The organism is Gemmatimonadota bacterium (genome assembly GCA_016712265.1).
GTDB lineage: Bacteria > Gemmatimonadota > Gemmatimonadetes > Gemmatimonadales > Gemmatimonadaceae > RBC101.
Window position 1 is genome coordinate 229,278 of record JADJRJ010000027.1, and the last position, 230,686, is coordinate 459,963.

Consider the following 230,686-nt stretch of genomic DNA (forward strand, 5'->3'; position numbering starts at 1 on the left):
CCGTGTGTGGGAGGTGAAGTCGGTCGGGAAGCTGTCGACAACGACACTGCCGTTCGTGGCGCAACACCTCGGCACCGGCTGGAGTGACCGACTGCTGCCGGGCGACGCGCTAAACCGCCCGGGGCGGCACGTCGTGCTTTATGCCGGTCGGTCGGCAGATGGTCGTCCGATCATTTATGAGGCTCTCGCGGCAGCCTCACGAGTCATCCGAAACGAGGACATTACCTGGGCGCGCCTGCGTCGGTATGCCCCGATGCGAAACCGGAGCCTGGGCCATGCATGACACGTGGATTCCCTCGATGCTGTGCCTGGTCGCCCTCCTTGCATGTCACGACGTCGCGCCACGTCACGGCGCTGGCGCTTGTGTCGCGCCAGACGTCACGCTCGCGTCCACCACCGAGTCCCCCGGCACGCCACCGGATCCTGCGGCGCTCGCGTTCTCCCCTGATGTCGCGGGCGAACTCCCGATCGGGCCCGCATCATTTGCCGTGCTGTCCGATGGGATCATCGTGGTGGCGGACCCGCTCCATCATTCGGTCGCCTACTTCGAGCCGACGGGCCGCCTCGTCTCGCGTCGGCTCCTCGGGTTCTCGGCTGACCGACTGGTCGCGCTGCACGCGACCTTGTGGGCCCGACGCGCGACCGATGGTGTGGTATTCCGGGTCGAGGAGTCCGGCCCTATCGCGGATCTTGCGGCACGCCGGCACTTTCGGCGAGACTCCGTCACGCTCGCGGGGAATGGAGATGCCTGGTGGCGAGTCGATCGGGACTCCGTGCGGCTCGAAGCGCCTGCCGGAACGGGTCGACTCATGTCCGTCAGACACCTCCCAAGCGGTGGTTCCGATCGATGGGTCGCCTGGGAGTTTGTGTCCGGTGACAGCCTGGTGACCGTGACCACTGTGGTGTCCCGACATACAGCTGACGGCGCCGTGATGGGATCGTCAACATTCGACCACCCCGACGTCGATGTGCCACCGACCGACGAGTTCGCAGTGATTGGAGACCGTGTATACCAACTGCTGCCGCTGAGGGTGGGTTCTCGGCTACGCACACGGGCGGTCGTTTCCGGGGCATAGGCGCTGGCGCTTCAGAGGTGAAATCACTGGCTGTTGGGCGGCACTTCACTGTGCGGAGTACCAGACCACACCCTCACATCGTCCCGTCAACCATGAATCGCATTGCCCTTGTGGCCGCGCCGCTGGCGCTCGCGATGGTGCTCGCCCGTCCCGCAGGCGGGCAGCGCTTGCAGGCTTACGAGCCTTTCCCAGCCATCTGGGTGCGTGATCGTCCTCCGGTTCGACCATTTGGGACACGGGATGAGGACGTGAGTGCGGAGGCCCGGTGGGAGGCCCTGGCTGACCGCGAGGCGAGGCTCCGCTCGTTTCAATCGTATCTCCGGCGGCAAGCCGACCATTGCCGACAGACTCTGATGCTCCTTCCTATGGGCTGTTCGTTTTCGGAGTGTCCAGCAAACGGGAAGGGAGGATGCCGGGTGAGGCGACATACCGGACGGACGCGCGAGAAGGTGGTGCGGACAAAGCGGCGACGGTCACGATAGCTCCAGGGGCGCTGGCGGGTGAGCAGTGCGGCGGCCGGGGCAACGCGGGTCCGCCGGATTTCGGCGGAGGGCGAGGGGTGCTCGCGGCCTTGGCGGCCCCGGTGGCCGGGAACCTGCTGGTGCACTGGCAGATGTTCGGCGCTTGCCGGGGGACCTCCCCCTGAACGTCCTGAAGCTCGAGCTGACCTTCGACGCGGTGGCGTTCGCCGGGATGCTGAACGATGCGGGGCAGGTGGACGGTTCGTGGCCGCGAACCCGGCGGGACGGCTGCTGCCGGCGGGGGAGGTCGGCGCGGGGTGCGGGCGCTGGTGGTCGTGGGCCAGGCGGGGGCCGCACTCAAGTTCGCGTTGCTGGCGCTGTTCTCGGTCACGACGGAATAAGAGGCGCGCGATGGGGCACCCCTCCGCAACCCCAGGATCCTGGACGGGACGCCCCCATCGTCGCACCCCCGCCTTGTCCACCCCGGCTGCCCCTCGCACCTTCCGTCGTGATGGGCACTCCCCCACGCGTCCCACCCGATCGCCTGCCCCGCGTAGAGGCCATCTTCTCGGAGGCGCTCGAACGCACCCCCGAGACCCGTCCCGCCTTTCTCACGGAGGCTTGCGGGGCGGACGCGGACATCCGCCAGGAAGTCGAGAGCCTCCTGGCCGCGCTCGAACGTTCGGGGGAGCGTTGGGAGTCCCCGGCCTTGCCGTTGGCCGACTTCGCCGCGGGTTCCGCCACCGGCGAGACCCGCGTCGGCATGATGGTCGGACCGTACCGGCTGGTCCGACTCATCGCCCAGGGCGGGATGGGGGCGGTGTACGAGGGAGAACGGGCGGACGCCCAATTCCGCCAGCGCGTCGCGGTGAAGTTCCTGCGTCACGGCGTCCCGAGCCCGCAAGCCCTGCGCCGCTTCCAGCATGAACGCGCCATCCAGGCGCGGCTACAACACCGCAACATCGCGGGACTCTTCGACGGTGGCGTCCTCCCCGATGGCCATCCGTATTTTGTCATGGAGTTTGTCGACGGCGTTCCCATCACGACCTACGCCGCCACCCATGCCCTGTCGATCCCCGCACGACTCCAACTCGTGCGCCAGGTGTGTCGCGCGGTGCACTACGCGCACGAACACCAGGTGGTCCACCGCGACCTCAAGCCGAGCAACATCCTCGTCACCACCGACGGCACCGTCAAGCTCCTCGACTTCGGGATCGCCCGGCTGCTCGAAGGGTCCGACGACGGCCTCCCGCTCACGCTCGGCGGAGACCGCGCGCTGACTCTCGAATACGCAAGCCCCGAACAGATCAACGGACAGCAGGTCACGACGGCGTCCGACATCTACTCACTCGGCGTCGTCCTCTACGAGCTGCTGGCCGGGCGGCGCCCGTTCCTGATGGCCGACCTGCCGATCGCCGAAGCCATCCGGCAGGTCACGCAGGTAGCACCCGTCCCGCCGAGTGCCGCGCTGGCAGACGACGCGCCGGCCGCGCTCCGCCGCACGCTGCACGGCGAGTTGGACGACATCACCGCGATGGCCCTGCGCAAGGAGCCGGAACGCCGCTACCCCTCGGCTGACGCCTTCGCCCACGACCTCGCCGCGTGGGAACAGGGACGCCCGGTCAGCGCCACCGCAGATACCGTTGCATACAGCATCAGGAAGTTTGTGCAGCGGCACCGGTGGCAGAGCGCCAGCGCGGTGCTGCTGCTGGTGTCACTGGTCGTTGGGGCGTCCGCCACCTGGTGGCAGGCGCGCCGCGCCGAGACGCGGTATCGGGACGGGCGCCGCCTCGCCAACGCCCTCCTCTCTGACGTCCACAACGCCATAGCCGACCTCCCGGGCGCCACCGCCGCACGCGCCGCCCTCATCGCCCCGGCCCTCGAGTACCTCGATCGCACTGCCCGGGAAGTGGTGGATGATCCCGCGCTCGATCGCGAACTCGCCTTTGCCTACCAACGCATCGGCGATGTCCAGGGAAATCCCACCAACGCCAACCTCGGCGACATCGCCGGCGCACGCGCCTCGTACCGCAAGGCGCTCGAGATCGCCGAACGGGTGTATCAGCAAATGCCGAGTGACGAGGGCTCCGCACGACTCGTGGCACTGGTAAGCGAGCGACTCGCTGATGTGGGTGAGGACGACGGGAACGTCCGCGGCTCGATGACACACCAGGGATCGCGCCGTTCGCCTGTATGAGACCATCGCCCAACGGTGGCCCAGCCCGGAGGCGACGCACCAGCTCGCCGTGAGCCTCTCCAAACGCGGCGACCTGGCCGGACATCCCGCCTTTCGCAACCTCGGCGACACGGCGGCCGCGATGCGCGAATATCGCAGCGCACTTGCGCTGCTCGAACGCGACTCGAGCACGACTACCAACGCCTATCGCAATCGCCGCTATCGCGCCTTGATCCTGGAACGGATGGGTCGCATTTCGGGCGACGGCGGCGGCGCCGACGCCCCCGACCTGCTCGCCCGGTCTCTCGCCCAGCGGGAGCAGTTGGCCGCCCTGCGGCCCGGCAGCATGGATGCCCAACGCGATGTGGCCATTGCCCACTTCCTGCTCTGCGGCCTCTACCAGTCGCGGGGCGAGCTGCCCACCGCCCTCGCCGCGTGCGAAGCTTCGTACCGGATCCGTCGCACGATCTACCGCGCCGACCCGAAGAACGTCCAGCTGCTCCGCGGGATGGGGTTGATCCACCATCGGCTCGGTGACCTCGCTGCCGCCCGCAACGACCGCCTCGTCGCCAGGACCCAGTATCGCTCGGCGCTGGCCTTCTATGACTCCCTCGCCATGAACCGCGGCGCCAGTCGCGCGGACTCGAGCGATCGGGCCACCATCGCCCGACGCCTCACCGCGATCGACGCACCCTGACGACCCACCCGCGGTCGCCCCTCGCGCGCCGCCGAGCCGCGGCGACCGCGGCGGTGATACGCCGGACCGCGATCCTGCGATTTCCCTGATGACCGCTCCACGCCACGTGCTGACACGCAGCACGACCGGGGCCAAACCAGGAGAAAACTCTCGTGCGCCGACTCCCCCTCGCCTCGCCGTACCCGCTCTCTGCGCGGCCATGGTCGCCTTCGCCTCCACGCTCGACGCGCAGGCCAGCCTGTCCAATGCGGAGTGGAAGCTCCAGACCAACTCCGGAGGTGCGGCACTCTCCTCCGGCAACAAGACCGTCACCCTGCAGCTGCCCGCCCCATCGCAAATCACCAACTTCTACGCCTTCAACGTGGAGGTCACCTTCACGTCGTCGACCGCGACCGGGTCGAACCACTCGATGATCCGCTGAACTCCAACAAGCCCAACATCCTCTCCTGCTTTGAGATCAAGGGAGGAACCGTCCCCTCCAACCGTCACAAGTCGACATCCTGCAAGGTCGAAGCAGCGGCCGCCAAGGCGGTGACGTCCGATCAAACCATCACCGTCACCGTCGGTGGAACCAACGGCAACAAGACCCTCACCACGATCATCAAGCCGTACACCGGCCCGAACTACGTGGCGACCCTGCAGACGGTCACTGGTGCGATCTATCGCGGGGACCTCGCCACCTTCCGCATCAAGCTCATGTCCCCCGTACCATCCGGGCAGCAACAGGTCGTTGGATGGGGACTCACGCCACCAACGTGCTTTCAGAATGCATCGAACTCGCGCTTCTACAACTCGAATTGGACGCTGAGCAACGTCAACACGGTCACCTTTCAGGCCGGGGAAATCCAGCGCGACGTCACCGTCCGCGTGGCTGACGTAAAGACCTGTGAAGGCGGCAATCGCCTCTTCGAGACCTGGAGCCCGAATACGCCGAACACCCAAAGCTCGCCGACGTACAAGTCCCACTACTTCACGATCCTCCAGAAGTAGGCCAGACCGGGTGCGCGACCGTCCGCCCGCGGCGACTGGCGGGTTCGCCTGTCAGGGGAGTCCAGGGCGGTCGCCCCGCAGTGGCCGCCGTCGCTGCGGGTGAGGCTGGAACCCGGGACCGATCCCGCGATGTTTGTTGCATGGGCGCTCCTGCCCCGCTCCCACCCATGCGACTCCTGCGCCGACTCCTCCCGCTCCTCGTCCTCGCCCTCGTGGGTGCGGGTCTCTTCATTGGATACCGCCAGGTTGCCTCCCGGCCTCCCATCATCGACGTCGCCACCTCCACGACCGAGGATGTGGTGCGCCTCCTGGCCGTCACCGGGCGGATTCGGCCGCGCCTCTCGAACTCGGTCCAGCCCCTGGTATCGGGCACAGTGACCTCCCTGACGCGGAGCGAGGGAGACCCGGTCCGCCGCGGCGACGTCCTCGCCACCCTGGACGCCCAGGGTTCGCAGGCCGTGATCGAACAGGCCACCGCGCAACTCGCCGCACGCCGCGTCGACGTGGACCAGCGCCAGCGAGAGTATGATCGCCTCCAGCGCCTGGTCACCGCCGGTGGACTCCCGGAACGCGACGCCGAGCAGGCCAAGTTCGCCCTGGAAAGCGCTCGTGAAGGGGTGCGGCAGTTCGAGGCACTGATCTCGGAATCCCGCTCCCGCCTGCGCGACTTCACCCTCCGCTCACCGATCGACGGCTACGTCCTCGCCCGCCCCGTCGACCCCGGCCAGAACGTCACGCCACAGACGGTGATCTACGAGATCGCGACCGGCACCGGCGCCGAGATCGAGCTGGAAGTCGACGAACAGTACCTGGGCGAACTGAAGGAAGGACTTCCCGCTCGCGTGTCGCCCCTCACAGGGGCCCGCACGGAATACCGAGCCGTCGTGGATTACATCGGCCGGCGCGTCAGCGAGACCAGTGGTGCGGTGCCGGTGCGGCTGCGTTTTGTTGAGTCCGCCCCACGGCTTCCCGTCGGGCTGTCCGTCGACGTGAACCTCGAGATCGCGCGTCATCCCGGCGCGATCACGGTCCCGCGGGTCGCGGTCGGTGGGCTTGGCGCCGAACCGTTTGTCATGGTGGTACGTGCTGACACCGTGCGGCGACAGGTTGTGCGGGTGATCGACTGGCCGTCGGAGCGGATCGTAGTCGTGGAGGGGATGAAGTCCGGCGACACCGTCGCCATCGCCCCCAAGTCGGTGCGCGACGGCCTGGCCGTGCGCACCCGCACCGGCGCCAATGCCCTTTGAGTTGTCCGTCGCCCTCCGGTATATCCGGAGCGGCCGACTGCAGACCCTGCTGATCTTCAGCGGGGTCGCGGTCGGGATCGTCGTCTTCACCTTCATGGCGGCGCTGATTAACGGCCTCGCCGTGTCGCTGACCAACAACGTCATCGGCAACCTCGCGCACGTGCGGCTGGAGCCGCTGCCGCAGGAACCGCGCACACTCACCACCGCCGATGGGGTACGTGCCCTCGTCGCTGTGCAGCGCGGGAACGAGGCTCGCTCCTCGATCACCGGCTGGCGCAACGTCGCCCAGATGATCGATCGGCTCCCAGGCGTCACCGCCTCGGCCGCGTCGGTCTCCGGCTCCGGCTTCATCCAGCGCGGCGAACAGGTCCTCCCCGTCTCCCTCACCGGCTACGAACCGGGCAAAGAGAGCGCGATGATCGACCTCGCCAGCGGCATCGTCCGCGGCTCTGCGTCACTAGGGCCCGGCGACGTGCTCATCGGGATCACGATGGCCGCAGACCTGGGGGTGACCACGGGTCAACGCCTGCGCTTCCAGAGCGATCGCGGACGCGAACGGGCCCTGCTCATCAAGGGGATCTTCGACGTCCGCAGTGCGTCGGTGAACGAACGGCTCGCCTTCACCGACCTTGGCACGGCACAAAGCCTGTTCGACATCGTGGGCTCGGTGTCGCGGATCGAGGTCAAGCTGCAGGACATATTTGCGGCACCGGCGGTGGCGGAGCAGTTGCGAGGGATGACCGGGCTCGATGCGGTCGACTGGATCGCCGAGAATGCGCGGTTGCAGGACGCGCTGAGTGCGCAGGGGCGCACCGGGGACCTCGTGAAGTTCTTCGCGATCCTGCTGATCATCATCGCCGTGGCGTCGCAGCTCCTGCTGTCGGCCATGCGGCGCCGCGCGGAGATCGGGATCATGCGCAGCATGGGGGTGACGCGGGCGTCGGTGACCTGGATCTTCCTCTGCCAGGGGTTGTTCATCGGGTTGTTCGGATCAGTGCTCGGCGCCGCCCTCGGCTACGGCTTCTCGCAATTCCTCGCCGTGGTGACCCTGCGGCCTGATGGCACGCAGAGCCTCCCGATCGACCCGGCACTCGGCGAGTACTGGCTCGCGATCTCCATCGCGACCGTGGCGTCCACCCTGGCGGCGATCCTGCCCGCGCGCGTGGCGTCGAGCACCGACCCGGTGGAGGTCATCTCCGCATGAGCGACGTCGTGCTGCGCGTCATCGACCTGCGCAAGACGTATGTCGATGGCGACGTCGAGACCCCGGTGCTCAAGGGGATCGACCTGGAGTTCCGCCGCGGCGAGTTTGTCGCCCTCATGGGCCCGTCGGGGAGCGGCAAGAGTACTCTGCTGTCGATCCTTGGCACCCTGCTCCGTCCCACCAGCGGCGAGGTCGAGCTGGTCGGCAACCGGTTGAGCACCCTGGACGACGCGGCCGTGACCTCGTTCCGCAACCAGCACATCGGGTTCGTCTTCCAGTTCCACCACCTGCTCCCGGACTTCACCGCGCTGGAGAACGTGATGTTCCCCGCGTTCCCGCGACGCCCGGACGACCTGCGGGTGACGCGTGCGCGCGCGGCCGAGTTGCTGCGGAGAGTTGGTTTGAGCGACCGGGCGGACTTCCGGGCGACCAAGCTTTCCGGGGGGCAGAAGCAGCGCGTGGCCATCGCGCGCGCCCTGATGAATGCGCCAGATATCGTCCTCGCGGACGAACCCACCGGCAACCTCGACCACGAGACCGGCGAGGAGGTGTTGAACCTGATGCGCGAGTTGTGCCGCGAGAACGGGACGATGTTCCTCATCAGCACCCACGACGAGGCCATCGCGGCGCGCAGCGACCGCGTGGTGCGGATCCTCGACGGCCGGGTGAAGCCGACCTGACCGCCTAACGACTGATCGTGTAACGCCGGAAGGCGAAACCCAGCCGCTGCGCCGCCGGGTGCTGGATCGGCACCGCAAGCCCAAGGCTGCCGTCGGAGAGGAAAGTCATCCCGAGGTACTCGCCGGCGGCGCTACGTACCGTGGCCGTGTCCGGCGGAAACCCTTGCTGGAACGCCTCAGGCTGGAATGCCGGGGCGCGGGCCACGCGCGGTGTCCCGTCACCAGCTGTCTCGATGTAGGCCACCGTGGCGACCAGGGCATTGCCGGTCCCGGTGAACCAGCTCGCCGCGAGTTGCCCGTCCCCGCGCGCGATGAGGTAGGGGAAATGGGTCACCGCACTGTCGCGTGCGATCTCCCAGGTCGTCCAGGTCGCTCCCATGTCGCGGGAGCGTGCCAGCCAGACCGCGTTCTCGTGTCCCCACAGACTGAAGAGTGCGCCGGTCGCGTCGAAGGCGATCGGCTCGACCCAGCGTGGTTGCGCGGCCTCGTTCCAGGTCGGCGGGTTCACGGTGGTGTCACGCATCGCCTCCCATACGCGTGTGCCCGGCGGCGTGCGCTTCACCCACGTCTCCCCTCGGTCCGTGGAGGTGAAGAGCCAGTCCTCCCCCGCATTGAACGAGTTGCCGGAGACCGAGATCGGCACCACTCGCACCGCCAGCTCACCCTTCGGGCCCACGGCGAGGTGGCTCGACCCGCCCATGGGGTGGATATGTGGACGCTCGCTCCAGGTGCGTCCACCATCGGTGCTGCGCATGTAGGAGACGCCGGCTCCATCGTTCCAGATCGCGTGCGCCACGTTGTCCGCGGAGACGTCGATCCACGGCCGGTCATCGAGCCGCGTGTCTGATAGCTGTTGCCACTGCCACGTGGCCCCGGCATCACGGCTCGTTGCGAGGTCGATCCGCGTCCCTTCGAGGTTCTGGCGATCGAAGCTCATGTTCAGGAAGTACAACGTGCTGTCTGGCCCCACCGCCAGCTCAACGTCGGAGTTCCCGACCGCACCGTCGGCGCGCGTGCCCACGTTGACACTCGCCCAAGTGCGCCCGTTGTCGTTGGAGCGCCAGAGGTGCGGGACCGTGTCGCCATATCCGGCGACGAAGATCGCCCCGCCAGGATGCTGCACCACCATCGGCTCGCGGCCCAGGCGGTCGACGAACTCACTGGAATCGGCCAGGGTGATCGTTGGCGGGGACGAGGCAGACTCGCCACGCGAATTGCACGCGAGCACCACCATCAGGAGCATCAGGCTGACAGGTCGCACAGGTTCCCCACGGAACAGGACGCCTTATTCTGCGCCCCGGGACTTCTCCTGTCACCCCCGGCCGCGTGCGACCGACGCGATGATCGCCGGAAGCACCTCTTCGCGAAGCCGGCGCCAAGTGCCGTACCGGTTGTAGTTCCCGGCCGTGACCCCAACCACGAGCTGCAATTCCGGCACGACCATCACCATCTGGCCCCCGTTCCCGTTGGCCTCCACCTCCTGCCACTCGCGACCCGCGGCGCGCACGGTGTACCGGTGCCAGGCCAGGCCGTCGGATCCGCCGTTGTTCGTGGTCACCTGGTGCGCGATCGACGCCTCCATCCACGCGCGGGGCACCACCTGCCGCCCCCCCCAGCGCCCGCCATCCAGCACGAGCTGCCCGAGCTTGAGCAGGTCGCGGGGCGCCAGGTAGGCACCCCCACCGCCGTATCCCTCGCCGGTCGGCGTCAGGTTGAGCGCGTAGTGTGCCAGGCCTAACGGTTGCGCGACCGCCCGGTCGAAGAACGCCGGCAACCATCCTCCGGTAGCGTGCGCGACGAGACTCGCCGCGAGGTGCATGCCGCCGGAGCAATAGGCATAGTGGGTTCCCGGCGGAAACACGGCGGGCAGGGCGAGCTGGTATCGCCCCCAGTCCGGCTGCCCCCGCTGGCGCTGCATCGTCTCCTCGTTCCCCGGCGACTTCTCATCGTTGTCGTCGCACGCCAGTCCGGAGGTGTGCGTCAGCAGGTGGCGCAGCTGAATACCGCGACGCGGATCATCCACGGCCCAATCGACCCCCGGCAACGTGTGCAGCGGCGTATCGGCATCGAGCTTCGCGCCACCCAACATCGCGGCACCTGCCATCACGTCGACAAAGGTCTTGAACGCGGAGCGCGTGTCATGCAGCCGCTCGTTGTCGAACCCCGGGGCGAAGTGCTCGACCACCAGGCGCCCACCGCGCGCCACGTGCAGGCTGTGCACGAGCAAGGTGCTGTCTCCAAACGGATCGGCGGTCGCCAGCTCCTGCAGGATCGCCCGCATCCGACCCGCGTCGAGCCCCGCCCGCGCGGGTGCTGCCACTACCCACCCATCCGCACGGCGCGCCGGCACCTGTCCGTACCGTGTCACCACGGGAGTCGGCGTCGTGCGTCGCAGCGCAAACGGACGTCCGAAATCAAACTCGATCTCGCCCGTCGCCGCGCGATACCCCTGGGTGAGCCGCACGGCACCACTGGCCGGGTCCCGGAACACCACCGAACTATCCTGTACCTGCACCGTAAAGGTCCGCCCCAGGTTCCAACCAAACTCCGGGTTGCGGAACCGGGCCAGCAACGCGCCATCCTCGCGGGGCCAGACGCGCATCGACAGCGTCACCGATTCACCCAAGGGCCGCACCGTCCCGCGCCAGCTGCCGTCACGCAGACGCCGCAGCTCAACGGGAGTCGCGTACCCGTATCCCATGTTCCCTGCGGGCTGCACCCACATCGCCCGACCCGCCGGGGCGCCGTCCTTCACCGTGAACCGCAGCGTGCCAACCTCAGGCACCGCGAGCGACACCCGCTCGGCCAATGCGGCGTCTACCGACCCGGCACCAGTTTCCAGGCGCCACCCCGTCGCCGTACGACGCAACGTCACCGCGCCCGCACCGACCGCGGGCGGACGATCACTCCCCTCCCACACCCCAACGAGCGGGGACACGGCGCTCGACTGGGCGGCGAGGACGAGTGGCACGACGGTCATGAGGAGGAGGCAGCGCATGATTTTGGCGGAGGGCGGCGTCGGGAGATCGCAGTCTCGCCCACAGCGTCGGAGGCGTCTTGCATGAATGAAACCCACCGGCCGGTCAGTCCCGATGCGCGCGTCGCCACATCGCCGGCGTCATCGCCAGCGCCTGGCGAAAGTGCCGGTTCAGGTGACTCTGGTGGGCGTACCCACACCGCTGGGCTACGTCGCTGATCGTGTGGTTGGTGCAGGCGAGGAGCGCCGCCGCGCGGTTCAACCGCACCTGCCGCAGTACCTCCCCGGGGCTGGCGTTCAGGTGCCGTCGAAAGGCTCGCGCCAGCGACACGGGATGCACCCCGCACTCGCGCGCGACCTCCGCAATGTTCACGGACCCTGAACTCCCATCGTTGAGCAACTCAACCGCTCGCGCGATCCACGGCGGCACGGGCCCTTCGGCCTCCACGGTCGGCGCCGACGACGCCACCAACTCTACCAGCGCACTCTCCATCAATTCCTGCTGGCCCTGCGTGAGGGCATGCAGCACCCGCCCTGCGGCTCCCATGACCGGGGCGTCCGATCGGCACCAGGCGTCGGTCGACGGACTCGTTTGCCACCCCTGCCATTGGCCCTGGTCGATCGCGATGGAGACAAATCGTCCGCGAAAGGCGCCGTCCGTCCTGGCATAGCAATCCCGATGCGTCGTCCCTGGCGGGTTGAACACCACCACCGGATGGCGGGCCACGCGCGGCGCATCGGCCGCGCTCGAGAGATACGCCCCCTCGAGGTGGATGATCAGGTGCGCCGTCTCGTGGACGTGCAGCTCGACCTCGCGCACCGGGTCTGGCCGCATGAGGGCCACCGTGAACCCGTCGCCGCGATGTTCCCGCGTGCGCGAGCCATAAAACTGGCCGTAGCCGAGTTGACGAGGCATACCCGGCCTACGTCCGGCCATGGCGCCAGGTGTCGGGACGGCGGGCCGGACCGGCCCCTGGCCCGCCGGCCAAAGCCGTGCGGCCGCGCGCGCCGTACGTCCCTGGTAGGCGGCCGCAGCCTCCCGCCAGGGACGGGTGTCACGACCTAACGAGCGACGGGGCCCACGCCGGCCATCGTCCGCACAACCCCCACGTCGGGCTTCTGCATCGCCGGCGTTGGCGCCACCCGCTGCGCCGTCCCCACACACGCCCCGATGTTCGGTAACCCGACCACGTTCCGGAGCACGAGGAGCGCATCGACCGTCGTGATGCGGCCATCGCAATTCGCATCCCCCTCCGGGTACAAGGACCGCCCCGGCGGGAGCTCCATCCCAACGATCGCTTGCTGGATGTGCAAGGCGTCCTGTGCACTCAATCGGCCGTCCCGGTCCACATCGCCGCGCAGCGCCGCCGGCGTGACACCGGGTCGGTACGCAAAGACCCCTCGACCAAAGGTCCCGACGTACACCGTCCCGTTCAGCGGGACGTACTGGATGTCGTGGATTACCGTCAGCGGAAGCCCCGGCGGCCCCTGCGTCCACGAGGCTCCCCCGTTCAACGTTTGCAGCACGCCAACGTCCGTGGCCACCATGAAGGTGTTGGAGTTGGGGATCTGCACGCCAGCATGCACCGGAATGTTTGGCAGGTTGGCCCCGATCCCCGCGAAGAATGTCGCGCCGCCGTCGCGAGTCTCCGTCGCTCGTGGCGCATTGAGCGTGGACGCCGTCGCGATCACGTGGTTGACGTCCGCAGGATCGATGATGATCCGCGTGAAGTTCCGCTGCGTGGCGAATTGGAAGACGTTCCAGCTGAAACCTGCATCACGGCTCACCGCCAGGTTCCCGTCACTCGTCCCCGCCCAGATCACCCGCGAATCATTCGAGGCCACCGACAGGGCAGAGATGAACCCCGACCCGCGCGTGATATCGGTGGTGATCGGCTGCCAGTCCAACCCTTCGTTGGTCGTGCGATAGATGCGCTGCGTCCCGAAGTACAGTGTGGAGCCCGATACCGGGTCCATGGCGAGCGGCCGCGGAATCCCGGCGCGATCCTGTCCGCTGATCCCGTTGTCGCGCGACTCCTCCTTCACCCCGCGACTTTGCCGCATCACGAAGTTCAGGAACGAGTGCGTCACCCATACCGTCGACGGGTCCGTGCGATTGACGACCGTCCACCCACCGTCACCCAGCTGGGAGAGGTTGGCCCACACCGAGGACCCGGTGTAATAGATGGCGCTGTTGTCCTGCAGCCCGGCATACACCCAGAGCCCTGATGGGTGGATCGAGATCCCCTGGTAGACCTGGGTGATCGCCAGACCCTGGTTGCGTGCGCGGAAATTGCGCCCGTTGTCGTGCGAGATGTAGAACCCGCCATCGGAACCGATCGCCATCTGGTCGGGATCGCTCGGGCTCTGTGCAATCGCATGGAAGTCAACGTGCACGTATGGCGCGGTGTGCCGGAACGTCGCGCCGCCATCCTCGGAACGAAATGCGCCCACCCCACCCACCCAGATCCGGTTGGCATTGCGTGGATCAACACCCAACAGCAGGTCATAGTCCGACTGTTCGCCAAAGGTGGCCGGGTACGCATCACCAGAGGTCTCCAGCCCCTGCGCGGCCAACTGGATCCAGCGGCCCTGCAGGTCATCCCAGCGATAGATACCAATCAATCGACGGGTCTGCAGGTCGCCCGCGAGCGCAAACACCTGACCCGGGGCCGCCGGCGACGTGGCGAGTTCGACACGAGCCGCCACCCCGGCGTTCGGCATGGCGGAAGGCAATGCAGTCCAGGTGATCCCGCCATCCACCGACTTCCACAGGGTGCTGCGTGGATTGCCGTTCGGTTGAAAGACGGCCGAGAAGAAGACGCCCGGGCGCGTAGCATCCTGCACGACAGCGGTGGCGAACCCGGTGATCCGCTGGCTCCACGACTGCCCGCTGTTCACCGAGGTGTACAACCCGCGATGGGTCGCCACGAGCACACGCGTGCTGTTGATCGACCCCGCCGTGGCGCGGTCGATGGCCATGTGGTACGTGTAGGCCCCCTGCAGCTCAATACCTTGCGGTGGTGCCCAGGTATTCCCGCCGTCGGTCGACCGCAATACCCCACACCCGGCCTGCACAAAGCTGCGGGCATCGCCCGTCCCCGCGTAGACGATCGTCGGGGTTACGGGATCCACCACCACGGCCCCGATCGACGTGGTGCACTGCGCATCGGTCAGCGCCGTCCACGTATTGCCCCCGTTGGTGGTCTTCCAGACCCCACCTTGCGACCCCAGGTAGATGGTGCGGGGGTCGGTCGGATGGAACGCGATCGAGTTGACGCGCCCCGACTTCATCTCCCCGGCGATGACGCCGCCGAACGCACCCTGGTTGAGCCACAAGCCGAACGGTCCCAGCGGGCGCCAGCTCACATCCGCCGCAAATGAGGGCGCGGCGTTGGGCATCGCAGTGACTTCACGCCAGGCCCGGTACACAAAGTCGTCCGGCAGCTTGCCCGACGCGTCCGCACGTTGTTTGGCCCAGGCGTCGCGCATCGCGTCACGCGTGGCGGCATCGTCGCGCCACTGCGCCTGCGCCGTACCGCCTAACGTCACCAGGAGCAGCGCGGCGGTCGCCGCGCGAATCAGGTCGACCTTCATGGAACCACCTTCAACGTAAGGGGAGCACTCGTGAGCCCGCGCGCTTCGACGGTCACGGGATAGCTGCCAGGCATCAGGGGACGGGGCGGCGACTCGACCGACGTCGAATACCGCGCCGGCACCACGATACGGATCTCCGTCCCCGCCGCATTCGCCGGCACACTCGGGATCGCCACCGGACCGATCCGGATCGTATTGCTGCCCGTGGTCGCGAAGCCGCTCCCACGGAGCGTGATCTCACTGATGGTATTGCTCGCCAGTCGCACCGAGTCCGGCGCGAGGGACGAGAGCACCGGGGCGCCCTGCGTCGCATTCCCGCTCCCCGGCGTCGGAGTCGACGGCGCGGGCGAAGGGGACGACTGCGTCTCGTCCGCCCCTTCACGCGGCGCCGAACGACAGGCCGTTACTCCAACAAGCAACAGCAGCGACAACGACAGCGTGGCGCGCGTCATGGAGCCACCCCCGCGTCAATCGACGGCGCCAACACGCGCGTCTGCGACAACTCGGCGCCATCCACCGCATGCAACTGGTCGATCGAGAGTTGCAGCGCACCCACCGGGCCGCGCGTGGTCGCGACGAACCGCAGCAGCACCAGCGCCCCGTCGCGGAATCCCTCCGTGGCCAGGCCGGCCACGCGCACGTCACCGACAATGTCGCCGTTCACGACGCGCAACGCGGCGGTGGACGGCGACGCTTCATCCACGAACGTCAGGCGCTGCGGATCGTACGACAGGCGAGCCGTGAAGCTCGCCGCGGGCCGTACCGCCACCCCACGGGTGAGGCGCACCGCCGCATAGACGGTATCCCCCACGCTCACGTCGCCACGGGAGAGGACGAGCGCGGCTTCCACCGCATCGGCCGAAGGCAGTGCCACCTGGGGCGCCTCGCGCAACGTCTCACGACAGGCGAGCCCACCGGCGAGGAGCATCGCCATCAACATGGACGGGATCAATCGGGTTCTCATCGGAACACCAGCGGATAAAACGTGGAAGTGACGCGCGAGAAGAGATCCGCGCCGTCGGGACCAAAGATCTCGATCGCCTGGACCGTCATCGCCAGGCGGGCATTCGTCGGGCCACTGATCAGCAGCACTTCACCAAACTCGACCGGGGCCGTCAGCGGGGTCGTCGTCACCACGCTGAACCGGAACACGTTCGGATCGCTCTGCGCCGCCGTGACCGAGGCGCCCGTCACGGTGCGCGTCCCAATCTGGTACGCTGGAGAAAAATCCTGCGAGTTGAAGTTCACGACCACCGTGAACGCGCCCACCGGCGTGTTCCGCGGGTCGAGAACGAGGCGGAAGTACGTCGTGTCACCCGTGCGCATGACATAGTTTGTCAGTGTCGTCCGAGCCACTGGCCCGCCCGCGGAGCGCGTGACCACCGCCAGCACCGAGTCCGCACCCAGGTTGTTGAAGCCAAGCAGCCAGCTCTGGCCTTCGGCAACCCCGGTGAAACGGCCGTTGTTGTCGATGCTCACCCGGTTGGCCGCTCGCGACAGGAAGCCGGCCGGTCCACCGGTGGACAACGCCGCCGTCGAGCTGGCACCGGCGTCGAGGAACTGCACTTTCTCGTTGCCCAACCCAAAGATGATCGCCGGCAACGCCATCGGCGCCGCCGCGACACCGGGGACCCCAGTCGAGGAGAAAGCGAGCGCATACGTCCCGGGCTGCCCCGAGACCACCAGGTTGGTGAAGGTGGCCACACCAGCCACCGCCGTGACGGCGACCGTTCCGCCGACCGTGCCCGTGAATCCGGTCAACCCTGCCGTCACCACCGCCGTCGAACCCGTGGACACATTCCCACTCACGTCTCGCAGCTCAACGATCGGCTGCGTCAGCAGCGCCGCTCCCACCGCCCCACCCACGGGCTGGCGCCGCAGCACCATCGCCGCCGGCGCCCCCGGCGCGAGGGCAAACGCCGCACTCGTCACCGGCGCCAGTCCGGCGGTCGAGAACGACAACGTGCGATTCCCGATCGTGCCCGACATCCCAAGGTCGCTGAACGTCGCCACGCCATTGGAGGCCGACACCGTCGCAGTTCCGGCCAGGGTGCCGCCGCCACTCGCGATCGCCGCGTTCACCGCTCCGGCGCTCGTGGTGACCACATTCCCCGCCGCATCCAGGAAGTCGACCACCGGTTGGGTCACGAAACGTGCACCCACGGCCGCTCCGCCAGGTTGGGTCCGCAAGCCAAGTCGCGTCGCGGCCCCTGGCGTGGTTGTCACCGCCAAGGGCGACGAAACCACACTGCCAACGGAGGCCGTGACCTGGGTGGTCCCCACGAGGACCGCAGTGATCAATCCGCCGTTCACCGAGGCCACCTGGGCGTTGGAACTCGACCACACCACGCTCGCCCCCGTGACCGGCCGGCCGTCGCGGGTCAACACGTTGGCGGTGACGTTCAGGGTATTCCCCGACACCAGGGTCACCGCCCCGGTGGCTGACAGGGTGATGGTGGCCGGGGAGTTGTCAGGTGGGGGAGGCGTGGTGGATCCGCCATCGCCACCACCTCCACAGGCCAGGCTCACCACCAGGGCGGCGAGTGCGACCCACGAGGTCGTTCGTTTGGAGTGCGTCATGCAACCGGCTGTGCGTGAATGAGGGAGGCTTCTGGGCAACAGGCGCAATCGGGATCCTGCACGGATCAACCGCGCGGCGCCAGCGGCGCTTCCACCCGTCGTCGGCCACCGTGGCCCCGCTGGACCCTTGCCGATGTCCGTGGGTAGCTTGGACTTGCGGTCAAGGCGTCGCTTGACTCAGCATGTGCTCCCCCAGCAACGTGTGTGCCGTGCCCTGCAGCCAGCAGCTGGTCCCCACACCTGGAGCCGCGGTCCAGCCCCACGGCCACGCGACGTGCTCGACGTTCGCGCGATCTCGTACGCCATGAGGCGCTCCGTGCTTGCCCTGGCGCTGTGGGGGTGTGGCGGGGGAGCCACCGCGCCGACCACGTCGAGCGAGCGCCCGACCCTCGTGGTCGAGGCCCCCGTCCCGTCCCTCGAGCTCGGCCAGACCACCACCCTCACCGCATTCCTCGTCAACGCCGCAGGGGTGCGAAGTCCCGCCACACAGGTCACCTGGACGGTCTCCCCAGCCACCGTCGCAACGATCACCAGCTTCGGCTTCCTGACCACCTTGACCGAGGGGACCGCGGTCGTCACCGCAGCCATGGGGGGAATCCAGGCCACTGTGCAGCTCCCCGTCGTCCCGGTCCCCGTGGCCAAGGTCGATGTCTCACCCCCCACCGCCGACATCAGCCGCGGCGACGTCCTTCAACTCGTCGCCGTCCCACGGGACCGCAGCGGGATCGCGTTGGCCGGGCGTGCGATCCAGTGGCGTTCCTCCGACTCGACCCGGGCGACCGTGTCCGCAACCGGCACCGTGCGCACCCTCCAGCCGGGCAACGTCACCATCACCGCGACAAGTGACGGCGTGCAGGGCCAGGTGACCGTGACCGTCCGGGATCGTGTCCAGGGCGTGCACCAGGTCACGATCGATGCGACCAGCTCGCTGATGATCGTCGGCGACACCCTGCGCCTCCAGGCCACCGTGCGTGACGGTGACGGACAAATCCTGGAAGACCGGACCGTCGCCTGGTCAGTCAGCATCACGGCCGGCAATCCGGTCGTTTCCGTCTCCACCGATGGCCTCGTGCGAGCACTCGGCCAGGGAACGGCCGTGATCGAGGCGACCTGCGAAGGGAAGACCGCATCCCTCCCCATCCGTGTGGTCGACAATCTCGACACCAGCATCGTGGTCATCCTCGCCGCACCAATCGTGGGCGACACCGTGGCGGATACGCTGCTCGTGATGGCCGACGTGGATCACCTGCATCCGCTCGCCAGGGTCGTCGCCACCGTCGGCCCGATCAGCGTTGAGCTCAAGCTGACCCCGGTGGGGCGCGGCACCCTCCTCTGGGCCGGCAAGTTGGTCCTCGCCGACCTTCGCGTCGGCCCCTACGTCGTGCAGGTGGACGCGACCGACGCGCGTGGCGGACTGGGACGCGCCACCCGGGCTTTCACGCGGAAGTACCAGGCCGGGGACGGGGGAAAGCCGCCAGGCCCGCGGTCGAAGTAACATCCGATCGAAGCAGCCCCCCCCCCCCCCCGGGCCCCGGCCGGCACACCCCCCCCCAACACCGGGGGGGGGGGGTGCCCCCCCCCCCGTTGTGCGGGCTGGGGGGGGGGGGGGGGGGGGGGGGGGGGGGCGACCCCCCCCCCCCGCGCCGGGGGGGGGGGGCAGCGGGGGGGGCGGGGGGGCGGGGGGGGGGGGGGGGCCGGGCGGCCGGCCGCGGGGGCGGGGGCGCGGCGGGGGGGGCGGGCGGGGGGGCGGGGGGGGCGGGGGCCGGGGGGGGGGGGGGGCGGCCCCGCCCCCCCCGGCGGGGGGCCCGGGGGGGGGGGGGGGGGGGGGGGGGGGGGGGGGGGGGGGGGGGGGCGGGGGGGGGGCGCCCCCCCCCGCCGCCGCGGGGCGGCCCCGGGGGGGGGGGCGGGGGGCCGGGGGCCCGGGGCCCCCGGGCCCGGGGCCCCGGGGGGGGCCCCCGCGCCCCCCGGCGGGGGGGGCCGGGGCCCCCCGGCCCCACGGGGGGCGGCCCGAGCAGGCGCACCTCCGACACGGGTACGACCCTCGCGCAACAACGCGGGAAGTCTCACTCCATCACATCCGAGTGGGACGCCATCTGCCGGTCGACCATCTCGCGATAGGTACCACCGAGGGCCATCAGCTCCTCGTGCGTCCCCCGCTCGGTCACGACCCCCTCCTCCATCAGGAGAATCAGGTCGGCCTTGCGCACGGTGCTCAACCGATGCGCGATCATGAAGGTCGTTCGACCAGCGAGTAGTGTTCCCATCGCGGCCTGGATCAACTGCTCGCTCTCCGTATCCAGGTTACTCGTCGCCTCATCGAGAATCAGGATCTGCGGGCGCGCGAGAAACGCGCGCGCGATCGCCAGGCGCTGCTGTTGTCCGCCAGACAGCTTGACCCCGCGCTCCCCGACCATCGTCTCGTAACCGTCCGGCAGTCGCATGATGAACTCGTGCGCATTGGCCAGCCGCGCTGCATCCACCACCTCGGCGTCCGTCGCGTCATGGCGCGCATAGGCGATGTTGTCCCGCACCGTCCCGTCGAACAGGAAGACATCCTGCTGCACGATGGCCAGCCGCTGCCGGTAACTGGAGAGCTTGAGGTCGCGCAGGTCGATCCCATTTAACAGGATGCGACCACGCGTCGGGTCGTGGAAGCGCGCGACGAGATCGGTGACCGTGGTTTTTCCTGCGCCGCTGCGCCCCACAAGGGCCACGACCGAGCCGCCCGGCACCACGACGTTCACGTCGCGCACCACCGGCCGCCCTTCCCGGTACTCGAACGTCACCCCCTCCAGCGCCAACTCGCGCACCGTCGTCGGCGCCTCGATCGCCCCGGGCCGATCCGGCTTGTCCGGCTCCATCGCCAACACCTCGAAGACCCGCTCCATCGCCGCCAGCGACCGCTGCGTCTCCGAGAACGAGTTCACGATGTTCCACACCGGGTTCATCAGCAGGAACGTGTACCACTGGAACGCCATGATGTCGCCAATCGACGCGCGCCCCATCGCCGTGAGGTAGCCGCCGTACCACAGGATGATCACGTTCACCGACGCCGTGAGCAGTCCCCACGAGGTCCAGAGCAGCAATTCGCGCCGGTGCGCAAACAATTCCTTGCGCATCACCGTGTGTCGCCCGCGCAGGTAGTCGAGCAGCTCGCGCGCCTCGCCGCCAAACGCGCGCACCACCCGCAGCCCGCCAAAGGCCTCGCCCACGCGACCGTCGATCACTTCGACATCCTTGCGCACCGTGCGATAGATCGGCCGAATGCGTCGCGCCGAGATGAAGCTGATGAGCATCGCGCCCGGGATGACCGCCATCGCCATCATCGCCAGGCGCCAGTTGAGGCTCATCAGCACGCCGATCGCGATGATCAACCGAATGACTGACAGCGACGGCGAGATCACCGCCATCTGCAGCAACCCGGTGGTTGTCTCCACATCGCCCGTCAAGCGCGACAGGATCCCGCCGGTCTTCATCTCCCACACCTGCGGCAGCGGCAGGTGCAGCAGCCGATCGTACAGCGCCTTCCTCAGGCCAAGGATCACGCGGGTGTTGAGCAACCGCTGGCGGTAGTCCTTGGTGATCCGCAGCAGGTTGATGACGATAACCACGCCGAGGAAGAGGCCGCCGGTGAGGTGCAGGCGCGAGAGTTTCTCCGCCTGTTCCATCGCCTCATTCAGCAGGACCTTGTCGATGATGAACCGCATGAAGAGCGGCTCGATCATTTCGCCGGCGGCCACCAACAGGGCGAGGAAGAACACCAGCCCGAGCGGCGCACGATGTGGGCGCAGCCACCGCAGGTACTCGCGCAGGTATTGCTTGCGCTTGCCGCGGAGCATCCCCTTTCCGGGCTCCGCCGCTTCGCCCTCCGACGACGGACGTCGATGATCCGCCGCGTCGGCGATGGCGTCCAGACGACGATGCTTGAAGTCGTCTACGAACTGGCGGTAGCGCTGCCGGGAGGACTCGAGCCGCTTCACGTGTAGGGGAGGGGGACCACCAACATACCGACCGGCGGCCCACCGTGCCGATCGTGCTACGGAATCACCCCCTGCGGCGCCGTCCGCACCACTCGTCACGACCTGTCAGGTGGCGCCGGCCGTCTCACCCTATCGTGTGAACGGTCCGGCGGGTTGGCAGCCGGCACCGCCACCATCCACCAAGGCGTCCGCTCATGCTGCGCTCCCTTTCTGTCGCCGTGCTCCTCGCCGGCAGCGTACTCTCCTTGCAGGCTCAATCCACCCGCGCGACCGAGAAGGGCAGCGTGTTGGTCGGCGGCTCCGCGGCCATCACCCGCACGACCAGCGAAACCGGCACCACCGAGGTGTCGTCATCGAACATCTTCCTGAACCCGCGCGCCCTCTTCTTCGTCGCGCATCGGCTCGGCGTCGGCGGTGACCTGAGCCTGGGACGCAGCGCCAGCGGCGGCCGGTCCTCCAGCGGAATCGGCGTCGGACCCGCGATCCGCTACTACCTCGCTCCCGCGGGACGTTCGGCGCTTCCCTACATCGGCGCTGCCTTTCGGGCCCAGCGCTCCACCAGCGAGTCGCCGACCGGCCAAGATGTGAGCAACACCGCGCGCGAGTTCGAGGGCGTCCTCGGCGTCGACTTCATGATCTCTCGCCAGGTCGGCATCGTCGCCGAAGCGTTCGCGTCGAAGTTCACGCAGGGGAGCGGGCCCTTCGACGCGGATGCGACCGCCATCGGCATCCGCTTTGGCATCGACGCGTTCTTCTTGCGTTAGGCTCCTGCCCGAAGGCGGCCGCCTGTCAGGTTGGGTGCCGGTCGCCTTCGTCGTTCAGCCGCGCCGCAGCTCCGCCGCGTATCGTCGCCCCACCCCGTCCGTCGCCTCCACACGCCAGCTGCGCGCTGTTGGACTTGCCGCCCCGTAGAACAGGTGGTTCGTCCGGATCGGGTTGACCCACGGACGCCGCGGCGGCAGCTCCGGCCCGCTGTGCAGCTTGACCGCCATCGGGTCGAGCCCGCGGCGTTGGGACATCAGCCCGCGGGGCTCGCCATCCTCGAACCACCGGACCACCCAGCTCGGGTCCCAGTCCCAGGCGTTGGCCACCAGGTCACCCGCTGCGGTGGGATCCGCCCCCGGCGCATACAACCGCAACTGCTGCGACGCGTCCTGCCCGGTCGCCTTGTACCGCCAGCGCACCTCTTCGCCGCTCACCTCATACACCGCGTACCCGTTCGGCGTCCCATCGTGGCAGATGTCACCACTCCACCAGGCACCGCAGACCGCGCCCGCGACATGCTCATGGACCTTGCCACTGAGCCGATGTTCGCTCTCATGCGTGTGCCCGGCCACAATGTGCACGCGGTGCCCCTCGTAGAGACGGTACAGCGCCTCGCGGTTTGTCATCGACCCCCCGGGACCCGGCCGCGCTTCGTCGTTGCGCAGGTACTGCGTGCTCTCCAGCGGGATGTGGGTCAGCACCACCACCCGCCGGCCCGGCTCCACAAAGGCGAGGTCCGCCGCCACCCAGGCGAGTTGCTCTTCCGTGAGGTACCCGATGTAGCCGGCCCCGTGCCAGAAGACGTCGTTCAGCACCTGGTAGTGCACTGCCCCGACATCAAAGCTGTAGTGCGACGGCCCGAAGTGCCGTTCGAAGGTTTGCACGGATCCTTCGGTCGTCCCGGCCCCCTGGTCGAGGTCGTGGTTTCCCACCACCTGCGCGAACGGGACCCCCATGCGCGTCACGGCGCGCTCATACTCAGGGTACAGGGCGAGGTCGTCGAACATGATGTCGCCGCAGGTCACGCCGAACACCGGGAGGTCGTTCCCGATCGCGCGCCGGGTCGCGATCACGTCCGGCACGGTCTCCCCGTGCATCCGCTGCATTTCATGGGTGTCCTGCGTCTGCGGATCCGCGAGCACCAGCATGGCATGTCGCTCGTCAGACTGCGCGCGCGGCGTCAGCTGGAACTCGTGCACGACCTCGTTGCCCGTAACGATCGGCGCATGAAGCTGCAGTATTCCTTTTGGCCCGATCGGCAGCTCGAAGCCTCGCGGGGGGCACACACTCAGCCAGCGCTGCGTGTCGGTACTCGCGAAGTCGAACCGCCCGTCCCCGTCCACGCGCACGACCTGTCGCCCATCGGTCACCCGCGCGCCAGCCACGCCGCGCCCGCCGGCCGTCACCCGCCCGCGCAACCGCACAGGTCGCACCACGGGCCGCACGGTCGTCCACGGACGATACGGATCGGCCAGGAGCAGCTCAGGCAGCGAGAGCAGGAGCCCGGCCGCGGCCCCACGTTGCAGGAATTCGCGTCGGTTGGTCATCGCGACTCTCCGGTATCGGACTCCCAACGTTATCCGTTCCAAGCCGCCCCGCAGCAGCTACCTCGTCACGCGGCGGTCACGAGCGTAGTGAGCTGCGTCCAGCCCGCGCGTCCGATCGGACACCCGGGGCTCGCGACCGATCGTCCGGAAGCGGGATGATCGTCACGCCTGCGCCAGCCGCCACGCGGTGCACCCGACGCCGAGTGCTGTCCGGGGCACCGGCGGCCATTTGCAGGAACAACGTCTTGTCAGGGCGCGGCGAGTAGATCCTGACGAACAGGGTATCGAGCGACGATGACGATACGGGTTGCCGGTTCACCGTCACCTGGCCCGTGCTATCGATCCGTGCAACAATGGCGTCGGATGGGAGCCGTTGCCACGGCGCCTGGCGCTGTCCCTGGGCGCCGGCGGCCGAAGCGGCCAGCAGAAAGCAGGACGTGAGCAATCCTCGCATGCACTCCTCCACTGGAGATGTTCCCCCAAAACGTCTGCCCCATGATCGGTGAAGACCATGGGGCCGCGATGAAGAGTCCATGAAGTTCCGATGAAGCGCCCGCGCGACTACCGTACCGGCAGCGGCCGCCCCTCCCTCAACTCCCGCACCATCCGGTCGTCGCCGGTGACTTCCCAATAGATCATCGACACCGGGATCATCCCCGCCGCATTGATCTCGTCCATCACCTGCTTCATGGTGAACCGGTCGCCGAGCTGCCGCGCCCGCAACGCGATCGTCTCCTCCATCAGCCGACCGCCGGTGATGTAACTCGCCCCGTACCCAGGCTGCCGCAGGTACAAGTGCTGCTCAAAGCCCAGCAGCGGGTCGCGACGCATCCAGCCGCGCGGCGTCCAGTTCACGTGGATGTCCCCCGCCTTCTCCATGTCCAGCTCGTTGGAGTGCGCGTACAGGTTGCCGAGCCCGCGCGCCGCGCGGTTCATCAACATGATCCAGACAATCTCGCGTGACCGCGGCGAATCGTCGTACAACCCGGCCTGCATCATCCACTCTTCCATCGCCGTCGCCATCCCCTCGGCACGGCTCATCCAGACGTTATAGCGCAGCGCGGACTTGCGAATCGGGCTGTGATGCGGTGCCACACGGATCCGCATGTTGTCCCACCAGTGGTAGAGGTGCGTCCACAGGGGGATCGGGTCACGCTGCGTCGCCTGCATGAAGAAGTTGCGCGAGGCTTCCGGCGCAAAGCCCGCCGTGCGTTCGCGCAGCGCGCGCTCCATCCACGGCTCAAAGGTCAACATCTGCTTGTCCTGCACGAACTTCAGGTACTTCGGGATCGCCCGGTTCTGCAGCGCGTCGTACTCGCAGGACTGTTGGCTACGGGCAGGTCCGGCAGACCACGATTGCGTGTTTCCTCCAACCGCAGCGACGTGTGCGCCCGCGCCAGCTCGCGACGCGTGATCGTCACCTCGTCCTCCCAGCTGAACGGGACCAACAACACGTTGCGCAGGTACCACGTGTAGTTCGCCTTCCCGATCCCAGACGGCCCCGTCTTCTTTGGCCCTTCGGCCTTGAGCCAGGCGGAGAACTCGTCCGACGCCGTGCGGGCGGCGGTGATCGCGCTCGCCAACGACGCATCCGAGTTCCCGACCTTGTTGCCGAGTTCGTGCAACGCCTCGCTCTGTTCCTCGAACGCGCGGAACGAGCCGTTCCAGATGTCCTTCGCGTTCGCCGTCGCCAGGTTCCTACGCGCGGCCTGCAGCAACGGCGGGATCGTGCGCAGCTTCGCCGCGAGATCCGCCGCCTGCTCGCTCGTCAGCGCCTTGGACGTGTCGAGCCGCGTGCGCGGCCAAATGGGATAGTTGTAGAGCCGGATCGCCCCATGGATGATCGGCCCTTCCTTGTCCGGCGTATCGCTTTCGTCCGTGACCACCGAGACGTAATACGCCGGATCGCGGTTCCACGGCTTGAGCACGGTCAGGAAGTACTCCATCCCGTTCATCTCGGCCCGGACCAGATGCGCGTCGACCTGCTCCTTGATCGTCCACCCCGTGGTGTCGATCGCGCGCAGCCTGGCCTGGAGACGCTTGAGCCCGGCCAGGCGCCTGACGTTGGTCGCCGTGGAGTAGTCCGGGATCCCGCTGGCCAGGCGCGGCGCGTCCTCAAAGGTGCGCCATTCATTGAATAGCGTGAGGAGCGTTGGGTAAGTACGGCTCTGTGCCGCGGCCATCACCGGGACGGCGACGAGCGCAAGACTGGCGTGAAGGAAGGACCGGAATCGCATGGGATGGACGGTGGGGGCACGGGGAAAGTACAGGTGGGGGCCGGTGCCGGCCATCGGTTGACGCGGCGCGCGTTCGGCGCATGTTCGTGCCATGCGACTTCTCTGCGCGCTCTCGCTGGCCTCCCTCTGCGCCTGCGGTAACGAGACCGGCGAGCCGCCGACCGTGGTGCCGACCCCTCAGCCCAGCCCCCAACTGGCGGCAGCGTGTTTCCCGACCACATCCGCCGGCACTGCCCCGCTCCGCGACCAGAACGGGCCGTTTTTTCACCAGGTCGCGATCGCCCGCACCACCAACGGGACCACCCTCTCCGGCGCGCGGATCGTGATCGACCATGGGTCGGTCCCCGACGGCGTGCGCCTGCGCAACGGAGACGTCCTCATCTACTACGTCAACGGCGCGAGCGGCGGCGCCACCTGGGTCGCGCGTCTCACCGGCGACTCGCTCCAGGCCATCGGCCCCATCGTCCTCAACGGCGTCACCGCCCCCACCGGCGTCGTGGACCCTGATGCTGTTCTCCTGCCTGATGGGCGCATTCGTCTGGCATTCTTCGGGGGATTTGGGCCTCCGACGCCTGACCAGCAGCGGGCCATGTGCATCGCCGAGTCGCTGGATGGCGTGTCGTTCACGTCTCGTGGGGCTGCGTTGACCTTCGCGTCCAGCGAGTTGCTCACCGATCCCTCGCAACTCGCACTCAGTGATGGCAACTGGCTGATGGCGATTTCACGCGGCCAGCAGACCATCATCGCCCGCTCCACCGACGGCGTGGTCTACACACGCGACACCACCCTTGGCTTCGGCGGCGTCCCCGAGCTCGCCCTCGCCCCGGATGGTTCGGTGCGCCTGTACGTCTGCGCCGGCGGGATCGTGAGTTACCGTTCGACCGACGCCGGTCGTTCGTGGACCCGCGAGGCGACCGTGATCGGCCCCGGGTTCAACGGCCGTCCAATCGTATGCGATCCCTCGCTCGTCGCCGGTGCCGGTTGGTTCGTCTTCAAGTCCGGATGACCGTGGGGCGTGGGGGTTGTCGGAGTTCCCCTGTCGCGCGATGGCACCCCGGGGCGGTACAATAGCCGCGGTCCATGCCCACTCCCACCGCCCCCCGCACCGAGAGCGACCTGCGCGACGGCCTGATGCTCGGCCTGATCGCCTTCGTGGTCGTCGCCGCGTTCTACAACGCCTTTGACCTCATCGCCGCGCGGGGCCCGTTCCACACCGTGAACCTCCTCGGCCGTTCCGTCTTTCATGGCATACGCGACGCCGCCGAGCTGGCGCGGCCCGTGCCGTTGGACACCCGCGTGATCGAGGGATACAACGCGTTGCACCTGGCGTTGTCACTCGGCATCGGGGTCGTGGTGATGCGCCTTGTTGGCATTGCCGACCGCGAGCCATCTCGTCGCTTCTCGATGCTGCTTCTCGTCGTTGGCGGTTACGTCGCGACCGTTGTGGTGGTCGGGTGGGTGAGCGCTCCCATTCGGGACGTGTTGCCCTGGTGGTCGATCGCGGCGGCAAACACGCTCGCCGTCCTGGCTGGTACTGTCTACGTCGTGCGACGGCGCCCGGGGATCGTGCAACGCCTGCTTCGGACTCGCAGATAGGGCCCTTCTTGCCGGCGCAGAATTGATGGCGGCCGCCTCGCGGCTGCACTATCGAGGTGTCCAGAGCACGCCGTGACGTTCGCCCAGATCTGATCTGCATTGGCCACCCCCAAAGCGGGAGACGTATTTCTGCACCACATCGTGCTGCCCGGCGAATCCTCCGGCGGGAAGCATCTGTGCGTGTGCCTGTCGCGTGAGGAGTACGCCAATGAGACTGGCATGGCCGTGCTGGCCAGTCTCCGCAGGGTAAAGTCCAGTTGGTGGCGGCCGCTGGTGGACCTCCCCGACTACACGCCGACACCAGGCTTTCTGCCGCTCGACGGGCCCCGTGCGGTCGACACGTCACAGATGGTGTCGGTCAGCACCGCGGCGCTCACCCGGATCGCGGGAGTCGTCACCCGGCGTGTGGTGTCCGAGACGATGGCGGTCGTGCCTGCGCTCTTTCAGCTGAAGGGGCCGTGGGAGGTGCGCGGCGCGGTACACCGCATCGTCGGCTGGCCTGACGGGACTGCGGCAGTCCTGGTGCTCAATGACAGTGCACTCGACAATCCCGACCTTCGGCACTATCTCGTCATGCCATACGAAGACGGATGGTGGCGCCTCGAACTCGTCCTGGTCAACGCCGCCGACCTCGGCGAAGAGGTGCGGGTGCTCTCGAACGATGAGCAGGCGCGATTGAGCAAGGACCTCGCAGGCATCTTTCCGCTGACTGGCTAACGGAGCTTCGCGCCCCGCCCCGCGCCTTGCGGGCCCCCAATCGCGCCCGTAACGTCCCGACGCCGCTGAACGCGAGTCGGTCCGCCGTCACTCCCGGGGCACATGCGACGTCGAACGCTCATCCAGTCCGCCCTTGGCCTCGCGGCGATCGTCCCGATCCCACGGGTGCGGGCATGGGCCCTCGGGGCCGCCTTTCCGGGATTGCAGGAGGGCACGCTGCGCACGCTCGCGGCGACCGTGCTCCCGTCGTCGTTAGGCAGGGCGGGTACTGACGAGGTGGCGGCGGAATTCGCCGACTGGGTGGCGGGCTACCGCGCTGGCGCGGAGATGTCCCCCGGGTATGGCAGTCCCCGCGTGCGGTACAAGGGCGCCTCACCCGCGGCCCTCTTCCAGCGGCAGCTGCAGGCGCTGGCCGCCGGCGCACTCGCGTCCGATGACCTCGCGGTGCGGCGCCAGCAGCTCGCCGTGGAGCTGCAACGTGCAGGGATCAACGACCTGACCACCGTCCCACGGGGCGAGCACGTGGTCGCCGACTTCATGTCCTTCTGGTTTGCGAGCCCCGCGGCACACGACCTGGCCTACCAGGCCGCCATCGGGAAGGACCGCTGCCGCACCCTCGAGTCGTCGGCCCAGGTCCCGCCACCACTGGTGAAGAAGTGAGCCCCATGCGCCGTGTCGAGACGGACGTCTGCGTGATCGGGGGTGGCATTTCCGCAGCGCTGCTGGCTGAGGTGCTCTCGGAGCAGGCGCCCCAGCTCAGCGTGGTTGTCGTCGAGGCGGGTCGGCGGCTCTTCGATGCGGAGAACCGACTCGAGTATCGCCGACGGTCGCTTGCCTACGACGAGAACCAGTGGCCGGGCGATTTCATCGAAGACCAGGGGGGCGAGGGGGTCATCAGTCGCACCATGGCCGTCGGCGGCTCCGCGATGCATTGGCAGGGGCATGCCAACCGCTTCTCCGCGGAGGACCTCCGCCTCCGGTCGATGTACGGGCTGGCGGAAGACTGGCCCCTGTCCTGGTCTGAGCTCGAACCCTGGCTCAGCGACGCCGAACGGCGCATTGGTGTGGCCGGTGAACCATCGCCCCATCCCGAGGACGCGCGCTCATCACCGTATCCCATGCCCCCGATGCCGCTCACGTACAACCTCGAGCGCATCAAGGCCTGGGCGGAGACCGCGGGGCTGCCGTTCTACGGCTGCCCGGTGGCGCGCAACACCATTCCCTTCGACGGCCGCGCCCAGTGCCGGCGCTGCAACACCTGCACGGTGTGCCCGACCGGCGCCCGCTACTCCCCCGACTACACCTTCAAGAAGCTGCTGGCGAGCCGACGCATCACGCTGCACGACCGTGTCCTGGTCCGTCGCCTCGTGATGCACGAGACCCGCCACGACATCGTGGCCGCGTTAGGCTACCACGCCGAGCGTCCCGAGGAACCGGTCGAGTACCGCGCACGGACCTTCGTCCTTGCTGCCGGATACGCCTGGAGTCCACACCTGCTCCTGCTCTCCGCGAACTCCCGTTTCCCCGGTGGCCTGGCCAACCGGTCGGACACGGTGGGGCGGTTCATGACGGGCCACCGGTTCACCACCGCCAACATTGAGCTGAACGAGAAGCTCTATCCCGGGATGAACGCGCCGTACCCGCTCATCTCCCGGCAGCACTTCCGTTGTCCGACCGATGGTCCCTATGCCCGATTCGACGTCCAGATCTTCGAGAGCGAGTCGGGACGGCGTCCGCGTCTCCGGGGCGAGGGCGGCGAGGTGCTCTTTGGCGACGACCTCCTGCGCGACTGGAGTGCACGGGCCGCAAAGGGCGTGGCCCGCGTGCGCATGTACTCCGACACGCATCCCTCGCGCGACAGCCGCCTCACGCTCGACACGGGCACGAGGAATCGCCACGGCGATCCCACGCCCCGTATCGTCCACCGGCTGGACGAAGCCAGCGAGGCCCGCGAGCCGGCGACCCAGTCGCGCATCCGCGGCATCTACGACGGTATGGCGCGCTCGGGCGGTGGGCGTGTCCTCTCGGTGTCCGTCGCCGACTACCAGGACCATCCAGCCGGCGGGTGCCGCATGGGCAGCAACCCGGCGGCGAGCGTGTGCGACAGTTTCGGGCGAACGCACGACCACCCCAACCTGTTCGTCGTTGGCGCGCCGACCCTCCCGACCGGTGGGTGCACGAACGGAACCATCACCTTCGCGGGACTCACACTGCGGAGCGCGGCGCATCTGGCAGCGACGATGTGATGCGCCGTGGGACGCTGATCGGCGGGCGCTGAGGATTCCTAACGACCCGGTGCGGCCGCGACCGTCACGCGCCGGATCCGGTCCAGGCGTGGATACTCACGGTCCATGAACGCGTTGCCCCCACGCTCGAGCGGCCCCTGACGTCCCTGGCGCACCCCGCCGCCGGACTCTTCGCCGTATCCTGAATACAGCGCGTCCACGACCTCCATCCCCTGCACCACCGTCCCCAGCACCGTGAACGGCTCCACGTCGTTGCGCGGGTTGTCGGCAAGATTGATGTAGATCTGCGTGTTGCGCGTGTGCTCGCGCCCGGGCCCTTCATATGAGAAGGCGAACGTGCCGCGTTTGTTGGTGGAGCGCGGGGGGTCGTCCTTGAGGTAGCGTCCCTTCCACACCGCGTTCACCGCGGAGTCCCCGTGCAACCCGAACTGCGCGATGTATCCGGCGCGCACCCGGTGAAATCGCGTGTCGTTGTAGTAGCCCAGCCGGGCGAGGTTGTAGAGGCGATCCGCGCCGATCGGTCCCCAGTCGCGATGCAGCTCCAGCACGAAGGCCCCTTTCGTGGTCTCGAATCTCAGGTGGGAGACCGGCGGTGCGGGCCGCGTCCACTCGGCGCTCGCGGGATCCAGCAGGATTGGCGCAGTTCGCCCGCCCGGCGTCGCACACGCTGCAACGGCCGCGAGCCCAAAGGCCCACAGGGGGCGGAACCTCGTCCCCCGAGGCAGCGCCCAGTTGAGCGTCGCGCTTCTCCCGACGATGACGCCAGAGCGGTCAGTCGGCTTCACTCGTCGATCGCGGGCCATGGTTGATCGAATTCGCCCCCTTCGTGACGGGCATGACCACACGCGCCTCCTCCCAGAAGTCGGCAGGAAAGTCTCGCAGTTCAGCCGGTGACGTCCTGGCAATCTCCGCATCGGTGAGCCGGCGGAGACGGGCAAGGTCAGCCCGGCCCTGCGTCGGGGTCGGGGTCGGGGTCGACTTGCGAGTGGATGGCTTCGAGGCTTTCGGCATAGTGGCGGCGCTCCTTGCTCGGCGCTACGCCGCGCTTCCCGTCCACGGACGAATCCGACGGAGCACCGGGGCAAGCGCCCGTGCGGCGACCTCGGTGTCGTACGCCGCCTGCGCCCGCAACCAGTAGCCGTTGGACAGGCCAAAGAAGCGGCACAGCCGCAGGTCCGTATCGGCGGTCACGGCTCGACGCCCTGCGATGATCTCGCCAATGCGTTGGGCCGGCACGCCGATTTCCTTGGCGAGCCGATACTGGGACAGCTCCATCGGCACGAGGAATTCCTCGAGCAACAGCTGCCCAGGGGTCACGGGCATCATTGCTGTCCCTGACATTCAAGCAACCTGGAAAGACAAGTCCACCAACTCTGGGACCGCCGCCCCGTGCTCCCTCTTCTCCGCGAGGACCCGAAGGGCCAACGCCTGCACCCGCTCAACAGCGTCATTCCGGGTATGCCCATAGGTCAGGACACCAGGCAACGTCGGCACCTCCGCCAGCCAGCGGCCGTCGGCTTCGGCCTCGACGTCGATGATGAGTTTCATCGGACCCTCCCGGTCACCGAACGCTGCCGAGGAGGCCCTCAGCGTAGAGCTGGCCGCGGGATTTCCGGGCACACTTCGCCTCGCCCTCCGCCGCGAGGAACTCGGCATCCGGCAGGGAGTTGGCAGTTCTCATCCCCGTAGTATGGCGGACCCGATCGTTGCGGCAAGCCCACACCGATCCGCCGAAAGTGGGCTTGAACCCTGCATCTGCCGGCGTTCTCGACTCAGGAGTGAATTCCTTCCCCCGGAGAGGTAACATTCATCCATGCCTGTCGCTCGCATCTACCTGGACACGTCCGTCATCGGCGGCTGCTTCGATCGGGAGTTTGCCACGTGGTCACGCGCGCTCGTGGAGGATTTTCGGGCCCAAAGGTTCCGACCGGTCGTCTCCGACCTGGTGGCGGCGGAACTCGCCATGGCTCCTCCCATGGTTCGCGAGCTGTTCAATGAGCTGTTGGGCCTGGCTGACCCGCCCCTCACCACCACGCCGGAAGTCGTCGAGCTGGCCGGTCGCTATGCGTCCCACGGGGTGCTACCCGCGCGGTTCCAGAATGACCTGCTGCACATAGCGCTCGCGAGCGTCGCCAATACCGACATCCTCGTGAGTTGGAACTTTCGGCACATCGTCCGATTCGACAAGATTCGAGTATTCAATGCCGTGAACCTGGAGGCGGGCTACAAGGCCATCGCCATTCACTCTCCGAGGGAGGTCGCAACGTATGGGCTGGAAGCCGAGTGAGGAGCAGCCGTGGCCGCCCGCGAGCGAGGCCCCGGTGTTGGACGCGGTCACCTGGGTGCGAGGTGTGCGTGATCAGATGTACAGCGAAACGGCAACCCTGTCCGCTGACGCCTTGCTGCAGGAGATAGCGGACCGCGCTGCTGGCGTGATCCCTCCGACCGAGGCGGTCTCCGGGAGCACCGCGCCCAACAAGTAGCGGCCCCTGGGCACAGGCATGTGATCGGCGTGCTCGCGCAGCTAAAGAGGACGGCTCCCGCCACTCCGCCGCGGTCCGTATGGCGCAAGGACCCTTACCGCCTCGCCGGCCCCTCGGTCAGGTGCAAACCGGACTCGCGTCTAACCGACCAGTCGAGAGACGTTCAACGTGTGAGGCAAGAGCGATGAGTACCCTGAGTCTACGGCTTCCAGACTCGCTACATGCGAAGGTCAAGGAATTGGCCGAAAAGGACGCAGTGTCGATCAATCAGTTCATCGCCATCGCCGTGGCCGAGAAGATGGCGGCACTATTGACGCTGGACTACCTGGCGGAGCGTGGCGCGCGAGGCAACCGGGCAGTATTTGAGGCGGCGTTGGCACGGGTACCGTCGCGGCCGCCGGTCCCCGGGGACGAACTGCCCCCGGGATGGTCGTCGGATCCGGCGGTATCCGCATCCGGGCGACGCAAGCAACCGAACCGAAAACGGAAGGGACGCACGGCAGCGTCGCGTTGAGGTCCGCTGGGCGCGACTGGTCCCGCGGTTCTTAGCGCTTCGCCAGTCCCTCGGTCAGCTCAATCCGCGTCCCCGCCGGATCAATCAGGAACGCGAGCTTCAGCCCGATCCCCGGCACGTCGCGGAACGGCACCTCAAAGGTCACCCCGTCCGCTGCGAGCTTTTTGGTGAACGCTTCCAGGTCCTTCACCTCGAAGCCGATGTGATCCAGTGACCGGCCCTTCGTCGCCCCCTGCGCCGCGTCCGTCTTGCGGAAGCTGAACGACATCCCCGGCACTCCCATCGCATTGGCGTTCGCCGCCGTCGGCGTCGCCGCGCTGAAGTGCTTCGCGTACCAGGCGCGCAGCCCGTCCACGTCGGGAGCGTAGAAGTGGACATGGAAGAGCTCGATCGCCGCCGCCTGCGTCGGCGCCGGGTAGAACTCCACCTTCACGTTGTCCGGGAAGGTCGAGACAATCTCCAGGGAATCATCACGCGTGAGCGGAACGCCAGCGGCCTTGAGCTTCGCACTCGTCCCCGCGAGGTCCTTCACCCGCAGCGCGAAGTGGTCCACCGTCGACCCCACGGACCCCTGGGCGCGTTCGGCCTGGCCGAGGATCAGGAAGACCCCGGGGAGCTTGAGCATCTCGAGCGTACCGCTCTGGACCACCTGCGCGCCGAACAGCTCGACCCAGATCCTTTTGTGCGCCGCCGGATCCTTCACCATCATGTGGATGTGCCCGGACGAGACCCCCGCCGCATTGGGCGCCGGAAGCTGTGCCCGAGCGGGCTCGGCCAAGAGGAACCCGGTCAGGGCAAGGGCGGCGAGGCTGGTCCGGCGATACATGGGAGACTCCTGTCTCGAAAACGTGGGTCGCGAGCGCGGGGCAACCTGAACGTATCAACCCGCGTCGCGCAGAGCCAGAATCGGCGAGTCCTGCAACGCGTGCCCTGCAGGCAACTTACGGCCCCCCCGCGCCCCCTCTCCGCCCAGGCCCCAGCGACCCCCGGCAAGTGGGTGGGACAAGGCGGATCCCGACCTGCAGCCCCACGTCGCGGAGGTCCGACGGGCGATGCGAGCGCTTGGGGCGGACACGCCGCGGCCGCGAATCGTTCGGCCCTGATCGACCACCAGGAAGCCAGTCGTACCGATGCGACAGGTCCCCATCAGGATCTTTCGGAAGCGGCGGATTCGACGACCGATCTGGTGAGGCCGCTTACTCGATCACCTTCCAGTGACCGCCCTTGTCGGGGCCGATGCGCTCCAGTCGACCGGCTTCGCGGAGCTTCCGGACAGCCCTTTCGATGGCGCTGGACGACCTGCGCAACTCCGCAGCGAGTTCTGGGATCGAGAGCTTCGGATTCGATCGCAGGAGGGCCAGAATCGCCTCCGGCGTTTTCCCCGGCGTTTTCCCCGGCGTTTTCCCCGGCGTTTTCCCCGTCGTTTTCTGGGGCGCCTCTGGGGCGTTTTCTGGGGCGCTCGCCACGGGAAGGCCGAAGGTCACCACCACCGCCCCCGGCCGCAGGGCGACCGTGGGCGGCTCGTGCCCGGCGTCCCGCATGAGTCGAGCGATCTTGAGCGTGCCTCGCCCCCAGGTCTCGATGATCCCTCGCCGGTAGAACGTGCGCGCGATCATCGGATTCCAGGGCCTCGACTCGTGCTCGCGGAAGAGCGCCTCCGGGGTCAGCCCGAAGTGCAGGTCGCCGATGGAGATGATCTCCAGCCGATCGTCGTAGAGCGCCACGCTCACCGAGCCGCCGCCGATGGAGTAGTCGCGATGAACGAACGCATTCGCGAGTGCCTCGCGCATCGCCTCCACCGGCAGCAGGGGCGTGTCCTCGCGGTCCATGCGTCCCGGGATAATGCGTCCGGCGATGGGCAGCGACTCGATCAGGAATCGCTCCGCTCGGCGCATCAGGGCAAAGGCGTTGCCGTGGAACTCCCGATTGTCGAGGAACTCATCGCGTGTGGTTCCCTTGAACCGCGCCACCTTGAGCAGCAGCTGCGGGTAGTCCGGCAAGGGTGCTTCGTCCTTGCAGAACAGCACGACCGCGGCGCGAGAGACGTGGTCGCCGTCGACGAGCAGCCCGAGACCTCGCAGGATCTCCAGCGGCTCGCGTGTCCCGGGGTCATCGATACGGCCGCGACGGATGGACTCCTCGAGCGTGAGCACCATCTCGCGGGTGTCGAGCCGGGTCACGTCCCAGCCTACAGCGGGCCGGTTCTCCCAGCGTTCGATGGCGTGCATCTCCTCCAGGAGCAGTCGCTGCCAGGTCTCCCGCGGCATCGTCCTGGTGGTGTTCAGCACGCGCTCGTAGGCTACGCCCCGAAATGACACCGGCGTTCGAGGGCTCCGTGCTACGGTCAGCAGTAGGACCTCGCGTTCCGCATCAACAGGCACGCGCTCCACAACAGGCAGCACCGGCGGCTCGAAGCCCTGGAACTCCTGGGCCAATTCTTCGAGGGTGCGATCGGCGACGTTCTGGCCGACGATCTTGCCAGCCGGAGTGACGCCAAACAGCAGTTGCCCGCCCTGTCCGTTGGCAAAGGCGCACAGCGTGCGGCACGCGCGCTCCTTCTCGGCGGTGGACTTCTTGAATTCCAGCGTCGCGGATTCGCCGGCTGCAACGAGCGAAGAGAGCTGATTCGAGTTCATGCCGTTCCGCTCCCGGTCGGCTGCACGAACCGTGTGTCGAGCACCTCGGGACCGGGATCGGCAACGGCCCGATACGGGAGAGTGCGCAGATCCGGAACGGGTAGTGGCTCCTGCGATGGCCTGGGGAATCGCTTGTTCAGGGCGCTCGCATCCGACCGAGCGCGCTCGCGCGCCCAGGTGAGCATGGTCGGCTCGACAGGAATCCGGTTCATGGGACTGAAGCGCACGATGCGCTCGGCGTCCCCTACGCGCAACGGCCCCGTGGTGTTCTTGGCACGCCTTCCGGTGGCATCCACTCCGCCATGGCCGCTCTTACCCGCCATAACATGACCACCGGCGCCGCGAACGTCACCGACTTCCTCCGCAGCGCCACCGATTCACTCCAGAAGTGGGCGCCGGACTGGATCGTCCTCGACCTGCGATGTACGGCGGCGGCGACCTGAACACCACCCGCACCTTCTCGCGCGCGTTGCCGGTTTCTCCCCAGGCAGCGCGTTGCCACCGCGTGTACGCGGCCTCACGCCTGAGCTGGAACGCAGCGGCGACGACCGTGACCTGATCGTAGACGATGCGGCGGATCAACTCCGCTCGCCCCCAGGCGAGCAACCGGGCCCTCTTGTCGGCGTTCGCTAGGGTCTCGTGTTGCATGTTGGGTAGCTCGCACCTCCGGCTTCCTAAGCTTTGCCTCAATGTATGAGGTCTTTGGATCCCGCATCTACCCCTGAATGATCGGTTGCGTGTTCCTAGCTCCGCCTCGGAGAGCAGTCAGCGCATGGTCCTGGCCGAGCCCTGCGTGCGCATAGTCACCCTGTGCAGCAAACGCAGGCGTCAAGCAAACAGACTCGCACTGAAGCACTCTTTCGAGTCGGACGTTTCCTGGATAGTACGAGTATCGCTGCTGTCCGGGGTCCGTGAGGCCAAGGAGCCCGCTTACCATCGCGACCAACTGAAGCACCTCAAAGGAAGCGACTGATGCGCTGAAGGCGATGATATTCTCGCGGCGCTTCACCGGGCTGTCATCTGGAAGGCCTTGGATGTAGGTCTCGCTCTCGAGAAGGCCCGTCTGTTCGAGTGATACCTGGTCGGTGGTGTAGGCGCGCTGACATATCAGACATGGACGGCCAATCCCAGCCGCGTGGACCGTCCAATTTGCGCTCTGCATCTCCTTGCCACCGGGTCGAAACAACACGAGGATTCCTCCATCAATGACTGGGATCAGGTGCGAATAGGCTGCTCGGTTCAAGACGTGGCGCGCCCAAGGTCGATCAACGCAGGAGAACGTCACATCTGCGTCCAACACGCTACTGAACCCATCACGTTCTACCACGCTGGCATCGACGACCTGCACTTCAAAGTCCGCCGCCGTCGCTATCGCGCGTAGTCGTACCGCTGCGACTTCGACCTTTGGACGACCGACATCAGCTGGTGCAGCCGAGATCGTACGATCAAGGTTGTGGACCTTTACGATGTCGTAGTCGATGAGAATGAGGCGCCTCACTCCTGTTCGTGCGAGTAGCTCCGCGACCATAGCTCCGACGCTCCCCAGCCCGATGATGGCGACGGTCAAACTTGCGATCGTGCGCTGATTTGCATCACCCCAGAAGCTGACGGTGCGTACCTGGCTTTCTTGGCTCTGCGCAACGAGCGCCGGATTTAGCGAGACGGCGAGGCGCTTGCCGACGACACGCACGAGCCTAGCTGACTGTACCTGAATGCTCGCACCAGCGACCCATCGACGGGCGCTCCAAGCGCCATCTCCAGGTGCCAACGTTATCCCGACCAGGGGAAACTTGAGCGCCGCGTAAACGACTCTTGCATGACGCTCCTCCCCGCAGAAGTCGTCTCGGCTCAGTTCCTGCCAACCCGTCGCGTGGCGGAGGTGGCTGTGTAGGATGGCAATTCCTGCGCGCTCTTGGGCCGCCCGTGCGAGGACGCGTCGAAGATAGTCAGTGGTAAACGACACGTTCCCGGCAACCTGCCGCTCCCCGTCTCGGGGAGGCTCCCAGTCGTAGATGACTGCGGTGTCGCGCGTACGACCCGTACTGGGTCGATATAGCGCAAGGCATACTTCCTCTTGCCCATCTGATCGAGCGAGGTGCCCGCGCAGTACGGAAGCAAGGTCTTCCGGCATGGCCACAGAGAACTCACGCATCGCGAAGCGCAGAGTTCAGGTGAGAAATGATGCGGGCGGCATCTGGTTGACTCGCCCAGTTCCCGAGCGGCCGACTCCAGTATACCCAAGGCTCGTCTGGCAGGGAGAGCGGGCTTTCACTTGTGTTCGCAACGACCCCAAGCCCGAGCCGCGGATGCATGTGAAAGCCAGGAGGAGGGTTCTGCGGATCATCGGGAAGCGGGAGCGCCATCTTTGGGATGACCTTGTCTGGGAAGCTGGTCCCGAACGCCGAAATGCCCGAGAACACCGCGAAGGTGAAAGGGTGACCCTCGACGCGGCGCGTGGTCTCAAGACGCCAACCCCGCGCCTTGAGGCCATCGACAATCGACTGCCAATGCGCCGGAATCATGACAGCGGCGTGGCGTCGTTGTAGTACGCGCGAAACTCCTCACCCTCATGAAGCGTGAGCTTCTCCGTGACGTCCCGGAACTCCTTCACTTCCTTCTCGTGCTCGACACGGACGAGGTAGTGGCTGCCTGCCGCGTATCCGGCCTCGTGCAGTAGCGCACCAACCGTGGTCTTCTTGTCGATCGTCACCGGTACGCCGTTCACAACAACTGTTACCGTCTTCCCATCCCCATCGATCCCTGCTTTCCTGCCTACGGCCTCGCCATCCATGGGTCACATCCTCTCTTTGGTCGTTGAACCTGCTCCACTCGCGCCAACAAGCTCAGCGGTTCAGCATTTACTGTCAAGTGGGAGCATACTTCGATGTGTATGATGCGCCTGAGCGCTCAGCGTGATTGCACAAATGGGCATGGGCGCTACATTACCGCTCGTGAGAAAGCCGATGCATAACCCCGCCCTCTACAAGACCTTAGGTCGAAACATCGCCGCCGCTCGCGCCCGCGTTCGGCCGGAAGGAATCAGCCAGTCGGGACTCGCCAAACGGATAGGCCTCACTAGAGGCTCTGTTGCGAATATCGAACTTGGTACGCAGCGCCCACCCGTTCATGTGATATGGGCGATAGGACTGGCGTTGGGTATCGAGCCATCGTCGCTGCTCCCTAGTTCGACCGAATTGGAGGCCGCATCAGGGTCGGTTGAGATAACCCTAGAGCCTGCTGTCGAGCGAACGGTCTTGGAATCTCCTCGAGCCCGAGCTTGGCTTTCTATGACGCGCGCGAAGTTGGAAAGCGCGACGACTGAATCGAGTACAAAACGGAGCCGTTGATGAGTGAGCCTGAGCGCGCAGCGTCTGCCCTCTTAAAGAAGCATGGCATCGTTGGGCCACCGGTCGACGTGGCAAACGTCACGAAGCTTCTGGGCATTTCGTTGCAGCTGGCAGATTTGGGCGAAGATTGCTCTGGCATGTTGGTGCGCGCTGAAGGGGGCGCGGTTATCGGAGTGCACTTCGCACATCCGCCGAATCGACAGCGGTTTACCATTGCCCATGAGCTTGGGCACTTTGTGCTACACGAAGGCGGGACGTACGTCGATCGTGGGACGACGCTCCGCCTTCGAAGTGTGGCGAGCAACTCTGGATCAATTGTCGAGGAACGCGAGGCAAACCAATTCGCGGCAGCCTTGCTCATGCCAGCAGCCTGGTTGCGACGCGAGGTAAAAATGCATGCCATAGACTTAGGAGACGACGAGTCTCTGCGCTTGCTATGCGAACGATTCGGTGTAAGCAACCAGGCGATGATGTACCGCCTCATGAACCTGCGTCTACTGGACGACGCGTCGTCACCGTCGTGAGTTTGCGGGTCCCCCTGTGGTTCCCTCCACCTGATGCGTGACGGTCGGGCCTTTGCTCCGCCCGCCTCGGAGGTCCAATGCGGAATCCCCATTCAAGACCGAGCGGATCAAACGCATCCTCGGAGCAAGCCGTAGGCGCCGGCGATCCGCTCCTTCCGCGCTATTCCCTGGTCGCCGCAAGTCGTCCCCTACCCCATGTACACTCGAATGCGGTCGCCCCACTTCTCGTGGACCCGCCGAGCTCCATCTTCGAGTCCAGAACGGTGCCGCTGCTGACAGATGAGGAAGAACCCGACATGGGCCGTCACGAACACCGTGATCCCAGCGGCACCAAGGCGCTCGGCAATGCGACCACTCTGAGCGGCGACGAACGCGTCGCGCGGCACTCGCGGAAAATGCTGGTACACAAGCAACGAGGACCCCACGGAGTAGAACGCCCGCAGTTCATCCCACAGCGCGTACTTGGCGGTTTGCGCCGACGAGGGCCCGAGGCTGCTTGGCTCGATACCGTTGTCCGGATCAAGGAAAACAAGGTCCGTGCTGTCCAGTGCCGTGAGCGCGTTCTGAAGAAACTCCGAGCGATCCCGACGCCCCGGCACGAGCTGCCCGAAATACCGGGCTCCTGGCAAGAGGTTCAAGGTCGACGCTGACTCAACTGACTGCGCGACGCTGTCAGAACCGATTCGACGTAGACCATCATACAAGTCAGGATCGAAAGCGCGCCATGTCCCTGGATCGGTCAGGTATCGTCGCCGCGCTCCGTCCGGCCCCCCATCACTCGGCGTCAGGTACCAGGCGACGCCGAGACGCAGCCCGGTGTGTGCTTGAAGCTGACGCAGAAGGCCGTACTTCACGAAGTCATTGACGTCACCGAAGTACTGGTCCTTCATCGACGGACGATTGCTATCGCCGTCTCCGCCCACTTCGACACAGCTCGCCACGCCGCGGCCGCTGCTTCTGCCTCGGCTGGGGAAAGCGTCTTGGCTTGATACTCCGTCGCGTTCCGCATCTCGCTGATCACGCGCATAAGGGCGGCAATCTCTCGTGGAACGCGGCCACTGTCACTCAATCGCGCAATCCGCGCCGCCACCCCGAGCATGGAATCCGGGCTCCCCACGCCTTCGAGGCGCGCCAGAAGCTGCACCAGGCTGCGACGCCACCCCGCCAGCGTTGTGGCCGTGACCTCACTGGACAAGGCCGGCTTGGACTCCGCGCTCATGGCTCCGCGCTTGGTGTTCCCCTTCACCTCCATCACCTCTATCAGAACCATCACCCCCGGCTGGATCCACTGGGGTGGGAGCGGATCGCGACAAACCAGGGTCGCGTGTTCATCGTTCGCGACAACGAACTCCCACGGGTGGTGCCCGGGTGTCCGCTTGGGATCTCGCACGCTCACCCTGGCGCCCCGTCTGTACCCCATGAGGGCGAGCTTCAGCCCGGCCACCATGATCTGGGAGCCATTGCGGTACGAGACTCGATGTTCAACGCTCGCCATGTTGTTCACGGATGAGATGTGATCACTCGGCCCAGCTCGTCACCCTCGCTGCGGCCACTTCGATAGGCCCGTCGTCCATCATTGCGCGCAACCAACGAACGTGTTGTGCGGAAAGGTGACGCACAAGGCACGATCGGCAGGCCGCTGCGGCATATTAGGCGCTGAAGCCGTAACAGCGCCGATGGAACGCGAGGTAGCGCGCGCTCTTTAGCGGTGGCCACCTCAGGCGCATGCTGGCTGTGAGCCCGAGGAGCGCGCAGTCGCCGGGATGGAGGCGGTCAGCGATCAACATCTCTCCGTTGTCTTGAAAGGAGACCAGTCCCCGATCGAACAGCGCATCGATGTTGGCGACGAGGAGTAGCCCATTCGCTGGATCCAAGCGCTCCTCATTGGTACTCGCGTGCCACGGCTTTATGTGGGAGGCCACGAGCGCCGCTTCTTCTGCAACTCCGGTCACGGCACACGTTTTCCAGAGGTCGAGCAGAGCGCGCCGGAAGGCACCCTGTCCGAGGCGACACTGCAAGAGCGCTTCCCGCTGCGTCGCGCCAATCCTTGGAGTGGCAGAGATCGCGAGCACATCGCCAACGAGGTTCGGCGGGGCGGCAGCCGACCTTGACCATCCCAGAGTGACCAAGGCTCGCGCGAGCGCTGGCTCCATCACCCAGGTGACCTCTCCGCCAGCAGACCTGAAGTCGTCCCCAATCATGCGGGTCGCTACCGTCTCGGCGCCGTGCCCGAGCTCTCGCGACAGAAGGCTTCCGAGTCGACCGTATTGCGAATAGGTAGCTTCAGGTCGAGCATACCCTGCGGCAGCGGCGAGCTGAGTTACCGTGAGCACTCGCCCCGGTGCTTCGCAGTGCGCTCTCAACATCGCCCGCTGCTTCGCCGTTACAGCTGGGCCGAGCCTTCCCAAAGCTTCCACATAGTCCTCCGCCGAATACCAGTCCGCGCGATCGGGCGGCAATGGGACGCCAAGCTTGGCCGAAGGGCTGCCTCCACCCATGCGATCGTGCCAGAGCGCAGCAAGTGCCTTAGCTTGCAGTTCCGGAATCTCGATACCGGATGCTTGAGGCGTCCAGTTCATGCCTGTGAATGGTCGCTGGCTCAGCTCTGCCAAGCCGATCACTGGCTCGCCTCGGAGATCGCCGAATTCAGCGTCGACAAACAGTGCGGTGTCCCCGGCGGCGGCCCGATCGGCGTCCCAGTGGTCGTCCTCGTATGGAGCGCTCACAGCGCGCGCCGAGCCTATCACCCCTCGCTCTTCCACGCCTAGTTGCATGAGGAAGAGGCGGTCACCGACGGTAATGCGCTTCGTTCGCCCGCAGCTCCACGGAACGATCAGCCCTCCCGATGAAGTAAACTCCGCGATGTCATCGGCAAAGCCTGGAGCGCGCCCGGGGTTCCAGGTCAGCAAGTACGTTCTCATGTGCGCCTAATGCCCCCACCTGTCAATAGGGTAGGTAGAACGCCACCACACCTCGGCAGCGCTTCCTCCCCCCCACACTACCGGCCGTCAAGCGTGGTGGCCAGACCTGATGGCTGCGAGTTGCGCGCTGACGATCTGGGATCCAGGCGGTCGAATACTGTCACAGTCCTCCTTGGCAACATGTGGGACGGGACTCCTGTCTGCACCGTCGATCCGTGGCCTACCGATTCTGATCAGCGCCGATCGACGGCTCCCACGCATACGCGCGCAGCAACTCGACCCCGATGAGATCGGCGATGGCGTCACCGCCCTTCAAGCCTTGATAGTTCCGGTCCACCCGTGCACGTTCCGCTGTGAGGTTGTATGCAGGGGCGCGCCGCACCGCACCAGTGCGGCAGACCAAGACGCGCCGTCAGGATGACTACTCTCTCCCAGCCGGGCAGCACTCCGCACAATTCTTGAGTCCATGACCCTGAGCGATCTCACGTCCGCGCGAGCGGTACAGGACGCTATCGACGAATGCGACCGCCTGGGTCGCGACGCGTTCCTCGGTAAGTACGGTTTCGGGCGCGCACGGGAGTACTTTCTCGAGGCCAACGGGAACTTCTACGACTCCAAGGCGATCGCCGGCGCTGCATACGGCTTCCAGTTTCCAGGACGCGGTCCGCTTCAGGCGAAGGACTTCAGCGGTGGTGACCTTACCGTGCGTAGCAAGCTCGAGGCACTTGGGTTCACGGTCGTCGTGCTTGACGCTTCAAGTAGCGATCCGGGACCAGACATTGCGGCGCTAGAACGCACCTTCCACCTGCGCATGATCGCCATCTACAAGACAGCGAAGTCCGAGGCGGGCTACAACGCGAGCCGCTTTCTCTCGATGGTGACCGAGCACGGAGGTGTACAAACAGCGCGAGTCCTTCTCCGTGCGTCGGCGGTGTCGGAAGGGTATACGGCGCTATGGGAGCGGCAGCGCCTCGATCTCACGGTGGAGGCGGTCATTCTCGAGGATCAGTGGCACCCACTGTTCACCCAGACAGAGCGCGACACTGCGATCAGACGACTAACGGAGTACGAATTCGACGGCATTCTACCTCGGTCTTGAGAATTCCCTCTGACAAGCGTTGGGTCGGCAGTGCCCACCGGCTGCGCTTATAGGTGACCGTCCAGTGAGATCGCCCAGCTGCATGACCGACGGCATTGACGGCATGGCCGCCAGTGTCACGACCCATCACCTTCGCTCGAGAGGAGAACGGACATGAAATCGATGACCGCCGTGATGATCATGACGGTGTTGGCTTGCGCTGCGGACCCGACTGCGATCTCGACGCCCACCCAGCCTCCGCTGGCGACCGTGACACCGGCGAGCCCCATTGACGGGATCTCCGTCTCCAGGCTGCCCGGATTGCCGCACGCTCCCTTCGCGACCGCGGTCGATGTGAACTCGGCGGGTTACGTCGTAGGATATGCGAGAGATGCCAATGGCTGTGACCGCATACTCCTTTGGAGCCCAACTGGCGTGCCCTCGGACCTCGGCGGGTGTGGTCAGCCGTACCGAATCAGCGACAACAACGTGATCGTCGGCAGCCGCACTACTGCTTTCGTGTGGACGGCAGCAACGGGCTTCGTCGACCTGGGAACGCTTGGTGGATCATGGAGCATCGCGCGCGATGTGAATGAAATCGGATGGGTTGTGGGGAGCTCCGCGACACAAGACGGCGGGGCATCGGGATTCCTGTATACGCCTTCAGCCGGGATGCGTGACCTCCGGTCATTGACCGGGCTTCAATCCCTCGACGCCACGGCTGTGAACTCCAGAGGTCAGGTCCTCGGCCGCATGCCGGAAGGGCCCTTTCTATGGAGTGAGACAGGTGGTACCTCGATTCTGCCTCCACTCACCCGCCGCTATCGGCGAGGCGCGGGGTTCGGACTGAATGACCGTGGCGATGTTGTTGGGCAGGACGCCATCTCGTACCTTGGAGACATCTGGGCAACCGCCTGGTTGATCGGAAGCAGCCCGATGTCTCTCGGAACCATCGGGTGCGCGGGCATTACTGCTTCCCTTGCCACGAGCATTAGCAACGATCGAACCATCGTAGGCACCAGCGTCGACATCTGCGGACCGTTTCGCTCCTTCATCTGGCGAGCGGAGACCGGGATTCATGAGCTACCCATTCCGCCGGGGGACTTGAGCTGCGGTTGGCCGCGCGTGAACCGGCGCGGGACCTTGGCGGCGGGCACATGCAGTACCGCTGTCGTCTGGAGGCTGCGTTGACCAAGTTTTGTCCCGCGTGTGCCACTCGAGAGTTGGACAAGTACGACGTTAGGCGTCACGCCCCCCCAAGACGTACGCATGGCGCTAGTTGACTGTACGGAATGTGGGCGGAGGATCTCCGACAAGGCAGCGGCGTGTCCGGGGTGCGGGGCGCCGCTTGACGGGACCGATACCGCCGGTCCCCGACGAACAGCCACGGCGACCTATGATTACCGGACCGATTCGTTCGGTGGTTCGATGGTACTTGTGGTCAAGCTCGCGATGCGAGCCGTAGAAGAGCTAGGATGGAAGCTCGATCAGGTTAACGAAGTCATCGGCCTTGTCACCTTTCAGACTGCGATGAGCTGGGGTTCTTGGAGCGGAGTGTCCTGTTCGCTCAACATTGAGGAAACCGCTCAAGGCACCTTCCGCGTTGCGGGCACCGCAAAGCAGAACCTCAGCGGAGGGCAGATTGCCGCATTCGATTTTGGTGGCGAAGCGGAGGGAAAGGTGTTGAAGGCCATTGACATGATGCAGAAGCTCGCTGACGATCCTGAGGAGTGACTCGACCCTCAGAGTTGGTCCAGACCCAATGTCGGTCCAACGCGTTCTTCCGCAGGTTGAGAATGGCCGGAGAAGCAGCGCATGCGGATAACCGGACCCCCGTGGCGTTCCCCGTGCGAGTGGGCGCCCAAAATTGGTCAAGCTCGGTCGGCCGATAGCAATGGGGCCCCCGTGGTTCCGTCCGTCGGGGCGCAGCTCCGACCGGCATCCCTGCACTTGGCTGAGACCACTCGACGGAGCGTCTCGGGCGGCGCAGATTCCGGTGAGAAGGCGTCAATCACCCTGTGCGCGCTCCACGTCCACGTGGCGGGAGCTGCGAGGGCTTTGTAGAGCTCCGTTCGCCAACACCACCGATAGCGATGTTCCTATTCAAGGCGTCGGGCCAGACCTACCTTCGTGTCGTGAAGCAGTCGCTTCACGCGTTCCCCTATCGTCCGCGCGAGGTCGAAGTGGGGCAGGTTGTGTTGCTAAGCAAGAATCGTGAGGATTGCACGTCCAGCGAAGCCCAGATTCAGTTCGTCGCTAAGATTCTCGCCGTACGGCCGGCAACAACGCTGGAGCTTGACGCGCATTTCCCTGGAGTCAGTGCGGGCGAGCGATTTGGGGTGATGGTCGAGCTCTATTGGATGGAGCGCCTGGATCGGCCGTTCAACCTCTCTCAGGTGCTGGGACCTGATCACAAGTTCTACAACACGGTGCAAGATTACTCGCTGCTCAAGGATGCCGACGAACTGAAGGTGTTTGGATTCCTTGTGAAGAACAATCCGCGCGTCGTACTATCGTATCTGAACCGAGACGACCTTCCTGAGAAGCTGGTCGAGTACCATGACTCAGATGCTGGATAGGAAGTGTGGGGCTCACAACCGGCGGGGCTGTCGTATCGCAGGCTCGCCGCGTCCATTGGGCGCCAGTTTCAGCCCAAGCAAAGCGCTCCCGAGCGGACGACGTGCGTTCCCGTAGATCGTCGACAGCCGTAATCGGGTCGGCTTGACGCCGCCGGCGGCCGTCACCCCCCAACGTATGCGCTGGAGATAGCTGACTAGTGGACCAAGCCACCCATAACAAGATCGTCTCGTTCATCTGGGGCATCGCCGATGATGTCCTGCGTGACCTCTTCAAGCGCGGCAAGTACCCCGACGTCATCCTGCCGATGTGCGTCATCCGCCGTATGGATGCGGTGTTGGAGCCGGCCAAGCAGAAGGTGCTCGAGACCAAGAAGATGCTCGACGAGGCACGCATCACCGAGCAACGCGCCGCGCTGTGCGACGCCGCGGGGCAAGCTTTCTACAACACCTCGAAGTTCACCCTGCGCGACCTCAAGTCGCGGGCGAGTCAGCAGCAACTCCTGGCCGACTTTGAGGACTACCTCAACGGCTTCTCGCCCAACGTCCTCGACATTCTCGAGAACTTCAAGTTCCGCAACCAACTCCAGACACTGTCCAAGGCCGATGCCATTGGCACACTGATCTCCAAGTTCCTCGACCCAGCGATCGACCTTTCCCCGGCGGGCATCGACAACCACGCCATGGGGACCGTCTTTGAGGAGCTGGTCCGCAAGTTCAACGAGGAGAACAACGAAGAGGCAGGAGAACACTGGACGCCGCGCGATGCGGTCCGTCTGATGGCGAACCTCGTGTTCCTGCCGATCGAGGACCAGATCAAGTCCGGCACCTATTTGCTCTACGATTGCGCGTGTGGCACCGGCGGCATGCTGACGGTGGCCGAGGAGACGCTCACGGCCATCGGCGCCAAGCGCGGCCAGCAGGTCAGGTCCCTACTCTATGGTCAGGAGATCAACCCCGAGACTTACGCGGTCTGCAAGGCGGACATGCTCCTCAAGGGCGAAGGCGAGAGCGCCGACCACATCGTGGGCGGCGCGGAGTGGTCAACACTCGCGCACGATGCGTTCCCGGCGCAGGAGTTCGACTTCATGCTCGCCAACCCGCCGTACGGGAAGAGCTGGAAGAAGGATCTCGAAACGATGGGCGGCAAGGACGGCATGCGCGACCCGCGCTTCAAGGTGATGCACAACGGCGAGGAGCTGTCGCTGGTCACCCGTTCAAGTGATGGCCAGATGCTCTTCCTGGCCAACATGGCCGCCAAGATGAACGCCAAGTCGGCGCTGGGCAGCCGGATCGCCGAGGTCCACAATGGCTCGTCGCTGTTCACCGGCGATGCCGGCCAGGGCGAGAGCAACATCCGCCGCTGGCTGATCGAGAACGACTGGCTGGAGGCCATCGTCGCGTTGCCGCTCAACCTCTTCTATAACACCGGCATCGCCACGTACGTCTGGGTCCTGTCGAACAAGAAGCCCACGCACCGCAAGGGCCAGGTGCAGCTCATCGACGCCAGCCAGTGGTTCAAGTCGCTGCGCAAGAACCTCGGCAAGAAGAACTGCGAGCTCTCGCCTGAGGACATCGCACGCATCAACAGCACCTTCCTCGACTTCAAGGAAACGCCCGAGTCGAAGATCTTCCCCAATGCTGCCTTCGGCTACTGGAAGGTCACTGTCGAGCGCCCGCTTCGCCTCCACAGCCAGCTCACCCTCAAGGCGATCGAGACGCTGCGCTTCACCTCGGGCGACCAGGACATTCGCGCGCCACTGTACGAAGTATTCGGCGACGACCTCTTCACCCACTTCTCCAAGGTGTCACCAGCGCTGGAGAAGCGCCTGGCCGACTGGGGCGATGATGAGGACGAAGGTGATGACGAAGAGGGGGGAAGCGCCACGAAGGGCCTTCCCGAGAAGAAGCGCAAGAAGCTGCTCGACCCCAGAACGTGGGAGCGCGACAGTCGCCTGGTCGATGCCGCCACGACGCTCCGTGCTACGCTCGGTGATGCCCTGTTCGAGGACCACAACCTGTTCCGGGATAGAGTGGACGCCGCACTGGAAGAGGCCGGCGTCAAGCTCGCCGCCGCCGACCTGAAACAGCTTCTCAAAGCCGTGAGCTGGCGCGTCGAGACGGCGCCCCCCGTCATCGCCAAGGTGCACAAGCCTGGCAAGGCCAAGGCGGACCCACTCCATGGCCTCTACGAGGCGACAGTAGAGGGCAAGCCTGCCATCGTCGAGTACGAGCCAGACCCTGACCTGCGCGACACGGAGCAGGTGCCGCTCTTGGATGATGGTGGCATCGAGGCCTTCATCCGACGCGAGGTGCTGCCGTACACACCAGACGCCTGGGTCAAGGACGGCGCCACGAAGATCGGGTACGAGATCAGCTTCACGCGTCACTTCTACAAGCCGCAGCCATTGCGCACGCTGGAGGAGATCAGTGCCGATATCCTCTTCATCGAGAAGGAAGCCGAAGGGATCCTGGACGGTCTGCTGAAAGGAGCAAAGTGAACATGGCTGGATCCCGCAAGCTTCAAGTGATGATCTCCAGCAGGTGCGAGACGATGTTCCCGCAGGCCGGGGGCCGGAAGCTGTCTGACATCCGTCTAGAGTTGAAGGATGAGATCGAGCGGATGGAAATCGCCGGCCGGAAGGCGTTCGAAGTGTGGATCAACGAGGACACTCCGCCAAAGGGTGGGACATGGGACTCATGGGATGTCTGCCTTCAAGCGGCTCAGGACTGTCACGTCCTCATCGTCCTCAGCAATGGTGATGCCGGATGGGCAGCAAACGGGGGCGAGGTAGGGATCTGTCATGCTGAGATGATGACGGGGCTCTCTATGGCGCCAGCAAAGGTCCGACTCATCGCCTTGCCTGATGTGCCGATTACTGACGACGAGGCTGGCCATCGCAACCGACGCTTTCAGGAAGAGATGAAGAAGCAGGGCCTCTTTCGCGGCGGTACGGTCAACGACGCAGAGACCCTCAAGGCACGCGTCCGTGAAGCGCTGAATGATGCTGTCATTGCCCTCGCCCAGGCGGGCGTCGCGGATGCCGCGAGGGGCAAGTACTCCAGTGGCGCAGCTCTCGACTGGTCGCGACTCGACTTTCGCGCCCGCCAGAGTGAGATGGTTGCAGTCGTCAAAGCCGCGCTTCTGGCACGGCCAGCGGCCGAGGACTCGAAGGGCTGCGTCTTCGTCTGGCTCAACGGCCTGCGGGTTCTCGCTCAAGTCCACGCTATTCCGGCTGCCCTGACCGTCGGACCAGCACGGGAGATGGTTGGGCAGCCATTCCTTCGCGACCACGAGCTTTCGGACAACCTCAGGGACGACGTAGGCGGCCCCCTGCATGTCATCGCTTGCCACAAGACTGCGACGGAACCTCAAGCGGCGAAACTGCTCGGGTTCCCCGACGCCACCATCGTATCTGCGCCCTTTGGCGTCTTCGTCGCAGACCCTGTTCAAAAGGTTCAGTTCGCCTTCATTACGAACTGTCGCGACGCAACGAATACGCGTCATGGGATTCAACGCTTCTTCGAGTGGCTTCGACAGACGAATGAAGAAGCTAACGTTGCGGAGCGCGCCAGATCGCGTGCCCACATCGTCCGTGCGGTGGCTCACGTGCAGGAGCCGACGGCAACGCATTCCATCGCGTCGAACAGCAAGCGCAATGCCGGTGCAACGACTCTGCGGAGAAGGAAATGAAGGCCACCGAAGCCAAGCTGCTGAGCTTCCTGCAGAAGTCACCGCAGTTCGTCATTCCGATCTATCAGCGCACCTACTCCTGGACCGACAAGCAGTGCCGTCAGCTCTGGGACGACATCCTCCGCGCCGGGTCGAGCGACGCCATCGCCGTGCACTTCATCGGATCGATCGTCTACGTCGAGCAGGGGCTGTCGCAGGTCACGCACCAGGCGCCCTTGCTCGTGATCGACGGCCAACAGCGCCTGACTACCGTGTCACTGCTCATCGAGGCGCTGGCCCGCGCGCTGGGCGACGGCGAGCCTGTGGATGGCTTCTCCGCCGCCAAGCTGCGCCACTACTTCCTGAGCAACCCGCTTGAGAGCGGCGACCGCTACTTCAAGTTGCTGCTCTCACAGACCGACAATGCCTCGCTCAAGGCGGTCATCAAGCACACCGAGCAGCCCAAAGAGCCGTCGCTGCGCGTGACGCAGAACTTCGACCTGTTCACCGAGCTGCTCGCCGAACAGAAGGGCGATCTCGCCCCGGTCTGCCGCGGCCTCGCCAAGTTGGTGGTCGTGGACATCGCGCTCAGCCGAGATCAGGACAACCCGCAGCTCATCTTCGAGAGCATGAACTCCACCGGCAAGGAGCTGAGCCAGGCCGATCTGATCCGCAACTTCATCCTCATGGGCCTCGAACCCGGGCTCCAAACGCGCCTGTACGAGGAGTACTGGCGGCCGATGGAGCAGGACTTCGGACAAGAGGCATACGGGACCCAGTTCGACAGCTTCATGCGCCACTATCTGACCGTGCGAACGGGGGACATCCCACGTGAGCGCGAGGTCTACGAGGCGTTCAAGGACTACTCCCGCACCACGCCTGTGCGAGTCGCGGGCATTGAGGCGCTGGTAAAGGAGATCCGCGCGTTCGCCCGCTACTTCTGCGCCCTCGCGCTGGGCCGCGACCAGGACGCGACGCTCGGCATGGCCTTCCACGACCTGCGCGAGCTGAGGGTCGATGTCGCCTACCCGTTCCTGCTCGAGCTGTACCACGACTACGCGACCGGCACGCTCAGCGCCGCCGACTTCGCCGTCGCGGTGCGGCTCGTGGAGGCCTACGTGTTCCGACGCGCCATCTGCGCGATCCCCACCAACTCGATGAACAAAACCTTCGCCACCTTCGGCAAGGCGCTGAAGAAGGACCGCTACCTCGAGAGCATCCAGGCGCACTTCCTGACGTTGCCCTCCTATCGCCGCTTCCCGGCCGACGACGAGTTCCGGCGCGACCTGCAGACCCGCGACGTCTACAACTTCCGCAGCCGGAGCTATTGGCTGCGCCGGCTGGAGAACCACGGCCGAAAGGAGCGCGTGCCGATGGATGAGTACACGATCGAGCACATCCTGCCGCAGAACCCGGATCTCCCGGCAGCGTGGAAGCAGGCGCTTGGGAATGAGTGGCAGCGCGTGCAGCAGCAGTGGCTGCACACCCTCGGCAACCTCACGCTCACCGGCTACAACGCCGAGTACAGCGATCGCCCCTTCGCCGAGAAGCGCGACATGAAGGGCGGCTTCAAGGAGAGCCCGCTCAAGCTCAACGCCGGCATCGGCCAGCTCGCCGCCTGGGACGAAGCCGCCATTCAGGACCGCGCCGGTCGGCTCGCCGATCAGGCGCTCACGGTGTGGACCGCGCCCAGGCTCGATGCCGCTAGGCTCGCCGTGTATCTGCCCGAGAAAGCGGCCGCCATCGGCGGCTACAGCATCGAGGATCATCCGCACCTGAGCACGGGTGGCATGCGCGGCGTATTCGACGCTTTCCGGAAAGAAGTGCTCGCGCTCGATCCCTGCGTCATCGAGGAGTTCAAGAAGCTGTACGTCGCCTACAAGGCCGAGACGAACTTTGTCGATGTGGTGCCTCAAGCCAAACGGCTCATCCTGACCCTGAACATGACCTTTGCCGAGATCAACGATCCGAAGGGCTTGTGCCGAGATGTGGCCGGTATGGGCCGATGGGGCAACGGCGATGTGGAGGTTGGCATCAAGTCGCTCGACGAGCTGCCCTACGTCATGGGCCTCGTGCGCCAGTCGTTCGAGCGCCAGATGGGCGACGGAGGCCAGGCGTGATCGCCGACCTCAGGCCGTATGCGGAGTACAAGGAGTCAGGGCTGCCTTGGCTCGGACAGGTGCCGGAGCATTGGGTTACAAAGCGTGGGAAATCCTACCTGGTCACCATCGACGAACGGTCGAAGACCGGAAGAGAGGAGCTTCTCACTGTCAGCTCCGCTCGCGGAGTAGTTCCTCGCCGTACCGCCAATGTGACGATGTTCAAGGCGGAGTCCTATGCTGGTCACAAGTTGTGTTGGCCCGGAGACTTGGTCATCAACAGTCTCTGGGCCTGGGCCGGCGGATTGGGCGTGTCCCAGCATCATGGAATCATCAGCACGGCCTACAGCGTGTATCGAAGCCGTCCATCAGCGCAAATCAATCCTCGCTTTCTGCATGAGCTGGTCCGTTCATCACGGTTTCACTGGGAACTGCAGGTCAGATCCAAAGGTGTCTGGATTTCCCGTCTACAGCTGACGGATACAGCGTTTCTTGACGCACCAATCCCGCTTCCCCCCTCCCCGACGAGCAGGCGGCGATTGTGCGGTTTCTGGACTGGGCGAACGGGCGGCTGGAGCGGGCGATCCGCGCGAAGCGGAAGGTGATCGCGCTGCTCAACGAACAGAAGCAGGCCATCATCCACCGCGCCGTCACCCGCGGCCTCGACCCCTCCGTCCCCCTCAAACCCTCCGGCATCCTCTGGCTCGGCGACATTCCGCAGCATTGGGAGGTGCGAAGGTTGAAACACTGTATCTCGCCCATCGAACAGGGCTGGTCTCCTCAGTGCGATGCGCAGCCCGCGAGTGGGGACGAATGGGGCGTGCTCAAAGTTGGGTGCGTCAACAAGGAGGTCTTCTCACCAGCGCAGAACAAGAAGCTGCCTTCATCGCTTCAACCTGACCACAGCCTGGAAGTCCGAGATGGTGATATTCTGGTAAGCCGAGCGAACACACGCGAGCTTCTCGGACTTGCGGCCGTTGCTGAGAATCCTCCCCCAAGGCGAATCCTATGCGACAAACTCTTCCGTTTTCGTGCGGTAGGAGACTCTTTCAACGCGAAGTTCCTCGTGCTTGCGCTTCGCGCGAAACCCTGTCGTGAGCAGATCGAGAGCAGCACAAACGGGGCAAGTAGTTCCATGCAGAACATTGGACAAGGCGTCCTGAAGAACTTGTGGGTCTGGATGCCCCCTGTTCCTGAACAGGAGTGCATCGTCGCGGACATTGCCGTCGCGACCCAGCCGGCAAACGTCGCCATCTTCCGCATGGAACGCGAGATCGAACTCCTCCGCGAATACCGCACCCGCCTCGTCGCCGATGTGGTAACAGGGAAGCTCGACGTCCGCGAGGCCGCCGCGGAGCTCCCCGACGAAGCTCCGCTCGACGCCACTGATGACGTAGCCGCCTTGGACGGCGAGATCGTCGACGCCGCCGATGAGGAGGCAGGGGTCGAGTGAACGACCAAGACCTCGTGGCGCTGGTCGACCGCCTGCGCGCACTCCCCGCCGAAACCGAGTGGCTGGAGTTCAAGCGCAACTATGCCGAGCCTCAAGACATCGGCGAGTACCTGTCGGCGCTCTCAAACGAGGCGTGCCTGCGCAGTCAGCCCCGGGGTTACCTCGTCTACGGAGTCGAGGATGGCACACACGAGGTCGTGGGCACACAGTTCGATCCGTACACCGCCAAGGCCAAGGGGAACCAGGACCTGCTTCCCTGGCTGGGAGCCTACCTGCAACCCAATCCCGGCGTTGATGTCCACGTCGTAGACCACCCCGCGGGGCTCGTGGTGATCCTGGCCGTCGGGCCGTCGCGGGACCGACCGACCACGTTCTTCGGCAAGGGATTTTGCCGAGCCGGCACGAGCAAGACCGAGTTGAACAAGCATCCGGAGAAAGAGCGCGCCCTGTGGACGCGTGGCGACGACTGGTCGGCGGAAGTGTGTCCGCGAGCGACCCTCGCCGACCTCGATCCTGAAGCGATCGCCAAGGCGCGAGAACAATTCCTGATCAAGCACCCGGCCCAGGCCGACGACCTACCACGCTGGGATGATCTCACCTTCCTGAGCAAGGCACGGCTCCTCCGCGGTGGTGAAGTGACGAACACCGCGGTACTGCTCCTTGGCCGCCCCGAGGCGGCGACCCTGCTCGCCCCGGCCGTGGCGAAAATCTCGTGGATTCTGAAAGACGCAGAGAACGGTGAGCTGGACTACGAGCACCTCGGCCCACCATTCCTGCTCGCCGGCGATCGACTGCTACGGCGGCTGCGTAACCTGACCGTGCGGGCGCTGCCGAGCGGGACTCTGTTCCCTCAGGAGCTGACGCAATACGACCCCTGGGTGCTCCGCGAGGCGATCCACAACAGCATTGCGCACCAGGATTACCGCCGCCACGCGCGGGTCGCGGTGGTCGAATTCCCAGATCGTGTGCTGGTCACCAACGCAGGCGCCTTTTTGCCGGGCAGCGTGGAGACCGTGATCGCGCAGGACGCACCGCAATTGCACTACCGCAACCCCTTCCTCGCCGACGCCATGGTCGAGCTGAACATGATCGACACGCAGGGGGGCGGCATCAAGCGGATGTTCGAAACGCAGCGCCGGCGGTCGTTCCCGCTGCCTGACTACGACCTCGAGACCGAAGGCCAGGTCAGCGTGAGCATCTCGGGGCGAATCCTGGACGAGCGTTACACCAGGCTGCTGATGGAGCAGCCCGGGCTGACACTGCCGCAGGTCATGCTGCTCGACCGGGTGCAGAAGGGTCGGCCCATCGAGCGCGATGAGCACAAGCGGCTCAAGGCGGCAGGCCTGGTCGAGGGCCGGTATCCGAACGTGATTGTCTCGGGGACCGTGGCCAAGGCGACCGGAGACGTGGCCCGGCACATCCGAGATCGCGGCCTCGACAAGCGCTACTACCTGGACCTGATCCTGGCGCTCTTGAATCAGCATGGACCGGTGGGGCGCCGGGAGGTGGATGAGCTCCTCCTTCCGAAGCTGCCGGATCGCCTGTCCCCGATGCAGAAGCGTCGCAGGGTGCACAACTTGCTTCAGGAGCTTCGGCGAAGCGGCCAGGTTGCGAACCTGGGTAGCCGGACGGATCCCAAGTGGGTCAAGGCAGACCCTTCATCAGGTAAGACTTAGTCGATGCCAAACCAATTGCGCGTGGCAACACAATCCGCGTAAGTACCGTCATACCAATGCGTTAGCCCTTTGCTAACGGCCCGAATCAAGTTGACGTTTTAGCAAAGGTTTTAGTAAAGGGAGCTGGCAAAGCCGGACCATACCACCTGTCACTTTCGTTGGCGCCAGGAGCCGCAATCCGTGACAACCGACACCAGCGAGAAGGGCCTCGAAACGCTGATCATGCGGCACATGACCGGCACCGACGGCCTTGGCGCTGTCCGCGGGCGAGTCGCTGAGCGGCCGCCTCCCTACGGGGGCACGGGCTACACCGCCGGCAGCCCGCAGGACTACGACCGCGCGCATGCGATCGACGTGCCGCAGCTCTTCGCCTTCCTGGAAGTGACCCAGCCGGAGGCGTTCAAGAAGCTGGCTCTGGCGAACGCGAACGACCCGAAGGACATCAACCGTCTCAAGTTCCTCGCCCGCCTCTCCGGCGAGGTCGGCAAACGCGGCGTGATCGACGTCCTGCGGAAGGGCGTGGGCCACGGACCGGTACACTTCGACCTCTTCTACGGCACGCCGTCGCCGGGAAACGCCAGGGCGGAGAAGCTGCACTCCGAGAACCGCTTCTCGATCACGCGGCAGCTCGCCTACAGCATGGACGAGACGCGCCGCGCGCTCGACCTCTGCCTGTTCATCAACGGCCTGCCCATCGCCACGTTCGAGCTCAAGAACTCCCTCACCAAGCAGACCGTCGAGGACGCCGTCCAGCAGTACAAGCGCGACCGCGACCCGCGCGAACGGCTGTTCGAGTTCGGACGCTGCGTGGTTCACTTCGCCGTGGACGACAGCGAAGTGCGGATGTGCACCGAGCTGCGCGGCAAGAGCTCCTGGTTCCTGCCGTTCAACAAGGGGCACAACGACGGCGCGGGCAACCCGCCCAACCCGAACGGCCTCAAGACCGACTACCTCTGGAAGGAGGCGCTGACTCCGGCGGGGCTCACGAACATCCTCGAGAACTACGCACAGATCGTCGAGGAGAAGGATCCGAAGACCGGAAAGAAGAAGCGCAAGCAGGTGTGGCCGCGGTACCACCAATTGAGCCTGGTGCGGCAGACCCTGGACCACGTACGCGCTCACGGCGCGGGCAAGCGCTACCTGATCCAGCACTCGGCGGGTAGCGGCAAGTCGAACTCCATCGCCTGGCTCGCGCACCAGCTCATCGGCCTGAAGCGTGACGAGAAGGAGATCTTCGACTCGGTCATCGTGGTCACCGACCGGCGCCTGCTCGACCACCAGATCCAGACGACCATCAAGCAGTTCATGCAGGTGGGCGCGACCGTGGGCCACGCCGAGCGATCTGGCGACCTGCGCCGCTTCATCGAGGAAGGGAAGAAGATCATCGTCTCGACGGTGCAGAAGTTTCCCGTCATCCTCGACGAGATCGCGACCGAGGGCGGCAAGACCTTCGCCATCGTCATCGACGAGGCGCACTCCAGCCAGGGCGGCAAGACCACGGCCGCCATGAGCCAGGCGCTCGGCGCTCCCGCAGACGACGACGAGGGACCCGACCCCGAGGACACCGTGAACGCCGCCCTTGAGAAGCGCATGGCGGCGCGCAAGATGCTGACCAACGCCAGCTACTTCGCGTTCACCGCCACGCCCAAGAACAAGACCCTGGAGATGTTCGGCGAGCCGCTGCCGCCCGATGCTGAGGGCAAGGTGAGGCACCAGCCATTCCACAGCTACACGATGAAACAGGCAGTCGAGGAAGGTTTTATCCTCGACGTGCTCAAGGCGTACACGCCGGTGGAGAGCTACTACAAGCTGGTCAAGAAGACCGAGGACGACCCGGAGTTCGACACCAAACGGGCGCAGAAGAAGCTCCGCCGATACGTGGAAAGCCATGACCACGCGATCCGGCTCAAGGCCGAGATCATGGTGGACCATTTTCACGAGCAGGTGCTGGCGACCGGGAAGATCGGCGGGCAGGCACGGGCAATGGTCGTCACCAGCGGCATCGAGCGCGCGATCCAGTACTTCCATGCGTTCAAGGCGTACCTGGTGGAGCGGAAAAGCCCGTACCAGGCCATCGTCGCCTTCTCCGGCGAGCACGAATACGGCGGAGCCAAGGTCACCGAGGCCTCGCTCAACGGATTCCCTAGCGGCGATATCGCCGAGGAGATCCAGGCCGATCCATATCGGTTCCTGATCTGCGCCGACAAGTTCCAGACAGGCTACGACGAGCCACTGCTGCACACGATGTACGTCGACAAGGCGCTCTCGGGCATCAAGGCGGTGCAGACGCTCTCTCGTCTCAACCGCGCGCACCCCCAGAAGCACGACTGCTTTGTGCTCGACTTCCAGAACAACAGCGAGCCGATCACCTTCGCCTTCCAGGACTACTACCGGACGACGCTGCTCGCCGAGGAGACCGACCCGAACAAGCTGCACGACCTCAAGGCGGCGCTCGATGCGGCCCAGGTGTATTCACCGGAACAGGTGCAGCAGTTGGTAGAGTTGTTCCTCGGCGGCGCGGACCGCGACAAGCTGGACCCGATCCTCGATGCCTGCGTGTCGGTCTACGAGCAAAGGCTCGACGAGGACGGCCAAGTGGACTTCAAGGGCAAGGCCAAGGTGTTCTGTCGCACCTACGCCTTTCTCTCGTCGCTGATCCCGTACAACAACGCTGAATGGGAAAAGCTCTCGATCTTCCTGAATCTGCTCACCCCCAAGCTGCCGGCGCCGAAGGAGGAGGACCTCGCCAAGGGGATCCTCGAGGCCATCGACATGGACAGCTACCGCGTCGAGAAGAAGGCGGCCATGAAGATCGCTTTGGCCGACGCTGACGCCGAGATCGAGCCCGTGCCGACGGACGGGGGTGGACGAAAGCCCGAGCCCGAGATGGATCGCTTGAGCAACATCCTGAAGTCGTTCAACGAGCAGTTCGGCACCCTGTTCACCGACACTGATCGGGTGACGAAACGCATCCGGGAGGACATCGCGCCGAAGGTCGCCGCCGATCCGGCCTACCAGAACGCGAAGGAGAACACGCCCCACACGGCGCGGATGGCGCACGATCAGGCGTTGGCGAGGATCATGCAGCACCTCTTGAAGGACGATACGCAGGTCTACAAGCAGTACGTCGAGAACGACTCGTTCAAGCGGTTTGTGGGCGATATGGTGTATGCGATCACCAACGCATAGCGTGCGCTGAGGCGCTTCTGATCCAGCGTACAGTCAACGACGACCGTGAAGGCCCGGAATGGTCCCCCGCCGCCCAACGTGCCGCGGGCCAAGCTCATGCTCCAGTGTTCGTAGGTGCGGGTCGGCACGGCGCGGGGTTTGTGACGAGTCTGAATGTCGCCATCCCCAGCTGTTGGCCGTGGGTCAGGCGCTCGACTGCCTTCGACGTGACGACACCGCGCTCAGTCAGGGCGTCCCAGCCGTCAGTAACCACTTTACCGGCAGGGAACCACAGGAGCCAACTGCGGCTCCCCCCGAGCGACTGACGTCAGATACACCACACGAGTAATTCGGGTTGGTGAGTTCACGAATGCCGTCCGTTGCCGTCCATACGAAGGGTCGCTCGCCAGGATCGACGGCCCCGTGACTGTGACCAACCACCACGCCTGTCTCACTCAGCGCAATCGACCGCGAATAGCCGATCGAGCAGCAATCCACCATGCCGAGGTCGATCGGAGGACCACTAACTGGCCACAGAACGGCGTGAGTGTCACCGAAGTACCGAGCGTCCTCACCTACGATCAGTCCGCCATCACTGATGCGTGCACCCATTCCGGAGTAGTCGGCAGAAAGTAGTCGCCATCGAGTGGAGTCGAGCAGCGGGACCAGGCGGATGCCGGAGCGCTCATTCCAGACGAAACTGCCGAGAAACCTGTTGAACTTGCTACCAATGACATCGCCGGAAGAGTTCACACCCGTTGCAACTGGTGTCTTCCTCCCCAGCAAACGGGTTAGGTCGCGGACGCCGCTGCCACGATTCCACACGAAAGCAGTCTGCCCACCGCTCAGATCCGCCATGGCCCCCACCACCCAGCCATGCTCGCTGAGGTCGCTCGCGCGACTCCAGCCGCCGTAGGGAGACCGCAACAGCCGCAATCCCTCCGAAGCACCCCAAAGGAACGCCTGCTGGCTTGACATCGTCCCGGCAATCTGCAGGCGCTCATTGATTCCGGCCACCGCCCCGCAAAACCCAAGCTCGCGCGGTAACCCATGCGGATCCCACAGCACGACGCTGCATCCGCCCGCCGCGTAGGCGACGGTGCCAGCGATGTACCCTGCGTCAGTAATGGCAGCTGCGTGTCCACTCGAGGCACCGACAGGCAAGCTGAGGTACTCCAGAGTGCCTGCGTGGCTGTCTTGAGCATTTGTTGTTGCCATCCCCGGGCCGGGTGCAATCATCCTGCTCGCATCAGGTACGGCGCACCCGGAGACAAAGAGAATCGCACCCACTGAAAACCACGCTCTTGAGTTTCTCACGATCTGATCCTCCGGGTGTACCTTTGAAGTGTTAGGTGCATGATGCCTCAGGAGTGCGTTGCCGAGGGGGCCTAGACGGCTCACCCCACGTTCGTGTCGGCTCCGCACCGTATGCGCGACATTGCGCAGCGCCCCAACGTGCTGTTTAGGCGAGTCACGTGAATGGGCAGGCTATGGAAAGCTGCAGGTCAATGCGTAGGCTGGGCTGACCCCAGGTGTCTTGAACTGGTTGGTGGTGTAGAAGGCAAGGGCTTGCCCGTTCTTGACGATGATCGGAGGCCGTGAGGCGTAGGGGTTTCGCGCTGAAAGGCTGGAATACGCGCTTCCATACTGGCCGTACTTGTTGTTGGTCGACGTGCTGGAGTACTGGCTTCCGTAGTTGCCGAACTGATTGAGCACGGACTGGCTATCAAAGCGATTGGTGAAGCGACCGAGGTATTGACCATCGTCACCTACAAGCGATGCACCGGCGATGGCGCTGCATACCGACGACGAAGGGGCGACGACCGTGACGACAACCGACGCCGACTTTCCTTCGACCGACGCACCAATTACTGCACTCCCTGCCACAAGCCCCGTGATCACAGCTGTATCCCCAAACACGCTGCCGTCGACAACATTGAGGTCTGTCGACGTCCACGCTACGGACCGACCCGAGAGAACATTTCCAGCGGCGTCCTTCGCCGTCGCGATCACGACGCGCACCTCGCCCGCCGCCATGGTGATTGCAGAAGCACTCAGCGTGATTGACGCCACGGGCGTGGCAGTCACGGTGACTGATGCCGTGCCACTGCGCCCACCCGACGTCGCGGAGATGGTTGCGGTACCGGCGCCGACCGCCGTCATCTGTCCTGACTGGAGTACCGTAACGGCGGCAGGATTCGATGAGGACCACGTGACCGCCTGATTCGTTAGAATGTTCAGCGCAGCATCACGGACCGTCGCAGTGAGCGTGGCCGTCTGTCCCAGCGTCAGGGTCATACTTGAGGGGCTGACGGTCACCGAGGCGGGGGTTGCCGCGAGGACCGTGAGCTGCAAGGACCCGACCTTCCCTTCGCTCGTTGCTGTGACGATGGCGACTCCCGCACTCACGGCAGTCACAAGGCCCGTCGGCGAGACCGTGGCAATGGCGCTGGTGCTGGTGGCCCAAGACACAGGTCGATCCGCGAGGGTCGCTCCTCCGACATCGCGGACTGTGGCATTGAGCTGAGTAGTGCCTCCAACCGTCAGGGTAGTCTGAGCGGAGCTGACGGTCACCGTGGCGACCGCTTGAGGCACCACGGCAACTGCTGCGGCCCCGGTGACTCCCTCGCTTGTAGCAGTAATCGTTGCGGTACCAGGCGCTACTCCGGTTACTGCCCCAGTTGCTGAAACCGTCGCGATCGCCTGATTGGAGGTCGCCCATGTGATCGTGCGGCCGGAGAGAGAATTCCCGGCTGCATCGCGAAGTGCCGCTGACGCCTGCGCCGTTCCGCCTGGCGATATCGCGGCGGCGGCAAGGGTCACCTGCACGCTGGCGACGGGCGGTGGCGTGACAGTGGCTGCGACCGACCCTGATATCCCCTCGCTTGTAGCGATGATGAGGGTAGTTCCGGTCGCGATTCCAGTCACCAGTCCCCCACTGGTGACCGTCGCCACAGCCGGATTTGAGGAGGACCAACTGAAGACCCGGGCTGCTAGCGTGTTCCCACTTGCGTCTTTAGCGGTTGCTAGTGCCTGTGCCGTCGTTCCGACCACGATCGACAAGCTGGCCAGTGTCACCTGCACCGAGGCAACGGGCGGTGGTGTGACGGTCACCGTGGTAGATCCCGAGACTCCCTCGCTCGTCGCAGTGATGACGGAACTGCCTGGGACGAGGCCAGTGATCAGCCCCGTACTACTCACCGTCGCGACCGCCTGATTGGATGAGCTCCACGTCACTGAGCGGGCGCTAAGGGCGTTGCCCGCGGCGTCACGCAAGGTCGCCGAGGCCTGGATTGACGCCCCTACGATGATGCTTGCGTTAGTCAGACTCACCTGCACCACAGATACAGGGGCCGGTCCTGGTGGCGGGGCGGTGCTACCTGAGCCGTCCCCACCTCCACCGCATGCCGCTACAGATAGCAGTAAGATACTGCCGAACCTTCGCATCGTCCGCTCCTCCCGAGTAAGCCCTGCCTTGCAGGGTCAAGCAACGTGTGTGGTGCAACCCGCAAGAGGTAGCGCGTTCTGTGCGGGGTCAGACGGCATCAGGCAAGTGCTTCCATCCTACGCCGGTAGCCGCACAGACGGCCTGCCAAGTGGTGACGCCGAGGAGGCCCTGACCGATGCGTGTGCGCTCACTTGCATCGCGGTGTGGCAGGCTGTCTGCGATCATCTCGAGCGCCCCTTGCCTCTCCCACTCTCTCTTCCAGTGCTCGGAGGGTTCGGTAGCGTCGGCGCCGCCGGATCCTTCAACAATTAGTAACCCAAGCACTTCCTTTTGTGGAAAGCGGTCAAGAGCCGCGTCCATATGCCGGAGGAGCTGACTGCGACGCCGCATCCAGGTCGTTTGCGTGGTACACGACGCCTCTGTGCGCTTTCCCTCGATGCAAAGCACACCAGTCTGCCACTCAAGAAGCGCATCGGGTCGTGAAGGGCCTTCAAGCACGAACCAACGTCGCCCACGCTCTCCAGCGCGAAGGCTGCGTAGCGCCTCAGCGACAGCCTCGGGGTCCCTCTGTGCAAGTTTCTGTCGGCATCGATGTGCCGCTGTGTCTGGCCCCTTCACGACGAGGCTGGGATCAAGATGGCGTACCAGGTACTCCAGCAGCTGCGGAGGCGCCGGAAGACTGACCTCATTTCTTCCCCAACGCTGACCGTGCTCCGGCACCAGCCTCAACGCGTCTGGTTGCGCTGGAGATCTGCCGCCCAGTGCCAACAGTGCGCGCAACCATCCATCGCCGCGCGGGTCTCGGCGAAGAAGCTCATCGAACAACGGGGCCACTCGAGTGAGCGACGAGTCCCATTTTCCCATGCTAGGTGCCCTTGTATGAAGGCCCGGGATCTGCCGCTCCCAATCCACAGGCCTCGCGGCGCGGGATGCGCAGGTGGGCCGGAACATTGGCGGCGAGTTTCCGCAGCTCCGTGACGGGGAAAGACAGCAAGTCTTTGCCTATTCCCTTCCTGTGAGCGTATCGCTCCTGAATCCGGGCGCCTGGCCCGTTGTACACTTCTGTGAAGGTCCCATCAGGTGATAGCTGGAGGCCGAGGTAGAGGTCAGGAACCGAGCGCATGGTGAGATGCTGCTTGAACGTCGCCTTTATTTGCACGTTGCGGCCATCGCGGGTCATGGCGTCGTGGATGGGTCTAGACACTTGGTCGAGCTCAAGGTCGTATTCCATCGCGCCGATCACCTCTCCGACGTCGCCGACCAAACGCCCATCAATCGTGAAGGCGCGATGCGGGAATGTCTTGGTGAGGCGCTCAATTCCCGCAAAGATGTCCTGCAGCGCGGCAGCAATCTCGGAGTGCGACATGAATGGCAGGCCTTGTCTTCCTATTTGTAGACCGTTGTGGATCTACAGGGTGGACGTTATCCCGCTTTGCACCGGTCAGGAAGAGCCCGCAGACTCGCCGCGCACACCACACCCTCTTTGGAGGCGAGTCGCGTGGTCCGACGAGGTTTGCCCAGTTCGCCCGACCGGCCGGTCACCATCGGTGTGCGCCGTGACGGCGGCGTCACCCCCCAGTTAGCGCGACGGACAAGCCCGCGTGCGCCGCAAGGTTGGGCGGCCGGGAGCCCGGCTATACCGGGGACGAGGCTGAAGAGTTCAGAGACATGGGAGCAGGTGACGGGCGCAATGTTGGCCCGGCGATTGTGCACCCACGCTACGCGGCGATAGCTGGGGTGACTCCTGGCACCACCGCTCGCCTCCACGGCCAGCGACAATGACCGCATGAAGCTCTGTCCGATCTGGAATGCGCGCGTCAGGTCGTCCCACTCCCCGGCCCCTTCCTCCACCCATCCAACACCCGCTGCTGCTCCCGCGCCGTCAACTCCGACAACAGGCGCCCCCCAAACTCCGCCGGCAGCTCCGGCAACCCCCCGAACTTCCGACGGTACCACGCCTCAATCTTCTTCCAACGCCGCTCCCGCCGCTCCGCCTTCCGGCTCGCCTGAACCGGCTCCGGATACCGCTCCCGCAGACGCGCAAGCCGCCGCTCACGCTCCTCCACCGGCACCAGCGTCGCCTCCCACCGCCGCTTCCCCTCGGCGCTCGCGTCATACGGCTCCGGGATCACCACCGCCCGCTCCGGCAGGCTCTCTAATAGTCGTCGCGCCAGGTCGCGCCGCTCATCCTCGCTGAGCGTCGTGAAGTCAAAGTCGGCGGTCACCGACACCCGTAACCGACGCGTGTCGCTCGGCGACCAGCTCCGCTCGCCGCCCAGCGCCACCCCCATTTGCGACGCCTTGTTCCGCACCGACTTGGGCGATCGCGAAAGCGCGCGCGCGATCCCGCTGGTCACCACCCCGTCCCTGGCCAGCCGGACCAGCTCCTCCATCTCCTCGCGCGTCCAGAACTGATGGCTGCGCCTGCCAATACGCACACGACTCGGCGCCATCCTTAAGGGTCTCCGCTGCGGGATGCGAGGAATACGACGTCCGTTTGTAACGGTTTCACTGGTGGGGCTCCCACGGGACTGTCCCGTCTTCCTTTAAGGGTAGGAGCACTGAACTCCGGGCGATACCGCTCCATACGCCGCCCCTCCGCGCCCGCCCGACCAGGCGCCCCCGTTCCCGCCCAGCCCCACCCGACCGGAATCCCCCGCGTTCCGCCGCGACGACGACCCGGCGCGCCGCGACGACGGCAAGACTCGACGCGACGATCGCTGGTCCGGCCGCGACAACGCCTGACCTGGCCGCGAAGGTCGCGAGTCACGACCGAACGACGCCTGGCCCGGCCACGACGACAGCTGGACCAGACAGGACGACGACAAGCCAGGCCGCGACAACGCCCGGCCCGAACGCGACGACAGCAAGTCACGCCGCAACGACGACAAGCCGGGCCACGACGACGCCCGACCCGCACGCGCCGACGACAAGTCGCGCCGCGACGACGCCTGGCCCAAACGCGACGACGCCTGACCCCGAACGCGACAACGGCAAGTCACGCCGCGACGACGCCTGGCCCAAACGAGACGACGCCTGACCCGGGCAAGACGACGCCGAGTCACGACGCAACGACGACAAACCCGGCCACGACGACGGCCGACCCGCACGCACCGACGACAAGTCACGCCGCGACGACGCCTGTCCCTGACGAGACGACGCCTGACCCGAGCGAGACAACGACAGGCACAACCGAAACGACGACCAACCCACACCTCAACACCATCGACCACCCATGACCATCACCACCCACCCCAAACGCGCGAGCCACCTGCCGCGCGCTCCGCCCCCACACGGGGGCCACCAGCCCACAAGCAGCAACCCGCACCCAGCATCACCGCCTCACCCTGGGGCGGTGCTCACATCCATATGGAGAACCCCTGTTATGAAGTCCGATCGCAAGCAGGTCCTGTTCACGCTCCGCCGCGTCCACGACTTCCTCAACGCGGAGGCGCGCCCCGAACCCCTCGCCACCCCCATTCGCGACCTGGCCGGCGTCATCGGCCGGCTCGAGACCTTTGGAGCGCGGCAGGAGGAACACCACCGCCGGATGCAGCTCCTCACCACGCAGCTGAAAGCGCAGGGGCGCCGCGTCCGCGGTGTGCACATGAGGGCGATCATCCTGGCCGCCCGCGCGATCCTGCCGCGCGAAAGCCAGGACGCCATCGCCCTGGAACACGCCGCTCGCCTCCCGCGCTACAAGGCGGACTACGAGCAGATCGTCCTCGCGGCGCGCGGTGTCGCAGCCACCACGGAGCCCTACCGTGACCAACTCGCGGCTGCGGGACTCGGCCCCGACTTCCTCACCAACCTCCTCGCCGCCGCCGACGCCCTCGTCGCCCTCGTCGGCGCACGCGCCCTCGAACTCGAGCGGCGCATGGCGGCCACCGAGGGGGTGGAAACCGAGGCGCGGCGCGGGGTCGCCCTCACCCGCTTCCTCGACGTCCTCGTGCGCCCGACGCTGGACGGCAATCCGTCACGCCTCGTCGAATGGGAGCGGGTCATCCGCCGCGCCCGTCCGCCGCAGGCCGCGGAACTCCCCGTGGCTCCCGGAGGTGAGTCCGCCCGGGCCGCGTAACGCGGCATGACGGCGTGGCATCGTGGGGAGGTGGCGCCGCCTCCCCACATGTCGCGCGTTGCCAACGACACCCGGGGGTGAGACCGGCCATGATACCGACGACGCCCTTGCTTCCCCGAATCCGGAGACCGGCCCTTCCCAGCTCGCCGATCGCCTTGATCGGGACGCAGCCCGGGGTCAGTATTCGCTTCATTGAAACAAGCGCGAAGGTTGCGGCACCCTTGAGATGCAGGGGCCTTCCAGGGTCACTGCCTCTCCATTCTCCAGAGGATTCGTGCGAGCGCGCCTACGCACTGTCGTCGTGGTTCATCTGCTCCTGATGTCGGGGGCCTGCGCGCCGCGGACAGTGGTGGTGACGGCGCAGCGCCCCAAGCTCGCCGAGACCCCCAGACCTGCCCCGAGTCCCTCGTCAACCAGGAACGCTCCCGCTGCCGCGCCGTCGGTAACGGACCGGCTTGTCCTTGCGGCATACACGGGGGATGTAGGAGGCGTCAGGATGGCGCTTGAGCGGGGAGGCGACATCAACGGCGTCTCGCGTCTGGGGCAGACGCCATCGGGCGCGGTCGCGACCGCCGTTCGGCAAAACAAGTTTGAGGTCCTGCAGTTCCTTATAGCTCGCGGTGCTGCGCTGACGGCCCTGCCTGGCGAGGCCCATGGTTCAAGCGCCCTGCACGTCGCCGCGGCGCACGGTGCGTCATCCGATATCATGCGGCTGATCCATCACTCCGGCGTGCCGGTGGATGCTCGCGATACGCGCGGCTTGACGCCCAGCATGGTCGCTGCGGACTCCGCCAGCGCATCGCTCGGCGAGCTGATCCATCTGCGCGCTGATCCATCCGCCGTCGACGCGGATGGGCGGTCGCTCTGGCAACACGCGTACGTGGGGCTGCGCCAACTCCCGACGGTCGAGACCATGTGCCCCCTGCCGGTGGCCGGAGGCCAGGCCTCGCTCGCCAGCAGTCGGCCCGAGCCGTATCCGTGGCTCGAGGCGGTTCCGCGGGACTCGCTTGCGAAGATCTTCCCCCGGTGCGACGTCAACATCGCTGTGGCACGTCGCGCGCATGAGGTCCTGCTCGCACTCGAAGCCATTCTCGCGAGCGAAACGAGGGCGTGGCAGGTCGGCCGAGCCGATATCCAGTCCGACAGGGCCCTGTGCCGCAACATCGCCGCCCACACCGTCTTGTCCTCGGTGGCATATACCACTCAATGGAACCAGCGCGTTCGCCGCGCCGATTTTCGCCTGCGGGAGTCAGGCAATGAGATGTACCGCGAGCGCACGTGGGTTACCAGCAGCTACACCGCGTTTGAGCGGCTCATGCGTGCCACCCGCCCCTGCCTCATCGGGCCTGGAACCCCACCGCCATGACTTCCTGCGTCTTTGCCGCGCGAACCTTGGCGCGTATTGTCTGCGGTTTGCTTTTGCTGGCTCCCGCGCGAGGCATCGGCGCGCAGAGTGGTTTCACACTCGCCACGGCCGTCCGCGCCATTGATCGGTCAAGCCGATTGGACAGCCTGCTCAGTGCGATCGACGTGAACTGGGCACAATCATGCAAGCGCTGGGTGACGCTGTTTGGTGACGAGCATGACGTGCCGGTGTGCCGAGAGTGGGTCACGACCAACCCCGCGCTCCAGCAACTCCCGCCAGATCGTCGAGGCGACCTGGGACAGGTCAACGAGATTCACGCGACGTCGGAACGAGCGATGAGGTTCCTCTTGGAATCGCTGCCGTCCGGGGCGGACGCCGCGGTGAGAACCAGGCTCCTGGGTTCCTGGACGAAGGGCCAGCTGCTGGCCGCCCTCTTCGTCCAACACGTGCGCCGCAACGTCGCACGCGATGTGTGGTCTTTCGACGTTGCCGCCGACACCCTCATGAGTCGCATCAAGGCGCTCCGGTCCACCCCGCCACGATCGGCCTTCGCCGGGGATGATGACGCCAAGCGAGGAGAGATCACGGGCCTGTGCACGTTCGCGTGGGATGCCATCGAACGTGCGACGCTGCCAGTGCAGGACAAACACATGCCGACCGGGTCCCTGCAATGCTGGCCGTAGGGTGACGAGAGTATTTCTGGCGGTCGGGGTCGGGCGAGCCCGGACCGGATTGCCAACAGGCACCAGCCCCGACGGCCGAGGTCAGCAGGCGCTCACATGCCTCGTCGAAACCGCGGCTTGTGCGAGGCCGACGCTCCGGAAACCCTGCCGACCTTCCAGCGGCAAGGCTGAGTCGTAACGAAGGCGGTGGCGTCGGCACTCAATCGGTGGACACCACCATGGTGTCGGCCTGCAAGTCGTGTAACGCCTCGCACTCAGTCTGTGTGACTGTCGTGGCCATGCGCCGCAAGCAGGCGAGCCTCCGACCCCCGCCCGCACATGACGAAGCGCCGAGAGAGAACGTGTTGGTTCAACGTCGTTGACCACGCCGATCGCCGCACCTGGAGAGCCGTTCCGCTGCTCGCGTTCTTGGCCTCCCTCGCAGCGTGCGCCGGCCCCACGGACGCAGGAGGTGATCCCCCTGTGTCAGGGGCACCACCCACTTGGCAGGTGACGCCCCCCCGGGCGGAGGCAGGTACCGTCCTCCGCATCGCGCCGCCATCTCCAACCGGGGACATCTCCGACGCAGAGGTCCATTTGTCTGGGACCCCCCTGGTATCGCGACACGACTCAAGCAGTGGGACCCTGAGCATCGTGATGCCGGCGGTCTCGGCAGGGAAGCTCCGGCTTGACGTGGTAAGGAATGGACGACCCGTCGGTACCGCGTGGGTTGAGGCCGTGCCCATGCAGGTCGACCAAGGGGCAAGGCTGCTCGGCGACTCCCTTGAGGTGCTGCTCGAGGGATTGGCTGCCGCGATCGATACGCTGCACCTCGGCCACGGTGACCTTGGCGTTGTCGACACTGCTGCGGCAGCCCTCTCCGCCGACCTCGCAGCTGACCTGCGAGGAGCGCTCGCCGAATGGCGGAGCCTCTCGGCGCCGAGGAGAGACTCGGCAGCGGCCCTGCTCGCGAACGCGCTTGATACGATGAGCCTCCGGGAGATCATCGATCCTCCCACCGACGCCATGGCCCTCCGTGCCGCAGCCCCGAACGCGGCCCCGAACCAGGACCCTTTCGCGCAGTGCATCAACACCAGATACCTCGTGGACGATACGGACGAGGGCGTTGAGGCCCTGAGTTGGGACAGACTCGAGCTCGTCCTCGCGGGGATTGCCGCGATCCCAGTCAGCGGCGGTACCAGCGCGGCAGTCGTTGTTGCGACGGCCGCGCGCGTGGCGGCGGCGTTGGTGGCGGCCAAGGTGACAGCGCAGCTGGCCAACCTTTATGCCACCCTGCGGTCTCACGTGCCCCGTCCGCGCTCCATGGGTGGCTCGGTCTTCCTGCACTTCGAGCCGGCAACGGGGTCGGTCGGGCATGAGCAGGATCCCACGGCCAGGGCCTACATGATGCCGCTGCTGGCACTCGGAATCGGCGGTGAACCGCTCCTGTTTGGAGCGGTAAAGGGCATCGGGGGAGCCGTTGCCAAGAAGTGGCTTCGATGGGCGGAACGGCTGAAACTGCGCAGCGAGTGGATCCAGAAGATGGAGCAGAGGATCACGACGTTTGCCATCGACAAGATCCTGGGGACCCTTCGGGGGCGCATCGAACGCATCCTGCGCCTCGGGGCGCCGTACACGCTGCGCACGTGGACGGTCCCGATCGAAGCGTCCCTCCTCGCGATTGCGCCAACGTCCGGCGAGGGCTGGCGGCTCCAGACACTTCCGTCCCCCCCGTCAACCACTGGTCTCCGATTCACCGTGGATGCCCTGGTTCCGAATCCTCTAGACCTGACGTTCGTCCCGCAGTACACCGGCACGATCCCTCCTGAGGTCGAAATGTGCCGCCCTCACCCGGTAAAGCCCGCGCAAGAACGCGGGGAAAACGCTTTCCGCATCGAGACGTCGGCGAAGCGCGTCACGGCGAGCGTTGGGTCACTAACCATCGCGTCGCCCGCGAACACCAGCACCTTCGAGGCTGGCATCACAGTGCACAATCCGTTCGGCACGAAGGTGGTCGCGACCGTCGCAAACCTTGGTCCTTTCGTGACGCCCGGGTTCGCCGCCGAAATTGCGAACGCGACGGTGACGCTCGCTCCGTACCAGACCATCACTGCCTCGGATCCGTCGGCGCCTCGCCTCCGCATGAACGTCTCGGCGGGCCTGCCCGCCGTGCGATTGGGGGTTGCCCTCGGCGTCGATGCCAACGGCAAGCGCCATAGCTGCAGCGTGGCGGATGTGCGGATCACTTCGACCGGGACGGTGGTCAAGGAGAACGCGTTCACGGTCCACTTCGGCGGTGCCACGCCCAGCACGAACAGCACAGCGAGCGCGACGGTGAACCTCAACGGCACCGCGTCAACGGTCTCGTGGAAGGGGCGCAATACAGCGGATCTTTCAGTACAGCTACGGCCAGGGCCGAATACGGTCGTCATCGTCCTCTCGAGCGGAACGGGATTGGGGGGCTACATCGTCCCCCCACCCTTCGGCAGTGGAAGGGCAGTCTCGTTCAGCTACAACCCCCACGTCCTGCGCTACTTCCTCCAGACCTTCAACCCTGCCTCCTCGCCCGCGGACTTCTATGTGAAGCAGGCCGAGCGGATCTGCGCTCAGTCGAGTTAGGACTCCGTCCGGAAACACCTACCACACCCTGCCCTCCCTCTGTCGTGATCCCCATTGTTGCCCAGACGTTTCTCAGTCTCATTGGGGGGAGAGGGAGATTCTGCCCTGCGTGCAAGGGACAGCACCAATTCGATCGGGGTGCGGTCGTGAGGCTCGCCCTATTGTGCGGTGAAACTCACAAAGTAGAGCTGAGCCACTGGCGGGACCGCGCGGTCATCACAGGTGATCTCGTGCGTGCCGCCTCGGCCAAGCTTGATCCCGGCGAATTCAAGGTCCAAACGGACTGGTTCGCTGCCTCCGCGAGGGACAGACGAACGTACCACGCGTCGCGTCTTCGCAAGTTCTACGGCTCTTCCATTCATACGGTGTCGCAGGATGCACACTGGCATTGCGTCCGCCGGCAGATCGATGACGGCCCGCCCTGCGCCCGCCGTGGTAGAGGGTGCGCGCTGCAGATGCTGCATCAGGGTAGCGTTGGAGCTAAGCTCAAACGACACCGTCAGGAGAACCTGCTTGTCGGCGAGCGCGTATTCGCCGCTCCGCGAAATGGTCAGTGTGCCTGGGTCGCCATTTGTCTCACGGATCCGCGCCGTCGTCTCTGTCGCCATGACGTCGGCGCCGAGGAGCCGGGTGCTAGGGGGGCTCACGTTTCCGCCCGGCTCACGCAGCAGGATCGTATCCGAGGCCACGACGCTACCGTCGATGCTGCATGTGATTCTGCCTCTCGTCACCCCTTCGTTCCGAAGGCGATCGACTGGGATCTCGGCGACGAACCGCGTACGTATCGCCGCACCGCGTCCGAATCGCTGCTTTCGGTCCTCGTCGGGGTCCGGAAGGTCCAGGGGCGATGGCAACAGGGTTGAACTGAGCACGCAGGCCCGCCGAAACGTCCTGATGTTTGCGAGACTGGTGATCTCCGGTACGACACGTGCCATGCGGTCCCAGTCCGGCCAGTCAACGCGTTTCCCACCTTGCTGAAAGCGGTACTCCAGGGCCACGAACACCCGAGATCGGCCCGGCGCTGGGAAGACCGCGCGAAGCACCCGCTGACTCTCGGGCGCCTCTGGACCGTCAGCGCCGAAGATCTCCATGTGTCCCCCGACGGTGATCCCTGCCTCCTCGAACATGCGATCCTGCTCGTAGGGCGAGGGCTGTTGCCCACTCGGTGGCGAATCAGGATTGCGCGCCGCGGACCTCCGCCCTTCTGGCGGGTCGAGCGCCTGATTGGTGCCGCCCTCGCGGAGAGGCGCCGACACCGCTGGCGTCTCCTGCTTTTCCTTCGAAGTGTCATTCGGCGGCGCATCTTCCCCAGGCGGCCGACTTTCCTCTCTCTTGCTGGTCACACCAGGCGTTGCGGCGACGTTTGGCTGGGACGCCGGTGAGAGCGAGTCTGGGCCGTTGCTTGACCGCAAACCAGGGAGTGCGGGGCTTCCTCCGAGCGAGTTGGCGAGGGCAAGCCACGCCCCTCCCCCTATGATGACCGTGGTCGCCGCAACTCGTCGAAGAGGCCACGTTGGCCACCTACTGCGTCGCGGCCCGCCATTCCTGCCACCAGCGATCGCTGCTCTGAGTTCATTCGCAAAGATGCCTGCGGTCCGGTAGCGCGCGAGCATGGCCGGATTCATGCCGCCCTTTAACACGCGACGCACGTCCGGTGGCAGCCCAGGCGTGAGCGTGAGCGTATCAATTCCGTAGGGGTCGTCAGCCGTTCCGTCCGGAATCTCACCCGCCCTCGGGGGAAGCGCCTTGAACAACGCATACGTTGCGACCACCGCGAGCGCGAAGACATCGCTGCGCCGGTCCACCCGACCTAGCCCGAACTGCTCGGGGCTCATGTACGCGGGTGTTCCTACTGCTTCGTTCTTCGCGGTGAGCCCGCCAGCGTTGGCGGCCCCGAGCGCTTTCGCCAGGCCGAAGTCGATGACCGTTGCAGATTCCGTAAGCTGACCCGCATCCCGAACGATGATGTTCGAGGCCGTCAGGTCTCGGTGGATGACGTCGTTCTCGTGGGCGAAGTCGAGCGCTTCCGCCACGTGGGCGATCCAGCGGCTGACCCGTTCAGGAGGTATTGGGCCTTCTCGCTCCACGAGCGTCCGGACGGAGTCGCCGCGGATGCGTTCCATCACCAGAAACGGCACGCCGTCCACGAGCCCGGCGTCGTACATCCGAACGATATGTGGATGCTCCAGCGATTCGGCGACCCTTGCCTCCTGTCGAAAGCGCTGGACCGTGTCGCTATCGATCGCAAACTCGGGACGCAGCAGCTTCACCACCCGTGCACCGTGGGTCTCCGCGTGCTGCGCAAAGTACACGTGGGCGAAGCCACCGGTTGCGACGAATTCCGTCAGCACCAGCGTTTCGCTGATGCGGCACCCCGCGAGGGCACGTGGCTCGAATCCGAGCGCTACCGACAGACCGTCGTTAGGGCACGTGGGTTCATTCAGGCGCAGTGACTTGGAACACCGGGGACAGGTCCAGCCTGCAACAGCATTGAACATGGGCGGGCTGGCTTGAGCACCCCAAGGGTCGGCCGGGAGCGTTTCCCACGGAAGCTACCCGTCGCCTACGGACAGCGACAGTTGACAGCGGCATCCGAGGCGCGTCTGCCGACTGGCCTCTTCCGCCGTGCGCACCACCGATTCCGGTGTAACAGATCCCGGCATGCCGGCACTCCTCGGTTGCGGAGGTAGTCCGCCAACCACTCAAGAGGCCACAACATGCGCATTTTCAATCTCATGCCGGTGCTCACTCTCACCGCCGTACTCGCCCTCGGCCGCCAGACCGTTGCCGCCCAGAGCGCGACGTCTTCAGCGCTGGTCCGCACGAACGCCGTGGTGCGCTCCCAAGCCTCCCAGTCCGGCGAGCGGATCGGTCTCCTCAGAGCCGGTGAGGAAGTCGTTGTCCTGCAGGAGGTCCCGGGCTGGAAGCGCGTACGGACCTCATCAACGTCTGGGTGGGTGGCCTCCAGGCTGTTGTCGCCGCCACAGCACGTGGCCACTCAGGCGGTCGCCGTTAACCGACCCGACCCGGTTCCGCCCCGTTGTGGTGCCACCGCTCCCTGCCAGGCGCTAGCCGAACCCGCGGCAGCACCCCCCTTGGTCACGGATTCATCCGCGCCGCCAGCTGCCACGTCGGCCACGGCGCCGGAGGGGGTACCCGGAATGAAACAAGCCGGGCCCTGGACCTTCGGAGGGCGCCTCTGGATCGGCGCTCCAGCGATCGGCATCTTCGGCGAAACAACCGCTCTCACCCGGAAGGTCTTCCGGCCGGGCACCATTGGCCTCTCCGCGTCGGCGGATTACGTGTCCGTCCCGCTCTTCGGTTCGGGAGTCCTTGTGTCCGCAATGGTCAACTACCATGTACGCTTGCCGACGGCGCCCAGGCTGGATCCCTTTGTCGGGGCAGGTATCGGCTTCGGGGCCATCGCGGGGTTCTCGGGTATCGACCTGCTGGGCCATGCCGGAGCTCGCTACTTCTTCACCGATCGATTGGGCCTGCATGCCAACATCAACGTCGGCCGCGCCGGGTATGGTGGCTTGGCCATCGGCGTCGCCGGGCGACGCTGATGGAGACCGCGATGCAGACCAAATCGCGCGCCTCTGTCGGTGTAGGGGATGCCCCGAAGTCGGACCGTTCCACTGACGGTACGAAGTCGCGTCAATCGTCCTCGGAGTCGTCCGCGCGTGTCATGCCGGCCAGTGACACGACCCACGGCACCTCTCACAGTCCGACCGTTTACGCACCCCGCACGCGCGCGCACACCCGCCCCGCAACGCCTGACTCGCCCATGCCTACCTCGGCCATCAAGCGCCTCATCGATTGGAGTACCCGGACTTTCCGTCGCAATCGCACCTCGGTGGAAGATGATGCACTGGTGTCTGCCCTACAGGCGGGCGACACGCGGAGCCTGGGCGAGTTGTACGAGCGTCATTGGGCGATGCTGGTGCGCTTCCTTGATCGTGTCGGATGCACGGAGTCCGAGGATGTCGTGCAACAACTCTTCCTCCAGCTCCCCAAGAAGCTGCAGGGGTATGCGCCGCGTGGGGAGAGCCTCGACAAGTGGCTGCGCCGCGCGGCGTTCAACATGTATCGCACCCACCGGCGTGGCGTTGCCCGTCAGCGGCTTGATGATGTCTCGATGGACGGAATGGCGGATGGCGCGTCTTCGGTGAGCGCCAAAATCACCCGCACCGACCTCGTCGAGCACCTGCTCAAGTTCCTCTCTGCCGACGATCGGGAGATGCTGGTGATGGATGAGGAGGGCTTCTCCACGAAAGACATCGCCGAGGCTCACGGGATGAAGCCTGGCGCGGTTAGGACGCGTCTGAGCCGGGCCCGGGCAAGGCTGCGCGCGAAGGAAGCCGAGGTCAGGCTCCTGACTGGGATGGAGTGAGGGAACGGCTGTTGCCCCCGGGACACCAGAAGTAGCTTTGGGCCGGATCGACCCGGGCCACCCCAGCCCTCCCCGTGCAACGCGTACCCTGACGATGCACAGTCCCGTCGCTGGCTGGACCTGCCCCAAGTGCGACACGACCCTGCGCCTGGACACGCCCGCATGTCCCGCCGACGGGTTCACGGTGGCCCGAGGTTTCGAACCGCGGGCACTGACCGGGTGCCTCATCAGCGACAAGCTCCTCCTCACGGAGTTTGTCGCCACTGGTGGCTTCGCGCATGTGTACTTCGCACACCACATCGAGACGAGGGGCGCACGCGTCGTGAAGATGCTGCGCCCAGAGTTGGCGGTCAACAAGGACACGGTCCTTCGCTTCCGGCACGAGGCGCAGATCGCGGAGTCCCTTGAGCATCCCCACATCGTTCGCATCTACGATACGGGCCTGGTACAGGGCATCCCGTACCTGGTCATGGAACGCATCCGGGGCGACTCGATCCGGACGCTGGTCGAGCGCGAGGGCCCCATGTCCCCACCTCGTGCCGCACGACTGGTGACGCAGGTGGCCGACGCACTTGAGTTTGCCCACGCCCGTCACGTGATCCATCGAGACCTAACTGCCGCCAACGTGATAGTGCGGACCACGGAGCTCGGCACGGAGACGGCAACAGTCATCGACTTCGGCCTGGCAAAGGCCATCGGGCGAGGCACCAGCCACGACCTCACCGCACCGAACGAAGCGGTCGGCACGCCAGCCTACATGAGCCCTGAGCAGCTCGGGCTCGGTCAGGTGGACGCGCGGAGCGACGTTTTCGCCCTCGCCGTTGTGGCGACCGTGGCTCTGTTTGGACGGCTCCCTCCGCTTGCCGGCCACGACCTCCCCGACGCGACGAGCGAAGACCCCTACGGAATTGACACACTGCCCCGGCCGGTCGGCCTCGGCTCCGACGTCATTCCGGTACTCAAGAGCGGGCTCATGCCTGCCAAGCGCGAGCGTTGTGCGACGCCGCGCGAGTTTGCCGATGCCCTAGCAGTGGCCACAGGTTGCCCGGTCGACTCAGAGGACACAACGCATGGGCCACGTACCCGATGGCTCGCGCGCGCTGGGGCCAGCCTCGGAATCACCTTCGTCATTGCTTTCGCCGCTTGGCATACCGCGCGTCCACCGCAGGGAAACCGGCAGGTCGACCTTCCGACAGACCTTGCGGCTATCTTGGATAGCGCAAAGGAACGCGCCCCTGCCGACGCCACGCCCATCTCGCCTGAACCTGTTCCTGTTGAGCTGGCCACTCCGGACACGGCCGCATCATGGCGGTCCGCGCTCTCCGACGCGAATGAGCTCCGCATGGCTATGGAGTCACTGACCGCGCCGAAGCAACCGGCGGATTCCACCGCTGCGACCGGGTTCAGCGAACAGAAGGACAAAACCACCGATGACACGGGCAGACGCACCCAGCCCCCTGATGGCTCGGGCAATGCGCTGTGGACATCGCCCTACGACCTCGACCGGCTGGTTGTGGGCTTTCGGTCGGACGGGGAAGACAACGGGCTGGCGCTGGCCGTTGCGGTGTTCATCGACGCCGCCGTACGTGCTAATGCCCAGGCACGAGTGTTCAGGTTCGGCGATCCCTCCGCACGATCTGGTCGCCGGGCCTGGCTCGAGGAAGTGCATCACCGAGAGCCCGACATGGCCCGAGAGGCGGATTCCGTGCGATCGACGACCCCAGCAGGCAAACGCGACGTGATCCTCCGGCTCGCCGAGGCCTTGTTGGCCTCGGAGGGAATCCCGCTCGCCCTGACCCCCGACGCCAGGAAACGGGCGGTCGGCCTGCTGTCCTCCTGGTAAGGTGCACCATGCCGCATGCACAGCTGTCGACCGAATCCCGACCCCGGGCGTCCGTGAGAGTCCTGGTAGCCCTTGCATGGCTCCTGTCGAAGGCCGCGACTCTGGGGGGACAGGCCGCTCCGCAGGCGGGCTCCGATGGTATCCTCGTCCCTGTCGCCACGCTCGGGATCGCCGTAGATCAGTACCGGACGGGTAGCGTGCCTGAGGCGCGACTGCACGTTACACGACTCAATGACGCCTTGGGGCGGCGAGGGTACCCGGTCTCTGCGCTGACGAATCCCACGCGGACGTCCATGCTGGAGGCGCTCCGCTCGTTCCGCGATCGCTTGCCGCCCAACGCCGCGGCGTTTGTGTTGTTCAGTGGGATGGCCCTCCAGTACATGGGCCAGCCGTACCTGCTTCCGACGGACGCGCGGCTCGAGTTCGAGCGAGACATCCCTGCGGAGGGTGTGCCCCTCGCGGACGTTCTCGAAATCACGCGGGGGCGTCCCTCCGCCACGCTGGTCGTCGCCATCAGTGCGCCGCGGCGAAACCCCTTTATTGCGCGTACGTGGACATCGGCGTCGAATGACTTGACGCTGGAGAAGCTGCCGCCCGGTGTCGTCCTGATCCTTCCTCCTCAGGGCACGCCTGCGCTGGACGCCCCGTCGATCGGGCTGCAGCTGGCCGCCGTTGTGGCACGGACACCAGCCGATGCTCCGCTGGTTGTGCCTGGTGCGTTTCAGTCCGCACTGGAAGCCACGGCGGCCGCAGTGACGCACTCCATCGCGCGCCCAGTGTCAATCGCACCGCGCAGGAACTTCACGGCCAACTTGCCGCAGAGTGGGCTCTATCGGTATGACGTGCTGTACGAGGGACGGGGCAACAGGCGCGGCTTTCGCCCGGACGCGGCCGGTGTCGTCGACCTTGGGAAGGTCCGTAGTCGCTTCGAACTCGATATCCGCACCTGGCTGAGTGTGACGGTGCGGCAGGACCTTCTCGCGAGGCGCATCGAACAGGTGTTCGCCGTGGACTCCATCCGCATACTCCATGCAAAGGAGATGAACGAGCTCCCCGACACCGTCCAGATCCGTCACGCCCGCCTCCGGGTCACCTATGACACGACCGGTCGGCTGATCGGGCAGTCCTTCGAGGGGACCGGGGCCCGGAATGATGTGGAACGTGCCCTCTGGGAGCACGCCTCGTCACTGCGCCCCACCCTCATCCATGAGGTGCAACCTTGGCGCGATACCCTCGCCTTCCGCCCCGGCACCAGGGACGCCATTTGGCGCGTTCGCACACGATCTGTCCGCGCAGCCGCGCGGGGGCCAGCGCAGGGCCCCGTCCTGTTCGAGGAGGTGGTGCAATCGTGGACAGTCAACCCGGAGTATCGCCTAACGGCCGAGGGTGAGACGGCTCTCGCACCGGAAGGCACGGTACGGAGCGTAAAGGCCTCCTATCGCATTGAGGTGCAGGGCCAGCCCGCGCTGGGGAGCAGCGGCTCCTGGAAGTACGAGTTGGTCAGTAGGCCAGTGCAATAGACGCCGGCGTCGGGTCGTCGCAAGGAGAGGTCAGCACGGCGGGAACTTGAAAAGTCCAGTCGGATAGAGGCGATCACGCAGGGGCTCGCTCGCGCGATCCGCGTACTCTCGCAGCGCACGGCATGCCACGGACTGCTCCATGGACACAAGATGCCTGTATACCTCATCACTGGCTTCAGCGGTGAGCCTCTTGAGGTGGTCGATCAGTGCCAGCGTAGCTGCATCGGGCGCCGGTGGCACGCCAGCCGACGCGAGCGCCAGTCGCACGCCCGTATTTCCGATAAGCTCCTCTTGGCCTGGCCCCGGGTTCAGCCGGCGAAGTAGGGCGTACTCCCTCGGTCCGGCCATCCAGGAGGCAGCCTCGAAGGCGGCGGTCGCCAGCTGAGAAAGCTCCGTGACCGCGAGCATGTCGCGCGAAACCTGAGTGGAGAAACGAAAATTGGGATACTTGGGCCGATCCTCCAAACACAACCTCGCGCTCCTCTCGCCGCTGCTGGCGACCCATGACCTCTTGCAATCCCGCGCTTGCAGCTTGAGCATCTCATGTTCAACTGACATCAAACGAATTTGGAGTGAGCTCGCCAACTCGACGGTTGCCATCGGCGCCTGCGCACCCAGGGCGCGAAGCGCACCGAGGAGCGCAACACTGTCCCGAGGGAGCTGGGCGAGGGAGAACCTTCGGAGCACGGCTTCAACCTTGCCCTGAATGGTACCCTGTGCCGCAGCAACCTGGCTAAGGCCCGATAGGAGCAGCAAGGCGATCGCTTTGCGAGATGTAGGCATGGAATTCAGGTACCTCCGATCAGTATGGGTTTGCTCGCAGGCGATGAGGAGCTCGCGCCTCGGCAAGTACTTCATGGCGTCGGTCGCCTGGACGTGCAGTCGGATGCAAGTGCCTGCACACGAGGCACGCCGCCCGGCAGTGACCCTCGTGCCACCTTGATCTGCAGCTTCAGCAATTCGACCAGGAGGGCGCACCCCTCCGGGTCGCCACGCAGCTTGGCCCGCCAGTGCCGCCAGGACTCAGGTGCGTGTGCCAGCAGGTTCTCGATCATGCTCAGGCGGTTGGGAAGCATCGTGTTCCACCGCCCCTGCTCTTCGGGGCCGCCAGCTGCCGGGAGCGGTTCTGGGCGGAATGCCAGGGGAGTGTCCGGGGTGACCGGTGCACGCCAGAGCAGAAACTCCAGGACGTCGTTTCCCGAAGCGTCGACCGCGTTCCATTGCGCCCCCCGATCGAGCAGATCCTTGAACGGCGCTGGACGAGCGCTCCATGCGGCGAGCATTAGCGGCGTCATCTGCGAGATCGTACGCGCCTCAATCTTGCCTCCAGCTTCAAGGACAAGCGAGATCGCCGCGGGGCTGGCGTATCCGGCATAGTGGATCGCGCTCCAGCCAAGGCCGGTGGCGCGAGTCGCGTGCACGTCCGCTCCTGCCCGTAGCAGTTCGTCGGCGACAACCACACGGCTCCTCTCAACTGCTGCCATTAGAGGCCTCAACTCAGCGTGCCGCTTCGACCCGGCGTTCGGATCAGCGCCCGCACTTAGGAGCCGCCGCACCGCAGCAATATCACCACGCTGCGATGCCTCGACGAGCGAGTCGGACTTCGATGGCGGCGCTTCAACGGGTTGCGGAGCAGAGGCGGGACGCGCCAACGTCGTGGGCCGACTCGAAGCCACCCTCGCGGGGGCCGCGACCACGGTTACAGGACCGCTAGCGCAGGCCGGCGACGAGACAACCGCCGCGACAACCGCAAGACGCAGCAGTCGCTTCCGACATCGTTGCTGGCGGGCAGAGCGAGACGGCATGATGACAGAGGTTCGGCAGGCGCAGGACGCGGTCGGGAAATTGCTACGGCTCTGGAAGACGAGGTGTTGGCCGCTGTCCTCACGGTGGGATGGCAGTCTATGGGTCGTCACATCCATCATGTGCCGGTGGCAGCGGAAATGCTACCGCAGGTAACGGCTTCCGAGGTGGGATCCCACGTAACAGTCCCGCCGTCCTTTCACTGGTAGAGGGACTGGTCACGGACGCGACATTCCGGCCGGTCGCCCCCCTTCTCGGCGCACCACCACGCGCGCCCGTTCCCTGCGAGCACCGCCCGGACTCCCCCACGCTCCGCCGCGTCCACGACTTCCTCAACGCGGAGGCGCGTCCCGAACCCCTCGCCACCCCCATTCGCGACCTGGCCGGCGTCATCGGCCGGCTCGAGACCTTTGGGGCGCGGCAGGAGGAACACCACCGCCGGATGCAGCTCCTCACCACGCAGCTGCAAGCGCAGGGGCGCCGTGTCCGCGGTGTGCACATGAGGGCGATCATCCTGGCCGCCCGCGCGATCCTGCCGCGCGAAAGCCAGGACGCCATCGCCCTGGAACACGCCGCTCGCCTCCCGCGCTACAAGGCGGACTACGAGCAGATCGTCCTCGCGGCGCGTGGTGTCGCAGCCACCACGGAGCCCTATCGTGACCAACTCGCGGCTGCGGGACTCGGCCCCGACTTCCTCACCAACCTCCTCGCCGCCGCCGACTCCCTCGTCGCACTCGTCGGCGCACGCGCCCTCGAACTCGAGCGGCGCATCGCGGCCACCGAGGGGGTGGAAACCGAGGCGCGGCGCGGGGTCGCCCTCACCCGCTTCCTCGACGTCCTCGTGCGCCCGACGCTGGAAGGGAATCCGTCACGCCTCGTCGAATGGGAGCGGGTCATCCGCCGCGCCCGTCCGCCGCAGCCCGCGGAACTCCCCGTGGCTCCCGGAGGTGAGTCAGCCCGGGCCGCGTAACGCGGCATGATGGTGTGGCATCGTGGGGAGGTGGCGCCGCCTCCCCACATGTCGCGCGGTTGCGGCCAGTCTCAATCCCCTGGCACCGGGTGCTCGAGCGCGTTTGAATGCGCTAGGACGAGAACCACCCGAATGCGCACCCGCGAGCTACGCCGCGGAGATGACGGCCTGGCTTAGCAGTGCCTGCCGAGCGAGCTCGAGCACCGCCACGGCGTGGTCCCGCGTGACCGACGGAAAGTCCGCGAGGAACTCGCCCAGTGGGTGCCCGCCTTCCACGTAATCGATGAGCGTGCGCACCGGCACTCGGGTCCCCGTGAAGCACGGTTCACCGCCCAGCCGATCCGGGTGCGTCGAGATGAGAGGAGTGGGCAGCATCGTCGGTCCCGGGCAGCTGCTTGGCGACTTTAGGAAATGGTAGCTCTCCCGGACTGGGATGGCAGCTCCCGAAGCTGCGGAAGTTCTCGCCACCAAGGCACCGCTCGGCCGGCCGCTGCCAGCCGACAAGGCGTTGATAGACATCGACTTGCGCATCCCGCCCACAACGCAGACAGATGCGTGCACCGCCGCGAGTCGAGGATGTTGTCTGTATTCCTGTGGTGTGGACTGGCAAGACCATGATGGGCATCGACTTAGCTGGCTCGATCACGGATTGTAAGTGCGATTGCCAATTTGTGGCGCACGGACTACCGTACCGCTATGATCGTCCGTGACGCCGCCTCACGACTCATCGAGCTCGCCCGCCTCTACCCGGTCGTCACCGTCACCGGGGCGCGACAATCCGGCAAGACCACGCTCTGCCGCTCGACCTTTCCCGCGCTCCCGTACGTCTCCCTGGAGCCGCTCGACACCCGGGAGTTCGCGCGGGTCGACCCACGCGGCTTTCTCGCCAGCTATCCCGCTGGCGCCATTATCGACGAAGTCCAGCGGGCTCCGGAGTTCACGAGCTACCTGCAGGCCGAGGTCGATGAGCGCCCAACGCCGGGACGTTTCATCCTCACGGGTTCGCAGAACCTCGCGGGCTCCGCCTCGGTCGCCCAGTCACTGGCGGGGCGAACGGGGGTGCTGGAGCTCTATCCGCCGAGTTGGGGCGAACTCCAGCGCTTCGCATCGCACCCGACCGCGTTGCTGGAGGTTCTGTGGAGCGGGGCCTATCCCCGAATCTTCGACCGCACCATACCGCCGCAGCAGTGGCTGGCAGACTATGTCGCGACCTACGTCCAGCGCGACGTGCGGCAGCTCCTCAACGTGGGTGACCTTCGGGCCTTCACGAACTTCGTGCGACTGGCCGCCGGCTCCACAGCCTGCGAGATCAACCTGTCGCGCCTCGGTGGCGACGCCGGGGTCTCGCACAACACGGTGAAGGCGTGGTTGTCAGTGCTGGAGGCGAGTTACCTCTTCTTTCGGCTCCCCGGGTGGCACACCAACGCGCGGAAGCAGGTCGTGAAGTCGCCGAAGCTCCACGTCATCGACAGCGGGCTCGCCTGCTACCTGCTGGGCATCCGGTCGCCCGAGCAGCTGCAGAGCCACCCGCAGCGTGGCGCGATCTTCGAGAGTTGGGTGGCGGCGGAGTTGCTGAAGCAGGGGGCACACGCGGGATCCGCCGTGTCGCTGTGGCATTACCGGGATGCGACCCGGCTCGAGGTGGACCTGGTGATTGATGCCCCCCCCGACGTGGTTCTGGTGGAGGCAAAGTCGGGAGCCACGGTGGCGAGCGACTTCACCGACGGCGTGGAGCGGCTGGCCCACTCGCTTGAGCCATCGATGCCGTCAGGACGCATGCGTCGCGCGGTGGTGTATGGCGGCGACGCGGCACAGCGACGTGGCGCGACGGAGATTGTGCCATGGCGGGCGATCGATTCAGTGGACTGGATTCGGAAAGCAGGGCACGCACCTTAAGCCGGCGAGGCGCATGCGAACGAGGGGCGACTCTTCGAGCCCTTGGGGCTGAACGCCCATGCCTACGATCCCCCAGTGGTCACGTGTGCATGGGAGCACAGATGCTGGCAAGTGGCGACCCTTGACACATCGGATCCTCGACACAGAACGTCGGGGGCCAGACGCATGCCGACGTTTGTGACATCGCAAGACGCAAGATGTCGACGCCGCCCACGTACCCGCTAACCGATACGCCGTACCCTCCACATCCACCATGCTTCTCCCGGAAACGACACGCCGAATGGCGACGAGCGCCATCGTCATGATTCTCGTCACGGCGGCCTTCCAGGCATCGGGACACTCGGGTGCCCTACTTGAGAACGACTGGCTTCCCCCGCTCGTCGCCGGGAGCTACGTCCTGCCGTACCTGCCGAGGGGACGACCGATACTTGGCGGAGTTCTGGTCCACGGCGGGCACGCTCCGCATCGCGCCCCCGGATGCTCCGAATGATGTCGTCCTCGACTTCGGGTATCTCGTCAGGCGCACCAGGACGGGAGGCACTCCAACCCACCAGCATGCGCACGAGACGTTAACGGCGCACCGCGTAGGCACGTCCACGCATCCCACTCGTCTTGATGGCGTTTTCGAGAGTGGAGCATCATACGGACCGCTTCATCCCGGCCGCACGAAAGGGAAGTCCGTAAGTACCAGGATTAGCGAGCGCGCGTTCCTGGAAGCAAAGGCCAGGCACGATGGCCTGCGCCGAGACGTGCTGGGCCACGGATGATCCGTGGCGGTCATCTCGTGGTGGCTGCAGACGTGACGCACGTCGGCGCGTCTTCCGTGATCTCACGAGAGGTCGCGAAAGACGTCCTCATCTGGAACGCGCGCCGGGTGTTCGGACGAGGGCCTGTTCCGCCATCGCCAGGTGCGCCGGACCATCCACACCAAGCTTCGCACACAACGCGAGGAACGCCGCGCGCCGCGCCGCACCATCGTCCGTATTGAACGCGAGGTACATCGGCCGAAGCGACCAGTCATACCGCGAATCGACAATCCCATGAATCGCCGCGAGCGTCGCGGCGAAGTGATACGCCATCTCCCCGCCGGCACGCAGCAACCCCCCAAACATCGCCTGCACCACCACGGGGGGATGGAACCCGATCACCAGGTCGAGCACCTCGGTGCGTCCGGCAAAGGGGGCGGCCTCGCCGAGTGCTGCCAGGATCGTGTCGGTGCGTGTGGCGTCGTCGATCAACGCGGGAGCGCGCGACAGCACAGCCAACCGCACCTCGATATCTCCCGCATGCACGGCTCGGCGCAGCGTCTCTTGCGCGGTCGGAGTGTCGAGCGCTGCGAGAGCTTCCACGTCGCGCCAGCCCGACGGGGGCGTCAGCTGTCGCTCCACCAGGCGCTGGCTTTCGGCCGAAAGCGAGGCGAGAGCTTCGAGGTCGTACCCCGTTCCCTCCTTCCATCGGTCGTAATCGATCTGCTTGCTCTCGGCGAAGCGCTGCCAGGCGTCCGCGTCTCCACTGCGATCGTGATCGAGGCCAGGGTGTCGCAACACGTCCGACGTCGCCGATGGCTCGCTGTCGCGCGGTGCGGCGACAAACGGCGGAGGGCGCAACGAGGCGCGGATGGCGTCCATGTCCGGATACTCCGCGTCGGTGGGGTTCGGCGCCTCGAGGATCCAGTACCGGCGGTCGGCATCGGTGAATTCCCCGGATGACGTCGACCCGTGGCGGTCAAAGAAGTGTAGGCCGTCACCGCTCTCGCGCGGCCGCGTCGTCACCTGACGCGCCAACTTGAAGTAGGCACCGATCGGTGGCGCCGGATGCGAGTGCCCCACCTCGATGATCGTGTTGCCCGCGTCCAGCTCGGCATCGAGCAGCGCGCGGAGCACGCGGGGCATCGCATCAGCGTCTGCTTGATCTTCCTGCGCGATGCGTGCAGGTCGCTTCATGGCCGAGTTCCACCGGGTCATCGGTTTGGGAAAGCCGCGCCGTGTCCGGGCGCAAAGCTACGCGCCGCACTCGGCGTGCCCCAGCACCCCTTGCACCTCTGAGGGCGGCCATACTAAACTGAACCGTATGGTTCAGTTTCGCAGAGCCCACCTCGACACTTCGTTCGCCGCCCTCTCGGACGCCACCCGACGCGGCGTCCTGGAACGGCTGGGACAGGCCGACGCCTCCATCACGGAACTGGCCGAGCAGTTCCGGATGAGCCTGACCGGCATGAAGAAGCATGTCGGCGTACTGGAGCAGGCCGGCCTCGTCACCACCCAGAAGATCGGGCGGGTGCGCACTTGCTCGCTCGGCGAGCGCCGGCTCGAGGCCGAAACCGCGTGGATTGAGCGGTACCGCCAGCTCTGGGATGCACGCTTCAACGAGTTGGACCAGGTCGTGGCCGAGTTGCAGCAGAAGCACCGCGTCGATGGCAAGTGAAACACCCCGTGAATCCTCTCTCTTAGCCCTCATCACATGAAGCACACCACCGCCATCGAGCGCACGTCCGATCGCGAGATCGTCGTCACGCGCACCTTCAACGCCCCGGCGCACGTCGTGTTTGAGGCGTGGAGCAACCCCGAACTGTTCCAGCGTTGGTGGACCCCGAAGTCGTTCGGGATCACCTTCGTCTCCTGCGAGGCCGATGTGCGCACCGGGGGCACGTACCGCTTCCTGTTCACGCACGCGTCGCTCGAGCAGCCGATGGCCTTCTTCGGCCGCTACATCGAGGTCACGCCCCCGTCGCGCATCGTCTGGACAAACGAGGAAACACCGGGTGGCCCCGTGTCCACCGTGACCTTCGAGGACCGGGGTGGCACGACCCTCCAGGTCCTCAGCGAGCTGTATCCCTCCAAGGAAGCGCTTGACGAGGCCCTTGCCACCGGCAGCTCGGGCACGAATGGCGCGCCGGAGCAGTTCGAGCAGCTGGACCTCGTGCTCGTCACCCTGGTCGCGTCATAGGGGCTATCCCGGCCCCAGCCGTCCGTCCAGCGCGACACCAGATCGACGTCGCCGTCGTGCTGGACTGGGCTCACCACGGTGATGCACCATATTGTTTCTCCATGGGCGTTCACCAGCGCGACTATATCCTGCGGCTCATCGAGCGCATCGCCGCCGTCCTCGCGCGCGCGATGCGCCGCAAGAACGAGGGCGACGCCGCCGGCGCGCGCGGCGATCTCGCCCAGGCCACCACGGACCTACTCGGCCCCGCTGGCCAGATGGTCCCGTATGTGGACGTGCGCACCGCGGTCGACCTGCTGTCGGACGCGGAGCGCGTGTGGCTCTATGCGCGCCTGCTCGATGCCGATGCGGAGCTGCAGGACTCGCTTGGAGTGGACAGCCAGCGTACGCGGCGTCGCGCGCTGGAGCTGATGCGCGAGGTGATGGCGCGCGGCGGGGAGTTGCCCGATACCCTTCGCGCGTTCGCGGCCGAGCTCGAGGATCGCGACCGTACGCCACATGCGCTGGGGTGAGTCGCGCCGGTGATCCACCGCCTGCGCGCCGCCCCTGAACCCTGGACCGGCCTCGCGAGCCTTGTCTCGCATCTCGTTGCGCGGTAGTCTGGAGTTATGGACTATCGCGGCCGGATCACCGTCGAACCGGGGAAGCGGAGTGGCAAGCCCTGCATCCGCGGCCTTCGAATCACCGTGTACGACGTCCTCGACTATCTAGCCGGGGGCATGACAGAGGACGAAATCCTCGCCGACTTCCCGGACCTGGAACGAGAGGATATTCGCGCGGTGCTTGCCTTCGCGGCGGATCGGGAGCGCCGACTGGTATCGGGTCAGGCAGCCTAGACCAGAAGCGCACATTCTGGCAACCCAACGTGACCGATTTTCAGTTTACGGAGTACTTCGAGGAGGAGGTTCTCCGAAAGCGGCCGTATCTGAAGAAGGAGTGGTGCGTCCGGGTGGTGCAATCACCTACGAGGGTGGAGCCCCAGGAGCGAAATCGCTGGCGCTTTTGGGCGCCGGTTCCGGAACTCGGAGGTCGCTATCTGCGGGTCGTCACCTTGGAGGATCAGCGCACGATTCATAACGCCTTTCCCGATCGGGGATTCACGCCGTGAAGCTCAACTACCATTCGGACACCGACTCGCTGTACATCGACCTTTCGGAACGCACGAGCGTCGAAAGCCGCGAGGTCTCAGAAGGCATCGTCCTCGACTACGACGAAGCGGGCAACCTGGTGGGGATCGACATCGACAATGCGAGTCACAAGGTTGCGCTCCAACGCCTCGTGGTGAGCCGCCTGCCGGGCGAACTCGAGCGCATTGCGGGCTGAGAACGCCTGGCTTCGACACGCGCGTCGTTTGCGTTAGACAGAGTCGCGTCCGCCCGCGGGAGCAGCCAAGACGCGGCATCCCGTTGAGGGCAGCAGAATGGCGGAGCCAAGACAGAGCGTGCGGACGCGTCGGGCTTTCCCCGACTCGCCGTCGCCCTGAACAGCCCTACACTGTCTGACCGCTCCTCCCTTCACGAGACGGCATGACGGTCGGCGTCCTTCCGCAATCCACACGCTCCTCTCAGCTCGCCCTCTGGCGCGCGGCGCAGTGGATTGGGGTCGCCCTCACCGGCGCCCTCCTCGCCGGGCTCGTGTGGTCGCCGGAGATCACCCTGCGCCTCCTGTGGAATGCCGTGATCCCCGTACTGCCGGCCACCTTTCTCGTGAGCCCGCAACTCTGGCGCAATGTCTGCCCGCTCGCGACGCTGACGATGTTGCCGCGGGAACGCCCCACTGCGCGGCGCATCACGGAGCGCACGGTGCGCACGGCCACCGTCATCGGCCTCCTGCTGCTCGTCATCCTGGTGCCGGCGCGGCGCGCGGTGTTCAACACGGACGGGCCGTTCCTCGCGACCACCATCGGTGCGATCGCCCTGCTGGCCCTGGTCGCCGGACTGGCCTACCACCGAAAAGCCGGCTTCTGCAACGCGATCTGCCCGGTCCTCCCGGTGGAGCGGCTCTACGGGCAGCGGCCGCTGCTCAAGGTGCAGAACGTCCGCTGCCTGCCGTGCATCCAGTGCACGGACCGCGGGTGCCTCGACCGGTCGCACCTGGATTCGCTGCGCACCGTGCTGGGGCCGCGACGGAACACCCCGGACTGGATCTTCTCGCCGTTCGGGATCTTCGCGGCCGCCTTCCCGGGGTTCATCGTCGCGTACTTCCTCGGCCACGATGGCGCCCCCGCCGTGACGACCTACGTGCAGGTGCTGCAGGGGATGGTGATCTCGTTCGTCGCCGTCGTCCTGCTGGTGCGGGTCTTCGCGGTGAAGGCCACGACCGGCGTCACCTTGCTCGGCGCCCTGTCGGCGGGATGTTACTACTGGTTTGTCGCACCAGGGATCACCCACGCCTTTGCCTTGGGGACTGGCAGCATGTGGGTGATGCGCTCCCTTACGCTCGCCCTGGTGACAGGCTGGCTCGCCCGCGCGCTCCGCGGCAACGGCAACGGGGCGACCACCGATCGGTCGCTCCCGCTGGTCGGCTGACTAGCGGGGCACGAGGGCAACCGCGCGGAGCGGCCCCCCGGACCCTCCCTCGATCTTCATCGGCAGCGCAATGATCGTCGCGCCCTTGGGCGGGAGGACCCCCACATTCGCAAGGTTCTCGAGGCCGAGGACGCCGGCCCGCGCCGCGACCTGGTGCACGATGAAGTCCTTGGATGCGCCGTAGTCGATGGAGGCGACATCCGCGCCTAACGCCTTCACCTTGCGATCCGTCACCAGCAATCGCGCCGCCTCTTCCCCAAAGCTCGGGAAGTGCAATCGCGACGCATCACCGGGGGTGTTGTCGCCCAGGTATGCCTTGGCATCGGGCCACCGCATGGACCATCCCGTGCGCAGGATGACGATCGCCCCGCGTGGGATGGTGCCGTGCGCCTTCTCCCACGCCAGCACATCAGCACGCGTGAGGCGATAGTCGGCACTGCGCGCGGCTTGTGCACTCACGTCCAGTACGACCGCCGGCCCAATGAACTGGTCGACCGGGATCCGGTCGGCCGTGAGGCCATCCTTCGCGAAGTGAATGGGAGCGTCCAGGTGCGTCCCGCCATGCTCGGGCGCCGCATAGGCATACGAACTGTAGAACCAGCCGCCCGGCGTGGGACCATACGCCAGCTGGTCCAGCGAGAACCCCGTGGTAGCCGTGGGCCAATACAACGTCTTCTTGTTGAACGCATGCGTGAGGTCAACGACGCGATATCGCGTGAGATCAACCGCCTGTGCCGTGAGGAGGCAAGGCACGCAGAGCAAGGTCAGCAGTGTGCGCATGGAAGGGCTCGGAGAAACACGCGTCCCGGCGACCGCCGGGACCCAGTGTCGTTAGGTGTGGCAAGGGAATAGATAGGCGCGTCCCGCAGAAGCCGGGGCCCAGTGTCCTTGAAGTTTGCAAGCAAGGAACGGCAATGATGCGAACTTACCCCATGTATCACGCGTCACGGAGAGACTCAGAGACGTCGAAGCTCGCAGGATGGAGCGGCACCCATGCGACATCATCCCGCGACCCCGTCACCACTCTCCGCACGCTCCCCGCGTCCATATCCCGTGACAATGACAAGAGGAACCGTAAGCAGCAGCGCCCATGCGTAGAGATTCGCCATCCCCACGGTAAACGGTGACAACCGCGGCATCCCGAACGCCTCCGCCCCAGCGCTCGCGCTCGACGCAAGGATCGTCGGGAGGAACCACGGCAGCAGGAACGGCCACGTGCACACGGTGAGGTCCAACAGGTTCGCGCGGCGATAGGCCGAGAGCCCGACCCTCGCCCCCATCCGCTGGACGATGGTTCCCACGGCGAGCATCGCCACCACACTGTGCGTCGTCAGCATCACCGCGACAGACACCATCGCGACAATCCAGCCCTCGGTCGCCGCTGCCGACGTCGTGGCGCGGTGCAGGCGCTCCGCAAGGCGGTCCACCACCCCCGACGCCTGCAATCCACCCACCAGCCCCATCAGCAGCAACGTGAAGACCGAGACGCCGACCCCGCGGCCCAGCCCATCGATGATGAGTCCACGTGCGCCGAAGGCTGCACGATCGATGTAGAACACGCGCGCAGGGTCGAGCAGGCCGAGGCCGAGTCCCATCGCCAGCGCGAGGCCAATCCCGGCGAGCAACCCTTCCAGCAAGTGACGCCGACGAACCAGCATCACAATCACGACCGTCGGCACCAGCAACAGCGGGAGACCCGCGGCCGACCCGGCCAGCGCTGCTGCGGCCCCGGCGGGACGCGCACGCATCGCCGCGAGCACGACGGTCGCCACCAGCGCGACAAGTCCGGCCGGCAGGACGTACTTCATCCGGCTGCGCACCGTCCCGGGCACATCGGTCGCCTGCGAACCGGCACTCGCAATGCTCGTGTCCGACACCGGTGAGATCGAGTCCCCCCAGGTGGCCCCCGCGAGGATCGCCCCCATCAACACGACCGGGTCGGCGCCTAACGACCCTCCAGCCGGATACAGCAAGGGCCCGGCCACGAGGATCGTCCCGAAGCTGGTGCCGGTGGCGGTGGAGACCATCGCACACGCGAGAAATGCCGCACCGGTGTAGCCTGCTGCGCCGAGTTGGAGTGTGCGAGCCAACCATGCCAACGACGGGATCAGGCCACCTTCAGTCAGCAGCGTGCCGAGGACGCCACTGAACAGCCAGGCGATGATCATCAGGGCAACGATCGGTTGCCCCATCGACCCCAGGACGGCCTCGGCCCATGCCGGTCGGTCTCGCACGAGGAGCGCGGCGAGTCCGAGGGCACCGAGCAGCACGGGCCAGAAACCGCGTTCGTCCGGCGCACCATTCACGGCGAGCCAGACGACTCCCGTCAGGAAGAAGGCGAATGGGGCCAGCGCGCCTGCCAGACCAAGTCGGTACTCGAGCCGACCTGTCGAACCGTTCATGCGTTCCCGGGGAGAAGGATCGCGGGAGATAGGGCCCCGTCACCGCGACGGGAAGGGGTCGCGTGCCGCCGTCACCACCGTAGGTTCAATGGGTCTCCTCCCGGCGCCACGTGACCGACGCGACTTTCACGCTCTACGACCTCCGGGTCGAGGTTCTTGCCACGGATCGCCCCATGGTCTGCAACCATCCGGCCGGCACCTGGTTCGAGCTGCACGGGGAGAACCTGCGCTTTCCCGACGGCCAGTCCTTTCCGCTGTACCCGCTGGCCGCGCTCCTCCCCATCCTGCCGGCCAAGCAGCGGATGACCGATCCCGCCGACTGGATGACCACCGACACGGACATCGCCTGCCCGGATCCCTATTGTGGCGGCCGCTTTCGCATCACCCGCACGGGGATGCGTAGTTTTCGCCATGGCGACGTCACCGTCGTCCCCATGCCCCCCGACGCCCCCTGATCATGCGGACCACCATCGCCTCCCTCGAAGCCGAGTACCTGCGCTACAAGGGGCTTGCAGAAGCCACCTTCGCCCAGCTTGATGAAGCCCAGCTCGGGATGCGCGCCGGGGAAACCTCCAACTCGATCGCCACGATCGTCTGGCACATGGCGGGCAACCTCACGTCCCGCTTCACCGACTTTCTCACGACCGACGGCGAAAAGCCGTGGCGGCAGCGCGAGGAGGAGTTCACCGACCGCGACGTGTCGCGGGACGTTCTCCTCGAGAAGTGGAACGCGGGATGGCAGGTGTTGTTCGACACCCTGGGCACCCTGGTCGACGACGACCTCTCCCGCACGGTGGTGATCCGCGGACAGGAGCTGCCCGTCGTTGAGGCCCTGCACCGCTCCCTCGCCCACGCCGCGTCCCACGTGGGGCAGATCCAGTTCTGGGGGAAGGTGATGAAGGGAACGACCTGGAACTACCTGTCCATTCCACCTGGCGGTACGGCGGCGTACAACGCCAACCCGACGCACGAGAAGCCGCCCACGTCGCGCGCGTAGTCTCCCTCACCATTCACCCCTCCATCACCATGCGACCCACGCGTTTCACCCTCCTCGCCCTGTTCGCCGCCGCCGCCTGCACACCGGCCGAAAAGCCGGCGGACACCGCGACGACCGCTCCAGCCGCCACCCTGATGGCCGACCTCATGAAGGACGTCGGCGAGGTGGAGCAGAAGCTGGTTGACCTGGCCAAGGCCATCCCGGCTAACAAGTACAGCTACCGCCCCTCGGCTGGCGTGCGCTCGGTGGGAGAAGTGGTGATGCACGTCGCGAGCGACAACTACTTCATCCCGGCTGCGGCGGGAACGCCGGCGCCGGCGGCCACGGGAATCGTCCCCGACAACTACGAGTCGGTGGTCGCCTACGAAAAGCGCGCCGTCTCGCCGGACTCCGCGGTGAAGGAGATGCAGGCGTCGTTTGCCTTCATGAAGCAGGCGATGCAGGCGGCCACGCCGGAGGCGATGTCCGCGAAGAAGAGCATGTTCGGCGCCGAATACACGGGGCAGCAGGTATGGATCATGGCAACCACGCACCTGCATGAGCACCTGGGGCAGATGATTGCCTACGCGCGCGCGAACAACATCACCCCGCCGTGGAGCAAGTAGGACGCTCGCGGTAACCTCGCGTGGATGACCGTGCCGTAAAGCCTGCCACCGCCCTCATCAAGGGTGGGTGGCAGCTGGCCGGCGGGCACGGCCCCGTGGATCGCGCCGCGGCCCTCGCGGACATGCGCGCCTTTGTCGACGCCGGCGTGACCGCATTCGACTGCGCCGACATCTATACGGGGGTCGAGGCGCTGATCGGCGAGTTTCTCCGCACGGTGCCGCCGGGAACCGTCCGGATCCATACCAAGTGCGTGCCGGACCTGGACCAGCTCGATACGCTGGACATCGAGACCATGGCGCGCACGATCCAGCGCTCGCGCGAGCGCCTGGGGGTCGCAGCGATCGACCTTGTGCAGTTTCACTGGTGGGACTACACACGCGGAGATTATGTCGCCGCGGCGCAGGCGCTGGCCGACCTGCGCCCACGTGGGCTGTTCGCCCGACTCGGCCTGACCAACTTCGGCGTGCTACAGCTCAAGGCACTGCTCGCCGCCGGCGTGCCGATCGCCACCCACCAGGTGCAGTACTCGCTGCTCGACCGGCGACCGGCGGCGACGATGACGGCGCTGTGCCAGGTCCACGGGATCGGCCTGCTGTGTTATGGCGCGCTCGCCGGTGGCTTTTTCCATGAGCGATGGCTGGGCGCACCGGAGCCCGCCGAACCCATGGAGAATCGGTCCCTGGTGAAGTACAAGCTCATCATCGATGAAGTCGGCGGATGGACGCGATTCCAGACCCTGCTCCAGAAGCTGGACGCGGTCGCGCGTTCACACGGTGTGAGCATCGGCGCAGTCGCCATTCGCTGGGTTCTTGAACAACCTGGGGTTCAGGCCGTGATCGTGGGTGCGCGCCACGCGGGCCACCTCGCCGCGACGCTGGCCGCGCTCTCGCTGGCGTTTACCGACCGCGACCGCGCAGAGATCGACACCTGTCTCGCCGAGCTGACGGTTCCGCCGGGGGACGTATACGAGCTCGAGCGTGACCGCAGCGGTCGCCACGGGCGCATCATGCGCTACAACCTGTCGACGAGCTGATTGTTTGCCTGGTGGCTGGGCCATGCCACGGGGACCGCGCACTGTCACATCGCTCCACGGAACCGTTACGGGCGTGCAGCACCCCTGCCTAACCAGTCCCACGGGGGCGACGGCGAACCTTGCCGGTCAGCAACAAGCGCGCGGAAGTTTCTGTGATGGGTCGCACATCATTCGTTTTGGTGTCGAACCCGGCTCCTCTCCGGGTCGGACAGCCTGACGCGATCCGGGCAGCCGACCGGCAGTTCCTGCCGACCACGTCGGGAGGACTCCACGGATGCGGGGTCTGGTCCGAGACTTGCTTACCAGTACCTGTGAGACGCACACCAACCCTGGTATCCTGGAGATCCTGATGTACGAAACCCCGAAGCTTGAGAAGTTCGGCAGCTTTCGCGAGCTGACCCTGAACCGTTATCCGTCCACCAACACCAAGCGCGTCATTGGCGATGACCTGATCCCCGGCATCGGCATGGACTGCGACGGCAACGCTCCGGTCGGCGACCCGACCGCCTGCATCCGCTCGTAAGCGCCCTGCGGCGCCCAGCGCCGCCCCAGCAGTAAGCCACCCCGCGTCGCCGCTCCTCACTGAGCCGACGCGGGGTGGTTTGCGTTTGGAGGCAGCCTCGACGGTGGGAGGCCATCGTCCGGGCGCCGGGTTGCCGTTCGGACCGCGTCGCCCCCCCCGCGCGACGCCGTGTGTGGCCCCTATTGAGCGGCCGGTGGGGACCGGTCGGCCACCCCCGTCCACGCAGGTCGGCACCGGGCCACCCCTCCCTGATCCACCTCAATGCGCACCGGCCCGGGCCGGCCGAGCCGTCACCGCCGACGGCTTAACGCTCGATGAGCGGTCCCCAACCCACGCGTGTTCCCTTGCACATCTGTGCAGGGAGCTGTAGGGTTGTCTTTACCCGGCGCAGTTCCCCACGGGTTCCCACCGCAGGTCCACAACTCAATCCTCCCCCACCATGGCCGCACGTAGCCGCCGCCAGGCTCCCGCCAAGCGCCCTGGCAAGTCCGCCCGCAAGAAGACCACGCAGCAGGGCTTCCCCCGCGGAGCCAAGCACCCCTCCGCGCAGCTCACGGCTGACGTGGTCAAGGCACTCCGCGCGGGCAAGTACGACAATCGCCCCTACGCCGAGCTGGCCGAAAAGTGGGGAGTCTCCCCCGCGGCGATCTCCCTCGCCCGCACAGGAAAGACCTGGACCTGGCTCCCCGGTGCCAAGAAGCCCATGAAGCCTACCGACCCGAAGCGCTCCCGGCGCCGGCCGGCTGGTACCCGCGCGGCCAAGCGGAAGTCGAGGTAGCTTTTCCGGGATGCAACGCATCCCGGCCTTCCTCCTGATCCTGGCGGGCGCAACCGCGCCCGCCACCCTCGGCGCGCAGTCTTGCCCGCCGGGCGCCGTCCTCGACAGCACTGGCGCCCGGTTGCAGGGCCTGGTCGACTCCCTCGCCCGCGCCAACCCCTCCATCTCGGGCATCTCCCTCGCGGTCATCGGCCGCGGGGGATGTATGCGCTTTGAGGGGGCGGCCGGTGTCGCCGACCGGACCACGGGCGCACGGCTCACCCCGGCGTTTACCCATCGGATCGCCAGCAACACCAAGACGTATGTGGCCGCCGCGGCGATGCGGCTCGTTGAGGACGGGCGCCTGTCGCTCGACGACCGGATCACCCAGCGGCTCTCAACCGGGCACCTCGCCGCCCTGCGGCGCGACGGATACGACGTCGATCGCATGACCGTTCGGCACCTGATCACCCACCGGGCGGGGATCTACGACTACGCGATGGACGACCGCTTTATCGCAGCGACCCTCGCACGACCAACGTACCGATGGACCCGCAGCGAACAGGTGGACTCGGCGATGGCCTGGGGGGCCCCGTATGGCGCGCCGGGTCAGGTCTACCACTACACGGACACCGGCTACCTCCTGCTCGCCGAGGTGATCGAGCGGATCACCGGGCAGGGATTGGCGCCCTCGCTGCGCTCGCTGCTGAACTTCGAGCGCCTTCAGCTGGGGGCGACCTGGCTGGAGAGCCTGGAGCCGCAGCCCGCCACCGCCGGCCCGCGCGCCCACCAGTACATCGGCCCGCAGGACACCTATGGCTTTGACGCCAGTGTTGACCTGTACGGCGGCGGCGGGCTGGTTGCGACGCCGATGGATATGGCGCGGTTCACGCGGGCCCTGCTGACCGGGCACGTGTTTCGCTCCCCGGCCACGTTGACGCTGATGAAAACCACCATGGGGTCGTCGGGGCGCGCCGCGGGGTACGCGGCGGGGTTGTCCGGCGTGCGAGTGGGGACTGCGGAGGGATGGGGACACTCCGGCTTCTGGAACACCTGGTCGTACCACTTTCCGGCGCAGGATGTCACCCTGGCGGCGTCGGTCACCGAGCAAACGGACCGCACGGTGTCCCGGGCCCTTCTCGAGCAGGCGGCGCATGTTGTCTTTCGCTAGGGCACGGATCCTCCTTGCCGTCGCCGCGTGGCTTCCGCTGCAGGCGCTCGCACAAGGCACGCTGTTCGTCGTTGGCGGTGGGCCGCAACCGGACGCCCTCGTGCGGGAGTTTGTTGAGCTGGCCGGCGGCCGTGGGCGGGCCCGCATCGTGGTGATGGCGATGGCCAGCGCCGACGGCGAGAAGAGTGGCGAAGACAAGGCCAGGCAGCTGCGCGGGCTTGGCGCGACGGCCACCAACCTGTGGATCAACCGTCGGCAGGCCGACAGCGATTCGGTGGCCCGCCTGCTCGACGGGGCGACGGGGATCTGGTTTGGCGGTGGACTGCAGACCCGTCTGGCCGATGTCATTGTGGGGACACGAGTCGGCGCCGCCATCCGGGCCCGCTACGCGGCTGGTGCCGTGATTGGCGGGACGTCGGCCGGCGCCGCCGTCATGTCCACCCCGATGATCACTGGGGATGAGCGCCGGCGGGGCGGCGACCGGTACCCGGATGATTCCTCGGCCATCTTCATCACGATCGATCGCCAGAACGTCGAGACGGCCACCGGCCTCGACCTGTTGACCCAGGTGGTCATCGACCAGCACTTCGTGCGCCGCAAGCGGCATAACCGCCTGCTCTCCCTCGTCCTCGAGGGACCGGTCCGACTCGGTGCAGGCATCGACGAGTCGACCGCGCTGGTGATCGAGCCCTCGGGCGGTTGGCGGGTGAGCGGGGCAAGCACCGTCGTGATCTATGATGCGCGCCAGGCCACCGCCGGGCCCGCCACCTCACCGTTAGGCGGCAGCGGGATCATGACCCACGTGTTGCCGGCCGGATCGCGCTTTGATCCTACGAGCGGCCGGGCCACCCTGCCCCGCTGACCGACGGTTCGTCCCAGCAGTGGTTTCCTGACGCCGGGCAACACCCTACCTTGACGCCATGCGACCTCGCCGATTCCTGCTCGCCCTGCTCGGGGCACTGCTTGGCTGCGTGCAGGAACTCGACGTGCCAAAGGTCGAGCTGGACCCGGTCTCCCTTGAGTTGAGTGTCTCCACCCAGACCCTCACCCTGGGACGCGCCGATACCATTCGCGTCGCGGTCGTCAACAATCTGGAACAGCCGGTTCGCCTGACGTTCGGGAACCTGTGCCAGGTGTTCGTGACGGTGCGCAATCGCGAGGGCGATATCGTCGCCCCGCGCGATGGCCGGCCCGCGTGCCTCCCGGTGCAGTCGCAGCTTGCGATCCCGATCGGGGGCCGGCAGGTCTTCACGACGGTGTGGACGGGCGGCTTCGACTTCGCCCCGCCCGATACCCCGACCAAGGTCCCCCCGGGGACCTACTTCGTCTCCGCCGAACTGATCGCGCGCGGCTACTCGACGCTCGCGCCGGCGTTTCGGGTTGATGTGACGCAATAAGGGCGAAACTGCCACTGCGAAGCACGCGCAGTACGGGCAGCTCGAGCGGCACGGGCGGTACGCGCGGTACGCTTCCCGTGCTGCCCTGACCTCTCGTGCTCCTCGTGCTGCATCCGTTGATCTTGCCCCTTGCGGCTCCTCCTCCACCCGCTAGCGTCTCACGAAGCGCACCCCTGGAGCCCTTCGATGCACCGACTCGTCGTCCTCGCCGCGTTCGCCCCCGCCCTCCTGCTCGCCCAGGACCCCCACATGGCCAAGGCGCGACGCGTGTTGGCCACCACGCCGCTCGTGGACGGGCACAACGACCTCCCCTGGGTCATTCGCAACAACAAGGCCGCCCCCAAGGACGTCGAGGCCTACGACCTCACCAAGCGCACCACGGGGCACACCGACCTCGCCCGACTGCGCAGTGGGATGGTTGGCGGCCAGTTCTGGTCGGTCTACATCCCCGGTGAGATTAAGGATTCCGGCTTCGCGAAGGTGCAGCTCGAGCAGATCGACATCATGCGACAGGTCCTGCGCAAGTACCCGCAGGCCATGACGCCGGCCCTCACCGCCGCCGACGTGCGATCGGCATTCGCGAAAAAGCGCATTGGCTCCTTGCTCGGCATGGAAGGCGGCCACGCCATCGAGAACTCACTCGGCGCCCTCCGCGCCTACTACGACATGGGGGTGCGCTACATGACCCTCACCCACAACGTCACCCTGGACTGGGCCGACGCCGGCAACGGCGAGCAGAAACACGGCGGGCTGACGAAGTTCGGTGAAGAGGTCGTGCGCGAGATGAACCGCCTGGGGATGCTCGTCGACCTCGCCCATACCTCGCCCTCGACGATGAGCGATGCGCTCAACGTGGCCGAAGCGCCCGTCATCTGGTCGCACGCCTGCACGCGCGCGATCACCGACGTCCCGCGCAATGTGCCGGACTCCATCCTGCGTCGACTCCCGCAGAACGGCGGCGTGTTGATGGTGACCTTCGTCCCGGGGTTCCTGTCGCAGAAGGTGGCGGACTACAGCATCGTGCGACGTGGCAAGATGATCCAGCTGCAGAGCCAATACGGCGCGGACACGGCCGGCCTCAACCGCGAGCTGCGGGAGTGGGAGCGCACGAACCCGCCCGTGCGGGCCACCATCAAGGACGTGGCCGACCACATCGACCACGTGCGCAAGATCGCCGGGGTGAATCACGTGGGGATCGGGTCCGACTTTGATGGGATCGACGATGTCGTCGAGGGCCTGGAAGACGTGTCGAAGTACCCGGCCCTGTTCGCTGAACTGTCGCGTCGCGGCTGGACCGAAGGCGACCTGCGCAAGCTCGCCGGAGAAAACGTGCTCCGCGCGATGCGCCAGGCCGAGCTGGCGAGCGCGCGACTGCGTCGTATGCGGGGGCCATCCACGCGAACGATTGAGCAGATGGATGGGCGGCCGCGGATGTAGGGGGTACTTCAACTGCAACTGCGAAGCACGGGCGGTACGAGCAGCACGCGCGGCACGGGCGGTACGCTTCTCGTGCTGCTCTGACCTCTCGTGCGGCTCGTGCTGCATCAGTTGAGAGCCCCAACAGCCACTGCGAAGCACGGGCGGTACGGGCAGCCCGAGCAGCACGCGTCCCTACCGACGCACTCGCGCTCCGGCCACTAGTCCGTTGAGCTGCGGCCGGTCGAAGTACCTCCCGCCCGCCACCACGCCCGCGATGCGTCGCGTGTTCGCGATGTTGACCAGGGGGATTGGCCTCGAGCAGGACGAGGTCGGCCACCTTCCCCGGCGCGACCGTCCCCAGGCTGTCGGTGGCGGCGAGGTAGCGCGCCGGCTCCCACGTCCCTGAGCGCAGCGCCTGCGCCGGGGTGAGACCTGCTTTCACGAGCAAGGCCAGTTCATCGTGCACGGCGAGACCCGGCATCGATCGGGTCAGGGGCGCGTCGGTCCCGACCAACATCGGGACTCCCGCGCGGGCCAGGGCGCCTGTCATCGCGACGCGTCGATCAAAAAGCGGTTGCCCCAGCGCCACCTGATCCGCCGGCACGTCGCGCGGCAGTTCCATCACCACCTGGATAAACGCCATCAGGAATCGTTGAAGAACTTGTGCACGGAGTCGCCCGGGACCACCGACGGCGAGAAGTCAATCAACGGCGCCTGCACCACCAGGGTGGGAGTCACCCAGATGGCGTTCTTCGCGATCCCCGCGTAGAGCGGCGCTTGCGGCACGCTGGTGCAGCTGCCGAACAACAAGCGATGCAGGAAGTGCGCGCGCAAACCGTACGGAGTCGGCGGCTGAACATTCGTTGGGAAAGCCGGCCGGGTGCTCCGGCTGCGCTGGCCGGAGTCGGAGGCCTGGAGCGGCGTCGTAGGGGGAAATACATGTCCCGCGAAGACGATGCCCCGTTCGCGCGCGCGACGCGCGGCGCCGAACAGGGCGGCGGGAGGGAGGGCGTTGTGCACCTTGATGAAGTCGACGCCGAGCGTTGCCAGGGAATCGACGGCGCGCGCTCCCTCCGCGGCCGTCAGTGCCACGAGGTGCGGGAGGGGAACCGCGCGGCCCACCACATAGGGGCCAGAGACGACCATCCGCGGCCCGACCTGTGCCCCGCGACCAATCTCCTGCTGCCAGCCCCGCAGCACCTCGAGGCGACTGTTCATGTCGCGCACCCCCGTCACGCCGTGGGCCACGTACAGGGGCAGCATCGCCCGCCCGCCGGGAAGGTCCATGTGGACGTGCATGTCCCACAACCCGGGGATCACAAAGCGCCCCGTGCCGTCGATGCGACGCGCCCCCTGGGGAACCCGTGCCTGCCGTGCCGGCGTCACCGCTTCGATGCGTGACCCGCGCACGACCACCGTTTGTCCGGCGCGGACGGTACCTGTGGAGGGATCCACCACCGAGGTGTTGGTGATGGCGAGCAGCTGCAGGGCGACGGGGAGCAGGGTCAACATGTTGGGGACGTGAGAAGGCGACGATAGTCGCTACTATCGTCGCCTCCACCTCCCCGGTTTCGGAAGAGCCTTACCGCCCGAACCGCACGTCAAAGCGACCACGGTCGGTCCGGCCGTTCCCCTGGAGCCGTTCGACCCGCGTGCCTGATCGCTCCAAGGTCAGGCGACCATTCGCTCGCATCTCATTGATCGCGTCGAGGTCGATGCGCACGTCGCGCCCGTCTGCGCGCCACGTGCCGCGCAGCTGCACGGACTGACGTCGTCCCTCGAGGGCCGATCCACGCGCGCCCGTTGGCCTCCAGGCGTACGCGCATGCGATCGAACGCGAGGTCGGGACCCACGTCCTGACGCAGTCGACCATTGCCGCGATCGTTGGACTCGAACGACCCGAACCATCCGTTGCGATCGTCACGATCGTCGCGGTCCCGCCGGCCATCACGCCCACGGCGATCGTCGGCGCGGTCGCGCTCGTCGCGATTGCGCGGGTCGCTCCACCCAAAGCCGCGGTCCTCAGCGATCTCGGCGCGGAACGTACCATCTGTGGTCCGCCCCTCGAGGACGAGGCGCTCCGGCGTGTCATGGCTGCGCGTACTGCAGCGTGCCACGTCCCGAGGCGCGGCGACCAAACGCCTGGGTCCAGGTCGATGCGCTCAACGTTGCCGCGCCCACCCCGGTCCCAACGACCACGCACCAGGTAGCGCTCGTTGCGAACAAACAGGGTGACGGCAAACTCACCATTGTCGCGCACCGTCATCCGCACCTCGCGCATGGGGAGGCGCCCGAACCGGGCATTGTTGCCATCGAACCACCCATCGCCACGCAGCGTGTAGTTCCGCTCGCCCGCGAACGCGACCGTCGCGGGGACGATGCCTAACAGGGCCACATACATCGCTCGATACATGAGATCCTCCCGTGTTCCCGGGTTCCATGGCGTTCATCGCCACGTGGTACACCCCCTCCCTCGAACGAAGTGTGCCAGCGCGACTGCCCCACCACATACGCAGGTTTGTCCGTCGCAGGGGTCAGGGACCTGTCCCATGGGCGATACGATTGACCGCGAATGTGGACGAAGAGCCTTTCGCAATTCGCGGGCTGGTTGTACCTTCTGGGCCAGTGAACGCAGGTGGTTCACTGCAGTTCTGATGCGGCACCAGGATCTCCGGGGATTCTGGTGCCGTATCATTTCCCCCCCTGAAAGATCCGCCCGCGCGACTATCGCTCGACGGCGCGGCGCGGCGGGAGAATGGCTGGGCCTTCAGCCACGGGAACGCCGCCCGCATGGCGCGGCATGCGGCTCATCAGGGCCTGCACGATGCGCATCGCCGCGAAGCCATCACCAAAGGGTTGCTCGCCGTCGCGCATGCGCGCGAGTTCGCGATCGTCATCCAGCAGTCGCGTCGCCGCCTCGACGACCCGCAACGTCTCGGTGCCAATGACGCGGGCGAACCCGGCGTCCACGGCCTCGGGGCGGTCGGTGCTTGCGCAGCACGAGGACGGATGGGCGATCGCCACATTCTCCTCAACGACCGTCCCGGAATCGGTGAGGGTGAACTGGGCGCGGCGCAGCAACTCGACCATGTCCCCGTACTGCAGGGGGTCCACCAGGTCGATGCGGGGAATCCCCTCCAGCTCCTCGCGCACCACGTCCCGCACGCGGGGATTGAGGTGGACGGGAAAGACCACGTGCAGGTCCCCATGCATCGTCACCAGCTCAGCGAGTGCCGCGCACACATTGGCCAGCGGCTCGCCGAGGTTCTCGCGACGATGCATCGTGACGGCAATGACGCGCCGCTTGTGCCAGGGGATGAGGTTGAGGCGCGACTCATCGAACAGCTGCCGGCGCGGCGTGAGCCGCAGCGCATCGATGATCGTGTTCCCGGTGACGATGATCTGCCCGTCCGCCACTCCTCGCGGCGCAGGTTTTCCTTTGCGTGGGCCGTGGGAGCGAAATGCAGGTCCGCGATCACCGCGGCCATGCGCCGATTGAGTTCTTCGGGAAACGGGTTGCGCAGGTGCTGCGAGCGAACCCCCGCCTCGACGTGGGCCACGGGGATCCCGAGGTAGTGCGCCGCGAGCGAGGCGGCCAATACGGTCGAATTGTCGCCCTGCACCACGACCACATCGGGACGTCGTTCCGAGAAGACCGCGCTCATCGCCTGAAGCGCGTGCGGTGAAGTCCGCCAGCAGCCCACGCGGTGCGACGAGCCCCAGGTCCACCTGGGGGTGATCTCGAACGACTCCAGCGCCTGGGTCAACATCTCACGATGCGGTGCCGTCGTCACCACGGTCGTGGGACCGTCCGCCGATGCCGATCCAACTCGCGAATCACCGGTGCCAGCTTGATCGCCTGCGCACGTGTGCCGACGATCACACACACGCGGTAACGCGCCCCATCCGTGATCGCGGCGAGGTGCGTGGGGGTTTCGAAGGCGTCAGGCCGTCCCCGTGACTGGTCGGAAAGGCCGGCGAGTGGATCGAACAGCGGAATGTCCCTGCGTCTTGAGTCTCATTGCAGGGACGAATGTGTGCGGCCGGGGTAAGGCGGTGCGCGCGTGATCTCGCGCACCGTCGTACACGTCTGCGTACTACGCCGCCGCGGCCCAGTGCAGCGCGAACATCGCACCCTGCGGATCGGTGCACATCGCGATGCGTCCGCCGGGGATATCGGTCTCGACGAACACGTTGCCGCCGTGCGCCTTCACCCGCGCGACGGCTGCCCCGAGATCGGTCACGGTGACGTAGTGCGTCCACGACGGCGGCATGGCAATCGGTCCCGAGTCGCTCACCTGGTACATCCCGCCCATCATCTCGCCGTCGCGATTGAAGAACTGGTAGATGCCATTCGGCCCCATGTCCATCGAGTCACCTTTCGTCCACCCAAAGAGCTCGCCATAAAACGCCAGCGCCTTGTTGATATCGCGGGTCCCCAGCTCGAACCACGCGAAGTCACCGACGCCGGGCGCCTGGGCAGGCATTTCCTGGCTAGGCGTGAACGGGGCGAACATCGCGCCATCGGGATCGGCCATCACGGCAAACCGGCCCACCACGGGAATGTCCATCGGGCCGAAGAGCAACGAACCGCCGTGTGCCTTCGCCGTGGCAACCGTCGCGTCGACATCGGGGGTCGAGATGTAGCCGAGCCAGTGGGCCGGATCTTTGCTGCCCGGGGGCATCTGCATCACCCCGCTGTGGGCGGCCCCACTCCCCTTCCACATGTGGTACGCCGGTTGGGAGGGGTCGGGCTGCCAGCTCTCACTGTCCCACTCGCACACGGCCGCATAGAACGTCTTCGCCGCTTCGGCGTTGGGGGTATTGAGCTGGTGCCAGACAAAGCGGCCGCGCGAGGAGGGGGCAGTCATGAGGGGAGGTGAAGTGGGCGGGTAGAGTGCGGCGGGCCCGCTTCATTCGCCAGTGCGGGTGTGACGGAGCGAACGTCGGCGGGGCCGAATGTCCCCCGCAGGTGCCGTCGCCGTGTCCACGCGCGTGGAGCGAGAGCCCCCCGGCCGGGCGGCCCCGACCGTGCGATTCGCGGGGATTTGAACCTTGCCCCTGCTCCCGGTCCCGTACATGGTTCGGCGTCGACACCGCTACGTCCCCATAGCATGCCCTCTCTCCCGTCGCCCCCGAAGGATCCCGCGGCTACATCATCCCCATCGGGGACGCATTGGGGATTCCGACATCCTCGGTCGTTTTGTCGCCCTCTGCGGTGGCCGGGACGCGCGGATCGCCATCGTCCCCACCGCCTCGGCCGACAGCAACACCGGCAGGGGAGTACGAGGCCACCTTCAAGAAGCTGGCACGCGAGGCCAAGGCCCTCAACATCGAGCGCCGCTCCGACTGCGACGACAGCGACTACCTGCCGTGATCGACGCCGCCGACGGCGTCTTCCTCACCGGCGGCTCCCAGCCTGGCTCAGCACCACGCTCGGCGGGACGCCGATCGCCACCCACATCCGCCGCCGCAACGCCGCGGGACAGCATGTGGCGGGCACCTCGGCCGGGGCTGCCTTCCTCTCCGAGCACATGATCGGGTTCGGCGAGGAAGGCCCCACCCCGCGCGTCGGCATGGTGACCCTGGCCCCGGGCTGGGGCTGACCAATCGCGTCGTCATCGACCAGCACTTCCGTCAACGCGACCGATTGGGCCGCCTGTTGATGGCATCTCGCGCTCAACCCGTTCGCCATCGGGTTGGGGCTGGACGAGGACACCGCCGCGTTCATTGGCCCGGATAACGTCGTGGACATCCATGGGTCCGGTGCGATCACCTGCATCGATCCGTCCAAGGTCGAGTTCTCCGCGGCCGATCACACAGACCGCGGGCAGCCCGTGTCGCTGTTGGGGGTGCGGCTGCACATCCTGACGCACGGCGCCGCCTTCAACCTGCACACGCGCGAAGCGATGGCCCCGGGGCACGCGCGGGGTAGGGGCCCTGTGGCTGGTGCCACCGGATGGGCTCGTTCCGCGGGCGTTCGCGTGCATGCGTGTGAACGTTCACTGACCCCGCTGGCGGTTGCCGGTTCGACAACCAGCTTGCTCTGCGACGACTCAGTGACCCGAACTCTTCGTGATCTACACCTAGCGACGAGTCCAGATGACGAGCGTACCACAGGTCGCCCCGAGGCCTGCGTACGCCGGGGGAGTGTCCGCTGGTCCGGGGTACACCTCGATCGCCTCGATCAGGTCGACCGTGAAGTCGTCAACAGACGGCGGTTGCTGGAAATCTCCAGGGGCCCACCACCGAGCGCCGTCGACGACGAGCTGGGAATAGCAGGCGCCTGTTCGGATACTCCCGCGACCGCGAGTGCTCATGAGCACCGCCTTCCCCTGCGTTCCTGTCACACGGAATCCGCCGACGGTTCGCAGCAGGTCGCTCACTCGAGCGCGGCCGGAACGCACGATCTCGGCGCGCGTCATGAAGGTGCCGCCCGGGTTCAGCCGTCGACGAGATTCGAAGTCCGCGAAGGCGCCACTGCCGGACGTTCCCTCCACCTGGACGAGGGGGAGGCTGCTGGTGAGTGCGTCGAGGACGATGTCCTCGCCCGCTGCTCCACTGACGTTCACCATTCGCGGAGAAAAGCCGGGCTTCCTGATCAGGAGTCGCGGCACCACGCTCCGGGATGGCGCCAGGAGCCACGTGCCATCGTCGCTGGTCCGTACGCTGACCCCATTCGACGCGTCGATGACCTCCGCGTCGGGCAGGGGCTGCAGTGTCGTCCCGTTCCGCGCGAGAACGCGACCCCGAAGCGCGCCAACACGACCCAGGACGAGGTTGACGGTCGCTAGGCCGGTCGTACCGGCACCCATTGTGGTGTCGGCACGCAGCGACCGGCTGACCGCCGATACCGTTACGGGCGATAGTGAGGGCACATCACACAGCCAAGCCACACCAGCGCGATCGAGGGTGACCTGCAACGTGGAGTCCGCCGTGCGCGCCATGGCGCGATCGGGTTCTCGTCGCAACGCCTGCGCTTGCCACGACGCAGTGACTGCCGCAGTCGAATCGCCTGGCGAGGTCCCCGTGACTCGTATCAGGAGCGCACGGCGATCACGCCAAGCTGACGCGCCTGGGCAGACCCGTTCGAGCACCTGCGACATCCCTGGCACCGACCATTTCGTCTCGATGGCGCCTCCCCGGCTGATCACGATGTCATGTGAGGAGCGGTTCAAGCCGTACAGTTCGAGCACGGGATGTGTGATCGTCAGTTGGTACCTGCCCTCCATCGGCGATACCAGCGAGAAGCGACCCGCGCTGTCCGTCAGCGTCACCGGCCCCGCCCCTGTCAACGAGACCGAGGCTCCGCTCAATGGTCGTTGTGAGACACTATCGAACAGCGTCCCGGAGACCGTGCCGCCGTGCGGGCTGACCGCCGCATCGCGGAGCGCGATCCATCCACCCTCCTCCTGGTAGCCCACGACCGATTCCTGCTCCTCCGTGGTCAAGCGGCCCGCGCGCTCGGCGCGAGCTCGTGCGATGCGCGGAATCCGGAGGCTCCATTGTGCAACCGCCCACTCGCCGTTAGGCAGGACGAGAAAGGCGACGCGCCCCGTGGCCTCGCGTGGCACGCCGCTGCCCACATAGGTGAACGTCAGCGAACGCAGTTCCGACGACACGCTGGACACCAGCATCTCCCCTTGAATGTCGGGGACCGAACGACCAGGCCGCGGCGAGAACTGGAGGCAAGCAACCCGGCTCCGGCGCTCCCGGCCCGAAAGCAGTGCTCTTGCACGAAGGCGTCGGAGAGCAGCACGGCGGCGTCGGGCGCGAAGTACACCTGGCGCTCGTCTCGTGTCTGGACAAAGCCTGCCTGCATGACGGAGGTGACCGGGGCCGACGAGAACCCCGGGTCGTTGGTGGCTTCGCGCGAGGTCACGGAGTCCTGCAGGACGCGATCCTGCATATCCAGCGTCCGCACGTACCGCCACACCCGCAGCGCTGGCGCACTTCGCGCGCGGAAGGTCGAGGCAGTCAGCGCCTTGCGAACCTCGTTCCAGATCTGGGCCGCATCGGTGCCAGCGCCCATGGCGCCACACTGTGAACGTCCGGTGATCGTCACGGCGGAAAGTCGCTGGCGGGATGGGCCGAGTGACAGCGTGACCTCTTGAACCCCAACCGCGCTGGTGAGGGGACCAAGACGCGCAGCGGCCAGCCCTACCCGTTGACCCGTCAGTTCGATCGAACTGCCGATGTCAGTGCGAAGTCGCAGCCCCCCGACCTCATCGGTAAGGCCGTGCACCCGCACCGCTCCGTTTGCACTGATCACGGAGATGATCACCCCTGCGAGCGGCTGACCTGTCGCGGAGTCGACCGCCGTCACACGAAGCTCCTGCGCCACGAGCGGCCGCGACCACGCGACGCACAGGAATGCCGTGAGGGCCGCACATCGCTTGAGGGCGCGCACCGTTCCCTTGCAGGAGGGCGCACATCCGAGGACAAGTCCCTTCAGGCCAGCGCTCCACCGCCGGGCTCGTGCTGCGCGAGGGCGGCAGAGGAAGCCGACACCGTGGTTACGGTGCGCACCGGCTTCCAGGCTTCGTCCGCGCGTCCCCGTCATTGTGCCCTCCCTGCGTCTCCTTTGACGATCGGGCATCTTCACAATTGTGTCAAATACAAGAAAGGCGGCCGCGTGGATAGCCAGACGTATGCCCTTTCTACCTTTTAGGTATTCAGAGCTGCACGGTGGGTGGGGCCTGAAGAGATTGTCTGCTGCCGGCGGGGGCGCCCGCTCGCACCGACGGCGGCGCCCCGACGAGCGGGATCCTGCGCCGTCGACCGTCGGGCGGATTTCAGCTGCGCCGGCGGGGTCGCACCCTGCCCGGCGTCTTCCGCCGCGAGGGTTTGGAGGCAGTTTCCCCGGATTCCTCGTCCCTCCCCATGCGCATCCTCGATCGCCGCGTCTTCGTCGGACCCTCTGTCTACGCGCACTTCCCGGTCATCCGCCTGAAGTCGACCTGGGCGAACTGGAACAGTGGCCCACCGCGCGCCTGGGACCCGCCTTCGTTGATGCGCTGATCGAGCGACTCCCGGGGCTCACGGAGCACGGCTGTTCATACGGCGTCCCCGGTGGCTTCATCCGCCGGATGCGCGAGGACGAGGGCACCTGGCTCGGCCACGTCCTGGAACATGTGGCCATTGAGCTGCAGAACATGACGGGCGAGGACGTCACCTTCGGCAAGACGCGCGAGATCGATGGGCGCCCGGGCGTGTACGACGTGGTCTTCGAGTATGAGCAGGCCGAGGTGGGGAACGAGGCCGCGGACCTCGCGTTATCGCTGCTGCATTCGTTGATGCCGGCGCGTTGCGACCGGGCGACCATCCGGCCGACTGGTCATGGGAGACAGCACGCGACGAGTTCATCCGGTACGCGCAGCGACGGGCGCTGGGTCCATCGACGGCGTCGCTGGTGCGCGAGGCGCAACGGCGCGGCATCCCGTGGCTGCGGCTCAACCAGTTCTCGCTCGTCCAGCTCGGCTACGGCCGCCACCAGAAGCGCCTGCAGGCCACCGTCACCTCCAGCACGCCACACATCGCCGTTGAGCTGGCGAGCGACAAGGAAGAGACCAACAAGATCCTCGGGATGCTGGGACTCCCCGTGCCGCAGCAGCGCCTGGTCCAGTCCGTGGACGGGGCCGTGCAGGCCGCACGGCGCATCGGCTTCCCGGTGGTGGTGAAGCCCTACAACGCCAATCACGGCCGCGGCGTCTCGATTCGCCTGATGGACGACGACAGTGTACGGGTCGCGTTCGACAAGGCGAAGGAGCACTCGCGTTCGGTCCTCGTGGAGAGCTTCATCACGGGCGCCGACCACCGCATGCTCGTGATCAACGGTGAGCTGGTGGCCGCGTCACGCCGCGAGCCCGGGCACGTGGTGGGCGACGGCGCGCACACGATCGAGCAACTCGTCGCCATCGTGAACCAGGACCCACGCCGCGGCATTGGCCACGAGAAGGTGCTCACGCGCATCGAGCTCGACCACGAGGCCAATCGCCTCATGGAGACGAAGGGCTACAACAAGGACACCGTCCCGCCGGCGGGCGAGAAGGTCTACCTGCGCCTCACCGCGAACCTCTCCACGGGCGGCACCGCATCGGACGTGACCGACGTCGTCCATCCCGACAACGTTGAGATGGCGGTGCGGGCCATCAAGGCGATCGGCCTCGACGTCGGCGGCGTGGACTTCCTCACCACCGACATCACGCAGTCGTACAAGGACATCGGCGGCGCCATTTGTGAAGTCAACGCGGCTCCCGGGTACCGCATGCACATGGCCCCCAGCGACGGCAAGCCGCGCGATGTCGCGGGTCGCACGATCGACATGCTCTTCCCGGCCGGCAGCCCGAGCTGGATCCCGATCGCCGCCGTCACCGGCACCAACGGCAAGACCACCACGGCACGCATGCTCGCCCACATCCACAAGATGTGCGGCAAGACGGTGGGGCTGACCTCCACGGATGGTGTGTACATCAACGGCCAGCGCACCGTGGCGGGCGACATGACGGGCCCCGTCTCCGCGCGCATGGTCCTCTCCGACCCCTCGGTCGACGTGGCGGTGCTGGAAGTCGCGCGCGGCGGCCTCCTGCGCGCCGGGCTCGGCGTGCGACATGTGGACGTGGGTGCGGTCCTCAACGTGCAGAGCGACCACCTCGGGATGCGTGGGGTCAACACGCTGGACGACCTGGCTGAGGTGAAGCGCATCATCGCCGAGGTTGCGCGCGACACCGTGGTCCTCAACGCAGATGATCCGCGCGTCCTGCGGATGGCCGCGTACACGGATGCGAAGAACCTGTGCTACGTGACCCTCAACCCGGAGCACCAGCTGGTGCGCGAGCATATCCGCGCCGGTGGCCGGGCGATTGCGCTCGAGGGGGGGATCAACGGGCAGATGATGACGATCTACGACAAGGGGGCCCACATCCCGTTGTTGTGGACGCACCTCGTCCCCGCGACGATGGAAGGCAAGGCGACCTTCAACGTGCAGAACGCGATGTTCGCCGCCGCGATGGCCTACAGCATGGGGCTCAAGCTGGAGGACATTCGCAACGGGCTGCGGACGTTTCACACGACGTTTTACCAGGCCCCCGGTCGGCTCAATGTGTTCGATGAGCACCCGTTCAAGGTCATCATGGACTACGGGCACAATGCCGCCGCCGTGGACGCCGTGTGCCAGCTGGTGGCACGGCTCGAGTGCAAGGGCCGGCGCATTTGTGTGGTGGCCGGTCCCGGCGACCGGCGCGATGAGGACCTGGACGAGATCGGTCAGGCCGCCGCGCGCGCGAACTTTGATCATTACATCTGCCGCCGCGACGACGACCTCCGCGGCCGCGGCGAGATGGACGTACCGCACCGCATCCGCGATGCGATGCTCGCCGCCGGAGTCCCCGCCAACCGGGTCCAGGTAATCCCCGACGAGCAGGAAGCGATGCAGGCCGGGCTGGAGATGGCGCAGCGCGGGGACATCCTGCTGCTCTTCGCCGATGCCCTGGCGCGCGGGTGGAAGCAGGTCGTGCACTTCCGGAGCGAAGGCGCGACGGAATCGCTGCACGTGACCGGTTCACATCGGGTCCCGGTGGCCGGTGATGATGCGGCGATCCGGGCAAGTGCCGCTACGTTGGGTGAGGAGGTGTCGCTGGTGCGCGATGAGCGTGGCGTGCGGTTGGCGAAAGAGAGCGACGACTAGTCCCGCGGCCCCGCGCCCCGCCACCATCAACCAGCACCACGCAGCCGCTTGCTCTCCGCACTCATCGATTCCCGCCGCCTCATGGGCCCGAACCTCTACCATGCCCTCCCCGGCGCGGTACTCGAGGTCGCGGTGGAATCGGCGCACGCGGCGGAGCTGGCACGACGGTGGTCCGTGACCGCTCGACGCCTGCTGGATGCGCTGGGATGGCATGGCGAGTCGGTCGTGACGCGCGAGTGGCCCGGCGGCCTCGGCTTGTTTGTCACCGCGCCGGTCGACGGCCTCCTCGCCGCCACCGAGGTCACCGAACAGGCCCTCGCCCTGGTCGAGCTCGGTGAGGCGTTGCCAGACGACGACCTCGTCGCGCGCCTGCGCGTGCACATCCAGCACGAACGACGTCCCGCCTTCGCCTCCCTGGCCCACGCCGCACACGACCATGGGATGGCCTTCAGCTTCGACGACGACCAGGCCGGGGTTGGCGTCGGGACCGGGGCTCACGTCTGGCCACTCACCACGCTCCCCACCGCCACTGACGTCGATTGGGGCACCGTGCACGGCGTGCCCACCGCGCTCGTCACCGGCTCCAACGGCAAGACCACGACCACGCGATTGATCGCGGCCATGTGCCGAGCGGCCGGTTGGGTGACCGGCCACACCTGCACCGATGGCGTCTGGATCGGCGACACGCAGGTGGAGGAGGGAGACTGGTCAGGACCGGCCGGCGCACGACGGGTCGCGTGGGATTCCCGCGTGCAGGCGGCGGTCCTCGAGACGGCGCGGGGCGGGATGCTCCGGCGCGGACTCGGCGTGAACGTGGCCGATGTCGCCGTCGTCACGCGGATCGCCGCCGACCATTTTGGGGAATACGGCATTCACGACGTGACATCGTTAGGCGAGGCGAAGCTGGTCGTCCGGCGCGCCCTGCGCCCTAGCGCCCCGCTCGTCCTCAACGCCGACGACGACACCCTCGTCGCGTTGTCGCGTGCACTGGACGGCCCCACCTGGTGGTTCTCCCTCGACGCCGAAAGCCCGGTCATCCGCCAGGCGACCCTCGCCGGCGCCGCGGTGGCAACAGTGATCGGCGATCACCTCGCCCTCGTGTCTGCCGGCGCCATCGTGCTGCAGGTGCCGGTGGGTGACATCCCGATCCTGCTTGGCGGCAAGGCGCGGCACAACACCGCCAATGCGCTCGCCGCCATCCTGGCCGCGCATGCACTCGGCGCCCCGCTCGCGGCCATCGAGCAGACGTTGCGGACATTTGGGGGATCGCCCATGGACAACCCCGGGCGTCTGCAGCTACGGCAGGTGCGCGGGGCCACCGTCATCGTGGACTTCGTGCACAACCCCGACGGATGGCGCGCCATGCTCGACCTCGCCCGGCAGCTGCGGACCACGGGACGCCTGATCGTCACCCTGGGGCAGGCGGGCGATCGCAACGATGCTGACCTCGATGAGATGGCCCAGGTCGTCTGGGAGGCACGACCGGATCGCATCATCCTCAAGGAGATGGAGTCGTACCTGCGCGGCCGGCCCTACGGTCAGGTGTCCGAGCGCCTGTGGGACGCGTTGCGGGCGGCGGGAGCCCCGGACGAGCGCCTGTCCCTGACCCCGGACGAGGTGACCGCCTCGCGGGACGCACTCGCTGCCGCTGAACCGGGCGACGTCGTCATCATTGCGACCCATGCCTCAGGCGACGAGGTCCTGGCCCTCGTCGACGCCGCCGCCACCACCGCCGCCTAACGACGCCGCGCCTTGCGCGCCTGTTCCTCGAGGGCCGCGCGCTGCACCGCACGCTGTTGCGTATCCCACCCCCACCACTCCAGGTGCGCTGCCAGCACGGGCAACGGCACCGGACCGACCGTCAACAACTCCTGGTGCCACAGCGCCTCGTTGAACTCCTTGCCGAGGAGACGCTGCATCCACGTCCGCATCGCGGCGAACTCGCGCGCCCCCATGGCGGCGGCGCCCGCCGAGCCCGGTGACTGGACCACGCGCGCCACGAACATCGAGTCCAGTTCGGCGGTGGTGGCCGTGCTGAACGGCCGCAGCGTGGACAGCGCCTGTGCGCGCGACCAGCCGAAGTAGTGGATTCCGGTGTCCACCACCAGCCAGGCCGCGTTCAGCCCCTCGTGCATCAGTTGACCCCAGGTGGCCAGCGGATCGCGATAGAACCCCAGTTCCCCGGCGATCGACGACGCATACTCGGCCCACCCCGCCGTCGTCGTGCGCGAGGCGTGCAGCAGGACCACCGGGTTCAGGATTCCTCCCGAATACGAGACCGCAGCGGCCAGGGAGCGACCCGGCCATCCCCACGCGAAGGCACGCCCCGGCCCTTCAAGCTGCGCCGTGGTTGTCCCCCACCAGGGCGTGACCACCAGCTCGGTCGCGGAGTAGAGGAACTCCGGCGGTCGCACGATTCCCTCGGGGTACAACAGCGCCTCCAGCGGCGTCGCGACCCGGACAGTGGGCAAGCTGTCGGGCATCCCCAGCACCCGCGTCCGCAGGGTGTCCGCAGCCGCCTTGAGCTGTGCGGCGACGCTGGTGGCCACCGCCGCAGGCTGGCGCGGAGCGACGGCGGATAGCGCGCGCAGGGAGTCCAGGCGAAGCGGGCCCGTGCGTGACAGGCGCGGTTGGACGGCGCGCAGCAGTGAGTCGATGCGTCGCAGCTGGCTCAGCGCGGCCTGGTGTGCTTCCTCCGGCTCGACCTCGAGCCCCAGCCGTCGACGGAGGAGGTAGCGATACGCCTCCTTGCCGCCGGGATACTGCCACAACCCCGGTCGCTCTGTCGCGTGCTGCCGGTAGCTGCCGAGGTAGGTGACCAGGCTGTCCAGCGACGGGATCAACCGTTCGCGAATCCCCTCGCTCTCCTGGACCCGAAAGGCCACCACCAGCCCTGTGTCCATCGACACGAGGCGCGACGGGGTAACCTGCAACGCATCATTGGTGACCAGGCCGCGAAGCGCCTTCAGCCATCGGATGAAGTCATCCACCGCCTCGCGGTTCGCCGTGATCCCCTGCTCCCGCCAGGTCTGCAGGACCCCGGTCGCATCCGACATCCACAGGGCGACGCCGTCGATGAGGAAGAGGTAGCGGTCGAGGTCGCCGGCGGATGTAAACGGGTGGTCCAGCAGGATCTCGATCCCTTCGCGCAGCGACGACTCCGACGACGAGATCATGGAAAAGTCGGGCAGCCCGATCGACGCCCCCTCGGCCTGCAGGTCGAGCTCCCATCGCAGCGTTTGCAGCGATGCATACTCACGTGGAGAGAGCGCGTCCGCATCGACCCGGTCGAGCGCCTGGGTCAGGCGGCGGGACACGAAGCGCGTGCGTTCATCGTCGCTCGTCGCCAGGGTCGGGGAGAGGATCGCGTCGACCCGCTGGCCAACCGCTGCCGCAAAGCGGGGCCGACGTGGGATCATCTCGCGCCAGTAGGTGGTCAGGACCTTGGAGAAGTCCTCCCGCGCTTCGGCGCTGTCAGCTGGTGTGGGCGGCGGGGCAACGTACGGCTGCAGGCAGCCGGTCCCGGACACGACGATGGCCGCCACCACCACCCACGTGACCAGGACTCCCGCAACACCCGCTCGACGGGGACTCCGGGGGGCCAGGCGGGTAGTCACGACGGCATTCGTGGTGGGGGTCACGGCGCGGCAAGCTACCGACCGTGACTTGTATGGCAAATCAGCCAAATTGATCCCATGTCTACCTCCTTCGCCCGCCCGCTGGGCCTGCTGACCTGTTGGACCCTTCTTACCGGCTGCGGGACCTCCGGCCAGTCCGGGACGACGCCAACGCCACCGGGCCCGGGGGACGTGGCGCTCAACGTGGCCACCGTCGCTGGTGGCTTTGACACCATCTGGGAGCTGGCCTGGGGGCCGGACAACCAGATCTGGGTCACCGAGCGTGGCGGAACGATCTCGCGCGTGAACCCGACCACCGGTGCGATCAGCCGCGTCGGGACGCTGCCGGTGAACGAGGTCGGCGAGGGGGGGTTGATGGGGCTCGCCTTCCACCCGGACTACGCGAGCGGCTCCCCGTTCATCTACGTGGCGCACACCTACAGCGCCGGAAATGCGGTGCGCAACCGCGTCCTCCGGGTGGCGATCACCAACGGCACCCTCGGGGCGGTGACGCCGATCCTCGAGGACGTGCCGGGCAGCTCGGTCCACAACGGATCACGGATCGTGGTGGGGCCCGATCGGCTCCTGTACGTGAGCTTTGGGGACGCGGCCAATACCGCGCTCCCGCAGAATGCCGCCTCGCTCGCAGGGAAGATCCTGCGCCTCACCCTGGACGGGCAGGCGGCGCCTGGGAACACGCTCGGCGGTCGCGTCTACACGCTGGGCCATCGCAATCCGCAGGGGCTCGTCTTCGCGCGTGGCACGTTGTACTCCACGGAACACGGCCCGGGCGACAACGACGAACTCAACCGGATCGAGGCGGGCCGCAACTACGGCTGGCCGGATGTGCGCGGGGCCTGTGACGGCGATGCGGGCCAGGCCGAACTCTCGTTTTGCACCGCCAACAACGTCGTCGAGCCACTCGCCAAGTGGACCCCGACCATCGCTCCCTCGGGTCTCGACTTCTACGACAACGCGCGCATTCCCCTGTGGCGTGGGTCGCTGCTCTTCACCTCGCTCAAGGGGAGCACGTTGTATCGCGCGCCACTCTCCACCGACGGCCGCAGCGTCGGCACCATGGAAAAGTTGTATGCCGACCAGTTCGGTCGACTGCGCGACGTGTTGGTCGCCCCCGACGGGGCCGTTTACCTGGCGACGAGCAACAAGGATGGCCGGGGAAGTCCGCAGGCGCAGGATGACCGGATCATCCGCCTCGCTCCGCAGTAGGGTGCACGCGGACCCTTCACGCCACGGCGTGTCTCGGTACCAGCCGGGACTCCGCGTGGTGCAAGTGTGGGCGAACTGATCCACGGCGCCCACAGATGATCGAACATGTCGCCGCCGCCTTCGGCGTCCTCGCCGTTTACCTGAGCGCGAAGGAGAAGCTCCTCAGCTGGCCCACGGCGCTGGTGAACGTGGGATTGTACGCGATCGTCTTTCGCGACCAGCGCCTGTACGCCGACATGGGGCTGCAGGTGGTGTACTTCGTCCTTTCCCTGTACGGGTGGTACGAGTGGCGCTTTGGTGGCGCGCAGCGCACCCCGCTCCCCGTGACGCGACTCTCCGCCCGGCTTGGGGTCACCCTGCTCGCGCTCAACCTTGTCGCGTGGGTGAGCCTCGCGAGCTGGCTGGATCGTTCAACCGACGCCGCCCTCCCCTGGCTCGATGCGCTGCTCTCCACGACGTCGTTGTGCGCGCAGTTCCTCATGACCCGCAAGGTGCTGGAGAACTGGCTCGTCTGGATCGCCCTCGACCTCGTGTACGTCCCAATGTTCCTGTCGCGCGGCATGGTCACGACCGCGGTGTTGTACGCGGTGTTCCTCGTCCTGGCGGTCCTGGGCTGGCGCAGCTGGCGGGCGTCGTGGCATTCTCCCGGCGCTCCCCAACCATCCTGAACATGGCACGACACCGCACCGTGGCCCGTCTGCAGGACATCCCCAACGTCGGGCCCGCCACGGAGAAGGATTTCCATCAACTCGGCATTACCGCGCCGGCGCAGCTCATCGGGCGAGACCCATACGCCCTCTACGACGCCTTGTGCGAGCGCACGGGGATCGTGCACGATCCCTGCGTGTACGACGTCCTCATTAGCGCAGTGCGCTACATGGAGGGCGCTCCGGCCCGCCCCTGGTGGCACTACACCGCGGAGCGTAAGCGCACCCTCGCCCGGCGCGCATGAAGCGCATCGTGGTGACCGGCTCCGAGTGCACGGGCAAGTCGACGCTCGCGCGGCAACTCGCCACCTGGCTCAAGGTGCCAAGTCTCACTGAGGCCTCCCGCGCCGTGGCCGAAGCGGTGGCGCGCCCCCTGACCGCCGACGATGTGGGCACCATCGCCAGCCGCCACATGGCACAGGAAGACGCCCTGGTCCACCGCGCGCGCCCCGCCCTGGTGGTACTGGACACCGACCTCGTGAGCACGGTCGTCTACGCGCGTCACTACTACGGCGCGTGCGAGGCGTGGATCACCGAGGAGGCGTCGGCGCGACGCGCAGACCTCTACCTGTTGTGCGCGCCCGACCTGCCCTGGGAGGCCGATGGCGTGCGTGACCGGCCCACCGCGCGAGCCGAATTGCATGCCGCGTTTGGGGCGCAGCTGCGCGCGATGGGCGCGCGCGTACTCCCGGTCGACGGACGAGGGCCGTTGCGCCTTCAGCGCGCCATCGCGTCGGTGCGCGGCTGGCGGGCTGCAGTATCAGCTTAGGGGCTGCCCCCATCGACCGGTGAAGGCGCTGGGGGCGTGGGATCGGCCGGCTCCGGCAGGGGATCAAGCGGTTCCGGCATGGAAACCAGCCGCGTGATCCGGTAGCTCCACGCCACCCCAAGCAGGAACGCCCCGGTCAGCAGGTACGACGCCACCCGCCACCCGATCGCCAGGCTCGTCGCCTGGGTCAATGAGGTGAGAGCGGCAAACAAGGAGAGTCCCAGCCCAACCTGGCGCAGCATCGGCAGCGCACGTGCCCGACCAATGAAAATCGATCCCACACCGCTCACGGCATACCATGCCACCAGCAGGAACCCACTCACGTCCGGCGAGACGGCACGCGCGAGTTCCTGGCGCACCCAGAAAAACGCGACGACCCAACCGGCGACGCGGATCACGCTGCGGGGCAGGTCCTGCGCGAACACACTCCCCGGTCGCACCGAACGCGCGGTGTGCCACGACAGCAACACCCAAGCGGCACTCAGTGCCGCCGCCGCCACCGAGGCCTGCGTAAGGAAGGGGGTGTACGCGTACCGCTCACGCCCCTGCAGCATCTGGAACGCCTCCGCGGTGGCCGCCGCCATCCATAGGGCGCCGGCCAGGCCGATGCCTGGCTCTCGCAGGCGCTGCGTCATGAGCGCACTGGCCACGCCGAAGACCGCGATCCCGAAGCACAGCACCAGCTGTTGACCGTCGGCCGCCAAGGGAATGGCCAGCCCCAGTTGGATCGTCGACGTGAACGCCCACGTCCCGCGCTCACCACCGAGGTCCTTCCAGGCGGCCCACGCCGACAGCCCGGCGAACGCCACGGCGACCAGGGCGCCCATCCAGCTCGTCACGTCCCCCAGGGTGCCTAACGCGAGTGCCGTCGCCCCAAGCGGCAGCACCAGGGCGCCGAGGACGGCCCCACGCACCCCACGGCGATCACGATCGCCGGCGGCCATCGCCGCGAGCGCCAGCCCCACGGCAAAGACCAGTTGCGGGTCGTCGTTCGCCGGACTGTCTGCCACCGCGACGAGCACCACCAGCGCGGTGAGCAGCGCCGGCCACACCACGGCAGCCCGCTTCCTCCCATCGAGCAGCACGATCGACAGGGCGCCCAGTCCCAGCGAGAACGCCCCCGGCGCGTTCACCACCGCCCAGCGCATGCTCCCATCCACCATCGTCTCCGACACGGCGGCGTACCACACGATCGCGGCCGACGCCACCCACGGCGCCTTCGTCCATGAGCGCTGCCCCAACGACGCGATGCCGGCCATCAGCACGATGAAGCCGTACGTCAGGAGCATCACGGCGTTCCCGCCACCCGACGACGTCACAAACGGGGCGAGCAGCGCACCCCCAAACCCGACGTTGAACAGCGCCTGGTCGTCCTCGTGCCACGCCAATCCCGCCAGCGCCGTGGAGGCCAGCGCCGCCAGGCCAAGCACCCAACCGGTCCCGATCAGCTGAAGACGTGGTCCCGCCCCCCAGGCCACCACGTGCACCACCGCCAGGGACAGCGCGAGCAAGGCATTGCCGTACCGCGGGCTGTCGCCGCGCCGCACCCGCCACCCGATCCCGGCGAGCACCGCCGCGGCGACGAGGCCAAGCACCACGCGGACGGTCGGCCCGATGTACCCGTTGCGCACCGCCCATCCGAGCAACGCGCCGACCCCCATGAGGATCGTGAGCGTCGCCAACCCGATCGTCCCGTACCGACCCACCAGTTCCTCCAACCCCCGACGCTCTGCCCGGGGCTGCGGTGGGCGAGCCACTGTCGGCATCGGTGCCGCCGTCGCCGGTTGCGGGGTCCCCGCTGGAGGCACGGTGCCGAGCCTCCCCATCACCTCTTCCCAGGTCTTGGCCGGTCCCTGTGCCTGACCCGAAGGCGGGACATGAGGCTCCGACGCCGCCGACATCGCCGGCACCGGGCTCGGTGCGTCCCCCCGCATCGAACGGAGCGACGACTTCAGCTCGGCAAGCTCCGCCTCCAGGCGCTGGGCAGTCGCCTCGAGCGCCTCGAGCCTTGGATCGGGGGTGTCAGCCATGACGGCGGGTTGGGGGTCGTGTCAAAGTGACAGGTTCCGCGCAAGAAATGGAATCCCGCATCCCGATGATTCTGGTCCCCGATCGACTACTTTTCGGACAGTCTCCTACAAGGACATTTCGTGGCCAAGTCCAAGGTGCCGGCGCCGACCTCGTTTGAGTTCGAGGAAAACGGCATCACCTACACCTGCACGCGCGAAGGCCCGGACAAGTTCATGGCCGACGCGTGGTGGTGGTTCAGCGTTTCGTCGGCGGCAGACCGGCAGCGCTACGCACCGTTCCGCGCCGAGCCCGGGGACACCCCGGCCAGCGTTCGGCCGCGCATTGTGGCCTGGTACGCCGCCCTCCTGGAGAAGCGCGCCACTCCGACCACGCACTCGTGGGGCCAGGGCCGCCCGCCGGCGAACGCCGCCGCCAAGACCGAGAAGCCGGCGGAGCCGGAGGTCGAAGAGGTCGAGGAGTAGCGCGCACCGGGTCGTCCGCCACGAACGGGCGACCCACCCTCAGCCGGCCAGCTCGCCGCGCAGCTCCAGGCGCGCGCGATCGATCACGGCGCGTGTTTGCTCTTTCAGGGACGGCACGTCGTCGAGCGTCAAGCCGGTCACGTCGATCGGCTCCAGCACGCGGACCATCGCGCGGGATCGCTGGAACCGAAAGGTCCCCTTCGCCATCGCGTCGCGCGTCCCGGCCACGGCCATGGGCAGGATCGGCGTCCCCGTCTCCACCGCGAGCCGGAACGCCCCGTCCTTGAAGGGGAGCATCTCCCCGGAACGTGAGCGGGTTCCTTCCGGGAAGATCATCACACTCACCCGTTTACCCAGCCGATCGCGCGCGGCCGCCATCGCCTCCACGATGCTGGTACGCTCGCCGCGCCGCACCGCGATGTCGCCGGCCATGCGCATCATCCAGCCAAAACATGGGATGCGGAACATCGTTTCCTTGGACAACCACTTCATCTCCCACGGCAGGTGCGAGATGAGGAAGATGTCGGCGTACGACTCGTGGTTGGACACGGCGATGTAGGGACGTCGCGGGTCACGAATGAAGGTTCCCGAGGTGTCAAAATGCCACAGCGGGTTCAACTTCACGGACGCAACGCCAATCAGGCGAAAGAGCCGACCGGCGACATATCGGCCACGATCAAACGGCGCGGTCACGAAGAAGGTGATGCACATCAACGGCGTCCCCAGCAGCACGAGCGTCACCGTCTCGATCCACGCCCAGGCATTGAGTACGGAAGCCATCATGCGTGCGGAGCCCAGATCCGGTCGCCCGGCGTGTAGGGGACGCACGGGTCGAAGCGTCCGGGTGATTCCACGTACCGGAGCGCCTGCGTCATCCCGATTTCCGAGGTGAAGTACCCGGTGAGCGCCAGCTCCTTCACCATGCGGAACCAATGCGTCGGCGCGTCCGTCGCCTTGTCCTTCATCCACGCATGCTGCTCGGCATCGAGCGCCTCCAAGACCTTCGTTCGGAGTGATGGCTCCGCCGCCACGAAGGTCGTGCCACCGGCCGCGCGCACGGCCGCGTCCAGTGTTCCCAATCCCGTCCGAAAAATGGCCGCGTCTTCCAGCTTGTAGGTGTCACTGACCATCAGGGCCATGAACGCACCCGTCCGCGCCGCCTTGGCGCCCGGCGTGTCCGTGGCCGGGAGGATGGTCTCGGCGACTTCATCCAGGAGCGCGACATCATCCGCGCTGAACGCGCCGACCGCGCCGGCGGCAGGTCGCTCCTTGCCGCAGGCGGCAAGGAGCCCGCTGCTGCCCACCATGGCCGCGCCACCCAGCAGGGCCGCTACGCGCCGGATCGCCTCCCGGCGCTCCATCACCACGTCCTTACTCATAGTTCCCTCCGATTGAGCGACTCCACCGCATGTTCCGCGGCCCGCGCGGTCAGGGCCATGTAGGTCAGGGATGGGTTCTGGCACGCTGCCGAGGTCATGCACGAGCCATCGGTGACGAAAACGTTCGGGGCATCCCACACCTGGTTCCTGGCGTTGAGCACCGAGGTCTTCGGGTCACGCCCCATGCGCGCGGTGCCCATCTCGTGGATCCCCATCGCCGGCCAGTAACCGTTGTCAAAGGTCTCGACCTCGCGCACACCGGCCGCCGTGAGCATCTCGGCCATATCGTTCATCATGTCCACGCGCATCAGGCGCTCGTTTTCCCCGGTGGCGCAGTCGATCGACAGCACAGGCATTCCCCAAGCATCCACCTTGTTGGGGTCCAGGGCGATCCGGTTCGCGTGGTTCGGCAGCATCTCGCCAAAGCCGGTCGCACCAATCGACCACTCGCCCGGCTGCGTCATCGCCGTCTTGAACGAGGCGCCGATCCCGAGCTCGGCGACCGCGCGTTCCCAGCCGCGCCGGTTCGCGCTGCCCTGGTAGCCAAACCCGCGCAGATAGCCGCGCCGGTCCCCAAACAGGTTGCGATACCGCGGGATGTAGAAGCCCGTGGGGCGCCGGCCGTACACGTACGAATCCTCCATCCCCTCGATCACGCCGCGCGCACCACACCGGAAGTGATGGTCCATGAGGTTGTGCCCCAACTCTCCGCTGCTGCTCCCCAGCCCGCCCGGCCACACGTCCGTCGCCGACCGCATGAGGAGCCAGGTGGAATTGAGTGTGGAGGCACACAGGAACACCAGCCGCGCGGTGTAGTCGGTGGTGGCCTTCGTCGCGGCATCGATCACGCGCACGCCCGTCGCACGCTTTCGGTCCTTGTCGTAGAGCACTTCACTCACGATCGCGTGGACCTTGAGGGTCAAGCGACCCGTGGCCACCGCGGCCGGCAGGGTGGACGACTGTGTGCTGAAGTACGCGCCGTGCGGACAACCGAGCCAGCAGGCATTGCGGTACTGGCACGCGGTGCGACCGGGCAGCGCTTGCGTCAGGTTCGCGGTGCGGCCCGGGATGATCCGACGTCGGCCACCAAACCCCTTCGCAATGCGCTCCGCCACCTTCTCCTCGGCGCAGTTGAGGGGCATCGCCGGCTGGAACTCGCCGTCGGGGAGCTGGGCGAGCCCCTCACGAGATCCGGCGATCCCGGCGAACCGTTCCACATGGTCATACCATGGCGCGAGCTCGGCGTACCGAATCGGCCAGTCGATCGCGATTCCATCGCGCTGGTTGGCCGTGAAGTCAAAGTCGCTCAGCCGGTAGCTCTGGCGACCCCAGAGCAGGGAGCGGCCCCCGACCTGGTAGCCGCGATACCAGTCGAATCGCTTGACCTCGGTGTACGGATTCTCCGTCTCATTGGCCCACCAGTCGAGGTTCTTCTCGTTGAGTGGGTAATCCCGCTTGAGGACCGGGTAGTCCTGCTCCATCTGCTGGGTGCGGCCCCCGCGGTGCGGGTACTCCCACGTCCCTTTCGTGGCGTTGGGATAGTCCTTGACGTGCTCGACATTCTTGCCGCGCTCGAGTAGCAGGACCCGCAGCCCCCGCTCGGTCAGCTCCTTGGCGGCCCATCCACCAGATATTCCGGACCCAACGACGATGGCATCAAATTCGGTGGACTGCACAGTGCCTCCTGAGCTGTCGGAACGCCTAAGGAAGGCCCAAAGCAGCGAGCGGGCAAGGGGGCCACTCTGGCCCTCTTGCCCGCCCCGTGGTGCTGCGCCGACTGGCGCGACCTAGTACCGGTAGTGATCCGGCTTGTACGGGCCGTCGACCGGAACGCCGATGTACGAGGCCTGCTCTTCGGTCAACTTCGTGAGCTTGACGCCCAGCTTGGCGAGGTGGAGGCGGGCGACCTTCTCGTCGAGGTGCTTGGGCAGGACGTACACCTGCTTCTCGTACCGCGACGTGTTGCCGTAGAGCTCGATCTGCGCGATGACCTGATTCGAGAACGACGACGACATCACAAAGCTGGGGTGCCCCGTGGCGCAGCCGAGGTTGAGGAGGCGGCCTTCAGCGAGGACGAGCACCGAGTGGCCGTCCGGGAAGATGTACTCGTCGAACTGCGGCTTGATGTTGTTGCGCGTGATCCCCGCCGACTTGAGCCCGGCCATGTCGATCTCGTTGTCGAAGTGGCCGATGTTGCCGACGATCGCCTTGTCCTTCATGCGCTTCATGTGGTCGACCGTGAGGATCTTCATGTTGCCGGTCGCCGTCACGAAGATGTCGGCCGTCGCGAGGACCTCGTCGAGCGTCGTGACCTGGTAGCCTTCCATCGCGGCCTGGAGCGCGCAGATCGGGTCGATCTCGGTGACGATCACCCGTGCGCCCTGCCCACGCAGCGCCTGCGCGCATCCCTTGCCTACATCCCCGTAGCCGCAGATCACGGCGACCTTGCCGGCGAGCATCACGTCGCTGGCGCGCAGGATGCCATCCGTCAACGAGTGGCGGCAGCCGTACAGGTTGTCGAACTTGGACTTGGTGACGGAGTCGTTGACGTTGATCGCCGGGAAGAGCAGCGTGCCGGCCTTCATCATCTCGTAGAGGCGGTGCACCCCGGTGGTGGTTTCCTCGGTCACGCCCTTGATCGCGGCGGCCACCTTCGTCCAACGACCCGGGTGCTTCTCCAGCTCGTGACGGAGCAGCTGCAGGATGACCCCCCACTCCTCGCTGTCCGTCTTTGGGTTGAAGGTCGGCACCACGCCCGCCTTCTCGTACTCCACGCCCTTGTGGATGAGCAGCGTCGCATCGCCGCCGTCGTCGAGGAGCATGTTCGGCCCCGTGCCGTCCGGCCACATCAAGGCCTGCTCGGTGCACCACCAGTACTCGTCGAGGGTCTCGCCCTTCCACGCGTACACCGGGACACCCGTGGGATGGTCGACGGTCCCGTGCGGGCCCACCACCACCGCGGACGCCGCATGATCCTGGGTCGAGAAGATGTTGCAGGACACCCAGCGGACGTCGGCGCCGAGCTCCACGAGGGTCTCGATCAGGACCGCGGTCTGGATGGTCATGTGGAGCGAGCCCATGATCTTCGCCCCCGCGAGCGGCTGCTTTGCGCCGAACTCCGCGCGCAGCGCCATCAGGCCGGGCATCTCCACCTCGGCGAGGCGAATCTCCTTCCGCCCCCACTCCGCGAGGGAGATGTCCTTCACCTTGAAGGCGGGTCGGTCCATGGGGGAATCCGTTGCGAGGATCGGTCGTGCCGTCGAAGTCATGATGGTCTCGTTGGTTGGTGTGTCGTGACTGCCACTCGATTCATGTCGGTGCCTATGGAGAGGTCACCGATCTTGCGTCTTTGTGCTGGTTCTGGTTCCCTGCGCGACAAACAGTCCCGGCCCCTTCGCCTCGGGATCCGGCGCGAGGCGCCGATGACGCACCCCTTCCAGTCCAGCCGCGCTCATCCACTCACGGAGCTGGCGCTCCTCGAATCCGGACCAGGCATGCCCCATGGACCGGCGCAATTCCTCCCGATCGTGGGGAACCATGTCCATGACGACCAGTCGGCCCCCCGGTTTTAGGGTCCGCGCCGCCTCGGCAAGGACCACCCCCGGCTCCGGGAGGTAGTGCAGCACCAGGGAGAGGATGGCGAGGTCGAGCTCCCCATCGCGGACCGGCAGGCGCTCGAGGTCCGAAAGTCGCCACTGAACGTTTGGGCGTTCTCCGACCCGTTCCCTGGCTGCGGCAAGCATCTCCTGCGAGCCGTCCACCGCCACCACGCGCCGAACCTGATCCGCGAGGAGGGCCGTGAGCTTGCCGTCCCCGCAACCAAAGTCGCCGACGTCAGCGTCTGGATTGACGAGGGCGGCCAGCAGGTTGAGGTCCGTCCCCCGACCGAACAATTCGCCCCGATGGTCCTGCCAGCGGCCGGCCTCGGAGGAGAAGAACTCCTTCGACCGCTGACGCCGTTCCGCGACTACAGCCGCCACCCGACCGAGGTCGGTGGCGGCCCCAGCCGAGGTGTCCATGTCACGTCGGACCACTTCCCAGAGCTGCTCGGGCCACGCTCCCGCGTCGCTCACCTTTCGATAGAAGCGGGACGTGCCGTCCGCCCGGCTCGTCACCCAGCCGTCGTCGCCGAGGAGCTTCAGGTGGCGCGAGACCGTTGACTGCGGAAGTTGCAGCGCTGCAACGAGTTCACTCACCGATAGCTCATGCCCGTCCAACGCCAGCAGCAGCCGCGCCCGGGTGGGATCGGCCAGTGTAGACAGGTGGGAGAAGGCGGCGGTCGTCATTCCATCCGTGTATGCGGATGGAAGCGTATTGTGTGCGTGTTCTCAAGTCAAGGCGCGGGACCAGGGGAACGGGCGCGCGATATCACCCTGTTACAGCGGCGCTGTGCGCGGGGGCGGGGAGCGGTCGACGGCCTACAGCGACTGGTATCGTCCCGGTGTCGGGCGTCCCAGCAGCTCCATGTCGAGTGCGTGCCGGACCCCTTGCAGCAGGTCTTCTCGCGAGAAGGGCTTAGTGAGTGTCGGCCCGAGCTCGGCCAACTGGGCTTCCACCTCGGGCTCGTGGCCGATGTAGCCGGACATGAAGACGATCGGCATCTCGTGGCCACCTTTTCGGATGGCCCGAGCCAGCGCCAGCCCATCCATGTTCGGCATGACGACGTCGGTGAGGACCAGGTGAACGCGCGCCCCGGCAGCGGCGAGGCGCGCGAGTGCCTCGACGCCGTCGGTTGCCTCGATCACGCGGTAGCCGTGGTGTTGGAGCCCGCGCCGTGCGACCTCGCGAACGGAGGCCTCGTCCTCGACGAGGAGGATGGTCTCGTCACCGTCCACGACCTGGGGTCCGTCGCTGGTCGATGCCGGACGCTCTGCCGTGGCCGGCAGCCAGACATGCAACCGACTCCCCTCACCCAGGGTCGACGCGGCGGCGATCGCGCCGCCGTGTTGCGTGATGATGCCATGGCACACGGCGAGCCCCAGGCCAGTTCCCTTGTCGACCTCTTTCGTCGTGAAGAAGGGCTCGAAGAGGCGCGACAACACGGCCTCCGGCATCCCGACGCCCTGGTCTGCCACGGTCAAGTGGAGATAGGGCCCGGGCGGCACCTCGGAACTTCCGACGGCGCGAGGTTGCGTGACCTCCTCGGCCTTGAGCTGCAGGGTGATCACGCCACCGTCCGGCATGGCGTCGCGGGCATTCATGACGAGGTTGAGGATCACCTGCTCGACCTGTGAGAGGTCGGCGCGCACGCACGGAAGTCCTGGGGCAATCTCCAGCACAAGGGAACACGACTCCCCAACCAGCTGCTGCATGCTGCGTTCCATGCGTTCCACCAGCGGCCCGAGGTCGACCACCGCGCGCGAGGTGGCCTGGCGCCGGGCAAAGGCGAGGAGCTGGCGCGTGATGCCAGCCACTCGTTCGCCGGCGCGCCGGATCTCGGCGAGGTCTCCGAGCAACGCCGGATGGCCCCGGGCCGCGTGTTCGGCTAACTCGGTGAAGCCGAGGACACCCGTCATGCTGTTGTTGATTTCGTGCGCGACGCCGCCGGCCAGGCGGCCGAGGCTTTCGAGCTTTTGGGCTTCGACCAACTGCTTCTCCAGTCGCTTGCGTTCCGCCAGCTCCCCGGCAAGCTGGGCGGTGCGCGCTTCCACCCGGCGCTCCAGGGTGGCCCTGGCGTTCTCGAGGTCCGCGGTGCGCGCGCGCACTTCCTTCTCCAGCATCACCCCACGCTGCACCAGGCGACGCTGCCGGGCACGGGCGCCGGCCAGGGTGATCAGGACCCCCGTCATGACGACGGCGGGGAGGAACCATGGCCGTTCGTACCAGGTCGACGCCACGTGGATGGTCAGCGTGGCCATCCGGGGCGTCCAGCCCCCTTCTTCGTTGGCGGCCCGGACCTGCAGGTCGTAGCGACCGCCGCGGAGGGGGCCAAACGCCAGCGTGCGCCGCGTGCCCGCGTCGATCCATGCGGTGCTGATCCCTTCCATCCGGTATTGCACGCGCACCCGGCTGGGCTCAACGGCATCGGTGACCGCAAAGGTGAGTTCGATGCGCTCGACGCCGGGATCCAGCGCCAGCGCGCGGTCCCACGCGACCGGCCGACCGTTTACCTGCAGGCGCTCGACGTGGACTTGCGGCGGGATCGTGTCCGCGTGCACGGCCGTCGGGTCGACGCGGACGGCGCCGAGGTAGGAGGGGAACCAGAGGTGCCCATTCGCGTCCCGATGAATGGCGCCCTGGAAGTCACCGTTGAACTCCGTGGTGGGGAGCCCATCGCGTCGGTCGAAACTTCGCACCTGCAGGGGTGCCCCGCGTCCATCGACGGCAGCCTCGAGTTCCTGAACCGACACGCGCGTCAGCCCAAAACTCGAACTCAGCCACAGGTGACCGGTGGTGTCTTCGGCGATCCCAAGGATCTCGCGATGCAGGCGCGCGTCCAGGTGACCCAATCCAACCACGCGATCCTTGCGGAGTACGTACAGTCCCGAGTCTGAGGTACCGATCCAGACGTTCTCGCCCTGCGGATACAAGACCAGGACTTCCTCGTCGGTGAGCCCTTCGCGGGCGCCATACCTGGTCTGGCGCGCTCCTTCGATAACGGTGAGGCCAGGTCGTCCGATCAGGAGCCGACCGGACGCATCCTCCCGGATGTCGCGCGGGTTCGTGTCGCCTGATCGGCCGAGTTCAGCGTCCACACGTCGCGCCGGCCCCCCATCCGAGCGGAACAGCCCGCTGTCGGTGGAGAACCACATACTCCCCTTCGAATCGCGAAAGATCCCGACGATGTCACCGGCTGCGAGTTGGTAGCGCGCACTCAGGTCGGTGACCCCGGATCGGGAGACCTGGAGGACGCGCCGCAGTTCGCGCGTGACGTAGACTCCGTTTCCCGGCGCGGGCCAGGTCGCCGGTGAGACCTGACGTGGAGATGGCGGCAGCACCTCGTGGTGTTCGCCATCGCGAAACCGATAGACGGCCCCGGACGCGGTGGCCGTCCAGAGATCGCCCTCGGGCCCCGGGCGGATCGACCAGGCGGATCGCGTGGGGCGGAGGTCCCCATAGGTGGTGAACGCACTGCGCTGGTAGCGCTCGAGGCCGGCGCCCGTTCCCGCCCACATCCGCCCCCGGGTGTCGAGGTGGAAGGCCCAGACCTGTTCGGTCGACCCGGGTTCTTCCTGGCGGAGCCGGCGTCCGTCCCAGGTCAACACGCCATGGTTTGCCGAGCCGATCCAGAGACGCCCGTCCGGGCTGGCGCCTAACGACCACACGGCACTGGGAATACCAGCGCGCGTCGCATCGATGCGGCGCGTGACCTTGGCCCCCTGGGCGGAGAGGCTGAGCTGCACCACGCCGGCCCGCGTGGCGGCCCACAGGCCCCGGGCACCATCGGGCAGGATGTCGAGCACATCCGGATCATCCGTCCACCCGCTGATCGGCACCCGTTGGACAACGTCGCCGTCGACACGCGCCAGGAGGTTGCGCCCCGCGACCCAGATGCGCCCGTCCGCATCGCGCGCCAAGGCGTAGGCGTACTCCGGTCCGGTGATGCGACGAAAGCGCTCGCCGTCGCCACGATAGACGCCGGTGGACGTCGCAACGAGGTAGGAGTCTCCGTCCTCCAGCACCCTCCATGTGTTGCGCAGCGGGACCTGCGTGCTGTCGATGCGGCGGAACTCACCACTTGATTCACGCAGGGCCAGCCCCCGGTCCGTCGCGACCCAGAGGCGTCCACGACGGTCGACCGTAAGACCGTTGATCCAGAAGGCCGGGAGGGCCGGGTATCGGTCCGGGGCGAAGGTGGTGAAGTTCACGCCGTCATACCGTACGACACCACGGCGTGTACCTAACCAGAGATAGCCATCCGGGGTCTGGGCCACCGCGTTGACCTGGGTCTCCGGAAGACCCTGGTCCTGCTCGATGGCGCGCCGGAACCAGGCCCCAGTCGCCACGGGCTGGGCCAGTGCCGGGCGCACCACCCCGAAGGTGGTGACCGCCACGAGAAAGAGACGGGCGACGGAGACCATGATCGCTTGTAATAGTATCGTCCCGACGACACGTTACGTCCCTTAGGATTCTCCCATCGAGTCACTCGCGCCCTCTCACCGCCGCACATGTTGCTCGACCAGATCCGCGCCTTCCTGCGCAAGGACACTTCGGCCCCCACACCGGAATCCGCCGGCCCCGATCCGGTGCACGTCGCGGCCTGCACCCTGATGCTGGACATCGCTTGGGCGGACGGAGAGTTCACGGCTCCGGAACGGGCCCACCTTGAAGGGGTCCTGGCCCGGCACTTTGCGTTGCCCGCCGAGGCCGGGCGCGAGTTGATCGCCCTGTGTGAACGCGAGCGGTTGCAGGCGGTGGATCACTTCCAGTTCACGCGTGTGTTGCGTGAGCAGTACGACGTGGGGCAGAAGATGGTGCTCGCCGAGATCATGTGGGGGCTCGTCCTCGCCGATGGGAAGGTGGCCGACCACGAGCACTACCTCACGCGCAAGATCGCGAACCTGCTGGAGCTGGAGCCTGGCTACCTGTCGTCGGCCAAGCAGTCGGCGCAACAGCGTATCGAGGCGGTGCGAACCCAGGCCGGCGAGTAGCCTAACGCACCACGGCGGCCGGCTCGACGCAGACGGGACAGATGGCCATCTGCGGCTCCACCCCGAGCGTCACGGTCACCGGACCCAGTGACGTTGGGCGGTTGAGCACGGTGTCGTTCACCGCAATCGAGAAGGTGAGCCGACGCCCCGAGACTACCCCCGAGACCTGCGCGGGCAGGGATTCGCGCGCCACCGGAAAGGCCCGCAGCGTGTAGCTCCCGTCGACCCGAAAGCGCCCGTCCGCGTCCAGGCGGATCGGGCCCGGGAAGTCCCCCTTGGTGCAGCCGATGTGAATATGCACCAGGTCGGCGGTCACAATGACGCCTCGGTCCTCCGCCCCCCAGCGTCCGACGGCGAGCTGGTCGCGGGGCAGGTCAGCCGTACCGCCGGAGATCGCACAACCTCCGCAGGTGAAGGCGCCCAACAGGAAACGAAGGGATCGCATGACCGGACGACACCGCTCCCGTCGCCGCCCCCGACGTGCCTCAGGGCACCACGGGTCGCGGGGGTCGGGCGGGGCGCGTGCCGTTCATCCGCGGACGCGGGCCGTTCCCGAGCGTGGTCGCCAGCTCCAGGATGTAGTTCGTGATACGGGTATAATGCGGATAGTCGATGAACTCGGCTTCGTCGGTCCGCTGGTGATAGTCCCCATGCAGCCCCGTGAAGAAGAAGGCGATGGGCACGCCTTGCAGCGCGTAGTTGTAGTGGTCGCTGCGCCCGTAGATGTTGTTGTAGCCGGTCCAGGCGAGGGTGCTGTCGTACCGGTAATCGAGCTGGAAGGGCCGCGCCCGCTTCTGGTTGACCGCCGCGACCGTTTCCCCGAGGTCCTTCGAGTCGAAGAACGAGCCGACAACGCCGAGGTAGTCCTCGCCGCCCCCGGGGATGTCGCCATCACGCCCGCGCCCGATCATGTCGATGTTGATCTGGGCCACGATCGAGTCCATCGGCACGGTCGGGTGACGCGTGAAGTACGCCGACCCGATCAACCCGGCCTCCTCGCCGGTGTGCCAGACCAGCAGGGTCGAGCGCTTGGGCTTCACGCGCATCGCCTGGATCGCTTCGGCCATCTCGAGGAGGGCCATCGAGCCGGAGCCGTCGTCATCGGCGCCGTTGTTGATGGAGTCCAGGCGCGCGACCGGGTGGGCGCGGCGAATACTGTCCATGTTTACGCGAATGGCGGCCAGCTGGTCCCGGTTCAGCGCCACCATGTTGTTGGCCAGCAGCATCCGGTTGCGGATGTCATTGAAAGCCTTGAGCGAATCCTTGTCGACCGGCGTGTTGAAGCCGACATGGTCGTTGTGGGACCCGAGGGCGACGTATTGTCCCTTGAGCTGGGGGTCGCTCCCCGGGATCACGGCGACCACGTTGCGCGCGTAGTTGCTGGGCAGCTCGACGTAATCGAGGGAGGCGTTCACCGAGCCGCCGATCGTCCCCGGCCGCAGGCGCTCCACGGGCTGTCCGCCGAACAGCGCCGCCGCGCCGGCTTTCGTCAACCGAAGGGTGGCCTGCGGGGCCAACTGGTCCAGCTGTGCGCGCAGCATCGCGAGGGAATCCCCACCGGCGGGCGCGCCCCCCGGGCGGCCGCGACCACCACCCGACTGCGTGGCGACGTCGGGCTGGTTCAGTTTCTGTCGCTGCGCGAGGGACAGGCCGTCGAGATCGACAGTGGCAATCGCCGCCGCCGCCGCAAGTCGCGTGTTGGGTGGTGCGCCGAACTGTGGTCGTCCGCCGGGGGCTGCCGCCGCGCCGGGTAACAACACGACCAGCTTGCCGGCCGCCGCCGCTGCGGAAATCTGTCGCGACGTATCACCGGCCACGCCGCCAAACACCACCTCCGCGCCAACGATTGGCCGCGGAGCGCGCGGACCCGGCACGGCCACCCAGTCCCGGTTCCATTCCAGGGGATTGCCGTTCACGGCCAGCCGCGAATTGGCCGTAAAGGAGCGCAGGTGATACGGCAGGACCTGGAAGTAGGTCCCGTTGTCCCCGGCTGGTGCGACGCCGAGCTTCTTCAGCTCGGCGGCGATGTAGTCGGTCCCCTTCATGTTTCCGATGCGTCCCACCTGCCGCCCGTGCATCGAGTCGTCGGCAAACTGGTAAAGCCGGATCTGGAGGTCGCGGGCGGTGATGGCGGCCGTCGTCGGTGCGGGGCGCAGTCGCGGCGGGTTGCCGTAGCGGTTGAGCTGCGCGAGGACGACGGAGGGGGCGAACGCAAGGAGGAGAGCGGCGCGCATGATCACGGGCGGGTGAGAGGCGGACACTAACAGCGAGCGGAGGGACGCTTGAGTCCCTTCTTGTCGGCCGCTGTCTGGTAGACGATGGAGGCGGCGGTGTACGCGGCCATCTGCGCGATGTTCATCCGTTGGTCGCCGGCACCACACCGATTGGTCACGCGCACAGACGGCGGGGCCTTGGTGTCGGGCGCCTGTGCCACCCACTGGACCTGCACCTCGTCAATGGTGCGGCAGCTCATGTCGGTATTGGTGCCAGGCATCGCGTCACACATCGCGTTCTTCATGCCGACCCGCAGCGTCATTTGCATCGCCTCGCCCGCGGTCGCCATCTTGAGTCCCGCATCCCGGAGGCCGGCCAGGACCATCGGCTCAAAGTCATTGGGCGTGCCATAGCGCCGATCCACGGGGAAGTTGGCCGCGGTGTTCCCCGAGCCCCAGTCCAGCGCCATCTTGCACGGGGTGTCGCGACATGGCCCTGCCGCAGGTGGTGCGTCCTGTGCGAGGAGTGGCGACACACTGAGAACGGCAACGACGGATACGGCGAGACACGCGCGCATGGGGGACTCCGCAGGGGTTGGCGGGATTCTACCCCCTGAACCGGCCGTGTGCATAGTCAGGCGGGAGCGGATCCCGTCGCGTGGACTGTTCGTTGCGGCCGCAGGTCGCCGGAATCACGTAGGGACGCCATCTTCGGTCGTCCAAGGAGGCTTGATGAATCGATACCTGTTCGTTGTTGCCCTGGCCGGTTGCGCTCGCGGTGAACCAGCCGCCGACGAGGGCGCGCGACGGGCGGAGGCCTCCGGCGACTCGACCTTCGCCGCCGTACAGGATCGTGGCGCGGTCGCGATGGGGGTCGACCAATACACCTCGACGCACCACTTCACCCCGCTCCCGAACGGCGGGTTAATTGAGCTGCAGCGGGACAGCATCGACCCGACCGGCATTACGCAGATCCGCGCCCACATGCGGGAGATCGCGACGGCCTTCGCGGCCGGCGACTTTACGCTTCCCGGGATGGTGCATGCCCAGGTCGTCCCGGGGACCGAGACCATGGCCGCTCGACGATCCACAATTTCCTACGTGGCCGAAGAGCTGCCGAAGGGGGCGCAGGTGCGTATCACGACGACGGACAGTGTCGCCCTGAAGGCAGTTCACGAGTTCCTCGCCTTTCAGCGCCAGGATCATCACGCGGGCATGCGCCACGACGACTGACGTTGTGGCGCGGCCGTGCTGAGAGGTTCGATAGCGGGACGGAAAGATCAGGGGCGGTCGCATCCGGCGCTGTCTGGAAGAGAGACCCTTTCCTCAAGGCCATGCGAGTCGCGAAAGCAGCCTGTGTCCTCTCTCTGCTTGGGGCATGCAGCACGTCCACTGGGCCGGACCTGTCGGGTGAGCCCGCAGGCGGGGTGGCCTCGCGCATCACGTACGAGCTTCAGGCGGTGGCCGGCGGCCAACCGCGGCTCACGGTGCTGACCTTCGATTCCTTGAGTGCCCGGTGGGACGACGTCACCTGCGAGGGGGGATCCCAGCTGGGCCGCTGCGAACGTACCCTCACACGCTCGGGCGTCGCCGGTGCGGCCGAGCAGGCCACGCTCTGGCAGGTCGCGACCTCCGCAGAGTTCCGGGCGCTGCGGTCGACGTACGGGTTCCCGAACGGGATGGTGCCGCCGGACGGTTCTGCGGCAACGCTGACCGTGGTAGCGAATGGTCGGCGCTGGCAGGTGTCCTATGACACGCGGGCGCCGCTCCCGGCGGCACTGCCCCGGCTGGAGTGCCTCCTGCGCGTGGTGCGTGGTGACCTGATCGTGTGCGCCTAACGCGCGGGCCTTGCGCGCGCGGCACCCGCGGGACGGGATATGGGACACTCGCAATGGCGCGGGGCTGACTAACTTCCCCGCATGACGCGCATCCACACCCACTCCGATCGCGGCCCGGCCGCGATCGGCCCGTACTCCCAGGGGATCTGGGCGGGCGACCTCCTGTACCTTTCGGGCCAGACGCCCATTGACCCCGCCACGGGAAAGTTGATCGACGGCGACGTGGAGGCCCAGACGCATCGCTGCTTCGACAACCTGCTCGCGATCCTGGGCGACGCCGGCCTCACGAGCGACGACGTGATCAAGTGCAACGTCTACCTCACGGACATGGCGGACTTTCCGGCGATGAACGCGGCGTACAAGACGCGCTTCGCCTCGCCGTATCCGGCCCGGACGACCGTCGCCGTTGCCGGATTGCCGTTAGGCGCCCAGGTCGAGATCGAACTGGTCGCCCGGCGCTCGCGGTAGTCCCGCGCCGCGTGGGGCGCCGGCCATCGTGCCAGGCGCCCCGGTGAATCAGCGGCCGGGCTTGTAGGTCTTCTCGGTGTGCCCGGTGAGCTGGTCGGGGTAGAAGTACACCTCGCGCAGGTTCCCCGTGGCGTACCGCTCGGCCTGGTCGTTGAAGTGTTTGGAGTCCATGTGGCCGCTTTCGCCTCCGGCGCTTACGGCCCGCGCGCGGACCTTGTCCCCAAATTCGACCACGGCGACGAAGGAATTCCCGCTGGTGCCGTACCACTTCTTGGTGGTGGGGTATGGACGTGCGCCAAACGAGGCCAACGATCCCCAGCGGGCGGACGTGAACATGACCGGGATGCTGGGTTTCGCGTCGTCGAAGGGGTGGACGATCTCGGGGCTGATGCGCTGAAAGCGGTTGATGTCACCCCACGGGGTGTCCCACTTGCCAAAGTCCGCCGCGAGCTTGTCGACGGCCGCCGCGAGCCCTTCGAGGCGCTGGGCGGCCGCTCCCCGTTCCATGTACTCATAGCCGTTCATCGACTCGGCCTCGGGATGTTCGTCGGCGCGCTGCCGACGGAACATCTCCTCGCCCCAGAAGACCGCGACGGCGGTCGGGACCGAGGTCGCGCTCCAGCGGAAGTCCCACGTGCGGAGCTGGGCGATGGGATCGGCGAGCTTGGCCTTGAGCGGGGACGCGGCCGGGAGGGCATCGTAGGCCTTCACGAGTGCCGGCACACTCGTCTCGAACGCCGGCAGGTAGGAGTCGTAGGCCGCCGCGAGGAGTGAGTCGAGGGTGAAGTTCTTCCGGCCGCTGAGCACCCGGATGGCATGCACGCCGCGTGGGTTCTCGGTCCCTTCATCGAAGTAGCCAGGGTAGGTCGACTGCTTTGGTGAGTTGGGGCCAGCGGCAGTGTACGGAAAGTTGTTGGTGTTGTAGACCCAGCCGTTAGGCGGGTTCACGACGTTCGGGCTGTCGTCCAGCGCGTGGGTGTCCTGCCAGTCGGTGGCGGGGTTGGTGCCATCGACCGGCACCTGGTAGTTGTAGGTCGTGTCGCGCCGCGGAACGAAATTGGCGTGGAAGTAGGCATACGTGCCCTCCGCGTCGGCATACAGCGTGTTGTTGGACGAATTCGTGTGCAGGGCCATCGTCTCGCGGAACTCGGCGAGGTTGCGCACGCGGGTGCGCAGGTAGGACTGGCGCAGCGCCTTGAGCGGCTCCTCCATGATCCGCATGGCGATGTACTTGCCATCGGCGCGCCGGACCACCGGACCGTGGTGCGTGCGCCAGGTGGTGAACTCCCGCGTGGCGAGCCCGGATGCGGTCTTGTAGGGGACGGCGATCGTGCGCACGGTGACCGGCTTCAGGTCCTTGCCGTGCCGGTAGAACACGCCGCTGTCGGCCTGGACGATCGTCTCGATGTACTCGTCGACGTTGTCCACGTTGCTGGAGGTGTGCATCCAGCCGGCCTTCTCGTTGAACCCCTGGTAGATGAAGAACTGTCCCCAGGTCACCGCGCCGTACGCATTCAGTCCCTCGTCGCTGGTCATCTGCAGCTCGGAGCGGAAGAAGAAGGAGGTGTGGGGATTGATGAGGAGCATCGCCTTGCCGTTGGCCGTCATCGGGCCACCGATGGCGATGCCGTTGGAGCCCCGCGGCTCCGGCTCCACGCCGGGGTCCGCCACGGCAACGTCCTTCGGTGGCGTGCTGTCGTGCAGGGCCTGGAGACCGCGCAGGTTCACCCGCTCGATGTCACCCCCAATGCTCCCCTCGCTAAAACTCAGCGCCATCCACGGCTCGAACGTCGTGATGACCCGCGGCTTCACGTCGGGGTGCGTGTGCAGATAGTAGTTGAGCCCCGCCGCCCACGCATCCATCAGCTTCACCAGCCAGTCCGGTGACTCGCCGTACATGCGCTTCAGCTGTTCCGGGTCGATGAACAACTTCTGCCGGAGGTCACGCCAGATCGCCTCCTCCCCCTCGGCCTCGGCGAGTCGCCCCAGGGAAGCCAGGTAGTTCGTCTCGACCCGGTTGAAGTCGTCTTCGGCCTGGGCATAGATCATCCCGAAGACGGCGTCGGCGTCCGTCTTGCCCTTCACGTGGGCAATGCCCCAGTCGTCGCGGGTGATCGTCACATTGGACGCCTGGGCCTCCCAGGCCGCGACCTCGGGGCTGCTGGCGGCGCCGGTGCAGCCGGCCAGGGCGAAGACGATAAGGAGCGTGCGAATCTTCATGGTGCAGGGCAAGAGGAATCGAGAGTCCCAAGGTGTCGAAAAGACCCGCAACAGGCCAGAGCACGGGGCATTGGAGACGCCCGCCCGGGCCCGAGCAACCAGACCGTGACGGCGCGCACCTTCCCCGGCGGTCCTGAGCCTGTAGGATTGGGGCGATGCCATTCCCTGCCGCCTCGCGCGGACCACGCCTTCGTCAACTCCGTGTCCCTGCCTGGATCCTGGCGGCGGCCGGGATGTTCTACATCGCTTGGGGCGTGTGGGCACCAGCCGCCTCCCTCCAGGTCACCGGCGTCGGCGCACCTGCTGTTCGGTTGCAGCTGCCCATCGAGTACCTGCTGCTGGCCCCGATCACGCGGATCCTTGACGAGCTCACGCTGCTCGATGACCAGCAACACCTCGCGATCCTATGGACCCTGGGGGTGATCGTCGTGGCCGTGGCCCTCCGCACGGCACTGCGCACCCCGTGCTGGTTCACCCGCGCGCGAGCCGCGGGCCGTGCCGCGGCGGTGGCGTTCGGTGTGGGACTGGGCGTGTACGTCGTCGGGGCCCTCGTGCCCCGCCCCATGGCCCGGCTGGTCACAACGGACGCCGAGATCGCGCTGGTGGACTTTCACAGCCACACGGATCGATCCCACGATGGGCGCTGGCGCTTTGATGCCGAGTCGAACCGGGCGTGGCACGCGGCGGCGGGGTTTCACGCCGCCTACGTGACCGACCACCAGACAATGCAGGCCTGGCGGCTGCTGGCCGCGAGTGGCGAGCTGGCGTCCAGCCGCACGTCGTTGCGCGAAGCCTCGGTGGTGGGCGGTATCCCCAGCACGGTGTCCACCACGCTGCTCCCGGGGATCGAGAGCGTCGTCCCCGGTGCGCACCTCAACCTCCTGGGTGTCTCCACCACGCACCTCCCGCTTTTCTCCCACCGGCGCAACCTCGACACCGCGCAATTGGCGAAGTTCGGTGCCGTCGACCGCCCGCTCGCCCTGCTGACGTTGCCGTTTGACCTGGGGCGGTCGCTCCACCGCCCGCCCCGCATCGACGCGATCGAACTCACCAACGGAGCCCCGAAAGGACTCCGTTTTTCACGAGAACACCGGTCGCGCATCGTGCACTTGGCCGACTCACTCCAGGTGCCGTTGGTCGCCTCCAGCAATCACCACGGGTGGGGCTCCACGGCCGTGGCATGGACGGCGATGCGGCTCCCGGGTTGGCGGCAGCTCTCGCCCCTCGCCCTCGATGCGGCCATCCGTGAGGCGTTAGGCGCCGGCGCGGGCCGCGTGTTTGTTGTCGAGCGCGCCGGGCTTGCAGCGACGGGAACACCGATCGCCCTCGCGATGACCGTCCCTCGACTCACCTGGCAGGCGGTCCGCATGGCGACGGTGCCGGAACGTCTGGTCAGCATAGGATGGTTGGTCGCCGGCCTGGCACTCTGGCGACGCCGGGTGCGACGCGCGTGAATTGGGGTGCGGCTGCGGCCCTCGCAGGGCTTGCGGCGTGCACCGCGACCCGTGGCGTCGCGGTGCCTTCCGTGTCCCCAGTGGAGTTGGCCGCTCGTGGTTTCGATGCGCCGGTCCACCGAATCCCGGCACTCGCGCTCTCCACCCGGGGCACGCTGATCGCCGCGTGGGACGCGCGACCCACGATGGCCGATGTGCCCAGCCACATCCGGTTGGTGATGCGTCGCAGCCGAGACGGTGGACGCAACTGGGACGACCTGCGGGTGGTCCGCGCGGATACCGCACCGTTGGGGTTTGGCGATCCCAGCCTCCTGGTGGATCGTGCGACAGGTCGCGTGTTCCTCTTTCACGCGGCCTCCGTGCGGCAGGGCTTCTTTGGAGGATCCACCGGAACCCGGGACGATGATCCCGACGTCCTGCAGGCTGATGTGAGCTGGTCGGACGACGACGGGGCCACGTGGACGCACCGCCGCCTGACGTCAGGCATCAAGGCGCCCGGGTGGGGCGGGTTCTTTGCCTCCTCCGGCGCCGGCGTGCAGCTGCGCAGCGGTCGCCTCCTTCAGCCCTTTGTCATCCGGAAGGACGGCGCGACGTGGGCGGCGGTGTTGCGCAGCGATGATCATGGCGACCACTGGACGATGGGAGCACTCGTGGGCCCGGGGCTCGACGAATTCGAGGTCGTCGAGTTGTCCAACGGCACGGTGATGCTGAACAGCCGGGCCAAACCGTACCGGCTGGTGGCCATCTCCACCGACGGTGGGGTGACGTTCACCGTGCCACGCTCCGATCGCGCGCTCCCGGACCCTGCGAACAATGCCTCGCTGATCCGGGTAGACCCGCTCGCCCCACCCGGGACGGCCCGCGCTCGGCAGCTGGTCTTCAGCAATACCGCAGATACCCTGCGACGCGCGAACCTGACGTTGCGCTTGTCCTGCGACGACGGTGCCACGTGGCGTTCCTCGCACGTCCTCGCTGCGGGCCCATCGGCCTACTCGACCCTGGTGATGCTCCCCGACGATGTGGTCGGTGTGTTGTATGAACATGGCGCATACGACGGCATCAGCTTCGCCCGTCTCCCACTCGGCACCATCGGGCGCTGCTAACGCAGGGCTGCCACGATCGCATCAAACACCAACTCGTCGCTGACCGGACCGTCGGCCGTCGGGTGAACCTGCGCACCCCAGGCCACCACCACCACCTGTGCCGTCGGGTTGATGTACACGGACTGGCCGTGGATCCCCACAGCGGAGAACGCGCCGTCCCGACGTCCTGCCTCCGTGGTGGCGGGCCACCAGAGATAGCCATAGTGCAGCGGCGTCCCGTTGCGCAGCACCTTGGGTGATCCCGCCTCACGACTCCATCCCTCGGGTATGAAGCGCCGCCCGTGTGCGACCCCGTCCTCGAGGATGAACTGCCCAAAGCGCGCATAGTCGCGCAGCGTCGCGCTGATGCCAGACCCGCCGATCTCGATCCCCTCGGGGGAATCCAGCCACCAGGTCCCATCCGCCTCCATCCCGGCCGGTCCCCAGATGACGTCGGCGAGGTAATCGGCCAGCGGCTTCTTCACCGCGCCGCGCACCACCTCGCCGATCACCTGCGTCTCTCCCGTGCTGTAGGTGTTTTTCGTCCCCGGCTCGGCCGCACGCGGCAGGGACGCCATCACCGTCATCGCCGACCCCGGCACCTGGGAGATCTGCGCATCCAACAACCGGCGTCGATCCGATGCAGGATTGGTGTAGGTTTCGTTCCACGACACGCCAGACGCCATCATCAGCACGTTGCGAATCGTCACCCCGTCGTAGGCGCTGCCCGCGAGGCGCGGCACGTATCGGGTGACCGAGTCCTCCAGGCTGCGGATCGCCCCATCGCGCAGCGCGGCCCCGACGAGGGTGGCCGTGATGGACTTGGCCACGCTCATCGACATCCAGCGCGTCGCCGGGGTGTTGCCGAACTCGTGGCGTTCGAGGGCCACGGCACCGTCCTTCAGGACCAGCAGGCCGGCGACCCGGTTGCGCGCGACGTAGTCGTCCAGGGTGAGGGTGCTGTCTCCCTGCGTGAACGAGACGGCGCCGAGTGGACGCGTCGATGGCGGGAGCGGCCGCACTGTATTCCCGTGACGGATGACCCGCGACGGGAAGAGCCGATGGATGTTGCGGAAGGTCGTGACCGCGAGATCGGGGGTGAGCGCGCCATCGTAGCTCTGCCGTACGGTTCCGATCGGCTCCTGTTCATGTGGGTAGGACGCCACGACAGCCGGCGCGCTCGTGCATGCGCTGCTGCTGACGACCCCGAGGAGGGTCAGGAGGGTCCCGCCAATCAGGTTTCGACGCATGCATGCACCAGTTTGAGAGGGTGAATCGCGTCGCGGCCTGTCCCATGTGCCACCTGTTGGCGACACGAGACCCCGGTCGCCGCGATGATGGCCCCGGGTGCCGCGCGCACGGTCGGCAGGAGGCGCAATTCGCCAACCTGCATCGAGATGTCGTAGTGCTCGTGCTCAAAGCCGAACGAACCGGCCATCCCGCAACACCCTGCGTCAAGGACGTCGACCCTCGCCCCACCGATGCGCTGCAGCAGCTGTGCGGTCGGCTCCACGGCGGATGCAGCCTTCTGATGACAATGCGGGTGAAAGAGGATGTCCCGCCGTTCGCGCGACGTGAGCGACAACCGGCCAGCATCGATCGCCTCCAGAAGGAGGGATTCGACCAACTGGACGCGGGCGGCGATCGCCGGTGCCTTGTCCGGAGCGGCGCCGAGAGTGACCAACTCGTCACGCAGGGTGAACAGGCAAGACGGCTCGACGCCGACAATCGGTACGCCCGCCGCGGCCAGCGGATACAGGCGCTCGGCGAGGGCGGTGTGGCGCGCCCGTGCGTGGTCCAGCATCCCCTTCGAGATCAGCGACCGACCGCAGCAGACGTCATCCACCAGGATGACGTCGTGGCCCGCCAGCTCCAGCAACTCGATCGCCGCCTGTCCGATCTGCGGCTCTGTATAGTTGGTGAAGGAATCAGCGAAGAAGGCAACGGTGCCGGCCGGGGCGCCACGCTGCCGGGTGGTCGCACGACGGGCGAACCACTGGGACAGGGTCTCCGGGGCAAACACCGGCAGCGGTCGCCGGCGATCGATCCCCAGGGCGCGTTCCATGACGGCGCGGACGGGCCGCCACTGGGAGATGGCATTCGCGAGGGGTGCCACGGCGCTCCCCATCGCGTTGAGCGTGCGTGCGTGGCCGAAGAAGCGCGTGCGCCAGGACGTTCCCTCGACCGCCTGCACCTGGGCGAGCACCTCGCTCTTGAGGGTGGCCATGTCCACGCCGAGGGGGCACTCCGTGGCGCAGGCCTTGCACTCAAGGCACAGGTCCAGCGACTCGCGCAGGCGTCCATCGCCTAACGCGGCCCGGGGATCGGGTGACCGCAGCGCCTCGGCCAGGGCCATCGCCCGCCCGCGCGTGGCATGTTGTTCGTCGCGCGTCGCCATGTACGACGGACACATGGTCGCGCCGGCGCCCGGCGACTTGCGGCACTGCCCAATGCGGGCGCACCCGTTGGCGTTGGCGTACATCCCCCCATCCGCCAGCGAGGCGAAGTGCGTGGCGATGGGGACCGGCGCATGGCGACCCTGGTCACGCAGGTGAGACGTCATCGGCGGCGCATCGACCTTCTTGCCGGGATTCAGCCGGTGGTGGGGATCAAAGAGCCCCTTCACCTCGCGCATGACGCCGTACACCTCGGCGCCATGAATCCGTGGGTTGAACTCGCTCCGCACCAGGCCGTCGCCGTGTTCACTCGAGTTGTTGCCACCAAACTCGGTGACGAGGGCCAGCACCCCCTCCGCGACCGCGCGCATGGTCGCCACCTCGGCGGGGCGGCTCAGGTCCATGAAGGGACGCACGTGCATGCAGCCCGCCGAGGCGTGGCCGTAGAAGCCGGCCTCGAGGTGAAAGCCGCGCAGGAGGCTCGCGAATCGCTCACAGTACTCCACGAGGCGCGACGGATCCACAGCCGTGTCTTCCACAAAGGCAATCGAACGTTTGCCTCCCTGTCCGGCGGCCAGCAGGAGCCCCTGGCCGGACGCGCGCAGCTCCCGGAAGCGTTTGAGGGTGGCCGGCGTATCCGCACGGAGCGCCGCATACCCATGGCCATGAGAGCGCCAGAGGGTCGTGAGGCGATCCGCCTGTGCGGATGCCTCGTCAACGGTGTCCCCATAAAACTCGACAAACAGCAATGCGCCGGGCGACCCGTCGAGGAACGAGACGACGTCGCGATGCATCGGCGAGCGGCGCGACAGGTCAAGGATGAAGTGATCGACCAGCTCGATGGCCGCCGCGTCGCACGCCTGGGCGTCGGTGGTCGCGGCAATCGCCTCGGAAACCGTGTGGAAGTGCCCGGCCACCGCCACCACGTGCTTTGGCGTCGGGACGAGGCGCACGGTGGCCTCCGTGACGAGGGCCAGCGTTCCCTCGGAGCCGACCACGAGGTTGGCGAGGTTGAAGGGTCCACGATCGGGGAGCATCCGTTCGAGGCGATAGCCACCGCTGCGTCGCCAGAATGGCGGCATGTCACGTCGGATCGCCGCGTCGTGGCGCGAGATGAGTGCGGGGAGCTCGCGATAGAGATTGGCCTCGAGGGTGGTGCCGCGCGCACGCGCGGCGATCTCGTCATCGGCGGTCGCGCGGAGGTGGGCGCGACTGCCATCGGAGAGCACCACTTCGACGGTCGCGACATGATCGATCGTCATGCCATAACGCGCCGAGCGCATGCCGCACGAGTTGTTGCCGATCATCCCGCCTAACGTGGCCCGGTTGGCCGTGCTGGTGTCCGGGGCGAACATCAGCCCGTGTCGCGCGACCGCCCGGTTGAGGTCGTCCTGCACCAGGCCCGGCTGCACCCGCGCCACCTGGTGAGCTGCGTCCACCGCGAGCAGCGCGTGCATGTGGCGCGAGAAGTCGAGCACCACAGCCGCGGCGACCGTCTGGCCGGCCAGGGAGGTTCCGGCACCACGCGCCAAGACAGGAACCCCATGGGCCGCAGCGACCTCAACCGCAGCGCTGACGTCGTCGGCATCCCGGGGAAAGGCGACGGCGAGGGGCTCGATACGGTAGATACTGGCGTCCGACGCGAACTGCTGGCGTGCCACCTGGTCACCACGAACTTCGCCGCGCAGCGCGCGCCGAAGGGACTCGACCAGGTCGTGGGAATGCACTTTGCGTTGGGTATTCGTGAGCGCCGTTGCTGCGTGGGGCGGAAGGGTGTAGCGTGGGACGACTTGTCGGGAGGGGGGAACGATGGCATTGGAGCCGCAATCATTACCGTGGGCGTCCGATCGCGCCGTGGTGCTGGTCCACGGGATCGGGAACGCCAAGCCGGGCGACTACCAGGAACTGAAGGCCGGGGTGGAGGCGGCACTCGGCCCGGCCGCGGCCGACACGACCATCTACCAGCTCTTCTACGACCAGGTCAACGACTGGTTCGCCGCCAAGTCGCAGCTGGGGACTGTCCTGACGCAGGCCGTATCGGCCTTGTCCGGCAAGATCGCCGATCCGCAGGTGGGCGACTCCCTCGCGGATACCATCGGGGACGTGTTGTGGCCCGTCCTGGTGGCCGATGCCCGGACCGCGGTGCGCGAGGCGTACCTGGCGCAGCTCAAGCAGGTCGTGGCGGACGGGAATGCGGCCGGCATCCGCACGCGGGACCAGAAGCTCACGATCATTTGTCATTCCCTCGGGTGCTTTCACACTTATGAGGTGTTGCACCACGCCTCCCAGACCGCCTCACACCGGTTGCGACCGGCATCAGAGGGTGTACGGTTTGCCAACGTGATCTTCATGGCGTCGCCCGTGCAGCTCATCCGCACAGTCGCCGACGCCATGGGCTCGCTGGTTCCCAATCGCCGATGGCTCTATGCGGTGCAGGGCGACGCGCTCAGCATTCCCAGCGAGACCACCGTGTCGGGGCGGAAGGTCTCCTCGGTGGAACGGTGGGTGTCGATCACCGGCAAGCTGGATCCCGTGGGCGGTTGGTTCTTCCGGAACCAGGCGGACTGGGCATCCATGAACGTGCCGGGCCAGGAGACGTTCCTCGATGAGCAGAACGCCTTCAACGTCAGCACCAGGCAGGAGTGGGCCAACGCCCTCAAGCCGGTGGTGTCGGGCGGGCAGCCGAAGATCCAGCCCACCAACCCGCATAGCTGGGAAGAGTATGTAGCCAACCACGCCACGCAGCTCCGCGACTGGATCCTCGCATGAGAAACCGCCTGCTTTGTGCGGTGCTGGGGATAGCCGCCACGCTCGGCGCACAGCAACCGGCGCGCTTTGATACTGCACTCGTCCGCCGGGCGACGCTCGCGCAGTTGCTGGACGGTGCTCGCATCGGCGACTCGATCGCCGGGTTTCGCACGAGTTCCCCGGTCGTGGACTCGATGGTGCAATCCCTGTTGCGACACCTCGATCGCCCCGAGTTGCGTCGCCTGCCGCTGCATGTCATCGGTGACTCGCGCGCGTCGTGGGGTGTGGTGGGTCGCCGGACGCGCCCCGTGGGATACACGGCGCGTGACACGATCGCGCTCAATCAATTGGCCGAGGTCGTGGGCCAGGAGTACCGGGATGCGCTCGCATCCAAGCTGAGCCGCGCGGGCATTGATTCCCTGCTCGATCCGTTCGAGGCGTTCGATGTCATCCGGCGGGCCGCGTCGAAGGACATGAGCCTGGAGAAGTTGCGGCGGTTCGAGCGCAAGTACGGGCCCGGCACTCCCAAGCTGAATCTTGCAGAAGTGGTGCTCAACTATGGCGCACAGTGGCTCCCGGCCTTCCGGCCGAACGACGAGGGATGGCCTTCGCGGCACGAGGTGGTTGCCGCGTACGTGCCGACCTACCTGACGTACGTTGAAAAGGAAGCGCGTGCGGTCTCGGTCCTCGAACTCGGCGTGCGCTCATACACCTGGAATCCGCGTTGGGGAGGGCGTACCGGTGGCGTGCTGCGGCCGGGATACTGGTCGATCGGCGCGGCCATGGCGGGGGAGGCGGACGGTGCCGTGACCAACCCGTTCAAGGGACGGTCGCGATTCGGCGCATTCTTCGGTTGGGGCGACGCGAAGATTGCCTGGATCGGTGGGAGTGAACGGCGTGTGCTCGTCACGCGGCAGGTGCAGTTGGTGCCGTGGGGATTCTAGGGAAGAGCGAACTGATGAAGCACGAGGAGCACGAGCGGCACGGGAAGCACGGGTCCCGTACCCCGCGTGCTGCGCGGGCTGCTCGTGCCTCCCGTGCTTCGCCCTGGCCGTTGCTCCTACTGCCGCTCTATCGCCCCGGCCGGCCCACGCATCCTGGCATTCGCCAGGACCCGATCCGCGTCGAGTAACTCGACGCTCCCGGCTTGAAGTAGTCGCCCACGTACCAGAAGCGACAGTCATCCGGGTCCATCGACAGTTGCGTGTAATCCTCCCAGCGCAGGGTCGCCTCCTGCGCAGCGGCCCCGGTCGCCAGCACCGTCTCCGCCGTGCCTAACGTCCCTGGCGGATCCTGCGGCCTGCGTCCCGCAACGCGTTGTCCGGCGAAGTGTGGCGTACCCCCAAACGAGTATCCCATCGCGATGTTGCCGGCGCGGTCCATCCCGATGCTGCCCATCCACCGGTACGAGGGACTGCCGGACGGGTCGTCTGGCGCGTAGGTCCCCTGTTGGTGGAGGCGCACGGCACGATTGGGCCCGATGCGGAACTCGTACCAGCGCACCCCTCCACCGCCGGCACTCGTCGCGATCGAGTGCAAACCGACGATCGACTCCCGGCCGTTGATGTTCCGGTAGACCAGGCGAGCCATGAGCTTGTCGCCCTGACTGTCGAGCTTGCGCTCACTTCCCGGCTGCGGCACGCAGTTGGTCAGCTGGCCGCCGCACAGGTAGGCGTACGGTGCCACCGGGATCTTCACCGGTCCCGTCACCTTCGTGCGCGTCGTGTCCTTCCAGTCGACGTGGAACTGCCAGACGTAGATGCCGTCGTCGTCCAGGTCACCCTTCAGCTGTGCCCCACCGGCGGCCATCATCACGTTCGGGGCCCCGCGCGGTGGCAGGGCGTAGCCGTCAATGTCCGCGTTGTTCAGGAAGTTCACCCCTTCGATGATCACGCACTGTTCACGCGCGGGCTCCCCGCGCAGCATGCGGTCGCGTTCCACGACACAGGCGTGCTTCTGGATGACATCGTCGCCCGTGCTGGTGGGCACGTAGTAGCCGTCGGGCCAGATCGCGGGGCGCGGGTAGTCGGGAAAGAGTGGGCGCTTGAACTCATACCGATGGTAGGGGCCCAGCGGATCGGCCCCGGCGCTCACCGCATAACACATCGAATACGGTCCGTTGGGCTCACCCGGCGGGCGAGAGAAGATCGGCAGCACAAAGAGCCAGCGCCGGGCGAGCTGGTCGTAGCGCACGACGGCGTCTCCGCTGTTGCGTTGTTCGCACGCGCCACCAAACCCGCGGAAGATGCTGTTGGTCGATACGGCGCCGTGGAGCGCACGCCCGGTTTCCTGGAAGAGACGCCCCTTCCTGGTGAACACCGCCATCACGGAGTTCACCGTCTGCACGATGTGGTCCGGGCCGACCGCCACCGAGTTGTCGGACGGATTGCGCAGGAGCGGGGCCCCCACGGGTCCGTCAAAACCAACGCCGAGGCCGTCGAACGATTCGAGGATTGGTGCGGCTGCGCGACGCCCCATGAAGCGCTGCTCGATCGACCCCTGGGGCTGCGGCGCCGCGAGGTTGCGGATCGGCCGGCTGGTATCGTGGCGGACATCGCGTCCGACCTGGGGCGGGTTCCCTCGCCCAGGACCGACGACACCCAGCGTGACCATCACGATCGCAGACCACCCCAGCATCTGTGCGTTCTCCGTTGAGTCGCGCAGAATCTGCGCCAGCGTCGGGGCGGAGGTAAGCGGCCGTCCTTACGCCGGTGGTGTCGCCTTCTTCTTCAGGTATTCCGCGCCGAAGTCCACCTTCACCTCGGTCCAGAGCAACAGGTGGTCCGACATCTTGTAGGAACGCCACGTGGAGAACGTCGTTCCGTCCGGGACGGGATAGAGCGCCGCATCGGCGTCGCGGTACACGTGCTGGTAGTAGTCAAACACCCCGCCGCGCGCGTCGGCGATCTGGTTCCCCACGTCTGGGGAGAGGAACGCGATCTGGTCAAACGGCTTGGTGCGGGACTGGTTGGTCCTCCGTCCCTTGATGGCCGGTGGCACCTCGAACACTGTGGTGAGCGCCGCAAAGGTCTGGTCGCTCTCGCGAAAGATGTTGAAGTCCCCCAGCAGGATGCTGTTGCGCGCCCAGCGGTCCTTGGCATCCACCCGGTCTTTCAGCAGCTCGACCAATTCGCGCATCTCGGCGAGGCGCACCGGATCGTCCGCCTTGTCCTCTCCGTAGTAGAGGTGGCCGGTGCAGAGCGTGAACTTGAACCACCCGGCTTGCATGCCCACGAGGTATGGCGACCGCGCAAACGCCCGCGGGATGGACAGCGTGTCGCCGGACTTCACCATCGCGGAGGTGATCTCGCCCGCCAGCCCCCCGAAGTTCACCTTGCGCTTGTCATAGATGAAGGCGAGGCGCTCGCCGTTCCCCTGGCGTCCCACGGTGACGTCGGTGACGAGGTAGTCCCACCACCCGCCCAACAGGCGCATGAGGTCGTCCAGCACATCCAGGTTGTCGCGCACTTCCTGGACAGCGACGAGGTCGAAGTGCGAGATCACCTCGGCGATGTAGAACAGCGCCTCGCGCTCACGGCCACCGTACTTGGTGCCCCCGAACTCGCGGAGGTTCCAGGAGGCAATGAGCAGGGTGTCGTCGATGCTCTTGGCCGGCACTTCCGCCCCGAGGGCGAGGCGGAGCCGGAGGAGTCCTTCGGCGGTCCGACGATCGTCGGGACGCTTGGGGTTGAGCGACGCGTAGTAGGGCATGGTCCTTGGGTGCGTTCCCTGACCGCCATTGCAAAGTCAACGCCGCGAGCTCGGCCGTCGCGAGCGGGACCGTACCGGACGGTCGCACATGCGCTGGTCAACCTGACGCCCCAGCCACACATTCGGCCCCATGCGACGCCTTCTCGCACGGCTCCACCGCTGGGTCGGGCTCGCCACCGGCCTGGTGGTGTTTGTCGTCGGCCTGACCGGCGCGGTGTATGTCTGGGAAGCCGAGCTGTTCGCCATGCTCCACCGCCGGCTCGTCTACGCGGAGCCGTCGGGCACGCGCGCGAGCGCCGATGCAATCCTGGCCGCGGCCCGCCGTGCCCTGCCCCCTGATCGCCCGGTCATCCGCCTCACCTGGCACGCCGATCCGCGTCGTAGCGTCGTCGCGATGGCCCAGCGGCTTGTTGACGACGCCCCGACCTACTTTCACGAGTTCCTCTACTACGACGAAGTCTTCATCGACCCGTCCACCGCGCGGGTGCTTGGCGTGGTCGACCGAAAGCACGACTGGATCTTCATCACGCGGATGATCCACACCAACCTGCTGCTCTCCACGCGCGGCACCTGGGTCGTCGCCACCTCAACGATCGTGTTCGTGTTGATGGTGATCGTGGGGATGGTGCTCTGGTGGCCCCGCACCCGCGCCGTCTGGCGAACCCGGCTCGTGCCCCGGCTCTCGGGTCCATGGAAGCGCACGGTCTTTGACACGCACAACGTGCTCGGCGCCTGGGGCGCGTTGGGGATGCTGGTGCTCGCCCTGACCGGCCCGGTGTGGACCTGGAAGTGGTACGAAGGAGCGATCGCGTGGCTGTTCACGGGCGAGGCACGCATCACCGCCCCACCCGTGGAGAAGCCGAGGCTGCTCGACGCGCCCCCGATCGCCGAACCGCTCCAGGCGGCCCTCGCGACGATTCGCACGCGCATCCCGGACGGGCGGCGCTACATGGTCGACCTTCCGGGCGGCAAGTTCGGGGCGCTGACCGTCGGGGTGATCTACGACCACGGGAGCGCGTGGGAGGAGTATGACCGGTACTTCTTCGACCCACGCACGGCGACCCTCACCGGCGACGAGCGCTTCGACGAGAAGAACCTCGGCCTCCGATGGCGCAACTCCAACTATGGCTTGCATACGGCCACGCTGTACGGGTGGCCGATGCAGGTGGCGGGCACGCTACTCTGCCTGCTGGTGGCGAGCCTGCCGGTGACCGGGGTGTTAATCTGGTTTCCCCGGTGGAGGCGCAGGCGCAGGCAGGGAGGCTGAACCGATGCAGCACGAGGAGCACGAGAGGTCAGGGCGGTACGAGAAGCGTGCCACTCGTGCCGCTCGGGCTGCCCGTACCGCTCGTGCTTCGCTGTGGCAGTTCAGCGGGGCATCAACTGATGCAGCACGAGGAGCACGAGAGGTCAGGGCAGCACGGGAAGCGTGCCACTCGTGCCGCCCGGGCTGCCCGTACCGCTCGTGCTTCGCAGTGGCCCTTCGAGGGGCTCAACTGATGCAGCACGAGCTGCACGAGAGGTAAGCGCAGCACGAGCGGCACGTGTGCTTACGGCGTGACTTTCGGCTTCGGTTCCAGCTTGGCGGCCCACAACCCCGAGTTGAAGTCCGTGAAGAGCACCTGCCCCTTCCACGGCATCGCGTTCATTACGAAAGAGGCGTTGGCAGTGAAGCCCTTCGGGTCGAACGACTTGAACACGGCGATCTCGCGCCGCTGCTCGGCCAGGTTCCCCAGCAGCTCGCCGGAGACATCGACCACGCGCACGCCGCCATCGTAGTACGCCTGGTAGAGCACGTCATCCTCGACGATGATGTCGTGGGCGCCGTAGTCCTCCAGGTGGTACCGCCCGACCTTCTTCATGTTCATCGGGTCGGTGGCGTCCACAATGTGCACATAGCCCCCCGACGTCTGGGCGACGCCGCCCGCGGTGCCGAGCGTGTTTCGGTAGTTTGTCCCTTCCCACACCCGACCCTCGCGGTTCATCTCCTCGTCGCCGAGGAAGAGGTAGGTCTTGCCGGTGCTCTTCTGGAAGTAGGGATAGATCTCGTGGCCGGAGTTGACCGGGAAGACGTTGATCAACTTTGGATTTTGTGGGCTTCCGCCCCACTTGCCGTTGCCGACGTCGACGATCACCGCGCCGATCCCGCCCTGGGCCGAGTAGGCGATCCCGTTGTTCACCCACAGGTCGTGGATGCGGGCGCCCGGATACTTGTACTCACCGACCTTCTTTGGCTTGTAGATATCGCGGATGTCGATGATGACGTACTTCATCCCACCGGAGATCGCATACAGGTAGTCGTTGGTCGCAAAAGCGTTGTGCACACCACCGGTGAGGTCTTCATCGAACGTCGCGGCCACCTTCGGATGTGCCGGCGTCGCCAAGTCGAGGATGACCACACCGTTCACCCGGTTCGACGCGCCCTCGCGCGTCAGCACGCCGTAACGCCCGTCCGGGGAGACCGTCACGTCGTTGATCGTGCGAGCGTCGACCTTCACCGAGTCGGTCCTCACGATGTTGTTCATGTCCGTGATGTCGAACACGATGGCATAGCCATCGCCGCCCCAGGTGCCCACGAGCGCGTAATCGCGACCATCCTTGCCCGTCCAGGGCCAGAGGTCCGACGTCGCCGTTGTGTTGATGTTGCCACGCCCCGTCACCGTGATCCGGCGGCGCACATCGCGGGGCTTGACGTCCACCACCGTGCGCGCGAAGACATTGCCTGCCTGCGCCATCAGCGTGAAGCGACCCGGCGCGTTCGCCGCGAACAGGTCGGTCCCATCTGGCGCCCGATCGATCATCCCGGGTCCACCGGGAGCCGCCGTGGTGTCATCCGGCGTGTACTGGAAGGTCCACGAGATCTTGGCGTCGGTCACCGGCTGGCCATTCGCACGCTTCGCGGTGGCCTTGAGGTGCACGACGTCACCCGTGTTCACCGTGTTCTCCGTGACGGCAAGATCGAGCGACGCGACGGGGTTCGCGGCGATCGTATAGCTCTTCCGTGCCGTGACCCCTTCGGCCTCCGCTGAGATGGAGACGGCTCCCGGCTTGAGCGCCGTGAGGTTCCCGAAGCGGTCCACCGAGGCCACCGTGGCATCCGACGAACGCCAGGTCACGCGGAGGTCCTGCCGCACACTCCCGTCTTCGTGCGATCCCTTCGCCGTGTGCGCGAGCATCGTGCCCACGTAGGGCGCCCCCGCTTCGCCGGCAATCTCCAGCTTGGCAATGGCCGGGTTCGTGATCAGGACCGGGATGTCCAGCGTCACCAGGGCATTGTCCCGACCCGCGGCGGCCACCGTGAGCGTGTACGAGCCGGCGCGCATCGCGCTCAGCTGCCCTTCGGCCCAGCGCATCGTGCCGCGGGGCGCGTTCACCCGCATCATCGGGCCCGCAATCTCGCGGTTCTGGGCGTCGAACGCGGTGATCTTGAGGGGCAGGGTCTGGCCGGCCCGGATGGTAACCCGCGCCGGATCGGCGACGATGCGGGCAACTTCGGCCTGGGCATGGACGACCTGCGCGCTCACCACAACGAGCGCGGCCGTCGTGAGGGACGTACGGAACATGGATGCAACCTGGGGCAGGGGTGTCCTGACTGGCGACGCGCGAAGCGCCATCCGGCCGGGGGGCCTCCCGGCCGGTCGTCAGATATGCCCTCGCAGCCGGGGGGACGCAAGCCAGTCGGACGTCGCTACTGCGGCAGCCGGGAAAGCACCTTCCCCTGGGCGTCGAGAAACTCCATCGCGGGGTTCCCAAGCGAGTCCACGACGAGGCGGAGGCGAGTGCGCCCTTCGGGGTCGCTGAGGTTCACGACCGCGTTCCGCGCCGGATCCCGGCCGACATACACCCGCTGCGCAAACATCGCGCGACCGCCGGGCCGTTGCTGGGCCCATTGCTGAAGTGCGGCATTGCGCGCCGCACCCTCGGCGGTCGCCGCGACGATCGAGTCACGCTGCTTCACCATTTGCATGATGTCCACGTCCGCCCGATCGGCGATCGTGAACCCCATCCGACGCGACCCGTTGTTATCGGTGTAGTTGAAGTAGAGGACCTGGTCCTGGTTGAACTGGTCGAACGACAGGTGATGCGACGCCTGGTACTTCCCATCCGCGCCGACCTTGCCGCTGAAGGTCAGCCCGCCGTTCTCGGTCCCCTCATCATTGAAGAAGATGATCCCCGGTCGCGTCCCTCCGGGGTAACCGAACGACTCTCCCTTGTAGATCGGCCCGATCGAGCGGGGCCGATTGGAGATCACCATCCGGTACTTCCCGTCGGGCTCCACGATGTTGATGCGTTCCACGTCGATCTCGGTGAAGCGCTGGCGGGGCTGACCAAAGGCGCCAAGCAGGAGCACGGCGAAAAGGACCGAGGACGTGAGTGCCCAGGCGCGGAGCCAGCGAAGCTGCCGTTCGATCGATGACATTGGTGGGGACGATGGAGTCCCCGTGACGCTACCGCCCGTCCACCGAGAAGGCGAGGAGCACGTTGCCGGGCATCGCCCCATACAATCCATACCCCGACATCACGAACACCATGCCACCCGCCACCACCGGACCCGCCGCATCAATGGACCCGCCGCGCCCGCGCCCTCCGTCCACGGTCTGGTACTCCTTCGCTGTGTCCACCTCCCACAGCAGCTTGCCTCCGCTCGTCGACCAGGCGCGCAGATAACCATCGAGCGACCCCGAGAACACCACGCCGGGGATCGCGCTCAGCGGCGCAGACATCGCGGGACTGCACCGCGGCCGCGGGCCACACGGGGGCGGTGCGGCCTTCCACGCGATGCGACCGGTGCGCACATCGAGCGCGAAGAGTCCGCCTCCCTTGACCGGATCGGCCTCCATCCGGAAACCTTCCTTCACCGTCGAGTCGGCCACGGCGAGGATCGCCTGGCCGCCCAGCGCCACGTAGACCTGACGCCCATCGGTGGCCGAGCCCCAGTGCAGGCCCCCGAGCTTGCCGCCGTCGCCCACCTTCACGCTCCACCGTAACGCGCCCTGTCGATCCGGGTCGAGCGCGTGGACATGACCCGACTTCTGCCCCACGAGCAGCACCCGTTGGCCGCGGCCAAGGTCCACCAGCATGGGCGGCTGGCCGATATCCGCATCCGGGCCATCACTCGCCGGACAATTGGCCTTGCCCGGCAGGTCGCACGACAGGTTGTAGGCATCACCCTGGGCGAACTGCCGCGACCACACGATGCGACCGGTCGCGAGGTCCATGGCAAGCACGGCATCGCTTGTCACCGTGGGGGGATCAGAATAGTTGTTCCCTGTGCCCACGTACAGCACGCCGCGGGCTCTATCTATTGTTGGGGTCGACCACACGGCCGCCCCGGAAGGCCCCTTGCTTACCGCGCCTCCGGTGGCCTTCCCGGTCACGCGCACACTGTCGTCGATGGTCCACGATCTCCACCGCACGGCGCCGGTCGCGGCATCCAGGGCGACCACGCTCCCGCGAAAGGTGCAACAGGCATACCCGGGTTGGGCCGGCAATGCCGACTCATACGACGACACGGGGACGTAGAGCACATCATCGGCCAACTGCGGTGTGCCGGTGATGATCGCCGCGAAGTGCGGGTCGACGCGCACCTTCCAGCGACGGACGCCGGTCGTCGCATCGTAGGCGTGGACGCTGCCGGCCAGGTCGCCGACGAAGATCGTGGTCGCGGTGCCGTCCTTCCCGACCGCCGCCACCACGCCGGAGCGGAGTGGCGCATCCGCCCGGGCACTCCAGCGCAGGCACCCGGTCGCCGCATCAAGCGCCCCAAGGCCACCGGCTTCGCTCGCCACGTACACCGTCCCGGCCACGACCGCGGGCTGCGAGCGCGCGTTGACCACCTCCCCAAGGGACCGGGCCCACTTGAGGGTGAGGCGCGGCACCTGGGGCGCCGCCAGGCCCGACGTCCCGGTGAAGCGTCCATTGGACTCGGTGGCGCCCCACGACGCCCAGGTCATCCCCGGGCGCGCCGGCGGCGCGCAGGTGGCTTCCTGCGAGTGACTAGTGATTGGCAGCGCTACCGCCGCAGCGAGGAGGGCGAACGAACGCATCGGTGACTCCAGGTGACCGGTGACAGGGTCAGCCTACGCACGCCGTTGGCCGCCCCGTTTCGGCAAAGTTGCGAACGGTATCCGTGGCGTTGTCGACGGCGGCCAATCGGCCCGGCACCCGATTGAGCCCGGCGCCCAGGGTCCCTAACCTCCTCGACATGGTCCCCACACCCACACCGGGGCTCCCCGTCCCCTGGCCCCTCCGGGCACGACTCTTCGCCTGGAGTGTGCCCACGCTGCTTGGGGTGCCATACGTCCTGATCACCCTGCGCGCCACAGGGCAATCGGTGGCGCCGTGGCAGGTGTTGGCCATCCTCGTGGCCACCTGGCAGGTCTGGACGGTCCTCACCGGCCCGATCGTGCACCTCGCCGATCGCTTCCCGGTCGACGGGCTGCGCCCGCTGCGTCGCCTGGCCCTGCATGGTGGCGCAGCACTCGCGGCGGTCGTGGTGCAGGCGATGGCGACGACGACCACCTCCTGGCTGCTCGTCAATGACGGCACGCCGTGGGTGGCGGTCTTCGCCTTCTGGCTTGCCCTGCTCCTGCCTGCCGGGGTAATCGTCTACGCCGCGATCGTCGCCTTGCGGACCGCGCAGCGCCAAGCCGCCGAGCGCCTCGCGCGCGAGCGACACTCCCAGCAACTCGCCGTGCAGCTGGCCGACGCGCAGTTGCACGCCCTGCGCGCTCAGGTGCAGCCGCACTTCCTGTTCAATACGCTGAACGCGGTCATTGCCCTGGTGCGCGATGTGGATACCCCACGTGCCGAAGCCGCGCTCGTGGCGCTCGCCGAGTTGTTACGGCACTCGCTGCGGTTCGGCGCCGCCCACGAGGTCTCGCTCGCGGACGACCTGGCCTTCTGTCGTCACTACCTCTCCATCGAAGCGCTGCGGTTCGGGGAACGCCTCGAAGTGGAGGTCGACGTCCCGGACGCGCTGGGGCCCCTGCGCGTGCCAACACTCCTGCTGCAACCGTTCGTTGAGAACGCGCTGCGCCACGGCCTGCGTCCCACCCGTGCCGCGATGCGACTGACGATCCGTGCTCGTGTGGCCGACGAGCGGCTCTCCATCGACATTCTGGATACGGGCGTGGGGCTCCCACCGGACCTCGAGGAGCGCATGGCCCGCGGGGTCGGCGTCTCCAACGTACAGGCGCGACTCGCCCAATTGCATGGTGCAGCCGCTGGTGCGTTGCTCACCCCACGGGACGGTGGCGGTACGTCGGCGCGCATCGTGCTGCCGGCGCTCGCCATGCCAGCCGTATGAATCGGCTGCGCGCCATCATCGTCGATGACGAGGCGCTCTCGCGCCGCGCGCTGCGGCAACTCCTCGAGCGCCGCGACGACATCGTGGTGGTCGCCGAGCGGGAACATGCCGTCGACCTCGTGCCGTCCGCACTCGAGGCAGATATCGTCTTCATGGACATTGAGATGCCCGAGCGTTCGGGGATCGACGTGGCCCGTGGCTGGCCGGCTGGCGGACCGGCGCTGGTGTTCGTCACTGCCTACGAGGGGTATGCTCCCTCTGCCTTTGACACCGAGGCTATCGACTACCTCACGAAGCCGGTGACGACGGAGCGCCTCGACCGCGCGCTGGCGCGCGTCCAGCGCACCCGGACCACGTCCGCGCGTTCTCCTGCGCGCCTCGTGGCACGCCTCGGTGACCGGGAGGTATTCGTTGAGCTGGAGACCATCGACGCCATCGAGGCGGACGGCGTCTATGCGGCGATCCATACGGCCGGGCGACGCCACCTGGTGCGGCGCGCCCTGGACGCCCTCGCGGAAGAGCTTCCCGTGGACGCATTCCTCCGCGTGCACCGCTCCTGGATCGTGCGACAACACGCCGTGACCCGCATGGACCGGGACCGCGCCACGGGCGCGTACCAATTGCGCCTGTCCTCAGGGCTCGTCGTACCAGTCAGTCGCCGACGCCTTGCCGCCGTGCGCCGCGTTCTTCGCGGTACCCCTTGACCGCCCGGTCCTCGATACCGCGAGGCGTCACCCGTCTGTAGTTCTCAGTTTGGCGGCACGGAGCGCCCCCGCTGGCAGTCCACCTTCCAGCACGGCGGCAGCGGCTTCGAGCGATCCTCATACGGGCGGAGGATCCAGTCGAAGAACGCCCACGTCCGGTTCCACGAGTCGATCTGCTCCGGTGAGTCCACGCGCTCGAGCGTTTGGGGATCGACGCGGCGGCTGAACGCATGCCCGACGCTCGCCCCCCAGGGCGCCGGATCCACGTAGACCTTCGTCTCCGCGAGGTCCGGCTTGAGGGCGCGAAGCTTCCAGACCATCTGTTGGTCCTCGACGTAGTTCACGTCCTCATCGTTCGTGGAGACGTGCACGAGGATCGGCACATTGAGCTTCTCCACCTGGTATAGCGGGGAGCGCTTCTCGTACTCCGCGCGCTTCTCATGCGGCATCCCCTGGATCCCTTCCTGCGTGGAGAAGCTGCGCGTGTAGGACGGCCCCTTGAAGGAAAGCCGGAAGAAGAGGTTGGTCACCGGCACGATGGCCGCCCCGCCCTTGAACGGATGCTGGTCGCGCATGATCGAGAGGGAGGTGATGAAGCCGCCATGGCTCCACCCCATCATCCCCAGCCGGTCCTGATCCACGTGCGGCAGAGTCTTGAGGTACTCCACGGCCGACATGGCGTCCGTGACTTCCTTTCCGCCGTAGTCGATCGCGTTGTGGTGCGCCTTGCCGTAGCCGGTGGAGCCGCGGTAGTCCGGCGCAATGATCACGTAGCCGCGCTGCACCGCCTCCCGGACGAACGGGAACATCGTGGGACCAAAGTTGCTGTGGACCCCGCCATGCACCCACACCATCGCCGCATGGCCCTTCACCCCCCGCTTCTGCAGCGGCTGGAAGACGTGGGCCGGGATCTCCATGCCGTCGGCAGTACTCTTGTAGGTCACCTTGGCGTAGTCCATCACGCCGCGGCTGCGCGCCGCCCACGTACTGTCGGACGCCTTGCGGCTGGCCATATCCCGGTCGTAATTGGCGACCGGATGGTCCTCGGGTTTGTTGCTGACGTACAGCTCCCGAATGCGCACGGAGTCCATGGCGCCGCGATGTTGGCCGTGCACCAGAGCGGGACCGAGGAACAGGACTGCGGAGGCCACCAGGAGGTCGCGTCGACGTCGCAAGGTGTGTGCTGACATGGACTTAGCGTGATGAATGGAGGAGGCACCCAGGGGATCGGGGGCGCCCCCAACATGGGGGCCGGACGCTGCATCGGCCAGATCGCCAATCCACCCGCCCACGAGCGGCGTAGTCCTGTCGGTGGCCGACCTCCCGTCCGGGCGGCGGAGACCACAATCTTCGGAAACTCCCTGCCGTCCTCATGGTCGACCCAGTTGCCCGGCCATCCGCGAGACCACCCGACGACGACAACGCCCGCCTTCTGGCGCGCCTGGTCGCCGGGGATGAGCGCGCCCTCGGGTCGCTGTACGATTCCTATGGAGCTGTCGTGTACGGACTTGCCCTCGCCATTACCCAGGATCCCCTCATCGCGGAGTCTGTCGTGACCGACGCGTTCGGGGATGTCTGGCGCGGGGCACGCTCGGTCACACAACCTGGCGAGTCGCTGTTCGCCTGGTTGTCGCGCGTGGTGCGATCACGCGCGCTGGCCCATCGGAGTCCGACGGGGCGACCGTCCCCAGCGCACCCGCCCGCCGCCTCGCAACTGGCCGTCGCCCTGGAGCGACTGGCGCCAGTCGAACGACAGAGTGTTGAGCTCGCGTATTTCGGCGGACTGAGTCGCGCCGAGATCGCGCGGGCGCTCGGCGAGTCCGAGGTGCGCATCGCCATGGCCCTGCGCAGTGCGATGGAGGGGCTGCGCGATCTGGTCGCCATTCCCTCGAGCGCCGTCACCCATCGGATGGTGGCCGGCATATGAGTGACCTCCGTGAACTGGCCGCAGCCTATGCGCTCGACGCCGTCGATCCCGGCGAACGGGCTGCGCTCGACGCGCTCGTCGCGCGCGACGCCGAGTTCCGCCGCGAGGTAGAGGCGTTCCGCGAGGTTGGCGCCCTGATGGCCTACGCCGCACCGGCCGCCACCGCCCCGGCGTCCCTGCGCGAACGCATCCTCGCTGACGCACGCACGGTCCGCAGCATCAGCACGGCGCCTGGTGCCCGGCCGGTGACGGTGACTCCATCGCGCTGGCGCCAGGTCGCGCCGTGGCTGCCCGCGGCCGCGTGTGCCGCATTTGCCGTGTTCGCGTACGATGGCCAACGCGAGGCACGTGAGGCAATGGTCGCGCTCTCCGGCGAACTCACGCAGGTCCGGAGCGAGCTGCAGGAGAAGGATCGGACGCTGAGTGCCTTCATGGGCCCCGAGGTCCACGTCGTCTCGCTCGCTGAGTCGAACAACAAGCCGACGGCGCGCGTCTACTGGAACCACACCCGCAGCGTCTTCATCGTGACGGCGTTCAACGTGCCGCGGGCCCCCGAGGGCAAGACCTACCAGCTGTGGGCGATCTCGAAGGCGCTCAAGGCGCCCGTCTCAATGGGAACGTTCAACACGGACGAGGAAGGACGCGCGACGATCATCGTTCCGGTGGGCACTGACGTCAACGCGATCGGAGTCGTTGAGCTGTGCGCGATGACCCTCGAGCCGGCCGGCGGCTCGCCCGGCCCCACGGAAACGCCGCGCCTCGTGGGGAGCTGGCGTCACACGGACTGAGCCGCTCGTCCGCATCCTGGCCGACCAGAACGTTCCACGGATTGTATCGAAGTGATCTGGCCACTTGGTGCGCCGAGCGCAGCTGTAGGCAACGCAAGTGCCTGTCGGTCATGGCGTTATGTCGCTGGCGCGGCATGGGCACGCGACCTGCCTTTCACTTGGTGAGACGGCCACCTGGTCGCCGACACCCTTTCGTGGAAGCCAACTCGTGACACCTGCCACCATCCTTCGCACGGGCGCCCTCCTGTGCGGCGCCCTGCTCGCCGCCTGCGCCGATCCCACCTCGCCGAAGTCGCATCAGTTTGAGGCGCTCCTCGCGAAGGGCAGTGGCGGCGGTGGTGGCGGTGGCGGCGGTGGTGGCGGCGGTGGTGGTGGTGCCGTCGTCGGCCGCATCCGCACTGCCTCAGCTGGCGCAGCATGCGACCGGGGAACGTCGATGGGCGTGACGATCCGCAAGGGGATCAACGACCGCGCTGAGATCATCATGAACGTCGTCGGGCCGTCCACCTATCCCGCGGCGTCACCCGGTCTCTCGTTGTATTGGGCCTACACTATCACGGATGACGCGAATGGCGCCCGCCTGCTCGCCTTTGGTTCCAGCAGCCAGTACGTCGGCACGACGGCACGGGTCACGGTTTCCGGTGCCACGACGACTCCAGGGGTGCACCAGTTCACGTTCCTGGCACAGAACCATGAAATTGTCGCCCTCACGGATTTCGCCTCCCTGCTGGCGTCGCCGTTCGTGGAGACCTGCCGCGCGTCATTGACGGTGACCGCAGATTAACGCGGCGCGGACCGTATGGCTCGCGTCGTCAGCGTGCCTGACGACGTGAGCGCCGGTCGGCGGATGCCAGGACCCGATATGGCTGGAGCGCGAGGTCAATGTCGCGCTTTAGCCACGACCGTGCCGTGCCGTCGCGGTGCGCCGCCCAGGACAACAACGATCCGCTGACCAGGGCGTTCAGCAGACGCGCCACCGCCGGCGCATCCAGCGCGAGCAGTTCACCAGCGACCACCCCCTCGTCGAGCAACGCCGCCACGAGCGCTTCGTTCTCCTGCGACAATTGGACGAAGTGCCGGTGCATCACCGGATCGGTGAGGTCCAGCTGCAACCACGACAGGTGGTGCGCCATCTCTTTCGGTGTCCGTGCCATCTCGGCAAAGCACAGCAGAAACTCGCGCGCGACCACCACTGGCGAGGCGTGTCGTTCCCGCAGCGCCGACACAATGGCCGCCCCCATGCCCCGCGTTCCCGCGCTCATACGCCGGAGCAAGGCCTGCTTGGAGCCAAACCGCTGAATGACCGTCGGCGCTGAGATCCCCGCCTCGTTCGCCACGAGCTGCAGCGTGAACTTCGCGGGCCCCACGCGCTGCATGACACGTTGGCACGCCGCCAGGATCTCGGCGTCGTCGATGGTTCGGGGGCGAGGTGACACGGGGGGCGCTGGGGTTGACAGATAATAAGTGAATGGTCATTTATAAACAAGACGGCAGACGGAAGTCGGCGGGCGCCGAGGCACAAGGCATCCGCAGCGTGATCAGCCGAGAGACGAGTCAGGCACCACCCCGCGCACCAGGCCCCAGCGACAAGCCACCACCCACCACCCACCAGCCCCATCCCTTGCCTCCCCTCATCGTCGTTGTCGGTGGCGCCACGCGTGGCGCTGGCCGCGGGATCGCCCGCGCCTTTGGCGAAGCTGGAGCGATCGTCTATTGCACGGGACGCTCGGCGACCGGATCGCCGTCGCCCTATGCGCGCCCCGAGACCATAGATGAGACGGCGGCGATGGTCACGGCCGCCGGCGGGACCGGCATTGCCGTGCGCGTGGACCACACCAACGCCGATGAGGTCAAGGCGCTTTTCCAACGCGTCGTCACCGAACGCAAGCGCATCGATGTGTTTGTCGACAGCGTGGCTGGCGAGGATCGCCTCTACGGTCCGTGGACCCCGTCGTGGGAGACGGACTTCTCCCAGGCAACAGCCGCCCTGCAGCAAGGGCTCGTCACGCGCGTCCTCGCCGCCGCCGAAGCCGCGCGGCACATGAAGGCAAAGAAGCGTGGCCTCATCATCGAGGTGACGGGAGCGGATTTTCCGTTCTACGGGGGGAACCTCGTGCACCAGCTCGTGATGCTTGGCCACAAGGGACTCGCCTTTCACCTCGCCGAGGAGCTGCGCCCGCACAAGGTCGCCGCGCTCTCCATCACGCCGGGGTTTCTACGTTCCGAGTCCATGCTGGAGCACTTCGGCGTGACCGAGGCGAACTGGCGCGACGGTGGAGCCAAGGATCGCCACTTCCTGCACTCCGAGTCCCCACTGCTCATCGGCCGCGCCTGCGTCGCGATCGCCCGTGACCCGGAGGTCATGTCATGGTCCGGCCACCTCACCAGCTCGTGGGAAGTCGCCGAACGATTCGGACTGCGCGACTACGACGGCTCCAACCCGGATTGGGGCGGCAACTGGACGCACGAGGTCATGAAGGAGATGGCCTGGATGCGCGAGGGCACTGAACGGCAGGTGGCGTGGCTGGACCGGGTGGCGGACAGACTGCGAGGGTACGTGGAGGGAAGGTCATCGGGGGCGGCGAAGCCGACCTAACGGCAGGTCAACAACCACGGCGAAGCACGAGAGGGAACGGGAGCACGGGGCAGGGCTCGCTGCACTCGTGCTCCCCGTGCTCCCCGTGCCGCCCGTACTGCCCGTGCTGCTCGTACTGCGCAGTGGCTGTTTGCCTTTCCCCTCTACTGCATCGTCGCGCTGAACATGATGTGCGCCTTCGGCGTCCCCGGCAGCATGATCCACGGATCGTTGCCGCGCGGCCGCTCCGGCAACCCGGTGGACGCACCCGTGGCGAACGGCACGTAGACCACGTACAGGCGCCGGCCCTCCGTCACCGCTTGCGTCTTCGGGTCATACCCCTTGCCGAAGATCTGGTACAGCGCGGCCGGATCCTTCGGCATCTTGAGCTTGCCGCTCTTCACTTCGGCGAAGCGCACGGTATCCACCTGTGCCGCCGCCGTTCCGCCGTCACGCAGCTCACGTCCGCGCGCCATGAACGGCTCCATCGCCTCGTGATAACACGACACGTGGAACTGCGGCTCCTTGGGGTACTGGGCCAGGCAGACCATCCCCTTCCCTTCGCGCAGCGTCACGAACTTGCCGGCCGCATCATACCCCAGCACGCGCGCCCCGGCGCGCATGGCCTCGGGTAGCGGAAGGACGGCGGCGGCCACCTGCTCTTCCTTCGGTGGGATCGTGCCCGACGCCTGGGCGGTGGCGATCACGGGAACGACGGCGAGGACGGCGAGGATCTGGCGCATGCGAAGAGTTTCGAGGAAGGGAGGCGCTCGGAGGAACGACTCATGGGTGACGACGTACACGGCCGTGGTCCCGGCGTTCGCCGGGTGCGACCACCAAACTACCGGAGCGCCTCGAGGCCGGCCTTCAGGCGCGGCAAGGCCCCATCGATATCAGCCAAACTCACGGCACCAATCGAGAGACGGCACCAGCCCGTCTCCCCACTGGCCCCGAACGCGTTGAACGGAACGACCGCGAGCCCCGTCGTCCGCAACAACCACTGGCGCACATCTTCGTTTGTCCGCAAGGTCGGACCGTCGGGCGGCGTCTTCCCCATCAGGGCGAACTGCCCGGAGAGGTAGATGGCCCCCTGCGGCGCCACAGCGTCCACCGGGTGCCCCGCGGCGCGACACGCCTGGATCCCGTCGTACAACGCGTTGAGCCGCGCCTGGGCGCCTGCGATCAACTCCTGACGGTACACGCCAATGGCGTCGTCCGCCATCAACAACTTCGCCGTGGCCACCTGCTCGGCGCGCGGCGCCCAGGTCCCCACATGCTGCAGGAAGTTGTTCATCTTGTCGATGATGTCGGTCGGCGCCATCACCCATCCGACGCGCACCCCCGTCGAGGCGAAGGCCTTGGAGATGCCGTCGATGTAGATCGTGTACCGCGCCATCTCCGGGCGCAGCGTCACCGGGTCCACATGGGCAATGTCCCCAAAGGTCAACTGCCAGTAGACCTGGTCATACAGGAGGTACAGTGGGCGTTCCGCGGTGCCACGCCGGGCATTCTCGGCCAGGACCAGGTCGCAGATCGCACCTAACGACTCCGCGGTGAAGCAGGTGCCACACGGATTGAGTGGCGAGTTGAGCGCCAGCATCCGTGCCCCACGCAGATGCGGCGCAATCGCCGCCGGGGTCGGCATGAAGGCGTCGTCGGCCGAGCAGGCGATCGGGACTCCCTTCGCGCCCACCATGTGGCAGTAGTAGTTGTTGTTCCACGACGGCGCCCCGTAGACCACCACGTCGCCCGGGTCCAGCAGGGTCGCGTAGGTGCCGTACACGCCAGGCCGCGAGCCCGAAGTGACCAGCGTGCACTCCACCGGATACTTCAGGCCCAACCCGCGTTCGGTGTAGTCCACGATCGCCTCGCGCAGCGCGGGCATCCCGTGCGACGGGGGATAGTTGGTCTCGCGGTGATGCAGCGCGTCGACAATCGCCGATTCGAGGTAGGTGGGAATCGGGAACTGCCGGGGGTCGAAGTCGCCAACCGTCAGGTTGCAGACCTTCTCGCCTCCCGCGATCCGCTGGCGGATCTCGCCAGCGATCTTGAGGATGGCCGACCCCTCCAGGGTGCCAACCGGGGTGGAGATCCGACCGGTCGCGTCAGCGGGCGTACGGACCAGGCTCGAGGTGTCAGTCGTGGCAGCGTGGGTCATGGAGCGCGGCGTGGGGTCGGCTCAACTTACGCTGGTGGACCGGTCGCCTCCATTGGCGGATTTCCCCCAAGCGCCGGGGCGACGGGCCAGTCTGAGGGGCGCCCTTAGTCCTGTCCCGGCCGGTGCAGCCACCGGGCTGGCATCGTTCTTCCGGTCCGTTTCCCTTTGGGGAGGGGAACCGTCCTCTTCCGCAGGGGTTGGAGCGTCCACCCGGACCTCCGGCCGGCTCGGTTAAGTTCCTGCCACACCGTCGATTCCGCGTTCATGACTACCCCTCTTCGCCGCACCGTTCGCTGGCTCTGTGCCGTGGCAATCACTGGCCTGATGGTCGATTCGGCGCACGCTCAGGCTCCGACACTTGATCTCGTCCCGGGGACAAGAGTCCGCGTGACATCGGCCAACCAGGTGGCCCCGTTGATCGCCAATTTCATGTCGCTGCGCGGCGACACGGCGATGTTCATCGAGGAAGGATCGGGACGTGGGATCTGGTCGATCCAGCTCGGCGACATCCGCAAGATCGAGCGCAGCGATGGTGAAAAGCGCTCGAACCGCCCGTACATGATCCGGGGTGCGGCGGTCGGTGGCGTCGTCGGACTGGTCGGCGGCATCGCCTTCTCCAACAGCGCGAAGCCCTCGACCGAGGGGCGCGAGTACAACAAGTGGGGCACAGCATCTATCGCGGCCGTCCTCGGCGCGGGCTTGGGTGCGGCTATCGGCACGCGGTTCGCGACCGAGAAATGGACCGACGTGCCCCTCCGCCGCGTCGCCCTGACGCCGATGGTTGGCCCAGCGGGCGCCAAGGGAATCAGGGCGTCGGTTTCGCTGGCTTTCTAAGGATCCACAGCGCGTTCCCCACCGCGCGCTCGCCAGTGGCGTCGGACGGGGCATTCACAACACGGCCGTCGATCCACAGGGTACTGGACCCGCCGCCGTCGAGGTTGATGGCGTCCCACGCCCCCAGGTCGCGCATCGCCGCCGCCAGCTCAACCAGCGACATCCCCACGCTCCAGCGGCGGCGTCCATCGACGACCAGGAGGAGGAGTGTGCGGCCATCGGCACTCGTCCCGACCGCCGTCCGGGGATGTCGCGCTGCCGAGAAACTCGGACGCGTCCCTTCCTCCCGGTCCATCGCGGCGGCCACATCGCGACCATCGGCGAGAAGTCGGCCCCATCCCCCAACGACCGCGTGCGGCGCCAGGCGCTCAGTGCCTAACGCCAACCGAATGGTCAGCCTCGTGCCCGGCGAGAGCGCAGCGACCTGCGTCGGCCCCACCACCAGCACCGCTCCATCGCGCGGGATGGGTGTCGGGCGACCGGGTGTCGCCCGGGCGATGACCCGGTAGCGGAGCACGCCCCCCACATCGGCGAGCTGCTGGAGCGCCAGCCGGGATTCGCGCGGACGCGCGGTGGTGTCCGCGGCCAGCTCGTCCCCATACGCGGCTGTCACCAGGACCGCGCCGTGCAGGGCCCCTGGTGGGTACGCGTTCAGCCCCGCGAGGGGGATGCGACGAGCGCCAGCCTGCACCTCCCCGTGGAGCTCAAACCGGCCAAAGCGTACGCGACCGTTCGCGAGCACGACGACCTGCGATCTCGCGTCGTCGACCGGAGGGCCACCGGAGTCAGGGAACGTGATTCCCTTCACCCAACGTCCCCCCTCGACATGGGTGCCCGTCACCTCGCCGGTCTGCAGGTTGAAGAAGTCGGCGTTGATCCCGATCATCGGAGATGCGTTGCGTTCCACCCATCGCTTCGCCATGTCGCTCACTCGCTCGCGGCCCACAAACTGCCCGGCCGCGCGCATGGCATCGATCGTCACCGGTCCGCCAAGCTGCACACGCACCACGTGCATGGCCCAGGGCCCGCGCCGGTCGAGGAGGCACTGGTAGGTGACGCCGGGTGCGACCGGTTGAATACGAGATGTGAGGCCGCTGTCGGCTCGAACGAGGAGCGTATCACCCAGGCACGAGCTTCCCTGCCCGCGCGCCAGGCTCGGCGCTCCCGCGACGACCGTCATCAGGGCCGCAGCCAGTGGACGCAGCATCATGGTACGGAAGGTAGTTCGCACCGGCCACCTCGCGGAGGGCCGCCGCGGCGACTCGGTACACGCGCGAGCCGCTGACATCGCGTCGGAAGCTCCGGAGTGATATCGTCCCCACTCTTCATCCCTACCCGATGCGCGTCCCCCTGATCGCCCTCGCGTTGCTGGCTGGCTGTTCGACCCCCACGCCGACCCCGGCCGCAGCCCCTGCCTTTGAGTTCACCGACGCACGGCGACGGGAATTGCTGGTCGCCCGGGAGGCGGTGTGGCGGTCCTGGTTTGCCAACGACACCGTGCAGCTGGCAACGCTCCTGCCGGCGAATCTGCTGGCCATTCCCCCCGAGGGTGACGGCTGGCAAACGCTGAAGGAAGTCCTGGCAGAGTCGCGGGGCTTCGCCGCTAGCGGTGGCCAGCTGTTGCGCCTGGAGTTTCCACGGACCGAGATCCAGGTGTTCGGCACCGTGGCCGTGGTCTTCTCGAGCTACCTGTTCGAAACGCAGGCCGGCGGGCAAACCAACGTCCTCAAGGGACGTGTGACCGAGGTGTTCGAGTACGTGGACGGGCGGTGGGTGAATCCATCGTGGCACATGGACAATGATGGATAGGGGTAGGGGTGATGGATGGCAGACGGCAGTTGGCAGTTGGCAGACGTCGACGATGACCTACGGACTCACGACCTGACGGGGAACCCGTGCATCTTTCATCCCTGATTCACGCCGTGGACGCGCACGCGTGTGGCGAGCCCGGGCGGGTGATCGTCGGCGGGGTCCCGCATGTCCCAGGCGCGACCATGTACGAGAAGGCGCGCTGGCTGGAGCAGCACGCGGACCACATCCGCAAGCGGATGCTCAACGAGCCGCGCGGGTACCCACCGATGTGCTGCAACCTCCTGCTCCCGCCCACGCATCCGGAGGCGCAGGCGGGGTACGTCATCATGGAGCACGTGGAGTACCCGGGCATGTCGGGGAGCAACACGATCTGCGTCGTGACCGTGCTGCTCGAGACGGGGATTCTCCCGATGACGGAGCCGGTCACCGACCTCGTGCTCGAGGCACCGGCGGGGTTGATCCGGGTGCGCGCCGAATGTTCAGCTGGTAAGGTCACGCGCGTCACCTTTCGCAACGTGCCGGCCTTTGCGGTGCACCTGGATGCGATGGTCGAGGTGCCACAGCTCGGGAGCGTGCGCGTGGACGTCGCCTACGGTGGGATGTTCTACGCCATCGCCGATGCCGCGCAGTTCGGGCTCCGGCTCACCCCGGATGAGGGGCGCGACATCGTGCGGATCGGCGAGATGGTGAAGGCCGCCGCCCGCGAGCAGCTCCCGGTCGTGCATCCCGAGCAACCCGGCTTTGCGGGGATCACGATCTCGCAGCTGTCCGGGCCAGCCCACGATCCCGCCCACCATGCGCGCAACGCGGTGATTGTCTCCACCGGGTCGTTTGACTGGGCGAAGCCCTCGACCTGGACCGGTTCCATCGACCGCTCGCCGTGCGGGACCGGCACCTGCGCGAAGATGGCTGTCCTGCACGCGAAGGGTCAGCTCGCGCTCGGCCAGCCCTTTCACCACGAGAGCGTGCTCGGCACCGTCTTTACCGGCGAGGTCGTCGAGGAGACGCGGGTGGGCGACCGTGCCGCGATCGTGCCGACGTTGAGCGGGCAGGGATGGATCACCGGCTTCAGCCAGTACGTGATGGACCCGACCGACCCGTTCCAGCAAGGCTACACGGTGGGAGACATTTGGTAGTGCACCGCCCACACACGACGAGGCACGAGCCCCCGAGAGGTCAGGGTAGCACGAGACGCGCACCGCTCAACACTCGTGCCGCTCGTGCCGCTCGTGCCGCTCGTACTCCTCGTGCTGCTCGTGCTGCTCGTGCTGCCCGTGCTGCGCTTTTCATCTCCGGTTAACATGACAGTGCTTCGAGAAGCTACCTGGCGCCAGATTCAACAGCGCCCCTTCCGCGTCGCCGTCCTCCCCTGGGGGGCCACCGAAGCGCACAACTATCACCTGCCGTACGGGACGGACGTCATCGAGGCGGAGTCGATCGGCGCGCGCGCGGTCGAGGCCGCATCAGCGCGGGGGGCTCCGGTCGTGCTCTTGCCGGCGATCCCGTTCGGCGTGCAGACCGGGCAGCTCAACATTCCGCTGTGCATCAACATGAACCCGTCGACGCAGGCGGCCATCCTGCGCGACGTGATCCAGTCGCTCGAGCCACACGGGATCCGGGCCCTCGTGGTCCTCAACGGCCACGGCGGCAACGACTTCCGGCAGGTCATCCGCGAGCTGCAGCCGACCACCCGGATCGTGCTCGTCCAGGTCAACTGGTACCAGGTGCGCGATGCCCGTGCCTACTTCGACGAGCCGGGCGATCACGGGGGCGAACTGGAGACGAGCGTGATGCTGCACGTGGCGCCGGAGCTGGTGCGTCCCCTCAGTGATGCCGGGCCCGGTGCCGCGCGGAAGCCGTCGGTCCAGGGGATGCGGGAAGGCTGGGCCTGGACCCCGCGTCGATGGACGCAGGTCACCGACGACACCGGGGTGGGCGACCCATCACGGGCGAGCGCGGAGAAGGGGGCGCGCTATGTCGCAGACGTCACCGCCGCCCTGGCCCAGCTGTTCGTTGAGCTGTGTGAGGTCAACCCGGACCAGCTGTATACCTGAGCTCCCGTATGGCGCGCCGCGGCGGCCTACCGCTTGCCGTCGGCGGTCGGTGGGGCGCCGCTCACCTTCGCGTCCTCACGCAGCACCACGCGGAGGATCCGGTCCAGCTTGGGGTACTCGGCGTCCAGGAACTTGTTCGTCTCGGCGTAGAGCCGCTTCGGATTGCCTAACGGCGCTGGCGACGAGGGTAACTCACCATACCCGAAGTGCAGGGAGTCCGCGGCCTCCATCCCCTCGATCACCCGCCCGATCGGGGCGAAGCCGAGCGTATCGAGTGCCGCGTTGTCACCCAGGTTGATGAAGACGTTGGTCGTGCGATTGCCCGGGTTGTACTGGGCGAAGGTGATCGTGCCGCGCACGTTGCTCGTGCGCACGGAGTCCACCGGCAGCTTGCGACTCCCCCACGTGTTGTTGACCAGCGGGTTGGCCGCGATGCCGAACTGGGCGATGAATCGCAGGATCACGCGATAGAAGCGCTGGTCGTCGTAGAACCCCGCGCGAGCGAGGTTGTAGAACCGGTCGACGCCATGCGGGGCCCAGGCGCGAATCAACTCGACCGTCAGCGTCCCCCTGGAGGTCTCCATGTCGAATTGCACCGTATCCGGCGCCTTCGCCTTCCAGTGTGGATGTGCCGGATTGCGCAGGATGGCGCGTAGCTGCGCCGCTGTCGGGGCCCGCGGGGTTGACGGCGCCTGCGCCCCTGCCGAGGGAAGCGCAAAGGCCAACCCGAAGGAAGCCATCAGCCCGATGCGTCGGGCGCGAGTGAGCGGAATCATGCGTCCATCCTATGCCATCGACATGGGTCCGGACAGGGGACGCCCTGCCCGCGGCTCCCGTCATGCGGACGTACGACGGCGACTAGGCAGTCGCCTCAAGGGCGTCGAGCATCGCCTGGGCATTCGCGTAGCGCCCGGCGGCGCGCGGAGACAGGGCTTGCCGGACCACCTCGGCGAGCCCCGCCGGAATGTCGGGGCGTTCGGCCCGTGGATCGGGGGCCGGGGCCCCCTGTTGGGCGCGAGCGAAGAGTTGCATCAAGCCGAGCCCTTCGTGTGGTGACTTCCCCGTCAGGCACTCGTACAAGACGGCGCCTAACGCGTAGAGATCCGTTCGCGCATCGACCGCCTCGCCCGATAGTTGCTCTGGCGCCATGTACGCGGGAGTTCCCACGACCATCCCGGTCGCCGTGAGCTTGCCGGCGCGCCCGCCGTTATCGGCGAGGCGCGCAATCCCGAAGTCGGTCACCTTGAGCAGGCCGCTGCCGTCGAGGAGCAGGTTGGGTGGCTTGATGTCGCGATGCACCACCCCGACGGCATGGGCGGCGTCCAGCGCGCGCAGGGCCTGCAGCGCGATCGAGTGGACCGCGCGCGGGGAGAGCGTCCCTTCCTGCGCCAGGACGTCCTCCAGCGAGCGGCCGTCGACGAGTTCCATCGTCAGGTAGTAGGTCCCGTCGACAACCCCCAGGTCGTGCGTGCGCACAACATTGCGATGGCTGATGCGACGCGCAAGGCGGATCTCCTCGCGGAACCGATCAAGCGCCGGCCCGCTGCCCTCGGCAAGCGAGGCGCCGCTCAGGGTCTTGAGGGCGACCGTCTCGCCGAGTTCGCGGTCCACGGCCCGATAGACGGTGCCCATCCCCCCAGCACCGAGGAGTTGTCGAATCTCGTAGCGTCCGTCGAAGGTGGCACCTACCTCGAGGCGTGCGCCCGGCGCCGCGACGATCTCGCGCGTCCCCTTCTCGTGCTGCATCACCGCGACGAGTTCGTCCTTGGCCTTGAGGTCGTCCATGAGGCCATGAAACGCCTTCGCCAGCTCGCTGATTTCCTGGGGGGCGTGTTTCGGCAGGGTGACGCTGTAGTCCCCCTCGCGCGCGGCCCGCGTCGCCCGCACGAGGCTGCGCAGCGGCTCGGCGATGCGCCGGGAGAGCCACGAACCAGTGCCTAACGCGAGCGTCAGCCCCACCAGAAAGCCGAGCAGGGTGGCCCCCTTGAGGGGATCATTGGCGGCGAGTGCCTCGCGCTGCGAGCCCAGCCCGACCACGACGCCCACCGTATCGCCTCCGGCCGTGGTCAGCGGGCTGGCCGCACCGATGTAGCTGTCGGTCTCGGTCGTGACCTTCACGCGGCCCTCGGCGTTGCGCGCATCGATCGCCGCCCCCAACGGGGCGGCCAGGGTCGCCGTCACCACCTGCGCCTTGCCGGTGGTGTCCAGGATGGCGACCGCGACATCCGCACGCGTCTGGCGCCGCAGCTGGGCCGCGAGCGTGGAGTCCATGGCGAGCGCCGCGACGAGGACGCCGCGCACCGTCGTCCCTCCCGGGGCGCGCAGGGGGACTGCTATTCCCTGGTAGGGGACATCACCGGCCTCCGTCGGCTCCACCCAGGCACCGTCGGTGGAATCGCCCGCCATGGCGCGCGCGATAAGCGCGCCCGCACTGAAGTCCTCGTTGGAACGATCGGGGTGCAGGGTCCAGGCCAGCATGGTCCCGTTGCCATCGAGCAGCATGGTCCAGGCAGCGCCGAGTTGGTCGCGAAACTCCTCGGCCTGGTCCAGCAGCGTGCTGAGGGATCGTTGCTCCACCGCGCCCTCGAACCGCGAGTAATACGCGGGCACGCCGGCGAGCCCGGCAGCCAGGCGTTGGACGCTGAGCGTGCGTTGGCCGAGCACGTCCTCGACGGCGGCCCGGGTGGCCTGCAACTGGTTGGACATGTTGCGGTCCGCGATCCCACTGGCCCGCCAGGACGTGAGGATCCACACCAGGACCAGCGAACCGGCCACAACCGCAGCGCTGGCCGCGAAGATCTGGGACGCAAGGCGTCGAGGGCGAAGCACGGTGGCTGGCCTCTAGTAGCGTCGCCCGCGCGCGTCGTACGACTTGCCCGTCTTGTCCCTGTGCTGCACGAACTTGAACCGAGTAGCGTCCATCGTCACCACGAGGTCGGTCGCCGCGGGCACGGTGATCGGCATGGCCTTCTCTCCCCCGCGTTCGTGCCAGGCACGCAACGTGTAGGTTCCGGGCGCGACGCCGGAGAACTGGAATCGACCGCCCTTGTCCGGGCGCACCGCATGCGTGGTGGGATGCACCAGGACGGTCAGGGCCATCTTCGCGTGCACGTTGCAGTAGATGCGAGCGAGCCCGGGCTTGTCGAACGTCACGGACCGCGTCTCGTTCTGGCCGTAGAGGCCGAGGTCGAAGACCTTGGGGCCGGAGGTCGCGAACACGTTGTGGTCGAACGCGTCGTGGTTGGGGAACGCCACGGTCGATCCGACGGGAAGCAGCACGACCCCCGGCATGAAGGTCTTGTCCCAGGTCTTGACCTCGGTACGCTGGGGAGCGCCCGCGGCGAGACCGGCCCCCTCGAGCCAGATGAGCGTGGCATCCACGTCGGCAGCCAGCCCCTTCTTGTCGCGGATCTCGACCTTGCCAGCCACCACGCCCTGTGCGCTCGCCCCCATGGGGACCAGGACGCAGGTGACGAGCCACCAACGGTTTACACGACGCCAGACACGGTGCATTCTGCTAGCGTATCCCATCCCAACACCTCCCGCAATAGCCCGTGGATTCTCGACGACTCCTCCTGTTACACGTGAGCCTCGCCGGTACCCTTGCCGCCCACCGCGCGGGAGCCCAGGACGCGGACCGGGTGGACGTGCGCGTCACGGGCACGATCCTGGTCAACACGTTCTCCACGTCGCGTCGGACGAACAATTTCGACATCCCGCAATTCGTGGTGCGACCAAGTGCCGCGGATTCCCTGGGTGAGGGTGGCGGCTTCGGGATGACGGTCCGGCAGACACGCCTCGGCGTGCGCGCGTTCTGGCCGGATGTCCGTGGCGCCGAGGTGCGCGCGGAGCTGGACACCGACTTCTACGGTGGGCAGCAGGCGAGTGGATTTGGCGACCTGTTCGCCCTCTTCCGCGTGCGCCGGGCGGTGGTGGATGCGGCATGGAGCCGGGCCACCTTGCTCATCGGGCAGGAAGTACCGCTGATCGCCGAGTACAACCCGCAGTCGTTGGCGATGGTCGGCCTCTCTGGGCTGGCGACCTCTGGCAACCTGTGGCTCTGGCTGCCGCAGGTGCGTGGTGGTGTCCGCGTCGTTCGGGGGAAGTCGGCGAAGCTCGACCTCGAAGCCGCCATCATGGGAGCAGGCTCCAACGATGCGCAGCCGGAGTTGTTCACGCAACCAGATCGTGCGGAGCAAAGTGGACGACCGTCCCTGCAGGGTCGAGCGATCCTTCGCTGGGGCACGGCCGACCGGCCAGGCGACGTCAGCCTCGGCGCACACCGCGGGTGGCTCGCCACTTCCGGCGACTCGCTCCTTGTCTCGCGCGCGATCGCCGGTGCCTGGCGGATCCCGTTAGGCAGGGTGCTCACCCTGACCGGCGAAGCGTTCACCGGCGCCGCGCTCGCCGGACTCGGCGGCGGTGGAATCGGGCAGCACCTCGGTCCCCGCAATGTGCCGGTGGAGTCACAGGGCGGATGGAGCCAGCTGCTGGTGCACGCCACGCCGCAGTTGTCGTTCGGCGGCATGTGGGGGATGGACGATCCCGAGGACGCGCAGCTCGACGTGAACGGCCGACTCAAGAATACGACGTGGGGCGGCTCCGTCCAATGGATGCCCGCCCCGTTTGTGTCGGCCCTCGAGGTACGGCAGATCACCACGACATACCGCACCGGCGCGCTGAGCGCCGTGCAGGTGAACCTCGCGCTAGGAGTCTCGTTCTAGCGACGACCTCGTGCTGCGCGTACCGCCCGTGCCGCGCGTACTGCTCGTGCTACCCGTGCTTCGCCGTGGCCGATGGGGTTTCAACGGATGCGGCACGAGTAGCACGGGAGGTCAGGGCAGCACGAGAAGCGACGCCCTCCCCCCGCGTGCCCCACGTGCCGCGCGTACTGCTCGTGCCGCCCGTACTGCGCGGTGGCGTTTGCACTTCCCTACATTCCCGCCACTTTCACCCCGTATCCCCCGCGATCCCACTGGATCATGAGCTTGTCGCCGGCCACGAAGATGCGAAACCGCTCTTCCATCGCGGACTGGTTCATGTGCAGCTCCAGCGGGATGCGGACCAGGTCCTGCGATTTGTCGTAGGCGGTGCCCCACTGGCCGGTTTGCTTGTTGACGATCAACCACGCCGCCGTCGCCGTGGGATAGAGGAACAGGGTGTACTTCCCGGCCGGGACATGCGCCGCGCCGATCATGAGATCCTTGTCGGTAGTGAGCTGCGTGGCCGCGTTCGCACCAAAGCGCCAGGTGGTGTCGAACGGCACCAGCTTGCCCCAGATCTCGCGGCCGCGCGCGGCCGGGCGACCATAGTCGATCGTGACCGTCGCGGCGCCAATCGTGGCGCGCAGCGTATCCCGCGTCGACGCGGCGCCTAACGATTGCCCGGCCGCATCCTTCGCCGCCCACGCGCTGGCCAGCGTCCCGATGTTGACGGCGGGCGCGGGGGTCGTGATGAACTTCTGCGTGGTCAGTGATCCATCGCTACGCAGCACTTGCCCGTTGGCGCCAAGCTTGAAGCCGGTCCGGAAGCCACCGGCCACGACCTCGGCCGAGTCGGCGCCCATGAAGCGAACGTCTGCCTTGTTTGGCGCGGTCTGCTGCGCCGCAAACCCAATCAGGTAGACAGCGCCAAGCCGTCGCGAGGTAGCAAGGAGTAGTTCCGTGCCCAGCGTCGAGCCAGCAATCCCAGGCAGCGTGCCCTTCGGGGCGGCAGACCGCAGCGTCGTCGGCTGGCCGTTCTGAACGACCTGGCGCAGCACGCTGTCCGGCGTGAACGTCATGCGTTGGGGGGCGCTGTTGGGGGCTGCCGAACCATCCGGGCGCAGCACGGCCTGCTCATAGGTCGCGACGCTGCCGTCGGCGTTGAAGGTCAGGCTGTAACGGAGCACCGAGGTCTGCGGCGAACGCCGGACGATCTGGCCGTCGATCCGGTTCGCGGTGCGTTCGTAACGCTCCACCGAGACTGTATCCTTGCCGAGCAGGGTGACGAAGCCGCCGACCTGCGCCGCGGCGAGCGTTGGCACGGTGGCGGTCAGGAGAGCTGAACGAATCAGGGAGTGCATGGTCCGGGGAGGGAAAGGAGCCCACAAGGTACACCGCCGTGTGCATGGGGTTCGGCCGTGCGGACGAACTCACGCCGACCTGTGACGAATCGCGTGCAGGGGATGACCAAGATCGTCACGCGAAGGTCTCTGATACATGACCCCTCCCTTCCCTTTCGCCGACCTCGCCCTGTCCCAGCGCCTCGAGCGCGCTGAGGCGGCCGGGTGCCGCGGGTTTGTCGAGGCGCGCGCCCGCGTCGAGTCCGCCGTCGGCGCGGTGTGGCGCGAATTCGCGGGCACGTTCGCCATGTTCGATGGCCCGTCGTCCCCCATCACGCAGACGTTCAACCTCGGGATGGAGCGCCCGGTGGACGCGGCGCAACTCGACGAGATCGAGGCGTTCTATCACGACCGTCAGGCGCCAGTCTTCCATGAGGTGAGCCCGCTCGCGGACGACTCCGCCCGCCACCTGCTGGTGGAGCGGGGTTACCGGGTCGTCGAGTACACGAGTGTGTTGTACCGACCGATCGATCCCGCGATCGTGTTGAGCGGCGCGCGCAATCCGCGGCTTCGCGTGCGCGCGATGGTGCCGGCCGACATCGACGCGTGGGTCGAGACCGCTGTTTCCGGTTGGAGCGAGTTTCCGGAGTACGCGCCGATGATGCGTGGGCTTTCGGTCGTGAACACGCAGCACACGGATGCCCGCTGTTACCTGGCGACGCTGGACGACGCGATGGTCGCGACGGGCGGGCTCAGCTTCCACGGGGATGTCGCACTGTGCGCCGGGGCAAGCACGATCCCGGCCGCGCGCCAGCAGGGTGCCCAGCTCGCCCTGCTCGAGCATCGGTTACGCGACGCGGCGGCGGCAGGACACACGCTCGCGATGATGTGCGCGCGCCCGGGCAGCGGTTCGCAGCGGAACGCCGAGCGTCATGGTTTTCGCGTCGCGTACACGCGGGTGAAGTGGGGACTCCTTCCATCCTCGGAGGGATAAGCCCGACGTGGGCATGTGCAGCAGGCGACCGCGGACCCGCTCTGGTGATGTGACGGTATCTTTCCCGTTCACGCCCGGGGCACATCCCCCCCGGGACGTGTGGATGGACAAGTCGTGAGGGGCGTCATGGCCCGTGCATCGCGACACGACGAACGCCCCACCCCACGGCACATGCCTCGCCTGATTGCGGCCTTCCTGCTCTCCGCCTTGTGCGGCGCGTCCCTCGCGGCCCAATCGACGGACGCCACCTGGCGTGCCGTGCGGCAGCGCTTTGACGGCGCTCGCGCCAGGGCCACGGTGGCCTTTCTCGACCAGCATGTGCGGTGGCCGGGCAACCGCGGCTACGACGCCAGCATTGCGCACATCGTCGAGCGGCTGGACGCGGCCGGTTACGTCCGGCAGGAGCGGGCGAACGCCTCCGACCGCCTGGTGTATCGCGTCGAACGCTATCCGATGACCGCCCCGGCGTGGGAGCCGCTGGACGCCACGCTGCAGATCGTTGGAGAGTCGGCACCGGTCCTCCAGTTCGCCACGAACCGCAACATGCTGGCCACGAACTCCTTCGCCACGCCGGACACGGGGGTGGTGGCCGAGCTGGTCGACGGTGGCGACGGCACCCCGGCGCGGCTCGACGCCGCCAACGTGCGCGGCAAGGTGGTGTTCGCGCGCACCGCGGTCTCGCGCCTCTTCACCGAGGCCGTCACCCGGCGGGGGGCCCTCGGCGTCCTCGCGTACAACCTGCCGGCCTACCTGCAGCCGGAGAAGAATCGCCGCTCGATCCAGTTTGGCAGTGTGCCGCGCGATACCGTCGCGCAGGGGTTCGCGATCGTCCTCTCGTTTGATGCGCGGGAACGACTGACCGCCGCGCTGGCCCGCGGCCCGGTGCGCGTGCGCGTGACGGCTGGCGTCCAGTGGACACCAAACGCCGTGGAGCAGGCCGTGGTCGCCGAGGTGCGCGGACGCCAGGCGCCGGAGGAGCGGTTTGTCTTCTCGGCGCACGTGCAGGAACCCGGGGCGAATGACAATGCGTCCGGGGTGGGCGCGCAGGTGGAGATGGCCCGCGTCCTCGCCGAGCTCGTCCGCAATCGCCTCGTGGATCCGGCTCGCTCGATCACGATGCTCTGGGGGCTCGAGATCCGTTCGACGGAGCGCTACATCACGCAGGACTCGGTGCGCGCGCGCGGCATTCGCTGGGGGCTCTCGCTCGACATGGTGGGTGAAGACACGCAGAAGACCGGCGGCTCCTTCCTGATCGAGAAGATGCCTGATCCGTCCGCGATCTGGACGCGAGGAGAAGACAAGCACTCGGAGTGGGGTGGCTCACCGATCACCAAGGAGCAGCTCACCCCACACTACTTCAACGACTTCATGCTCGCGCGCTGCCTGGAGCAGTCGCGTGAGAACGGGTGGGTGGTGAAGACCAACCCGTTCGAGGGCGGCAGCGATCACACGCCGTTCCTGCGCGCCAAGAAGCCCGGGCTGCTGTTCTGGCACTTCACCGACCAGTTCTACCACACCGATGGTGATCGCATCGAGATGGTGTCGGCCGATGAGCTGCGCAACGTCGGGATGTGCGCGCTCATGGGCGCGCTGGTCCTCACCCGGAGCGATGCGGCGACGGCGCGTGGGGTGATCGCGGAGCTGGAGCGTGCGGCGATCGCGCGGCTCGAGGCGGAGGGGGCGCTTGCGGCCAAGACCCGCGCCGCCGGGGGCAACGTGGTGCAGGAGCGGGACATCCTCGAGACCTGGGCACAGTGGTATGTCGACGCCCTCGCGACGGTGGCGGACATTGAGGTGGGAGCGCCCGCCGAGAGCACGCGTCGGGAGATGGCCGCCGCATCGGTACGGGTGCGTGACGCGCTCCGAGGCGTGTTGCGCGACCGGCTGGGCATCACCGGCAACTGAGTCAACCTTCCCCGGCGAATGCCGGGGTACAGTGTCGTCGCGACTTCCCTTGCTAAACGTACGACGGCGCGCGAGACTACCAGCATGCTGCATTGGCGTGCAGGGCTCGCATCGCTCGTCCCGGTGGTGTTGGCCGCGCAGCCGGCGGCGCAGCCACTCTGGGTGGTCGAACGCGTTGAGCAGGCCCGGTGGACCTACGCGGCGGAGTTCATGCCCCTGGCCATGCCAGAGCAGCGCATGGTGTTCTTCATCGACTCGGTCACACCCGCGGTGGACCGCACCCAGCTGCACCTCCGGTTTGGGCCGGTCACCCAGGTGCTGCATGCCGGGCGACTCCAGCTGGGCGCACAGGAACGCGTGATCGGCACGACCGTAGTCCCGTTCCAGCCCCCGCGGATGCCCGACATTCCCATGGATACGCTGTCGGTGCTCGCCTGGCGACACCTGCCTGGGCGCCCGGCCCTGAACGGCGGACTCCAACTTCTGCCAGCGCAGCTGCGGGAACTCATGCAGGTGGCCGGACTCGGCGGTCGGGCAACGGGCGCCCGCTGGACGGACACCGTCTCGTGGAGCGTCGCGTCCGACGGCTTTCGACAGTCGATGCGTGGGACGCGCCACCGCACGATCGTCGCCGACACCGTGGTGGACGGCCGACGATACCGTGTGGTGCGGGACTCCTCCCACCTCACCCTCGATGAGACCGCGTGGCTCCGGGAGTTTTCCCTGGATTCACTCACCCGCCTGGCGCGCACCGCCACGGGCCCGTTGGTCACGGAGGCGCTCGTCGAGGAGGGGTCGGGATTCATTCGTCATCGCGTGGATCACGCCGCCATGGTCGGCACCGCCACCGTGGGGTATGCAACAGGGCGATCGTATGCAGCACCCGTCCGCTTTGACCTTGAGTGGCGGTGGAACGGGATGACCGCGGAGGACCACAATCGCGTGATGCAGCAGGGAATGGCGACGTTCCGGCGGTCGCTCACGGCGAGGGTGACAGCACCCACCGTCCTCGACACGCGGGTTCGCGAGGGGGACGTTGCTGTGCGCGACTCCCTGCTGGCGCTCGTGCTCGCCAACCCGCGGGACAGTGCCAACATCCTGCGCATCCGGCACCTGAGCTTCGTGCCGGATTCTGGTGAGCGCCTCGTGGAGCGACTCATGAGACGTCAGGTGGAGGCGGGCGATACGACGCTGCTCGTGCGGCTCCTCGCGCATCCGTTGGGCCGCGGCCCGCGGTATTCGCGGGAGGACTTGCAGCGCGTGGTGGAATTGCTCGACCGGCCCAATCGCCTGCTGGCGCACGGTATGCTCGCTGATGACCTGTTGGGCTCGATCACGGCGATGATTGTCTGGAACGCTCCCGTCCTTGGGGGAGCAACCCCTGCTTGTGAACCTGCAGCGTGTCAGGTGTTGGTTGGGGCGCGTGACTCCTCCCATCATCCACGAACGCGCGACCTGGCACTGGTGATGGGTGCGTTGGTGGATCCCCGGCGCTACGCGGATTCCGTGAAGGCGCGGGCACGCGTGGAAGCCGCACCGTTTCGCGAGGTGCTTCCACTGATCCACGGCATCGGAGCCACATGGACCATTGCGGCCGGCGCCCCGCTTCCCCCGCCCGCTGCCTCATGGCGCCAGTGGATCGATTGGGCGCAGGCGCCCAACCCGGCATACGTCTCGCTCGCGCCACCGCTGCGGCCGTCGCCGCTCCCATCCGGGCCACGCTTCGAAGACACACATCGCCGTGCGCTCCAGTACCAGCAGGCACTGACCGGTCGTGATTTCGTCGCTGAGTTTCAGCGCGCCTACACGCGCAGCTCAACGGACAGTGCACGATTGACCTTTGGGACGATGCTCCTTGGTCTTGGGGCGCTTCGGCACGGGTGGGATGAGCTCGCCCGGGAGCTTCAAACCGGATCCCCGGCCGCGGTCAGCCTGGCGCGCGCCGAGGTGACCGCGCGACTCCAGCCGGCACCGACCACGGCGGAGCAGGTCGAAGCCTCGGCGCCCGAGGCCGCCGAGCTGGAGGATGCGTTGGTGCAGATGGCCATCGGTGAGTCGCCCCCGCCGTGGCCGGACATCGCCGAACGCTTCGCTGCGGCGCCGGCACGCGCCCAACAGACCGTCCGCAGCAGTGGACGCACCTACTTGTTCGACGTCGAGCGGACGCCACCCGCGCTGGTCGCGCGATGGGCCGGGCGCATCGACACGATCGGCACCCGTGGCTGGGACGCGTTGCCCGCCACGCGGGCGACCGTCAAGCTCCGGGTCACCGCGGCGAGACGATACGGGCCGTTCTATCGCCTGTCGGTGGCGACGGACGGATTGCTCCCACCGCGTGGCGACCTCCCCGCGAGTCGCTACTCCGCTGCCACATCCCTCATCGTCATGCGCTGGAACGACCGTTGGTGGGTGATCAGCACATCGTCTGCGGTCAGTTGACCGACGATCGCCCCTACTACTGGGCCCCGTAGAACTTCCGCCCCGGCGCCGCCGCGGGCGCCGGCGGCGGCGACCAACGTCCGGACTCCACGTCGAACCATCGTTCCATCAGCCGCTCGCGCTGGCGCCTGAGGATGAGCGTGCTATCCGCGTGCTCGCGGATGATCTCATTCTGCACCGTGGGATAGGCGAGGCGCGCCACGCCGATCAACGCGTTCACCCCATCGTACGCGGCCACGAAGTCCTTCGCCACAAAGTCGACGCGATCTCCGCTGGCCGCGAGGGTGACCCCGGGTACGCCGCGCAATGGGGAGAGTCGAGCGGGCAGGACCACCCGGAGCGCCGCGTTCACCGGCTCCTTCACGGTGATCGTCTTCGCCTGCGCGATGTCGCGGAGGGCGGCCGCGGCCTGGGCCTTCATCTCGGCGTGCACGCTGTCCACGTCGCGCAACTGCACCGTGCTAGCGCTCGTAGCGTGTTTCGTCACGACGAACTTCAGCCACGGCATCGTCTGCAGATCTGCGGCAAGTTTGTCATCGCCGGTCACCATCACCATCGGCACGCCGTAGCGGCCCCACGAATAGGCGACCAGCTCGCTCTCGGTGATCGATCTCCCGTTCATCCAGACATCCATCCCGATCGTGATCGTGTGGGCAGCAAACCCCTGGCTCCCCGTCTTCGCGTGCATCCCGACGGCCACGATCGCGTCGTAGGTGTCGGGGGTGACGATGTCGACGTACTGCCGGAAGGCACTATCCCGGGTGAGCTGCGTGGCGCGCCGGTCGAGCAGGGCCGGATCAAGGTCGGGCGCAGAGTTCCCCGAGCCGTGCCCATCCACGATCGTCACGGAGGTCGCGCCGCCGGCGAATAGGCCGTCCACGACGGCGTTCACGTCCGCCGCGAGGAACGCCCGGCCTTTCGGGTAGTGCTCCGGATGCGAGTAGTTGAAGGTGCGGTAGTCGTCCTGGCCAGCGAGTCCCTCCATGTCATGGTAGACGAGGACGCGCAGTTGCCCTTCCTTCCGCGGCGCGGGGCTCCCCACGGTGACGCCATTCTCGGCCGTCCATGCCGGGCGGGCCTCGTTCTCTTCGGCGCGCGGCGTACAGGCGGCGATGGCGGCAACGGCAGCAAGGAGTACGACGCTCGCGTGGATTCGCATCGGTCTGGGGCGTGAGAGGAGGGTCAAGGTGGTGGCGGTGAAAACGCCTGTCCAGCGCTGCAACAGACTCGGGCAACGCGCCGCCCCGTGTTATCGTCCAGCGCCATGATTTCCTACGACCCGAAGAACTGGATCCGCATCCTCCTGGATTTTCCACGGAGCCCTGTCTTTCGCACGCTAGCGCTCGATGTGATCGGAGCCGGCATCTACTCGGCGCTCATTGTCTGGCTGGAGACCGACGTGATGCGAGTGGCGGTGCCGCTTGGCCCCTCGTTCCTGTCCATCCTCGGCATCATCCTGGGGTTGTTGCTCGTCTTCCGGACCAACACCGCATATGACCGCTGGTGGGAGGGGCGCCGCCTCTGGGGCCAACTCGTGAACACCTCGCGGGCCCTGTCACACGCGCTCGACGCCATGTTGCCCCGCACCAGCGATCGGCGCGACGACTATGCGACGCTCCTCGGCAAGTTCCCGCGCGCTCTCGCCGACCACCTGCGCCGGCCGCGCGACGCCGGCGGCCCTCATCTCCCCAATGAGATCGTGCGCTCCATCTCGCGCGCCATCCACGAGGATATCCAGGCGGGACAGCTCCCCCGCGAGGCGATCATCGCCCTCACGCCACTGGTGTCGACCCTCGACGATGTGTGCGGCGCGTGCGAGCGCATTCGCAACACGCCGATCCCGTTCTCGTACAGCTCTTACGTCAAGCAGTTTGTCATGCTGTATGCGCTCGTCATGCCCTTTGGCCTGGTGCGCGAGTTCGGGTACGGCACGGTGATCGCCTCGATGTTCACCTTCTTTGCGACGATGGGGCTGGAGCTGTTGGCGACCGAGATCGAGGAACCGTTCGGCACCGATCGCAACGACTTGCCGCTCGACGAGATCGCGCAGCGCATCGCCGGGGACACCAGGTACTTGCTCACGAGCCCCTGAGACACGCGGCCTCGACGCTCGGGGCGAGCTCCGGGAGCCGCGCCCACTCGCGCCACGCCCCGGGATTGAACGATGTTACCGTGGCTCCAGCAGGTTGAGCTGCTCGACCTCCCGGTCGTTCGCCGACGCATAGGCCGGCCCCCAGTTCGCCCGCACCTCAATGTTCATCGTCGGCGGGGCGAGCCGACGAAGTCGCGCCGCCGCCAGGAGCTTCTGGTGTTCTGCGGCCAGGTTCCCGCTCACCCGCAGGACCAGCACCGCATCCTCCGGTGCCGAGGCGATCGCGTGCTGCAGCTGGGTATCCAGCCGCTCTGCCGGCACCCCCGTGACCTCCATTTCGACGCGCACCATCGGGCGCGCGGGCAGCGCGAGCGTCGTGTGTCGCACCTGCCCGGCACCAACCTCCAGCAGCAGGTATCCCTTGGGTTCATCAATTTCGGCGAGCGAGGTGCGTTCCACCGATCCCGGATAGAACACCGGCGTCCGCAACGGCCGCCCTTGCAGGTCGGCATCGAGCCGCTGCGCGCGATGGATGTGCCCGGCGAGAACGGCGGCGAACTCCGCCGGCACGTCCGCATGCCGGATCACGTCGTCGGCTGTTGTGAACGTGTAGTTCCCCGGCCCGACCGTCGCGCCTTCCACGCAGTGATGCACGCACAGGAAGGACAGATCGGCGTCGCGCGCGCGCCAGCGCGTGGCCTCCACCAGTTCCGGCATCCGGGAACGCACATCGCGACGCACATAGGGGAAGCCGGCCAGCGCAACGCGCACGCCCCGGACATCCATCGTCACGGTCCGTGGTTGCGAAAAGACGTGCACGCGCGGGTGTTGGAGCAGGTGGCCGTGCGGCAGCTGCGACTTCTCGTGGTTCCCCGGCACCACCACCACCGGGATCCCGCGCTCCGCGACCGCACGCAGTGGGGCGTACGCACGCAATGCCACTTCGGCCCGAACCCCGGGGCGATCGAACACATCGCCGCCGTGCACCACCAGGTCCACTCCGTGCTCGATCGCCGCCTGACAGGCGGTCTCATGATTCGCGAAGAAGTCTTCTCCCCGGCGCCGACGCTTCACCCGCGGGGAGACCGGAAGGTCGAACCCCAGGTGCGAGTCGGCGACGAGGAGGATGCGGAGGGTCACCCCGGGGCGATCATGTTCTCCGGACGCACGATCGCATCAAAGTCGTCGGCCGGAATGCCGTCCTTGATCGCCTCTTCGCGCAGCGTCGTGCCGTTCTTGTGCGCCGTCTTCGCGATCTTTGCCGCGCGATCGTAGCCGTACTTCTCCTTGAGCGGCGTGACCAGCATGAGCGAGTTGGCCAGGCCACGCGCGATGTTGTCCAGTCGCGGCTCGATCCCCACCACGCAGTTGTCCGTGAACGAGACGGCCGCATCCGCCAGCAGCTGCACCGACTGGAGGAAGTTGTAGGCCATCATCGGGTTGTACACGTTGAGCTGGAAGTGCCCCTGCGAGCCCGCGAAGGCGATGGCTGCATTGTTCCCCAGGATGTGCGCCGCGACCTGGGTGATCGCCTCGACCTGCGTGGGGTTCACCTTGCCGGGCATGATCGAGCTGCCCGGCTCGTTCTCCGGCAGTGCGAGTTCGCCGAGCCCCGCGCGCGGCCCGGAGCCGAGGAAGCGGATGTCGTTGGCCAGCTTGAAGCACGACATGGCGACCGTCGTGATCGCGCCGTGCGTGAAGACCATCGCATCGTGGGCCGACAGCGCCTCGAACTTGTTGGGGGCACTGGTAAACGGCAGGCTGGTGATGCGCGCAATCTCGACCGCGACTTTTTCGGCGAAACCAACCGGCGACGCCAGCCCGGTCCCGACCGCGGTGCCGCCCTGCGCCAACTCCATCAGGGCGGGCAGCGTCAGCTTGATCCGCTCGATCCCGTTGGCCACCTGCTGCGCGTAGCCGGAGAACTCCTGACCGAGGGTGACCGGGGTGGCGTCCTGCGTGTGGGTGCGGCCGATCTTGATGATGTCGGTCCAGGCCTTCGCCTTGGCGTCGAGCGCCGCGTGCAGGTGCGTGAGCGCGGGAAGCAGGTGCTTCACGACCTCTTCCGCGCAGGCGATGTGCATCGCCGTGGGGAAGCAGTCGTTGGAGCTCTGCGACATGTTCACGTGGTCGTTCGGGTGCACGGGCTTCTTGGAGCCCATGACTCCGCCGAGTTTCTCGATTGCGCGGTTCGAGATCACCTCGTTGGCGTTCATGTTTGACTGCGTGCCCGACCCGGTCTGCCAGACCACCAGCGGAAAGTGGTCATTGAGCTTGCCGTCGATCACTTCCTGGGCGACGTCGACAATGGCCTGTCCGATGGCCGGTTCGAGCTTGCCGAGGTGCATGTTGGTGATGGCCGCCGCCTGCTTGACGATGCCGAGGGCGCGGACGATCGAGGCGGGCTGCTTTTCCCAACCAATCTTGAAGTTGCCGAGCGAGCGTTGGGCCTGGGCGCCCCAGTAGCGATCGTTGGGGACGTCGATCGGGCCGAAGGTGTCGGTTTCAGTACGGAAGGTCATGTGCGGAGGCGGTGGGTCCGGAGTACTGCTCGAATGTACAGGCGGAGAGCGCTGGGCTCCATCGGCGTCATGGCGGAGACCATCTCCCCAGCGGATCTATCGTTCGGACGCCAATCGTCCAGCCCGACCGTTCCTGGTAGCCCGTGCCGACGCTGAGGCTCGCCGTGCACGGATGAAGTACGAGGCCCGCGAGACCTGAGCAGCAGGCGTATCACAACGCCCCCTCGTGCTGCCCGTGCTGCCCGTACTGCGCCCTTGGTCATGGCAGCATCATTCACCTCCTGCGGTACGCCGCTCGCGAATACTGCTTCCCCCGCTTCACCGTCATCACCACGGTGCGCAGGTTCGCGATATCCACCAGCGGGTTTCGGCGTACAAACACCAGCGACGCGTATTTCCCGGCCTCGATCGTTCCATAGTCCCGCTCACGACCGATCGTGCGTGCACCGTGCAACGTGGCGGCCGTGATTACTTCACGCGGAGTCAAACCGGCAACCTTCACCAACGCCTCAAGTTCATCGTGGAGCGCGGGATACCCGGCCGCGCGTGGCGTCGTGCGATCGGTGCCCGTGGAAACCGGGACGCCCGCGCGCACGGCGGCCGCCACCAGCTCTCCGGCCAGCCGCCCCGAACAACGCACGCGCCCCGACGCCGGCGCGACCCCGGGCAATGAATCGAGCGACAACGTGGCGTCCAGGACCGTACCTGATCGTGCCAATGCTGCGAAGTACTTCACCAGCTCCGGATGGTCCGCTCGCAGGGCATCACACGGGGGATGACCCGCGTGACCATACGCCTGCTTCCCCGGCTCAAGCACCCACCGCGCAATCATCGCCACGTGTGACACAGCCGTCGCGCCCAGCGAGTGGTATGGCGTCGCCGGATACACCTGCAGGTGCGTCCACACCGGGATCCCCTGCCTCCTCCCCTCGGCGATGATCTTCTCCACCAGGTCGCCGGCAAGATTCGCGTAGACCTTGATCCCCGTCGCGCCGGTACCGCGGGCACGCGCTACAGCGAGACGGATGTCCGTCGTGTCGACCACTTCCTGCATCCATGGAACGCGCCCGGGCGTGAGCCCGGCCGCTGACGCCGCGGGACGAGGGTCGCTGAAGAACGACGGCCCCGCCATCAGCGCCGAGTAAAAGAAGTCCGGCGCTGGCACCTCATGCATCATCGCCATGCGCGAAAGTTCCGCGAGCGACCGCGCGTCCCCGGCCATGTCGCGCGCCTGGGTCACCCCGCTGTAGACCAGTCGCGCGAACTCGCGTTCGGCGTCCGCACGATCGGGTGATGTCGCCAGGTGGACATGCGAATCCATCAAACCGGGCAGGGCAAACGCACCACGCCCTTCCCAGATCGTCGCCCCATTGAGCTGCGCCGCGGTGAGCGCTGCCACGGGCACGACCTCCGTGATGCGCTCACCCTGCACAACAATGGCCATTCCCCCACGCACCGCGGTGTCGTGTGGCGTGATGACGCTGACGTTGCGGTAGATCACGCGCGCCTCGGGGCGCGGTGCAGGACGTGGTTGGGCAGGGATCTCGCGACCGCAAAGCCCGAGGAAGGCAGCAGCGGCGACGAGACAGCGCAGGCGACCGAGTGGGTTCACGACGTGGGGTTGAGGCGATGGGAAACTACCTGCCTTCCGCCGGAGCGGTCCACGCGACGCGCCAGCCATGCGACCCCCGTACCCGTGCGGCGCGGGTACGCCGTACCTTTCTTCCTTCGACTTTCGTCGCATCCCCGACCAGCCGCACTCCCCATGCTGCGCTTCCGCACTCTCGTCCTCGCCGCCGCCGTGGCTGCCTCCTCGCCGTCGGCCCTCGCTGCCCAGGCGATCACGGCAGATCCCGCGCTCGCCGCAGAGATCGATCGTCGCACGGCCGCCATCGCCAACAAGGTCACGGCATGGCGGCACGACATCCACCAGAATCCCGAACTCGGCTACGCCGAAAAGCGCACCGCCGCCCTGGTCGCCGCGCACCTCAAGTCGCTCGGGATCGAGGTACAGGAGAACGTCGGCGGGATCCCGGCCGTGGTCGGTATCCTCAAGGGCGGCAAGCCCGGGCCAACTGTGGCGCTGCGTGCCGACATGGACGCCTTGCCGGTGACCGAAATCAACGATCTGCCGTTCAAGTCGACCGTGCGCACGGTCTACAACGGCCAAGAAACCGGCGTGATGCATGCCTGCGGCCACGACATGCACACGGCCATCCTCATGGGGACCGCCGAAGTGTTGGCTGGCCTGAGGGATCGCATCCCGGGTACCGTCAAGTTCCTGTTCCAGCCCGCTGAGGAAGTGCCGCCACGCGGTGGCGCGCTGCCCATGATCGAGGCCGGGGTGATGAAAGGGGTGGATGGCGTCTTTGGCCTGCATGTCGGCCCAGGGCCCCTCGGCGCCATGAGCTATCGGGCGGGGGCGATTTCGGCCAGCGCGGATGGCTGGCGCATCGTCGTGCGTGGCCGCCAGGGCCATGGCGCCATGCCCTCCGGCGCGGTGGACCCGATCGTGACGAGCGCGGAGATCGTGACGGCATTGCAGACCATTGTGTCGCGGCAGCTCAATCTCGCTGTCGCACCAGCCGTCGTGACCGTCGGCGCCATCCACGGCGGTCTGCGCGAGAACATCATCCCGGATTCGGTCTGGATGATCGGGACGATCCGCGCCTTCGACCCGCGCGCGCGCACGACGATCCACGAGCGCATGAAGCGCATCGCCACCAACATCGCCGAAGCGCACGGGGCCACCGCGGAGGTGACCGTGGACATTGGCTATCCCAGCTCGGTGAACAACGACGTCATGGTGTCGCGGTTCTTCCCCACGCTCAAGCGCGTGGCCGGCGACGCGGGCGCGAGCGAAGGTGGCGTGACGATGGCCGGCGAGGACTTCTCGCGCTTCTCCGAACTCGCCCCGGGCTTCTTCTTCAACCTTTCCGTCACGCCGCCGCACCTCGACCTCAAGACGGTCGCCAGCAACCACTCGCCCCTGTTCCAGGCCGACGATCGCGCCCTGCCGGTCGGTGTACGCGCGATGACCAACATGGCGATGGACTTCCTGCGATCGGGCGGCTTACCGAAGCCCGTGCCCTGAATCTCCCAGCGAGCGGGGTGGCCTCAGTCGGGGTAGGAGAACACCAACGATTGAAAGCGCCACCCCTCGCGGACGTGCACCGCCGCCAGCACCAGCGTCCCGCGGCGTGTGGTGTCGTTGTTCCAGTACTCAAAGTCGGCCGCAACCATGGCGATGCGACCGCGACGGTCGATGCGCACCCGCTCCAGCCGCTCGCCCATGCGTTGCGATTCACGGAACCCGCGTTCTTGCGCGGCGAGGAATGCCTCCAGCGATCGCACGCTCGTCCCCCCGTCTGCCGTCGTGGACGTTGACGTGAAGGTCGGCAGGAACAGCGCCCGCCATTCGGCGAACGTCTCTCGCGTGTAGAGCCGCGTGTAGTCCGTCACCAACTGTTCAAGGGAACGATCGAGCTCGGTCGTTTGGGCATCGGCCTCGTCGGCCATCGAGAGCAGGGCGGCCCCAAGGGTGAGGCAGGCGAGGATCGCGCGCATGTCGTGGACTGGCTCGGGAATACCGTTCAGCACCCGGAGTTTCGGGACGCGGGGGTCGCGCAGGAAGGTGCGGTCAGTGCGCCTCCTGAGGAAGGCGAGGCGGTCGACCTGCGGCGCAGGATCAGGGCCCCCCGGAGGTCACGGCGGGTCTCCGCCCTGGTCGGGCGTGGGGCCACGTTTGCACGGGCAGCGAGGCGGCATCCCCCCGTGGCAGCCTCCGATGGGTGGCTTCCCACGACAATCGTGAGCCGGGACGACAAACGGGCCGGGGGACAATCTGCCCCCGGCCCGTCGACGCCATCAGAGGTCTTACCGACCCTTCGGCGGGTAGATCGCGACCGTCAGGTCGCGGCCACCGTGCAGCGCCGCGTGCTGCGAGTTAGCGTAGAGGATCCGGCGGAACTTGTCGTAGTAGATCCCCGTCGTTTCCGCGCCGCAGTCGAGCAAGCGCGAGAACTCCACCACCGTCGTCGCCATCGGCCCGCTGCCGCGCGCGATCCAGGTGTCGCTCGGCGAGTCGTCCTCGTTGATCAGGACATCGCCGTTCGGCAGCGCCGTGAGGTTGTCCGGATCGTCAAAGCCAAGGCCGGCGTCGGAGCCCCACACCGGATCGGCGACTTCGCTCGGCGCGTTCACCCCCGGCAACACATAGTTGCTCACCATGGCAAAGCTGTTCGACCGGAGCACGATCTTGAGCACGAGCCCGTTGTTCTTCGCCAGGTTCGAGCTCTCGGTCACCGCCACGTACATCACGTCGCTGTTGCCCTGACGCACGATCTCCACGTCTTCGGGACGATCCCAGCCCGTCGCGCCCACCGCCTGCGCGGCCGCATCGGAGTCGAAGGTCGTCTGGTCGAGCTTCAGCTCCACCCAGGTCGCCTCACCCGTGCGCGACTGCCCGTCGCGCACCTTGAGCGCGTAGAGCTTGCCCGCGGACAGGTCGCCCTTCCGCGTCGGGACAAACTTGAAGATGGCGCCGGACTCGCCAGGCTTCCCCGCGTTCGCAATGCCGCGCGACTCGGAGATGCCGTAGAGGTTCCCCTGGCTGTCGAAGCGCAACCCTTCGTGGGACCGCGCACCAACTGCCGGAAGTGCCTTCACGTCACCCGTCGTCGGGTTGTACTCGTAGATCAACCCACGCTCGATGTCGGGATACTGCGGATCGCGGTGGGTGGCGGTGATCACTTCCTCAGCCATCAGGATCGTGCCCCCACGGGGTCCAGACGAGGCCGTCGAAGGACTCCCAGTCCTGCCGCTCGGCAACTAACGTGCTCGTGCCGGTGAGCAGGTCCACGCGGCTGAGGGCCGCATAGTCGTCGACCTCATGCGTCCGATAGAGGTAGCGCCCCGCCTCGGGGCCCGTCTCGTTGAGCGTCAGCATGTCGAAGTTGACTTCCGAGTTGGTGGTCGGGAAGTCGTCTTCGTAGGTGATGATCTTCTGCGTCCAGCCGGCCGGCAGCTGGAACGGCTCGTCGGTCGGATCCTTGATGATCTGGCCGTTGTCAAGACAGGCCGCGTCACCGGTGAACGGGACGATGCTCGGCGGTCCGGCAAAGACGCCACTGGACGCGGCGAGATCGAAGCTCGCGACCGGCTCATCCGTGACGAGCGAGTTGTGGGGATCGCTACAGGCGGCGAGGACGCCGACCGAGGTGAAGATTGCGAGTGCGCCGAGCCTTCTCATGGTACCTCCGGTGATCGTTGGGGCATTGCGGGAGCCGCAATGTTCAGGTCCGGAGGTGTCGATTTCGTGACGGTTCGCCCTTTGCGCCGTATCAACTGACCCACAGGATGACGACGCACACGCCATCGGGTGCCGATATGTCCACGCCGACGTGGACGGGCGCGGGTCGGGTGGCGTCAGGAGCCCAGGTAATCCCCGACCGTGCGCAACGCCGGGATGTGATCGCAGAGGATCTTGAGCGTGACCATCAAGGGAACCGCGAGGATCGCCCCGGGAATCCCCCAGATGAATCCCCACATCATCACCCCCACGAGGATCGCCACCGGGTTCAGCGGAAACTGTCGCCCGAGCAGCAGCGGCGTCGCGATGTTGCTCTCCACCATGTTCAGGAGGAAATACGCACCGGGGACCAGCAGGGCGTATCCCACGTTGTCGAAGACGGTGAGTGCGGCCACGGCGAGGATCCCCGTGGTGGCAATCGCACCGAGGTACGGCACCACGTTCAGCAGCCCCGCCAGGGTGCCCCACAACCCCGCGTTCGGCATGCCGAGTCGCGCGAGGATCCCCCAAGTTGCCAAACCCAGCCCAATGTTGATGAACATGGAGACGCGCAGGTACGCACTGACCGCGGCCTCCACTTCATCGGAGATCTTCTGCGGCACGCCGCTGGATCCCGCCCGCCACGGGAGCGCCTTCATCGTCTTGCGCATGAAGAGGTCGCCGGACGCCAGCAAGAAGTAGGTCAGGAAGATGACCGAGATGCTGGCGACGATGAGGTCGGCGGCCTCACCAAAAAGCTGCAGCATAAACCCGGACCGCGGGGCGGCGGCGACCGGCGCCTTGTCCGCGCCGCTGGCCATCGACCCCACACGCGCCGCCGTGGCTTCCCAGCGCACGATCGGCGCTATCACCGTGCGCAGCTTGCGCTCCACCTGCCCAATGGCGCCCGGGGCGCGATCTACCCAGGCGGCCGCCGGGCCCGAGAGCAGGGCGAGCGCCCCAACGACCAGCAGCGTGCTCCCAAACACGACGATGGCGGCGCCGAGCGGCTCGGTGACGCGGTGACGCTTGAGCCAGCGCACCGCCCCGCGCAGCAGGAACGAGAGGAGGATCGCGACCACGATCGGCAGGAGGACCGCGCGGGCGAGGTGCAGCGTGTAGAGCAGGGCGAGCGTCGCGAGGACCACGAGCGCGCCTGCCGTCGCGGCCGCGTGGCGTTGAGGCGCCGGCGTTTCCTCGGCCACCGCGTCCGGGTCCACCAGGAGTGGTCCCCCGCGGAACACGGGGTCCGGCAGCTGGATCCCCGTGCGACGGATGGCCCACTCCACGGTTTCGTGCATGCCGCGCGTGCCGCGGTCGTCAGTCATGTCGGCGTTCGGTGCAGGGGGTGCGGCGCGTGGCGGTCACGCGGGCAATCTGCGACCTGACCGGGAGAACTGAAGGGGGCGAGCCGGGCAGACGTGGCGCGGACATCGCGTGGACAGCCGACCTCGGCTGGGACGGCTAGAGCTCCCTCGCCATCTGTTCGAGTCGCTGGCACACCAGGTCGCGCAACTCCGGCGGGGAGAGCACGACGGCACCATCGGCGTATTGCAGCACGTGACGCACGGCCCACTCGCGATCGGCCACCGGATGATCGAGGACCAACGACCCGTCAGCGTTCGGTTCGCGGCCCTCACGTTCAGCGATCCACGGGGCAACGCTCGGCGCATACCACACGCGCATCACCTCGACGGGATCGCCGCGGAACACCTTCCCCGACCCGATCCACTGCTCCACGTCCAGCGGCATCTCGACCACGAAGGTCGCGTCGAGCAGCGTGACCTCCTCCACCCGGTCCAGACGGAAGGTCCGCAGGTCTTGCGCCACTTCGCACCACGCCAGCAGGTACAGCTGTCCATGCGATGCCACGAGGTTCCGCGGATGGACCGTTCGGTCCGTGGCTGCCTCGCGGCCCGATCCGCGATAGCGAATCGAGAGCTTGCGTCGCTGGCGGATCCCTCCACGCACCACCTGGACGCTGGTCGCGCTCGCGTGTTCTCCCACGACGTGACGTGCCTGTGTGTTGGTCAGTGGATCCTCGCCAAGGCGAGTTATGACCGCTCGCAGACGCCCTCGAGCGCGCCCAAGGACGGGATGTTCGTCAGGGGGTCGGCGTTGTCGCAGGACGGCCAGGCCAAGCTCCAGGGCGCACAACTCCGCGCTCGTCAGGCGCATGGGACGCAGGAAGTGATTGGTCAGCACCGAGACCTCGTTGGCCTCGAGAAAGACGCGGACGCCTTCGACAAAGCCCCCGGGCACATCGTAGCGCGTCACCAGCGCATACAGGTCGTCCTGCAGCACATCCACCGTGGTGCCCACAGCCACGGCCACCTGCTCAACCGAATGCGGGGTCCCATCCGCCAGGATCGGGATGATCTCCAGCAACCGGCGCCATTGTTCGGCCGCCGTCGGTGGCTGCCAGCGGTTCGGGTGCTCAGCAGCGGCGAGGGGCGATGGTGTGGGGATGATGTCCGGTGGTTGTTCGTACAAGGCCCGCGTTGCGGTAAGGGCGCTGCGGCACTGGTCGACCAGGTGCGCCGGAGACACGGGAGTCACTTCGCCCGCGAAGGACAGAACCCAACGGACCAACGGCTCCCAACGTCTTACCGTGAGCAGCTGCCGCCCCGGCATGCCCTCCACGGGGAGACCGTAGCGCACGGCAGGCCGGCCCCCAGCCGGCGAGCGGAACTCCACCACGGCGCCCTCTTCGTCTCCTTCGCCAAGTTCCCAGGCGAGGCGAGCGGTGCCCAGGTCGCGAATATCGAACCCCGCTGGGATCTCGAAGTCCGCTGAGCCGGCGCGCTGCCCGTTCACCGTGACGTCCCGCATGCGACTCAACCGAAAGTTCCGCCGCGCCGCTCGGTCGCGGTCGAATCCCGCGAGGTACCAGTGGCCACCCACAAAGAACAACCCCCACGGCTCGACCGCGCGCATGGCAGGACGACCAGCCGGTGCTTCATACCTGAACGACACGGCCTTCCGGCGGCGCACGGCATCACCCAGCGCGTCGAACACCTCAGCGCTGGCCCGCGCCCGGGGGATCAAATGGGTCGGCTCGTCCGCACCGGGGTGCAGCGCATCGACCGGGAGGTCAACGGCCAGCTTCTTGAGGGCGTGTGTCGCCTCCCGGTGCAGGGCGGCATCGCCGAGGGTGCTCACGACGGCGGCCGCGTCCACCACAGCCTGGAGCTCGTCGGGTGGAAAGGCGAGGGTCGTTAGGGCGCGGTACCCATATCGATCCACACGGCGTGGGCGCCCTCGCCGCGCACGGGGCATGCCACACAGAGGTAGGGCAGGTAGAAGTCCGTGGCGCGCAGGCGGTAGGTCGACGCGTCCTGCCCACCTTCCGGATCGGGCAACGTCTGGAGGACCACCCCGAGATGCCGCAGTTCGTCCTTGTCGCGTTCGAAGGTGCGCTTGAGTGAGGCGAGCCTGGTGCGCCGCCGCGCGGGGTCGCGTTCTCGCTGCGCCGCCTGCCAAGCCTCGTCGTATTGCGGCACGACCCGCGCGAGGTCCTCAAACGTGGCCGGGGTCCCGCGCGCGAGGAGCCCCGCGACCAGGTCGATCCAACGCTGGACTTTGCGGTCGTCGCGGGGTGCGGTCGCTGCCGAGTGTTGGTCCGTGTCACGCCGTAAGAGTGCAGTGGGGCTGACGAGGAAGGAAGCACCACACCGGGACCCGGCATTGACATGCCCACTCACCCATCTCCGCCGGGCCCGGCGGGTGACTCCTCGGGTCTGCAGGGTAGCCGGGGGGTCTGACACTCGACCTGTCCTCGCGCTCGTGGCGTCCACGGGGCGGGACGGGCCAGCACAGGAGGACGCCACCCAGCCATGCGGCGAGCAGGGAGGCGCCGAAGTACGTTTGGGCGGGATCTGGGCAGTAATGCATACAGGTGGAGTGTCGATAGCCGGAAGCCGGGTGACGTTTCTGGTGCTGCGATCCAGTCTGCGATGGGGTACTGACACCCACACGACCTGCCCACGTCGTCGCCGCCTGTCAGTCCCCTGGTGTACCTTCCCGGCCTACACCGACCCTGCCTTTCGTGCGCGTCCACGGCCCACACGTCGTCCTCTCCGCCACCGACCTGTCGCACTTCCTCGGGTGCCGCCATCGCACGGCCCTCGACCTCGCGGCCGCCCAGGGCACTCGCGCCCGCGTACACCGCGCCGAGGACCCGTTGTTGGACATCCTCATCGAGCGCGGCAAGGCGCACGAGGCCAACTACGTGCGGCAGCTCGCAAGCGCCGGCAAGCGTGTGGTGGACCTGAATGGCATCGGGATCGGCAACCGTGATGAGTCCATGGCGCGCACCATTGCCGCCATGCAGGAGGGCGCCGACGTGATCGTGCAGGCCGCCCTCGGGGACGGCCAGTGGTTTGGCTACGCCGACATCCTGCAGCGCGTCGACACCCCTTCCCGCCTCGGCCCCTGGTCCTATGAGGTCGCGGATACCAAACTCGCGAGGGAAACACGCGGGGGCACCATCCTGCAGCTCGGGCTCTACTCGGAACTCGTCGCCGACTTGCAGGGCACACGCCCTGAGTACTTCTACGTCGTGACCCCGGACCCGGTGGCGCCCATCCAGCGATATCGCGTCGACGACTATGCCGCCTATTCGCGCCTCGTGCGACGGCAGCTGCTCGATGGGATCGCCCTCGGGGCCGACGCGCCCGCGGCGGCGCACTACCCGGAGCCGGTGGAGCACTGCGGATGTGCCACTGGCACCGCAGCTGTCGTGAGAGGCGGCTGGCCGATGACCACCTTTCGCTGATTGCCGGCGTCACCCGGGTGCAGCGCGATGAACTCGCCGCCCACGGAATTGGTACAGTGACGGCTGTCGCCGAACTGGAGGCCCTCCCCTTCAAGCCTTCGCGCGGCTCGGTAGAGTCCTATGCCCGAGTGATTGCCCAGGCAGAGGCCCAGGTCGCCCTCTCGCGGCCTCGACGTCCCCCCTACATCGCCTGCGCGCACCGGAACCCGGCCAGGGACTCGGCCGACTCCCCCGAGCCTTCACCCGGCGACCTCTTTCTCGATCTGGAGGGCGACCCGCATGCTGTGGAAGGCGGACGAGAGTACCTCTTCGGCGTCGTCTCGATCGCACATGACGGGACGCCGGTGTACGAAGCGTTCTGGGGCTGACCGCGCACGAGGAACGTATCGCGTTCGAGGCGGTGATGGACCGCATCATGCGTCAGTGGGCGGTTTTCCCGGGCATGCACGTCTACCACTACGCGCCGTATGAACCTGCGGCGTTCAAGCGGTTGATGGGGCGATACGCCACCCGTGCCACCGACCTCGATGCCCTGCTGCGAGGCGGTCGCTTCGTGGACCTCTACGCCGCGGTCAAGCAGGGGCCGCACGTCGGCGTCGAACGGTATTCCATCAAGAACCTCGAGCCAGCATACGGGTACGTGCGCGACGTGGACCTGATGGACGCCCAACCGTGCCCTGCGGGCAATGGAGCAGCATCTGCAGTTGGGCGTTGGTCCACAGGCGCCGCCGGAGGTGCGGGCTGCCGTGGAGGGGTACAACCGCGACGATTGCGTATCGACGTGGCGGCTCCGCGAGTGGCTGGAGTCGGTGCGAACCATGGCGATCGCCGGTGGAGTCGACCTCCCGCGTCCGGTGCCACCGATCGAGGAGCCGGAGGAGCCAGACGAAAGGGCGGAACAGGTTGAGGCATTGCGTGAGCGCCTCCTGGCGGGGATCCCCGAGGAGCGGGCGGCACGCTCGGCTGAGCAACAAGCGCGATGGATCCTGGCGTACCTGTTGGACTGGCATCGGCGCGAGGACAAGGCGACGTGGTGGGAGTACTTCCGGCTCCGCGACTTGCCCGAAGATGAGCTGGTCGACGAGCCGCAGGCCGTCGCCGGGCTCGCGTTTGTCGCGCGGGTTGGGCAGAAGCTGAGCAAGAAGGGCAAACCCACCGGCACCGTGACCGATCGGTATGCGTGGCCTCCACAGGAAATGGAGATCCGTGCCGGGGGTGAGCTCAAGCTGAAGGAAGGCACCTGGGGAAAGGTGGTCACCGTCGATCGCGTGCGCCGTACGATCGACGTCGAGGTCGGGCCGTCGAAAGTCGACCTGCGCCCCGCGAGCGCTTTCGAACATAAGTGGGTCGATCCCGGGATCCTGACGGACGCTGTGCTGGAGATCGGCGAACGGGTTGCCGCCAGCGGCGACCTTGTGTCGGCGGACCTCGGCGCGGCAGGTGACCTGCTGCTCGGCAGGGCACCACGGTTGAAATCCCGCGGAGGCGCCCCCGTCTTGTTTGACGGCAGCAATGCGGACGTGCGGATGGCAGAACGTGTGGCAATAACGTTGGACCGGAGTACTCTGGCCGTGCAGGGCCCGCCCGGGGCCGGCAAGACCTACACCGGCGCCCGCATGATCTGCGCGCTGGTCAAGGCCGGCAAACAGGTCGGGGTGACCGCCAACAGCCACAAGGCGATTCGCAACCTCCTGGAGGCAGTTCACGAGGCCGCCGTTGAGCTGCGGTTGGACGTGCGTATTGCGCATAGGGTGAGTGCGGAGGACGCCAGCGACGCATCGTCGGCCATCCGTGAGGTCACGGACAACAAGGAAGGGGCAGCGCTGCTCCACGAACAGGCCATCGACGTGATGGGGGCGACCTCGTGGTTCTGGGCGCGGCCCGAACTCGCCCACGCAGTGGACGTCATCTTTGTGGACGAAGCCGGGCAGATGGCCCTGGCCAACACGGTCGTGGTCTCTCGCGCCGCGGCGAGCCTCGTGTTGCTCGGAGATCCCCAGCAGCTAAACCAACCGACCAAGGGAAGCCATCCCGACGGCGTGGGCAACTCCGCGCTGCATCATGTGCTGGGTGAACACTCGGTGATCTCGCCTGATGTGGGGCTGTTCCTCCCTGTCACCTGGAGACTCGCGCCCAAGGTCTGTGCCTTCACCTCCGAGATGTACTACGAAGGCCAGCTCCGGTCGAAGGATACGCTTGAAGCGCAGGTACTCGCCGGCTGCGGGGTGTTCGATGGGAGCGGCGTGCGCGTCGTCGAGGTCGCGCATGAGGGGAATCGCGGCTACGCGGACGCCGAGGTGGACGTGGTGGAGCAGCTCGTGCGCCAGCTGACGGCCGCGGGGGCGACATGGACGAACGCCAAGGGGAACGCGCGCAGCTTACTGGTGCCGACATCCTCGTGGTGGCAGCCTACAATGCGCAGGTAGCCCGCCTGGTGGAGCGATTGTCTCCGTACGGCGTGTCGGCGGGTACGGTGGACAAGTTCCAGGGGCAGGAAGCGCCGGTGGTGATCTACTCGATGGCCGCATCCAGTGCGGCGGACGCGCCGCGCGGGCTGGAGTTCCTGTTCAGCCGGAACCGGTTCAACGTGGCGACGTCGCGAGCGCGGTGCGTGGTGATATTGGTGGCGAGCCCGCGGGTGTTCGAGCCGGAGTGTTCGACGCCGCGGCAGATGTTGCTGGCAAACGGGGTGTGCCGGTTCAGGGAGTTGAGTCCGTAGGCCGCTTGCTCGTAGCGACGGCGTGGGGACAGTGTCCCCAGATGAACGAGGGTCCTTCTGGGTGACTCAGTCACTGCGTATTTTTGCCCAGTGACTGAGTAAGCGCTCTTGGGGTGTCGCGGCCGCCGGCCCCGACCGTCCACATGGTCCGTCGTCGAGTGATTGACGCGGCGACCCTCCCTCCCCCATGCGCCTCGTTCTCATCAGCGACACACTCCCCGTCACCAGGCCATGGCGCCACTCCCCGATGGGGATGTGCTGGTGCATGCCGGCGACATGACCGGCCGCGGTTCATTGGACGAGATCTCGGCGTTCATGGACTGGTTCGCCGCACCGCCGCACGCACACAAGGTGTTGATTGCCGGGAACCATGATTTCGCCTTCGAGCGCTTGCCGGAGGCGGCGGAGGTGTTGGTTCCATCAGGCGTGACCTACCTGCGCGACAACGGCTGCGTGATCGACGGCGTGCGCTTCTGGGGCTCGCCATGGCAGCCGTGGTTCCACGACTGGGCGTTCAATCTCGACCGTGGCGACGAGCTGGCCTCGAAGTGGGCGCTGATCCCGGATGACGTGCAGGTGCTGGTGACGCATGGCCCGCCGCAAGGCATCCTGGACACGGTCGCGTGGCCGCGCGGTGCGCGGGTGGGCTGCGAGGCCCTGGCCGCTCGGATTCCCTCGCTCGGCGCACTCCGCGTGCATGTGTTCGGGCACATCCACGAGGCGCACGGCGTGGAGGTGGCCGGTGGGGTGACGTATGTGAATGCGTGCGTGTGCGACCTGGGGTACTCGCCAGTGAACGCGCCGATGTGCGTGGAGGTCTAGGCGGCACGGAACGCCTGTTCCCGCGAACCCGTCCCGGTGTTTCTCGGTCTCTTGGGACGTGTACAGATGGAGCACGAAAGGCGACCGTAGCTCAAGTGGTTGCCATTAGATGAGTTACGAGCTGGTCGGAGGTTTCTTGCCCCGTGCCGTGGAGCGGCCTTGGACGGCTGGAACGCCATTTTCTGCTGCTGCGCCTCGGGCGGATGGAACTGAGTGCTCCGCAGAGACCACTGCGCGAGGTTGCGAGGGAGTCGGGCGAAGCACGGATGAGGCAGCGCGGACCTGCGAGACGACCGGTCGAGGTCGCGAGGGAGCAGGGCGTCGGGCGCACATCGCAGGGCGGACTGCAGAGACCATTGGTCGAGATCGCGCGGCAACCGGGGGCTGCGTGCTCAAGACAGCGCGGACTTCGCGGACAACTGAGCGACGCCGCCCGGGAGCTGAGCGCCGCGCGCACACGCCAGGGTGAATCGCGGAGACGACCCGGCGGGGGCGCGAGAGAACAGCGCGCCAGCCGCATGAGGCACGGCGAACTTGGGAGATGACTGCGCGAGGTCGCGAGAGAACAGCGCGCCGGCCGCATGAGGCACCGCGAGCTTCGGAGATGCCTGCGCGAGGTCGCGAGAGAACAGCGCGCCGGCCGCATGAGGCACCGCGAGCTTCGGAGATGCCTGCGCGAGGTCGCGAGAGAACAGCGCGCCGGCCGCATGAGGCACCGCGAGCTTCGGAGATGCCTGCGCGAGGTCGCGAGAGAACAGCGCGCCGGCCGCATGAGGCACCGCGAGCTTCGGAGATGATTGCGCGAGGTCGCGAGAGAACAGCGCGCCGGCCGCATGAGGCACAGCGAGCTTCAGAGATGACTGCGCGAGGTCGCGAGAGAACAGCGCGCCGGCCGCATGAGGCTCGGCGAACTTGGGAGATGACTGCGCGAGGTCGCGAGAGAACAGCGCGCCGGCTGCATGAGGCTGGGCGAGCTGCGGAGACAATTGAGTCGAGTTACACGCGGGCAGGGCGCTGTGTGCAGACGGCAGTGCGGCACGGCGAGACAGCAGTGCGGGCGATTGCGGAAGCGTCGCGGTCACGTCGAGCGACACTGCGCGGAGGGTAGCTGTCACAGATTGCCGTGCACCCTCCAGTGTTGGGCGGGCAACCCTGACGGGGCGCAACGCGATAGGGAGTGGGGAGCGAGCCACCGGTAGTGCATCGCTCGCACCTGCCGGGTGCGGCTTGTTCGGGCCGCCTGCGCGCCGGCGACCAACCGCAGCCCGGCTCCGAGGCAACAGTGTGAGCCTGGTGGATGGTGGGGCCGGGGTTGCACGGACAGGTGCGGGACTTGTCGGTGCAGCTGCGACCGGACCGGAGGTAGGTGCACGAGTCGCCGCGGGGGCGGCGGGGCTGTGCGAACTATCCGGAAATTCCGGAGAGTTCAGTGCCAAACAGGAGGAGGGCCAGGGTTCTCAACGAACTCGCAAATGTCGTTTGCAAGGTGCCGCGGAAGGGTCGCCACATCCCCGCGTCGCGCAAGGCGTCGCAGCTTCTTCGGGCCGCACTCATCAGCGGATCGTCTGACACGCTCCGACGGAGCACGCGTGTCCACCGGCGGCCAACTCAGCATCACCGCACGTTGTGGCACCGCTGGTGCTCCGATTGGTCGAGGTTCATTCCCCGGTCGTTCTGAACGACCGCGCGACTCCTTCACCCGGATATCGCAGCGCATTGCGGTGCAGCTTCTCCGCAATAGCGCCACCGAGGTCGATTCCCGTTCGATTGCACAGCAGCATCAACAGGATTCCCACGTCTCCGATCTCGTCGGCCAGGGACGGCCGCAAATCGCCACGAGCGGCCTCGTCCGCCCGATCAGTAGGCACCCAGCGCAGGAGCGCCAGCAACTCCCCAGCCTCTGATGCCAGCGCCATCGCGAGGTTCTTGGGATCGTGGAACTGCCCCCACTCGCGTTCCTCGGCGAACCGCACGACTTCGCCCTGCAGCTCGTGGAGTTGCATGCTCACCTCCGGAACACGGTGTCGTTGTGCCACTCAAGAAGCTCGCGCGACGGTCGCACCTCCGGCGCCGTCGGCAATCGAATGGCACGGCCCTCAAGGTCGTAGTACACCCGACCATTCTGCCACTCTTCCCGCAGGCGTGGGCTGACCCGAAAGCTGCCACTCGGTTCGACCGTCACATAGCCACGATCGAAGAGCTTGTGTACATCCGACCGGAGCAGGAGGCCGTTGCTGAGTTGGTGAAGACCGCCGCTGGTCACCGGTCGGATGTGTGCCGCCTCCAGAACGGGCATCGTTCGCTCTCCAGTTATCGCGCAGCGCCGTTCATAGGCGTCGGCAACCATGAGCGAGAATGCCCCTGACCGAGCCGACGCCGAACTATGCTCTCGCCGAACTGCATCGCAGGCGCCTCTCCCTCGTAAGTGCGTCGTCCGGCTTCCGCCCGAAGTGCTTCCGTCACCTGCGCGAGAAGACGTGAACCAACTGGCGAAGACGCCGCGTACCGTTGTCCCTGGGGGCTGTTGACCTCGTACTCCGGTGGCACCTTGAACCAGCGGTCCCGCGGCAGAAAGAAAGGTGCCGTGAGAACAATGCAACCGATGACACTGTTGGCCGCCTGCTCTGGTGGCCCCTCGAACTTCCGGTATCGTGCGATGAGATCGAGCAAAGATCGGTAGTCGCGCGTTCCATTCTTCTGGCCGAAGGCATCCCAGACCTGGTAGAGCGGCGCGAAGGAGAAGTGCGTGTAGGTACCACCCCCAACGATTGCATGATCGGGTGCACCGAAGCGGAAGAGCAGCAAGTCACCGCTTGCCAGCGCTGAGAACCGCTGCTTGCCACCGGGGCGCCAGAAGTTGACCTCATCCGGGAGGGGATGCTGTTGGCTCAGGTGCTGGTACCAATCGCGATCGGTAGGATAGATGTAAACGTTCATGATCGGTTGCGGATCATGTGGGACGGTCCACGAGCGGGGCGCCTTGGGCTTGGCGATTAACCGCCTGGCGAATCCCTGCGAGAACCACAGCGGGCAACTCCGCACCGGCGGGTGCGTTCCCTTGACCCTGATCCCATCGCAGACATCCATCCAGACGAGGAGCCCGTCCGGCTGTACCGATAGCAGAAAGGTCCTGTTGGGCTGCTGGTACCACTCGAACGCGACTGCCCCGTCGGGATGCGCGCTTACGTCAGGCTGTGGAAGATCGGGGTCAACGAGGCGCAGCACCTTCTCCGCGAGTTCGATCGTGAGGGACGAGACGGGTAGGGCGCCATAGCCGTCCCATCCGGCATGGCCACACTCGACGGCGAGCGCGCGAAGCTCAACCGCAGCATCGACAGGCGGACGGTTCTCTTCCTCGGGATCATGGCTTCGTTGCCGCTCCCTTGATGTATGGAACTCTTCACCCGAGTGACTCATTCCCCCGACTCTCGCGCGCTGCTCGCAATCATCTCATCCAGCGACTCCCCGGACCAGTATCGCGGCTCGGGCTCGGACACGGCCTTCGCGTGCGCGCGGAGTACATCGTAGTGCCGCTTCGCGCATTCGATCTTGCTCCTCTCTGTATCGAACAACTTGTCCAGCGACGCTGTGTGCTTTGTCTCGGCAACACAGTACAGCTTGTCGCCGTCGTCGGTGGTGACCAGAACCGCCCAGTCGGGATTGTACGCACCGAGCGGCGTCGGCACAGTGAACCATCCGGGCAACTTGGCGTACACCTTGACGGCACTGCTCTTCTCCATCGCGTCGGCAAAGCTGCGCTCGGGTTCGGAATCGTAAATCACGCTATCCAGAACGCTCTTGGTGGCATTCTCCATCATGTTGCGTACGTATCCCGTCAGCTCCTGCTGGAGAAACAGCTCCTGGGCGTAGTACTCGGTGTCGCCGAGCCGTTGGTAGCGCACGCCATCCACGAGGGCGAGTCGCTTGCGGTGGTTGATCGCATTGGCGGCAAGGTCGATGAACTGCTGGGGATTACGCTTGAAGTCGTCGAGGCGTCCACTGTCGATCAGTATGCGACAGATCGTGCGACGCGTGAGCTGCGTGCGATCCTGCAACACCGTCAGGATGTCGGGTAGCTCGATGTCCTTCTCCTCCATCACGACGGGGGCAGATGAGCCTGTCTCCCTGGCGTCCACTCCGCCGACGTCAATACGGATCTGCGCCGTGCGCCAGACGAGGCGCGTCCGTGACACCGGCGGTGCAGTGCGCAGGGCGTCGACGCATTCGCTGATGAGTTTCTCGTTGTCAAACTGGACGCGGTACGTGGTCTTGTATTTCACGGCGTCCCAGAGGCGCTGGAACTCCGCGTCATCCAGCACCGCCTGTCGCGCGCGCACCGTGCGTCGCTCGTCAGCATTCCGGATCTCCAGCCGCCCCGCGTGCTTGCGCAGGATGTCCTCGATCTGCTCGTGCTGCGCCCTGAACGCGTCAGGCAGAGGCACGGCGCCGCTCCTCAGCGCGCTGCGCAGTGCGTCTGTTACTCGTCCGGCTCCGTCGATGTAACCCAGTTGATGCAGCGCCGTCCAGAGTTCCTTCGAGCGCTCGTAGCCCAGGATACCGTCTCTCCCGTCTGCGGCGACGGCGCTCAGGCCGGTGAACGCATGATCGGGGACGATACCAAAGCGCATCCCGGTCTCGGTTTCGATCTCCTTCTGGAGCTGGTCCGCGAACTCCTCGTAGCTCTCGCTGGCAATGACAGTCAGCGTATTGACTTCGAAGCCACGAAGGCGCTGCCCTTCCTGATTGACGCAGAGGCGTAGCCCTCGGCCCAGGGTCTGACGCCGCTCTCGCTCGCTTCGCATGTCACGCAGGGAGCAGATCTGGAACACATTTGGGTTGTCCCAGCCTTCCCGTAGCGCCGAGTGCGAGAAGATGAATCGAAGTGGGGTCTCGAAGGAGAGCAGCCGTTCCTTATCCCGCATGATGAGGTTGTACGCGTCATCGTCCGCCGCGGAGTTGCCTTTGGAGTCTTTGAACAACTCCACCGATTGGCCGCGGATCTTCTTTCGGTCCTTCGCGAAGTAGCCGTCGTGCGCCTCTGCTGCCGAAGCGGACGGATCAACGCCCGCGAAGAGATCGTTGAAGTCTGGATGGCGGGCCAGACGCGCAAACTCCTCCTCGAAGATCCGCGCGTACTCTCCTTTGATTGGCGAGCCGTCCTGGTCGTACTCGCGATACTTCGCCACCTCCTCGATGAAGAAGAGGAGAGCACCTTGATCCCCTTGGGTCGCAGGCGCCGCTCCTTCTCCAAGTGTTGCTGGATGGTCTTGCGGATCATCAGGCGTTGCAGCGAGGTGCTCTCCACATCGCCGAATGCCTCGCCCGGGCGCAGCCACTCCTCCCCACCGGGGCGGCGCAACTCCATGCGCTCGTTCCCCCTGCTCGCCTGCAACTCCCCGACCCGCATTCCCTGGTACACATCGCGGTGGCCGCTGGTCTCCCAGAGGTCGTCGCCATCACGAACCGTGGTCACCTTGCGGGAAACACTCGACGCACCCGCGACATCCAGTTCCACCTGCGCCGTCACCACTCCCTTCTTCGCTGAGACCTTGACCAGGCGCACAAACGGCTTGTTGAACCCGGCGTCCACGGTGCCGGCGGCCACCTCGATCTGCTTCACCAGCTTGCGCTGATAAGCGCTGACGGCGTCCAGCTGGTACACCATATGGTGCGGATTCTTGTGCGTCGCCGAGTATCGCAGCACGCAGAGCGGGTTCATCTCGCGAATCGCCTTCGCTCCCTGCCCCTCATCGCCGCCTTCAACCGACTGAGGTTCATCGATGATCACGATCGGCGAGGTCGCACGGATCAGGTCGATCGGCTTCTCACCACTCAGCTGATCACGTTCCTGATAGACCACCGCGTGGTCTCTGCGCGTGAGCGCCTGGACGGTGACCACCATGATCTGGATGTGCGCACTGGTGGCGAAGTTGCGCACCTCACCCAATCGGGCTGAGTCGTACACGAAGTGGCCGACGGGCACACCGTCGTAGAGACCCCGCAAGTGGTCCGCCGTGATCTCGATCGACTTGCGGACACCTTCCTTGATGGCCACCGATGGCACCACGATCACGAACTTCGAGAAGCCGTATGACTTGTGCAGCTCGAGGATCGTGCGCAGATACACATAGGTTTTCCCGGTACCAGTCTCCATCTCCACGCTGAAGTTCATGGAGGCAATCGCGTCGTCAGGCCGGAGCCCCTGCCGCAACTGAATGGCCTTGAGGTTGGCCAGGATCTCTTCCTCCAGCAGCAGGAGGCGGTTGCCGACACCCAGATCGCTGAACTGCTCTGTCTGCTGCGCCCGCGGCCGCGACACCGTGAACTCGGTGCGTCCATGTTCCTGGCCCTTGAAGAGGTCGCGGACCGCGGCGATCGCTTCCAGTTGGTAGTCGAGGTCGGGCTCGAAGTGGAGCTTCATTGCTTCGACTCCTTGCGCGAGCCCTTTGGTCCCTTGGGCAATCTCTTGAGCGCGGCTTCGAAATGCTGATCGACAGGTTGCGGTAGCGCGTCCTGTTGCTTCCGCCACGTGTCCAGCTCGGCCGACGCCTTCAGTTCCGCATTCTCGTGAGAGATGGTCCCGGCATGCGACAGGATCTCTCGCTCCGAGAGTTGCAAGAAGTCGTCAAGCTTGGCGATCCAGTCGCCCATGTGCATCAAGCGCCGCGACATTGCCTGTAACTCGGCGAAGTCGAGATAGGCCGACACGATCAGGTTGAGCGCGTTCAGCTCGTCGCTGTTCAGGAAGTTCTTGGCCACCGTCACATCCTGACGACGGATTCGACGACCCTGGGGTGGCACCGTAAGCCCCATGTTCGGCTTGCTCGCGTCAGCCCGGCGGTAGATCACCTCGGCCGCGGTCTGCCCGTGAGCCGCCCAATGCATCTTGTTCTGGACGGTCTGGAAGAAGCGCTGTGATGCTTCCGCCGAGGGGTCGTAATCCACGCTCGTGGCGTAGATGTCGAGGACTTTGCGCCAGAAGAGCCGCTCTGATGAGCGGATGTCGCGGATCCGTGCAAGAAGCTCATCGAAGTAGCTCCCTCCACCAGCATCCTTGAGGCGCTGGTCGTCCATGGTGAAGCCCTTGACCAGGTACTCGCGGAGCCGTTCGGTGGCCCATTGGCGGAAGAGGGCACCCCGTGCTGAGCGAACGCGGTAGCCGACCGCAATAGTGGCGTCCAGGTGATAGTGGGCGAGTTCCCTTGTGACCTCGCGCCCCCTCCTTTCGAACTTGCAAATAGTATTTGCAAGTTGCCCCCTACGAGTTCCCCAGACTCGTAGATCTCGACCAGGTGGTGTGAGATGTTCTGCGGCGTAACCTCATACAGGGCAGCGAGTTGCGCCTGCGTCAGCCAGACGCTGTCGCCATCCAGTCTGACCTGGATATCCGTGCCCCCGTCCCCGCGGTAGAGGACGATCTGACCTGAGGGAGGCTGTTCCTGGCTGCCGCTCACAGGCTGCGAACGTTGGTGACGCCGTTCTGCGCGAGGATGGCGGCCAAGTTGGTCTTGGCGACGTCGTCCGCGAACGCGCTGTCGCGAAAGACACACTGGACGTCGCCGGTTGGCTTGAGCTCCTTGAGCCACTCCACAATGCCCAGCGCCACCGCCTCGGCGTCTGTGGCCGAAAGGGCGGTGTCGAGGCAGGCGACGAGGGTGCCACCACCGATAGCGTGAACCTTCTTGCCGCCGATCAGCCGCTCCTCGATGGGCACGCAGAGGTCGAGACCAAGCTTGAGAAGCAATTCAACGAGGACGTCCCGCTCGGTGCGGCCGGGCTTGATGTTCTCGACGGCGCTCAGGAGTGTGGACTCCACGTCCCCGGAGGACGCATCCCATTCGGCGATGCTGCTGGAGTCCATCTTGTAGACTCTGAAGCCGAGGTCGCCGGCAAACATCGGCTGGTCCGCCCGCACTTTGTCGCCGGCACGCGCGAGACGCTCCTTCGTGATTCCGCTCAGGGTCTCGATAGCACGCCCGTCGCTCAATTGTGCTGCGACCTCCAGCCTGCTGGGAAGCTGAACGCAAATGAATCGACGATTGCCGCCATCCTTAGCGTTTGCGTGAAGCACTGCATCGGCGGTGGTGCCGCTGCCGCCGAAGAAGTCGACCACGAGGTCACGTGCCTCCGCCGAAGTACTGATCTCAAGCATGCGCTGAACGAGGCGCCGCGGCTTGGGGGTATCGAATACAGCGTCCGCGTTTACGATCGGCACGAGGCCCAGTAGCTCCTTCTTTGCCTCCTGCGTGTTCCCGGCCTCTGTGTGGAGCCATAGAGTCTGGGGCACCTTTCCGTCCTGCACCTCGGACAAGAACCGCTTGAGCCTCGGCATGTTGTTGCCCTGAGCGCCCCACCAAACGCGGCCGTCACGGTCGAGTTCTTCAAACTTCTCACGGGAAATTGCCCAATAGCGGCCCGCGGGCGGGCCATCGATAACACGACCGGAGGGCGTCTTGACGGCGTATGTGCCGAGCCCGTAGTAGTTGCGCGCAGAGACGTCACCGGATGTCCATGGCCCGCGTGGATCTTGGTCAGGATTCGAGTATCTAGCCTCCATCTCCGCAGTTCTCTGCAGTAGAACCGGCCTCCAAGCCTCTCCGTTGTGCGCGTATACGACTACGTAGTCGTGGTCTACCGATAGGTGCTTGGCAGAATTCTTTGGGCTAAATACTTTCTGCCAGATTATCGTTGCAACGAAGTTCTCCGGTCCAAACACTTCATCGCATAGCCCCCTTAGGTGCTGCACTTCATGATCATCGATAGAGATGAAGATCACGCCGTCGTCCTGCAGCAGGTCGCGCGCCAGCTTGAGCCGCGGGTACATCATGTTGAGCCAGTCGGTGTGGTACCGCCCAGACGTCTCCGCATTCGACGAGACCTTCGCCCCACCCTCCACCTGCCCCGTGATCTCCAGGTAGTTCTGGATGGAGTCCCGAAAGTTGTCCGGGTACACAAAGTCCTTTCCCGTGTTGTACGGCGGGTCGATGTAGATCAACTTCACCTTCCCGGCATAACTCTTCTGGAGAAGTTTCAGTACCTCCAGGTTGTCCCCCTCGATCATCAGGTTCTGCGTGGTATCCCAATCCACGCTCTCCTCCGGACACGGGCGTAACGTTCCCATCGATGGGGTCAGCGCCAGCTGCCGGGCCTGTCGCTTGCCGTGCCAGTTGAGCCCATACTTTTCCGGTCGCTCATCGACTGCACCGCCCAAGAGCTGCTTGAGCACCTCGAAGTCGACCTTCCCTTCCACAAACGCGTCGGGAAAGAGCTCCTTCAGTCGCTCGATGTTTCCACCGACAACGTCGGCGCTTTGCGCCTCTGGATCGTTGGCGGTGATGGGAGTGACGGTCGGTTTGGCTGTCATAGGCAATTCAGCGCGGCCGCACGTCGCTCACGCAGCCGCTTGAGTTCGAGGTTCAGCTCCACCAACCTGGCGGTCTGTCGTTCCCGCTGCGCGGCCTTTTCCACGCGCGCGACCTGCTCATCAATCTCCCGCAACTCCTCCAAGGCCTGCCGTCGCACGGAGCCCGCCTCGCGGGGGAGGGTGAATCTACCCGTGACAGCTGCCGTTCGCACCGCCGTCACCACGTCGCACCACCCCTCATAGAGCGCCTTCATGTCGCTGCCGGGCTGCCGCGCCATCGCACACGTCGCAAGCATCTCATCCGCCATGGACGGCGGCACTTCGCGAACGTCGGCGCTCTCGGGGGCCGCGTCGAGCACCACCCGCCCTTCGGCAGCCAACGACCATCGCTTGTGAGCGACAGACCAGACAACCGCCGCAGACGAGTGCGCGACAAGCAGCAGTGGATAGGGAATCGCCCGGTGCAACAGTTCGGTCAATCGAGTCTCGCTTGCACCCTCTCGAAGCCCCAGGGCAGCCACAGCGATCTCCAGGTACTCCCGTTCGGCGTCGCGATACGGTGGCACCCCACAGTTCCCCGCCTTGAGGCTGGCAATCCAGCGCACCTCCTCCACCCCGTCAGCGATCGCGCGCCGGTCCGCAGCCGTGAAGCCAGCGTGCTGCATCAACATGGTCTTTGGCACTCGCCTGTCGACCTGTGCCGCTGCCGGAAGGCCGAACGCCGCGACCAACGCCTCCACCGAGATCACTGGCTCTCCAGCACCACCAGCCACGTCACCACCTCAAAGTCGTTGATGCCGGCGAACTCGCCGCGACGCGTGTGCGTCCCTCCCGGCGTAAAGAGCGAGGTAAGCGCTCGCTCTTCGCCACGCCCGACGATGGATCCCACCGCCGCGGCGAGCAGTTCCTGCGCTCGACGCATATCTGTCCCACGACGCGTACTCGACTCCCACTCCTCCAGCGCTGCCGCATCCCCCAGGTCGCGCCCCAGACACAGACGCTTCAGCCGCTCCAGAATCAGCCGCGCCTGCGTGTACCCCAGAAGGACGGCACCATCAGTCCCCACGTGTACCAGGTAGTGAGGAGCGAGCGGATACGACGACTCGATCCGTGCGTTGGTCGCTTCGGTCTCTCCTCGCAGACAGAAGATGATCCCTGGGGGCACGTCCACGTCCAACGTGCGCACCACCCCCATCGCGCCGAGCGGAATGCCTTCGAGAACCCCTGGGCGTTCTCGCAGGCACGTCGCCAGGTCGATGCGAAGGTCGGTGAGCGTAAGGTCCGTGATCGATACACCCGCCGAGAGGTCGTCCATGTCAATCACTGCATCCTGCAACCGCAGAAGCTGCTTGCGGCGGTACTCCAGGTCGTTCATCTGGTTGCCAGACTCCGAGCGAATAACGTTCTCTTCTCCGGTCGCCGAGATGTCGAGCAGGACCATTCTACCGCTCACCCGCTGCTCCAGGTTGATGTACTCCTCCAACTCCATGTTGGGCCAGAAGTTCACCAGCTGGATGCGCTCGTTGGGTGACCCGATGCGGTCGATGCGCCCGAAACGCTGGATGATGCGTACCGGGTTCCAGTGAATGTCGTAGTTGATCAGCCAGTCACAGTCCTGGAGATTCTGTCCCTCGGAAATGCAATCGGTGGCGATCAGCAGGTCCAGGTCCCCTTCCTCGGCGAGTTCATCGGGCGCTCACGCGAGCGCGGCGAGAAGGCGCTCAGAATCGATGCAAGGTCACGACGAAGACCGGGCAGGGTCGTCTGGTTGCGACCGGCCCCGGTAACCAGGGCACTCTCCAGCCCCAGAGTCTCACGGGCCCAGGGGTGCAAGGTGCTCGTAGAGGTACTTCGCGGTGTCAGCGAAGGCCGTGAAGACGATGACCTTGCGATTGCCCGCATTGATCGGCGCCGCGCACTTCTCGCTGATCATCGAGCGAAGGGCTTCCAGCTTGGCGTCGCGAACGTGATCGACGACACGCGCGGTACTCAGCAGGGCGTCAAGCCGGTTTCGGTCCTCGAGGAGATCCTGCTTCCAGCGCACGACGTCGACGTCTGCAAGGAGCACCTTCACTTCGCGGCCGACGAGGAGCGATTCGATATTGGGATCGTCGAAGTCGACGTCGTCGATGTTCAGCTCCTCGACTTCCGCGGATTGCTGCTCGATGCGATCCAGAATGGCGTCTACATCTCGACGCTGCCGCTCCAGTGTGAGGGCAAACGATGAGACGGAACTCTCCATTCGCTTGAGCACATTGACGCGGAGGAGGTGGACGAGGCTCTCCTCGCGGTCCGCCTGCCGAAAGGTGCCCTTCCCTTCGCGCAGTTCGGTGCTGTAGCGCGCGTCGTACGCGGCTCGCTTGTGGGGAAGGACGTACCGGAGCGGAGCGTACGCCGCGAGCGTCAGCCGTCTGATCTCAAGGTTGATTTCCTTGATGGAACGGAATTGGCCGGCACGATCGACCTCGACCTTGCAATTGATGGGCCGGAGACGTTCTGGAAACTTGCCTGTCTCGCTGGTCCCATAGTAGCGCTCGATGTGCTTGCGTGAGCGAGCGATCGTGAGCAGATCCAGGAGGGTGAAGTAGTCGAAGCCCAGCATCTCGATGAGACGACCCGGTGTTCGCTCGGCCTCGTCGAGGTCCAACCATCTATTGAATTGCTTCTGGGCGAGACGCGTAGTGGCGTCGATGCTCGGAATGCCTGCTTCGGCGAGGGCCGTGTCGTTCCCCTCGGTGGCGAAGGCCAGCTGGTTGCGCAGGTCAGCCAGTCGATTGTTGACCGGCGTGGCCGACAACATCAGGACTCGCGTCTTGACCCCCTCCCTGATGATCCGGCGCATGAGCCGGTCGTAGCGCGTATCGCCGCCAGCGCGCGGCGTCTTCTTGTTGCGGAAGTTGTGGGACTCATCGATGACTACGAGGTCGTAGTTGCCCCAATTGACATGCGTCAGGTCGATGTCGCCGGACATTCCCTGATCACGTGACAGATCGGTGTGGTTGAGGACATCGTAGTTGAAACGGTCGGTCGCCAGGATGTTGCGCCGGTCATTGGCCGTGTAGATGGTCCAGTTGTCGCGCAGCCGTTTGGGGCAAAGAACCAGCACGCGATCGTTGCGCAGTTCGTGGTACTTGATGATGGCGAGCGCCTCGAAGGTCTTCCCGAGGCCCACCGAGTCGGCGATGATGCACCCCCCGTAGCGTTCGAGCTTGTCGATGGCACCCACGACGCCATCCCGTTGGAACCGGTAGAGCTTCTTCCACACCACCGTGTCCCGGATACCGGTTGCCGCGCGCACCACCCGGTCCTCGTCGAGCCCCTCTCCCTGCTGATGGAAGAGGCGATAGAGGATCGCCAGGTAGATCAGTGCCGGCGGTTCGTCCGTGGCCACACGCTCAACCTGCCGAAGCAGGTGTTCAAGGCCTCCGGTGCTGGGAAGCCGAGCCCAGAGGTTGTCGAACCAGGCACCGAGCGCGACGCGCTCAGCGCTGGAGTCTGCCACCTGCACGAAGCCAAGCTGGTCCTGGGGGGTGAGCCCTAACCCTGCGGTTGTAAAGTCGCACGTGCCTGAAAGAACGGCCGTCGGCTGCAGAGACGCGTCGCGGGTGGCGAGCATCGCCTGTCCGAGCAACCGTGAGGTGATCCGCACCTGTGACCGGCTCTTCAGCCATTCGGCAAGGGCTCGGGCGATGGACTGATTGCGGAGCTGGTTGCGAGCTCCGCGGTCCTCGGCGCTACCGAGGAGTTCAAGGCGTTGTTCGTCGGCTGGCAATACGAAGCGCGCCCCGGAGAGTCTCGCCAGCTCGTTGGCGAGCGCCTGGAACGCAAAGAGCGAGCAGGCGCCCGCCACGAGGTCGAGAGATGCGGCGGAGTCCAGGTGGACGCTCAGCTCATCAACGACACGCTGGTTGCCCGCATTGGGTAGGAGTCGCATTCGGTTACCGTTGGTCTCGCGTCCCTAAGGTGGCCCGCCGTCATTAGGTTCGCCACCCGTGTTTCCGGGTGTATGACGCACTGTCGGCGGGGCCGAGCCCGACATAGAATCCCGCCGAATCGACCCCACTTTCATGCCCCCTCGCATTCTCCGAGCAATCAGCATCCGCCAGCCATACGCGGAGCTCATCCTGCAGGGCAAGAAGGTGGCGGAGTATCGTTCCATTGCCACCCAGGTTCGCGGGCGAGTCTACATCTACGCGAGTGCGACGCCGGCCGATGACCCCGCGTCATGGAAGAAGTCAAAGTTCAGCCCGGGCGACCTACCCGCCGGCTGCATCGTCGGCTCGGTGGAGGTGACCGGGTGTCGTTACATCCCTTCGGGGGACTACTACGCCTATGAGCTTGCCCATCCTCGGCGCCTTCGGCGTCCCCGACGTCCTGTGAACCAGCCGCAGCCGATTTGGTGGCGGCCGGTGTTCCGCTAATGGGGATGGAGCCGAACCGTCAGGCGTCGTCGGCCTTGACGGGCGCGCCGCCGCGTAAACCCACCGCATCCCGCCCGTCCAGTTCGAGTTTGGGAGTCGTCGACTTCACACGCCGCTCTACTTGCGCGATGGGCTCATCAGGCGCGATCGACTCCGGCATGGTGCCGCCAATGCGGCCAATGGCGGCACGCACCTCCTTGCCCACGTCTTCGTGCGTGCGGATGGCGGCCTGTTGGTCCTTCACCCGATCCCGCGCCAGCTTGTCCCGGGTCTGGGTCATCCGGAACTGATTGGCCGCGAGCTCAGTGGCGTTCATGCGATCCATCAGGTGCTCTTTCTCCGTTATCCCCTTGTGGCGCTTGATCGCTTCGCGGCCGAGCCCGCCGTAGAGGCCCTTGTAGCCCGCATCGTGGAATACGCCAAACATGCGGCTCTGGACACCGGCATCCTGGGCCGCACCGGAGAGCGCCTTGAACTCCTCCGCGACCTCTCGGCGCAATTCCAGACGCTCATGGTCAGCCCTCAGTTGGTCCGAAAGCTCCTGGCGCCGCGTCTGGATCGCGAAGTACTTCTGGGCCAGCGCGATCTGTGGCTTTCGTGGGTCACCGTTCTGGGCGATCAGGTAACAGGCGAACCGGGACAGGTGGACATCGTCCACATCCCGAACGCTTCCTGAGCCAGCGGGACCATTTTGCCGGCGCCGGCAAAATGGTTGTCTGGCTCGTTCCAGACTGCGCACACGACTCCGCGCGCGCTGGATGGCCTGTTCAAACCGGCGCCACTGCGAATAACCCAGCAGAGGCTGCAGCTCCCGGGCGCTCCAGTACTCCGCCCCATGCTGGTTCTCGCGCCGAAGCTCCTCGAACGTCGGCCGCCCTTCTCGCGTCATCTCCATGAATCTCCCACTCCACCGTATCGTGAGAATGCGGATCGACGCCGAGCGTACCGATCAAACACGCTTCACACAGTATCCACCCGCCGGCTGACCAGGAACAAGTGGCAGGTGTTCAATGGTCGGGGCGCTCCCGTGGCTCACGCAGCCATCCCCCTCAACACCTCCACCAGCCGCACCATCCCCACGTATCCCGCTCGCAATACGCCAGCAGGTCCTTCCGCACCCGCTCCTTCTCCTCCGCCGGCACCCGATCCGCCACGAACAGCAACCGCGCGATCTCCACGCTCGCCACCATCCCGTTCACGATCACGAGGTCCTCGTACGTCAACTCCGGCACCAACGCCGGCAACACGTACTTGAGCGAGAACGACCCCCGGAACCGCGGCTCGTACACATTGTCCCTGACGATGGGCAGCAGGTCAACCAGCTTGGCCTCCAGCGCCTCGAGCTCCGGCGCCAGCGCCGGCACCACCCGTGCCAGCTCCCGGATGCGGGTTTTCTCGAACGCCGAATACGTCACGACCTTCACCGCATGCTGCGTCGCCTCCACCAAACGCTCGGCGATGAGCGGGCGAGCGTCCTGCGGCCCTTCGGCCAGGTGCTGCGCATGCCGATAGCCGCCGCCGGGCTTTGTCTCGTGGTAGGAGAACTGGGCCGCCGCCATCCCCCACGGGGCCATGCCATCCCACACCGGGACGGCCCGCGAGATCGTCTCGAAGTCGAGAAAGCCGAGCGGCTCTACGTCGAGCACGGCAAGGGCGGCGCCTAACGTTGGCTCGACCAGGCACCGCCCTTCGTCCATGGCGCGCACCTGCCGGCGGACCGTGAAATTCTTCCTGTCCTTCTCGGACAGGTCGCGAATGGAGTGCACCCCCGCGCTCATGAACGTGGCGGCCTTCTTCGGCCCGACGTTGTAGAGGTTGGCGATGTGCCACTCATCGTCCGGCCAGCACCGATCGTAGAACGGACACTCCCGCGGCTCGGCGCAGTGCAGCCCGATCGGGACATCGGGCAACGATCCCTCGAGCACTTGCAGGTGGCGCCGCAACGCATCCGGGATTCGCTCCCGTTGCTCGCTCGCTTCGCCCGTGGTGTCGGTGCGCGCGAACAAATCGCCCGTAGCAGGATGCCGGAACTCCTTGCTGAGGTGCATCACGTCCATGCGACCGAGCTGGATGCCGTTGCGGCCGAGGACATGCGCCTGCACCGCGACATCCGTGATGTGCTCATCCTTCTGCGACGTGGACGACTTCACCTCGATGAGGTGCCACGCATCGCCGTCGCGCACCAACACGTCGCAGGCGACAAACAGGCCGTCCGCGATGAACGCTCCCTCGAAGATCACCGCGGCACCGTCGGCGATCGCTTCCGCCGTGCGCTGGGTGCGCTCCTCGCGGGAACCCGGGGCAATCAACACGCCTCCGGGAAATGCCGCGCGCGCGAGCTCACCGACCTGGCGGCCCTGGTCGAAGAGATCTTGCAGGACGCGATCCGGCTGCAACTCTTTGGCGTCGGGCTCGTGCCGTTGCCACCAGAGGAGGCGATGACACTGGAGCCCGGCAAGGATGTCGCGCTTGGTGAGGGATGGTGCGGTCACAACCTCGTGGGACAAATGGCCAAAGGTGGCCTGCTCCGCACAACAAAGTCCGCGGGACCGCCGCCGTCCAGTGGCGAGATGTGGCACCGGCAGCGGCGACCCCGCCTCACCACCACCACCGCACCAGCGTGAACACCAACCCACCAGCAAAGAGCGACCCGAACACCTCCTTGTTGTACCGCGCCAGCCACAACGGCAGGTAGATGTCGAAGTTGTCCTGCCGCTCCGGGGTGTACCGCGCCGCCACGGCCGTCAGCGGACAGCGCATCCCGTTCGCCGCCAACACCACCACCTCCACCATCACGATCCCGATCAGCCAGGCCGCCACCCCCAGCTCCCGCCGCCATGCGTAGACCGGGATCGCCAGGATACAGCCGGCAAACACGGCCCAGGCCAGGGTATGGACCAGCTTGACCGCGATCAGGGCGAAACGATGGGGCATGAATCCGCGTACCTCCCGGGGCGGCACTTTCGGCCCTCCCCGGTTACAAAGTGGCGCTCCGGGGGCCGGGCGCCGTCAGGCGACTCCCGTCCCGGGGCCGGCCGTGCCACTATTCACCGGGTCGGTTCCCGGCCAGCCCAGCCGTATTCACCCCTTCTGATCCCACCATGCGTCGAATCTCTGCGATCGTTCTCACCGTGGCCGTCGCCGCCAGCACCATGGCCGCCACCGCATTCGCCAACTTCACCGGCGCCTGGGATGTGGTCGTCGATGGGCCCCAGGGGCGCCATGGCGTCCACCCTCACCCTCGAGCAGAAGGCGGACAGCATCAGCGGGACGTTCGAGTCCGAGGTCGGCAGCGCGCAGGTCGCGGGCTTCGCCAAGGGCGACTCGCTCTTCCTCGCCTTCGCCATCGACGCCGGTGGCCAGATGATCAACCTCACGGGCATCGGCGCCCTTAAGGACAAGGACAACCTGCAAGGGAAGATCGTCGCCGAAGGAATGGGCGAGTTCCCCTACTCGGCCAAGCGCAAGTAATCACGCGGGTAGCAGTCAAACACGAAGGGGACGGCCACCGCGGCCGTCCCCTTTCTGTTGCCCCCGAACGGGCGAGGCTACATCGCGTAGAAGAACTCCTCCCGCACGATCTTGCCGTCCTTCACGGTGTAGAGCGCGACCTCGTTCATCGTGAACCGCTGCCCGTTGGGCTTGTGGGTCACGTCATAGGTCCACCGGACGGCAAAGCGATCGTCATGCGGGAACGGCCCCTCGCTCGACGCGCCATGAATCTCATGGTTCTCGACCCACCACTGGTTCTTGCCGATCACACCAGCCTTTCCATGCGTCGTGCGGTCCATCCCGGGCGGCCCACCGGCCTCGACGCTCACCACGTCATCGGCGTAGAACGTGTTGATCGCCTCGATGTTCTTGCCCTCACGGCACAAGGCGATGAGTTGCGTGCCGATCTCCTGCGTGGTCATTTCCGTGGCTCGACGTTGAAGGGGGCAGCAAGGTGCACGGAACCGCCACCGCCGTCAAATCACTGACTCGTAACGTTCTCATGCGCACACCGTGCCTCGCCGCGTTCTTCGCCTTCGTGAGCCTGTCGGCGCCACTGTCTGCACAGGGCACCGACAGTGTCTGGGTGAACACACGCTCCGGCGTCTACCACTGTCGGGGCACCGAGTTCTATGGCAGCACGACACGAGGCGAGTACCTGTCAGAGGCGCAGGCGGTCGCGCGGGGACATCGATCCAACGGTGGGCGGAGGTGTTCAGCTGCGACACCGGCGCAGGAATTCGCCGGGTTTCCTGGCGAATCGCGCGCGGCGGACCTCGCACCTCCAACGATGCCAGCCAGCCTCTCCGTCTCCTGCACGGTTTCCAGGATCATAGACGGTGACACGTTCGATTGTGCCGGGGTTGGCACGATTCGTCCGATTGGGATGGACGCCCCGGAGCGTACGCAGGAGCCTCACGGCTCGGCGGCCACGGCCGCGCTCGCCTCACTGCTTGTCGTTGGCGATACCGTGCGACTCGAGTCCGACAACACCGCGCGAGACCAGTACGATCGAGTGTTGGCCTACGTCTGGCACAACGGCGAGATGGTGAACTGGCAGATGGTCCGCCAGGGATGGGCCGCGGCGCTGCCGTTCCCGGCCACCTCTCGATACGCGGCGAAGTTCGAGGCCGCCGAGCGTGCGGCGGAGCGGGAACGGCGCGGGTTGTGGCATGTGGACGGCTTTGCCTGCCGCCCGCAGGATCATCGGGCCCGAAAGTGCTGACGACTCCTGGCGTCCGTGCGATCGGCGTTCCGTGACATTCGCGGGAATCGAACCGTCGCGCGGACAGCGGTAGATTCCAGCGCCACAGGAGCCACCACATGCGCTACGCGCTGATCTCCGATATCCACGCCAACCTCCATGCGCTCGATGCCGTGCTGCACGACATCGATCATCGGGGAGATATCGACGCCATCTACCACCTCGGCGACCTCGTCGGGTACTCCGCCTTTCCCAACGAGGTTATCGCGCGGCTGCGCGAGCGCGGGATTGGCGGGATCGCCGGCAACTACGACTCCACCGTCGCGACCGACTACAAGCATTGTGGGTGCAAGTCGGAGACGCCGCGGCAGGAAGAACTCGCGCACATCAGCTACGAGTTCACGCGCGCCACGGTGAGCGGCGCGAACAAGCAGTGGCTGGCAGGACTTCCCTTCTCGCTCGACCTGCACCCACTCGGCGGGCACGCGTCCGGGCCACGCCTCGTCCTGGTGCATGGCACGCCCACGCTCAACACGCTCTACTGGACCGAGGATCGTTCCGACGAGTTCTGCCTCAAGATGGCGAGCGTGGTCGGGCTCAAGGCTGGTGATGCGATCGCCTGTGGCCACACGCACAAGCCGTGGCACCGCACGGTGGACGGCATCCACTTCATCAACACGGGAAGTGTCGGCCGGCCGAAGGACGGCGATGCGCGCGCCGGCTACGTGCGCCTGGAGCTTGGCGCGGGAGAGGCGCGCGTGGAGTTCGTGCGGGTATCGTATGACATCGAGGCCGCGACATCTGCGGTGCGCGCGGCGGGGTTGCCGGAGGATTTTGTGGAGTTCCTGCGCACAGGGGGCAAGCCGGTCGCGGCGACGGCATCGTAGGGAGGCGCTTCGACCCGGCGGAAGTCCGCGCCAACGGAGTATCATTACTTACGCGCAAGTATACTCATACGAGAGTATACCATTGCATGTAGGGGCTGGCGGCATTACTCATATGGAAGTGTACTTCTCTGTGAGTATAGATGCCTGGAATTGTCGACCGTGACACGGAACAGCAGGAACTGCGCGCGCTCCTTGATCGGGGAACCCAGCAACTCGCGCTCCTCTACGGACGACGACGAATCGGGAAGACCTATCTCCTCAATCACATCTGGTCCGGAAAGCAGGTCTTCTACTTCACCGGCGCGGAGACGACCGAGGCGCAGAACCGAGCAACGCTGGTCCAGGACCTGGCCGACTGGTCCGGGGACACGCTTCACGCAGAAGACTACCCGACATGGCGGCAGGTCTTTCGACTCCTCCTTGAGGTACGGAATCCAGAGCCCCTCGTCGTCGTGCTCGACGAGTTCCAGTACTTGGGGACGACGCCAGAGGAGTTGGGGAGCATTGCGTCGGAGCTCAATGCGGTGTGGGAGCAGCAGCGTCCGAATCGCCCCTTCTTGCTGATTCTATCTGGTTCGGCAGTCAAGACGCTCGAGGCCCTCGACGAAGGTGGAGCGCCGCTCTACGGCCGTTTCACCTGGAAAGCCAAGCTCGAGCCGTTCGACTACGGCCATGTCGGGGAGATGGTGCCGTTCGCATCACTTCGGGACAGGGTGCGCTGCTACGCGGCGTTCGGCGGCACGCCACGCTATCTCGCGGCACTCGATCTCGATCAGACACTCGACGAGAACATCTCGCGCCTCCTCCTCGATCCGCGTGGAGAGGTTCGTTCGCTCATCGAGACGGCGCTTGTACAGGAACGCGGCCTTCGCGAGGTCGCCAAGTACCAGGCGATCCTGCGCGCCATCGGTGTAGGCAGTACTGAGTTTGCCGAGATCAAGATTCGTGCAGGCTTGCAGGGGGACGCCGATACGGTCGTACGCCGTATGCTGGAGAAGCTGATGCACCTGGGATACGTGCGTAGTGAGCGCAACATGGGGGCCAAGGCCACTGCCGCGTTTCGCTATCGCATCGACGATCCGGCCTTTGCGTTCTACTATGCCTTCGTCACACGCTTTGAGGCAGCCTTGGCGCGGAACGACGCGATGTCCATCTGGAGCCAGCACGTCTCGGGGATCTTCGATGGTTACATCGGGCATGTCTTCGAGCGCGTCGCCGAACAGGGGTATCAGCGGTTGCGGGTGCGACGCGACCTTCCGCTTGTTAGCGATTGGGGGCGTTGGGAGGGGCAGGACAGTGAGCGACAATCGCGTGAGATCGATATCGTCGCCCCCCTCGTCGACGGCCGGGTGATGACCGGCGGCGTCAAGTGGAACTCGACACCAGTCTCAGCCAAGTGGCATCGACATCATATGGAGGGACTGCACCGACTGACCAGGTCTGGTGTGGCGTGGGCACATGCGGCCGCCAAGCCGGAGTCACCACTGCTGTGGGTGGCGGCCGGCGGCTTCGAACCCGAATTCGCATTGGCGATTCAGCAGGAGCGCCCTGAGGTCTACCTGTGGGACCTCGAGACGCTGTATGGCGCAGACGCGATGTGGATGAAGTAGTCGCGACAGCTGCGGTCGTCCAAAGCAACGCCACCATGCACCGCCTGCTGGCCTCACGACCCCGACGGATCCTTCACCGCGCCAGCCACATGCGGATCGTCCGGTTCACCATCGCGGTGGCATCGTGCTGCACAAAGTGACCCGCCCCAGGAATCGTCGTGATGGTGAGGTCCTGTCCCACCCACTGCCAGGTGTCGTTGAGCGCCCCCGGGAGCAAGTACCGATCTCCCAGCCCATGAATCATCAACACCGGGGCCTGCACCTTGGTCACCGGTGATGAATCCACCATGTAGGGCTCACGCGGATAGTTCTGCCTGTAGTAGGCGAGCATCCCCTCGGCGTCCGACCGCCGAAAGGCCTCCACGTACTTCGGCCGGGCGGCCGCATCCGTGACCCACGACGCCAGCCCTTCCGGCGTGAGCGCGCTGGCCGCATCAGGCATCTGGAAATTGCGCGCGTATTGGCTGTTGCGCGCCTGCTCCGCATTGGTGGCCAGTTCTCGCCGCAGGCCACGCATGTGCGGCAGGTTGAGGATGATGAGCTTCTCGACGAGTGCGGGGCGCATCATCGCCACCGCCCAGGCCACCGCCCCGCCCCAGTCGTGCCCCACGACGATGCCCCGTTCACGGCCCAGCGCGCGCATCACCGCGGCGACATCGTCCACCAGGAGCGCCATGTCGTACTGCTCCACACCTTTTGGCTTGTCGCTCAGGTTGTAGCCACGCTGGTCCATGGCCACCACGTAGTAGTCGTCCGAGAGCGCCGTCATCTGGTGGCGCCACGTATACCAGAAGTCGGGAAAGCCATGGATCATGATGACCAATGGCTTTTGCGCGTCGCCGAGCGCGGCGTAGTGGATGCGGACTCCGCCGGTGGAGACGGCGTAACCGTGGGCGACCCGGCGTTCGAGGTCATCAGGAGCCGACTGCGCGGGGGCGGACATGCTGAGAAGGGAAAGAAGGAGTACCGCCAGGGATCGCATGGTTTCGCCGGAGAAGGGAGGTACACCGTGCCGGGCACCTGGGCCAATGATGCACGCGCGCCACCTGTTCAGGGTATGGGCAGCTCCTGCCACTCCACGGTCGCGCGCGGCCCCGCCGAATCGGTGCGCACCCGATAAATCACACGAAGGTCCCGGTGGCCGGAGCGCCGGATCGTGCGCGTGGTGACATACTCGATCACCTGCCGATACGGTGGCGCCTTCGTCAGGTCGATGCGCCAGTCGACCACCTGCTCCATGGTGCCGCCAGGTACGGGCTGTTGGGCAGTCGCTGCGGAACGGTAGGTAACGGTGTTCGCCGTGAGGTCGTGCTCCACCGAATAGCGCGGACCGTTGGGGTCGCGTACGGGAATGGGCGCCGGTGGCAGCAACGCCAGCCGCGGCGCCGGACGCGGGGCAGCCGCCGCGGGGACCACGGGAAGGACGAGCCGCGACACCCCCGCGACGCCATCGTGCGCCACGTGCACCGTGTTCTCCGCCGGGAGCGGGTTGGGCCAGTTGGAGGGCCAATCGCTGGAGGCGATGGTGACGCGGATGCGATGCCCCTTTCGGAAGAGGTAGGACACGTTCTGCAGCGTGGCCCGGTACCGATACGCAACACCCGGTGTGATCTCACTCGTCGGGACCACCTTCCACTCGGCCGGCGTCCGGGGATTCACGTCGGACTCGCGGTATGAGGAGTTGAGCCACCCACGCGTCACCAGGTCGGATCGCCCGTCCGGCGACACGTCGCTGAGCTTGATGGTGAAGTCGGTGTTGGCCGCGGTCGACGTGGCGACGAAGGTGATCTCGGGCATTCCCGTCGACTCGACGTCACCCCCCAGCGGCCCGGTCGTGTAGGTGAGCGATTCTCCCTCATCGATCCGCTGGTCGGGAAGGACGAGGTAGTCCTCGTACCGCGCATCGAACCAGGTGCCGTAGGGCCCGGAGGCGCTCCCCACCCACGGACGGTAGCTGAACGTTCGCGCGGTGGTGTCGCGTGGCGCAGTCACAGACAGGGTGCCGTTGCCGTCGAGGAAATAGGTCGTGGGCACCGTTCGGGCGATGGGCCAGCTGTCTTCGGACCGCCACGCGTTCTCGCGCATGACGAACAGGGTCACCGGTGGCTCGCGCGTGATCCCGGTGTCGATCCCCTTGAGGAAGTGATCGAACCAGGCAAGGACGGTGCGCGAAAAGTCGATGGGATGTGCGGGTCCGAAGCCCCCATGGGTCCAGGGTCCGACAATGAGCTTCTGCGGGATCCGCTTCGCCTTCAGCACCTGCCAGGTGAGGTAGGCCTCGTCGTGGTTGCGCGCGTGATCGAAGTAGTTGCCGACCTGTAGTGTTGGCACCGCGTAGTCGGCGTACTTGCTGCGCAGGTCCTTCTCCTGCCAGTACGCGTCGTAGCGGTCATGTGCCCACTGCGGCGCAAAGAACCCTTCCCAGCCGTTGTCACGCACCTTCGCCTGCCACCGATCGAGGTCGAGCGTGGGCTCGCCGTCAGCCCCGGGATACACGGGTCCGCGCAGCATGGTGGAGAGGACGTTCGACGCACCATGCCAGACGTAGGGGTGGTTGGAGCGCACCCCACCAGGATACCAGTGGTCGCCATAGAAGTTGGCGTACGAGCTGTTGACCGCGATCGCCGCGAGGTGCGGCGGCTTGAGCGCCGCGACCCGCGTGGCATTGATGGCCCCGTAGGAAATCCCCCACATCCCGACCTTGCCCGTGGACCACGGCTGGGCGGCGGCCCACTCCACGACGTCATAGCCGTCACGGAACGAGATGGCGTCGAAGTAATCGGCCATGATGCCGGTGGAGCTGCCCGTGCCGCGCCCCTCCGCAAGCACGGTCACGTAACCCCGCTCCGCGAAGTACGTGTCGAGCGTGCGGCCGTAGGGCCAATAGCGAACCACAACGGGGTAGCGCCCGGGAGCAGCGGGGCGAACGATGGTCGCGCCGAGTCGCGTCCCGTCGCGCATGGGGATGAAGACCTCGTGCTCGACAGTGACCGCGTGGGTGGGTGGTGCTGGTGGGAGCGGGACCGGAGTCGACTGAGCCACAACGGGGCGGCCGACCGCCAGGAGGGCGATCAACGCGGCGGCGAACGTGCGAGCGGTCATGCGTCTCGTGAACCTGGGGAGCGATCCCGGGAACGATGCAGGCGCCGAGGACGATTTGCCAAACCTCGTCCTGCTTGGCGCGGCAGCCTGGCTGTGCCGGCGATGCCCGAATGGAAAACGGGCGCCCCGAGTGACCTCTGGGCGCCCGCTTTGGATCCATCAGTGGCTAGGGACGGAATCGAACCGCCGACACGCGGATTTTCAGTCCGCTGCTCTACCAACTGAGCTACCTAGCCAGTCCCCGAACCGCAGGGGAGAGCAAACATAACCCGTCCGGCAGTCCAAACGGGAGCCCCGCTCCCCCACAACACCTGTGGGGGCGAGCAAGCCATCCCCTTGCCGTACCGACACTTGGGTGGGACGCGACCTCCCGACACCCGGTCCCCGCTTTCGCAAAGAGACGTCGCTGGCGCCGTCCGCAGCGCGTGCGGCCCCCCCGGGTGCGTCTCCCCGTGGCCGCCCTACCCCATACGCCCTACCCCGATTTGCGTGCCTTCCGCGCACTCCCCTTCACCGCCGCGTACCGGGCCAGGTAGGTCGCCAACGGCACCTTCGCGATGCACTCCCCCAGGACGTCGAGCGGCAGCTGATCGAGTGACTTGAACCGCACGCACGACTTCCCCATGTCGAGCTTCTTCCCCGTCGCCTTGTACGCCGCCGTCCACCACTTCTCCAACGTGGGATCGCCGTACACCGCCATCAGGTAGACGGCGTAGTTGTTCTTCTGCGCCGCGAGCCCCGCGTACATCAGCGGCTGCTTGTTGTAGGTGTCCGGAAAGGTCGAGAGCGGGACGTACCAGGTGATCATCCCGTAGTTCATCCCTTCCACGTACCCCTTCGGCAGGTGCTTGCGGACTATCCCGCGCACCTTGGCGAGCACCGCGCGGCGATCCGCAGGCAGCTCCTTCAGGTAGGCGGCAACCGTGACCGCGCTGCTGCTGGCCATTCCACTCCTCCAGGTTGTATTTCCGTTCAGCGAACAACCTCACCGCACTTCCCATGACCCGCAACCGGCTCGAAGCGTTCTCCGACGGCGTCCTCGCGATCGTTATCACCATCATGGTGCTGGAGCTCAACGTGCCGCACGATCCGTCCTGGGCCGCACTCCGCGCCTTGTGGCCGGTGTTCCTGAGTTATGCGTTGTCCTTCGTCTACATCGGCATCTACTGGAACAACCACCACCACATGCTGCACGCCGTCCAGCATGTGAACGGCTCGGTCCTCTGGGCCAACCAGCACCTGCTCTTCTGGCTCTCGCTCGTCCCGTTCGCCACCGCCTGGATGGGCGAGAACCACTTCGCCCCGCTCCCGGTGGCCCTGTATGGCGTCTCACTCCTCATGCCCGCCATCGCCTACACGATCCTCGCCCGCACCCTCGTGCAGCTGCATGGGGCCGACTCCGCCTTCACACGCGCGTTAGGCAGCGACCGCAAGGGCAACGTCTCGCTCGTCCTCTACGTCGTCGGGCTGCTCCTCGCACTCCGCTTCCCTTGGTTGGCCCTCGGCATCTACGCCCTCGTCGCGGTCATCTGGTTCGTGCCCGATCGACGCTTCGAGCGGGCGCACACCTAACGCCGACCCGCCGACACCCGCGCGAGCAATTGATCCAACACGTCGGCGTTCGCCTGCCGACAGCTCGCCCCCCACCGCCGGCCGCGCGCGGCCGGACCAGCGAGTTGTCCATCCACGCCATCGCCCCGGTCGACAGGAGCCACCCCAGCGGGGGGTCCACGAGGCGGTCCCGCAGGTGCTGGTCGGCCTCGTCGGACTGCGTGACCCCCAGTCCATCGCACACGTTGAGCTGAAAGTAGTGCAGGGGCAAGCTGACATCGTTCACCTGGTGCGTCACGCGCTCGCGCGCATAACTCCCGCGCGCATCACGGGTCGCCATCAGCGCCGTCGGCGGGGACAACAGCTCCCCCACGGCGCCGCGCTTGCTCGTGAGCGGCCGCTCCGTCGCCATGTCCGCCGCACACGACACCGGGTCATTGCAGAGGTACAGGACGCTCACATCGAGCGGCGGAAGACTCCCCTGCACCGCGCGCGCGCGCAGCATCGCGTGCAGGTCCGCGATCGCCGTCAACCCTGAGTTCTCGAAGTAGCCGCCATCGACCAAGGATCCGTAGGACTGCCCGTCCCCCCGATCAATGCGACCCGCGGGGCTCACCAGGGTGAAGCGTGCACTGTTGTGGATCGCCGTCGACAGACGCAGGTCGCGCCCCATCGCCTCCCGCACGCTTCGGGCGTCCAGGAACACGCCTGGATCGTCGACCGGTGAACTGATGTACCGCTTCCCCGTCTGCACATGCGTGGTGTTCAGCAGCAGGACGGGGACATCGCGCGACCGCGCACTGTCCGCATAGAGCTGCAGGAACGGCTCCTCGAGCGTCGTCGTTCCGAACACATCCCGGTAGGAGCGCTCCCAGCTTTCCTCGAGCGCCGTTGCCCGGTCGAACGCGCCAATCGGGAACGGCAGGAACCACTGCAGCATGTCCGGCGCGACCATCTTCCCCAGCACGGGAGAGAGAAAGTCGTCGTCCATGAAGTCCCGGACGCACGCGGTCATCGGCGCGCACGGTGCATTCGCCTGCCCCGCCCGGTCCCGCACCATGGCCGCGAACAACCCGGTGCCCAGGCTTCCGCCCGAGACGCCAGACATCGCGTAGACATGGCGGGCAAACGTAGAGTCGCGATCCTGGAGCTCGGCCAGTGCCAGCGCACTCCAGTACGCGGCGCGCAACCCGCCGCCCGAGGCGGCCACGAAGACCACGGGCACCGGTCCTTCGTGCTCCGCCGCGCGACGCGCAAGCCATCCATTGAAGTGGGCCTGCAACGAGCGCACCTCATGTCGCGTCGCATCGGCGTCCGGCAGGGGCCGGATGTCGTGGTTGTCATTCCACCAGCTGAATGCCACCGCCATCCCGACGAGCAATCCCACCATGGGAAGCCCCGTGCGACGGCCAAGGTGAACCAACATCCCCCCGACGACCACGGCATGCGTCGCCATCAGCGCGAGGATCGGCAGCCCGCCGAGGGCGCGCCCCACGGTGACGCTCTGGAAGGTGAACGCGAGGAGGAGTCCCGCGCTCACGAGACCAAAGGCGATCAACTGGCTCCGCACGCGCGTGCGCTGGGTGTCGGTGATTCCCGTCCTGAGGGTCCGTTTCGTGGTGTCGCTGTCGCTGTCGCGCGCCGTCAGCTCGCGCCTCGAGTAGATGTAGAGATACAGCAACCACGCGGATGCAACGAGCAACGCTGACGCCAGCCGCTGCGGCCAGGGTGCCGGTCGCCAGGCCAGCAGCAGTGCCGCCCCAACCAGCCCGATCATCACGCGACCAATGCGTTGCCGGAACGCGTCGAGCCGTCCGTGCTCCGCCAGGGTGCGCGGCAGGACAAACGCGCCCCACGCCTCGAGCAGTTTCCCGCGCTTCGGTCGCGCGAGCACCATCGACACGAGGTAGGTCCCCACGGCCACACCCAGGAACCACTCCTCCGCATCGGCGACGCGCGCGAACGCGAGGCCGGCGATGACCAGGAGCCCGACCGCCAGCATGCGCGGGATGTGCTCCTCGAAGAACAGCAACCATGAATCCTCCGGATCATCCTCGGTGCGCGTCGCAGGGGACGCGGCCTTCGCCTCTGCCTCCGCCTTCTCCCGCTCGATCCGCTGGCGCAGCAACCCGAGGATCCGTGCGCTGTACCAAACCCCGATCGCACATATCACGAGGGCCGCCACACCAACCACGGCCCGCCACGCGGCAAACGGTCCTTCCGTGAGGCGACGCGCGATGTCCTGGCCCTGAGGGACCACGAGCAGCGGGACACTCCCGAGCAGTGCCGCCAGGACACTAAAGCGTGCCTGCCACAGGACCGTACCACGCTCGCCAATGAAGAGCGTGCACAACAATCCGAGCCCGTAGGCGGCCAGCGCCGTCCACTTGAGGGCGGCGCCAATCGACCCGATCATCACCAGGGCCGATGTGAGCCCGCTGGTCATGATCGCGCCGTCCGGGCGCCACAGTGGCCACGCGGCCACCAGTAGCGCGAGGTTTTCGAACACCAGGTCGAGCGTGGCCGCAATGAACGGCAGGACGACCACAACGGCTGACAGGGGCGGTAGGTCGGCCGGCGGACATGGCTTCTCCCGCGGCCCGAACCTCAGGTATCGCTCAGCCCAGAGGTACAGCGCCGAGAGCGCCAACCCATAGCCCAGCGCAAAGGCACCGTCGACAACCAGGCTCCACAACACCCCGCGCTTGCAGGCGTCCTTCAGCGGGTTCAGCATCTCCGCGAACTCGCGCGCGTCGAACGTGAGCTCCAGCTGGAGGAACGACAGGTTTCCGGGACCGCACGACGCCACGGCCCGTTCGACGAACCCGCCGAGCACCAAGGCAATGCCGCCCAGTGCGGCGACGACGAGGAAGGACCCGTGGGCGCCGCTCAGCGCATCGAACTGCTCGCGACTCGCCACGGCCCGAGCCGGCCGCACGTGCCACAACCCGACCACCTGTTTCAGGGTGCGCATCGTGCCCCCCAGCCAACGCCTGAACGTCGCAGCCATGGCACCACCTCCCCGCTTCGGTGTGACTCCGTGAGGCCCGCAGGGCCAAGAGGCGACCTACTGTTTCGCGATCGCCGACCTTCCCCCGCGCAGCACGTACTTCTGGATCTTCCCGGTGGCCGTCTTGGGCAGCTCGCTCACGAAGTGCACCTCCTTGGGGCACTTGAAGTGGGCCAGCCGCTCCCGCGTGAAGGCGCGCAACTCGTCGCCCGTCGCCGTGGCCCCCGCACGCAACACAACGAATGCATGCGGCGCCTCGCCCCACTTCTCGTCAGCCATCCCGACGATTGCCACCTCCTGCACCGCCGGGTGCCGCAGCAGGCACCCTTCGACTTCAACCGACGAGATGTTCTCCCCACCGGAGATGATCACGTCCTTGATCCGGTCGCGAATCTCCACGTAGCCGTCGGGGTGAACCACCGCCGCATCGCCGGAATGGAACCAGCCATCCCGAATGGCGGCGTTGGTGGCGTCGGGGTCGTTGAAGTACCCCTTCATGACCACGTTCCCCTGGACGGTGATCTCGCCTAACGTGGCACCATCGGCCGGCACCTCGTGCCCGGACTCATCGACCACGCGCAGCTCACCACTCGTGATCAGCTCCACCCCCTGGCGCGCCTTCACCACCGCACGCTCGTGCGGGGGCAGCGCCGCATGTTCGGGACGGGGTTCGCAAATGGTGATGAGCGGCGCCGTTTCGGTCAGCCCGTAGACATGGGTGAGTTCCCAGCCGAGGTCGACCTCGACGCGCTCGATGGTCGCTGCCGCTGGGGGAGCGCCGGCCGTGAAGACCCGCACCCCACGCGGCACCCCACGTCGCTGGTCCTCCGGGGCATTCGAGATCCCGATCAACACGGTGGGCGCCGCGCACAACATCGTCCCTCGCTCGGCGCGGATCACCTCGAACACGCGCGCCGGTTCCACCTTGCGCACGCAGATGTGTGCCCCGCCGACCGCGGTCACGATCCAGACGAAGGTCCAGCCGTTGGCATGGAACATCGGCAAGGTCCACACGTACCGCTCGTCGCACGTCATGTGGTGATGCACCAGCGTGCCGACCGCATTCGTCCACGCATTGCGGTGGGTGATCATCACCCCTTTCTGCCGCGAGGTTGTCCCGGACGTGTAGTTGATGCTGATCAGCTCCGTTTCGGCAATCGCTGGCCGAAGGGGCGCGGCCGTCGTCGCGCCCAGGGTCGACTCGTAATCGAGCCACCCCGGCCGCCCATCACCGCCTTCGAGCGCGACGAAATGCTCCACGTTTGGAAGCTGCTCACGGATCGTATCAATGGCGTCGAGATGGTCGGCATGGGCGCAGACCACCTTTGATCCGCTGTGGCTGATCAGGTAGGTGAAGTCGTCCGGCGTGAGGCGATAGTTGATGGGGACAATCGCCGCACCCGTGGCCGGGACGGCGTAGTACCCCTCCAGGTGCGCGTGCGTGTTGGGGGCGATGTACGCGACGCGATCACCGGGCCCCACCCCCATCCCCTCCAGGGCGGCGGACCAGCGGTCGCAACGGTCGAGGAACTCGCGGTAGGTGAAGCGCCGGTCGCCGTCGACCACGGCCAGTCGCTCGGGATAAAGTCGCCGAGCTCGGCGGGCGAATTCGAGGGGGGAGAAGGGGAGTTCCATGGGGGTAAGCTGTCGCAGGGAGGGTGGGCCCGGTAAGGCCACCCGCCTGGCACTTCGGGGCTCGTCGTGCGTACGATGCCACGCGGCCCAACCCGGTAGCCAACGCTCCAGCGCCGGTGGTGGTCGAACTTACGGACCCGCTCGCCCCCAACATGCGAACCCTCCTCCTCCTCGCCGCGCTCCCCGCGGCATTGTCGGCCCAGGCGCCGCGCCTCAAGGTGCCCGCCACCGTCGACACACTCCCCAACGGCCTGACCCTCATCGTCCATGAGGATCATTCGGTCCCCACGGTCGCGACCAACGTCTGGTACCTGGTCGGCTCTGGCGACGAAAAGGTCGGGCGCACCGGCTTCGCCCACCTCTTTGAGCACGTGATGTTCATGGGGTCGCAGCATGCCCCTTACCCCGAGTTCGACACGCGGCTGGAGGCGTCGGGCTCCTCGAACAACGGCACCACTAACGAAGACCGCACGGCGTACTTCGAATCGGGACCCAGCAACGCGTTGCCGCTCATGCTCTGGCTGGAAGCCGACCGGATGGGCTGGCTCCTGCCGACCATGGACCTCCCCAAGCTCGACGCCCAGCGCGACATCGTGAAGAACGAGCGGCGGCAGAGCTACGAGAACCAGCCCTATGGACTCTCCGGCGACATCCTGCCGGCCGCGCTCTACCCGGCGGGCCACCCCTACAGCTGGAATGTCATCGGCAGCATGGCCGACCTGTCCGCGGCCTCGCTCGACGACGTGAAGGACTTCTTTCGCACGTACTACGCCCCGAACAACGCGGTCATCGTCGTGGCCGGTGCCGTCAGGACGGACTCGGTGCGACGCGCCGTGCGCCAGATGTTCGGTGACATTCCGCGTGGCCCCGCGATCACGCGTCCGACGCCGCCGGCTTTCACGGTCCGCGACACCGTGATCGTGGCGGAGGATCGCGTGCAGCTTCCGCGCGTCTACCTGTCCTGGCACGCGGTGAAGAGCTTTCACGCCGACGATGCGGCCCTCGACCTTGTGAGCTACCTCCTCACGGGCGCGCGCAACGCACGCCTGACCAACGCGATGGTCTACGAGCGGGAGCTGGCGACCAGCGTCAATGCCTTCAACGGCAGCAAGAAGCTGGATGGCGACTTTGCCGTCGTGGCGACGGCGCGCCCGGGCAAGAAACTCAACGAACTCACCGCCGCCATCGACGAACACCTCGCCCGCCTCGCGACCGAAGGCCCATCCGCCCGCGAGTTGCAACAGGCACGGAACGCCATCGAGGCCTCGTTCCTCAACCGGCTGGAATCAGTGAACGCCAAGGCTGACCAGCTCAACAACTACTACTACCTCACGGGCACGGCCGACGGATTCCAGGCTGACCTGGATCGCTACGCGGCCGTGTCCGCCGACGACATCAAGCGCGTTGTGAACACCTACCTCAAGGGCCCGCGGGTCACCCTGAGCGTCGTACCGCAAGGCAAGAAGGAACTTGCCGCAACGCGGAGGACGGTCCAATGAGATCCGCAAACGACGCTGGGTCCCGGCTTTCGCCGGGACGCGTGGGGGGAGCAACGCACGGGGGGTCGACGGGACGCGTTGCCGCGATGTTCCCCGGACAAGCGAGCGACAGCGAGCGCAGATCCGGGGCCCAGCGTCTCATCTGGCGACCGACGATGCTGCTTCTCGTGGCGGCTGCCGTCGCAACGTCGCTCCAGGCACAGCCCGCGTTCGACCGAACCCGCGCCCCCACGCTCGCCCCACCTGCGCGCCTGGTCGTCCCCCCCGTCCTCACCACCTCCCTGCCCAACGGGATCCGTCTCAAGGTGGTCGAGCAGCGAGAGTTGCCGCTCGTCCAGGTCATCGCCTCCATTGACGGCGGTGTGCGACTCGACGGCAAGACCCCAGGCATCTCCACCTTCATGGCGGGGCTGCTGGACGACGGTGCCGGCACTCGCGATGCCGCGACACTCCAGTCGGAGATCGCCTTCCTCGGCGCGAATCTCTCGAGCACGGCTTCGTGGGATGGGTACTCGGTCTCGCTGAAGGTGGCCCTCCGGTCGCTCGACCCCGCGATGGACCTGCTCGCCGACGTCATTCGGCGGCCAACGTTCAGCAGCGCTGAAGTTCGGCGGCAGCGCGACCTCCGGCTCGCCGGATACCTGCAGACGCGCGACCGCCCCGAGGCCGTGGCCGGGTTGGCGTTCAGCAAGGCGGTCTTCCCCGAAGGCCATCCCTACCATCGCGCGACCAACGGCGACTCCGCAACCACGGCCAGCCTGGACTCGGCCAAGGTCCGCGCGTTCTACCAGTCCGTCGTGCGACCGGAGCGACTGACCTTCATCGTCGTCGGGGACATCTCGCTCGCCCAGGCACGGGCAGCGATCGCGGCGCGCTTTGGAGATTGGCGCGCAAGTGGCATGGGCCTCGTGACTCCCGCCATCACGGTCTCACCCACAGTGCGTCGTGCATCGCAGGTGTACCTCATCGACAAGCCAGACGCCGCCCAGTCGGTGATCCAGGTCGGATGGCCTGGGGTGTCACGTACCTCGCCCGACTACGCGCCCCTGATGGTCATGAACACCATCCTCGGCGGGTCGTTTACCTCGCGCCTCAACATGAAGCTGCGCGAAACCAAGGGGTACTCGTACGGGGCGGGGTCCGGCTTTGTCTTCCGCAAGGTGCCGGGCCCCTTCAACGCCTCCGCGTCGGTGCGCACCAACGTGACGGACTCGTCGCTGGTCGAGTTCTTCGCCGAACTGCGCGCCATCC

204 protein-coding genes, 1 tRNA gene and 5 pseudogenes (2 of these 210 only partly in view) are annotated in these 230,686 nt (G+C 66.6%); 106 read left to right on the plus strand and 104 right to left on the minus strand.

Annotated features, from left to right (window positions below; all coding sequences use genetic code 11):
- From IPK85_05305 to IPK85_05350, 10 genes are all read left to right on the plus strand, one after another.
- A protein-coding gene (locus IPK85_05305) for a protein kinase (protein MBK8246799.1) crosses the window boundary here: on the plus strand, nucleotides 1-283 show its final stretch. Its footprint begins 1,394 nt before the window's first position; 283 of the gene's 1,677 nt are visible here — the last part of the coding sequence; the start codon falls outside the window, past its left edge; its stop codon occupies nucleotides 281-283.
- Entirely contained in the window at nucleotides 276-1,076 is an 801-nt protein-coding gene (locus tag IPK85_05310) for a hypothetical protein (protein MBK8246800.1), read from the plus strand. The genes IPK85_05305 and IPK85_05310 overlap by 8 nt, the downstream gene beginning before the upstream one ends.
- Before the next feature lie 703 nt (nucleotides 1,077-1,779).
- Nucleotides 1,780-1,938, plus strand: coding sequence for a hypothetical protein (locus IPK85_05315; protein ID MBK8246801.1), 159 nt, complete (start codon nucleotides 1,780-1,782; stop codon nucleotides 1,936-1,938).
- Between the two features lie 110 nt (nucleotides 1,939-2,048).
- On the plus strand, nucleotides 2,049-3,734 hold the full coding sequence (locus IPK85_05320) for a serine/threonine protein kinase (protein ID MBK8246802.1): 1,686 nt from the start codon (nucleotides 2,049-2,051) through the stop codon (nucleotides 3,732-3,734).
- A gap of 49 nt (nucleotides 3,735-3,783) precedes the next feature.
- The gene (locus IPK85_05325; protein MBK8246803.1) at nucleotides 3,784-4,410 is read left to right on the plus strand and encodes a hypothetical protein; all 627 of its coding nucleotides are present in this window, start codon (nucleotides 3,784-3,786) and stop codon (nucleotides 4,408-4,410) included.
- 199 nt (nucleotides 4,411-4,609) lie between these two features.
- Complete coding sequence (locus IPK85_05330) at nucleotides 4,610-4,831, plus strand: hypothetical protein (GenBank protein MBK8246804.1); 222 nt, start codon at nucleotides 4,610-4,612, stop codon at nucleotides 4,829-4,831.
- A gap of 110 nt (nucleotides 4,832-4,941) precedes the next feature.
- On the plus strand, nucleotides 4,942-5,400 hold the full coding sequence (locus tag IPK85_05335) for a hypothetical protein (GenBank protein MBK8246805.1): 459 nt from the start codon (nucleotides 4,942-4,944) through the stop codon (nucleotides 5,398-5,400).
- Between the two features lie 167 nt (nucleotides 5,401-5,567).
- On the plus strand, nucleotides 5,568-6,647 hold the full coding sequence (locus IPK85_05340) for an efflux RND transporter periplasmic adaptor subunit (GenBank protein MBK8246806.1): 1,080 nt from the start codon (nucleotides 5,568-5,570) through the stop codon (nucleotides 6,645-6,647).
- Nucleotides 6,637-7,851: an ABC transporter permease gene (locus IPK85_05345; protein MBK8246807.1), complete on the plus strand. Its 1,215-nt coding sequence runs from the start codon at nucleotides 6,637-6,639 to the stop codon at nucleotides 7,849-7,851. The genes IPK85_05340 and IPK85_05345 overlap by 11 nt, the downstream gene beginning before the upstream one ends.
- Nucleotides 7,848-8,531, plus strand: a complete 684-nt coding sequence (locus IPK85_05350) for an ABC transporter ATP-binding protein (GenBank protein MBK8246808.1) — start codon at nucleotides 7,848-7,850, stop codon at nucleotides 8,529-8,531. The genes IPK85_05345 and IPK85_05350 overlap by 4 nt, the downstream gene beginning before the upstream one ends.
- A 4-nt stretch (nucleotides 8,532-8,535) precedes the next feature.
- Here the strand turns inward: IPK85_05350 and IPK85_05355 are convergent, their stop codons facing one another.
- The 7 genes from IPK85_05355 to IPK85_05385 all read right to left on the minus strand — a co-directional run bounded on the left by IPK85_05355 (nucleotide 8,536) and on the right by IPK85_05385 (nucleotide 17,685).
- Nucleotides 8,536-9,792, minus strand: a complete 1,257-nt coding sequence (locus IPK85_05355; GenBank protein ID MBK8246809.1) for a hypothetical protein — start codon at nucleotides 9,790-9,792, stop codon at nucleotides 8,536-8,538.
- A gap of 51 nt (nucleotides 9,793-9,843) precedes the next feature.
- The gene (locus IPK85_05360) at nucleotides 9,844-11,529 is read right to left on the minus strand and encodes a serine hydrolase (protein MBK8246810.1); all 1,686 of its coding nucleotides are present in this window, start codon (nucleotides 11,527-11,529) and stop codon (nucleotides 9,844-9,846) included.
- Nucleotides 11,530-11,614: 85 nt separating this feature from the next.
- Complete coding sequence (locus IPK85_05365) at nucleotides 11,615-12,424, minus strand: helix-turn-helix transcriptional regulator (protein ID MBK8246811.1); 810 nt, start codon at nucleotides 12,422-12,424, stop codon at nucleotides 11,615-11,617.
- A 146-nt stretch (nucleotides 12,425-12,570) separates the two neighbouring features.
- Nucleotides 12,571-15,105, minus strand: a complete 2,535-nt coding sequence (locus IPK85_05370) for a hypothetical protein (protein MBK8246812.1) — start codon at nucleotides 15,103-15,105, stop codon at nucleotides 12,571-12,573.
- Nucleotides 15,102-15,557 carry a hypothetical protein gene (locus tag IPK85_05375; protein MBK8246813.1) on the minus strand — a complete coding sequence of 152 codons (456 nt, stop codon included), beginning with the start codon at nucleotides 15,555-15,557 and terminating at the stop codon, nucleotides 15,102-15,104. Before IPK85_05375 ends, IPK85_05370 begins: the two co-directional genes overlap by 4 nt.
- Entirely contained in the window at nucleotides 15,554-16,069 is a 516-nt protein-coding gene (locus tag IPK85_05380) for a hypothetical protein (protein ID MBK8246814.1), read from the minus strand. Before IPK85_05380 ends, IPK85_05375 begins: the two co-directional genes overlap by 4 nt.
- Nucleotides 16,066-17,685, minus strand: coding sequence for an Ig-like domain-containing protein (locus IPK85_05385; protein MBK8246815.1), 1,620 nt, complete (start codon nucleotides 17,683-17,685; stop codon nucleotides 16,066-16,068). The genes IPK85_05380 and IPK85_05385 overlap by 4 nt, the downstream gene beginning before the upstream one ends.
- 304 nt (nucleotides 17,686-17,989) lie before the next feature.
- Here IPK85_05385 and IPK85_05390 point away from each other — a divergent pair, with 304 nt between their 5' ends.
- Nucleotides 17,990-19,180, plus strand: a complete 1,191-nt coding sequence (locus tag IPK85_05390) for an Ig-like domain-containing protein (protein MBK8246816.1) — start codon at nucleotides 17,990-17,992, stop codon at nucleotides 19,178-19,180.
- A gap of 568 nt (nucleotides 19,181-19,748) precedes the next feature.
- On the opposite strand, the gene IPK85_05395 is transcribed toward IPK85_05390, so the two are convergent.
- Nucleotides 19,749-21,665: an ABC transporter ATP-binding protein gene (locus tag IPK85_05395; GenBank protein ID MBK8246817.1), complete on the minus strand. Its 1,917-nt coding sequence runs from the start codon at nucleotides 21,663-21,665 to the stop codon at nucleotides 19,749-19,751.
- Nucleotides 21,666-21,859: 194 nt separating this feature from the next.
- Here IPK85_05395 and IPK85_05400 point away from each other — a divergent pair, with 194 nt between their 5' ends.
- Complete coding sequence (locus tag IPK85_05400) at nucleotides 21,860-22,429, plus strand: outer membrane beta-barrel protein (protein MBK8246818.1); 570 nt, start codon at nucleotides 21,860-21,862, stop codon at nucleotides 22,427-22,429.
- A gap of 54 nt (nucleotides 22,430-22,483) precedes the next feature.
- On the opposite strand, the gene IPK85_05405 is transcribed toward IPK85_05400, so the two are convergent.
- From IPK85_05405 to IPK85_05420, 4 genes are all read right to left on the minus strand, one after another.
- The gene (locus tag IPK85_05405) at nucleotides 22,484-23,977 is read right to left on the minus strand and encodes a calcineurin-like phosphoesterase family protein (protein MBK8246819.1); all 1,494 of its coding nucleotides are present in this window, start codon (nucleotides 23,975-23,977) and stop codon (nucleotides 22,484-22,486) included.
- A gap of 76 nt (nucleotides 23,978-24,053) precedes the next feature.
- Entirely contained in the window at nucleotides 24,054-24,431 is a 378-nt protein-coding gene (locus tag IPK85_05410) for a hypothetical protein (GenBank protein ID MBK8246820.1), read from the minus strand.
- 107 nt (nucleotides 24,432-24,538) lie between these two features.
- Entirely contained in the window at nucleotides 24,539-25,246 is a 708-nt protein-coding gene (locus IPK85_05415) for a hypothetical protein (protein MBK8246821.1), read from the minus strand.
- A 5-nt stretch (nucleotides 25,247-25,251) separates the two neighbouring features.
- Nucleotides 25,252-26,214 carry a DUF885 family protein gene (locus IPK85_05420; GenBank protein ID MBK8246822.1) on the minus strand — a complete coding sequence of 321 codons (963 nt, stop codon included), beginning with the start codon at nucleotides 26,212-26,214 and terminating at the stop codon, nucleotides 25,252-25,254.
- A 91-nt stretch (nucleotides 26,215-26,305) separates the two neighbouring features.
- Between IPK85_05420 and IPK85_05425 the strand changes: the two genes are divergently transcribed.
- The 5 genes from IPK85_05425 (at nucleotide 26,306) to IPK85_05445 (ending at nucleotide 30,773) form a co-directional block, all read left to right on the plus strand.
- Nucleotides 26,306-27,220 (plus strand): exo-alpha-sialidase, encoded by a 915-nt coding sequence (locus tag IPK85_05425; protein MBK8246823.1) that lies wholly within the window; start codon nucleotides 26,306-26,308, stop codon nucleotides 27,218-27,220.
- A 74-nt stretch (nucleotides 27,221-27,294) separates the two neighbouring features.
- On the plus strand, nucleotides 27,295-27,810 hold the full coding sequence (locus IPK85_05430; GenBank protein ID MBK8246824.1) for a hypothetical protein: 516 nt from the start codon (nucleotides 27,295-27,297) through the stop codon (nucleotides 27,808-27,810).
- Nucleotides 27,811-27,990: 180 nt separating this feature from the next.
- A complete protein-coding gene (locus tag IPK85_05435) occupies nucleotides 27,991-28,527 on the plus strand; it encodes a hypothetical protein (protein MBK8246825.1) in 537 nt (178 codons plus the stop codon).
- A 102-nt stretch (nucleotides 28,528-28,629) separates the two neighbouring features.
- On the plus strand, nucleotides 28,630-29,187 hold the full coding sequence (locus IPK85_05440) for a hypothetical protein (GenBank protein MBK8246826.1): 558 nt from the start codon (nucleotides 28,630-28,632) through the stop codon (nucleotides 29,185-29,187).
- A 5-nt stretch (nucleotides 29,188-29,192) separates the two neighbouring features.
- Complete coding sequence (locus IPK85_05445; protein ID MBK8246827.1) at nucleotides 29,193-30,773, plus strand: GMC family oxidoreductase; 1,581 nt, start codon at nucleotides 29,193-29,195, stop codon at nucleotides 30,771-30,773.
- Between the two features lie 38 nt (nucleotides 30,774-30,811).
- Here the strand turns inward: IPK85_05445 and IPK85_05450 are convergent, their stop codons facing one another.
- The 4 genes from IPK85_05450 to IPK85_05465 are packed head-to-tail and all read right to left on the minus strand — an operon-like array spanning nucleotide 30,812 to nucleotide 32,321.
- On the minus strand, nucleotides 30,812-31,576 hold the full coding sequence (locus tag IPK85_05450) for a peptidylprolyl isomerase (protein MBK8246828.1): 765 nt from the start codon (nucleotides 31,574-31,576) through the stop codon (nucleotides 30,812-30,814).
- Nucleotides 31,545-31,784: a hypothetical protein gene (locus IPK85_05455; GenBank protein ID MBK8246829.1), complete on the minus strand. Its 240-nt coding sequence runs from the start codon at nucleotides 31,782-31,784 to the stop codon at nucleotides 31,545-31,547. The genes IPK85_05450 and IPK85_05455 overlap by 32 nt, the downstream gene beginning before the upstream one ends.
- Nucleotides 31,785-31,808: 24 nt before the next feature.
- Nucleotides 31,809-32,099, minus strand: a complete 291-nt coding sequence (locus tag IPK85_05460; protein MBK8246830.1) for a HigA family addiction module antidote protein — start codon at nucleotides 32,097-32,099, stop codon at nucleotides 31,809-31,811.
- 15 nt (nucleotides 32,100-32,114) lie between these two features.
- Entirely contained in the window at nucleotides 32,115-32,321 is a 207-nt protein-coding gene (locus IPK85_05465) for a type II toxin-antitoxin system HicB family antitoxin (GenBank protein ID MBK8246831.1), read from the minus strand.
- Nucleotides 32,322-32,586: 265 nt separating this feature from the next.
- Between IPK85_05465 and IPK85_05470 the strand changes: the two genes are divergently transcribed.
- The 3 genes from IPK85_05470 to IPK85_05480 all read left to right on the plus strand — a co-directional run bounded on the left by IPK85_05470 (nucleotide 32,587) and on the right by IPK85_05480 (nucleotide 33,770).
- Nucleotides 32,587-33,060, plus strand: coding sequence for a PIN domain protein (locus tag IPK85_05470; GenBank protein ID MBK8246832.1), 474 nt, complete (start codon nucleotides 32,587-32,589; stop codon nucleotides 33,058-33,060).
- Nucleotides 33,041-33,256: a hypothetical protein gene (locus IPK85_05475; protein MBK8246833.1), complete on the plus strand. Its 216-nt coding sequence runs from the start codon at nucleotides 33,041-33,043 to the stop codon at nucleotides 33,254-33,256. The genes IPK85_05470 and IPK85_05475 overlap by 20 nt, the downstream gene beginning before the upstream one ends.
- A 184-nt stretch (nucleotides 33,257-33,440) precedes the next feature.
- Nucleotides 33,441-33,770 carry a toxin-antitoxin system HicB family antitoxin gene (locus IPK85_05480; protein ID MBK8246834.1) on the plus strand — a complete coding sequence of 110 codons (330 nt, stop codon included), beginning with the start codon at nucleotides 33,441-33,443 and terminating at the stop codon, nucleotides 33,768-33,770.
- Between the two features lie 31 nt (nucleotides 33,771-33,801).
- Here the strand turns inward: IPK85_05480 and IPK85_05485 are convergent, their stop codons facing one another.
- The 5 genes from IPK85_05485 to IPK85_05505 all read right to left on the minus strand — a co-directional run bounded on the left by IPK85_05485 (nucleotide 33,802) and on the right by IPK85_05505 (nucleotide 39,131).
- Nucleotides 33,802-34,596, minus strand: a complete 795-nt coding sequence (locus IPK85_05485; GenBank protein ID MBK8246835.1) for a hypothetical protein — start codon at nucleotides 34,594-34,596, stop codon at nucleotides 33,802-33,804.
- Nucleotides 34,597-34,966: 370 nt separating this feature from the next.
- Nucleotides 34,967-36,406, minus strand: a complete 1,440-nt coding sequence (locus IPK85_05490) for a putative DNA binding domain-containing protein (protein MBK8246836.1) — start codon at nucleotides 36,404-36,406, stop codon at nucleotides 34,967-34,969.
- Nucleotides 36,403-36,729 carry a hypothetical protein gene (locus IPK85_05495; protein ID MBK8246837.1) on the minus strand — a complete coding sequence of 109 codons (327 nt, stop codon included), beginning with the start codon at nucleotides 36,727-36,729 and terminating at the stop codon, nucleotides 36,403-36,405. Before IPK85_05495 ends, IPK85_05490 begins: the two co-directional genes overlap by 4 nt.
- A gap of 392 nt (nucleotides 36,730-37,121) precedes the next feature.
- Nucleotides 37,122-38,096, minus strand: coding sequence for a ThiF family adenylyltransferase (locus IPK85_05500; GenBank protein ID MBK8246838.1), 975 nt, complete (start codon nucleotides 38,094-38,096; stop codon nucleotides 37,122-37,124).
- Between the two features lie 828 nt (nucleotides 38,097-38,924).
- Entirely contained in the window at nucleotides 38,925-39,131 is a 207-nt protein-coding gene (locus tag IPK85_05505) for a hypothetical protein (protein ID MBK8246839.1), read from the minus strand.
- Between the two features lie 187 nt (nucleotides 39,132-39,318).
- Here IPK85_05505 and IPK85_05510 point away from each other — a divergent pair, with 187 nt between their 5' ends.
- Together IPK85_05510 and IPK85_05515 are read left to right on the plus strand one after the other, a co-directional pair.
- Complete coding sequence (locus IPK85_05510; protein MBK8246840.1) at nucleotides 39,319-39,753, plus strand: helix-turn-helix transcriptional regulator; 435 nt, start codon at nucleotides 39,319-39,321, stop codon at nucleotides 39,751-39,753.
- Nucleotides 39,753-40,277, plus strand: a complete 525-nt coding sequence (locus tag IPK85_05515; protein MBK8246841.1) for an ImmA/IrrE family metallo-endopeptidase — start codon at nucleotides 39,753-39,755, stop codon at nucleotides 40,275-40,277. Before IPK85_05510 ends, IPK85_05515 begins: the two co-directional genes overlap by 1 nt.
- A 188-nt stretch (nucleotides 40,278-40,465) precedes the next feature.
- On the opposite strand, the gene IPK85_05520 is transcribed toward IPK85_05515, so the two are convergent.
- From IPK85_05520 to IPK85_05535, 4 genes are all read right to left on the minus strand, one after another.
- The gene (locus tag IPK85_05520) at nucleotides 40,466-41,167 is read right to left on the minus strand and encodes a hypothetical protein (GenBank protein MBK8246842.1); all 702 of its coding nucleotides are present in this window, start codon (nucleotides 41,165-41,167) and stop codon (nucleotides 40,466-40,468) included.
- Nucleotides 41,164-41,772 (minus strand): hypothetical protein, encoded by a 609-nt coding sequence (locus IPK85_05525; protein ID MBK8246843.1) that lies wholly within the window; start codon nucleotides 41,770-41,772, stop codon nucleotides 41,164-41,166. Before IPK85_05525 ends, IPK85_05520 begins: the two co-directional genes overlap by 4 nt.
- A 154-nt stretch (nucleotides 41,773-41,926) precedes the next feature.
- Complete coding sequence (locus IPK85_05530; protein ID MBK8246844.1) at nucleotides 41,927-43,198, minus strand: HNH endonuclease; 1,272 nt, start codon at nucleotides 43,196-43,198, stop codon at nucleotides 41,927-41,929.
- A gap of 220 nt (nucleotides 43,199-43,418) precedes the next feature.
- On the minus strand, nucleotides 43,419-43,580 hold the full coding sequence (locus tag IPK85_05535; protein ID MBK8246845.1) for a hypothetical protein: 162 nt from the start codon (nucleotides 43,578-43,580) through the stop codon (nucleotides 43,419-43,421).
- A 429-nt stretch (nucleotides 43,581-44,009) separates the two neighbouring features.
- Here IPK85_05535 and IPK85_05540 point away from each other — a divergent pair, with 429 nt between their 5' ends.
- Nucleotides 44,010-44,297: a hypothetical protein gene (locus tag IPK85_05540; GenBank protein ID MBK8246846.1), complete on the plus strand. Its 288-nt coding sequence runs from the start codon at nucleotides 44,010-44,012 to the stop codon at nucleotides 44,295-44,297.
- 116 nt (nucleotides 44,298-44,413) lie between these two features.
- Here IPK85_05540 and IPK85_05545 read toward each other — a convergent pair whose 3' ends face one another.
- The gene (locus IPK85_05545; GenBank protein MBK8246847.1) at nucleotides 44,414-44,566 is read right to left on the minus strand and encodes a hypothetical protein; all 153 of its coding nucleotides are present in this window, start codon (nucleotides 44,564-44,566) and stop codon (nucleotides 44,414-44,416) included.
- 145 nt (nucleotides 44,567-44,711) lie between these two features.
- Here IPK85_05545 and IPK85_05550 point away from each other — a divergent pair, with 145 nt between their 5' ends.
- The 9 genes from IPK85_05550 to IPK85_05590 all read left to right on the plus strand — a co-directional run bounded on the left by IPK85_05550 (nucleotide 44,712) and on the right by IPK85_05590 (nucleotide 58,942).
- Entirely contained in the window at nucleotides 44,712-45,467 is a 756-nt protein-coding gene (locus IPK85_05550; GenBank protein ID MBK8246848.1) for a hypothetical protein, read from the plus strand.
- Nucleotides 45,468-45,545: 78 nt separating this feature from the next.
- Entirely contained in the window at nucleotides 45,546-46,010 is a 465-nt protein-coding gene (locus IPK85_05555; protein MBK8246849.1) for a zinc ribbon domain-containing protein, read from the plus strand.
- 359 nt (nucleotides 46,011-46,369) lie between these two features.
- A complete protein-coding gene (locus IPK85_05560; GenBank protein MBK8246850.1) occupies nucleotides 46,370-46,855 on the plus strand; it encodes a hypothetical protein in 486 nt (161 codons plus the stop codon).
- Nucleotides 46,856-47,052: 197 nt separating this feature from the next.
- The gene (locus IPK85_05565; GenBank protein MBK8246851.1) at nucleotides 47,053-49,353 is read left to right on the plus strand and encodes an SAM-dependent DNA methyltransferase; all 2,301 of its coding nucleotides are present in this window, start codon (nucleotides 47,053-47,055) and stop codon (nucleotides 49,351-49,353) included.
- A gap of 2 nt (nucleotides 49,354-49,355) precedes the next feature.
- On the plus strand, nucleotides 49,356-50,546 hold the full coding sequence (locus IPK85_05570; protein MBK8246852.1) for a hypothetical protein: 1,191 nt from the start codon (nucleotides 49,356-49,358) through the stop codon (nucleotides 50,544-50,546).
- Nucleotides 50,543-52,645 (plus strand): DUF262 domain-containing protein, encoded by a 2,103-nt coding sequence (locus IPK85_05575; protein MBK8246853.1) that lies wholly within the window; start codon nucleotides 50,543-50,545, stop codon nucleotides 52,643-52,645. Before IPK85_05570 ends, IPK85_05575 begins: the two co-directional genes overlap by 4 nt.
- 520 nt (nucleotides 52,646-53,165) lie before the next feature.
- Entirely contained in the window at nucleotides 53,166-54,077 is a 912-nt protein-coding gene (locus IPK85_05580; GenBank protein MBK8246854.1) for a hypothetical protein, read from the plus strand.
- Nucleotides 54,074-55,753, plus strand: a complete 1,680-nt coding sequence (locus IPK85_05585; GenBank protein MBK8246855.1) for a putative DNA binding domain-containing protein — start codon at nucleotides 54,074-54,076, stop codon at nucleotides 55,751-55,753. The genes IPK85_05580 and IPK85_05585 overlap by 4 nt, the downstream gene beginning before the upstream one ends.
- Before the next feature lie 180 nt (nucleotides 55,754-55,933).
- The gene (locus IPK85_05590) at nucleotides 55,934-58,942 is read left to right on the plus strand and encodes a type I restriction endonuclease subunit R (GenBank protein ID MBK8246856.1); all 3,009 of its coding nucleotides are present in this window, start codon (nucleotides 55,934-55,936) and stop codon (nucleotides 58,940-58,942) included.
- Nucleotides 58,943-59,167: 225 nt separating this feature from the next.
- Here the strand turns inward: IPK85_05590 and IPK85_05595 are convergent, their stop codons facing one another.
- From IPK85_05595 to IPK85_05610, 4 genes are all read right to left on the minus strand, one after another.
- Complete coding sequence (locus IPK85_05595; GenBank protein ID MBK8246857.1) at nucleotides 59,168-60,160, minus strand: hypothetical protein; 993 nt, start codon at nucleotides 60,158-60,160, stop codon at nucleotides 59,168-59,170.
- A 249-nt stretch (nucleotides 60,161-60,409) separates the two neighbouring features.
- Nucleotides 60,410-62,254 carry an Ig-like domain-containing protein gene (locus IPK85_05600; GenBank protein MBK8246858.1) on the minus strand — a complete coding sequence of 615 codons (1,845 nt, stop codon included), beginning with the start codon at nucleotides 62,252-62,254 and terminating at the stop codon, nucleotides 60,410-60,412.
- 980 nt (nucleotides 62,255-63,234) lie between these two features.
- Nucleotides 63,235-63,735, minus strand: coding sequence for a hypothetical protein (locus tag IPK85_05605; protein MBK8246859.1), 501 nt, complete (start codon nucleotides 63,733-63,735; stop codon nucleotides 63,235-63,237).
- Between the two features lie 451 nt (nucleotides 63,736-64,186).
- Nucleotides 64,187-64,822: a hypothetical protein gene (locus IPK85_05610; protein MBK8246860.1), complete on the minus strand. Its 636-nt coding sequence runs from the start codon at nucleotides 64,820-64,822 to the stop codon at nucleotides 64,187-64,189.
- 932 nt (nucleotides 64,823-65,754) lie between these two features.
- Here IPK85_05610 and IPK85_05615 point away from each other — a divergent pair.
- The 4 genes from IPK85_05615 (at nucleotide 65,755) to IPK85_05630 (ending at nucleotide 71,094) form a co-directional block, all read left to right on the plus strand.
- On the plus strand, nucleotides 65,755-66,447 hold the full coding sequence (locus tag IPK85_05615) for a hypothetical protein (GenBank protein MBK8246861.1): 693 nt from the start codon (nucleotides 65,755-65,757) through the stop codon (nucleotides 66,445-66,447).
- 496 nt (nucleotides 66,448-66,943) lie between these two features.
- The gene (locus IPK85_05620; GenBank protein MBK8246862.1) at nucleotides 66,944-67,813 is read left to right on the plus strand and encodes a hypothetical protein; all 870 of its coding nucleotides are present in this window, start codon (nucleotides 66,944-66,946) and stop codon (nucleotides 67,811-67,813) included.
- A complete protein-coding gene (locus IPK85_05625) occupies nucleotides 67,810-68,496 on the plus strand; it encodes a hypothetical protein (protein MBK8246863.1) in 687 nt (228 codons plus the stop codon). The genes IPK85_05620 and IPK85_05625 overlap by 4 nt, the downstream gene beginning before the upstream one ends.
- A 723-nt stretch (nucleotides 68,497-69,219) precedes the next feature.
- Nucleotides 69,220-71,094 carry a hypothetical protein gene (locus IPK85_05630; GenBank protein ID MBK8246864.1) on the plus strand — a complete coding sequence of 625 codons (1,875 nt, stop codon included), beginning with the start codon at nucleotides 69,220-69,222 and terminating at the stop codon, nucleotides 71,092-71,094.
- A 158-nt stretch (nucleotides 71,095-71,252) separates the two neighbouring features.
- Here IPK85_05630 and IPK85_05635 read toward each other — a convergent pair whose 3' ends face one another.
- Nucleotides 71,253-73,592 carry a protein kinase gene (locus IPK85_05635; protein MBK8246865.1) on the minus strand — a complete coding sequence of 780 codons (2,340 nt, stop codon included), beginning with the start codon at nucleotides 73,590-73,592 and terminating at the stop codon, nucleotides 71,253-71,255.
- A gap of 219 nt (nucleotides 73,593-73,811) precedes the next feature.
- Here IPK85_05635 and IPK85_05640 point away from each other — a divergent pair, with 219 nt between their 5' ends.
- From IPK85_05640 to IPK85_05655, 4 genes are all read left to right on the plus strand, one after another.
- Nucleotides 73,812-74,660 (plus strand): SH3 domain-containing protein, encoded by an 849-nt coding sequence (locus IPK85_05640; GenBank protein MBK8246866.1) that lies wholly within the window; start codon nucleotides 73,812-73,814, stop codon nucleotides 74,658-74,660.
- Nucleotides 74,661-74,881: 221 nt separating this feature from the next.
- Nucleotides 74,882-75,487: an RNA polymerase sigma factor gene (locus IPK85_05645; protein MBK8246867.1), complete on the plus strand. Its 606-nt coding sequence runs from the start codon at nucleotides 74,882-74,884 to the stop codon at nucleotides 75,485-75,487.
- A 94-nt stretch (nucleotides 75,488-75,581) separates the two neighbouring features.
- Nucleotides 75,582-77,330, plus strand: coding sequence for a protein kinase (locus IPK85_05650; GenBank protein ID MBK8246868.1), 1,749 nt, complete (start codon nucleotides 75,582-75,584; stop codon nucleotides 77,328-77,330).
- 8 nt (nucleotides 77,331-77,338) lie between these two features.
- Nucleotides 77,339-78,850, plus strand: a complete 1,512-nt coding sequence (locus tag IPK85_05655) for a caspase family protein (protein ID MBK8246869.1) — start codon at nucleotides 77,339-77,341, stop codon at nucleotides 78,848-78,850.
- A 30-nt stretch (nucleotides 78,851-78,880) separates the two neighbouring features.
- On the opposite strand, the gene IPK85_05660 is transcribed toward IPK85_05655, so the two are convergent.
- The 3 genes from IPK85_05660 to IPK85_05670 form a co-directional block, all read right to left on the minus strand.
- A complete protein-coding gene (locus IPK85_05660) occupies nucleotides 78,881-79,633 on the minus strand; it encodes a hypothetical protein (GenBank protein ID MBK8246870.1) in 753 nt (250 codons plus the stop codon).
- A gap of 71 nt (nucleotides 79,634-79,704) precedes the next feature.
- Nucleotides 79,705-80,271: a hypothetical protein gene (locus tag IPK85_05665; protein ID MBK8246871.1), complete on the minus strand. Its 567-nt coding sequence runs from the start codon at nucleotides 80,269-80,271 to the stop codon at nucleotides 79,705-79,707.
- Between the two features lie 581 nt (nucleotides 80,272-80,852).
- Nucleotides 80,853-81,152 carry a hypothetical protein gene (locus IPK85_05670; protein ID MBK8246872.1) on the minus strand — a complete coding sequence of 100 codons (300 nt, stop codon included), beginning with the start codon at nucleotides 81,150-81,152 and terminating at the stop codon, nucleotides 80,853-80,855.
- Between IPK85_05670 and IPK85_05675 the strand changes: the two genes are divergently transcribed.
- A complete protein-coding gene (locus IPK85_05675) occupies nucleotides 81,153-81,623 on the plus strand; it encodes a hypothetical protein (GenBank protein MBK8246873.1) in 471 nt (156 codons plus the stop codon). It abuts the gene before it with no gap.
- Nucleotides 81,624-81,770: 147 nt separating this feature from the next.
- On the opposite strand, the gene IPK85_05680 is transcribed toward IPK85_05675, so the two are convergent.
- Nucleotides 81,771-81,998 carry a DUF433 domain-containing protein gene (locus IPK85_05680; GenBank protein ID MBK8246874.1) on the minus strand — a complete coding sequence of 76 codons (228 nt, stop codon included), beginning with the start codon at nucleotides 81,996-81,998 and terminating at the stop codon, nucleotides 81,771-81,773.
- Between the two features lie 321 nt (nucleotides 81,999-82,319).
- Between IPK85_05680 and IPK85_05685 the strand changes: the two genes are divergently transcribed.
- On the plus strand, nucleotides 82,320-83,519 hold the full coding sequence (locus IPK85_05685) for an ATP-binding protein (protein ID MBK8246875.1): 1,200 nt from the start codon (nucleotides 82,320-82,322) through the stop codon (nucleotides 83,517-83,519).
- 854 nt (nucleotides 83,520-84,373) lie between these two features.
- Here IPK85_05685 and IPK85_05690 read toward each other — a convergent pair.
- Nucleotides 84,374-85,462: a hypothetical protein gene (locus tag IPK85_05690; protein ID MBK8246876.1), complete on the minus strand. Its 1,089-nt coding sequence runs from the start codon at nucleotides 85,460-85,462 to the stop codon at nucleotides 84,374-84,376.
- Between the two features lie 127 nt (nucleotides 85,463-85,589).
- On the opposite strand from IPK85_05690, the gene IPK85_05695 reads away from it, so the two are divergent.
- The 7 genes from IPK85_05695 (at nucleotide 85,590) to IPK85_05725 (ending at nucleotide 88,993) form a co-directional block, all read left to right on the plus strand.
- Nucleotides 85,590-85,943, plus strand: coding sequence for a winged helix-turn-helix transcriptional regulator (locus tag IPK85_05695; GenBank protein MBK8246877.1), 354 nt, complete (start codon nucleotides 85,590-85,592; stop codon nucleotides 85,941-85,943).
- A gap of 36 nt (nucleotides 85,944-85,979) precedes the next feature.
- On the plus strand, nucleotides 85,980-86,465 hold the full coding sequence (locus IPK85_05700) for an SRPBCC family protein (protein ID MBK8246878.1): 486 nt from the start codon (nucleotides 85,980-85,982) through the stop codon (nucleotides 86,463-86,465).
- 101 nt (nucleotides 86,466-86,566) lie between these two features.
- Nucleotides 86,567-86,977 (plus strand): hypothetical protein, encoded by a 411-nt coding sequence (locus tag IPK85_05705; protein MBK8246879.1) that lies wholly within the window; start codon nucleotides 86,567-86,569, stop codon nucleotides 86,975-86,977.
- A gap of 96 nt (nucleotides 86,978-87,073) precedes the next feature.
- Nucleotides 87,074-87,301: a DUF433 domain-containing protein gene (locus IPK85_05710; GenBank protein ID MBK8246880.1), complete on the plus strand. Its 228-nt coding sequence runs from the start codon at nucleotides 87,074-87,076 to the stop codon at nucleotides 87,299-87,301.
- Between the two features lie 29 nt (nucleotides 87,302-87,330).
- A complete protein-coding gene (locus IPK85_05715) occupies nucleotides 87,331-87,573 on the plus strand; it encodes a hypothetical protein (protein MBK8246881.1) in 243 nt (80 codons plus the stop codon).
- The gene (locus IPK85_05720; GenBank protein MBK8246882.1) at nucleotides 87,570-87,788 is read left to right on the plus strand and encodes a DUF2283 domain-containing protein; all 219 of its coding nucleotides are present in this window, start codon (nucleotides 87,570-87,572) and stop codon (nucleotides 87,786-87,788) included. The genes IPK85_05715 and IPK85_05720 overlap by 4 nt, the downstream gene beginning before the upstream one ends.
- 203 nt (nucleotides 87,789-87,991) lie before the next feature.
- On the plus strand, nucleotides 87,992-88,993 hold the full coding sequence (locus IPK85_05725) for a hypothetical protein (protein MBK8246883.1): 1,002 nt from the start codon (nucleotides 87,992-87,994) through the stop codon (nucleotides 88,991-88,993).
- Here IPK85_05725 and IPK85_05730 read toward each other — a convergent pair whose 3' ends face one another.
- Nucleotides 88,994-89,773, minus strand: coding sequence for a cyclase family protein (locus IPK85_05730; GenBank protein ID MBK8246884.1), 780 nt, complete (start codon nucleotides 89,771-89,773; stop codon nucleotides 88,994-88,996). It lies immediately after the preceding gene.
- A 221-nt stretch (nucleotides 89,774-89,994) separates the two neighbouring features.
- Nucleotides 89,995-91,395, minus strand: a complete 1,401-nt coding sequence (locus tag IPK85_05735; protein MBK8246885.1) for a hypothetical protein — start codon at nucleotides 91,393-91,395, stop codon at nucleotides 89,995-89,997.
- A 110-nt stretch (nucleotides 91,396-91,505) separates the two neighbouring features.
- Here IPK85_05735 and IPK85_05740 point away from each other — a divergent pair, with 110 nt between their 5' ends.
- The 10 genes from IPK85_05740 to IPK85_05785 all read left to right on the plus strand — a co-directional run bounded on the left by IPK85_05740 (nucleotide 91,506) and on the right by IPK85_05785 (nucleotide 99,316).
- A complete protein-coding gene (locus IPK85_05740) occupies nucleotides 91,506-91,850 on the plus strand; it encodes a TIGR04076 family protein (protein ID MBK8246886.1) in 345 nt (114 codons plus the stop codon).
- A 2-nt stretch (nucleotides 91,851-91,852) separates the two neighbouring features.
- Nucleotides 91,853-92,392, plus strand: a complete 540-nt coding sequence (locus tag IPK85_05745) for a DUF1572 family protein (protein ID MBK8246887.1) — start codon at nucleotides 91,853-91,855, stop codon at nucleotides 92,390-92,392.
- Nucleotides 92,393-92,421: 29 nt separating this feature from the next.
- Entirely contained in the window at nucleotides 92,422-92,997 is a 576-nt protein-coding gene (locus tag IPK85_05750) for a DinB family protein (protein ID MBK8246888.1), read from the plus strand.
- A 20-nt stretch (nucleotides 92,998-93,017) separates the two neighbouring features.
- Nucleotides 93,018-94,031, plus strand: a complete 1,014-nt coding sequence (locus IPK85_05755; protein ID MBK8246889.1) for an aldo/keto reductase — start codon at nucleotides 93,018-93,020, stop codon at nucleotides 94,029-94,031.
- Nucleotides 94,032-94,380: 349 nt separating this feature from the next.
- On the plus strand, nucleotides 94,381-94,554 hold the full coding sequence (locus tag IPK85_05760) for a lasso RiPP family leader peptide-containing protein (GenBank protein ID MBK8246890.1): 174 nt from the start codon (nucleotides 94,381-94,383) through the stop codon (nucleotides 94,552-94,554).
- A 439-nt stretch (nucleotides 94,555-94,993) separates the two neighbouring features.
- Nucleotides 94,994-95,332, plus strand: coding sequence for a hypothetical protein (locus IPK85_05765; protein ID MBK8246891.1), 339 nt, complete (start codon nucleotides 94,994-94,996; stop codon nucleotides 95,330-95,332).
- 10 nt (nucleotides 95,333-95,342) lie between these two features.
- Complete coding sequence (locus tag IPK85_05770; protein ID MBK8246892.1) at nucleotides 95,343-96,482, plus strand: beta-lactamase family protein; 1,140 nt, start codon at nucleotides 95,343-95,345, stop codon at nucleotides 96,480-96,482.
- The gene (locus IPK85_05775; protein MBK8246893.1) at nucleotides 96,466-97,344 is read left to right on the plus strand and encodes a cyanophycinase; all 879 of its coding nucleotides are present in this window, start codon (nucleotides 96,466-96,468) and stop codon (nucleotides 97,342-97,344) included. The genes IPK85_05770 and IPK85_05775 overlap by 17 nt, the downstream gene beginning before the upstream one ends.
- 58 nt (nucleotides 97,345-97,402) lie before the next feature.
- Nucleotides 97,403-97,879 (plus strand): hypothetical protein, encoded by a 477-nt coding sequence (locus IPK85_05780; protein MBK8246894.1) that lies wholly within the window; start codon nucleotides 97,403-97,405, stop codon nucleotides 97,877-97,879.
- 186 nt (nucleotides 97,880-98,065) lie between these two features.
- Nucleotides 98,066-99,316, plus strand: a complete 1,251-nt coding sequence (locus tag IPK85_05785; GenBank protein ID MBK8246895.1) for a dipeptidase — start codon at nucleotides 98,066-98,068, stop codon at nucleotides 99,314-99,316.
- Between the two features lie 292 nt (nucleotides 99,317-99,608).
- Here the strand turns inward: IPK85_05785 and IPK85_05790 are convergent.
- The 6 genes and pseudogenes from IPK85_05790 to IPK85_05815 form a co-directional block, all read right to left on the minus strand.
- Nucleotides 99,609-99,941: pseudogene (locus IPK85_05790) on the minus strand (amidohydrolase family protein).
- Nucleotides 99,941-100,810 (minus strand): hypothetical protein, encoded by an 870-nt coding sequence (locus tag IPK85_05795; GenBank protein MBK8246896.1) that lies wholly within the window; start codon nucleotides 100,808-100,810, stop codon nucleotides 99,941-99,943. The pseudogene IPK85_05790 and the gene IPK85_05795 overlap by 1 nt, the downstream one beginning before the upstream one ends.
- A gap of 70 nt (nucleotides 100,811-100,880) precedes the next feature.
- Nucleotides 100,881-101,711: a hypothetical protein gene (locus tag IPK85_05800; GenBank protein ID MBK8246897.1), complete on the minus strand. Its 831-nt coding sequence runs from the start codon at nucleotides 101,709-101,711 to the stop codon at nucleotides 100,881-100,883.
- A 311-nt stretch (nucleotides 101,712-102,022) separates the two neighbouring features.
- The gene (locus tag IPK85_05805; protein MBK8246898.1) at nucleotides 102,023-102,580 is read right to left on the minus strand and encodes a UDP-N-acetylglucosamine 2-epimerase; all 558 of its coding nucleotides are present in this window, start codon (nucleotides 102,578-102,580) and stop codon (nucleotides 102,023-102,025) included.
- A complete protein-coding gene (locus IPK85_05810; GenBank protein MBK8246899.1) occupies nucleotides 102,514-103,068 on the minus strand; it encodes a UDP-N-acetylglucosamine 2-epimerase in 555 nt (184 codons plus the stop codon). Before IPK85_05810 ends, IPK85_05805 begins: the two co-directional genes overlap by 67 nt.
- A 327-nt stretch (nucleotides 103,069-103,395) precedes the next feature.
- Nucleotides 103,396-104,169, minus strand: a complete 774-nt coding sequence (locus IPK85_05815; GenBank protein ID MBK8246900.1) for a VOC family protein — start codon at nucleotides 104,167-104,169, stop codon at nucleotides 103,396-103,398.
- Between the two features lie 332 nt (nucleotides 104,170-104,501).
- Between IPK85_05815 and IPK85_05820 the strand changes: the two genes are divergently transcribed.
- On the plus strand, nucleotides 104,502-104,675 hold the full coding sequence (locus IPK85_05820) for a hypothetical protein (GenBank protein ID MBK8246901.1): 174 nt from the start codon (nucleotides 104,502-104,504) through the stop codon (nucleotides 104,673-104,675).
- A gap of 709 nt (nucleotides 104,676-105,384) precedes the next feature.
- Here the strand turns inward: IPK85_05820 and IPK85_05825 are convergent.
- Together IPK85_05825 and IPK85_05830 are read right to left on the minus strand one after the other, a co-directional pair.
- A complete protein-coding gene (locus tag IPK85_05825) occupies nucleotides 105,385-106,929 on the minus strand; it encodes a carboxypeptidase regulatory-like domain-containing protein (protein MBK8246902.1) in 1,545 nt (514 codons plus the stop codon).
- Nucleotides 106,896-107,708, minus strand: a complete 813-nt coding sequence (locus IPK85_05830) for a hypothetical protein (protein MBK8246903.1) — start codon at nucleotides 107,706-107,708, stop codon at nucleotides 106,896-106,898. The genes IPK85_05825 and IPK85_05830 overlap by 34 nt, the downstream gene beginning before the upstream one ends.
- A 473-nt stretch (nucleotides 107,709-108,181) precedes the next feature.
- On the opposite strand from IPK85_05830, the pseudogene cphA reads away from it, so the two are divergent.
- Both cphA and IPK85_05840 read left to right on the plus strand, forming a co-directional pair.
- Nucleotides 108,182-110,984, plus strand: a pseudogene (cphA, locus tag IPK85_05835) (cyanophycin synthetase).
- A gap of 81 nt (nucleotides 110,985-111,065) precedes the next feature.
- On the plus strand, nucleotides 111,066-112,724 hold the full coding sequence (locus IPK85_05840; protein ID MBK8246904.1) for a Mur ligase: 1,659 nt from the start codon (nucleotides 111,066-111,068) through the stop codon (nucleotides 112,722-112,724).
- On the opposite strand, the gene IPK85_05845 is transcribed toward IPK85_05840, so the two are convergent.
- Nucleotides 112,721-114,625, minus strand: coding sequence for a DUF885 family protein (locus IPK85_05845; protein ID MBK8246905.1), 1,905 nt, complete (start codon nucleotides 114,623-114,625; stop codon nucleotides 112,721-112,723). The genes IPK85_05840 and IPK85_05845 overlap by 4 nt on opposite strands.
- A 54-nt stretch (nucleotides 114,626-114,679) precedes the next feature.
- Here IPK85_05845 and IPK85_05850 point away from each other — a divergent pair, with 54 nt between their 5' ends.
- From IPK85_05850 to IPK85_05865, 4 genes are all read left to right on the plus strand, one after another.
- Entirely contained in the window at nucleotides 114,680-115,828 is a 1,149-nt protein-coding gene (locus tag IPK85_05850) for a PQQ-dependent sugar dehydrogenase (GenBank protein ID MBK8246906.1), read from the plus strand.
- A gap of 95 nt (nucleotides 115,829-115,923) precedes the next feature.
- Nucleotides 115,924-116,496 (plus strand): nicotinamide mononucleotide transporter, encoded by a 573-nt coding sequence (locus IPK85_05855; GenBank protein ID MBK8246907.1) that lies wholly within the window; start codon nucleotides 115,924-115,926, stop codon nucleotides 116,494-116,496.
- On the plus strand, nucleotides 116,493-116,780 hold the full coding sequence (locus IPK85_05860; protein ID MBK8246908.1) for a helix-hairpin-helix domain-containing protein: 288 nt from the start codon (nucleotides 116,493-116,495) through the stop codon (nucleotides 116,778-116,780). Before IPK85_05855 ends, IPK85_05860 begins: the two co-directional genes overlap by 4 nt.
- Entirely contained in the window at nucleotides 116,777-117,304 is a 528-nt protein-coding gene (locus IPK85_05865) for an ATP-binding protein (GenBank protein MBK8246909.1), read from the plus strand. Before IPK85_05860 ends, IPK85_05865 begins: the two co-directional genes overlap by 4 nt.
- On the opposite strand, the gene IPK85_05870 is transcribed toward IPK85_05865, so the two are convergent.
- Complete coding sequence (locus IPK85_05870) at nucleotides 117,301-119,334, minus strand: DUF2339 domain-containing protein (GenBank protein MBK8246910.1); 2,034 nt, start codon at nucleotides 119,332-119,334, stop codon at nucleotides 117,301-117,303. The two genes, IPK85_05865 and IPK85_05870, sit on opposite strands and share 4 nt — an antisense overlap.
- Before the next feature lie 120 nt (nucleotides 119,335-119,454).
- On the opposite strand from IPK85_05870, the gene IPK85_05875 reads away from it, so the two are divergent.
- The gene (locus tag IPK85_05875; protein MBK8246911.1) at nucleotides 119,455-119,796 is read left to right on the plus strand and encodes a hypothetical protein; all 342 of its coding nucleotides are present in this window, start codon (nucleotides 119,455-119,457) and stop codon (nucleotides 119,794-119,796) included.
- A gap of 39 nt (nucleotides 119,797-119,835) precedes the next feature.
- Here IPK85_05875 and IPK85_05880 read toward each other — a convergent pair whose 3' ends face one another.
- From IPK85_05880 to IPK85_05905, 6 genes are all read right to left on the minus strand, one after another.
- Nucleotides 119,836-120,579 (minus strand): 1-acyl-sn-glycerol-3-phosphate acyltransferase, encoded by a 744-nt coding sequence (locus tag IPK85_05880; protein ID MBK8246912.1) that lies wholly within the window; start codon nucleotides 120,577-120,579, stop codon nucleotides 119,836-119,838.
- Nucleotides 120,576-121,157, minus strand: coding sequence for a gluconate 2-dehydrogenase subunit 3 family protein (locus IPK85_05885; GenBank protein MBK8246913.1), 582 nt, complete (start codon nucleotides 121,155-121,157; stop codon nucleotides 120,576-120,578). The genes IPK85_05880 and IPK85_05885 overlap by 4 nt, the downstream gene beginning before the upstream one ends.
- Nucleotides 121,158-121,171: 14 nt before the next feature.
- Nucleotides 121,172-122,851: a GMC family oxidoreductase gene (locus IPK85_05890; GenBank protein ID MBK8246914.1), complete on the minus strand. Its 1,680-nt coding sequence runs from the start codon at nucleotides 122,849-122,851 to the stop codon at nucleotides 121,172-121,174.
- A gap of 111 nt (nucleotides 122,852-122,962) precedes the next feature.
- Nucleotides 122,963-124,402: an adenosylhomocysteinase gene (locus IPK85_05895; GenBank protein MBK8246915.1), complete on the minus strand. Its 1,440-nt coding sequence runs from the start codon at nucleotides 124,400-124,402 to the stop codon at nucleotides 122,963-122,965.
- A gap of 105 nt (nucleotides 124,403-124,507) precedes the next feature.
- Entirely contained in the window at nucleotides 124,508-125,461 is a 954-nt protein-coding gene (locus IPK85_05900) for a metalloregulator ArsR/SmtB family transcription factor (protein ID MBK8246916.1), read from the minus strand.
- Nucleotides 125,462-125,593: 132 nt separating this feature from the next.
- Complete coding sequence (locus IPK85_05905; GenBank protein ID MBK8246917.1) at nucleotides 125,594-129,196, minus strand: response regulator; 3,603 nt, start codon at nucleotides 129,194-129,196, stop codon at nucleotides 125,594-125,596.
- An 87-nt stretch (nucleotides 129,197-129,283) separates the two neighbouring features.
- On the opposite strand from IPK85_05905, the gene IPK85_05910 reads away from it, so the two are divergent.
- Nucleotides 129,284-129,766: a TerB family tellurite resistance protein gene (locus tag IPK85_05910; GenBank protein ID MBK8246918.1), complete on the plus strand. Its 483-nt coding sequence runs from the start codon at nucleotides 129,284-129,286 to the stop codon at nucleotides 129,764-129,766.
- Between the two features lies 1 nt (nucleotide 129,767).
- Here the strand turns inward: IPK85_05910 and IPK85_05915 are convergent, their stop codons facing one another.
- From IPK85_05915 to IPK85_05925, 3 genes are read right to left on the minus strand one after another with little or no spacing between them, the layout of a single operon-like run.
- Nucleotides 129,768-130,211 carry a hypothetical protein gene (locus IPK85_05915; GenBank protein ID MBK8246919.1) on the minus strand — a complete coding sequence of 148 codons (444 nt, stop codon included), beginning with the start codon at nucleotides 130,209-130,211 and terminating at the stop codon, nucleotides 129,768-129,770.
- A 40-nt stretch (nucleotides 130,212-130,251) separates the two neighbouring features.
- Nucleotides 130,252-132,000 carry a M28 family peptidase gene (locus IPK85_05920; protein MBK8246920.1) on the minus strand — a complete coding sequence of 583 codons (1,749 nt, stop codon included), beginning with the start codon at nucleotides 131,998-132,000 and terminating at the stop codon, nucleotides 130,252-130,254.
- Between the two features lie 26 nt (nucleotides 132,001-132,026).
- Nucleotides 132,027-132,557: a hypothetical protein gene (locus IPK85_05925; protein ID MBK8246921.1), complete on the minus strand. Its 531-nt coding sequence runs from the start codon at nucleotides 132,555-132,557 to the stop codon at nucleotides 132,027-132,029.
- A 154-nt stretch (nucleotides 132,558-132,711) separates the two neighbouring features.
- Between IPK85_05925 and IPK85_05930 the strand changes: the two genes are divergently transcribed.
- The 3 genes from IPK85_05930 to IPK85_05940 all read left to right on the plus strand — a co-directional run bounded on the left by IPK85_05930 (nucleotide 132,712) and on the right by IPK85_05940 (nucleotide 134,285).
- On the plus strand, nucleotides 132,712-133,212 hold the full coding sequence (locus IPK85_05930; protein MBK8246922.1) for a hypothetical protein: 501 nt from the start codon (nucleotides 132,712-132,714) through the stop codon (nucleotides 133,210-133,212).
- A gap of 101 nt (nucleotides 133,213-133,313) precedes the next feature.
- Nucleotides 133,314-133,817, plus strand: coding sequence for a hypothetical protein (locus tag IPK85_05935; protein MBK8246923.1), 504 nt, complete (start codon nucleotides 133,314-133,316; stop codon nucleotides 133,815-133,817).
- An 81-nt stretch (nucleotides 133,818-133,898) separates the two neighbouring features.
- Nucleotides 133,899-134,285 (plus strand): RidA family protein, encoded by a 387-nt coding sequence (locus IPK85_05940; GenBank protein ID MBK8246924.1) that lies wholly within the window; start codon nucleotides 133,899-133,901, stop codon nucleotides 134,283-134,285.
- Nucleotides 134,286-134,333: 48 nt separating this feature from the next.
- Here the strand turns inward: IPK85_05940 and IPK85_05945 are convergent, their stop codons facing one another.
- A complete protein-coding gene (locus IPK85_05945; protein ID MBK8246925.1) occupies nucleotides 134,334-136,505 on the minus strand; it encodes a penicillin acylase family protein in 2,172 nt (723 codons plus the stop codon).
- 155 nt (nucleotides 136,506-136,660) lie between these two features.
- Between IPK85_05945 and IPK85_05950 the strand changes: the two genes are divergently transcribed.
- Both IPK85_05950 and IPK85_05955 read left to right on the plus strand, forming a co-directional pair.
- A complete protein-coding gene (locus IPK85_05950; GenBank protein MBK8246926.1) occupies nucleotides 136,661-137,959 on the plus strand; it encodes a hypothetical protein in 1,299 nt (432 codons plus the stop codon).
- Nucleotides 137,908-139,062, plus strand: coding sequence for an exo-alpha-sialidase (locus tag IPK85_05955; protein ID MBK8246927.1), 1,155 nt, complete (start codon nucleotides 137,908-137,910; stop codon nucleotides 139,060-139,062). The genes IPK85_05950 and IPK85_05955 overlap by 52 nt, the downstream gene beginning before the upstream one ends.
- Here the strand turns inward: IPK85_05955 and IPK85_05960 are convergent.
- Nucleotides 139,059-140,291, minus strand: a complete 1,233-nt coding sequence (locus IPK85_05960) for a serine hydrolase (GenBank protein MBK8246928.1) — start codon at nucleotides 140,289-140,291, stop codon at nucleotides 139,059-139,061. The genes IPK85_05955 and IPK85_05960 overlap by 4 nt on opposite strands.
- Nucleotides 140,276-143,164 (minus strand): FAD-binding protein, encoded by a 2,889-nt coding sequence (locus IPK85_05965; protein ID MBK8246929.1) that lies wholly within the window; start codon nucleotides 143,162-143,164, stop codon nucleotides 140,276-140,278. The genes IPK85_05960 and IPK85_05965 overlap by 16 nt, the downstream gene beginning before the upstream one ends.
- Nucleotides 143,165-143,246: 82 nt before the next feature.
- On the opposite strand from IPK85_05965, the gene IPK85_05970 reads away from it, so the two are divergent.
- On the plus strand, nucleotides 143,247-144,206 hold the full coding sequence (locus tag IPK85_05970; protein ID MBK8246930.1) for a hypothetical protein: 960 nt from the start codon (nucleotides 143,247-143,249) through the stop codon (nucleotides 144,204-144,206).
- Entirely contained in the window at nucleotides 144,203-145,129 is a 927-nt protein-coding gene (locus tag IPK85_05975; protein ID MBK8246931.1) for a hypothetical protein, read from the plus strand. The genes IPK85_05970 and IPK85_05975 overlap by 4 nt, the downstream gene beginning before the upstream one ends.
- A 127-nt stretch (nucleotides 145,130-145,256) precedes the next feature.
- Here IPK85_05975 and IPK85_05980 read toward each other — a convergent pair whose 3' ends face one another.
- Nucleotides 145,257-146,822: a hypothetical protein gene (locus IPK85_05980; GenBank protein MBK8246932.1), complete on the minus strand. Its 1,566-nt coding sequence runs from the start codon at nucleotides 146,820-146,822 to the stop codon at nucleotides 145,257-145,259.
- Nucleotides 146,823-146,888: 66 nt separating this feature from the next.
- Nucleotides 146,889-147,896, minus strand: coding sequence for an endonuclease/exonuclease/phosphatase family protein (locus tag IPK85_05985; protein MBK8246933.1), 1,008 nt, complete (start codon nucleotides 147,894-147,896; stop codon nucleotides 146,889-146,891).
- A gap of 130 nt (nucleotides 147,897-148,026) precedes the next feature.
- Between IPK85_05985 and IPK85_05990 the strand changes: the two genes are divergently transcribed.
- Nucleotides 148,027-149,163 carry a PepSY domain-containing protein gene (locus IPK85_05990; protein MBK8246934.1) on the plus strand — a complete coding sequence of 379 codons (1,137 nt, stop codon included), beginning with the start codon at nucleotides 148,027-148,029 and terminating at the stop codon, nucleotides 149,161-149,163.
- A 283-nt stretch (nucleotides 149,164-149,446) separates the two neighbouring features.
- Here the strand turns inward: IPK85_05990 and IPK85_05995 are convergent, their stop codons facing one another.
- From IPK85_05995 to IPK85_06005, 3 genes are all read right to left on the minus strand, one after another.
- Complete coding sequence (locus tag IPK85_05995; GenBank protein MBK8246935.1) at nucleotides 149,447-151,459, minus strand: Ig-like domain-containing protein; 2,013 nt, start codon at nucleotides 151,457-151,459, stop codon at nucleotides 149,447-149,449.
- A 125-nt stretch (nucleotides 151,460-151,584) separates the two neighbouring features.
- Nucleotides 151,585-152,316 carry a hypothetical protein gene (locus IPK85_06000; GenBank protein MBK8246936.1) on the minus strand — a complete coding sequence of 244 codons (732 nt, stop codon included), beginning with the start codon at nucleotides 152,314-152,316 and terminating at the stop codon, nucleotides 151,585-151,587.
- A 28-nt stretch (nucleotides 152,317-152,344) separates the two neighbouring features.
- Nucleotides 152,345-153,943 carry a PQQ-binding-like beta-propeller repeat protein gene (locus IPK85_06005; protein MBK8246937.1) on the minus strand — a complete coding sequence of 533 codons (1,599 nt, stop codon included), beginning with the start codon at nucleotides 153,941-153,943 and terminating at the stop codon, nucleotides 152,345-152,347.
- A gap of 158 nt (nucleotides 153,944-154,101) precedes the next feature.
- On the opposite strand from IPK85_06005, the gene IPK85_06010 reads away from it, so the two are divergent.
- Together IPK85_06010 and IPK85_06015 are read left to right on the plus strand one after the other, a co-directional pair.
- Nucleotides 154,102-155,205 (plus strand): histidine kinase, encoded by a 1,104-nt coding sequence (locus IPK85_06010; GenBank protein ID MBK8246938.1) that lies wholly within the window; start codon nucleotides 154,102-154,104, stop codon nucleotides 155,203-155,205.
- Entirely contained in the window at nucleotides 155,202-155,909 is a 708-nt protein-coding gene (locus tag IPK85_06015; protein MBK8246939.1) for a response regulator transcription factor, read from the plus strand. Before IPK85_06010 ends, IPK85_06015 begins: the two co-directional genes overlap by 4 nt.
- Nucleotides 155,910-155,953: 44 nt before the next feature.
- On the opposite strand, the gene IPK85_06020 is transcribed toward IPK85_06015, so the two are convergent.
- Nucleotides 155,954-157,099 (minus strand): S9 family peptidase, encoded by a 1,146-nt coding sequence (locus IPK85_06020; GenBank protein ID MBK8246940.1) that lies wholly within the window; start codon nucleotides 157,097-157,099, stop codon nucleotides 155,954-155,956.
- Between the two features lie 182 nt (nucleotides 157,100-157,281).
- On the opposite strand from IPK85_06020, the gene IPK85_06025 reads away from it, so the two are divergent.
- From IPK85_06025 to IPK85_06035, 3 genes are all read left to right on the plus strand, one after another.
- The gene (locus IPK85_06025) at nucleotides 157,282-157,836 is read left to right on the plus strand and encodes a hypothetical protein (GenBank protein ID MBK8246941.1); all 555 of its coding nucleotides are present in this window, start codon (nucleotides 157,282-157,284) and stop codon (nucleotides 157,834-157,836) included.
- Nucleotides 157,833-158,624 carry an anti-sigma factor gene (locus IPK85_06030; protein ID MBK8246942.1) on the plus strand — a complete coding sequence of 264 codons (792 nt, stop codon included), beginning with the start codon at nucleotides 157,833-157,835 and terminating at the stop codon, nucleotides 158,622-158,624. The genes IPK85_06025 and IPK85_06030 overlap by 4 nt, the downstream gene beginning before the upstream one ends.
- 208 nt (nucleotides 158,625-158,832) lie before the next feature.
- Nucleotides 158,833-159,408 (plus strand): hypothetical protein, encoded by a 576-nt coding sequence (locus IPK85_06035; GenBank protein ID MBK8246943.1) that lies wholly within the window; start codon nucleotides 158,833-158,835, stop codon nucleotides 159,406-159,408.
- A gap of 28 nt (nucleotides 159,409-159,436) precedes the next feature.
- On the opposite strand, the gene IPK85_06040 is transcribed toward IPK85_06035, so the two are convergent.
- Nucleotides 159,437-160,060 carry a TetR/AcrR family transcriptional regulator gene (locus tag IPK85_06040; protein MBK8246944.1) on the minus strand — a complete coding sequence of 208 codons (624 nt, stop codon included), beginning with the start codon at nucleotides 160,058-160,060 and terminating at the stop codon, nucleotides 159,437-159,439.
- Nucleotides 160,061-160,245: 185 nt separating this feature from the next.
- Between IPK85_06040 and IPK85_06045 the strand changes: the two genes are divergently transcribed.
- On the plus strand, nucleotides 160,246-161,220 hold the full coding sequence (locus IPK85_06045) for an SDR family NAD(P)-dependent oxidoreductase (protein MBK8246945.1): 975 nt from the start codon (nucleotides 160,246-160,248) through the stop codon (nucleotides 161,218-161,220).
- Between the two features lie 143 nt (nucleotides 161,221-161,363).
- Here the strand turns inward: IPK85_06045 and IPK85_06050 are convergent, their stop codons facing one another.
- Nucleotides 161,364-161,906 (minus strand): hypothetical protein, encoded by a 543-nt coding sequence (locus tag IPK85_06050; protein ID MBK8246946.1) that lies wholly within the window; start codon nucleotides 161,904-161,906, stop codon nucleotides 161,364-161,366.
- A gap of 134 nt (nucleotides 161,907-162,040) precedes the next feature.
- Nucleotides 162,041-163,357: an aminotransferase class I/II-fold pyridoxal phosphate-dependent enzyme gene (locus IPK85_06055; protein MBK8246947.1), complete on the minus strand. Its 1,317-nt coding sequence runs from the start codon at nucleotides 163,355-163,357 to the stop codon at nucleotides 162,041-162,043.
- 264 nt (nucleotides 163,358-163,621) lie between these two features.
- On the opposite strand from IPK85_06055, the gene IPK85_06060 reads away from it, so the two are divergent.
- The gene (locus IPK85_06060) at nucleotides 163,622-164,191 is read left to right on the plus strand and encodes a hypothetical protein (protein ID MBK8246948.1); all 570 of its coding nucleotides are present in this window, start codon (nucleotides 163,622-163,624) and stop codon (nucleotides 164,189-164,191) included.
- Here the strand turns inward: IPK85_06060 and IPK85_06065 are convergent.
- Nucleotides 164,163-165,401 carry a phosphodiester glycosidase family protein gene (locus IPK85_06065; GenBank protein MBK8246949.1) on the minus strand — a complete coding sequence of 413 codons (1,239 nt, stop codon included), beginning with the start codon at nucleotides 165,399-165,401 and terminating at the stop codon, nucleotides 164,163-164,165. The genes IPK85_06060 and IPK85_06065 overlap by 29 nt on opposite strands.
- A gap of 128 nt (nucleotides 165,402-165,529) precedes the next feature.
- Between IPK85_06065 and IPK85_06070 the strand changes: the two genes are divergently transcribed.
- The 3 genes from IPK85_06070 (at nucleotide 165,530) to IPK85_06080 (ending at nucleotide 168,057) form a co-directional block, all read left to right on the plus strand.
- The gene (locus IPK85_06070) at nucleotides 165,530-166,000 is read left to right on the plus strand and encodes a nuclear transport factor 2 family protein (protein ID MBK8246950.1); all 471 of its coding nucleotides are present in this window, start codon (nucleotides 165,530-165,532) and stop codon (nucleotides 165,998-166,000) included.
- Between the two features lie 86 nt (nucleotides 166,001-166,086).
- Complete coding sequence (locus IPK85_06075; GenBank protein MBK8246951.1) at nucleotides 166,087-167,139, plus strand: proline racemase family protein; 1,053 nt, start codon at nucleotides 166,087-166,089, stop codon at nucleotides 167,137-167,139.
- A gap of 165 nt (nucleotides 167,140-167,304) precedes the next feature.
- Complete coding sequence (locus IPK85_06080) at nucleotides 167,305-168,057, plus strand: creatininase family protein (GenBank protein ID MBK8246952.1); 753 nt, start codon at nucleotides 167,305-167,307, stop codon at nucleotides 168,055-168,057.
- Between the two features lie 26 nt (nucleotides 168,058-168,083).
- Here the strand turns inward: IPK85_06080 and IPK85_06085 are convergent, their stop codons facing one another.
- From IPK85_06085 to IPK85_06095, 3 genes are all read right to left on the minus strand, one after another.
- Complete coding sequence (locus IPK85_06085; protein ID MBK8246953.1) at nucleotides 168,084-168,833, minus strand: peptidylprolyl isomerase; 750 nt, start codon at nucleotides 168,831-168,833, stop codon at nucleotides 168,084-168,086.
- An 82-nt stretch (nucleotides 168,834-168,915) separates the two neighbouring features.
- Complete coding sequence (locus IPK85_06090; GenBank protein MBK8246954.1) at nucleotides 168,916-170,886, minus strand: protein kinase; 1,971 nt, start codon at nucleotides 170,884-170,886, stop codon at nucleotides 168,916-168,918.
- 12 nt (nucleotides 170,887-170,898) lie between these two features.
- The gene (locus IPK85_06095) at nucleotides 170,899-171,570 is read right to left on the minus strand and encodes a hypothetical protein (protein ID MBK8246955.1); all 672 of its coding nucleotides are present in this window, start codon (nucleotides 171,568-171,570) and stop codon (nucleotides 170,899-170,901) included.
- 41 nt (nucleotides 171,571-171,611) lie between these two features.
- Here IPK85_06095 and IPK85_06100 point away from each other — a divergent pair, with 41 nt between their 5' ends.
- Nucleotides 171,612-172,781 carry a hypothetical protein gene (locus tag IPK85_06100; protein ID MBK8246956.1) on the plus strand — a complete coding sequence of 390 codons (1,170 nt, stop codon included), beginning with the start codon at nucleotides 171,612-171,614 and terminating at the stop codon, nucleotides 172,779-172,781.
- A gap of 209 nt (nucleotides 172,782-172,990) precedes the next feature.
- Here the strand turns inward: IPK85_06100 and IPK85_06105 are convergent, their stop codons facing one another.
- On the minus strand, nucleotides 172,991-174,121 hold the full coding sequence (locus tag IPK85_06105; GenBank protein ID MBK8246957.1) for a DUF2911 domain-containing protein: 1,131 nt from the start codon (nucleotides 174,119-174,121) through the stop codon (nucleotides 172,991-172,993).
- 136 nt (nucleotides 174,122-174,257) lie between these two features.
- On the opposite strand from IPK85_06105, the gene IPK85_06110 reads away from it, so the two are divergent.
- The 3 genes from IPK85_06110 to IPK85_06120 all read left to right on the plus strand — a co-directional run bounded on the left by IPK85_06110 (nucleotide 174,258) and on the right by IPK85_06120 (nucleotide 179,438).
- Nucleotides 174,258-175,094, plus strand: a complete 837-nt coding sequence (locus IPK85_06110) for a hypothetical protein (GenBank protein MBK8246958.1) — start codon at nucleotides 174,258-174,260, stop codon at nucleotides 175,092-175,094.
- Nucleotides 175,095-175,265: 171 nt separating this feature from the next.
- Entirely contained in the window at nucleotides 175,266-176,999 is a 1,734-nt protein-coding gene (locus tag IPK85_06115) for a M28 family peptidase (GenBank protein ID MBK8246959.1), read from the plus strand.
- Nucleotides 177,000-177,083: 84 nt separating this feature from the next.
- Complete coding sequence (locus IPK85_06120) at nucleotides 177,084-179,438, plus strand: hypothetical protein (GenBank protein ID MBK8246960.1); 2,355 nt, start codon at nucleotides 177,084-177,086, stop codon at nucleotides 179,436-179,438.
- Nucleotides 179,439-179,454: 16 nt separating this feature from the next.
- On the opposite strand, the gene IPK85_06125 is transcribed toward IPK85_06120, so the two are convergent.
- Nucleotides 179,455-180,597, minus strand: a complete 1,143-nt coding sequence (locus IPK85_06125; protein ID MBK8246961.1) for a M55 family metallopeptidase — start codon at nucleotides 180,595-180,597, stop codon at nucleotides 179,455-179,457.
- Between the two features lie 105 nt (nucleotides 180,598-180,702).
- On the opposite strand from IPK85_06125, the gene IPK85_06130 reads away from it, so the two are divergent.
- Entirely contained in the window at nucleotides 180,703-181,530 is an 828-nt protein-coding gene (locus IPK85_06130; GenBank protein ID MBK8246962.1) for a hypothetical protein, read from the plus strand.
- A gap of 75 nt (nucleotides 181,531-181,605) precedes the next feature.
- Here IPK85_06130 and IPK85_06135 read toward each other — a convergent pair whose 3' ends face one another.
- The 3 genes from IPK85_06135 to IPK85_06145 all read right to left on the minus strand — a co-directional run bounded on the left by IPK85_06135 (nucleotide 181,606) and on the right by IPK85_06145 (nucleotide 185,664).
- Nucleotides 181,606-182,670 (minus strand): metallophosphoesterase, encoded by a 1,065-nt coding sequence (locus IPK85_06135; protein MBK8246963.1) that lies wholly within the window; start codon nucleotides 182,668-182,670, stop codon nucleotides 181,606-181,608.
- Nucleotides 182,667-184,052 carry a class II fumarate hydratase gene (fumC, locus tag IPK85_06140; GenBank protein MBK8246964.1) on the minus strand — a complete coding sequence of 462 codons (1,386 nt, stop codon included), beginning with the start codon at nucleotides 184,050-184,052 and terminating at the stop codon, nucleotides 182,667-182,669. Before fumC ends, IPK85_06135 begins: the two co-directional genes overlap by 4 nt.
- 274 nt (nucleotides 184,053-184,326) lie before the next feature.
- Entirely contained in the window at nucleotides 184,327-185,664 is a 1,338-nt protein-coding gene (locus tag IPK85_06145; GenBank protein ID MBK8246965.1) for an amidohydrolase family protein, read from the minus strand.
- A gap of 153 nt (nucleotides 185,665-185,817) precedes the next feature.
- On the opposite strand from IPK85_06145, the gene IPK85_06150 reads away from it, so the two are divergent.
- Nucleotides 185,818-187,146, plus strand: a complete 1,329-nt coding sequence (locus IPK85_06150) for an amidohydrolase (protein ID MBK8246966.1) — start codon at nucleotides 185,818-185,820, stop codon at nucleotides 187,144-187,146.
- Between the two features lie 23 nt (nucleotides 187,147-187,169).
- On the opposite strand, the gene IPK85_06155 is transcribed toward IPK85_06150, so the two are convergent.
- The 6 genes from IPK85_06155 to IPK85_06180 form a co-directional block, all read right to left on the minus strand.
- The gene (locus IPK85_06155) at nucleotides 187,170-187,619 is read right to left on the minus strand and encodes a nuclear transport factor 2 family protein (GenBank protein MBK8246967.1); all 450 of its coding nucleotides are present in this window, start codon (nucleotides 187,617-187,619) and stop codon (nucleotides 187,170-187,172) included.
- A gap of 309 nt (nucleotides 187,620-187,928) precedes the next feature.
- Nucleotides 187,929-188,816 (minus strand): DUF839 domain-containing protein, encoded by an 888-nt coding sequence (locus IPK85_06160; protein MBK8246968.1) that lies wholly within the window; start codon nucleotides 188,814-188,816, stop codon nucleotides 187,929-187,931.
- A complete protein-coding gene (locus IPK85_06165) occupies nucleotides 188,809-189,303 on the minus strand; it encodes a hypothetical protein (GenBank protein MBK8246969.1) in 495 nt (164 codons plus the stop codon). The genes IPK85_06160 and IPK85_06165 overlap by 8 nt, the downstream gene beginning before the upstream one ends.
- 176 nt (nucleotides 189,304-189,479) lie before the next feature.
- Entirely contained in the window at nucleotides 189,480-190,670 is a 1,191-nt protein-coding gene (locus tag IPK85_06170; protein MBK8246970.1) for an AI-2E family transporter, read from the minus strand.
- 136 nt (nucleotides 190,671-190,806) lie between these two features.
- Nucleotides 190,807-192,588 carry a WYL domain-containing protein gene (locus tag IPK85_06175; protein ID MBK8246971.1) on the minus strand — a complete coding sequence of 594 codons (1,782 nt, stop codon included), beginning with the start codon at nucleotides 192,586-192,588 and terminating at the stop codon, nucleotides 190,807-190,809.
- Nucleotides 192,561-193,046, minus strand: coding sequence for a hypothetical protein (locus IPK85_06180; GenBank protein ID MBK8246972.1), 486 nt, complete (start codon nucleotides 193,044-193,046; stop codon nucleotides 192,561-192,563). Before IPK85_06180 ends, IPK85_06175 begins: the two co-directional genes overlap by 28 nt.
- A gap of 344 nt (nucleotides 193,047-193,390) precedes the next feature.
- Between IPK85_06180 and IPK85_06185 the strand changes: the two genes are divergently transcribed.
- The 6 genes and pseudogenes from IPK85_06185 to IPK85_06210 all read left to right on the plus strand — a co-directional run bounded on the left by IPK85_06185 (nucleotide 193,391) and on the right by IPK85_06210 (nucleotide 197,660).
- Nucleotides 193,391-194,119, plus strand: coding sequence for a hypothetical protein (locus IPK85_06185; GenBank protein ID MBK8246973.1), 729 nt, complete (start codon nucleotides 193,391-193,393; stop codon nucleotides 194,117-194,119).
- A 56-nt stretch (nucleotides 194,120-194,175) separates the two neighbouring features.
- Nucleotides 194,176-194,487 carry a hypothetical protein gene (locus IPK85_06190; GenBank protein MBK8246974.1) on the plus strand — a complete coding sequence of 104 codons (312 nt, stop codon included), beginning with the start codon at nucleotides 194,176-194,178 and terminating at the stop codon, nucleotides 194,485-194,487.
- Between the two features lie 35 nt (nucleotides 194,488-194,522).
- Nucleotides 194,523-195,026: a ribonuclease H-like domain-containing protein gene (locus IPK85_06195; protein ID MBK8246975.1), complete on the plus strand. Its 504-nt coding sequence runs from the start codon at nucleotides 194,523-194,525 to the stop codon at nucleotides 195,024-195,026.
- Entirely contained in the window at nucleotides 194,938-196,545 is a 1,608-nt protein-coding gene (locus IPK85_06200; GenBank protein ID MBK8246976.1) for an AAA family ATPase, read from the plus strand. Before IPK85_06195 ends, IPK85_06200 begins: the two co-directional genes overlap by 89 nt.
- Entirely contained in the window at nucleotides 196,521-196,838 is a 318-nt protein-coding gene (locus IPK85_06205) for an ATP-binding domain-containing protein (protein MBK8246977.1), read from the plus strand. The genes IPK85_06200 and IPK85_06205 overlap by 25 nt, the downstream gene beginning before the upstream one ends.
- 187 nt (nucleotides 196,839-197,025) lie before the next feature.
- A pseudogene (locus IPK85_06210) lies at nucleotides 197,026-197,660 on the plus strand (metallophosphatase domain-containing protein).
- A 392-nt stretch (nucleotides 197,661-198,052) separates the two neighbouring features.
- Here the strand turns inward: IPK85_06210 and IPK85_06215 are convergent.
- The 9 genes and pseudogenes from IPK85_06215 to IPK85_06255 all read right to left on the minus strand — a co-directional run bounded on the left by IPK85_06215 (nucleotide 198,053) and on the right by IPK85_06255 (nucleotide 210,958).
- A complete protein-coding gene (locus tag IPK85_06215) occupies nucleotides 198,053-198,646 on the minus strand; it encodes a hypothetical protein (GenBank protein ID MBK8246978.1) in 594 nt (197 codons plus the stop codon).
- 672 nt (nucleotides 198,647-199,318) lie between these two features.
- Nucleotides 199,319-199,663: a nucleotide pyrophosphohydrolase gene (locus IPK85_06220; GenBank protein MBK8246979.1), complete on the minus strand. Its 345-nt coding sequence runs from the start codon at nucleotides 199,661-199,663 to the stop codon at nucleotides 199,319-199,321.
- Between the two features lie 2 nt (nucleotides 199,664-199,665).
- Nucleotides 199,666-199,956 carry an HNH endonuclease gene (locus IPK85_06225; GenBank protein ID MBK8246980.1) on the minus strand — a complete coding sequence of 97 codons (291 nt, stop codon included), beginning with the start codon at nucleotides 199,954-199,956 and terminating at the stop codon, nucleotides 199,666-199,668.
- Between the two features lie 14 nt (nucleotides 199,957-199,970).
- Nucleotides 199,971-201,077 carry a hypothetical protein gene (locus IPK85_06230; GenBank protein MBK8246981.1) on the minus strand — a complete coding sequence of 369 codons (1,107 nt, stop codon included), beginning with the start codon at nucleotides 201,075-201,077 and terminating at the stop codon, nucleotides 199,971-199,973.
- Nucleotides 201,074-204,081: pseudogene (locus IPK85_06235) on the minus strand (DEAD/DEAH box helicase family protein). The gene IPK85_06230 and the pseudogene IPK85_06235 overlap by 4 nt, the downstream one beginning before the upstream one ends.
- Nucleotides 204,078-204,899, minus strand: a complete 822-nt coding sequence (locus IPK85_06240) for a virulence RhuM family protein (protein MBK8246982.1) — start codon at nucleotides 204,897-204,899, stop codon at nucleotides 204,078-204,080. Before IPK85_06240 ends, IPK85_06235 begins: the two are co-directional and overlap by 4 nt.
- Before the next feature lie 211 nt (nucleotides 204,900-205,110).
- On the minus strand, nucleotides 205,111-207,024 hold the full coding sequence (locus tag IPK85_06245; protein MBK8246983.1) for a site-specific DNA-methyltransferase: 1,914 nt from the start codon (nucleotides 207,022-207,024) through the stop codon (nucleotides 205,111-205,113).
- Nucleotides 207,021-207,797, minus strand: a complete 777-nt coding sequence (locus IPK85_06250) for a DUF4391 domain-containing protein (GenBank protein MBK8246984.1) — start codon at nucleotides 207,795-207,797, stop codon at nucleotides 207,021-207,023. The genes IPK85_06245 and IPK85_06250 overlap by 4 nt, the downstream gene beginning before the upstream one ends.
- Nucleotides 207,770-210,958, minus strand: a pseudogene (locus tag IPK85_06255) (DEAD/DEAH box helicase family protein). The gene IPK85_06250 and the pseudogene IPK85_06255 overlap by 28 nt, the downstream one beginning before the upstream one ends.
- 133 nt (nucleotides 210,959-211,091) lie before the next feature.
- On the opposite strand from IPK85_06255, the gene IPK85_06260 reads away from it, so the two are divergent.
- Entirely contained in the window at nucleotides 211,092-211,445 is a 354-nt protein-coding gene (locus IPK85_06260) for an ASCH domain-containing protein (GenBank protein ID MBK8246985.1), read from the plus strand.
- A gap of 19 nt (nucleotides 211,446-211,464) precedes the next feature.
- Here the strand turns inward: IPK85_06260 and dinD are convergent, their stop codons facing one another.
- From dinD to IPK85_06280, 4 genes are all read right to left on the minus strand, one after another.
- Nucleotides 211,465-212,334, minus strand: coding sequence for a DNA damage-inducible protein D (gene dinD / locus IPK85_06265; GenBank protein ID MBK8246986.1), 870 nt, complete (start codon nucleotides 212,332-212,334; stop codon nucleotides 211,465-211,467).
- 160 nt (nucleotides 212,335-212,494) lie between these two features.
- Nucleotides 212,495-213,937, minus strand: coding sequence for a DUF2779 domain-containing protein (locus tag IPK85_06270; protein MBK8246987.1), 1,443 nt, complete (start codon nucleotides 213,935-213,937; stop codon nucleotides 212,495-212,497).
- A 106-nt stretch (nucleotides 213,938-214,043) separates the two neighbouring features.
- On the minus strand, nucleotides 214,044-214,379 hold the full coding sequence (locus IPK85_06275; protein ID MBK8246988.1) for a hypothetical protein: 336 nt from the start codon (nucleotides 214,377-214,379) through the stop codon (nucleotides 214,044-214,046).
- Nucleotides 214,380-214,488: 109 nt separating this feature from the next.
- Nucleotides 214,489-214,626 carry a hypothetical protein gene (locus IPK85_06280; protein MBK8246989.1) on the minus strand — a complete coding sequence of 46 codons (138 nt, stop codon included), beginning with the start codon at nucleotides 214,624-214,626 and terminating at the stop codon, nucleotides 214,489-214,491.
- Nucleotides 214,627-214,667: 41 nt separating this feature from the next.
- Here IPK85_06280 and IPK85_06285 point away from each other — a divergent pair, with 41 nt between their 5' ends.
- Nucleotides 214,668-214,916 (plus strand): hypothetical protein, encoded by a 249-nt coding sequence (locus IPK85_06285; GenBank protein ID MBK8246990.1) that lies wholly within the window; start codon nucleotides 214,668-214,670, stop codon nucleotides 214,914-214,916.
- 77 nt (nucleotides 214,917-214,993) lie between these two features.
- On the opposite strand, the gene IPK85_06290 is transcribed toward IPK85_06285, so the two are convergent.
- Nucleotides 214,994-215,359, minus strand: coding sequence for a nuclear transport factor 2 family protein (locus tag IPK85_06290; GenBank protein ID MBK8246991.1), 366 nt, complete (start codon nucleotides 215,357-215,359; stop codon nucleotides 214,994-214,996).
- Nucleotides 215,360-215,439: 80 nt separating this feature from the next.
- On the opposite strand from IPK85_06290, the gene IPK85_06295 reads away from it, so the two are divergent.
- From IPK85_06295 to IPK85_06305, 3 genes are all read left to right on the plus strand, one after another.
- Nucleotides 215,440-216,162: a thermonuclease family protein gene (locus IPK85_06295; GenBank protein ID MBK8246992.1), complete on the plus strand. Its 723-nt coding sequence runs from the start codon at nucleotides 215,440-215,442 to the stop codon at nucleotides 216,160-216,162.
- 98 nt (nucleotides 216,163-216,260) lie between these two features.
- Nucleotides 216,261-217,028: a metallophosphoesterase family protein gene (locus tag IPK85_06300; GenBank protein MBK8246993.1), complete on the plus strand. Its 768-nt coding sequence runs from the start codon at nucleotides 216,261-216,263 to the stop codon at nucleotides 217,026-217,028.
- 140 nt (nucleotides 217,029-217,168) lie between these two features.
- The gene (locus IPK85_06305) at nucleotides 217,169-218,638 is read left to right on the plus strand and encodes a hypothetical protein (protein ID MBK8246994.1); all 1,470 of its coding nucleotides are present in this window, start codon (nucleotides 217,169-217,171) and stop codon (nucleotides 218,636-218,638) included.
- Nucleotides 218,639-218,711: 73 nt separating this feature from the next.
- On the opposite strand, the gene IPK85_06310 is transcribed toward IPK85_06305, so the two are convergent.
- The 4 genes from IPK85_06310 to IPK85_06325 form a co-directional block, all read right to left on the minus strand.
- The gene (locus IPK85_06310) at nucleotides 218,712-219,581 is read right to left on the minus strand and encodes an alpha/beta fold hydrolase (protein MBK8246995.1); all 870 of its coding nucleotides are present in this window, start codon (nucleotides 219,579-219,581) and stop codon (nucleotides 218,712-218,714) included.
- 107 nt (nucleotides 219,582-219,688) lie between these two features.
- The gene (locus IPK85_06315) at nucleotides 219,689-221,740 is read right to left on the minus strand and encodes a CocE/NonD family hydrolase (GenBank protein MBK8246996.1); all 2,052 of its coding nucleotides are present in this window, start codon (nucleotides 221,738-221,740) and stop codon (nucleotides 219,689-219,691) included.
- A 163-nt stretch (nucleotides 221,741-221,903) separates the two neighbouring features.
- A tRNA-Phe gene (locus IPK85_06320) sits at nucleotides 221,904-221,976 on the minus strand.
- Nucleotides 221,977-222,215: 239 nt separating this feature from the next.
- Nucleotides 222,216-222,686 carry a DUF1801 domain-containing protein gene (locus IPK85_06325; GenBank protein MBK8246997.1) on the minus strand — a complete coding sequence of 157 codons (471 nt, stop codon included), beginning with the start codon at nucleotides 222,684-222,686 and terminating at the stop codon, nucleotides 222,216-222,218.
- 53 nt (nucleotides 222,687-222,739) lie between these two features.
- Here IPK85_06325 and IPK85_06330 point away from each other — a divergent pair, with 53 nt between their 5' ends.
- Nucleotides 222,740-223,312 (plus strand): DUF1211 domain-containing protein, encoded by a 573-nt coding sequence (locus IPK85_06330; protein ID MBK8246998.1) that lies wholly within the window; start codon nucleotides 222,740-222,742, stop codon nucleotides 223,310-223,312.
- Here the strand turns inward: IPK85_06330 and IPK85_06335 are convergent.
- Nucleotides 223,266-226,301, minus strand: a complete 3,036-nt coding sequence (locus tag IPK85_06335; protein MBK8246999.1) for a hypothetical protein — start codon at nucleotides 226,299-226,301, stop codon at nucleotides 223,266-223,268. The two genes, IPK85_06330 and IPK85_06335, sit on opposite strands and share 47 nt — an antisense overlap.
- Before the next feature lie 57 nt (nucleotides 226,302-226,358).
- The gene (locus tag IPK85_06340; protein MBK8247000.1) at nucleotides 226,359-227,936 is read right to left on the minus strand and encodes a long-chain-fatty-acid--CoA ligase; all 1,578 of its coding nucleotides are present in this window, start codon (nucleotides 227,934-227,936) and stop codon (nucleotides 226,359-226,361) included.
- A 152-nt stretch (nucleotides 227,937-228,088) separates the two neighbouring features.
- Here IPK85_06340 and IPK85_06345 point away from each other — a divergent pair, with 152 nt between their 5' ends.
- Nucleotides 228,089-229,435, plus strand: coding sequence for an insulinase family protein (locus tag IPK85_06345; protein MBK8247001.1), 1,347 nt, complete (start codon nucleotides 228,089-228,091; stop codon nucleotides 229,433-229,435).
- A gap of 155 nt (nucleotides 229,436-229,590) precedes the next feature.
- Nucleotides 229,591-230,686: the 5' portion of an insulinase family protein gene (locus tag IPK85_06350; protein ID MBK8247002.1), read on the plus strand. The gene runs 329 nt beyond the window's last position; 1,096 of the gene's 1,425 nt are visible here — the first part of the coding sequence; its start codon is at nucleotides 229,591-229,593; its stop codon lies beyond the right edge, outside the window.

Coding starts and splice junctions, on each gene's coding strand:
- IPK85_05530 (MBK8246844.1), bottom strand. CDS start 43,198: ATGAGAACGTACTTGCTGACCTGGAACCCCGGGCGCGCTCCAGGCTTT.
- IPK85_06010 (MBK8246938.1), top strand. CDS start 154,102: ATGGTCCCCACACCCACACCGGGGCTCCCCGTCCCCTGGCCCCTCCGG.
- IPK85_06170 (MBK8246970.1), bottom strand. CDS start 190,670: ATGACTGACGACCGCGGCACGCGCGGCATGCACGAAACCGTGGAGTGG.
- IPK85_05485 (MBK8246835.1), bottom strand. CDS start 34,596: ATGTATCGCCGGACCAGCCTCGCCGCCCTTGCCCTGACCGGGTTCCTC.
- IPK85_05730 (MBK8246884.1), bottom strand. CDS start 89,773: ATGCGCACACTGCTGACCTTGCTCTGCGTGCCTTGCCTCCTCACGGCA.
- IPK85_05540 (MBK8246846.1), top strand. CDS start 44,010: ATGATCGCCATCTACAAGACAGCGAAGTCCGAGGCGGGCTACAACGCG.
- IPK85_05400 (MBK8246818.1), top strand. CDS start 21,860: ATGCTGCGCTCCCTTTCTGTCGCCGTGCTCCTCGCCGGCAGCGTACTC.
- IPK85_05405 (MBK8246819.1), bottom strand. CDS start 23,977: ATGACCAACCGACGCGAATTCCTGCAACGTGGGGCCGCGGCCGGGCTC.
- IPK85_06290 (MBK8246991.1), bottom strand. CDS start 215,359: ATGACCACGCAGGAGATCGGCACGCAACTCATCGCCTTGTGCCGTGAG.
- IPK85_05770 (MBK8246892.1), top strand. CDS start 95,343: ATGCAACGCATCCCGGCCTTCCTCCTGATCCTGGCGGGCGCAACCGCG.
- IPK85_05700 (MBK8246878.1), top strand. CDS start 85,980: ATGAAGCACACCACCGCCATCGAGCGCACGTCCGATCGCGAGATCGTC.
- IPK85_05915 (MBK8246919.1), bottom strand. CDS start 130,211: ATGCGATCCCTTCGTTTCCTGTTGGGCGCCTTCACCTGCGGAGGTTGT.
- IPK85_05980 (MBK8246932.1), bottom strand. CDS start 146,822: ATGCTGGGGTGGTCTGCGATCGTGATGGTCACGCTGGGTGTCGTCGGT.
- IPK85_06195 (MBK8246975.1), top strand. CDS start 194,523: ATGGACCGCATCATGCGTCAGTGGGCGGTTTTCCCGGGCATGCACGTC.
- IPK85_05575 (MBK8246853.1), top strand. CDS start 50,543: ATGAAGGCCACCGAAGCCAAGCTGCTGAGCTTCCTGCAGAAGTCACCG.
- IPK85_05515 (MBK8246841.1), top strand. CDS start 39,753: ATGAGTGAGCCTGAGCGCGCAGCGTCTGCCCTCTTAAAGAAGCATGGC.
- IPK85_06345 (MBK8247001.1), top strand. CDS start 228,089: ATGCGAACCCTCCTCCTCCTCGCCGCGCTCCCCGCGGCATTGTCGGCC.
- IPK85_06120 (MBK8246960.1), top strand. CDS start 177,084: ATGCTGCATTGGCGTGCAGGGCTCGCATCGCTCGTCCCGGTGGTGTTG.
- IPK85_06115 (MBK8246959.1), top strand. CDS start 175,266: ATGCCTCGCCTGATTGCGGCCTTCCTGCTCTCCGCCTTGTGCGGCGCG.
- IPK85_05850 (MBK8246906.1), top strand. CDS start 114,680: ATGTCTACCTCCTTCGCCCGCCCGCTGGGCCTGCTGACCTGTTGGACC.
- IPK85_05365 (MBK8246811.1), bottom strand. CDS start 12,424: ATGCCTCGTCAACTCGGCTACGGCCAGTTTTATGGCTCGCGCACGCGG.
- IPK85_06015 (MBK8246939.1), top strand. CDS start 155,202: ATGAATCGGCTGCGCGCCATCATCGTCGATGACGAGGCGCTCTCGCGC.
- IPK85_05685 (MBK8246875.1), top strand. CDS start 82,320: ATGATCGTCCGTGACGCCGCCTCACGACTCATCGAGCTCGCCCGCCTC.
- IPK85_06220 (MBK8246979.1), bottom strand. CDS start 199,663: ATGCAACTCCACGAGCTGCAGGGCGAAGTCGTGCGGTTCGCCGAGGAA.
- fumC (MBK8246964.1), bottom strand. CDS start 184,052: ATGACCTTCCGTACTGAAACCGACACCTTCGGCCCGATCGACGTCCCC.
- IPK85_05560 (MBK8246850.1), top strand. CDS start 46,370: ATGTTCCTATTCAAGGCGTCGGGCCAGACCTACCTTCGTGTCGTGAAG.
- IPK85_05815 (MBK8246900.1), bottom strand. CDS start 104,169: ATGACTGCCCCCTCCTCGCGCGGCCGCTTTGTCTGGCACCAGCTCAAT.
- IPK85_05525 (MBK8246843.1), bottom strand. CDS start 41,772: ATGGCGAGCGTTGAACATCGAGTCTCGTACCGCAATGGCTCCCAGATC.
- IPK85_05805 (MBK8246898.1), bottom strand. CDS start 102,580: ATGCATCGTCGCGAGAACCTCGGCGAGCCGCTGGCCAATGTGTGCGCG.
- IPK85_05810 (MBK8246899.1), bottom strand. CDS start 103,068: ATGTTGACCCAGGCGCTGGAGTCGTTCGAGATCACCCCCAGGTGGACC.
- IPK85_06000 (MBK8246936.1), bottom strand. CDS start 152,316: ATGTCATCGATCGAACGGCAGCTTCGCTGGCTCCGCGCCTGGGCACTC.
- IPK85_05690 (MBK8246876.1), bottom strand. CDS start 85,462: ATGAAGCGACCTGCACGCATCGCGCAGGAAGATCAAGCAGACGCTGAT.
- IPK85_05420 (MBK8246822.1), bottom strand. CDS start 26,214: ATGCGATTCCGGTCCTTCCTTCACGCCAGTCTTGCGCTCGTCGCCGTC.
- IPK85_06225 (MBK8246980.1), bottom strand. CDS start 199,956: ATGCCCGTTCTGGAGGCGGCACACATCCGACCGGTGACCAGCGGCGGT.
- IPK85_05945 (MBK8246925.1), bottom strand. CDS start 136,505: ATGAAGATTCGCACGCTCCTTATCGTCTTCGCCCTGGCCGGCTGCACC.
- IPK85_05705 (MBK8246879.1), top strand. CDS start 86,567: ATGGGCGTTCACCAGCGCGACTATATCCTGCGGCTCATCGAGCGCATC.
- IPK85_06110 (MBK8246958.1), top strand. CDS start 174,258: ATGACCCCTCCCTTCCCTTTCGCCGACCTCGCCCTGTCCCAGCGCCTC.
- IPK85_05695 (MBK8246877.1), top strand. CDS start 85,590: ATGGTTCAGTTTCGCAGAGCCCACCTCGACACTTCGTTCGCCGCCCTC.
- IPK85_06325 (MBK8246997.1), bottom strand. CDS start 222,686: ATGGCCAGCAGCAGCGCGGTCACGGTTGCCGCCTACCTGAAGGAGCTG.
- IPK85_05390 (MBK8246816.1), top strand. CDS start 17,990: ATGAGGCGCTCCGTGCTTGCCCTGGCGCTGTGGGGGTGTGGCGGGGGA.
- IPK85_06095 (MBK8246955.1), bottom strand. CDS start 171,570: ATGCACCGTGTCTGGCGTCGTGTAAACCGTTGGTGGCTCGTCACCTGC.
- IPK85_05315 (MBK8246801.1), top strand. CDS start 1,780: ATGCGGGGCAGGTGGACGGTTCGTGGCCGCGAACCCGGCGGGACGGCT.
- IPK85_06260 (MBK8246985.1), top strand. CDS start 211,092: ATGCCCCCTCGCATTCTCCGAGCAATCAGCATCCGCCAGCCATACGCG.
- IPK85_05990 (MBK8246934.1), top strand. CDS start 148,027: ATGCGACGCCTTCTCGCACGGCTCCACCGCTGGGTCGGGCTCGCCACC.
- IPK85_06105 (MBK8246957.1), bottom strand. CDS start 174,121: ATGCACTCCCTGATTCGTTCAGCTCTCCTGACCGCCACCGTGCCAACG.
- IPK85_05895 (MBK8246915.1), bottom strand. CDS start 124,402: ATGGACCGACCCGCCTTCAAGGTGAAGGACATCTCCCTCGCGGAGTGG.
- IPK85_05995 (MBK8246935.1), bottom strand. CDS start 151,459: ATGTTCCGTACGTCCCTCACGACGGCCGCGCTCGTTGTGGTGAGCGCG.
- IPK85_06305 (MBK8246994.1), top strand. CDS start 217,169: ATGCCTGGAATTGTCGACCGTGACACGGAACAGCAGGAACTGCGCGCG.
- IPK85_06340 (MBK8247000.1), bottom strand. CDS start 227,936: ATGGAACTCCCCTTCTCCCCCCTCGAATTCGCCCGCCGAGCTCGGCGA.
- IPK85_05370 (MBK8246812.1), bottom strand. CDS start 15,105: ATGAAGGTCGACCTGATTCGCGCGGCGACCGCCGCGCTGCTCCTGGTG.
- IPK85_05605 (MBK8246859.1), bottom strand. CDS start 63,735: ATGTCGCACTCCGAGATTGCTGCCGCGCTGCAGGACATCTTTGCGGGA.
- IPK85_05495 (MBK8246837.1), bottom strand. CDS start 36,729: ATGGCGGGTAAGAGCGGCCATGGCGGAGTGGATGCCACCGGAAGGCGT.
- IPK85_05340 (MBK8246806.1), top strand. CDS start 5,568: ATGCGACTCCTGCGCCGACTCCTCCCGCTCCTCGTCCTCGCCCTCGTG.
- IPK85_05480 (MBK8246834.1), top strand. CDS start 33,441: ATGAGTACCCTGAGTCTACGGCTTCCAGACTCGCTACATGCGAAGGTC.
- IPK85_05775 (MBK8246893.1), top strand. CDS start 96,466: ATGTTGTCTTTCGCTAGGGCACGGATCCTCCTTGCCGTCGCCGCGTGG.
- IPK85_05350 (MBK8246808.1), top strand. CDS start 7,848: ATGAGCGACGTCGTGCTGCGCGTCATCGACCTGCGCAAGACGTATGTC.
- IPK85_05940 (MBK8246924.1), top strand. CDS start 133,899: ATGACGCGCATCCACACCCACTCCGATCGCGGCCCGGCCGCGATCGGC.
- IPK85_05950 (MBK8246926.1), top strand. CDS start 136,661: ATGCCATTCCCTGCCGCCTCGCGCGGACCACGCCTTCGTCAACTCCGT.
- IPK85_05840 (MBK8246904.1), top strand. CDS start 111,066: ATGGGCCCGAACCTCTACCATGCCCTCCCCGGCGCGGTACTCGAGGTC.
- IPK85_05855 (MBK8246907.1), top strand. CDS start 115,924: ATGATCGAACATGTCGCCGCCGCCTTCGGCGTCCTCGCCGTTTACCTG.
- IPK85_06070 (MBK8246950.1), top strand. CDS start 165,530: ATGCGCGTCCCCCTGATCGCCCTCGCGTTGCTGGCTGGCTGTTCGACC.
- IPK85_05385 (MBK8246815.1), bottom strand. CDS start 17,685: ATGACGCACTCCAAACGAACGACCTCGTGGGTCGCACTCGCCGCCCTG.
- IPK85_05795 (MBK8246896.1), bottom strand. CDS start 100,810: ATGTTGACCCTGCTCCCCGTCGCCCTGCAGCTGCTCGCCATCACCAAC.
- IPK85_05975 (MBK8246931.1), top strand. CDS start 144,203: ATGAGAAACCGCCTGCTTTGTGCGGTGCTGGGGATAGCCGCCACGCTC.
- IPK85_05870 (MBK8246910.1), bottom strand. CDS start 119,334: ATGGCTGACACCCCCGATCCAAGGCTCGAGGCGCTCGAGGCGACTGCC.
- IPK85_05640 (MBK8246866.1), top strand. CDS start 73,812: ATGCGCATTTTCAATCTCATGCCGGTGCTCACTCTCACCGCCGTACTC.
- IPK85_06310 (MBK8246995.1), bottom strand. CDS start 219,581: ATGTCCGCCCCCGCGCAGTCGGCTCCTGATGACCTCGAACGCCGGGTC.
- IPK85_05885 (MBK8246913.1), bottom strand. CDS start 121,157: ATGGAGCGCCGGGAGGCGATCCGGCGCGTAGCGGCCCTGCTGGGTGGC.
- IPK85_05360 (MBK8246810.1), bottom strand. CDS start 11,529: ATGCGCTGCCTCCTCCTCATGACCGTCGTGCCACTCGTCCTCGCCGCC.
- IPK85_05490 (MBK8246836.1), bottom strand. CDS start 36,406: ATGAACTCGAATCAGCTCTCTTCGCTCGTTGCAGCCGGCGAATCCGCG.
- IPK85_06245 (MBK8246983.1), bottom strand. CDS start 207,024: ATGACAGCCAAACCGACCGTCACTCCCATCACCGCCAACGATCCAGAG.
- IPK85_05660 (MBK8246870.1), bottom strand. CDS start 79,633: ATGCCTACATCTCGCAAAGCGATCGCCTTGCTGCTCCTATCGGGCCTT.
- IPK85_05440 (MBK8246826.1), top strand. CDS start 28,630: ATGCGACGTCGAACGCTCATCCAGTCCGCCCTTGGCCTCGCGGCGATC.
- IPK85_05800 (MBK8246897.1), bottom strand. CDS start 101,711: ATGTATCGAGCGATGTATGTGGCCCTGTTAGGCATCGTCCCCGCGACG.
- IPK85_06335 (MBK8246999.1), bottom strand. CDS start 226,301: ATGGCTGCGACGTTCAGGCGTTGGCTGGGGGGCACGATGCGCACCCTG.
- IPK85_05880 (MBK8246912.1), bottom strand. CDS start 120,579: ATGATGGCTTCCGTACTCAATGCCTGGGCGTGGATCGAGACGGTGACG.
- IPK85_05430 (MBK8246824.1), top strand. CDS start 27,295: ATGCCCACTCCCACCGCCCCCCGCACCGAGAGCGACCTGCGCGACGGC.
- IPK85_06160 (MBK8246968.1), bottom strand. CDS start 188,816: ATGGCTGAGGAAGTGATCACCGCCACCCACCGCGATCCGCAGTATCCC.
- IPK85_06130 (MBK8246962.1), top strand. CDS start 180,703: ATGATTTCCTACGACCCGAAGAACTGGATCCGCATCCTCCTGGATTTT.
- IPK85_05630 (MBK8246864.1), top strand. CDS start 69,220: ATGCAGGTCGACCAAGGGGCAAGGCTGCTCGGCGACTCCCTTGAGGTG.
- IPK85_06065 (MBK8246949.1), bottom strand. CDS start 165,401: ATGATGCTGCGTCCACTGGCTGCGGCCCTGATGACGGTCGTCGCGGGA.
- IPK85_05725 (MBK8246883.1), top strand. CDS start 87,992: ATGACGGTCGGCGTCCTTCCGCAATCCACACGCTCCTCTCAGCTCGCC.
- IPK85_05655 (MBK8246869.1), top strand. CDS start 77,339: ATGCCGCATGCACAGCTGTCGACCGAATCCCGACCCCGGGCGTCCGTG.
- IPK85_05780 (MBK8246894.1), top strand. CDS start 97,403: ATGCGACCTCGCCGATTCCTGCTCGCCCTGCTCGGGGCACTGCTTGGC.
- IPK85_05475 (MBK8246833.1), top strand. CDS start 33,041: ATGGGCTGGAAGCCGAGTGAGGAGCAGCCGTGGCCGCCCGCGAGCGAG.
- IPK85_05675 (MBK8246873.1), top strand. CDS start 81,153: ATGAGGGCGATCATCCTGGCCGCCCGCGCGATCCTGCCGCGCGAAAGC.
- IPK85_05625 (MBK8246863.1), top strand. CDS start 67,810: ATGACTTCCTGCGTCTTTGCCGCGCGAACCTTGGCGCGTATTGTCTGC.
- IPK85_06080 (MBK8246952.1), top strand. CDS start 167,305: ATGACAGTGCTTCGAGAAGCTACCTGGCGCCAGATTCAACAGCGCCCC.
- IPK85_05320 (MBK8246802.1), top strand. CDS start 2,049: ATGGGCACTCCCCCACGCGTCCCACCCGATCGCCTGCCCCGCGTAGAG.
- IPK85_05460 (MBK8246830.1), bottom strand. CDS start 32,099: ATGATGCCCGTGACCCCTGGGCAGCTGTTGCTCGAGGAATTCCTCGTG.
- IPK85_05865 (MBK8246909.1), top strand. CDS start 116,777: ATGAAGCGCATCGTGGTGACCGGCTCCGAGTGCACGGGCAAGTCGACG.
- IPK85_05645 (MBK8246867.1), top strand. CDS start 74,882: ATGCCTACCTCGGCCATCAAGCGCCTCATCGATTGGAGTACCCGGACT.
- IPK85_05785 (MBK8246895.1), top strand. CDS start 98,066: ATGCACCGACTCGTCGTCCTCGCCGCGTTCGCCCCCGCCCTCCTGCTC.
- IPK85_05465 (MBK8246831.1), bottom strand. CDS start 32,321: ATGAAACTCATCATCGACGTCGAGGCCGAAGCCGACGGCCGCTGGCTG.
- IPK85_05910 (MBK8246918.1), top strand. CDS start 129,284: ATGTTGCTCGACCAGATCCGCGCCTTCCTGCGCAAGGACACTTCGGCC.
- IPK85_05735 (MBK8246885.1), bottom strand. CDS start 91,395: ATGAACGGTTCGACAGGTCGGCTCGAGTACCGACTTGGTCTGGCAGGC.
- IPK85_05610 (MBK8246860.1), bottom strand. CDS start 64,822: ATGGCGCCGAGTCGTGTGCGTATTGGCAGGCGCAGCCATCAGTTCTGG.
- IPK85_05555 (MBK8246849.1), top strand. CDS start 45,546: ATGGCGCTAGTTGACTGTACGGAATGTGGGCGGAGGATCTCCGACAAG.
- IPK85_05765 (MBK8246891.1), top strand. CDS start 94,994: ATGGCCGCACGTAGCCGCCGCCAGGCTCCCGCCAAGCGCCCTGGCAAG.
- IPK85_05970 (MBK8246930.1), top strand. CDS start 143,247: ATGGCATTGGAGCCGCAATCATTACCGTGGGCGTCCGATCGCGCCGTG.
- IPK85_06300 (MBK8246993.1), top strand. CDS start 216,261: ATGCGCTACGCGCTGATCTCCGATATCCACGCCAACCTCCATGCGCTC.
- IPK85_05330 (MBK8246804.1), top strand. CDS start 4,610: ATGGTCGCCTTCGCCTCCACGCTCGACGCGCAGGCCAGCCTGTCCAAT.
- IPK85_05900 (MBK8246916.1), bottom strand. CDS start 125,461: ATGACGACCGCCGCCTTCTCCCACCTGTCTACACTGGCCGATCCCACC.
- IPK85_05455 (MBK8246829.1), bottom strand. CDS start 31,784: ATGCCGAAAGCCTCGAAGCCATCCACTCGCAAGTCGACCCCGACCCCG.
- IPK85_06060 (MBK8246948.1), top strand. CDS start 163,622: ATGACTACCCCTCTTCGCCGCACCGTTCGCTGGCTCTGTGCCGTGGCA.
- IPK85_06030 (MBK8246942.1), top strand. CDS start 157,833: ATGAGTGACCTCCGTGAACTGGCCGCAGCCTATGCGCTCGACGCCGTC.
- IPK85_06275 (MBK8246988.1), bottom strand. CDS start 214,379: ATGCCCCATCGTTTCGCCCTGATCGCGGTCAAGCTGGTCCATACCCTG.
- IPK85_06085 (MBK8246953.1), bottom strand. CDS start 168,833: ATGATTCCGCTCACTCGCGCCCGACGCATCGGGCTGATGGCTTCCTTC.
- IPK85_06055 (MBK8246947.1), bottom strand. CDS start 163,357: ATGACCCACGCTGCCACGACTGACACCTCGAGCCTGGTCCGTACGCCC.
- IPK85_05520 (MBK8246842.1), bottom strand. CDS start 41,167: ATGAAGGACCAGTACTTCGGTGACGTCAATGACTTCGTGAAGTACGGC.
- IPK85_05410 (MBK8246820.1), bottom strand. CDS start 24,431: ATGCGAGGATTGCTCACGTCCTGCTTTCTGCTGGCCGCTTCGGCCGCC.
- IPK85_06285 (MBK8246990.1), top strand. CDS start 214,668: ATGGCGTCCACCCTCACCCTCGAGCAGAAGGCGGACAGCATCAGCGGG.
- IPK85_05935 (MBK8246923.1), top strand. CDS start 133,314: ATGCGAGTCGCGAAAGCAGCCTGTGTCCTCTCTCTGCTTGGGGCATGC.
- IPK85_06295 (MBK8246992.1), top strand. CDS start 215,440: ATGCGCACACCGTGCCTCGCCGCGTTCTTCGCCTTCGTGAGCCTGTCG.
- IPK85_05955 (MBK8246927.1), top strand. CDS start 137,908: ATGGTTGGTCGCCGGCCTGGCACTCTGGCGACGCCGGGTGCGACGCGC.
- IPK85_06330 (MBK8246998.1), top strand. CDS start 222,740: ATGACCCGCAACCGGCTCGAAGCGTTCTCCGACGGCGTCCTCGCGATC.
- IPK85_05545 (MBK8246847.1), bottom strand. CDS start 44,566: ATGGGGCTCGCCGGTGTCACGGTCGCCAGCGGAGGCTGGGTGGGCGTC.
- IPK85_05445 (MBK8246827.1), top strand. CDS start 29,193: ATGCGCCGTGTCGAGACGGACGTCTGCGTGATCGGGGGTGGCATTTCC.
- IPK85_05615 (MBK8246861.1), top strand. CDS start 65,755: ATGAAGTCCGATCGCAAGCAGGTCCTGTTCACGCTCCGCCGCGTCCAC.
- IPK85_05710 (MBK8246880.1), top strand. CDS start 87,074: ATGGACTATCGCGGCCGGATCACCGTCGAACCGGGGAAGCGGAGTGGC.
- IPK85_05680 (MBK8246874.1), bottom strand. CDS start 81,998: ATGCTGCCCACTCCTCTCATCTCGACGCACCCGGATCGGCTGGGCGGT.
- IPK85_05425 (MBK8246823.1), top strand. CDS start 26,306: ATGCGACTTCTCTGCGCGCTCTCGCTGGCCTCCCTCTGCGCCTGCGGT.
- IPK85_05595 (MBK8246857.1), bottom strand. CDS start 60,160: ATGATTGCACCCGGCCCGGGGATGGCAACAACAAATGCTCAAGACAGC.
- IPK85_05570 (MBK8246852.1), top strand. CDS start 49,356: ATGGCTGGATCCCGCAAGCTTCAAGTGATGATCTCCAGCAGGTGCGAG.
- IPK85_05750 (MBK8246888.1), top strand. CDS start 92,422: ATGCGACCCACGCGTTTCACCCTCCTCGCCCTGTTCGCCGCCGCCGCC.
- IPK85_05985 (MBK8246933.1), bottom strand. CDS start 147,896: ATGCCCTACTACGCGTCGCTCAACCCCAAGCGTCCCGACGATCGTCGG.
- IPK85_05745 (MBK8246887.1), top strand. CDS start 91,853: ATGCGGACCACCATCGCCTCCCTCGAAGCCGAGTACCTGCGCTACAAG.
- IPK85_05760 (MBK8246890.1), top strand. CDS start 94,381: ATGTACGAAACCCCGAAGCTTGAGAAGTTCGGCAGCTTTCGCGAGCTG.
- IPK85_06155 (MBK8246967.1), bottom strand. CDS start 187,619: ATGCGCGCGATCCTCGCCTGCCTCACCCTTGGGGCCGCCCTGCTCTCG.
- IPK85_05345 (MBK8246807.1), top strand. CDS start 6,637: ATGCCCTTTGAGTTGTCCGTCGCCCTCCGGTATATCCGGAGCGGCCGA.
- IPK85_05470 (MBK8246832.1), top strand. CDS start 32,587: ATGCCTGTCGCTCGCATCTACCTGGACACGTCCGTCATCGGCGGCTGC.
- IPK85_05310 (MBK8246800.1), top strand. CDS start 276: ATGCATGACACGTGGATTCCCTCGATGCTGTGCCTGGTCGCCCTCCTT.
- IPK85_05960 (MBK8246928.1), bottom strand. CDS start 140,291: ATGCGTCGAAACCTGATTGGCGGGACCCTCCTGACCCTCCTCGGGGTC.
- IPK85_06020 (MBK8246940.1), bottom strand. CDS start 157,099: ATGTCAGCACACACCTTGCGACGTCGACGCGACCTCCTGGTGGCCTCC.
- IPK85_06125 (MBK8246961.1), bottom strand. CDS start 180,597: ATGCGAATCCACGCGAGCGTCGTACTCCTTGCTGCCGTTGCCGCCATC.
- IPK85_05380 (MBK8246814.1), bottom strand. CDS start 16,069: ATGAGAACCCGATTGATCCCGTCCATGTTGATGGCGATGCTCCTCGCC.
- IPK85_06025 (MBK8246941.1), top strand. CDS start 157,282: ATGGTCGACCCAGTTGCCCGGCCATCCGCGAGACCACCCGACGACGAC.
- IPK85_05375 (MBK8246813.1), bottom strand. CDS start 15,557: ATGACGCGCGCCACGCTGTCGTTGTCGCTGCTGTTGCTTGTTGGAGTA.
- IPK85_05450 (MBK8246828.1), bottom strand. CDS start 31,576: ATGGCCCGCGATCGACGAGTGAAGCCGACTGACCGCTCTGGCGTCATC.
- IPK85_05930 (MBK8246922.1), top strand. CDS start 132,712: ATGAATCGATACCTGTTCGTTGTTGCCCTGGCCGGTTGCGCTCGCGGT.
- dinD (MBK8246986.1), bottom strand. CDS start 212,334: ATGACGCGAGAAGGGCGGCCGACGTTCGAGGAGCTTCGGCGCGAGAAC.
- IPK85_05635 (MBK8246865.1), bottom strand. CDS start 73,592: ATGTTCAATGCTGTTGCAGGCTGGACCTGTCCCCGGTGTTCCAAGTCA.
- IPK85_06230 (MBK8246981.1), bottom strand. CDS start 201,077: ATGAGTCACTCGGGTGAAGAGTTCCATACATCAAGGGAGCGGCAACGA.
- IPK85_06165 (MBK8246969.1), bottom strand. CDS start 189,303: ATGAGAAGGCTCGGCGCACTCGCAATCTTCACCTCGGTCGGCGTCCTC.
- IPK85_05920 (MBK8246920.1), bottom strand. CDS start 132,000: ATGCGCGCCGCTCTCCTCCTTGCGTTCGCCCCCTCCGTCGTCCTCGCG.
- IPK85_06005 (MBK8246937.1), bottom strand. CDS start 153,943: ATGCGTTCGTTCGCCCTCCTCGCTGCGGCGGTAGCGCTGCCAATCACT.
- IPK85_06200 (MBK8246976.1), top strand. CDS start 194,938: ATGGCGATCGCCGGTGGAGTCGACCTCCCGCGTCCGGTGCCACCGATC.
- IPK85_05620 (MBK8246862.1), top strand. CDS start 66,944: ATGGCGCTTGAGCGGGGAGGCGACATCAACGGCGTCTCGCGTCTGGGG.
- IPK85_06315 (MBK8246996.1), bottom strand. CDS start 221,740: ATGACCGCTCGCACGTTCGCCGCCGCGTTGATCGCCCTCCTGGCGGTC.
- IPK85_05925 (MBK8246921.1), bottom strand. CDS start 132,557: ATGCGCGCGTGTCTCGCCGTATCCGTCGTTGCCGTTCTCAGTGTGTCG.
- IPK85_05650 (MBK8246868.1), top strand. CDS start 75,582: ATGCACAGTCCCGTCGCTGGCTGGACCTGCCCCAAGTGCGACACGACC.
- IPK85_05905 (MBK8246917.1), bottom strand. CDS start 129,196: ATGGTCTCCGTCGCCCGTCTCTTTCTCGTGGCGGTCACCACCTTCGGG.
- IPK85_06150 (MBK8246966.1), top strand. CDS start 185,818: ATGCTGCGCTTCCGCACTCTCGTCCTCGCCGCCGCCGTGGCTGCCTCC.